Below are 216,171 nucleotides of genomic sequence, written 5' to 3' on the forward strand. Positions count from 1 at the left end.
CTGAACAGCCGGGAGGGCGGGGCGGCGGTGCTCCGGCAGGGCGCTGGCCGACGCCGCCGCGACACGCAAGACAGGGGCGCCACCGGATACGGGGGGGCGCCCTTTCTTCATGGCGCGATTACCACCCGATCGGTCCCACTGGACAAACGATCCGGCATCGGGCTCCAATCGGGCTCACCATACACCTCACTGCACTGCGCGCCGAACCGGCCGGCTGGCCGGAATGCCTTCCATCGGTTGTGCTGCGCTGCGCAACGTCTTCTCGTTGACAAAGGGTGTATTGTATACCAGCATCAGCCTAAAGAATAAGATCGTGAAGACCGTGCAGGCACCGTCAGGGAGGGAACGCCATGCTCGTCGCAGATCTCATGAAGCTGAAACCCGCGCGCGTCCCCACCGTGCGCATGACCGAAACCGTTGAAATGGCAACGACTTTGCTCAACCGCGAGCGTATCGGCGCCGTGGTGGTGAAGGATGCCTGCGGCTCGGAGGGCGACACCGTCGTCGGCATCTTCTCCGAGCGCGACGTGGTGAGGGCGATCGCCGCGGGCGGCGCGGCGGCGCTCAAGGCCCGCGTCGCCGACCTCATGTCGCGCAACATGATCTCCTGCCGGATGGACGACAGCGTCGATCATGTCCGCGCGCTGATGGACACACACCATGTCCGCCACCTGCCGGTGCTGCAGGATCACCAGCTGGTCGGGGTGCTCTCCATCCGCGACGTCCTCGCCTATGACGTTCGAAAGGCTGAGGAATTCGCCACGCACGCCCAAGCGGAAACCGGGGCTCCGCCGATGCAGCTTTCGGCCTGAGGCTCGATTTTACCCGCGCGGCAGGCGCCTCACAGCGCCGGCGAGGCCTCCCGGGCCGCCGGCGCTTCCATCTTGTTGACGCGGTCGATCACCGCCTTCTGCACCTTCTCGAAGGCCCGAACCTCGATCTGCCGCACGCGCTCGCGCGACACGCCGAATTCGGCGGCGAGATCCTCCAGCGTCATCGGGTCGTCGGCGAGGCGGCGCGCCTCGAAGATGCGCCGCTCGCGGTCGTTCAGAACCGACAGCGCGCCGACCAAGGCATTGCGGCGGTTATCGAATTCCTCCGTTTCCGCCAGCAGGGTCTCCTGGCTGTCGTGATCGTCGGCGAGCCAGTCTTGCCATTCACCGCCGCCCTCGACATCGCCGCGGAGCGGGGAGTTGAGCGAGGAATCGCCGCCGAGACGACGATTCATGTCGATCACGTCCTGCTCGGTGACGCCGAGCTTGGTGGCGATCTGGGCGACCTGCTCGGGGCGCAGGTCGCCTTCCTCCAGCGCGGAAATCTGGCTCTTCGCCTTGCGAAGATTGAAGAAAAGCTTCTTCTGGGCCGCGGTCGTGCCCATCTTCACCAGGCTCCAGGAGCGCAGGATATATTCCTGGATCGACGCCTTGATCCACCACATCGCATAGGTGGCGAGGCGGAAGCCCTTGTCGGGTTCGAAGCGCTTGACCGCCTGCATCAGCCCGACATTGCCTTCCGAGATCACCTCGGAAATCGGCAGGCCGTAGCCGCGATAGCCCATGGCGATCTTGGCGACCAGACGCAGGTGGCTGGTGACGAGCTTGTGGGCGGCATCGGGGTCGTTATGCTCGCGCCAGCGCTTGGCGAGCATGTATTCTTCCTGCGGCTCCAGCATCGGAAACCGCCGAATCTCGGCCATGTAGTGGCTGAGGCCACCTTCGGCCGACGGAATCGTCATTGCGGAACGGGCCATCGTAGCGCCCTCCTTTCGTTTCGGTCCCCATTAACGGGCGACCTGAAATCTCGGCCGCATCTCGCCAGCCGACACATTAGCATAACAGCAACCGCACGGTTTTGCGCAATGGCATCATCAAAACCGGTCACGAAGGGTTGAGGCCGCAGAAGCGTTCAGGCCGCGCCGGCGAGCGCGGCCTCGAGGCGGGCGAGATCGGACCGCAGCGGGCTCTCGAAGCGCATGGCCTCGCCGGTCGCCGGATGTTCGAAGCCGAGCAGGGCGGCGTGAAGTGCTTGCCCCGACAGCGCTTCCAGCGCCGCGCGCGCCGGCTCGGCGAGGCGGGCGGCCTTGGTGCGGAAACCCTGGCCGTAAAGCATGTCGCCGAGCAGCGGATGGCCGATATGGGCAAGATGGACGCGGATCTGGTGGGTGCGCCCGGTCTCCAGCCGGCATTCGATGCGGCTCGCGACCGGCCGGCCCTCCGCGTCCTCATAGGTCGCCGTCCGTTCCCAATGGGTGATGGCGAAGCGCCCGGCCGCTCGCACGGCCATCCGCTCGCGCGAGATCGGATGGCGGGCGAGCGGGGCGTCCACCGTACCATGGGGCTGGTCCGGCACTCCCCAGGCGAAGGCGACGTAGAGCCGCTCCAGCGGCCCGGTGCGGCCGTGATCGGCGAATTGCGCCGCGAGCGCCCGATGCGTCCGGTCGTTCTTGGCGACGACCAGCAGGCCGGACGTTTCCTTGTCCAGCCGGTGGACGATGCCCGGCCGGCGCACGCCGCCAATGCCGGAAAGGCTGGCGCCGCAGTGATGGAGCAGGGCGTTGACCAGCGTGCCGTCCGGGTTGCCGGGGGCGGGATGCACCACCATGCCGGCGGGCTTGTCGACGACGATCAGATCGTCGTCCTCATAGACGACGGCAAGCGGGATGGCCTGCGCCACCGGCTTGGCCGGTTCCGGCGGCGGCAGCGTCAGGGTGAAACGCGTCCCGGCGGGCACGCGCGCGGAGCCCCCGGTCACCGGCCGCCCGTCGCGCAGCAGCCGGCCCTCCGCCAGCAGCGCCTGCAGCCGGGTGCGGCTCATGTCCGGCAGGTGACGCACCAGCATGCGGTCGAGGCGCAGGCCTTCATCCTCCGGCCCGGCGATGATATCGAGGCGCGTGTCGGCGACCGCGGCGTCGTCGGCTTCCTCGAAATCCTCCAGCGGCTCGTCCGGCGGTGTGCCCATGACTTCTCCTGATGCAGACGACAGGCTCGATCCCCAGCAGGAGCGCGTGCTGCGCAAGCTGAAAGGGTTGGCGGCCTTTTCCGGCCTGCTGATGGGCTTCGGCTTTCTCGTCCTGTTCGGTGCCATCGGATACAGGGTCATGGTCGGATGGAAAAGCACGCCGAAGGAACTGACCGGCACAATTTTGCTGCCGCCGGGCGCGCAGGTGCTTTCCACGTCGGTTGCCGACGGCCTCATCGCGGTGACGGTGAGCCGCATGGGTGCCGTGGAGACGCGGCTCTTCGATCTCGAGACCCGCGCGCCGCGCGGCGTCCTCGGCTATGCGCACGAGCCGTGAGGCGCAGCCGGCGGATTTGGGGAGCTGTGGACAGCCGCGGTGATTATCGGTCGGATGCGGCCGGAAGCCCTTGCCATGCGCCGGATTTCGCCCTAAGAGACCCGCCTGCCGCGATGCTCCCATCGTCTAGCGGTTAGGACGTCGCCCTCTCACGGCGAAAACTGGGGTTCGATTCCCCATGGGAGCGCCATCGGTTTCCAAGGGTTGAAACCCTTCTCCACCCCCTCGACATTCGGCCATGCACGCATCGGCTTTCAGCATGCTGCGGCATTGACGTAACGGTGCCTGCGGTTGTGAAGGCGCGCGCCACGATGCAGCTTGCTTTCCCCAGCGGTTCAGGTTTTCTGCCTGAGGTAGCGCAGTGAGCGAGGGCCAATCCGACCCTTGCAAGGGGAAAGGGGGCCCAAGCGCGAAACTTGCGTGAGACGATCGTCTAGCTTGCGCGAGGGACTATAATCGGCGGAAGCAACGCAACAATCAGAAACGCCGCCGAAAACCAGGGGAACGTTGCAATGAGTGGGCTTCTCGCCTTCAGTCGCGCCATCGACTGGATGAATGAGCGTTTCGGCCGCGTCGCCGATTATTGCGTGCTCTTCGCCTGCCTGATCAGTGCCGGCAATGCCACCGTCCGCTACATCTTCAGCTACAGCACCAACGGCCTTCTGGAAATCCAGTGGTATCTGTTCGGCGCCGTGGTGCTGCTCGGCGCCTCCTACACGCTGAAGCGGAACGAGCATGTGCGTGTCGACCTCGTCTACATGATGCTGTCCGATCGCGGGCGGCTGTGGGTCGATACGGTGGGTTTCATCGTCATCCTGATCCCCGCGGGCATCTATCTCACCCTTCTCTGCTTCCCCTTCTTCTGGCAGGCCTTCGTCTCCGACGAGGTCTCGCAGAATGCGGGCGGTCTGACCCTGTGGCCGGCCAAGCTGCTGCTGCCGCTGGGTTTTGCGCTGCTCACCCTGCAGGGCGTGTCCGAGCTGATCAAGCGCGTCGCGGGCCTGCGCGGCTATATCGCCATCGAGACCCATTACGAGAAGCCGCTGCAATGACGCGCCGGCCAGCGCGTCCCTTCCTCCGCAACGCATTTCCGCTTCCTCGTCCGTTCCCTTGCCAGATGTGAGCCCGACATGTTTTCTCATGGCGTGATGCCCCCGCTGATGTTCGGCGGCATGATCTGCTTCATGATCATCGGCTTTCCGGTCGCCTTCTCGCTGATCGCGGTCGGCCTGTTCTTCGGTACGCTCGGTATCCTGACCGACCACTTCCATCCGAGCTTCCTGCAGGCGCTGCCGCTGCGCTTCTACGGCATCATCTCCAACGACCTGCTGCTGGCGATCCCGTTCTTCACCTTCATGGGCGCCATCCTCGAGCGCTGCGGGCTGGCGGAGGATCTGCTCGAGGGCACCGGGAAGCTGTTCGGCCGCATTCCCGGCGGTCTCGCCTACGCGGTGATCATCGTCGGCGCGATTCTCGGCGCCATCACTGGCACGGTGGCCGCCTCGGTCATCGCCATGGGCGTGATCTCGCTGCCGGTGATGATGCGCTATGGCTACGATCAGAAGCTCGCCACCGGCGTCATTGCCGCCTCGGGCACCATCACCCAGCTGATCCCGCCCTCGCTGGTGCTGATCGTGCTCGCCGAGCAGCTCGGCAAACCGGTCGGCGACATGTATCTCGGCGCCATCGGCCCCTCGATGCTGCAGGTGCTGATCTTCCTCATCTATGTGTTCGTGCTGTCGCTGTTCAAGCCGCATCACATGCCGCCGCTGCCGCCGGAGGCCATCGGCGAGACCGGCTGGCCGCTGATCCGCCAGGTGTTGTGGGGTATGATCCCCTCCGTCGTGCTGATCGCGCTGGTGCTCGGTACGCTGGCGCTTGGCCTCGCCACGCCGACGGAAGCCGGCGCCATGGGTGCGGTCGGCGCCATGGTGCTCGCCGCCCTGCACCGCCGCCTGACCTGGGATCTCGTCCGTCAGGCCATGGCCTCGACCATGCGGCTCACCGCCATGGTGGTGTTCATCCTCGTCGGCGCGACGGTGTTCAGCCTGGTGTTCCAGGGCATGGACGGCTCGCGCTGGATCGAGCACCTGCTGTCTCAGCTGCCCGGCGGCCGGCTCGGCTTCCTGGTTTTCGTCAACATCTTCATCTTCTTCATCGCGTTCTTCCTCGACTTCTTCGAAATCGCCTTCATCATCATCCCGCTGATCGTGCCGGTGGCGATCAAGCTGGACATCAACCTCATCTGGCTCGGCGTTCTGCTGTGCGTGAACATGCAGACCGCGTTCATGCACCCGCCCTTCGGCTTCGCGCTGTTCTATCTGCGCGGCATCGCGCCGCCGTCGATCCGCACGTCGCAGATCTATTGGGGCGCGATTCCGTGGCTGCTGATGCAGCTGATCCTGGTGGTCGTGGTGATCATGTGGCCGGAATCGGTGACCTACTGGATCGACGCCGGCTCCAAGATCGACCCTTCCACCATCGAACTGAACATCCCGCAGTTCGATGCGCCGACGCTCGACATGATGGCGCCGCCGAAGTTCTGATGCCGAAGCGGCCGGTCTCTCAGTGGGCCGGCCGCGTCATTCCACGCGTTCCGCGCAGGGCGGCGAAGCCGAGCAGCACGAAGATCACCAGCACCACGCCCTCGGCGATGGCGAAGGGCGGTTCGGACTGGGTGGGTGCCGTCGCGCGCAGCGCCGGGATCTTGGCGAAGGACTGCGCGACGCCGACGAAGACCAGCAGATACAGGCTCGCCACCGAGCCGACGGCGTAGATCCATCGCGCATGGCCGGCCCGATGGAAGCCGTAGCGTGCCGGAATCGTCGCTGCCAGTATCAGCAGCGCCACCGTGCCGACGATGTGGGACGGCAGGACCCCGGAGAAGGGAAAGCCGAAGCCGGTGGCGCTGGTCGCGAAGGCGGTCACCAGGAACACCCCGGCGACGAACGGGCGGTCGCGCCCGGAGATGAGATCGGCGAGGACGAAGAAGCCCGTGGCGATGCCGATGAGGCTCAGCCAGGTGTGAAAGCCAACCCAGGTTGTCGGATCAAACATAGATGCGCTCCCCTTTCATCGCCGGCCCGACCGCGTCAGGCCTCGGCGATTGCGCAATCATGCTAGCTGTCATAAATACGACCCGCCAGCGGTCGATTCCCCCAACTTTGCGCTGCTGAGCGAGAAAGCGGGCAATTCGGCAACGCCCCCGGTTTTCTGCCCGACTGCACCTTCCGTTCAATTGGGTTCACCGCCCATTTGCGCGATAAGGCGTGCGCTGGCGTCCTGACGGTTCGCCTCATTCCGGATTTTCAAGCATGAATTCTGCACTTCCCACGCCGGACGATCCCCATCCCGGCATGGGGTTCAGGCAATTCGTCGGGCTCATCGCCATGATGATGGCGGCCAATGCCATCGCCATCGATTCGATGCTGCCGGCGCTGCCCGAGATCGGGCGGGCGCTGTCGATCGATACCGCCAATCATACGCAGCTGATCATCACCAGCTATCTGTTGGGCTTCGGGGCGGCGCAGATCGTCTACGGGCCGCTTTCCGACCGATTCGGCCGCCGGCGGGTGCTGCTGGTCGGCTTGACGATCTACACCCTGGCCTCGGTCGGGGCGCTGTTCGCGCCCTCGTTCGAGATCATGATGATGGCGCGGGCGCTGCAGGGTATCGGCGCCGCCGCCACCCGCATCCTCGCCATCGCCATCGTGCGGGATTGCTATTCCGGCCGGCAGATGGCGCGGGTGATGTCGCTCGCCTTCATCGTCTTCCTCGCGGTGCCGATCATCGCGCCGTCGATCGGCCAGTTGATCGTGCTGGTCGCCCCCTGGCGGGCGATCTTCGGCATGCTGCTGCTGTTCGGCTCGCTGCTGATCGGATGGATCATCGTCCGTCTGCCCGAGACCCTGCACCCCGACGACCGCATCCCGATTTCCTATCGCGGCATCACCCATGCCTTCGGCCTGGTTTTCCGCAGCCGCATCACCATGGGCTACATGTTCGCCATGACCATGATCATGAGCGGCCTGTTCGGCTTCATCACCAGCGCCCAGCAGGTGTTCTCCGAGACGTTCGACGCTGCGAACATGTTCACGACCATTTTTGCCGGCATCGCTTTCTTCATGGCGCTGTCGTCGCTGCTCAACGCCCGCATCGTCGGCCGGATCGGCATGCGCCGAGTATCGCACGCGGCGCTGCTCGGCTATCTCGTCGTGACCATCGCCCATGCGGGGCTGGTGGTGAGCGGCCACGAGAGCCTGCTGCTGTTCTCGGTGCTGCAGGCCGCCACGATGTTTTTCTTCGGCCTCGTGGTGTCCAATTTCAACGCGATGGCGATGGAGCCCGTCGGCCATGTGGCGGGCACGGCCTCGTCGCTGCTCGGTTTCACCACAACGATCGGCGGTGCGGTCATCGGTGCCGGGCTCGGCCAGATGTTCGACGGCACGACGCTGCCGCTGACGGTCGGCTTCGCCGCCTTCGGGCTCGCGGCGCTGGTCTTCGTGCTTGTCGCCGAGCGCGGCCGGCTGTTCAGCGCGCATAATAATGTGCCGATCAACCAGTCGTAGTATTCACCTACTCCTGTCGTTGCCCAGCTTCCATTCGCCAAAGCGGCGGATCATGGAACGGAATTGCTCCGGTGGCGTTTTGTCATCGGAAGTATAGGGCGGCGGGCAACAGGAGTATGTCATGATACGTCACGCAATTATTGCTACCGCACTTCTCATTTCTGTCCCGGTTGCCGCCAGCGCGCAGCAAGGAGCTGGCGTTGCTGCTGGCGCCACCACGGGTGCCGTAGGCGGCGCCATTGTCGGTGGCCCGGTCGGGGCGGTCGTGGGCGGCGTGGCCGGCGCGATCGTCGGCGGCATTTCCGAGGATCATCGCGCGCGCTTCCACAGCTATGTGGTGGAGGAACGGGTTCCTTCCTACGCCTATCAGCGCGACGTGGTCGTCGGCGCCGAACTGCCGGCGGACGGCGTCCGCTACTATGAAGTGCCGGCGGAGTACGGCCAGACGAGTTATGTCTACACGGTCGTGAACGACCGGACCGTGCTGGTGGATCCCGTAACGCACCGCGTCGTCCAGATCGTCGAATAACATTCGGCAACGACGCTCAGGCACCGACGGGGGCGGCCTCTCACTGTCCTGCAGCCGGCCGGCCCCTGTCGTCGTTTGCTTGCGCGAGCGACTTCGCGGAGAGCGTCTTCGCGAAGTCGAGGATCAGCATGCCGAGGTCGGTCTCGTCGACCAGCACCGCGGCATCCTCCGGCGCCATCCACATGAGCACGCGTTCGCCGCGCTCGAGCCAGTCGTCCAGCTGGCGCGTTACCTTGAGCGGGTAGACGGACACCCGGACCAGCACGAACTGCCGGTCCATGCGCTTCCAGTACCGATACTGACCGACGGGCTTGCGCCCGATCGTGCCAACCACGCCGGCTTCCTGCCGGGCTTCGATCTGGGCGGACTTCCAGTCCTTGCATCCCTTGATCGGCCATCCCTTGGGGATCACCGGCCGGTGCGTCTCGCGCGAGCTCAGCACCAGCACCTCCAGCCGCATGTCGTCGGACCAGCGAAACGCCAGCGCAGCGACCTGCTGCAACGGGCGTCCGTGCGCCGCGCGCTTCTTGCGTTGTTTCGCCTTGTCCATGACGCCTATTTAATCGAACCTCGCTGATATTCGACTCTTCATATCCGCTCCGCCCGACAATTCAGCGAGGCTGCTGATGACGACCGAACTCGCGCTGCTGGGCTGGACGCTGGTGCTTGCGCTGGTGCAGGTTCTGCTGCCGGCCATGCTGAGGACCGGCGAGACCGGCCTCGACTACAATGCCGGTCCCCGCGACCGGCCAGGTCCGCCGGAGGGCGTGTTGAGCGGGCGGCTGCGCCGCGCGCAAGCCAATCTGTTCGAAACCTTGCCGCTGTTCGCCGCCGCGCTGCTGATCGCCCATGTCGCGGGTCGAAACGGGGAGGCGACCTTGTGGGGCGCGTGGCTGTATCTCGCCGCCCGCGTCGTCTACCTGCCGCTCTACGGCCTCGGGGTGCCCTATCTGCGCTCCATCGTCTGGCTGTTCGCCCTGACGGGGCTGGCATTGATTCTGTTCGCTATTCTGCGGCCGCTGTGATCGGGTTCGGCGTGGCGGCCGCCCTGCCGAACCCCTTTGTGCGAAAGCGCCGTGCCATGGGGAAAGGCCAGCCGATCATCCACGAGGCATCGGCCAGCCGCCACGCCGGCAGGCGGTGCCGCAGGCCAAAAAGGTGCGAATCGAGGTCGGCGCACATCGGGTGCTGAGCCCGGCAGTGGCGTTTGCCCGCGCCGGGTCGTGCCACGGGAGCGCGTTCAGTGCTCCTGCTCGTGCAGCATCGTGGCGAGCACCTGCGCGACGCTGCGCGTCACCCGGCGCTTGTACTTGTGATGGACCAGCTGGCCGTTGTGATAGATGTCCTGCTCGACATAGAGATCCTCGCCATCCCATCGCAGGACGTTGTCGGACTGGGTGGTTTCGATGACCCCCATTTCGCGGATCAGGTTGCCGGTCGGCGCGCTGTTGGGCATGCGGCTCCTCCTCGATTTGCGTTCTTCGCAAGGCTCTCACGGCCTCATGAAGCCAACATAGGCGCAGCCACGCCCGAGCGCCATGGGGGCCTTGACGATGGGCGTCGGCTCAGGCCGCGTCCTCCGGTTCGATCTGGCCGCGCCGTTGCAGCCAGTTGGCGATCAGCCAGCATAGAAGCGCCCAGGCGCTGCCCGCGCACCAACCGGCGAGCACGTCGGTCGGCCAGTGCACGCCGAGATAGATGCGGCTGAGGCCGACAAGCAGCGTGAGCAGCAGCGCGACGCCGAGCACATAGACTTTGATCCGTCGCTTGCTCTCGGTGCGCACGATAAGCACCCCGAGGGTGAGATAGGTCACGGCGGCGCCCATGGCATGGCCGCTCGGAAAGCTCAGCGTATGCACGTCGACGAGGTGGCCGACGATGACGGGGCGCGGGCGGTCGAAGCCGATCTTCAGCGCATAGCTCAGCAGCGCGCCGCTGCCGACGGCGAGGAACACGAACAGCGCTGCGGCGCGCTTGCCGTCCACCGCCAGATAGCCGGCGGTCAGCAGGGTGACGACGGCGAGGACGGCCGTGCTGCCGAGACTGGTGAAATCCGCCACGGCGATCTCCAGCCAGGCAGGTCCGATCGGCAGGGCGGGATTGCCGGCCTCGCGAAAGAACAGCAGCACCGCCTCGTCAAAGCCGCGCGTCTGGCCGTCCTCCACCCAGTCGGCGATCACGGCGAACAGCAGCAGCCCTGCAGCTGCGATTGCGAGAACGAACAGGCCGCTGATCTCGGCCGGGTTGGCGCGGCGCGGCGGCGGATTGGAGTGGGACGACGGCATGCATTTCCCGTTTTCATCGATTTTTTGACGGACTGGAACCGGAAGCGCGGCCCGATGTTCTTAAGATCACATGCATTCTAGGAGGATATTATGCTCAAAGGCGGTCTGCTCTGGCTCCTCGGTATCCCCCTGCCCATCATTCTTGGCTTGTGGCTGCTGGGCTATCTGAACTGAACGGTACGAACGCGCGGGCGACGGGAGTGTTCCGCGCCGGCATGCTCTGGATGAGTGGGCGGAACAGGTGCCGATCGGTGGCCTGTTCATTCAGGAACAGGGATCGGCGGGCGCTGCCGCCGGGGGTATTTGCGGGAGTTCGGCGATAGTGGAGATGCATGGCATTGGAGGGCATGACGTCGCGCTAGTCGCCTTGTCGGTGTTCATCGCAACGGCGTCCTCCTATACCGCGCTCGATCTGGCAACCCGCATTCCGCCGGCGATGGGCGCCGCGCGGCGCGGCTGGCTTTGCGCCGCCGCCCTGGTGCTGGGTGGCGGCATCTGGTCGATGCATTTCATCGGCATGATCGCCTTCCGGCTGCCGATGCCGGTCGCCTACGACACCGTGCTGACGCTCGCCTCTTTCGTCATCGCACTTCTCGCCACCGGCGCCGCCTTCTACGCAGCCAGCCGGCACGGAGGCTGGAAGGGGATGCTGCTCAGCGGTGTCTTCATGGGGCTCGGCATTGTCGGCATGCACTATACGGGCATGGCGGCGATGCGGTTGCAGGCACAGACATTCTACCAGCCGCTGTTCGGTGGGGCAGCCATCGCCGTCGCCATCGCCGCCTCGATCGCCGCGCTGTGGCTGGCGTTCCGCCGTCATTCGGTGGCGCAGCGGCTGATGGCCTCGATCGCGCTCGGCATCGGCATTGCCGGCATGCACTACACCGCCATGGCCGGCTTCTCCGTGGCTCCCGACGCCTCGGTTCCCCTGCCTGCGGAAGGCAGCGTCGTGAGCGGCAGCGATCTGGTGACCGCGGTCGTCGCCTCGACGATGGTGATCCTTTTCGCCTCCCTGCTTGCCGCGTTGTATGACCGTCGCTTCGGGCTGCTAGCCGAGCGCGAGGCGGCGATGTGGCGGGAAAGCGAGGAGCGTTTCCGCCACCTATACCGTCACACGCCACTGCCTCTGCATTCGCTCGGCTCCGATGGCCGAATCCAGCAGGTGAGCGACAGCTGGCTCGAGCTGCTCGGCTATCGCGAAGAGGAAGTGGTCGGGCGTCCGCTCACTGATTTCATGACCCCCGAATCCGCCCGGCACCGTAACGAGGAGCACTGGCCGCGGCTGCTCGGCACCGGCGAACTGCATGAGGCGGAATATACGCTGATCTCCAGGGATGGCCGCGAGATCGAATGCGTCCTTTCCGCCGTCGCCGAGCGGGACATGCAGGGCAATCTCATCAAGACATTGTGCGGCCTCATCGACGTGACGGAGCGCCGCCGCGCCGAGGCAGCGCTGCGCCAGTCGCAGAAGCTGGAGGCCGTCGGCCAGCTCACCGGCGGAATCGCTCATGATTTCAATAATCTACTGGCGGTGATCGTCGGCAATCTCGAATTGGCCCGCCGCCGGGCGCCCGAGGATGGGCGCCTGCAGATGCTCATCGAGAACACGATGCAGGCCGCGCAGCGCGGCGCGGCGCTGACGCAGCGCATGCTGGCTTTCGCTCGCCGGCAGGACCTCAATCCCGAACCCGTCGACGTGCCGGAACTGGTGCTCGGCATGGCCGACCTGCTGCGCCGCTCGATCGGGCCGACCATCAAGGTCGAGACCCGCTTCCCGCTCGGCCTGCCGAAGGCGCTGGTCGACGCCAATCAGCTGGAACTCGCGCTGCTGAACCTTGCGGTCAACGCCCGCGACGCCATGCCCGAGGGCGGCACCATCGTGATCGGCGCCAGCGAAGGCAAGGCCGAGCTTGCCGGAGAGGAGGGCGGCGGCGAGGCGAGCTTCTTCCGCCTGACGGTCGCCGATGACGGCGTCGGCATGGACGAAACCACGCTGGCGCGGGCGACCGAGCCGTTCTTTACCACCAAGGGGGTCGGCAAGGGCACCGGCCTCGGCCTCGCCATGGTGCACGGCCTCGCCGCGCAATCCGGCGGGCGGCTCATGTTGACGAGCCGTCCGGGGCACGGCACCACGGCGTCGATCTACCTGCCGATCGCGCCCGGCCGGCGCGATGCGCTGTCCTCTGCCGCCGAGCCCTCGATGCAGCCGCCGCGCCGCGTCGACGGCACGCAGCGCGTGCTGGTGGTCGACGACGATCCGCTGGTGCTGACCGCGACGGCGGCGATGATCGAGGATCTCGGCTACCAGGTGGTCGAGGCGAGTTCGGGCACCGAGGCTCTCGCCGTGCTCGCCGCCAGCGACGGCTTCGACATGGTGCTGACCGACCAGGCGATGCCGGGCATGACCGGCCTGCAGCTTGCAGCGGCAATTCGCGAGCGATTCCCGTCGCTTCCGATCGTCCTCGGCACCGGGTACGCACAGCTGCCGGACGGGGCGGAGACGGTAATTCCGCGTCTCGCCAAACCGTTCAGCCAGGACTCGCTGGAACGGATGCTGCGCGAGACGACACATCGGCCGCCGGGCAATGTGGTGAGTTTGTCGTCACGGCAGGGGTGAGCGAATATTGTCGACCGCAAGGTGACATCGCGCCGGCGAATGATTATATCCATCGTGTCCGGGGGAGCCTCGTCAGGAGGCTGAGAGGCCATCGGCGCGCGAGCGGAGTTCCGCAGGCGGGCAGCATGGCGACCCTTTGAACCTGATCCAGTTTGGACTGGCGGAGGGAGGCTGCATGACCGACGGAACCCCATTCCCTCATGACGAAACGGCGGCGCGTGCCGCCAATGCCATGCGCGTCACCGTGGTCGGCGCCGGTGTCGCCGGGCTGACCTGCGCGCACGCCTTCGCGCAGCGCGGGGCGCAAGTCACTGTAATCGAACGGAAATCGGGATCTGGGCAGGGGTGCTCCTGGTATGCCGGCGGCATGCTGGCGCCGTGGTGCGAGCGCGAGAGCGCCGAGAAGCTGGTCGCCGAGCTCGGCTTCGAATCGCTCGATTACTGGCGCCGCGAGGTGCCGGACGTGCCGGCGCAGGGCAGCCTCGTGCTGGCGCAGGCGCGCGATCTCCCTGATCTCAAACGGTTTTCCCGCCGCACCGAAGGCTATGAATGGATCGACGGCGCCCGGCTCGGCGCGCTGGAGCCGGATCTGGCGGGGCGTTTCGAGCAGGGGCTGTTCTTCCCCACCGAGGCGCATCTGGAGCCGCGCAAGGCGCTCGCGGCGCTGACCGGACGGCTGGTTTCGGAGTATGGAGTTACCTTCCGCTACGACGACACCGTGTCCAGTGAGGTGTACGATCAGCCCGATCCGGCCGATGCGGTGTCCGGTGAGGCCGATATCGTGCTCGATTGCCGCGGCCTTGCCGCCCGCGACGTGCTCGCCGACCTGCGCGGGGTGAAGGGCGAGATGCTGGTGCTCTACTCGACCGAGATTTCGCTCAAGCGTCCGGTGCGCATGCTGCACCCGCGCATCCCGGTCTATGTGGTGCCGCGCGGCGACGGGCATTTCATGATCGGCGCCACCTCGATCGAGAATGACGAGCGCGGACGGGTGACCGGGCGCTCCATGCTGGAGCTGCTGTCGGCGGTCTATGCTCTGCACCCGGCCTTCGGCGAGGCGGAGATCGTGGAGATCGGCGCCGACGTGCGCCCGGCCTTCCCCGACAACCTGCCGCGCATCCGCCGGCGCGGGCGCACGATCCATGTCAACGGTTTCTACCGCCACGGCTTCCTGCTGGCGCCGGCGCTCGCCCGCCGCGCCGCGGAGCTGGCGTTCGACGGGACGCATTTCCCGGAGGTGATGGATGAAGATCGTCGTGAATGGTGAGACGGCGGTGATCCGCGCCGCCACGATCGCCGAGCTGCTCGGCGAGCTCGGCTATGCCGATGCCATCGTCGCCACCGCGCTGAACGGGGCGATGGTGCGCAAGGCGCGCCGCCCCGAGGCCCGGCTCGCCGATGGCGACCGGGTGGAAATTCTCGCACCGATGCAGGGAGGCTGAGATGGATGCCGTGACGAAATCGCCCGCAACCGGTGCATCCGCATCCACGACCCTGGCGCAGGCCGATGCCGTGGAGTTCTACGGCACCAAAGTGTCTTCGCGCCTGCTGCTGGGCACCGCGCAATATCCCTCGCCGGCGATCCTTGCCGAGGCGATCCGCGCCAGCGGGGCCGAGATCGTCACCGTGTCGCTGCGCCGCGAATCCGGGGCGGCCAAAGCCGGGCAAACTCTCGCCGGCCAGAGCTTCTGGCAGCTTATCCGCGACCTCGGGGTGAAGGTGCTGCCCAACACCGCCGGCTGCAAGACGGTGAAGGAGGCGGTGACCACCGCCGAGATGGCGCGCGAGCTGTTCGGCACCGACTGGATCAAGCTGGAGGTGATCGGCGAGGACGACACCCTGCAGCCGGACGTGTTCGGCCTGGTGGAGGCCGCGCGCATCCTTACCCGCGACGGTTTCCAGGTGTTCCCCTACACCACCGAGGACCTGGTGGTCGCCGACAAGCTGGTGGCCGCCGGCTGCGAGGTGCTGATGCCGTGGGGGGCGCCGATCGGCTCCGGCCGCGGCCTCAACAATCCCTATGGGCTGCGCTCCATGCGGGCGCATTTCCCGCGCATCCCGCTGGTGGTCGATGCCGGCGTCGGCGTGCCCTCGCATGCGGCGGCGGCGATGGAGCTCGGCTACGACGCGGTGCTGCTCAACACCGCGGTGGCCAAGGCCGGCGATCCGGTGAAGATGGCGCGCGCCTTCGCTCTCGCCATCGAGGCCGGGCGCGAGGCGTATCGCGCCGATCCGATGGAGGCGCGCGACATGGCGGCGCCCTCGACCCCGGTGATGGGGCAGGCCTTCCTCGCCTGATCCGCGGCGCTTTCCGGCCGGATGGCCGCTCAGGGACATGACGATGAATCTCGACCCCTTCTACCTGATCGTCGACCGCGCCAGCTGGCTGCCCCGGCTGCTGCCGCAGGGCGTGAAGCTGGTGCAGCTGCGCGCCAAGGACATGGAGGAGGACGAGCTGCGCCGCGAGATCGCCGCCGCCAAGGCGGCGTGCGGGCGCTATGGCGCCCAGCTGGTCGTCAACGACCACTGGCAGCTCGCCATCGAGGGCGGCTGCGATTTCATCCATCTCGGCCAGGAGGACCTTGCCGACGCCGACCTGAAGGCGATCCGCCGCGCCGGCCTGCGCCTCGGCGTGAGCACGCATGACGATGGCGAACTCGACATCGCGTTGGCGGCGGAGCCCGACTACGTGGCGCTGGGACCGGTCTACCCGACCATCCTGAAGAAGATGAAATGGGCGCCGCAGGGCCTCGACAAGCTGCGCGGCTGGAAGCAGCGGGTCGGGGAGATTCCGCTGGTCGGTATTGGCGGCATCAATCTCGACCGTGCCCGCGGCGTGCTCGACGCCGGCGCCGACAGCATCGCGGTGGTGACCGACGTGCTGTTGAACGATCACCCGGAAGCCCGCGCCCGCGCCTTCGTGGACGCCACGCGGGAATATGTGTGAGGGCTGAGCACGGGCAGGCAGCGCGGCCGGCTCTGCCACATGCCGCGCCCCGATCGCCGGGGCCTCCGCTTCATCCTCCCGGCAGCCGAACCGTCAGGCGCATGCTGAGCCAGATCCCCTCGGTCGTCATCCCGGCCGCAGCGAAGCGGAGAGCCGGGAGCGCCCTCCAATTCCCGCGCGATCCCGGATCGATCCTGCGGATCGTCCGGGATGACGGCGTGGAGGACGGCAGCTATTCCGCGACGGCGCGGGCCGGCGGGGCGAGGGGCTCTTCACCTTGCAGGGAAGACTGGCCCGGCAACGAAGATTGGCCCGGCAGAGAAGACTGGCCCTGCAAAGCCCGGATTCGGTCGGCCAGCAGCACCGGCGCGCCGGTGCCGTTGCGCGTCGCCGGCGGATGCGCGGCGAGAATGGCGTTGATCGGCGAGCCGGAACCCTCCAGCCTCGCCACCATCGCGGCGACCTGGGCGGCGATCTCGCCGAGGCGGGTGCGCAGGCGCGCGGCGTCGTCCGGCTCGTCCTGCCCGATATCGGCCGGCAGCCGGGTTTCGAGCCGCGATTGCAGCTCGCCGCGCTCCACCCGTGCCTTGGCGAGCGCGCCTTCCAGCATGTCCATTTCCGCCCGCAGCATGCGGGCGAGGTCGCCGGCCTGACGCGCGGCGGCCTCGGCGTCCGCCTGCGCGGCGCGGGCTTCGGTGGTGACGCGCGCCGTCTCGCGCAGCGTCTCGTCGCGCAGCGCCTCGGCGGCGCGGGTGCGGTCCGACAGGCTCTCGGCCTGAATGTGCAGCGCCGCCAGGTCGGTCGCCAGCAGCTCGGCGCGGGAGGCGCTGGCGTCGAAATCCGCCTGCACCGCCGCCAGCCGCGCCGCGAGATCGCGCGTGCTGACGCGCTCGGCGCCGAGGTCCTGCTCGCTGTCGCGCAGCCGGGCGCGGTCCTCGGCGAGATGGGCGGAGGTGGTGGCGAGGTGGCGGTCGAGATCGGTGACGCGGTCCTTCAACGTGTCGCGCAGCGTGGAGAGCGCGACATGCTCGACCTGCAATTCCTCGGCGCGGGCGGTGGTCTCCTCCAGCGCCTGCCGCGTGGCCAGAAGATCGGTGCGGGTCGCCTCCAGCGCGGCGCGGGTTTGCGCCAGCTCGGCGGTGCGCTGCGTGAGGCCGGCGTCGAGCTGCGCGTCATGGGCGGAGAGTTCGTCATGGCTCGCCTGCAGCGCCTCGAGGCGGGCGGTGACGTCGGCGAGCGCGGCGGCGCGGGTACGCAGCTCCTCGTCCTGGCGGACGATGCGCTCCCATTGCCCGGCGGTGCGGGCATAGAGGCTGTCGACTTCGCGTTCGAGACGGCGGGTCTCCACCGCGTGGCCGGCGCGCATCTGGTCCTTGTCGGCCTGGATCTCGGCGAGGGAGACCGGTATGGCGCCCTCGACGCGACGGCGCGTCAGCCGCACCGCCCGCCGCCAGACGGCCGGCAGGATCAGCAGGGCGAGCAGCGTCGCCGTCAGGAAGCCGATGGCGGCATACATGACCGCTTCGATCATGCGGCGATCTCACCTTGTACGCATGCGGAGCCGCCCACACTAGGCGGCATCCGTTACGAACTCAAAAACGACGGCAACCGCCGGACGGGTCCGATAGTCTAGGTGTCTTTGCCGCCGGTTGAAACCGTGAGGTGCCAGCGGCGGCGCGATCCTGCGGCACGTTCTTGCGGATGGAGCACGCCGCGTGCGCGCCGTCATCTCAAATTTCACGTAGCGCGCCGGGTTCAGAACGGATTCCACGTCGCGTTGGGCGTGAACTTCAGATAGCCGATATTGGCGCCGAGCCGCACGCCGACGCCGGAGCGGATCGGCACCACCACCATCTGGTCGCTGGCGAGCGCGGTCATGCCGAAGCCGGCGACGAAATAGGCGGAGCCGGAAATGCCGCCGAAGCGGCGGAAGATGTCGTTGATGGCATTGAGGTTGTACACCAGGATCATGGTGCGGGCGCCGTCGCCGCCGAAATCCCAGCCGAGCGAGGGGCCCTGCCAGTAGACCTTGAGGTCGCCGGCATTGCGGGTGTAGAGCGTGCCCTCGCCGTAGCGCAGGCCGCCGACAAAGGCGCCGCCGCCCTCCTGTCCGAGGATGTAGCCATTGGGCTGGCCCCACTGGCCGACCGCCTTCTCGATGGACAGCGCGAGGCCGCGCGACACCTCGCCGAAGAAGCCGTGGCCCTGGGCGACCAGTTCGTCGGCGGAATAGGTGCTGCCCTGCGGCTGCGGCTGCGGCTGCGGCTGCTTGTACTGCGCCGCGGCCGGGACGGCGGCGAGCACGGGAACCACGAGGAGCGACAGGCAGGCGAGGAGGGCGCGCAAGGTCGGCATGGGCGGTCTCACGTTTGGGACGGGCTGACGTTCTGACGTGCTGATGGATCGTGCGGCTCGCGGGAGACGGCCGGGCAGGCGAATCCCGAGCCTATCATTAACAACGCAGATGGGCGTTAGGAAGGCGGCGCCTCGATTCGGCGCCGTTCCGGCACCGCCCCGCGGTTGGCGCGGCGGCGGGTGCGGTGTATCACGGCGCTGAACCGGCCGGCGGCGCGCGCGGCGATTCGCGCCGGCCCGATGCCCCGCTCCGCCACCTCGCCGTATTTCGCCTCGCCATGCCTCGCCTCTTCACGACGGAACCGCGATGACGACCGCCATCGACCTCGACAAGCTCGACCTCGCCGCCCTGTTGTGCTCGCGCGTCTGCCATGACGTGATCAGCCCGGTCGGCGCCATCGTCAACGGCCTGGAGGTGCTGGAGGACGAGGACGACCCGAGCATGAAGCAGTTCGCGCTGGAGCTGATCGCCAAGAGCGCGCGGCAGGCCTCCGCCCGGCTGCAGTTCTGCCGGCTGGCCTTCGGCGCCGCCGGCTCGGCCGGGGCGCAGATCGACACCGGCGATGCCGAGAACGTGGCGCGCGGCTTCATCCAGGACGACCGCACCAGCCTCGACTGGCAGGTGCCGCGGGCGCTGTTGCCGAAGAACCGGGTGAAGCTGCTGCTGAACCTGCTGCTGGTCGCCGGCGCGACGATCCCGCGCGGCGGGCGCATCCATGTCGCCTCCGTCGGCGAGGGCGAGGGGTTCCGCCTGCGCACCGAGGGCAGCCATGCCCGCATCCCGCCCAACCTGCCGACGCTGCTGGCCGGGCAGGTGCCGGAAGACCACCAGATCGACGCCCATGCCATCCAGCCGCATTATACCGGCCTGCTCGCCCGCGAGGTGGGGGTGACGATCGCCTTCGCCATGGATGGCGAGGCGGTGACGATCAGCGCCGTGGCCGCCTGAGGGCGCCGCCGTCGTCGATGGAACCGGCGCCGTGCCGGACGGCCCGGCCTCGTCGGGCGAGCCCTGCCGAGCTTGCGCCCTGCCTGACCCATGCGGGCCGGCTCCTCGCCGGATCTTCCGCAAGGCCGCGCCGCCCGGAATCCCGACGCTTCCGCAGCGTCTTCAGAAGACATTAACGCTGGCCGCCGCACAATCGACGGGTGTTCCCGCATGGGAGCGTTCCTTGCTGCGTGAGCGTCTGGTTCCGACATGTCGCCGATCGAATCCCTCGCCCCGCTTCCGTTCGCCGGCCGTGCCCTGGCCGGCGCGCCGACCCCCTCGTCCGGGCGCGGCGCGGCGACGACCGGGGTGCTGGTGTTCCGCCTGCGCGGCATGCGCTTCGCCTTGCCGGCCTCGCGCGTCGTCAATGTGATGCCGCTGGCGCGCGAGCGCTTCGAGAAGCTCGCCCGCATGGCCCGCACCGGCACGCTGGGCACCAGCGGCCTGCCGCTGATCCGCCTCGCCACCCGGCTCGGCCTTGCCGACGCGCGTGCGCCCGAGCGCGGGGCGCTGGTGCTGTTCGGCAGCGAGGGCAAGGTGCGGGCGACCGCGCTGATCGACGACGAGCCGGTGGCGGCGAACGCCGAAATCCAGCTGATGTCCGCCGACTGGCGCACCCGCTTCGAGCCCTGCGCCGACCTGATCGGCGGGGTGGCGCGGCTGGCCGACGGGCGGCAGGCGGCCATGCTCGACATGAATATCGGCATTTTCGGCCGCAAGGCCGCCGCCCCGGCCGCCATGCCGGGCGCGCATATCATCGTCCGCCGCGCCGGCCACGCGCCGGAGGCGGTGAACCTAGCCGGCCTGCAGGCGATCCGCTGTCCCGGCGAGATCGCCGGCCGCTCCTATCTGCTGCGCTTCGGGCGCGACGGCATGCCGGTGCCGGTCGAGGCCATTCTCGGCCTCGCGCCGGAAGCACGGGAGGACGGCGAAGGCGCCGGCCGCCGCCTTGTCGCCGGCGAGACCAGCTATCCGATCCTGGAGGTAGGCCAGCGGCCGGCGCCGGAACGCGGCGTCGCGCGGGTGCTGGTGGCGATGCCCGAGGGCGCGCCGCGCGAGGCCCTGCGGGCGCTGGTGCGGGCGCTCGGCCACCATGTCTCGCTTGCCGATCACCCGCGCGCGCTCGACCTCGCCGCCGGGCGCTTCGACGTGGTGCTCTACGATGTCGACGCCTATGGGGCGCCGGAGGGCGTCGCATCGGCGCGCGCGCTCTGCCTGGCGCTGACCGCCGGCACCGCGCGGCCGGAAGGCTTCGCCGGGCATCTCGCGCATAGGGACATCGCCCGCCTGCTGGCCGCCGGGCTCGGCTGGGGGCCGCGCGCGGCTTCGTGATCCGTGCCGCGGCGTGCGTATCCGCACGGACCTGCTTCCGCCATCATTCGTGCTAGGCTCGTCCTGCATCACGGCACAACCATCACGGCAGGACATTGAATCGCCCATGCGTCGGGTCGCCCTCGCGAGACTGGTCGGAGCGCTGATCGCGCTGGCCTTCGCCATGGCCGGCCCGATCACCGCCGCGCAGGCGATGGCCCTGCGGATCGTCGCCCCATTGTCGATGGCGGCGATGCCGTGCCATGAGGACGCGAAGGCTGCATCCGTGGCCGCGTCCAGGTCTTCCGGCGCGAGCACGATCCCTGCCAGCACGATCCCCGCGAGCACGATCCCTGCCAGCACGATCCCGGCCGCCATCGGCTCCGCGACGCCGCATGACGGCTCCGGCCGGCTGCACCTGTGCTGCGCGCTCTCCTGCCTGGTGGTGCCGCCGCTGGCGGCAAGCAGCGTCGCCGCCCCGCTCGCCGTCGCGCTCGCGCTCGACAGGCGCCCGACGCCGCGGCTCGACGGCGTCCGCCTCGCCCGGCCGGACCCGCCGCCCCGATACGCCTGAAGCATCGATCGATCCCCGACCTCGCGCCGGACGGCCGCAGCGCCGCCGCGCATCGATCCTATCAGGAGCTATCACATGAACAGCCTTCTCAAGGGCGGCCTCGTTGCCGCCGGCCTTCTCGCGCTTGCCGCGCCGGCCTTCGCCCAGTCCTCCACCATGCCGGCCATGCCGATGCCGGGCATGATGGACCACAGCGCCCATATGGGCGGCGCCGACAGCGCTTCGTCCAAGGCGCTGGAAGCGGCCAATGCCCGCATGCACCAGGGCATGTCGATGCCGATGACCGGCGATGCCGATGTCGATTTCGCGCGCGGCATGATCCCACATCACCAGGGCGCGATCGACATGGCGAAGATCGAGCTGCAATACGGAAAGGACCCGGAACTGCGCAAGCTGGCCGGGGAGATCATCAAGGCGCAGGAGAGCGAGATCGCCTTCCTGAAGGCCTGGCTGGCGAAGCAGGGCAAATAGGCGTCCGAGCCGGGCGACGGAGGGGAGGGGATTCCTCTCCGCCGTCGTGCCGGACGGCCTCGTCCCATGACGTCGCGTGGGGTGGGGGAAGGGCGTGGGGGCGGGGAGGGGCGTGCGCGCCGTCCCGCCCAAATGAAAACCCCGCCTCGCGGCGGGGTTCGATGCTCGGGAAACGCGCCGGCCGCTCAGGCCGGGATGCGCTGTTCCTGCTCGCCCATCTCGCGCAGCACATAGCCGCGGCCCCAGACGGTCTCGATGAAATTATGGCCCTGCGAGGCATTGGCCAGCTTCTTGCGCAGCTTGCAGATGAAGACGTCGATGATCTTCAGCTCCGGCTCGTCCATGCCGCCATAGAGATGGTTGAGGAACATCTCCTTGGTCAGCGTGGTGCCCTTGCGCAGCGAGAGGAGCTCCAGCATCTGGTACTCCTTGCCGGTCAGGTGTACGCGGGCGCCGCCGACTTCCACCGTCTTGGTGTCGAGATTGACCACCAGGTCGCCGGTGGTGATGACCGACTGCGCATGGCCCTTGGACCGGCGCACGATGGCGTGGATGCGTGCCACCAGCTCGTCCTTGTGGAACGGCTTGGTCAGGTAGTCGTCGGCACCGAAGCCGAGGCCCTTCACCTTGTCCTCGATGCCGGCGAGGCCGGAGAGGATGAGGATGGGCGTCTTGACCTTGGCGACGCGCAGGCCCTTCAGCACGTCGTAGCCGGACATATCCGGCAGGTTCAGGTCGAGAAGAATGATGTCGTAGTCATAGAGCTTGCCGAGGTCGACACCCTCTTCGCCGAGATCCGTCGTGTAGACGTTGAAGCTCTCGGACTTGAGCATCAATTCGATGCTCTGCGCGGTCGCGCGGTCGTCCTCGATGAGCAAGACGCGCATGCCAATCCCCTTCCCTCGCCACGGTCCCCGGGGTTTCGGCGCACAATCGGACAACTCCCGTACCGAGCGTCACCCCAACCCCGCGCCCGGCTCGGCACACCGATTCGTCCACTACGATCCATGGGTAACAAATCCAGATTCCCCAGCACAAGCGGGACGAAGAAATTTTCTTCGAGTCTTCCCGCAAGAGACTGGTCAGGAAACAGAATTTTTCGAGCCCATGGCTGGAGTCGAATCTTAAGAAATGCGCTTAAGTGAATCTGGCGACTCGGCTTTCGCGGCGCGGTCGCCGGATCACACCGGACGGTCACCGATCATTAATGAGGCCGGTAAACAAATCGTTTCCAAACCCATGAAGAGTCACCCGAACACCGTCGCCAAGTACCTTTGTCCCGCCTTTCCCCCCGAAAATGTAAGGAAGCGGCAACCTCTGCGCGCGAAGATGGCTCTGCCGCCGCGTAAAGGCGGCTCGACCCGGACGGGTTTTTCGGCGGACGCGTGATGCCGGCCGGTCCGCCGCGGTCCGACAATCGGAGTAACGCCGGCATGAAGTCGCTCGACACCGTCATTCGCCTGAAGCGGTTCCAGGCGGAGGAGAAGCGCCGCCACTTCGCGCAGATCGACTCGATGATCGCCGATTTCGATCGCATGGCCCGCGACCTCGACCGCGAGATCCTCGCCGAGGAGCAGCGCGCCGGCATCAGCGACGCGGGCCATTTCGCCTACCCGACCTATGCCCGCGCCGCCGCCACCCGCCGCGACAACCTGCGCCGCTCGGCCGACGAGCTGAAGGGCCAGCTCGACGAGGCACGCGCGCAGCTCGACATGGCGCTGGACGAGCTCAAGAAGGTCGAGGCGCTGGGCGAGCGCGAGCGCAGCCTGGAGGCCAGCGTCGAGGTGCCGCGTCCCGCCGGCGGGCGCCGCCTGCGCTCCAGCGGCGCGGTGGCCTGAGCGCCATCCGCAACCCCGGATCCCCCGGCCCCAAATCCCCGGCGGCCAGATTGCCTGCGGCCAGATCTATTCGATGATCGGGACATGGCGGGCGGCGCTTCGCGCGAGCGTGCCGTCGAGCCGCGGGTCGTCGACGATCTCCACCGCCCGGCCCACCGGCGTGAAGCCGGACTTCATGTAGAAGCCGACCGCGGCCGGATGGTCGTGGGTGCAGGTATGCACGAAGAAGCGCTCGATCGGGCGGGCGAAGGCGAGGGCGATGGCGCGGTTCATCATCAGGCGGCCGGTGCCCGCCCCGGTCTCGCCGGCCACCAGCCCGAAATAGCCGAGCTCGACCTGGCCCGGCTTGCGTCCGTCGAGTTCGACGAGGCCGATCTCCGCCTCGCCGCGCCTCAGCACATGCACCTCGACCGCCGGGTCGTCGAGGATGGCGGCGAGCGCGCCGTCGGACAGGCGCAGCCGCGAGAACCACAGCCACTCCTCGCCGATGCGACGGAACAGCTGCCGGTACCAGTCCGGCTGCGGGCGCTCCACCTTTTGCAGCACGAGACCGTGATCGGCCGGCTCCGGCAGCGGCGCCGGGCGCGCGCGCATCTCCAGATAGGTGACGATGGCGGCGATCTTGCCGGCCGGAAGCGGCGTCTCGCCGTCGAGATCGAGCAGCGGGGCGGGTTCGGCGGGGAGGCGGGCGTCGCGGGTCATGTCACATGTGCCGGAGGGAGGGCGGCCGGTGGCGGTCTGGACCTTGCCTTAGCAGAGCGGCGCGGCGCAGCATATGGCCGCGGCCTGCCGGCTTCACATCGCCGATTTTTCAGGTAGGTTGCGGATTAATCTAGTTATCACGTCGATACCGAGTAAATTGCATGACGGTCGCGGTGAACATCGAGCAGGTGGGCAAGGATTTCGGCGGCGGCACACCCGCCTTGTCCGACATCTCGCTCGACGTGGCGCCCAGCGAGCTGGTGGCGCTGCTCGGCCCTTCCGGCTCGGGCAAGACCACGCTGCTGCGCATCGTCGCCGGGCTGGAGCAGCCCAGCCGCGGCCGGGTGATGTTCAATGGCGAGGACGCGCTGTCGGTGCCGGTGCGCCGGCGCGGCATCGGCTTCGTGTTCCAGAACTACGCGCTGTTCCGCCATATGACGGTGGCCGACAATGTCGCCTTCGGCCTGCGCTCGCGCCCGCGCGCCGAGCGGCCGGGCGAGAGCGAGATCAGGAAGCGGGTCGGGGATCTCCTCGCCCTCGTGCAGCTGGAATCCTATGGCCACCGTTTTCCGGCCCAGCTCTCCGGCGGCCAGCGCCAGCGGGTGGCGCTGGCGCGCGCGCTCGCCATCGAGCCCAAGGTTCTTCTTCTCGACGAACCGTTCGGCGCGCTGGACGCGCTGGTGCGCAAGGAACTGCGCAAATGGCTGCGCGAACTGCACGACCGCACCGGCCATACCACGCTGTTCGTCACCCATGACCAGGAGGAGGCGCTGGAGCTCGCCGACCGGGTGGTGGTGATGGGCAAGGGCAGGATCGAGCAGATCGGCACGCCCGACGACGTCTATGACCGGCCGGCGAGCGCGGCGGTGTTCGGCTTCATGGGCGAATCCAGCCGCATCGAGGTGAACGTGAAGGGCGGGCTCGCCATTGCCGGCTCCACCGCGATCGCCGCGGCGACGAGCCCGGTGCCGGATGGGCCGGCGCTGCTCTATGTGCGCCCGCACGACGTGGCGATCGGCCTGCCGGGCACGCCGGGCCTGCCGGGCACGGTGCGCGGCTTCCGCCGTCACGGCGCCATCCGCCGGGTCGAGCTCGAGGTCGGCAACGCGCTGTTCGAGGCCGACATCGCCCCGACGGTGCGGGTGCCGATCGGCGAGAAGGTGGCGGTGCGGCTGGAGCGGGCGCGGCTGTTCACCGATGGCCTGCCGGGCACCGATTGCCACGCCCCGCCGGCGCATCAGCCGGGCGATTACGCGATCTGACGGGCCGGTTTCGTTTTCGGCCGGCGCCGTGCGTGCTTCGGAACGCGGGGCTCCGCCCCGATCCACCCGTTAAGCCTTTGCGATGAACGATATTCCGTCATGCCGAGGCGCCGGCCGCATGGCCGGCCTCGAAGCACGCACGCTGCTCATGCGCCTCTAGGGCGTCTTCACCGCAGGCGCTTCCCGGCGCGGTTCGAGCCGCCATACCGTCTCGAATGTCGGCGAATGCCCTTTCAGCCCGCCTTCGACCTCGCGCCGCTGCAGGCGGGTGAGGCCGTGGGTCGCCTCGTAATGCTGCCGGACGTCCGCCTCGGGCACCGCGAAGGGCGGTCCGGCGACGCGCGACTGGTCGTATTCGAAGGTGACGAGAAGCTGCGGCGCCGCGGCGGTTATGTCGAGGAGATGCGCGGCATAGCGCAGGCGCATCTCTTCGGGCAGGGCGACCAGCGCCGCGCGGTCATAGACGGCGTCGACGGCGCCGAGCGTCGGGCGGTCGAGATCGAAAATATTGCCGACGAAGATGGTGAGGCCGTCCGCCTCGAAGCGCGTCAGCGGGCCGGCTTCGCCGATGCGCGGGGTGACGCCGAGCTCGGCGAACAGCTGCTCGACGGCGAGCCGGCTCAGTTCGGCGCCGGCGACCCGATAGCCGTGCTGGAGCAGCCAGTGGATGTCGCGGCTCTTGCCGCACAGCGGCAGGAAGAGGCGGGCGCCCTTGGGCAGGCCGAGCGCCGGCAGGTTGTGGGTGAGCAGCGGATTGGGTTCGGCCTCGTGGAAGGCGATCTCGCCCCGCTGCCATTTGCCATGCCAGAACTGCTCGTCCATCGCCGTGCGCCCTTCATTCCCCAAGCAGCGCATCATAGCCCCCGAGGCCGTGCTTTTCCTACTCAACCTGTTGAGATTGGAACGTTTCTTTCCATCGGGCGGAGCGACCCGATCGAGAACGGTTCTAGCGATCCGTCCGCCGGATGAAGGCGCCGAAGGCGCGCGGGCCGTCGGCCACCGGGAGATCGGCCACGACCTTCAGCGTCGCCGCATCGATCACGCTCAGCGTGTTGGTCTCCCAGTTGGCGACATAGACGAAGGCGCCGTCGCGGCTGGCGGCGATGCCCTCGGGGTATTCGCCGACCGGGATGGTGGCGACGGGCTGGAGCGTCGAGGTGTCGAACACGCTGACCGCGTCGTCATACTGGTCGGTGACGAAGGCGCGCCCCTGCGCCAGCGCCACCGCATAGGGCCGCTTGCCCACCTTCACCGTGCCGAGCACGGCGCGGGTGGCGAGGTCGATCACCGTCACGTCGTTGGAGGCGACGTTGGCGGTGTAGGCGCGCGCGCCCTCCGCATCGATGGTGACGCCGAACGGGCGCTCGCCGACCTCGATGCGGGCGAGGCGCGTGAGGCTTACGGTGTCGATGAGGCTCACCGCGTTGGAATCGCGGTCGGCCGAGACGAGCAGGCGCCCGTCCGGCGTCACCGCGAGGCCCGAGGGCGACTGGCCGACCTCGACGGTGCCGAGGATGCGCCCGGTCACGGCATCGATGGCGAGGACGCGGTGCTGGTACCAGTCCGCGACATAGACGGTGCCGCCGGAGGGATGCACCGCGACGCCGAGCGGGCCGCCGCCGACATCGACGCGGGCGAGGATGGTGCGCCGGGCGGCGTCGACGATGGTGAGCGCCTTGCCGTCCGGCGAGGTGACGAAGGCGCGGGCGCCGTCCGGGGTGACGGCGATGCCGGCCGGCTTGCCGGGGATCGGCAGGGTCGCGACCACCGTGCGGGTCGAAAGATCGACGATGCTCAGCGTTTCCGCCGGCTGCGAGGTGACGAAGGCTTCGTCGGCGCGGGCGGGGAGCGAGGCCGGGGCGGCCAGCAGCGCGGCGGCGAATGTACCGGCAGCCGCCGCGCGAGCGACATGACGCCCTCTCCCGCGGGGGGAGGGTTGGGTGGGGGGATGCGAGCGTACCATTTACATAGGTTCCGCGGAGCCTGCTTTCGACGGCACTTTCCCCTTACCCCAACCCCGTCGGGGAGAGGGGCAGAAGACCTGCGGCGGCTGGAGGCGTCGCGAACGGTGCTTCAGATCGACATCGAGGTCCGGGGAGGGGGCCGCCGCTCGTCATCGCGCAACGGCCGTCGGTCCTGCCCGGCCCTGCGGCCCGGCCTTCGGCGGGGTGTGGGGCGGCCGGTCCCGGCGGCGCCCTTCGGTTCCGCCTTGCCGCCGGAGGTCGGTTGGGGCGATGCGCCGACCCGACCCGGTGCCTCAGCTGCCGCTCTCGACCTTCTTCTTCAGCCCTTCGAGGCCACCCTTGTAGACGCCGGTCACCGCCGCGATCGCCGCCTCGTCGTTCAGCTCCGGCGGCGGGTCGTTGTTGGGGTAGCCGCGATAGAAGGCGCCGCGCCACTCGACCTTCGACTTGGCGCCGCCGTCGACCGGGGTCACGGTGAGCCAGGAGGAGTAGTTGGTGACGGGCAGGACCTTCACGTCCACCTTCTCGATCCGGTACATCAGCATGAACTTCTCGGGCTCGTATTTGGCGACCACCTCGTCGATGGTGCCGCCGCCCTGCAGGGTGAGCGTGCGCTTGGCGTCCACCGCATTGCCGCCGGTGCCCTCGGTCTTGGTGACGGCCGGATGCCAGCTCATGTCCTGGAAATTGCCGAGCACGGCCCAGACCTTGGCCGGCGGTGCGTTGATCTCGATGGTCTCGGTGACCTTCTGGCGGGTCGGGCCATGGGCCTGCGCGCCAGACGAGGCAAAAACGGCGGCGGCGGACAGGGCCGCGGCGACAAGCGTCATCTTCATCATTTCCATCCCGGAGCAGATTTTCGAACCGGACTTCATGTCCGTTGCTCCGCAGTCTAGGGATAGAATCGGCGTTCGTGAACTCTCCCAGGCGTGAAGAATCGACGCGGCCGAATTCTTAGAGAATCTTAAGAAGATTCCTTGAGCACTTTCAGGAACGCCGTGCCGAAGGCTTCCAGCTTGGCGGCGCCGACCCCCTTGATGCCGGCGAGCTCCGAGCGGGTGCGTGGGTGCTCCACCGCCATCTCCTCCAGCGTGCGGTCGGCGAACACCACATAGGCCGGCACGCCGCGCTCGGCGGCGAGCTCGCGGCGCAGCGCCTTCAACCGGCCGAGCAGCGCCGCCTCGGGCGGGGCGAGCTCCGGCGCCTCCGCCCGGCCCGGCCGCTCGCGCTTCACCTTCGAGGGCGCGCGGAGCGTGAAGGCGCGGGTGCCGGCCAGCACCGCCTTGCCGTGATCGGTGAGGTTCAGCGCGCCGAAGCGCTCGACATCGGCATGCAGCGCCCCGGTGGCGACCAGCTGGCGCAGCAGCGCCCGCCATTCGGCGGCCGGCCTATCGGCGCCGGCGCCGAAATCGGCGAGCTTGTCATGGCCGCGGGCGCAGACCTGGTCGGTGCGCTGGCCGGTGACCACGGAGGCGAGATAGGCGGCGCCGAAGCGCTCGCCGGTGGCGCGGGCGAGGCGCAGGACGAGCTCGGCCTGCTTCGAGGCATCCACCACCTTCGGCGGGTCGCGGCAGACGTCGCAGGCGCCGCAGGCCTTGGCGCGCTCGCCGAAATAGCCGAGCAGCACCGCGCGCCGGCACGTCACCGCCTCGCAGAAGCCGACCAGCGCATCGAGCCGGCGGGCTTCCACCAGCTTGCGCTCGGGGGCGGAATTCTCCTCGTCGATGAAGCGGCGGCGGGTGGCGATGTCGCCGGCGGAATAGAGCAGATGCGCCTCGGAGGGCTGGCCGTCGCGGCCGGCGCGGCCGATCTCCTGGTAATAGGCCTCCAGGCTGCCGGGCGCGTCGGCATGCAGCACATAGCGCACGTCGGACTTGTCGATGCCCATGCCGAAGGCGACGGTGGCGACCATGACGATGCCGTCCTCGGCGAGGAAGGCTTCCTGATTGGCCGCGCGGGCCTCCGGCGAGAGCCCGGCATGATAAGGCAGGGCGCGCATGCCGGCCGCGACCAGCCGCTCGGCGGTCTCCTCCACCTTCTTGCGGGAGATGCGGTAGACGATGCCGGCGACGCGGGGGCGCGCCTTGACGAAGCTCTCGATCTGGCGGGCCGGGTCCTTCTTCTCCTCCATGCCGATGAAGATGTTCGGCCGGTCGAAGCCGGAGACGAAGACCCGCGCCTGCCCGCCGAACAGCCGCTCGACGATGTCGCCCTGCGTCGCCTTGTCGGCGGTGGCGGTGAGGGCCACCAGCGGCACCTGCGGGAACATCTCGCGCAGCCGGCCGAGGCCGAGATATTCCGAGCGGAAGGAATGGCCCCATTGCGAGATGCAATGCGCCTCGTCCACCGCGACGAGCCCGAGCTGGAGGCGGGACAGCGCGGAGAGCATGCGCTCGGTCATCAGCCGCTCGGGCGCGAGATAGAGCAGGCGGACCTCGCCGGCGGCAACGCGGCGCCAGATGGCGACATTGTCCTCGCGCGGCTTGCCGGAATGGATGGCCTCGGCGGCCACGCCCTGCAGCTTCAGCGCGTTGACCTGGTCGTCCATCAGCGCGATCAGCGGCGAGATGACGATGGTGAGCCCGCCGAGCGCCAGCGCCGGCAGCTGGTAGCACAGCGACTTGCCGGCGCCGGTGGGCATCACCGCCAGCGTCGGCACGCCGGCGAGCACCGCGTCCACCACCTCCTGCTGGCCGGGGCGGAAGCGGTCGAAGCCGAACACCTCGGCGAGGATCGCCATCTTGCGCGCCTCGACCTCGCGCGGCAGCACGCCGGACCCGTGCGAGGGGGAGGGGGACACCGCCACGTTCATCGCGCGGGGGTTCCGCTGCCACGAGATTCGGCGGCGCGGCCAGATCTCGCGGCGCGAATCGCGGCGGCTGCGCTATGGAGGACGGAGGCGTCGGTCGACATCGGGCGGCGCTTTCCTCGATCACGTGAGGCGTGAGCCTTTTCCCGATCGGCACAGGTCGCCGGTCGGGCAAGGCGCAGGCGGAGAATCAGTGCGCATGGCGCTGGAGCTGACCTTCGGTTTAACCCTAGTCGCGCTGCTGTTCGAGGCCGCTATCGGCTATCCGGGCATCCTGTACGAGCGGATGGGCCATCCGGTGATGTGGGCGGGGCGGCTGATCGACTTCCTCGACAGCCGCTTCAACCTCGATGACGACCCGCCGCGCGAGCGCAGGATCGCCGGCATCGTGTCGCTGGCGGCGCTGCTCCTGGTATGCGCCGGGGCGGGGCTGATCGCGCAGAAGGCGCTGCTGCTGATCCCGCTCGGGTTCGTCTGGGTCGCGTTTCTCGGCTCGACGCTGCTGGCCCAGCGCAGCCTCCACGAGCATGTGGCACGGGTGGCCACGGGGCTCGATGCCGGCCTTGCCGAGGGGCGGGCGGCGGTGTCGATGATCGTCGGGCGCGATCCCGATGCGCTGGACGAGGCGGGAGTGTCGCGGGCGGCGATCGAGAGCCTGGCGGAGAACTTCTCCGACGGCATCGTCGCCCCGGCCTTATGGATGGCGGTGGCCGGGCTGCCGGGCATCTGCCTCTACAAGGCGGCGAACACCGCCGACAGCATGATCGGCCACCGCAACGCGCGCTTCACCGATTTCGGCTGGGCGGCGGCGCGGTTCGACGACCTGGTCAACCTGCCGGCCTCGCGGCTGGCCGGCGGGCTGATCGTGGCGGCGGCCCTGCTGATGCCGGGCGCCTCCGCGAAGGGGGCGTGGACGGCGCTGCGCCGCGATGCGCGCCACCACCGCTCGCCCAATGCCGGCTGGCCGGAGGCGGCGCTGGCCGGGGCGCTCGGCATCGCGCTGGCCGGGCCGCGCGTCTATGGTGGGCGGCTGGTGGCGGACGGCTTCATGGGCACCGGCGGGCGGCGCGACTGCACGGCGGACGACATCCGCCGGGCGCTGCGGCTGTACCGGATCGCCGACGGCCTGCTGATCGCGCTCGCGGCCGCGGGGGCGGCGCTGTTCTGGGCGTTCTGAGGCGGGCGGCGGCAGGACGGCCGAGCCGGACGGCACCGGCTCACGGCGCTCGCCGCTCCGCTTTCGTGACCGGCCGCGACCGGGATCGTCAAAGAAACGCGCGGGTTCCGGCGTCCGATGGCGGCTTCCGAAACGGGAGGCGACAATGACCAAATTAGCTCTCTACGTGCCGCTGCAGGCGAAGCCGGGCAAGGAGAACGAGGTCGCGGATTTCCTGCGCTCGGCCTTGCCGCTCGTCGATGCGGAGGCGGGTACCGTCAGCTGGTTCGCCATTCAGGAAGGGCCTTCGTCCTTCGCCATCTTCGACACGTTCGACGACGAAGGCGGACGGGAGGCGCATCTCAACGGCAAGGTCGCGGCGGCGCTGATGGAGAAGGTGAGGCAGGGCGAGCTGTTCGCCAAGCCGCCGGAAATCTTCAAGCTCGGCATCCTCGCGGACAAGCTGCCGAAATGACGCCCGCCGCCGGCCGCCCGGCCTATCCCGGACGCGCGATCTCCAGCAGCCGGTCGAGATCCATGTGGCGGGAAAGATGCTCGGCGAGGGCGTCCAGCGTCGCCTCGACGCCGGCCTCGTAGTCGAGGCCGCTCGGGGCGGCGCCGAGACGGGCGAGCCAGGCGGAGCGCTGGCGGTCGTCGGCGAACAGGCCGTGCGCATAGGTGCCGACGATGCGGCCGTCGGCCGAGATCGCGCCCTCCGGCGAGGGAGCGTCGGGGTTGGCGCCGTCGATATGGGCGAAGGGGCGGGCGCGGTCCTCGCCCTCGGTGGCGCCCATGTGCATCTCGTAGCCGTGGAAGGGCATGCCGTCGGCGCTGACCCCGGTAATGGCGATCAGCCGCTTTTCCGGCGTCAGCACGGTGTCGACGGCCAGCAGGCCGAGGCCCGGCACCTTGCCGGCCGGGCCTTCATAGCCGGAGGGATCGTCGATGGTACGGCCGAGCATCTGGTAGCCGCCGCACAGGCCGAGCACCCGCCCGCCGCGCCGCGCATGCGCGGCGATGTCGATGTCCCAGCCGGCGCGGCGCAGGTCGGCGAGATCGGCGATGGTGGATTTCGAGCCGGGCAGGATGACGAGGTCGACATCGCCCGGCAGCACCTGGCCGTCGCGCAGGCGGATGAGATCGACGGCCGGCTCGGCCTCCAGCGGGTCGAGATCGTCGAAATTGGAGATGCGCGGCAGGATCGGCACCGCGATGCGCAGCCTCGCGCCCGGCTTGCGGGCGGGGGCGACGTCGAGCGCGGCGGCGTCCTCGGCCGGCAGCCGGACGGCGTCGTGGAAGAACGGCACGAGGCCGAGCGCCTCCCATCCGGTGCGGCGGGCGATCTCCTCCATGCCGGGGGCGAACAGCTTCGGGTCGCCGCGGAAGCGGTTGACGAGGAAGCCGCGGATCATCGCCGCGTCGGCGGGGTCGATCACCGCCCGCGTGCCGACCAGGCTGGCGATGACGCCGCCGCGGTCGATGTCGCCGATGAGGATCACCGGCACGCCGGCGGCGCGGGCGAAGCCCATATTGGCGATGTCGCCGGCGCGCAGGTTGATCTCCGAGGCCGAGCCGGCGCCCTCCACCAGGATGAGGTCGGCCTCGGCCCTCAGCCTGCCGAAGCTGTCCAGCACCGAGGCGAGCAGCGCCGGCTTGAGCTTCTGGTACTCGGCGGCGCGGGCATTGCCGCGCGAGCGGCCCTGCACCACGATCTGCGAGCCCATCTCGCTCTGCGGCTTCAGCAGCACCGGGTTCATGTGGACGCTGGGGGCCACGAAGGCGGCGCGGGCCTGCAGCGCCTGCGCGCGGCCGATCTCGCCGCCGTCTGCGGTGACGGCGGCGTTGTTCGACATGTTCTGCGGCTTGAAGGGACGCACCCGCAGCCCGCGCCGGGCGAAGGCGCGGGCGAGGCCGGCGACGATCAGCGACTTGCCGACATCCGAGCCGGTGCCCTGGAACATCAGTGCCAGCGGACCCGCGAAGGCGCTCATCGGGCGCCCCCGCGGGACATATGCGCCGGCGGCGCGGCGATCAGAAGCGGCCGGATTCCAGATATTCGACCCGGCGTTCGAGATTGGCCTCGCGCACCATGGACGGGATCAGGAACAGGTCGATGATCTGGCCGATGCCGAGAAGGCCGAAGGTGAGCAGCCATAGCGCGCCGGTCCAGTAGCGGCCGGCATAGAAGCGCTGGATGCCGCACACGCCGATGAGGCAGAAGAACCAGAAAATATAGGCGACGGGTGTCGAGCGCATCGCAGCGCGTCTCCATCTCAAAGCCACGCCGCGGGAGCCGGCGTCGGAGTCGAGATAGGAACGACGCTGCGGAATTTCGAGGGCGGCGCGGCGGGGCAGCCGCCGAAATCGGCGGCATCATCAGAATTCGATGCCCTTCTGCGCCTTCACCCCGGCTTTGAAATGGTGCTTCACCAGCGCCATCTCGGTGACGAGGTCGGCGGCCTCGACCAGTTCCGGCTTGGCGTTGCGGCCGGTGACGACGATGTGGAGGCCCTCGCGGCGGGCAGCGAGCGTGGCGACCACCTCGTCGAGGGGGAGGTAATCGTAGCGCAGGGCGATGTTGAGCTCGTCGAGGATGACGAGGCCGATTCCGGGGTCGGCCATCAGTTCCTGCGCCTTCTCCCAGGCGCGGGCGCAGGCGGCGATGTCGCGGGCCTTGTCCTGCGTCTCCCAGGTGAAGCCCTCGCCCATGACGTGCCATTCGACGCGCGGGCCGAAGGTGAGGAGCGCGTCGCGCTCGGCCGAATGCCAGGCGCCCTTGATGAACTGCACGACGCCGACGCGGCCGCCGATTCCCTCGTCGGGATGGCCGAGCACCCGCAGCGCGAGGCCGAAGGCGGCGGTCGACTTGCCCTTGCCGGGGCCGGTATGGACGATGAGCAGGCCCTTCTCGACGGATTTCGACGCCACTTCGGCGTCCTGCACCGCCTTGCGCTTCGCCATCTTCTCGCGATGGCGCGCCGCGTCCTCCGGCGTGATCCCCGAATGCGCGATCTCGGCGGGCAGCAGGTCGGGCCGGGTTTCGATCATGGCGTCACCTTCACGGGCGCTTAACCGGCACCGGAATGCCGGCGACCATGAGCACCACCTCGTCGGCCAGCGCGGCGATCCGCTGGTTGAGCCGCCCCTGCGCGTCGCGAAAGCGGCGGGCGAGCGCGTTGTCCGGCACGATGCCGAGGCCCACTTCGTTCGACACGATCACCAGCGGGCCGTCATGGGCGAGCAGCGCCGCTTCCAGCACCGCCGATTCCATGTCGAGATCGGCATCCGCCAGCATGCGGTTGGAGAGCCACAGCGTCAGGCAGTCGATGAGGACCGGCGCGCTGGCCGGCAGGTCGGACAGCGTGGCCGCGAGAGCGTGCGGGGCGTCGCGCGTGTGCCAGCCCTCGCCGCGGCGGGCGCGGTGCACGACGATGCGGTCCGTCATCTCGGTATCGTAGGCCTCCGCCGTGGCGAGGTAGAACCACGGCGGAGGGAACTGCTCCACCCGCGTCTCGGCATGGCGGCTCTTTCCCGAACGCGCGCCGCCGAGGACGAGGGTGATGGGCATGGCGCCGCCTCGCTGCCTCAGGCCGTGCGGGCGCCGAGGCGCGGACGCAGCCAGCCGGAAAGGCCGCCGAGCAGCACCCAGAACAGGAAGCTCGCCGCCACCGAGGCGACGACGAAGCTGTGATGCAGCGATTCCGGGATCGGGCTGTCATGGCTCGCCGGCTGCGGCGCGCCGACGACATGCGGGGCGAGGATAAGCGCGACGCCCAGCGCCGCCAGCAGCGGCGAGCGGCCGAACACCATCAGCGCGAGGCCGGCCGCGGTGGCGGCGGCGGTGCCGACCCACCAGATCTGCCGGTCCATGAGATCGGCGGCCGGCATCGCCGGCAGCTCCGGCGGCAGGCCGAGGCCGGGGGCGAGGGTGAACACCGCGAAGCCGGCAAGGCCCCACAGCACGCCTTCGCGCCAGCTGGACACGCCGCCCTTCAGCTCGCTCGCCGCCACCAGCAGCAGGCCGAAGCCGAAGGCGGTCAGGATGGTGGCGAGGAGCGTATAGGTGTTGCGCTCGAAGCCGTCGGCGGGCGCCCATTCGTCGCCGTCGCCGTGATCATGGGCCGGCGCGGCGGCGTCATGGGCGTGCGCGGATTCCAAAGCGTGCGTGGTGCCGCCGGCCACGGTCGTGCCGTGGTCATGGGCGGCGGGCGCCGCCTCGGCAGCCGCCGGGACTGCAGTCGCCGGGACTTCGGCGTTCTCGAAGGTCTCGGCCTCGAGGATCAGCGGCACGGTGGTGGTGAGATGGACGGCGGTGGTGACGACGCCGGTCGTCAGGCCCGCCACGACCGCGACGAGCAGAATGGTCCTGAACAAAGACATGGAAGTTCCCCTCAGTGGCAGGGGAAAGCGTTGGCGTGGCGCACGTCGTGCGTCGCATTGTGCGCGGCGGCGATGTGGGAGAAGCCGACGCCGCCGATCACGAAGACGCCGAGCAGGGCGGCGAAGGTGATGGCGAGCGCGCGCGAGGCCGGGGTCTCGATGGCGGTTTCAGTGGCGGAATGCGGACGGGAAGCGTGGACGCTCATGACGGTCTCCTTGATGCCCTCCACCCGAGGGCCAGGGGTTAGGTCGACGGCCGGTCTCCTGGCTTGCGGGTCGTCGCCTCGTCCCTCCGCCTTCCCGGCGCGGACGCCAGTGGCCAGTAGAGGAAGGCTCGCCGCTTACAGTTGCGGGGGCAGCCACGGATTCGGCCGTTCTCCCCAGGGAGACCGGCCCCACCGCGTTCCCGTCTTGCGTCCCGTGCGAACCACGGGAACCGTCGACTGGGTCCAACTATACCGGCCCGCGGGGGCGCCGCAATGGCAAACTCCGCCGGCCTGGCCGGCGCCTCGGGACGCGATTTGCCGGGGCCGACGCCGATGACGGCTCGCCCGGAGGCCGTGGCGCTCGCATCCGCCCGCGTTGACATTCCCCCGCGGCGCTCCTTTAGTGGCGGCGACCGACGGTTCCTTCCCCTTGCCGGGAGGGACGAAGAGGGAATGCGGTGAGGCGGGCCACGCGAGCGGCCGGCCGATTCCGCGGCTGCCCCCGCAACTGTAAGCGGCGAGCCCGAGCCACAGGCCACTGGAGCGATCCGGGAAGGCGGCGATGAGGGCGACGACCCGCGAGCCAGGAGACCTGCCGACGGTTCGGTCGCGTTTGCCGGCGGGGTGCCCGGCGGGCGGGTGATGCCGCCGTCCTTCTCAGGTTCGGGCGGCTTGCGCGGGAAGCCTCCCGCGACCGGCGCGCCCCGAATCGCCATCGAGCCGTCGGAGACGCCCGCATGACCACCCCTGCCACCAGCCTCGCCCGCGTGCCCTGCACCATCGTCACCGGCTTCCTCGGCGCCGGCAAGACGACGCTGATCCGCCATGTGCTGGAGAATGCCGGCGGCCGACGGCTGGCGGTGATCGTCAACGAGTTCGGCGATGTCGGCATAGACGGCGAGATCCTCAGGGGCTGCGGCATCGAGAGCTGCCCGGAGGAGAACGTCGTCGAGCTGGCCAATGGCTGCATCTGCTGCACGGTGGCCGATGATTTCGTGCCGGCGCTCGACCTCATCCTGTCCCGCGTGCCGAGGGTCGACCATATCCTGATCGAGACCTCCGGCCTCGCGCTGCCCAAGCCGCTGGTGCAGGCCTTCCACTGGCCGGCGATCAGGAGCCGGGTGACGGTGGACGGCGTGGTCGCAGTGGTCGACGGCGAGGCGCTGGCCGCCGGCCGGGTGGCGCATGACCATGACGCGCTGGCCGAGCAGCGCAGCGCCGATGCCTCGCTCGACCATGACGACCCGATCGAGGAAGTGTTCGACGACCAGATCGCCTGCGCCGACCTGGTGGTGATGACCAAGGCCGACCTGATCGACGAGGCCGGCGCCGCCCGCGCCCGCGCCGCGCTCGATGCCGAGCTGCCGGCCGGCGTCCGGGTGGTGAACGTGACCGGCGGCCGGCTCGACCCGGCGGTGCTGCTCGGGCTCGGGATCGGCACCGAGGACGACATCGAGAACCGCCGCACCCATCACGACGACGAGCTCGACCACGACCATGACGATTTCGACAGCTTCATCGTCGAGGTGCCGGAGATCGACGATCCGGCGGAGTTCTCCGCACGGGTGGCGAAGGCGGCCGAGGCGGCGGATGTGCTGCGGGTGAAGGGCTTCCTCGCGGTGTCCGGCAAGCCGATGCGGCTGCTGGTGCAGGCGGTCGGGCCGCGCGTCGCGCATCATTACGACCGGCCGTGGGCCGCCGGCGAGCGCGCCGGGCGGCTGGTGGCGATCGGCCTCAAGGGGCTCGACCGGGCGAAGGTGGAGGGCATCCTCGCCGGCGTGGTCGAGGCGGCCTGAGGGCGTTCCATGGAGAGGCGCACGCCCGAGCTGGTGCTGTTCGACATGGACGACGTGCTGTGCCGCTCCGACAAGGTGGCGCGCGTCGCGGAACTGGCGCGGCTCGGCGGGCGCACGCCGGAGGCGATCTTCGCCGACATCTGGGGCAGCGGCTTCGACGGGCTGGCCGATGCGGGGCTCATCGATGTCGACACCTATCTCCGGGGCTATGGCGAGCGCGTCGGCTATCCGCTGACCGTCGACGAATGGGTGGCGGTGCGCGCGGCCTCGATGACGCCGTCGCCCGCCGTGCTGGAACTGGTGGCGCGGGTGAAGCGGCATGCCCGCATCGCCGTGCTCACCAACAATACGCGGCTGGTGACCGACCATATTGCGGCGATGTTTCCCGCGCTGGTCCCGCTGTTCGGCGCCGACATCTACCCTTCCGCCCGCTTCAGCGCCGCCAAGCCGAGCCCGGCCTGCTACCTCGGCTGCCTCGCCACGCTGGGCGTGGTGCCGGAAGCGGCGCTGTTCGTCGACGACCTCGAGGCGAATGTCGACGGCGCCCGCGCGGCGGGGCTGGACGCGGAGCGCTTCACCACGCCGGAGGCGCTCGCCGAGGCGCTGGCGCGGCGCGGCCTGATCCGGGCCTGAGGCGATGCATATCCTCTCCACCACCAACGCCACGCTCGACGACCTCGCCGAGCCGGTCGACCTCGCGCAGGCGCCGGCCGGGATGGTGGTGGCCTCGTTCGCCGACAGCGACCTCGCCGCGCTGGCGCGGGCCTACGAGCCGGGCGACGGGGCACCGAGCCTCGCGCTCGCCAATCTGCGCGAGCTGAAGCACCCGATGTCGGTGGACCTGTGGGTCGACCGGCTGGCGCCGCATGCGAAGATCGTGCTGGTGCGGCTGCTCGGCGGGCTCGACTGGTGGCGCTACGGCGTCGAGCGGCTGGCCGAGGCGGCGCGGCGGCACGGCTTCATTTTGGCGGTGCTGCCGGGGGAGGATCGCGACGACCCGCGCCTCGCGGAAGCCTCGACGCTGCCGGCGGCGGAACTGGCGGGGCTGCTCGGCTATTTCCGCGCCGGCGGACCGGACAACATGCGGGCGCTGCTGGCGGCGCTGGCAAGGCTGACCGGCCGCGCGGTGGAGGTGCCGGACGCGGTGCCGCTGCCGCTGGCGGGGGAATATCGGTGGAGGCCTATCCCCGACGCTCTCGGGGACAGGGCTTCGGGCGACGGACCTGCTGTCGCCGGCGCCGGTGAAGCGGGCCGGGGAATGCGGGGGCGGCAGGCGGTCGTCCCGGTGATCTTCTATCGTTCGCTCTTGCTGGCCGGCGACGCGGCGCCGGTGGATGCGCTGTGCGCGGCGCTGGCGGTGCGGGGGCTCGACCCGCAGCCGATCTTCGTCGCCAGTCTCAAGGACGCGCAATCGGCGGATTTCCTGCGCCATGTGCTGCCGGAGACGGCGCCCGCCGTCATCGTGACGCTGACCGCCTTCGCCGCCGCCGAGGCCGGCGAGGCGAGCCTGCTCGACCTCACAGACGCGCCGGTGCTGCAGGCGGTGGTCGCCACCACCCGGCGGGCGGCGTGGCGGGAGGGGATGCGCGGGCTCGCCAGCGCCGACCTCGCCATGCATGTGGTGCTGCCGGAGATCGACGGGCGGGTGCTCGCCGGGGCGGTCTCGTTCAAGGACGCGGCCGATGCGGCTTCCGGCTTTACCCATCTGCTGAACCGGCCGGAGCCGGAGCTGATCGCCGCGCTGGCCGACAAGGTGGCGGCGCTGGCGCGGCTGCGCATGACGCCGGCGGCCGAGCGGCGGGTGGCGATGCTGATGCCGGACTATGCCGGCGCGGCGGGACGCACCGGCTGGGCGGTGGGGCTCGACGTGCCGGCGAGCATGCTGGCGGCGCTGCACGACATGTGGGCGGCGGGCTATCGGGTCGCGGACGTGCCGGTGGACGGGCGGGCGCTGGTGGAGGGGCTGCTCCCTCTCCCTGCCGGGGAGGGGGCTGGGGTGAGGGGGGCTGTCGAGCCGGCCTTGGAACGGCCCCTCACCCAACCCTCTCCCCGGCGGGGAGAGGGCTTTGCCGGCGCGGCGCTCTCTCGCGCGCATTACAAACGCCTCGTCGCCGCACTCCCGGTCGGGGCAATGGCAGCGGTCGACGCCGCCTGGGGGCCGCCCGAGGACGACCCCGACTTTGTCGACGGCGGCTTCCGCTTCCGCGCCATCGCCTGCGGAAACGTCACCGTCGCGCTGGCGCCGGATCGCGGCTCGATGGCCGAGCGGCGGGCGCAGTATCACGACCCGGCCCTGCCGCCGCGCCACGCGCTGGTCGCGTTCGGACTGTGGATGCAGCGGGAATTCGACGCGCTCGTCCACATGGGCGCGCATGGCACGCTGGAATGGCTGCCGGGCAAGCAGGTGGCGCTGACCGGCGGGTGCTTCCCGCAGATCGTGCTGGGCGCCCTGCCGGTGGCCTATCCGTTCATCGTCTCCAATCCCGGCGAGGCGGCGCAGGCCAAGCGGCGCATCGCGGCGGTGACGCTCGGCCATCTGCCGCCGCCGCTGAAGGAGGCCGGACTCGACGGCGACGCCCGCGACCTCGAACGCCTGCTCGACGAATATGCGCAGGCCGACGGGCTCGACCGCCGCCGCCGCGAGAAGCTGGCGACGCTGATCGTCGAGGAGGCGCAGCGCAGCGGCCTCGCCGGCGAGGCGAGGCTGGGCGGCGCCGAGGGACCGGACGAGGCCTTGCGCCGCATCGATGCCTGGCTGTGCGACCTGAAGGAACTGCGGCTGAAGGACGGCTTCCATATCTATGGGCGCGGAGCTTGCGGAGCGGCTGAGCGCGACGGGCTGCTGGCGGCGCTCGACGGGCGACGGGTGAAGGCCGGCCCGGCGGGAGCGCCTGCGCGCGGGCGAACGGATGTCCTGCCGACCGGGCGCAACCTGTTCACCGCCGATCCGCGCGGCCTGCCGACGCCGACCGCGATGGACCTCGGCCGGCTCGCCGCCGAGGAGGTGGTGCGCGCCTATCTGCAGGCGCATGGCGACTGGCCGCGCGCGCTGGTGCTCGACCTGTGGGGCAGCGCCAGCCTGCGCACCGGCGGCGAGGAGATCGCGCAGGGGTTGGCGCTGATCGGCGCGCGCCCGATATGGGACCCGCAGACCGGGCGGGTGACCGGCATCGAGGTGCTGCCGCCCGCCGCGATGGGGCGGCCGCGCGTCGACGTCACCTTCCGCATCTCGGGGCTTTTCCGCGACCTGTTCCCGGCGCAGATCGCGCTCATCGATGCCGCCCTGCGCGCGGTGGCGCGGCGCGACGAGCCGGCGGAGGAGAACCCGCTCGCCGCCGAGGGCGAGGGCGCGCTGCGCATCTTCGGCACCGCGCCGGGCGCCTATGGCGCCGGGCTCGACGCGATCTCCGGCGAGCGGGACGAGGCGCAGGCGGGCGCCGCCTATCTCGCCAGTGCCTCGCATGCCTATGGCGGGCCGGAAGCTGCGGCGCGGCCGGCGGGCGACGCCTTCGCCGCGCGGGTGGCGGCGGCGGACCTCATGGTGCACGGGCAGGACGATCCCGGCCGCGACCTGCTGGAGGGCGATGCCGACCTCGCCTTCATCGGCGGCTTCGCGGCGGCGGCGAATTCGATGGGGCGGATGCCCGACCTGGTGGTGCTCGACACCTCCGACCCCGCCCGGCCGGCGGCGCGCCCGCTCGACCAGGCGCTGGCGCGGATCGTGCGGCGGCGCGTGGCGCCCGGATATGTCGCCGGTCTCCTGCGCCATGGCCCGCGCGGGGCGGCGGAGATGGTGGAGACCGTCGACCGGCTGATCGGCTTCGCCGAGGTGACGCAGGCGGTGCCGGGCCACCTGATCGACCTGATCCATACCGCCTATGTCGGGGATGCGCGGGTGCGGGATTTCCTCGCCGCCCAGTCGCCGGAGGGCGCGCGATTCGTGGCCGGGCGGCTGGCATCGGCGCGGCGGCGCGGGCTGTGGCACCCCAGGCGCAACGATGTCGGCGCCGATCTCGACGCGCTGGCCGGGGGTGAGATCGGGCACGGGACCGGGGAGGCGGCGCAATGAGCCTCGCCGATCTCAGGCGCGGGGCGTGCCCGACCCTGCCGGAGCCGATGCCGACCGGCGACGGGCTGCTGGCCCGCCTCGCGCTCGTCGAGCCGATGACGCCGCAGCAGGCCGCCGGGCTGGCGGCGCTGGCCCGCGCGTGCGGCAACGGCATCGTCGAGGTGACGGCGCGGGGGAAGCTGCAGGTGCGCGGGCTCGACCGCGACGGCGCGGCGCGGCTGGCCGAGGGCGTCGGCGCGCTCGGGCTCGGCCTGCGCGAGGGGCTGGCGGTGGAGATGAGCGCGCTTGCCGGGCGCGATCCCTCGGCGGCCTTCGACCCGCGCCCGCTGGCGGCGGCGATTTCGCAGGCGGCTCATGTCAGCGGGCTCGCCGCCCGGCTGGCGCCGAAGGTGAGCGTCGGCATCGACGGCGGCGGGCATCTCGGGATGTCCGCGCGCGATCTCGACATCGGCGTGACGCCGGCCGATGGCGGCTACCGGATCCTGGCGGCGGGCGCGGTGCTCGGCCGGACCCGCGCGGCGGCACCGGTGGTGCTGGGATTGCTGGAGCGGCTGGCTCGCCTCGGCGACAGCGCGCGGATGCGCGACCTGCTGCGCCTGGAGGGAGCGGCGGCGCTCGGCGCCGGGCTGGAGGCGGTCGACGCCGGCGGCACCATGCCGGGCGAGCCGGTGGGGCGGCATCGTCTCGCCGACGGATGGGCGCTCGGGCTGGGGCCGGCCTTCGGGCAGATGGAGGCCGACGCGCTGGCGGGGCTGGCGGCGAAGGCGGGCGAGCTCGGCGCGCGCTTCGTCGAGCCGGCCGGCGGGCGGGCGCTGCTGATCGGGCCTCTGGACACGGTTGGGGCCGACGAACTGTCGCACTGGGCCGGGGCGGCGGGCTTCATCGTAGCAGTGGACGACCCGCTGCGGCGTGTGGCGGCCTGTTCCGGCGCCCCGGCCTGTGCATCGGCGCACCTGCCGACGCGGGCCCTCGCAAGGCGGCTGGCGCCGCTGGCGCGGGGACGCAGCCTGCATGTCTCGGGCTGCGCCAAGGGCTGCGCGCATCCCGGCAGGGCGGACGTCACCATCGTGGGACTGGACGGCGGGGCCGGGATCGTGGTCGAAGGCACCCCGCGCGATGCGCCGGCGTGCGTCGTGCCTTACGACCGTCTCGCCGGGGTCGCGCGCGAGCTGCTGGAGCGAGACATTCTGGAGGAGCGGGCCATTCTGGAGATTTGCCGTGGCTAACGATTATATCCGCGACGGCGACGCCATCTATCGGCGCTCCTTCGCCATCATCCGCGCGGAGGCCGAGCTCGGCCGCTTCACGCCGGAGGAGGCCGACGTCGCGGTGCGGATGATCCATGCCTGCGGGCTGGTGGAGGCGGCGCTCGCCATCGATTTCGCGCCCGACCTCGTGCGCACCGCGCGCCGGGCGCTGGCCGATGGCGCGCCGATCCTGTGCGACGCGCAGATGGTGGCGCATGGGGTGACGCGCGCGCGTCTGCCCGCCGGTAACGAGGTCGCCTGCACGCTGCGCGACCCTGATGTGCCGGGGCTGGCGGCGCGGCTCGGCACCACGCGCTCGGCGGCGGCGCTGGAATTGTGGCGGGACAAGCTCGAAGGCGCGGTGGTCGCCATCGGCAACGCGCCCACCGCGCTGTTCCACCTGCTCGACATGCTGGATGCCGGGGCGCCGCGGCCGGCGGCGATCCTCGGCATTCCGGTCGGCTTCGTCGGCGCGGCGGAATCCAAGGATGCGCTGGCGGCGGGCGATCACGGCGTGCCGTGGCTGGTGGTGCGCGGGCGGCTCGGGGGCAGCGCCATGGCGGCGGCGGCGGTGAACGCGCTGGCGAGGGCGGGGATATGACGGCGGGTTCCCTGATCGGCGTCGGCCGCCTCATAGGGGTAGGGGTGGGGCCGGGCGACCCGGAATTGATGACGCTGAAGGCGGTGCGGGCGCTCGGGCAGGCCGACGTGGTCGCCTATTTCGCCAAGCGCGGCAATGCCAGCCATGCGCGGGCGATCGCGCATCCGCATTTCCGCGCCGGGGCGGTGGAACTGCCGCTCGACTATCCCGTCACCACCGAGATGCACCGGCATGACGAGGCCTATCGCGCCGCGATCACCGGCTTCTACGACGACAGCGCGCGGGCGGTGGCCGAGCATCTCGACGCCGGGCGGAAAGTGGCGGTGCTCTCGGAGGGCGACCCGCTGTTCTACGGCTCCTACATGCACCTGCATGTGCGGCTGGCGACGCGCTATGAGACGCAGGTGATCCCCGGCGTCACCGGCATGTCCGGCTGCTGGTCGCAGGCCGGCGCCCCGATCGCGCAGGGCGACGACGTGCTCGCGGTGCTGCCCGGCACGCTGGACGAGGCCGAGCTGGCGCGGCGGCTGAAGGAAGCCGACGCGGCGGTGATCATGAAGGTGGGGCGCAACCTGCCGAAGATAAGGCGGGCGCTCGACGCCGCCGGGCGGCTCGAGCGGGCGCTCTATGTCGAGCGCGGTACCATGGAAGGCGGCGGCTGCGTGCCGCTGGCCGGGCGCGACGAGGCGCCGGCACCCTATTTCGCCATCGTGCTGGTGCCGGGATGGAGCGGGCGCGCATGAGCGGCTCCACACCCGGCTTCCTTGCGGTGATCGGCCTCGGGCCCGGAGAGCCGCGCTACCTGACGCCGGAGGCGGCGGAGGCGCTGGTGGCGGCCGAGGCGGTCTATGGCTATGGACCCTATCTCGACCGGGTGCCGGCGCGGGAAGGGCAGAGCCGGCACCCCTCGGACAATCGCGTCGAGCTGGAGCGGGCCGGGGCGGCGCTCGCCCATGCGGCGGCGGGCGCGAAGGTGGCGATGGTGTCGGGCGGCGATCCCGGCGTGTTCGCCATGGCGGCGGCGGTGATCGAGGCGATCGAGGCGGGGCCGGCCGAATGGCGGGCGCTGGACATATCCATCGTGCCGGGCATCACCGCCATGCTGATGGTGGCGGCCAGGGCCGGCGCGCCGCTGGGGCATGATTTCTGCGCCCTCTCGCTGTCGGACAATTTGAAGCCGTGGGATGTCGTCGAGCGGCGGCTGCGGCTCGCCGCGCAGGCCGGCTTCGCGATGGCGTTCTACAACCCGGTGTCGAAGGCGCGTCCCTGGCAGCTCGACCGGGCGTTCGAGATCCTGCGCGAGGAGCTTCCCGCCGGCGTGCCGGTGATCTTCGGCCGCGCGGTCGGGCGTGCCGACGAGCGGCTGGCGACGGTGCCCCTGGCCGAGGCCGAGGGCGCGATGGCCGACATGGCGACCTGCATCCTCGTCGGCACGGCGGCGACGCGGACCGTCGCGCGGCCGGGCCTGCCGGACCTCGTCTACACGCCGCGCCGGATGGGCGCATGAAGGCGGGTCTCGATCCAGGCGAGGGCGTCTTCCACCGTCGCGGCGGCGGGTACGTCCGGGCGTTCCGGCCGGGCGAGCAGCACGACCGGCAGGCCGAGCGCGCGGGCGGCTTCCAGCTTGGCGTAGCTGGCCGTTCCACCGCTGTTCTTGGCGAGGATCACCTCGATGCCGTGCGTTTTGAACAGATCCGTCTCGGCCTCAGGCACGAAGGGCCCGCGGTCGAGCACATAATCGGCGTGCGGCACGGCGAGCGGCGGCTCGACGGGGTCGACGCTGCGCAGCACGTAGCGATGCTGCGGCGCCGCCTCCAGCGCGCGCACCTCGTTGCGGCCGAGCGCGACGAAGACCCGCCGCGGGGCCGCTCCGAGAAGCGCGAGGGCGGCGGGGAGATCGGGGGCCTCGCGCCAGTCGTCGCCGGGACGCGGCGTCCAGGCGGGGCGGGCCAGCGCCAGCAGCGGCACGCCGGTCCGCCGGGCGGCCTCGGCCGCATTCCGCGACATGGCGGCGGCGAAGGGATGGGTGGCGTCGACCAGCGCGTCGATCTGCTCCGCGCGCAGATGCGCCATGAGCCCTTCCGCGCCGCCGAAGCCGCCGATGCGGGTCGGGGCCGGGTAGCCAAGCGGGTTGCGCGTGCGGCCCGCAAGCGACACGCTGAGGGCGATGTCGGGGCGGGTGCCCAGCGCCTCGACCAGTTCGCGCGCCTCCGACGTGCCGCCGAGCACGAGCAGGCGGAACGGGCGGGAGGCGGCGGGATGAGGATGTGTCATGCCGGATGCTGAAACCATGGCGGCGGACAATGCGTCGGCGGGCGTCTGGTTGTCCATCGTCGGCATCGGCGAGGATGGCCTCGACGGGCTGTCGGCGCGGGCGCGGGCGCTGATCGAAGGTGCCGACGTGGTGTTCGGCGGCGCGCGGCATCTGGCGCTGGCGGAGGCCGCCATCCGGGGCGTGGCGCGGCCGTGGCCGAGCCCGTTCGAGGATGGGGTGCGGCAGGTGCTGGAACTCGCCGGCGACAAGGTCTGCGTGCTCGCCTCCGGCGATCCATTCCTCCACGGCGTCGGCTCCGTGCTGGCGCGCCATGTGCCGGTGGCCGAGATGGAGGTGGTGCCGGCGCCCTCCGCCTTCAGCCTCGCGGCCGCCCGGCTCGGCTGGGCGCTGACCGAGACGACGTGCCTCTCCGCGCATGGCGGGGCGGTGGCCGGCCGGGCGGTGGAGGGCATCCGCCGGCATTTGCAGGATGGGCGGCGCCTGCTGGTGCTCACCTCCGACGCCGAAGGACCGGGAGCGATTGCGGCGCTCTTGGCTTCGAGCGGCTTCGGCGGCTCGCGCCTCCATGTGCTGGAGGCGCTGGGCGGCGCGCGGGAGCGGGTGCGCGCGGCGCCGGCGGAGGGGTTCGCGCTGGGCGACGTCCACCCGCTCAACCTCGTCGGCATCGAGGTGGCGGCGGGAGAGGGGGCGCGGGCGATCCCGCTGACGCCCGGCCTGCCGGACGAGTGGTACGAGAATGACGGGCAGCTGACCAAGCGCACCGTTCGCGCGGTGACGCTGGCGGCGCTGGCGCCGCGCCGGGGCGAGCTCATGTGGGACATCGGCGCCGGGGCGGGGTCGGTCGGTATCGAATGGATGCTGGCGGACCCCTCGCTTGCGGCCATCGCCATCGAGGAACGCCCCGAGCGGGCGGCGCGGGTGCGGCGCAATGCCCTGGCGCTGGGGGTTCCGGGCCTGCGCATCGTCGAGGGCGCGGCGCCGGACGTGCTTGCCGGGCTGCCGGCGCCGGACGCGATCTTCGTCGGCGGCGGGGCGAGCGAGGCGGGCGTGCTGGACGCGGCCATCGAGGCGCTGAAGCCGGGCGGCCGGCTGGTCGCCAATGCGGTGACGCTGGAGACCGAGGCGGTGCTGCTGGCGCGGCACCGGGCACTGGGCGGCGAGCTGGTGCGGCTGTCGGTGGCGCAGGCGGCGCCGGTCGCCGGGATGACCGGCTGGCGGCCGGCGATGCCGGTGACGCAATGGGCGTGGGTGAAGCCGATGCGGGTGACACCGTGATCGTGGCCGGGGTCGGCAGCCGGCGCGGGGTGACCGCGCAGGAGGTGAGCGCAGCGGTGCGCGGGGCGCTGGAGCGCTACGAGGTGAAGCTGTGCGACATCTCGCTGATGGCGACGCCGGCGCTGAAGGGCGGCGAGGCCGGCATCATGAAGGCGGCGCTCGATCTCGGGCTGCTGCTGGTGCTGGTGCCGCAGACGCAGATGGAGGCGGCCGGCACGCGGGCGATGACGCATTCCGAGCGGGTGGTGGCGCTGATGGGCGTGCCCTCGGTGGCGGAAGCCGCGGCGCTGGCGGCGGCGGGGCGCGGCTCGACGCTGGTCGGCCCGCGCTTCGTATTGGGATCGGTGACCTGCGCGCTGGCGCGGGAGCGGGAAAAACAGTGAGCGCGGCAAGGTGATTGTGCATTTCATCGGGGCGGGGCCGGGGGCCGCCGACCTCATCACCCTGCGCGGGCGCGACCTGATCGCCCGCTGCCCGGTCTGCCTCTATGCCGGCTCGCTGGTGCCCGCCGAGATGCTGGGCTGGTGCCCGGAGGGCGCGCGGATCGTCGACACCGCGCCGCTGTCGCTCGACGAGATCGAGGCGGAATATGTGCGGGCGCAGGCCGCCGGGCAGGATGTGGCGCGGCTGCATTCCGGCGACCTGTCGATCTATTCGGCGGTGGCGGAGCAGATGCGCCGGCTCGACCGGCTCGGCATCGCCTATACGCTCACCCCCGGCGTGCCGGCCTTCGCGGCGGCGAGCGCCCTGCTCGCCCGCGAGCTCACCGTGCCGGGCGTGGCGCAGAGCGTGGTGCTGACGCGCATCTCGGGCCGCGCCTCGGCGATGCCGGAAGCGGAGAGGCTGGAAGCCTTCGCCGCCACCGGGGCGACGCTGGTGCTGCATCTCGCCATCGCCGCGCTGGAGGAGGTGGTGGCGCGGCTGATGCCGACCCATGGCGCCGGTTGCCCGGCGGCCATCGTCGTCGAGGCGAGCCGGCCGGGCGAGCGGGTGATACGCGGCACGCTGGGCGATATCGTGGCGCGCCACGCCGCCGCGCCCGCCGAGCGGGCGGCGCTGATCCTGGTGGGGCGGGCGCTGGGCGCGGACGGGTTCCGCGAGAGCGCGCTCTACGATCCGCATTACCAGCGCCGTTTCCGGGGGCGGGAATGAGTGCAGGGGACGCCCGGATGGGCATCGTCGCACTTTCCCTCTCCCCGTCGGGGAGAGGGGGCAGGCCATGCCCTCTCCCCGCTCGCGGAGAACTTGCATGAGCGCCCGCGCCCTCATCATCGCCGCGCCGCGCTCGGGATCGGGCAAGACCACGGTGACGCTGGGAATCGTCGCGACGCTGGCGCGGCGGGGGGTGAAGGTGCGGGCGGTGAAATCCGGGCCGGACTATATCGACCCGGCCTTCCACGCGCAGGCGAGCGGCCGGCCGGGGCTCAATCTCGACAGCTTCGCCATGCGCCCCGACCTCGTCGCCGGATTGCTGGCGGAGGTGGGGCGGGAGGCGGAACTGGTCATCATCGAGGCCTCGATGGGCCTGTTCGACGGCATAAGCGGCGAGGCGGGGCGCTCTGGAGCGGCGGCGGACCTGGCGGCGCGGTTCTCGCTGCCGGTGGTGCTGGTGATGGACGTCTCCGGCCAGTCGCAATCGGCCGCCGCGGTGGCGCGCGGCTTTGCCGGGCACGACCCGGCGGTGCGCATCGCCGCCGCCGTGCTCAATAAGGTGGCAAGCCCGCGCCACCGGGCGCAGGTCGAGGAGGCGATGGCGGCGCTCGGCCTGCCGGTGATCGGCGCCGTGCCGCGCGATGCGGCGATGGGGCTGCCGGAGCGCCATCTCGGCCTGGTGCAGGCGGCCGAGCATCCGGCGCTCGCCGACCATCTCGACCGGCTGGCGGCGATGGCGCAGGCGCATATCGACCTCGACGCGCTGCAGGCGCTGGCGGTGCCGCTCGATCTCGCCGCGCCGCTGCGGCCGGCGCTGACGCCGCCGGGCCAGCGCATCGCGCTCGCGCACGACATCGCCTTCGGCTTCGCCTATGAGCACCTGGTCGCCGGATGGCGTGCCGCCGGGGCGGAGGTGGTCGGCTTCTCGCCGCTCGCCGACGAGGCACCGGAGCCGAGCTGCGACGTGTGCTGGCTGCCGGGCGGCTATCCCGAGCTGCATGCCGGCCGGCTCGCCGCCGCCGGGCGGTTTCGCGCCGGCATGGAGCGCTTTTCCGCGGCAAGGCCGGTGCATGGCGAGTGCGGCGGCTACATGGTGCTTGGCGAGGCGCTGGAGGATGCCGAGGGGACGACCCACCGCATGCTCGGGCTGCTCGGCCATTCCACCAGCTTTGCCCGGCGCCGGCTCAATCTCGGCTATCGACGGGTCGAGACGCTGGCCGGCTCGCCGCTCGGCCCGGCCGGGACGAAGCTGCGCGGCCACGAGTTCCATTACGCCAGCGTCACGCAGCCGGGCGAGGATGGTCCGCTGGTCACGCTGGCGGACGGACAGGGCAGGGGGATGGGGCCGGCCGGCAGCCGGCGCGGCCTCGTCTCCGGGGCCTTCTTCCATGTGATCGCGCAGGAGTAAGCCATGACAACGATCTCCACGACGTCTTCCACCCCGTTCCGCACGCCGTTCCGCCGGCTCATCGTTCTTCTCGCCGGGATCTATGGCGCGGCCGGCGTCGGCCTCGCGGCGGCGGCGGCGCATGCGGTGCCGGATGCCAGCCTGTCGACCGCCGCCACCTTCCTGATGATCGGCGCGGCGGCGCTGGCGGCGGGCGCGGCGCTGGCGATCGCGGGCGGCCGGCGCTGGTCCTTCGCCGATGCCGGTGCGGGGCTGATCGCGCTGGGCACGGCGTTGTTCAGCGGGGCGATCGCCGCGCGGGTGTTGTGGGATACCGTTCTTTTTCCTATGGCCGCGCCGACCGGCGGCACTATGCTGATGATCGGATGGGCCGCGCTGGGATTGGCGGCCTTCGAGGGAGCGCGCCGCGGCGCATGAGGTTTCGTATCAGTTGGCCAAAAGGTTGCATGGCGTCCGTGGGTATATGCCGGACCTCTGGTCCGGCCATGCGGACGGGGCGGGCGGCCGATCGCCAGGGGAGCGCAAGGCGCACATGACAGTCGAAGTCGAGAACAAGATGCTGGACAAGCTGGAGACGGCACCCCGGGCGCCGGGCTCCGCCGGCGACGATGTCGCCAGGTTCCGCACGGCGGTGATTGCCAAGCTGACCTATGCCGTGGGCAAGAATCCAGCGGCGGCCAGCGACCGTGACTGGTTTCTCGCCACCGCCTTCGCCACCCGCGACCGCATCGTCGACCGCTGGGTGACTTCCACGCGCCAGACCTATTCGGAGGGCCGCAAGCGCGTCTATTACCTGTCGCTGGAATTCCTGATCGGGCGGCTGCTGTTCGACGCGCTCACCAATCTCGAAATGCTGGAGACGGTGCGTGCGGCGCTCGGCGACCTCGGCGTCGATCTCGACCGGCTGCGGCAGGTGGAGCCGGACGCGGCGCTCGGCAATGGCGGCCTCGGGCGGCTCGCGGCCTGCTTCATGGACAGCATGGCGACGCTCTCCATCGCCGCCTACGGCTACGGCATCCGCTACGACCACGGCCTGTTCCGCCAGGTGATCAAGAACGGCTGGCAGCAGGAATATCCCGAGGACTGGCTGTCCTTCGGCAATCCCTGGGAATTCGAGCGGCCCGAGGTGACCTACGATGTCGGCTTCGGCGGCTCGGTCGAGGCGATCGCCATCGGCGGCGAGCGCAAGAAGCTGGTCTGGCATCCGGGGGAGACGGTGGAGGCCGTCGCCTACGACACGCCGATCGTCGGCTGGCGCGGCCGGCATGTGAACACGCTGCGCCTGTGGTCCGCCCGCGCCACCGACCCGCTGCGGCTCGACGCCTTCAACCAGGGCGACCATATCGGCGCGCTCGCCGACCAGGTGAAGGCCGAGGCGATCTCCAAGGTGCTCTACCCGAGCGACGCCACCCCGGCCGGCCAGGAATTGCGGCTGCGGCAGGAATATTTCTTCACCGCCGCCTCGCTGCACGACCTGATGCGCCGCCATGTCGACACGTTCGGCGACGTGCGCTCGCTGCCCGACAAGGTGGCGATCCAGCTCAACGACACCCACCCCGCCATCGCGGTGGCGGAACTGATGCGCGTGCTGGTCGACGAGCACGACATCGAATGGGCGCAGGCCTGGGACATCACCAACCGCACCATCTCCTACACCAACCACACGCTACTGCCCGAGGCGCTGGAAACCTGGCCGGTGCCGCTGATGGAGCGGGTGCTGCCGCGCCACATGCAGATCATCTACCAGATCAACGCCCTGCACATCGAAGCGGTGCGCAAGGAATTCCCCGGCGACGACGCGCTGCTCTCCTCGGTGTCGCTGATCCAGGAGGATCACGGACGGCGGGTGCGCATGGGCAACCTCGCCTTCCTCGGCTCGCATTCGATCAACGGCGTCGCGGCGCTGCACAGCGAGCTGATGAAGGTGACGGTGTTCAAGGATTTCTACCGCATCTTCCCGGAACGGATGAACAACAAGACCAACGGCATCACCTTCCGCCGCTGGCTCAACGAGGCCAACCCGGCGCTGACCAGCCTCCTGGTCGAGGTGTGCGGGCCGCAGGTGCTGGACGACCCCTCGGCGCTGAAGAAGCTGGAAGCGCTCGCCGGCGATTCGGCGCTGCACGACCGGCTGGCGGCGACGCGCCGGCAGAACAAGGTGGCGCTGGCGCGCCTCATCCGCGACCGGATGGACATCAAGGTCAATCCCGGCGCGCTGTTCGACGTGCAGATCAAGCGCATCCACGAATATAAGCGCCAGCTGCTCAACGTGCTGGAGACCATCGCGCTCTACGACGCGATGCGGGCCAATCCGGCCAGGAACTGGGCGCCGCGGGTGAAGATCTTCTCCGGCAAGGCGGCGGCCAGCTACCACATGGCGAAGCTGATCATCAAGCTCGCCAACGACGTCGCCAGGGTGGTGAACGACGACCCCACCGTGCGCGACCTGCTCAAGGTGGTGTTCCTGCCGAACTACAATGTCTCGCTCGCCGAAATGATCATTCCGGCCGCCGACCTCTCCGAGCAGATCTCCACCGCCGGCATGGAAGCCTCCGGCACCGGCAACATGAAGATGGCGCTGAACGGCGCGCTGACCATCGGCACGCTCGACGGCGCCAATGTCGAGATCAAGGAGCATGTCGGCGACGACAACATCTTCATCTTCGGCCTCACCGCCGAGGAGGTCGAGCAGCGCCGCGCCGCCGGCATCGACGAGGCCTCCGCCATCGCCAATTCGCCGCATCTGAGCGAGGTGCTGGACGCGGTGGAATCCGGCGTGTTCTCGCCCGACGAGCCGGACCGCTTCAAGCCGCTGGTGCAGGCGCTGCGCCACCACGACTACTTCCTGGTGACGCCCGATTTCGACGCCTACTGGGATGCCCAGCGCCGGGTCGACACGCTGTGGAACAACCGCCCCGGCTGGTGGACCTCGAGTGCCATCAACACCGCCAACATGGGCTGGTTCTCCTCCGACCGGACGATCTCGGAATATGCCCGCGACATCTGGAACGTGCCGGTGCTGCAGATGCGATGACGCGGCCGCGGCGGGGCGCCTTCCGGCGGCGGGCGTCCCGCACAGGTTAAGTGACGGCAGGGTGTGGACTTATTGCGGGCGGTGGAGGAACCTTCTCTGTGATCGGTTCTTGAAGGAACGGATCGGGCGCTGGAAAGGTCTTCGAGTATGCATGCGTGGCAGGCCCCGGACCGGGAAGTCGACGCGCTGGTCGACGGCCGGTATCACGACCCGTTCGGGCTGCTGGGTCCCCACGAAACCGCCGATGGCCTTGTCATCCGGGCCTTCGTACCCGAAGCCGAGACCCTCGACGCCTTCGACATCGACGGTGCGCATATCCTGACGCTGGAGCGCCGGCGCGACGCCGGCTTCTTCGAGGGGCTGGTGCCCGGCCGCCCGGCCTGGGCGCGCTATCGGCTGCGGGCGCGAAACGGCGGCGGTGAATGGTGGCTGGACGACCCCTATGCCTTCGCGCCGGTGCTCGGCGCGATGGACGACTATCTGCTGATCGAAGGCACCCATACCCAGCTCTACGGCCGGCTGGGGGCGCATCTGTGCGCCCATCAGGGGGTGGGGGGCGTCGCCTTCGCGGTGTGGGCGCCCAATGCCGCGCGGGTCTCGGTGGTCGGCGACTTCAACGCCTGGGACGGGCGCCGCCACCAGATGCGCAAGCGCATCGACAGCGGGCTGTGGGAGATCTTCGCTCCCGGCCTCGCCGAGGGGGCGATCTACAAATACGAGATCGTCGCGGCCGACGGGCGGCTGCTGCCGCTGAAGGCCGACCCGTTCGGCTTCCGCGGCGAGTTCCGCCCGGCCACCGGCTCGGTGGTGGCGCGCACCGACGGGTTCGACTGGCACGACGCAGAGCATGTCGCCGCCCGCGCGCAGGGCGAGGCGCGGCACAGGCCGATGTCGACCTACGAGGTGCATCTCGGCTCCTGGCGGCGCGGCGAGGACAACCGCTTCCTCTCCTATGACGAGCTCGCCGACCAGCTGGTGCCCTATGCGGCATGGATGGGCTTCACCCATATCGAGCTGCTGCCGGTCTCCGAGCATCCGCTCGACGCGTCCTGGGGCTACCAGCCGATCGGCCTGTTCGCCCCGACCAGCCGCTTCGGCGACCCGGCCGGCTTCGCGCGCTTCGTCGACCGGGCGCACCAGGCCGGGCTGTCGGTGATCCTCGACTGGGTGCCGGCGCATTTCCCCACCGACATTCACGGCCTCGCGCATTTCGACGGCGGCCCGCTCTACGAGCATGCCGACCCGCGCCGCGGCTTCCAGCCGGACTGGAACACCGCGATCTACGATTTCGGCCGGCGCGAGGTCGCCAACATGCTGACCGCCAACGCGCTCTACTGGCTCGACCGCTTCCATGTCGACGGGCTGCGCGTCGATGCGGTGGCCTCGATGCTCTACCTCAACTATTCGCGCAAGGACGGCGAATGGACGCCGAACCCGGACGGCTCCAACGACAACAAGGACGCGGTCGCCTTCCTCCAGCGCACCAACGAGACCGTCTATGCCGAGCACCCCGGCACGGTGGTGATCGCCGAGGAATCCACCTCATGGGCGGGGGTGTCGGCGCCGGTCTATGCCGGCGGCCTCGGCTTCGGCTTCAAGTGGAACATGGGCTGGATGCACGACACGCTGGATTATCTGGCGCTCGACCCGGTGTACCGGCCCTGGCACCACGACCGGATCACCTTCGGCATCACCTACGCCTTCTCGGAGAATTTCGTGCTGCCGCTCTCCCATGACGAGGTGGTGCACGGCAAGGGCACGGTGCTCTCCCGCATGCCGGGCGACGACTGGCAGCGCTTCGCCAACGTGCGCGCCTACTACGCCTTCATGTGGGCCTATCCCGGCAAGAAGCTGCTGTTCATGGGCCAGGAATTCGCCCAGCGCGGCGAATGGAGCGAGGAGCGCTCGCTGGACTGGCACCTCGTCGGCATGGGTCCGCACCATCGCGGCGTGCAGCTTCTGGTGCGCGACCTCAACCTCGCCTATCGCGAATTGCCGGCGCTGCATACCGGCGACTGCGACCCCTCCGGCTTCCGCTGGCTGGTGGTCGACGACAGCGCGCAGTCGGTGTTCGCCTGGCTGCGCACCGCCGGCGAGGACGACGCGCCGGTGGCGATGATCGCCAATTTCACCCCGGTGCCGCGCCCGTTCTATCGGCTCGGCCTGCCGCGCGCCGGGCGGTGGCGGGAAATCGTCAATACCGACAGTGCAGACTATGGCGGCTCGGGGACGGGCAATCTCGGCGGGGTGATCGCCGAGGACGTGGCCGCCCACGGCATGCCGGCCAGCGCCGAACTGGTGCTGCCGCCGCTCGCGACGCTTTACTTGAAATGGGAGCCGGGGTGAGCTTGCGCTCGCTCGGGTGAGGAAACGCCAAAGTCCAACGCGACGATCAAGGAGAAACGACAAAATGGCCAGGCCGACGGTTAATGCGCCCCTCGCCCGCACGGCGATGGCCTATGTTCTCGCCGGCGGACGCGGTAGCCGGCTGATGGAACTGACCGACCGGCGCGCCAAGCCGGCGGTCTATTTCGGCGGCAAGTCGCGGATCATCGACTTCGCACTGTCCAATGCGCTGAATTCCGGTATCCGCCGCATCAGCGTCGCCACCCAGTACCAGGCGCACAGCCTGATCCGCCACATGCAGCGCGGCTGGAACTTCTTCCGCCACGAGCGCAACGAGAGCTTCGACGTGCTGCCGGCAAGCCAGCGCGTCTCGGAGACGATGTGGTATCTGGGAACGGCGGACGCGGTCTTCCAGAACCTCGACATCATCGAGGCCTACGACACCCGCCACATCATCATCCTGGCCGGCGACCACATCTACAAGCAGGACTATGAAGTCATGCTGCAGGATCACGTCGACAAGGGCGCCGACGTGACGGTGGGCTGCCTGGAGGTGCCGCGCCTGGAGGCGAGCGCCTTCGGGGTGATGCATGTCGACCAGAACGACAGCATCATCTCCTTCCTGGAAAAACCGAAGGACCCGCCCGCCATGCCCGGCCAGCCCGACAAGGCGCTGGCCTCGATGGGCATCTATATTTTCGAGACCAAGTTCCTGATCGACCAGCTGCGCCGCGATGCCGCCGACCCGCTGTCGACGCATGATTTCGGCAAGGACATCATCCCCTATATCGTCAAGCACGGTAAGGCGAGCGCGCACCATTTCTCGCGCTCCTGCGTGCGCTCGGACATGGAGACGGCGCCCTATTGGCGCGATGTCGGCACGGTGGACGCCTATTGGGAGGCCAATATCGACCTCACCGGCATCGTGCCGGAGCTCGACCTCTACGACCGCGACTGGCCGATCTGGACCTATAGCGAGATCACCCCGCCGGCCAAGTTCGTGCATGACGACGAGGGCCGGCGTGGGCAGGCGATCTCCTCGCTGGTGTCGGGCGGCTGCATCGTGTCGGGCTCCTCGCTGCGCCGGGCGCTGCTGTTCACCGGGGTGCGGGTGAATTCCTACGGCTCGATCGAGAATTCGGTGGTGCTGCCCTATGTCGAGATCGGCCGTTCCGCCCAGCTCAAGAACGTGATCATCGACGCGCATACGCGCATCCCGGAGGGACTGGTGGTCGGCGAGGACCCCGAGCTCGACGCCAAGCGCTTCCGCCGTACCGACAAGGGCATCTGCCTCATCACCCAGTCGATGATCGACCGGATCGAAGCAGAGGGATGACGCACGGCCGTTCCGGCGGCATCGGGGGCAGGCAATCAGGGGCGGGCAGGGCATCGTGTCGGAGCTGAAACTTCTTTCCGTGGTGTCGGAAATCTATCCGCTGGTGAAGACCGGCGGCCTCGCCGACGTTGCCGGAGCGCTGCCCGCAGCGCTGAAGGCGCAGGACATCGCCACGCGCACGCTGATTCCCGGCTATCCCCGGGTGATGGCGGCGATCGGCGGGGGCGAGACGGTGCACCGCTTCGACGATCTGTTCGGCGCTCCGGCGCGGCTGATCGCCGCCAGCGTCGCCGGGCTCGACCTGTTCGTCATCGACGCGCCGCATCTCTACGACCGGCCCGGCGGACCCTATACCGGCCGGGACGGCCGCGATTTCCGCGACAACGCCCAGCGCTTCGCCGCGCTCGGCGTCGTCGCCTCGGGGATCGGGCTCGGGCTGGTGCCGGCCTTCGTGCCGGACATCGTGCACGCGCATGACTGGCAGGCCGGCCTCGCTCCGGCCTACCTGCACTATGCCGGCGGACGGCGGCCCGGCACGGTGATGTCGATCCACAACATCGCCTTCCAGGGCCAGTTCCCCGCCAGCATCGCGCCGCTGCTCGGCCTGCCGGCGCATGCCTTCTCCATCGACGGCATCGAATATTACGGCACCGTCGGCTATCTCAAGGCTGGCCTGCAGCTTGCCGACCGCCTCACCACCGTCTCGCCCGGCTATGCCGGCGAGATCCTGCAGCCGGAGGCCGGCATGGGCCTCGAAGGGCTGCTCAACGGCCGGCGCGGCGTGCTCTCCGGCATTCTCAACGGCCTCGACGAGGCGGCGTGGGATCCGGCGACGGACAAGCTGATTCCGGCGCCGTTCGACGTGAAGCGGCTGAAGGCGCGCTCGGCCAACAAGGCGGCCCTGCAGGCGCGCTTCGGCCTGCCGCTGCGGCCGGACGCGCTGCTGTTCGGCGTGGTGAGCCGGCTCTCCTGGCAGAAGGGGCTCGACCTGCTGATGGACGGGCTCGGCACGCTGATCGACATCGGCGCGCAGCTTGTCGTGCTCGGCAGCGGCGACCCGCTTCTCACCGAGCGCTATGCCGGCGCGGCGCGGGCCAATCCCGACCGGGTCGGGGTCGAGTTCGGCTATGACGAGGCGCTGGCCCATCTCATCCAGGCGGGTTCCGACGCGCTGCTGGTGCCCTCGCGCTTCGAGCCCTGCGGCCTCACCCAACTGGCGGCGCTGCGCTATGGCGCGCTGCCGGTGGTGGCGCGGGTCGGCGGCCTCGGCGACACGGTGATCGACGTCAACGAGATGGCGCGCGCGAGCGGTGTCGGCACCGGGGTGCAGTTCTCCCCGGTAACGGTGCCGGCGCTGCAGACGGCGCTCACGCGCACCGACGCGCTGTGGCAGGACAAGGCGCTCTGGCGCAAGCTGCAGCGCAACGCCATGACGACCGACGTCTCGTGGAACCGCGCCGCGGGCGCCTATGCCCACCTGTTCCGCGCCCTCGCTGCGGAGCGGGCCGCGTGAGCGACTGGCTGCTGTCGGCAGGGCGGCCGGAACCGCTCGGCGTCACGATCGAGGGCGACGGGGCGAATGTGGCGGTGTTCTCCGCCAACGCCACGCGGATCGAGTTCTGCCTGTTCGACGCCACAGATACCGAGATCGCCCGGCTTCCGCTGCCGGAGCGCAGCGGCGACGTGTTCCACGGCCACATAGCCGGCGTGATGCCGGGCATGCGCTATGGCCTGCGCGCCTTCGGCCCCTGGGAGCCGGCGCGCGGGCATCGCTTCAACCCGTACAAGCTGCTGGTCGACCCCTATGCGGTCGAGCTCGACCGGCCCTTCGCGCTCGACGCGGCGATGGTCGACCAACGCGCCCATGGCGCCGGCGAGGACGAGGCCGACAGCGCCGCCTTCGTGCCGAAGGCGATCGTGCGGGCGGAGGAGGAGGGTACGCGGCGCCCGGCCTTCGACTGGTCGGGCGAGGTGTTCTACGAGCTGCATGTGCGCGGCTTCACCAGGCTGCATCCGGGGATGGCGCCGCCGCTGCGCGGCACCTTTGCCGGCCTCGCCGAGCCCTGCGCCATCGAGCACCTCGTCAAGCTCAGCGTGACCACGGTCGAACTGATGCCGGCCATGGCCTGGATCGACGAGCGGCACCTGCCGTCGCTGGGGCTGACCGATTACTGGGGCTACAACCCGGTCGTGTTCGGCGCCCCGGACCCGCGCCTGGCGCCCGGCGGCTTCGCCGAGGTGCGGCGGGCCGTCGAGGCGCTGCATGGCGCGGGCATCAAGGTGGTGCTCGACGTGGTGCTGAACCATACCGGCGAGAGCGACGTGTTCGGCCCGACGGTGAGCCTGCGCGGGCTCGACAACGCCACCTATTACCGCCACGCCGCCGGCGATCCCGGCCTGCTGATCAACGATGCCGGCACCGGCAATACGCTGGCGCTGGAACGGGCGCCGGTGCTGCGGCTGGCGATGGACATGCTGCGGCGCTGGGCCGGCACCGGGCTCGACGGCTTCCGCTTCGACCTCGCCGCGACGCTGGGCCGGCGGCCGGACGGCTTCGACCCGGAGGCGCCGTTCTTCGCCGCGATGGCGCAGGACCCGATGCTGCGCGACCTCGCGCTGATCGCCGAGCCGTGGGACATCGGGCCGGGCGGCTACCAGGTCGGCAATTTTCCGGCCGGCTGGGCGGAATGGAACGACCATTTCCGCGACACCGCGCGGCGCTTCTGGCGCGGCGAGCCGGGTCGGGTCGGCGAGCTCGCCACCCGGCTCGCCGGCTCGGCGGACGTGTTCGCGCCCCGGCGGCGGCCCTTGTCGCGGGCGATCAATTTCGTCACCGCCCATGACGGCTTCACGCTGATCGACCTCGTCTCCTACTGCGCCAAGCACAACGAGGCGAATGGCGAGGGCAACCGCGACGGCACAGACGCCAACCATAGCTGGAACCACGGCGTCGAGGGGCCGAGCGACGATCTCGATGTGACGGCGCGGCGCAGTGCCGATTGCCGGGCGCTGCTGGCGACGCTGCTGGCGGCGCGCGGCACGCCGATGCTCACCATGGGCGATGAATGCGGGCGCTCGCAGCTCGGCAACAACAACGCCTATGCGCAGGACAATATCCTGACCTGGCTCGACTGGACCAAGGCGGATGAGGGCCTCGCGCGGTTCGCGGGCCGGCTGGTGGCGATCCGCCGGGCGCATCCGGCGCTCACCGGCGCGGCGCCGCTGACCGGGCGGCCACTCGATGCCAGCGGCATCGCCGATGTCGAGTGGCGGGCGCCGGACGGTGGGCCGGTCGGTTGGGAGAATGCCGAGACGCGCGCGCTGGTGGCGGTGTTCTACGCGCCTTCCCCGGAAGGGGCGGGCGACCGGGTGGTGGTGGCGCTCAACGCCTCCGACGCGACATTGCCGCTGATACCGCCGGAGCCGCGCGACGGTTTCCTGTGGCGGCTGGCCGCCGATACGTCGCGGCCGGAGGCCAATGCGGAGGAGGGGCCGTTCGCGCTGCCGGCGCGTTCGGTGCTGATCCTCGTCGAGGAGGCGGCGCCGGGCGTGCCGCGTCGCATGGCTGATCCGGCGCTGCTGGAGAAGCTGGCGGCGGCCGCCGGCATCGCGAACGATTGGTGGGATGTCGGGGGCACCCATCATCCGGTGAGCGACGACACCAAGCGGGCGCTGCTGGCGGCGCTCAGGCTGCCCGCCGGGACGGGCGGCGAGGTGCAGGGCAGTCTTGCCGCGCTTTCCGACGAACGCCACGGCCGCGACCTGCCGCCGGCGCTGGTGGTGCGCACCGGCGGGGCGACGTTGACGCTGGGCGGCGCGGCGGCCTCGAGCGGGCGCAGCCTCGATCTGCATATCGCGTTGGAGGAGGGCGGCGAGCAGGTTCTGCGCATCCGCCCGGAGGACGGCGAGGCGCGCGAGGTGGCGCGGCCGGACGGGCGGCTGGCGCGCGAGCGCCGCATCGGCCTGCCGGAGCTGCCGCCGGGGCGGCACGAGCTGCGGCTCGGCACCGCGCAATGCCGGCTGACCGTGGCGCCGCGCGGCGGCTATCTGCCGCCGTCGCTGGAGGCGAGCGGGCGCGTGTTCGGGCTCGCCGGCCATCTCTATACGCTGCGCCGGGCGGGCGCCGACCACGGCATCGGCGATTTCACCGCGCTGGCCGAGCTCGCCGAGGCCGTCGCCGCCGAGGGGGCGGCGACGCTCGGGCTCAATCCGCTGCACGCGCTGTTCCCGCAGGACCGCGAGCGGGCGAGCCCCTACCACCCCTCCGACCGGCGTTTCCTCGACCCGATCTATATCGACGTCGCGGCGCTGGCGGGGCCGGCGGCGGTGAATGCGGCGCTGGAGGCCGGGCAGGGCGCCTTCGCCGATCTCGCGGTCCGGCCGGACGTCGACTATTCCGGCGTGTGGACGGCCAAGCGGGCGGTGCTGGAGGCGGCCTTCGCCGCGACCGGCGCGGCGCAGGACCCGGAATTCACCCGCTTCGTCGCCGAGGGCGGGGCGGCGCTGCAGGGATTTGCCGCCTACCAGCTGCTGGCGCGGCGCTTCGCCGGGCAGGGGTGGTGGGACTGGCCGGACGGTCTTGCCGACGCGCACGGAGCGGCGGTCGCCGAGTTCGCCGCCGCGCATCGGCAGGAGATGCGCTTCGAGCTGTGGCAGCAATGGATCGCCGACCGCCAGCTCGGCGCGGCGGCGGCGCGCGCGGGGCAGGCGGGACTGTCGCTCGGCTTCTATCGCGACCTCGCGGTCGGCACCGCGCCGGACGGGGCGGAGGCCTGGGGCGAGGCGGAGTCGCTGATGACCGGGGTGAGCGTCGGCGCGCCGCCCGACCCGCTCGGGCCGGAGGGGCAGAACTGGAACCTGCCGCCGCTCGACCCGCTCGCCATGGCGCGCGACGGCTATCGCGGCTATGGACGGCTGCTGGCCGCCAATATGCGCCATGCCGGAGCGCTCAGGATCGACCATGTGATGGGCCTGCGCCGGCTGTTCCTGCTGCCGCAGGGCGCCAGCGCCGCGGAGGGCGCCTATCTCGCCTATCCGTTCGCCGACCTTGCCGGTCAGGTGGCGCTGGAGAGCGCGCGCGCCCGCTGCCTCGTGGTGGGCGAGGACCTCGGCACCGTGCCGGAGGGCATGCGCGGCGAGCTCGATCGCGAACGGATGCTGTCCTACAAGGTGCTGTGGTTCGAGCGGCAGGGCGAGGGCTTCGCGCCGCCGGACCAGTATCCGGCGCTGGCGGCGGCCTGCGTCTCCACTCACGACCTGCCGACGCTGGCCGGCTGGTGGGACGGGGTCGATCTTTCCGAGCGCCTCGCGCTCGGCCTCGACGGCGAGGCGGGATTCGAGGCCGGTCTCGCCGAGCGGGCGCGGGAAAAGGCCCGGCTCGGTGCCGCCCTGCTGCGCGAGGGGCTGATCGACAGCGTGCCGGCGGAGGGCGCGGCGCTGGACCCGGCCTTCCTCGCGGCGGTGCATGCCTATATCGCCCGTACTCCTTCGATGATCGCGCTGGCGCAGATCGACGATCTCGCCGGCGAGACGGTGGCGGTCAACCTGCCGGGCACCGATCGCCAGCGGCCGAATTGGCGGCGGCGGCTGTCGACGCCGCTCGACCGCGTGCTGCAGACGCCGACGGCACGCCTGGCCCTGGAGGCCATGCGCGCCGCGCGTTAGACCGCCGCCCGCCGGTCAGGGCGCCGGAGGAGTGGCGGGCGCCGGGCTCGGCGTGCCGGGCGTGGTCTCCGGCGTCGGGCCGGGGACGGTGGGCGCCGGAGCTGCCGGGGCTGCCGGCGCGGTGGTCGAGGGGGCGGGCGCTGCCGGGGCCGGCTCGGGCGCGGCCGGTGCCGGCATGGTGGAGGCCGGCGGCGTCGGCGCTTCGGTCGGCTGCGGCGTGGTGCGGCCGGAGAAGTGCACCGCCGCATAAAGGGCGATGATCAGCAGCACGGCGGCGGCGATCAGGGTTGTGGTGCGGCTCATGGACCGTCTCCGTTCGTCTAATGCGCCCGTGATGAAATTTTTCATTGTCGTAACGTGCGTGATAGACCAAAGTTCCAGATCAGTGGTCCCGGCGGCCGGCTCCGGCCGTCGCCGGGAGACCGATCGAGCCGCGAAAAGCGGCCGGGGTCCCGCCATCGCTCCGGCGGCGGGATGTCAGGGGAGGAGAACATGATGCCGCAGGCCGAGTTCGACATCGTCACCCTCTCGCCGTCCACGGTGCGGGTCATGCATCGCGTGGCGCACCACATCTACGAGTTCTCGGTGGTCGATGACGGCTGCGGCCGGCGCGTGGTCTCGCAGGGACCGTCGATCCATTTCGGCAAGGAGGGCCAGGTCGCGGCCTGGAACCTCGTCGCCGAGGCCGAGCGGGTCGCCGCCGAGGTCGCCCGCCGCACCGGGATGATCGACTGACGGCCGGCGCACGCCTCGCTTTCCCCACCGCATCAGTCCGCCGCCCCGGCTTTGCCGGGTGCGGCCGCAAGGGTTTCGGCATCCCGCCACTGGCGTCTCGCGCCTGATCATGTATATGGACGAATATATGATCAGGGGAGACGCTGCATGTCCCATATCCGTTTCGACCTTTTCCGCCCGGCGCTGCGCCTTGCGTCCGCGGCGGCCGCCGCGCTGCTGCTGACGGTTACCGTTCCGGCGACGCAGGCGCGGGCGCAGACCACCGTGTTCGCTGCCGCCAGCCTGACCAATGCCTTCCAGGACATCGGCAAGCTGTACAAGGAGAAGACCGGCAAGGACGTCACCTTCTCCTTCGCCGCCTCCTCGGCGCTGGCCAAGCAGCTGGAGCAGGGCGCGCCGGCGGGCATTTTCGCCTCCGCCGACACCAAGTGGATGGACTATGCCGAGGGCAAGGACCTGACGCTGAAGGCGACGCGCGTCACCCCGATCGGCAACAGCCTGGTGCTGATCATGCCGGCCGACAAGGCGAAGCCGGTCACCATCGACAAGAGCTTCGACTGGCTGGCCTTCCTCGGCGCCGACGGCAGGATCGCCACCGGCCTCACCGACAGCGTGCCGATCGGCGTCTATGCCAAGACCGCGCTGACCACGCTCGGCCAGTGGGACAAGGTGAAGGACCGCGTGGTCGGCGCCGAGAGCGTGCGGGCGGCGCTGGCGCTGGTCGAGCGCGGCGAGGCGGCGGCCGGCATCGTCTATTCGACCGACGCGGCCATCGCCAAGAACGTGAAGATCGTCGCCACCTTCCCGGCCGACAGCCACCCGCCGGTGGAATATCCGTTCGAGATCGTGAAGGGACAGGATACGCCGGACACCAGGGCGTTGTTCGATTTCCTCACCTCGGCGGACGCCAAGGCGGTTTATGCCGGGTACGGCTTCGTGGTTCATTGACGCTGGCGGCGGCAACGTGCCGTCCGGTCGGGAGAAACCATGCTGACGCCTGAGGAATGGACGGCGGTCGTGCTGAGCCTCAAGGTCGCTTTCTGGGCGACCTTCTGGAGCCTGCCCTTCGCGCTCGCCACCGCCTTCGCGCTGGCCCGGCTCGACTTTCCCGGCAAGAGCCTGTTCGACGGCATCGTCTATCTGCCGCTGGTGCTGCCGAAGGTGGTGGTCGGCTATCTGCTGCTCATCACGCTGGGCGCGCGCGGCTATCTCGGACAGTACCTCGCCGAGTGGTTCGACATCCGGCTGATCTTCACCACCGCCGGCGCCACCGTGGCGGCGGCGGTGGTCAGCTTTCCGCTCACCGTCAACGCCATCCGCCTGGCGCTGGAGGCGGTGGACCGGGGGCTGGAGACCGCCGCGCGGACGCTGGGAGCGAGCCGGCTCGACGTGTTTCTCACCGTCACGCTGCCGCTGATGCTGCCCGGCATCCTGTCGGGGGCGCTGCTCGCCATCGCCTCGGCGCTGGGCGAGTTCGGCGCCACCATCACCTTCGTGTCGAATGTCGAGGGCCAGACCCGCACCATCCCGCTCGCCATCTACAGCGCCACCCATATGCCGGACGGCGACGCCATGGCCCTGCGGCTGACCCTGGTGTCGGTGGTGCTGGCGCTGGGATCGCTGCTGCTCGCCGGCCTTGCCGACCGGCGCATCCGCACGCTGATCGGGCGCGCATGATCGAGATCGACATCCGCCTCGCCCGCCCCGGCTTCATGCTGGAGGCGGCCTTCACCGCGCCGGCGGCAGGGGTGACGGCGCTGTTCGGCCGCTCCGGCGCCGGCAAGACCACCATCATCCAGGCGGTGGCCGGGGTGGTGCGGCCGGATCGCGGGCGGATCGTCGTCGAGGGCGAGACCTATTTCGATTCCGCGCGCGGCATCGACCTCGCCGTCGAGCGGCGCCGGGCCGGCTATGTGTTCCAGGACGCGCGGCTGTTCCCGCATATGTCGGTGGAACGCAACCTGCGCTACGGCCAGCGGCGCGCGCGCGGCGCCGATGCCGGCATCGGTTTCGACGCGGTGGTCGACCTGCTCGGAATCGGCCATCTGCTCCGCCGGCGGCCGCATACGCTCTCCGGCGGCGAGCGCCAGCGGGTGGCGATCGGCCGGGCGCTGCTCTCCCAGCCGCGGCTGCTGCTGATGGACGAGCCGCTGGCCGCGCTCGACGCCGCGCGCAAGAACGAGATCCTGCCCTATCTGGAGCGGCTGCGCGACGAGATGCGGCTGCCGATCCTCTATGTCAGCCATTCCATCGAGGAGGTGCTGCGGCTCTCCGAGCGGGTGGTGGTGCTCAGCGAGGGCCGGCAGGTGGCGCAGGGCCCGGTCGCCGAGGTGATGTCGCGCGCGGACATCCTGCCGGTGATCGGCCGCTTCGACCTCGGCACGGTGCTCGACTGCACCGTGGTGCGGCACGACGAGAGCTACGACCTGTCGACGCTCGGCTTTCCCGGCGGGGAATTGCGGGTGCCGCGGGTGGAGGTGCCGCCGGGCGGCCGGGTGCGGGCGCGGGTGCGGGCGCGGGATGTGGCGCTGGCCCTCGCCAGGCCGGTCGACGTTTCGGTGAGCAACCTGCTGCCGGCGGTGATCGAGGCGATCGAGCCGGGCGAGGGGCCCTATGCCGATGTGGCGCTGGTCGCCGGCGCGAGCCGGCTCACCGCCAGCGTGACCCGCGAGAGCGTGGAGCGGCTGAACCTGGCGCCGGGCCTCGATGTGTGGGCGATGATCAAGACGGTGGCGGTGGACAGCCGCAGCCCGGACTTCACCCCGCGGCCGGTGCCTTAGGGCTTGGCGACATCCCTGGCGCCAGGCGTGCGCGGTGCCTTCGCGGCCTTGGGGGCGGGCTTGTCGTCCGGGCGCTTCTGCCAGTCGGCGGCCAGCGCGGCGCGCAGTTCGGCGGTCTCGGCGGCGGTGGCCTCCGTGCTCTTCGCCTCGATGGCGCGGTAGAGCGCGATCAGCCGCTCGCCGAAGGGCGTGAGGTCGGTGCCGTGGCCCCGCCGGCCGGGATGGGTGACGACGACGCGCTGGCCGTAGGACGTGTCGATCTCGTCGACCAGCAGCCAGGCGCGGCGATAGCTCATGCCCATCTTGCGCGCCGCCGACAGGATGGAGCGCTCGGTGCGGATGGTTTCCAGAAGATCGATCATGCCGGGGCCGAGATGGCGGCCGTCGCCGAAATACAGGCGGATGAACAGCCCGTCGCGATGGCGCGCGGCGGCGTGGTCTTCGTGGTCGTCGGCTTCATCCGTCATGGCGCCCCTTCGCCCGGATAGTAGGCGAAGGGGCGGGAGGCGGGAAGTCTTCCGCCGGGCCTGTCAGGCGGCGCGGCGGGCGAGGCGGGGCTGGCGGGCGAACAGGACGTCCAGCGCCAGCATGACGAAGAGCGAGGCGCCGACCAGCGGGAAGACCAGGCCGATGACGGCCATGATGGCGATGAGCCCGCGCATCGCCGAGCCGTCCGCCGGGGCGGGCGGGATGCCGAGCGAGCCGGCCGGCCGCCGCTTCCACCACATCACCGCGGCCGAGACCGCCATCAGCACGATGGCGAGGCACACCGCCAGCAGGACGAGCTGGTTGGCGAGGCCGTATTCCTGGCCCATATGCACGTTGACGCCCCATTCGAACGCCCTGGCGGCGGCGCCGTAATCGGCATAGCTCATGTCGATCAACGGCTTGCCGCTATACTGGTCGAGATGCACGACGCGCTGCCTCGACAGGTCGTCCGGGTAGACGGCGGCGGAATAGACGCCGGCCGGCGAGGAGGGGAGGCTCAGCGTGTAGCCGGGGGCGACACCCAGCCCGTCGACGATGGCGGCCGCGGCGTCGATGCCGATCGGCTTGCCGCCTGCCTCGACCGAGAGCGGCATCCTCGCCTGCTCCAGCGACCAGGCGGTCGGGCCGTTGGCATGGGCGAGATGCTCGTCGGACATCGGCACATCGGTATAGACGCCGGACGGGTAGCCGTAATTGGTGCTGTTGACGAACTCGTTCACCTTCTCGCCCCACAGCACCGACCACGGCATGCCGGACAGCGCCATGAAGCCGATGGCGAGGCCGGCAAAGGCGCCGGTGACCGCGTGCAGGTCGCGCCAGAACACCCGCTTGCCCGGCGTGCCGCGCACCGACACCACGTCGCCGGCCTGCCGGCGCGGCCACCAGAGATAGAAGCCGGTGCCGACCAGCAGGATCGACCAGCCGCCGGTGATCTCGATGAGGCCGTTGGCGATGGGTCCGAACTCGGCGAGGCTGTGCAGGCGGCGGATCAGCCACATGATCGTGCCGCGATCCGGCAGGTCGCCGAGCACGCGCCCGTCATAGGGATCGACATGGACCGAGCGGCGGGCGCCGTCCGTGGTCTTCACCACGATCTCGGTGGAGGTCGTCGGCGTCGCCGGCATGACGATCTTCAGCGCGGTGCCGGGGCGGGCGGCCAGCGCCGCCTCGACCAGCCGCCCCACGGCGAGCGGGGCGGTCTGGCGCAGCTCCACCTGCTTGAGGTCGCGGTGCCAGGCGTTGTCGATCTCGTCGCGGAACAGGTAGGCGCCGCCGGTGATGGCGAGCAGGATCATGAACGGCAGCACCAGAAGGCCGGCGTAGAAATGCCAGCGCCACACGGCGCGGTAGAGGCTGGCTGCGCGGTCGGGCGCCGGCGATGCCTTGGACAAGGGGGTGGCGTTCATCGGAAAGCTTCCGGAAAATGGGCCGCAGGCGCCGCCGCGCCGCCGGTCAGGGCAGCGCGGGCGCGCGGCAGGTGATGGGGATCAGCTCAGTTCGACGGCGCCGTGTGCATCTCGTGCCCGGCGGGCATCGCGGCTGACGCGGCCCCCTTGGGGCCTGCCATGCCCTCGATCTTGAACTCGACCGCCACCGTGCCGGCCTTCTCGAAGGTGAGCGTGCCCTTGAAGCTCGCCCCTTCCTTCAGCGGCTGCTTCAGGTCCTGCAGCATCAGGTGATAGCCGCCCGGCGCCAGCGTCATTTTGGCACCGGCGGGGATCTCGATGCCATTCGGCAGCATCTGCATCTTCATGACGCCGTCGGTGACGCTCATCTCGTGGATCTCGGCGCGGCCGGCAATGTCGGCGGCGACGGTGACGGCGACGAGGCGGTCCGGCGCCGTGCCGGTGTTCTCGATGGTGAGATAGCCGCCGCCGACCTTGGCGCCGGCCGGCGTCATGCGGGCCCAGGGATGGCCGATCTCGAGGGTCCCGACCTTGAAGCCGTGGGCGTGGGCGGCGTCATGGGCGACGAGCAGCAAGGCGCCGGCCAGCAGGGCGAAGGCAAGGCGCTGGGTGGAATAGCGGAAGCTGTTGAGGAAGGTGGACATGATGAATTCCCAGAGGCGGGCGCGCCGGGGCGGCCGGCCGAATCGACGACAGATCGGAAGCGAGGGTCTGCGTCAGGCGCTGGGAGGCGCGCGGGCGTTGTGAGGAAGATGGCCGATGCCGACGGCAGCGCGGTCGGCGCGCGGCAGTGCCGGCGCATGGGCCTGCAGAAGCGCGGGCGCGGCGAAGGCGGGGGGCTGCGGCGGCGGCAGCGAGGCGACGGCGCCGGTGCGGCAGCCGAGCGTGCAGCAATCGGGGGCGTGGCCGACGGGATCCTGGTCGGTAGGGTCCCGGCCGGCGGGGTCCTGCCGGTCGGTGCCGCCGGCCGGGCCGTTGAGGCAGATGGTCTCGCCATACGGCCCGAGGGCGACGCCCATGCCGGCATGCGCGCCCATGGCGAGGCCGCCGAGCAGCGTCTGCAGGACGAGCAGATAGGCGACGAGAATTCCCGCCGCCGCCCTGCCGATCCGTCGTGCGCCGTTGCTCATGCCGCCCGCTCCATGGGCCTAGCCAGTATCATGGCCCGGCGGCTCGCCCAAGAGCGGCAGGATGACGCCGGGCGGGGTGCCGCCTGGCGGATGCGTGCCTAGTGGCTGGCGCCGGGGCCGGGAATGGCACCGGGCGGGCTCTTGCCCATGATGATCATGCCCAGCACCTCGTCCTTGGTGACGTCGGAGGTGCGGGCGGTGCCGACCAGCTTGCCGTTCTTCATCACGCTGACGCGGTCGGCGAGATCGAACACGTCGTGGATGTCGTGGCTGATCAGAAAGATGCCGATGCCCTCGGCCTTGAGCTGCTTGATCAGCTCGGCCACCTGCGCCGTTTCCTGTGGGCCGAGCGCGGCGGTCGGCTCGTCCATGATCAGGATCTTGGCGTTGAAGTGGATGGCGCGGGCGATGGCCACCGACTGGCGCTGGCCGCCGGACAGGCCGCGCACCGGCTCCTTGAACTTGCGGAAGTTCGGGTTGAGACGGCCCATCACCTCGCGCGCCGCCGCTTCCATGGCGACGTCGTCGAGCGTGCCCCAGGGGGTGAGGAGCTCGCGGCCGAGGAACAGGTTGGCGGCGGCGTCCACATTGTCGGCGAGGGCGAGCGTCTGGTAGATCGTCTCGATGCCGTAGCGCTTGGCATCGCGCGGATTGGCGATGTCGGCGCGCTCGCCATTGATGCGGATCTCGCCGGTATCCGGCCGGTAGGCGCCGGACAGGATCTTGATCAGCGTCGACTTGCCGGCGCCGTTATGGCCGAGCAGGCCGACGACCTCGCCGGGATAGAGGTCGACATCGACCCCGTCGACGGCACGGATGCCGCCGAAGGAGATCGAGATGCCGCGCATGTCGACGAGAGGGGTGGCGGAGCCGTTCTGCATGGTCTTGTCTCCTCCGCTCACTTGAAGCGCCGACGGTAGACCGTGTCGATCCACACGGCGAATACCAGCACGATGCCGACGACGATGTTCTGGTAGGGCGTATCGACCCGCATCAGCACCATGCCCGATTGCAGGCTCTGCATGACCAGGGCGCCGAGCATGGCGCCGGCCACGGTTCCCGCGCCACCCGCAAGCGAGGTGCCGCCGATGACCGCGGCGGCGATGACGTAGAGCTCGTCGAGCGTACCCTGCGCGTTGGTCGCCGAATTGAGGCGGGCGGTGGAGATGGCGGCGCCGATGGCGGCGAGCACGCCCATCAGCGAGAACACCATCAGCGTCACCCGCTTGGTGTTGATGCCGGCGAGGTCGGCGGCTTCCGGGTTGCCGCCGATGGCGAAGACATAGCGGCCGAAGCGGGTGCGGGTGGTGACGAAGGTCATGATCACGCCGATGGCCAGCGCGACCAGAACCGGCACCGCGAAGCCGAAGGAGATGGCGAGGCCCTCCGGCGGCACGGCAAGGCCGTTCGCCTCGGCATAGCGGCGGGCCAGCGCGGCCGGCAGCGTATAGGCGTTGACCACCAGCGTGGCGGCGAGCACCGCGAGGCAGCCGATGCCGGCGGTGACGAATTCGGCCCAGACCGGCTTCAGCGGAAAGCGGAAGCGCTGGCGCTGGCGGCGGGCCTGAACCGTGGCGACGAGGATGACGAAACAGGCGATCGCGGCCACCACCCAGCTCCAGAAGGCGCCGATGGAGCCGTCGGCGCCGCCGCCGAGCAGCTTGAAATTGTCGTCGACGAGCGGAATGGTCTTGCCTTCGGCCACCGCCCAGGCGGCGCCGCGCCAGACCAGCAGGCCGCCCAGCGTGACGATGAAGGCCGGCACGCCGAGATAGGCGATGACGAAGCCGTGCAGCGCGCCGATGAGGCCGCCCGCCAGCACGCCGGCGAGCAGGGTCAGCACCAGCACCGCCGGATGGTTGAAGCCGAAGGTCGGCATCAGGTGGTTGACCTGGAACACCGCCATGATCATGCCGGTGACGCCGAGGATCGAGCCCACCGACAGGTCGATATGGCGCATGACGATGACCAGCACCATGCCGGTGGACATCACCGCGATGGAGGCGGTCTGAACCGACAGGTTCCAGAGATTGCGCGGGGTCAGGAAGGTGCCGTCGGCGAGGAAGTCGAAGACGATCCAGATGACCGCCAGCGCCCCGACCATGCCGAGGAAGCGCACGTCGAGCTCAAGCGCGCCGATGAGAGAGGGTGCGGCGCCCTGCGGCGGCGACGCGGGGCGGGACGGAGCCGGCGCTGGGGCCGGAGGGGGTGCCGAAGTTTGACTCATCGCGGTCTCGCTCATCGGGCGTTCTCCTCAACCTGCCCGCGTGCGGGCGCGCGGCGGGGTTAGTTCCCCGCCGCGATATTGGACGATCAGTTGCATGCCTTGACGGTGCCGGCCTTCACGCCCTGGCAGACGGTCGCCTTGGGCACCCAGCCGGCCTCGATGATCACGCCGAGATTGTCCTTGGTGATCGGAACCGGCTTGAGGAAGGTCGAGTTCATCGGCACCTTCTTCGGGCCGCCGGAGAAGATGGTGGTGCCCTTGACGTCGGCGGGCTTGGTGCCCTTGGCGAGTTCGAGGGCGATCTCCGCCGCGCGCTTGCCGAGCTCGCGGCTGTCCTTCCATACCGACACGGTCTGGGTGCCGAGCGCGATGCGGTTGAGCGCGGCGAAGTCGGCGTCCTGGCCGGAAACCGGCACCGAGCCGGCGAGGCCCTGGGCGGCGAGCGCGGCCACCGCGCCGCCGGCGGTGCCGTCATTGGAGGCGACGACGGCGTCCACCTTGTTGTTGTTGGCGGTCAGGAACTGCTCGGTGTTGCGCTGGGCGTTGGCCGGCAGCCACGAGTCGGTATAGGCCTCGCCGACATTCTTGATGTCGCCCTTGTCGATGGCGGGCTTCAGCACTTCCATCTGGCCGGAGAACAGGAAGTCGGCATTGGGATCGGAGGCCGAGCCCTTGACGAAGAGGTAGTTGCCCTTCGGCTTGATCTTCTGGACCTCGGCGGCCTGGAGGCGGCCGACTTCCTTGTTGTCGAAGGTGATGTAGTAGGCATAGGGCATCTCGATCAGGCGGTCATAGCCGACCACCGGAATGCCCTCGTTCTGCGCCTTGGTGATCGCCGGGCCGATGGCCTCGGCATCCTGCGCCAGGACGATGAGCACGTTGGCGCCCTGGGCGATCAGCGCCTCGACGTCGGAGAGCTGCTTGGAGGCGGACGACTGGGCGTCGGCCGAGATGTACTTGGCGCCGGCGGCGGCGAGCGCCTTCTTGATCGCGGCTTCGTCGGTCTTCCAGCGTTCTTCCTGGAAATTCGACCACGAGACGCCGACCACGGTGTCGGCGGCGCGGGCGGCGCCGGTCGCGACGAGCATGGCGAAGGCCGCCACGGTGACGAAGAGTTTGGACTTCATGCTTTCCTCCCAAAAGGATGCGAATGGACCGGGAAGGCCTTCGCCGAGGGCTTGACCCGTCAGGCGGCCTCTTTTCTTGACGTTCGAACCTCAAAGAGAATGACGGGCTTCACCCTCCTCTGCGATCTGCGGCCGACTTTGCACATGATTGAGGCTCTCGTCGACCCTTCTTCGCATCGCAGCCGAACAATTCCACCACGACTTTTGACCCACTGTCTAATTGGTGGACATCTCATTGATGAGTTGCGCACGTCAGAATTTGAGGGCAGCATCCCCCGCATGTCGAGAGTTCTCTCACGCATCACCCTGCAGGACGTCGCCCGCGAGGCCCGTGTCTCGCTGGCGACGGCCGACCGCGTGCTGAACGGGCGCGCCGGCGTGCGCAACGCCACAGCCGAGCGGGTGCGCGAAGTTGTGGCCCGGCTCGGCTATCGGCCGAACGTCGCCGCGGCGCGGTTGGCGCGGGGCGAGACCTACCGATTCTGCTTCGTGCTGCCGAGCGGTCCCAACGTCTTCATGCGCCAGCTCGCCGAGCAGGTGACCAACACCGCGGAGTGGCTGTCGGCCCACAACGCCTTCATCGACATGCTGCGGGTCGACGTGTTCGCGCCCGAGGCGCTGGCCTCGGTGCTGGAAGGGCTGATCGGCCGTTACGACGGCGTTGCCGTGGTGGCGCTCGATCATCCGCGGGTGCGCTCCGCGATCGACGACCTCGCCGCCGCCGGCACGGTGGTGGTGACGCTGGTCTCCGACGTGCCGTCCTCGCATCGCCGGCACTATGTCGGCGTCGACAACATCGCCGCCGGGCGCACCGCCGGCACGCTGCTCGGGCGTTTCGCCGCCGGCCGCCATGGCTCGGTCGGGCTGATCGTCGGCACCCCGGCGCTGCGCGACCATGCCGAGCGGCAGTTCGGCTTCACCCAGGTGCTGTCGGGCGAATATCCGGCGCTGAAGGTGCTGCCGGCGCAGGAGAGCCTCGACGAGGACGCCCGCACCCAGGAGATCGTGTCGCGGATGGTGCGGGAGGTGCCGGACCTGGTCGGGCTCTACAATGTCGGCGCCGGCAATGGCGGCATCGCCGCGGCGCTGACGGCCGAGAACCGCGCCGGCGAGCTGATCTTCATCGGCCATGATCTCACCGAGGACACCCGCCGCTTCCTGCTGCGCGGGTCGATGGATGCGGTGATCAACCAGGATGCCGGCCACCAGTCGCGCTCGGCGGCGCGGGTGTTGCTCGCCCATTGCTCGGGCGAGCCGCTGTTCGACGAACAGGAACGCATCCGCATCGACATTTTCGTGCGGGACAATCTGCCGTGATCAGCCAATGGCGCGTGGAGACACGGCGCGTGAAAGGACGTGAGGCATGTTCGTCGGCCTCGACATAGGCACTTCCGCGGTCAAGGCCGTGCTCGTCGACGAGGCGCAGGCCCTCCTCGCCACCGCCGAGGTTGCGCTCGCCGTCTCCCGGCCGCATCCGGGCCATAGCGAACAAAACCCTGAGGACTGGTGGCAGGCGACGCTCCAGTGCCTCGACGCGCTCAGGGCCGGGCAGCCGGCGGCGCTGGCGGCGGTGAAGGGCATCGGCCTGTCCGGCCAGATGCATGGCGCGGTGCTGCTCGACGCGGCCGGCGACGTGCTGCGCCCGGCCATCCTGTGGAACGACGGGCGCTCGGCGGCGGAATGCGTGGAGCTGGAAGCCTCCTTCCCGCGCCTGCACGCGGTGGCGGGCAATCTCGCCTTTCCCGGCTTCACGGCGCCGAAGCTCCTCTGGGTGCGCAGGCACGAGCCGGACATCTTCGCCCGCACCGCCAAGGTGCTGCTGCCCAAGGCCTATGTCGGCTACCGGCTGACCGGCGAGATGGTCGAGGAAATGTCCGACGCCTCCGGCACGCTGTGGCTGGATGTCGGGCGGCGCGACTGGTCGGACGAGGCGCTGGCGGCGACCGGGCTCGATCGTTCGCACATGCCGCGCCTCGTCGAGGGCAGCGCGGCGGCCGGGCGCATCAAGCCGGAGCTCGCGGCGCGCTGGGGCATGGCGGTGCCGCCGGTGCTGGCGGGCGGGGCAGGCGACAATGCCGCCGGCGCCATCGGCCTCGGCGCCATCCATCCCGGCAACGCCTTCGTGTCGCTCGGCACCTCGGGCGTGCTGTGGGCGACCACCGATCGTTTCGCGCCGAATCCGGCCTCCAGCGTCCACGCCTTCTGCCACGCCATCCCCGCCACCTGGCACCAGATGGGGGTGATCCTGTCCGCCGCATCGGCGCTCGGCTGGTGGTCGAACGTTGCGAAAGTGGCGCCCGGCGATCTGCTGGCGCCGCTCGGCGAGGCGCCGTCCGCGCCGTCGCGGGCGATGTTCCTGCCCTATCTCTCCGGCGAGCGCACGCCGCATAACGACGCCGCGATCCGCGCCGCCTTCATTGGCCTCGACCACGAGACCGGCCGCGAGGCGCTGACGCAGGCGGTGCTGGAAGGCGTCGCCTTCGCGTTCAGGGATTGCCTCGACGCGCTCAAGGCCGCCGGCACCACGCTGACCGAGGCCGACGTGATCGGCGGCGGCTCGCGCTCGCGCTTCTGGACCGCCGTCATCGCCAATGTGCTCGGCCTGCCGATCAACCGCATCGAGGATGGCGAGCGGGGAGGGGCGTTCGGCGCCGCGCGGCTCGCCCGCATGGCGGCGACCGGGGAAGCCCCCGCCGCCATCTGCCTGCCGCCCCGCCGCATCGAGACCATCGCGCCGACCCCGGCGCTTCAACAAGCCTATGCGGAAAGCCACGCCCGCTATCGCGCGCTGTATCCCGCATTGAAGGGAGTGACGTCATGAATGCCCCAACCCGTTTCTTCGAGCCGACCGCGCCGCTGGCCTATGAAGGCCCGGAGAGCCGCAACCCCTTCGCCTTCCACTGGTACGACAAGGACCGGGTGGTGCTGGGCAAGCGCATGGAAGACCATCTGCGCTTCGCGGTCGCCTACTGGCACAGCTTCACCTGGCCCGGCGGCGATCCGTTCGGCGGCGAGACCTTCCTGCGCCCGTGGATGCACGGCACCGACGAGATGGACCTTGCCCGCGCCAAGGCGGATGTGGCCTTCGAGCTGTTCCGCATCCTCGACGTGCCGTATTTCGCGTTCCACGACCGCGACATCGCCCCGGAAGGCAGGAGCCTGAAGGAGTCGAATGCCAATGTCCGCGCCATTGCCGACATCTTCGCCCGGAAGATGGAGACCTCGAAGGTGAAGCTGCTCTGGGGCACGGCGAACCTGTTCTCCAACCGCCGCTTCATGGCCGGCGCCGCCACCAATCCCGACCCGGACGTGTTCGCCTATGCCGCCGCGCAGGTGAAGAACGTGCTGGAGGTCACCCATGAGCTCGGCGGCGAGAACTACGTGCTGTGGGGTGGGCGCGAGGGCTATGAGACGCTGCTCAACACCAGCCTGCCGCGCGAGCTCGACCAGATGGGCCGCTTCCTCAACCTCGTGGTCGAGCACAAGCACAAGATCGGCTTCAAGGGCACGATCCTGATCGAGCCGAAGCCGCAGGAGCCGACCAAGCACCAGTACGATTTCGACGTCGGCACGGTGTACGGCCTGCTCTGCCGCGCCGGGCTGGAGAAGGAGGTGAAGGTCAATATCGAGGCCAACCACGCCACGCTGGCCGGCCACAGCTTCGAGCACGAGATCGCCATGGCCGCCGCGCTGGGTATTTTCGGCTCCATCGACATGAACAAGGGCGACGCGCAGTCCGGCTGGGACACCGACCAGTTCCCGACCAATGTCGAGGACACCGCGCTCGCCATGTACGAGATCCTGAAGGCGGGCGGCTACACCACTGGCGGCACCAATTTCGACGCCAAGATCCGCCGCCAGTCGATCGAGCCGGAAGACCTGATCCTCGCCCATTCGGCGGCGATGGACGTGTGCGCGCGGGCGCTGCTGGTCGCCGCCGACATGGTGGAGGATGGCGGTCTCGGGAAGGCGGTCGACGAACGCTATGCCGGCTGGGACAACCCGGCGGCGAAGGCGATGCTGGCGCCCGGCTCCTCGCTCGACGCCATCGCCGCGCGGGTGGAGGCCGACAATCTCGATCCGCAGCCGCGCTCCGGCCGGCAGGAGCGGCTGGAAGCGCTGGCGCTCAGCTATTTCCGCTGAGCCTCAGAGCGCGCCACGACAGGAGCCGGGCGGGGCATCGACCTCGCTCGGCGGCCTGGTTTGCGACCGCTGAAAAGCCCCCGCGCGACGCCGAACGGCCGAGGGATTGCGCCGTGCCGGACGCACATACCGGCGCGGCATTAACCATCCGTCATTGACTTGTGGTGAATAAATCCCTTCGATCGGTGGCCGGGGGCGACCGTGACTCGTGCCGATGTCCCACGCAAGGATGCGGCGATCTGAGGAGGGGATGAGTATGCGTCTGTCCATTGTGAGCGCGCTGGCCGTGGCGGTCGCCATGAGCGCCGCTTTTGCCGTCGGCACGGCCGAGGCGCAGGTGCGCCCGCCGGCCGGCCTCAACGGCATCCTGCTGGACGTGCAGGAAGAGCCGGGCCGCGTGCCTTCGGCGGACGAGGAGCAGCTCGATCCGACCTTCCGCCGCCAGCCGGTCTATTTCCGCACCACCGAGCCGCCCGGCACCATCGTCATCCATACCGACGAGCGTTTCCTCTACCTCGTGCTCGGCGACAACCGGGCGCTGCGCTACGGCATCGGCGTCGGCCGCGACGGTTTCCAGTGGTCGGGCCTGCAGAAGATCTCGCGCAAGGCCGAGTGGCCGGACTGGACGCCGCCGCCGGAAATGATCCAGCGCCAGCCCTACCTGCCGCGCTTCATGGCCGGCGGCCCCGGCAACCCGATGGGCGCCGCCGCCCTCTATCTGGGCGGCACGGTCTATCGCATCCACGGCACCAACCAGCCGCAGACCATCGGCTACGCCGTGTCGTCGGGGTGCTTCCGGCTGGTGAACAGCGACGTCTCCGACCTCTACCAGCGGGTACCGGTCGGCACCAAGGTGATCATCCGGCAGACGCCGGCGCTCTAGAACCCTTTCCGACCGGGCGGCATCGCCTGATCGACAAGAAAGAGCTCTCGATTCAATAGCCTGGAGCCTGTTCGCGGTGCAGTGGCCATTCAGCCCTTGCGGAACAGGCTCCGGACAACATGCCGACCGGCAGGGCCCGCAGGGGGATGGAATGAAACGCTTGGGATTGGCGCTGGCAACGGCTGGCGTCCTGTTTTCGGTTGCGCTGGCGCAGGCCGACACGCTCGCCGACGTCAAGGCACGCGGCACGCTGAAATGCGGCGTCAACCAGGGGCTCGCCGGCTTCTCGGCGCCGGATGGCAAGGGTAGCTGGAGCGGCTTCGACGTCGATCTGTGCAAGGGGATCGCCGCGGCGATCTTCAACGACCCGGCCAAGGTCGACTACGTGCCGCTCTCGGCCGACGCGCGGTTTCCCGCCCTCGCCAAGGGCGATGTCGACGTGCTGGTCCGCAACTCCACCTGGACGCTCTCCCGCGAGGCCGGGCTGAAGCTGATGTTCGCCGCCGTCTCCTATTATGACGGCCAGGGCTTCATGGTGCCGGCCGCAAGCAACAAGATGGGCGCGCTGGAGCTCGACGGCTCCAAGGTCTGCACCCAGAGCGGCACCACCAGCGCCCTGAACGCGCAGGACTATTTCAAGCAGAACAACATGAAGCTGGAGCTGATCCAGCTGCCGGGCGTCGACGAGCTGGTGAAAGCCTATGACGAGGGCAAGTGCGCGGTGCTGACGACCGACGTGTCGCAGCTCTACGCGCTGCGCCTGAAGCTCACCAAGCCGGCGGATAGCATCGTGCTGCCGGACGTGATCTCCAAGGAGCCGCTCGGCCCGGTGGTCCGGCAGGGCGACGATCCCTGGCTGAACGTGGTGAAATGGAGCTTCTATGCGCTGGTGAACGCCGAGGAGCTCGGCATCGGCACCCAGACGCTCGACCAGGCGCTGAAGTCGGAGAAGCCGGACGTGAAGCGCTTCGTCGGCACCGAGGGCACCTATGGCGAAGATCTCGGCCTGAGCAAGGACTGGGCGGTTCGGATCGTCAAGACGGTGGGCAATTACGGCGAGGTGTTCGAGCGCAATGTGGGCACCGGCTCCAAGCTCGGCATTCCGCGCGGCATCAACCAGCTGTGGAGCCTCGGCGGCATCCAGTACGCCCCGCCGATCCGCTGAGTTCACCGGAATTTCATCGCAGAAGCCGGCGGGTGCGAGCCCGCCGGCTTTTTCGTGCGGATCACGAGCGCGTTTGGTCAGGTCTTGTGCGTATGGCCTCCCATGGCCGCCGGTGAGACGCTTCCCGAACGTTACCTGAACGCCCGTTCAGCTTTCTGCCGCATCATTGACAGATTCCGTTCAGGCGACATTCATGGAAGGCATATAAAATGCCAAGCATGGATCGTATATCCGGAGGAAACTGACGATGAAAACGGTTCTTCTTGCCGCGGGCGCCGTTGCCGCCATTGCGATGTCGAGCGTCATTCCGGCGGTGTCTGCGCCATGGAGCCCGCAGGGATTGAATGTCCCGGCCCCGCAGGTGGAGCAGGTGCAGTATCGCCGTGGATATTATTACCGGGGTGGACGCCATTACTATAATGGTCATCGCGGCTATAATTATTACCGGCCCGGCTACCGTCGCTACAATAACTGGTGGTTCCCGGGTGCCGCCTTCGCCACCGGCGCCATTATCGGCGGGGCGATCGCCACTGTGCCGGCTCCGCGCTATGCCGTGCCGGCCGGCGACGGCCACGTGCAGTGGTGCCTGAGCCGCTACCGGTCCTATCGGGTCTCGGACAACACCTTCCAGCCCAATTACGGACCGCGCCAGTACTGCGTGTCGCCCTATTGAACGGCTGCATCGGACGGCTGGCTGTCGTCACCAGGAAAAGCCCGGCTTCGGCCGGGCTTTTTCGTGCCTGGCGGGTGGCCTTGACGCGGGCGTGCGGAGCGGGCCTATCGGGGCACCGAAGCCTCGGAGCCAACAGGTGCGTCCATGACCGAACTGACCCTTGCCGCCGCGCAGACCATTCTCGCCACCGCGCTCGACCATTGCCGGAAGGGCAATTTCAAGCCGATGTCCATCGTCGTGCTGGATGCGCGCGGTGCGCTGAAGGCCGCCGCCTCCGAGGACGGCACCAGCCTGAAGCGCTTCGAGGTGGCCCATGGCAAGGCTTATGGCGGGCTGGCGCTCGGCATGGGCTCGCGCTCGCTGTTCAAGCGCGCCAAGGAGCAGGCCTTCTTCATCGCCTCGGTGACGAATGTCGTCGGCGGCGCGCTGGTGCCGGTGCCGGGCGGGGTGCTGATCCGCGACGCCGGCGGCGCGGTGATCGGCGCCGTCGGCATCTCGGGGGATACGTCGGAGAACGACGAGGCGGCGGCGAGCGCCGGCATCGCCTCCGCGGGCTTCACCGCCGATCCCGGCGCGGACTGATCCGGGAAAACGACGCCGTCGTCGGGATTGGCCGATCAGGATTTGGCGACGGCGTCGAAGGCCTGCAGCCTGGCGATCAGCGCCGGCATGTTGTCGAGGCGGATCATGTTCGGTCCATCGGACGGGGCGTGGTCCGGGTCCTCGTGGGTCTCGATGAACACGCCGGCGACGCCGATGGAGACCGCGGCGCGGGCCAGCGTCTCGACATATTCGCGCTGGCCGCCGGAGGAGCCGCCCTGGCCGCCCGGCTGCTGCACCGAATGGGTGGCGTCGAAGATCACCGGCGCGCCGAGCCCGGCCATGATCGGCAGCGAGCGCATGTCGGAGACCAGCGTATTGTAGCCGAAGCTGGTGCCGCGCTCGCAGAGCAGCGTGTTGGGATTGCCGCTGCCGGCGATCTTGTCGAGCACGTTGCGCATGTCCCAGGGGGCGAGGAACTGGCCCTTCTTCACATTGATCACCCGCCCGGTCTGCGCAGCGGCGATGAGCAGGTCGGTCTGCCGGCACAGGAAGGCGGGGATCTGCAGCACGTCCACCACCGGGGCGACCTCGGCACATTGCTCGTTGGTGTGCACGTCGGTGAGGACCGGGAAGCCGAACTGCTGCTTCAGCTCCGAGAACACTTCCATTGCCCGCTCCAGCCCGATGCCGCGCCTGCCCGAGAGCGAGGTGCGGTTGGCCTTGTCGAAGGACGACTTGTAGACGAAGCGGATGCCGGCCCTGTCGCACATCTCGACGAGGCGCTCGGCGATCATGAAGGCGTGGTCGCGGCTCTCCATCTGGCAGGGACCGGCGATGAGGGCGAGCGGGGCGTCATTGGCGAAGGTGACCTGCCGATCGCCGGTGCCGACACGGATGGTGGCGTTGGTGGTGACGTCGTCTACGGTGGTCACGTCGTGAACTCCTGAAACTCCTGACCGGCCTTCCGGCCGTCAGGCGGGCGTCGCCGCCAGCATGTGGCGGGCGCGTTCGAGATCTTCCGGCGTATCGACCCCGAGCGGCACCGAGGCGACGATCTCGACATCGATGCGCATGCCGGCCTCGAGCGCCCGCAATTGTTCGAGCGATTCCCGCCGCTCCAGCGGCGAGGGCGGCAGCGCCACGAAACGCTCCAGCGCCGTGCGCTTATAGGCGTAGAGCCCGATATGGTGATAGAGCGGCCCGGCGCCATAAGGGGCGGTGGCGCGGGTGAAGTAGAGCGCGCGCAGGCGCTGCGCCGACAGGGGCGAGCCGACCACCTTCACCACGTTCGGATTGGTGCGCTCCTCCTCGCGGACGATCTCGACGCAGAGCGTGGCGATGTCGACGGCCGGGTCTTCCAGCGGCGCCAGCGCGGCGCGCACGCTGTGCGGCTCGATGGTCGGCAGGTCGCCCTGCACGTTGACGACGAAGCGCGCGCGGCCCTCGGGATCCACCAGCCGCGCCGCCTCGAAGATGCGGTCGGAGCCGGAGGGATGGTCGGCGCGGGTCATCACCGCCTCGAAGCCGGCGCCGGTGACGGCGTCGAGGGTGTCCGCATGGTCGACGGCGACGACGACGCGGCCGATCCGCGCCTCCGCCGCCCGGCGGGCGACATGGACGATCATCGGTTCGCCGGCGATGTCGGCGAGCGGCTTGCCCGGCAGGCGGGTGGAGGCCATCCGGGCCGGGATGAGAACCAGTGTGTCCTCGCGGGCTGGCGTCGAAGAGGTCATGCCACGCCTGCGCGCAGCAGGTCGTGGATATGGACGAGGCCCAGCGGCCGGCGCTGCGCGTCCACCACGAAGGCGACGGTGATCTTCTCCGACTGCATCAGCAGCAGCGCGCCGGCCGCCAGCATCGTGGCATCGACCACTCGCGGACGCTTCGACATGACGTCCTCGACCCGCTGCTCCAGCAGGTCCGGCGCCATGTGGCGGCGCAGGTCGCCGTCGGTGATGACCCCGGCGAGCATACCGGCGGCGTCGACGATGCCGACGACGCCGAAACCCTTGCTCGACATCACCAGCAGCGCCTCGCTCATGCGGGTGCCGATGGGGATGATCGGCATCTCCTCGCCGGAATGGGCGATATCGCCGACCGGGCGCAGCTGCGAGCCGAGCTTGCCGCCGGGGTGGAAGACGCTGAAATCCTGCGGGGTGAAGCCGCGATGCTCCAGCAGCGCGATGGCGAGCGCGTCGCCGATCAGCAATTGCAGCAGCGTCGAGGTGGTGGGGGCAAGGCCGTGCGGGCAGGCTTCCGCCACCTGCGGCAGGCACAGCATGGCGCTGGCATTGCGCCCGAGCACGCTGTCCTCGCGCGAGGTGATGGCGATGAGCGGGATGCCGAAGCGCTTGGCATAGGCGAGCACATTGGCGAGCTCGCTGGTCTCGCCCGACCAGGACAGCAGCAGCAGCGTATCGTCCGAGGCGATCATGCCGAGATCGCCGTGGCTCGCCTCGGTCGGGTGCACGAAGAAGGCCGGCGTGCCGGTCGAGGCCATGGTGGCGGCGATCTTGCGGCCGATATGCCCGCTCTTGCCGACGCCGCTGATGATGAGGCGGCCCTTGCGGCTCGCCACCAGCTCGACCGCCGCGTCGAAGGCGGCGTGCAGGCTGTCATCGGCCCGCACGAGATCGGTCAGGGTCTCGACCGCGTCGGAGGCCTTCTGCAGCGTGCGCAGCAGCGAGGCGACGCCGGAGCTCCCGGTCCGGCCGGCCGGGGATGTCGTGTTCAGCATCCGCTCACCGTGAGGCGTTGAACCATCATGCCGTCTTCCTATCCGATTTGCGCGCCGCGCGCACGGCGGCTCGTCAAAGGCTCCCAGCCGCTCACATAGCCACGATCGATGCTCTTGCCCAGCCATGGGGCGAGAATGCGACACCCGCGCTCCATGTGGATCGCGGCGGCTTGTGGATCGAGGCGGCTTGCCGACGCGACTTTGCCATGAATCGATCACATCGGTGTCATGTGGTAGGACGAAGCAAGCAGCGGGGCCGGATGGCCGCGCCCGGCGGAACCAAGGAGAATTGGCGGACGATGAGCGATGCAGCCGGATCCGTGCGTGCCGGGGGCGCCCGCGCTCCCTCCTTTGCCGGGGCTCTTGCCGGACTTGGCGAACGCCATGCGCGTCTCCTGCTGGTGCTGCTGTTCTTCGCCTGTACGCTGCCGGGCTTCTTCACCCTGCCGGTGATCGACCGCGACGAGGCGCGATTCGCGCAGGCCTCGCGGCAGATGGTGGAGAGCGGCGACTATGTCACGCCGCGCCTGCACGACGAGACGCGCTTCAAGAAGCCGATCGGCATCTACTGGCTGCAGACGGCGGCGGTGAAATTGACCGGGATGGGCCCGCAGGCGCCGATCTGGGCCTATCGGCTGCCCTCGCTGCTGGCCGCGCTCATCGCCGTGCTGCTGACCCATGCGATCGGCCTCAGGCTGTTCAATCCCCGCGCCGCCTTCGTCGGAGCGGCGCTGCTCACCGCCTCCATCATCCTCGGCACCGAGGCGCGGGTCGCCAAGACCGATGCGACGCTGCTCGCCTTCGCGGTGACAGGCCAATATGTGCTGGCACGCCTCTACACCACGCCGGCGGGCGAGCGGGTTTCGATAGGCTGGACGCTGCTGTTCTGGGGCGCCATGGGCGGCGGCATCCTGATCAAGGGACCGATCGTGCCGATGCTGGCCGGATTCACCGTCGCCGGCCTCGTCATCTGGCAGCGTCGGGCCGGCTGGCTGAAGCCGCTGCGGCCGCTGATCGGCATTCCGCTCATGCTCGCGGTGGTGCTCCCCTGGCTGATCGCCATCGCGCTCAATTCCGGCATGGACTTCTTCCACGAGGCGATCGGCAACGACCTGCTGGGTAAGGTGGCGACCGGGCAGGAATCGCATGGCGCGCCGCCGGGCGCGCATCTGCTCGCCTTCTTCGTGATCTTCTGGCCCGGCGCGGCGCTGGCGGCGATCGCGGCGCCATGGGTGTGGTCGAGCCGGGCCGAGCCGGCGGTGCGCTTCTGCCTGTGCTGGATCGTGCCGTTCTGGATCGTGTTCGAGATCACCGCGACCAAGCTGCCGCACTACACGCTGCCGGCCTATCCGGCGATCGCGCTGCTCGCCGGCGCGGCGCTCGCCTCCGGCCGGCTGACGCCTCCGGCGACCTGGGCGCGGCTGCTGGCGGCCGGCGCCGCGGTGGGCGGCATCCTGGCCGGCTTCGGCCTCGTCGCCGCGCTCTACGCCTTGTCCCGATTGCTGCCGGTGGAGGCGCTGCTGCTGGCGGCGCTGGCCGCCGTCATCGGCGTCGTCGCCGTGCGGCGGGCGCTCGGGGCGACGCTTGAGGCCACCTATCCGCTGCTCGTCGCCCAGGCCGTGGTGCTCTACGGGCTCGGCTTCGGCGTGGCGGCGCCGCGTATCGAGGCGCTGTGGGTGTCGCCGCAGCTCGCCCGGTCGATCGCCGCCCACACGCCGTGCCCGAATCCTGAGATCATGGTGTCGGGATTCACCGAGGCGAGCACGCTGTTCATGCTCGGCACCGACATCCGCTACGGCACCGGCGCCGCCGCCGCCGACTTCCTCGACGGTTCGTCGTGCCGGGTGGCGGCCGTCACCAATCGCCAGCGCGCGGGTTTCGAGGCGCGCGAGAGCGAGATCGGACGGCGGGCGACCTTGATCGATACGGTGTCCGGCTTCAATCTGGGCAATGGCAGCTGGATGACGCTGCAGATCCTGGCCGCCCCGGCGGTCGGCGGAGCGAAGGGATCGTGAGCATGATGTCACTATCCATCACGCCGTGGCTCGTGATCGGGTTCATCGGTCAGGCGCTGTTCACCGGGCGGTTTCTGGTGCAATGGATCGCCAGCGAACGGGCCCGGCGCAGCGTGGTGCCGATGGCGTTCTGGGTGCTGTCCATCGTCGGCGGGCTCACGCTGCTCGCCTATGCGATCTATCGGGAAGACCCGGTATTCATCTTCGGCCAGGCCTCGGGGCTGCTCATCTATGCCCGCAATATCTATTTCGTGGCACGCGAGCGCTTGAACAGCTCGCCGGTCGTCGTGCCGGCCCCGCTGAAGTCCGAGGGCCAGCCGGACCCCGCCGCCTGAGCCGGCGCGGAGCTGGGGATTTCCCCCTCGTCGGTCGCGCGTTTCCGTCACGCTTTCATCAGCCTTTCATGGGGCTGCCCTTCACTCGCCGCTCAGGGATGCGCGGATGCGGAGGGGGCGGATGCGATCGGCAAGGGCGGCTGCGGTGCGGGTGGGGGCGTTCTGCGCCGATAACAAGGTCATAGCGTGCGGTCTCGCGACCCTCGCGCTGTCGGCGCTGTTCGCGCTGATTCCATGGATCGACCTTGCCGTTACCCGCATCTTCTATGTTCCGGGCGTCGGGTTCCCGCTCGCGCATGTCGGCACGCTGCAGGACCTCCGCATGGTGGGCAGCAACATTCCGGTGGCGATGGCCATCGTGCTGCTGGTCGCGCTGGTGCTGAAGCTCGTCTATCCCCGGCTTCCCTGCCTGTTCCCGCCGCGCTTCACGCTCTATTTCGTCAGCCTCTATCTGCTCGGCCCGGTGCTGCTGGTGAACGGGGTGCTGAAGAGCTTCTGGGGTCGGCCGCGGCCGGTAAAGGTCGAGGAGTTCGGTGGTTCCGTCCCCTTCGTCGAGGCGTGGTCCTTCGGGGAGCATATGTTCACCCACCGCTCCTTCGTCTCCGGCGAGGCGGCGACCGTGGCGTGCCTGCTGCCGCTGGCACTGTTCGTGCCGCGCCCGTGGCGCGGGCAGGTGGCGGTGCTGATCGGCGCCGGCGTTGCGCTGGTCTCGCTCAACCGGGTGGCGTTCGGCGGCCATTTCCTGTCCGACGTCGCCATCTCGATCGCGCTGGTGCTGACCCTCGCGGCGGCGTTGCGGCAGATCTTCTATGTGAGCCACCCCCATCTCTTCGCCAATGAGCGCATCGAGGCGAATCTGACGCGGGCGGGCCTGCGGTCGCGGGAGAACCTGCGCGAGGCCGGCGCCGCCGTGGTCGCCGCTCTGGATTCGGCGATGCGCGGCGTGGCGCGGGCCGGAATTCAGACGGTGGCGCTGTCGGCCTCGGCCTTGCTGGTCGAGAAGATCGCCGCCGGCCTCAGCGGAATGGCGGCGCCGCTGTCCTCGGCGATCGGCGGCACGATCGTGCGGCGCCTCAGCCACGTCACGCCGAACAGGTCGTAGATGCCGACCAGGGCGCGGCCGAAATTGGTGTATTTCGACGCGCCGGCGACACGCGGCCGATCGCCGACCGGCTCATAGGCCACCTCGTGCCCGTAGCTGAGGAACAGCGCCGGCAGGTAGCGGTGCATGCTGGAGAAATAGGGCAGGCGCAAGAACGCCTCGCGCCAATAGACCTTGATGCCGCAGCCGGTATCCGGGCAGTCGTCCTGCAGGAGATAGGCGCGCAGCCGATTGGCGAATACCGAGGCGAAGCGGCGCGAGCCGGTGGCGAGCCGACGGGCGCGCAGGCCGCCGACCAGGGCCGGCCCCTTGGCGCCGGGCGGGGCGAGGCGGGCGAGCAGGGCCGGTATGTCGGCAGGATCGTTCTGGCCGTCGCCATCCATGGTGGCGACGACCGGGAAGCCGGCGGCTGCAATGCCGGTGCGCAGCCCGGCGCTCTGGCCGCCGCGGCGGCTGTGACGGAGATAGCGCAGCCGCGGGTGCACCGCCATGAGCGCCCTGATTTCGGCGCGGGTGCCGTCATCGCTGCAATCGTCGACCACCACGACCTCGCCCAAGATGTCATCGGGCAGAACGTGGAAGGTTTCCGTAACGAGACGGCCGATGTTACCGGCTTCGTTATAGGCGGGGATCACGACTGAGACGCGCATCGTATCGGGTTCTCGATCATTTCGCCGATACTGTCCGGCTTCGGTGAAATTGCGATGAAAACGACAAACGGAGTCAAAAGAGCGACGGCAAGCACATGCCGAATGATGTCAGATTGACGACTGTTCTATCACAAACGCTACCTCACGGAGGAGGATTATAGCCGCAGACGAGAATGTTGCAATGCAGCGTGAGGCCCGATCGACACACCGCCATATGGTGCGGCGCCGAAGCCACAGCGTGGGGCGGGAATGGCACCCTCCTCTCGGGTACAGGACGCCGATGGGGCAGGTGGAATGCGGCGGAACCGGCGCTCCAACATCGTGTCCTGCCCCGGCCGATCGCGGGCTTTAACCCCTTGCTCGATGGAAGGTTGCCGCCTCGATGACCGCTTGTCGGTGTCGCCCGGTCTGTCGTGGAACGGGGGTTGATCGTCCGCTTCCTCGGCGGCGAGCAGGATGCTGGCCGGCCCGCGTTCACCCTGTCTCATGATTGCGTACCGGCATATGCCTGCTCGCCTTGCGTGCGTTCGCCGGCCCGGCCTAGATAGGTCCGGTAAATCGACGGGGTGGTTGCATGTTCTCGCGCTTCGACTGGCAGGCCGCGCTGACGCGCGGCTCTCTCGTTCTCACGCTGCTCTCGGCGCTGACCGCGCCGGTGCTCGCGGCTCCCTGTGGCAATGACGGCGCCGGCTTCCCGGCCTGGCTGAGCGATTTCCGCAAGGTCGCGGCGGCGCAGGGCATCTCCCCCCGCACGCTCGCCGCCCTCGACGGCGTGCAATACGACACCGGCGTCATCCGGCTCGACCGCAACCAGAAGCACTTCGCGGTCAGCTTCGAGCAGTTCGCCGCCGGTCGGGTGACGGCCGGGCGGATCTCGCAGGGCAAGGCCAAGCTCAAGCAATATGCCGACGTGCTCGCCCGCATCGAGCGCCAGTTCGGCGTGCCAGCACCGGTGCTGGTCGCGATCTGGGGGCTGGAGACCGATTACGGCGCCAATCTGGGCAAGAAACCGGTGTTCCCGTCGCTGGCGACGCTGGCCTATGACTGCCGCCGCTCGGATTTCTTCACCGGCCAGCTGCTCGACGCGCTACGCATCGCCCAGCGCGGCGATCTCTCCGTCGGCGAGATGCGGGGCGCCTGGGCCGGCGAGCTCGGCCAGACGCAGTTCATGCCGACCTCCTATATGCGCTTCGCGGTGGATTTCGACGGCAACGGCCATGCCGACCTCATCCGAAGCCCCGCCGACGTGCTCGCCTCCACCGCGAACTACCTGCGCGGCTATGGCTGGAGCGGCATGTCGTGGGAGAACGGCGCCAATGCCGGCGCGCTGGCCGGCTGGAACCGGGCCTCGGTCTACCAGAAGACCATCGCCCTCTTCGCCAGCAAGATCGCCGACTGATCCTGGACGGCCGGGTCCGCGGCGGCCCGGAATCGAGGTCGGCATGCGCGGCGGCGCGATCGGTGCCGAGGGGCGGGCACGCGACGATCTCTTCGCGCCGGAGCGACGGCTACAGTGCTTCGCGGATCGTCTGCATCAGCATGGCGGCAAAACGCTTGACGGTGGGCGAGGGGGATTCGGCGAGACAGGCGCGCAGGCTCACCCTGCCGAGCGTCGGCAGGCCGGGATGGCTCAGGGCAACCAGGCCCTTGGGCAGGTCGAGGGTGGTGCGGACGGTTATGCCCAGCCCGGCGGAGGTCGCCGCCCACAATCCCGCGAGACTCGAGCTGGTAAAGGTGACGCGCCAGCCCCGGCCGATGTCCTCGAGCTGAGCGAGGCCATGGGCGCGGAACAGGCAGGGCTCGCCCATGACGACCAGCGGGATGGCGCCCTCATCCGGCGGCGCCGAACCGTCCGGGCCTATCCACACGATCGGCAATTCGGAGACGAACTCCCCGGGCGCCTCGGCCGCAGGTGAATTGCGATCCCAGACCAGCGCGATGTCGAGCCGCCCGCCGGCGATGTCGTGCATGAGCGCCGAGTTGCGGTCGACCCGCGCCTCCATCGCCACGCCGGGGTGCGAACGGCTGAAGCGCCCCAGCATCTTCGGGAGCCAGTTCTCGGCAAGATCGGGCGGGATGCCGAGCCGAACCTCGCCGGCCTCATCCCGAGGCGAGAGCGCCTCCAGCGCCTCGTCGTTCAGGTCGAGCAGGCGCTCGGCATAGACGAAGAAGGTGTGCCCGCTCTCGCTGAGGCCGAGGCCCCGTCCCTCGCGGTGGAAAAGGCGCACGCCGAGCTGCTGCTCCAGCCGGCGCATCTGAAGGCTGACGGCCGACTGGGTGCGTCCCACGCGCTCGGCCGCGCGGGAGAAGCTGCCGAGCCGCACGCCGGTGACGAAGGTCCGCAGCAGGGCCATGTCGAGATTGCCCCGCGCGGGGAGGTGGGTGTCGGCGGCGAGGCGCGGAATCATTGTCGAGCTGCTGTCCGAATTCATCGTCTCATTAATTTTATAAAATTGTTGGCGCGCAGAATCAATTTGCCAAATTCCCGTCGCCTAATATTCTTGTAAATCGATAGACAATTAGGTGCATCGCGGCGCTTGGAGGTTCCATGTTTTTGCTCAACTCATTCAAGTGGACGGCACTTGCGCCAGCCGCATTTCTCGCCGCCGCCCTGGCGACGTCGGCCTCCGCCGACGGCTGGAAGCCCGAAAAGCGGGTGGAGATCGTTCTCGGCACCGCGGCCGGCGAGGGCGGGCTCGACCGCAATGCCCGGCTGATCCGCGAATGGCTGGTGCGGGACGGCACGATCCCCGATACCAGCATCGTCGTGAACAAGCCGGGCGGAGGCCATGCGCTGGCGCTGAACTATACGGCGAGCCAGGTCGGATCCGGCGAGACCATCCAGCTCGTCAACACGCCGCTGATCACCAACAACATCCTCGGCCGCAGCCCGATCACCTACAAGGACTTCACGCCGATCGCGCTGCTCTATGACGAAACGGTGGTCTTCACGGTGCCGGCCAAGTCCAGCATCAAGACGGCGCAGGACCTCATCGACCGGCTGAAGAAGGACCCGTCCTCGGTGGTGTTCTCCACCGCCACCGGCCTCGGGACCGTGCAGCACATCGCCACGCTCGCGCTCGCCAAGAGTGTCGGGGTCGACATCAAGGGCGGCAAGCTCAAGACGGTCAATTTCTCGAACGGCAATGCCGAAGCCATCACCGCCGCCCTCGGCGGGCGCATCGACGTCGTCGTCTCCTCGCCGCAGCCGGTGCTGTCCTTCGTGCAGTCCGGCGACCTGCGTCCCATCGCCGTGTCCAGCACCGAACGCGCGGGCGGCTTCCTTGCCGACGTGCCCACCTGGAAAGAGCTGGGCGTCGATTCCGTCATCTATGCCTGGCGCGCCATCGTCGCACCGAAGGGCCTGACCGCCGAGCAGGTGAAATTCTGGGACGACACCTTCGGCACGCTGGTCAAAACCAAGGAGTGGGATGACGAGGTGAAGAAGAGCGACCTCAACCCGCGCTATCTGAACAGCGTCGACACGGCGACGTTCTTCGAGAACGAGTCGAAGCGCTATTCCGACATCTACAGCGGGCTCGGCCTCAATGTCGTACAGCAATAGCCCGGTGGATGCGGGGGCGCTGTCGGTGCCCCTGTTCCGCAGGCTCGGCGCACAGGCCCGGATCAGTCTGGTCCTGTCCGCCGTAACGGCCGTCTTCGCCGTCGGCTACATGCACGCGACGAGCGGGCTGCGTACGCCGCAACTCGTCGACCCGGTCGGGCCGAAGGCGTTTCCCTATCTGCTCGGCGCCGCGCTGCTGCTCTGCGCCGTCGGCCTGCTGGTCGAAGGCCTGGTGCTGTTCCGCGACGAGGCGGCGGTCGCGGGCGCCGGCTTCGACGTCCGCGATCTGCGCTACCGCATCGCCGCCGGGATCATGGGCTGGACGCTGGTCTATTTCGTCGCCTTCGACCGGCTCGGCTACATCCTCGCGACCGCGCTGTTCCTGGCCGGCCTGATCTACGTTTTCGACGGGCGCCGGCTTTGGTCGGCGCTTCTCATCCCGCCGGCCTTCGCGGTCGGCTCATTCTTCCTCTTCAACGACCTGCTCGACGTGCTCCTGCCGGTCGGGAAGATTTTCGGATAGCGCCATGGACGGCACCAGCCTGTTTCTCGACGGCTTCCTGGTCGCGGTGCAGCCGGCGAACCTGATCTACATCGTCATCGGCTGCTTCCTCGGCACGATCGTCGGCATCCTGCCGGGCCTCGGGCCGTCCGCCGGCATGGCGCTCCTGATCCCGATCGTGTTCGGAATGGACCCGGCAAGCGCGCTGATGATGATCGCGGCCATCTATTACGGCGCGATGTATGGCGGCTCGGCCACATCGATCCTGCTCAACACGCCGGGCGAGGCCTCGTCGGTGATGACGACGCTGGACGGCTACCAGATGGCGCGGAACGGGCGCGCCGGGGCCGCCCTTGCCGTCTCGGCCATCGGCTCCTTCATCGCCGGCACCGTCGGCATCGTGCTGCTGAGCGTCTTGTCGCGTCCGCTGGCCCAGTTCGCCCTGCAGTTCGGCCCGCCGGAATATTTCACGCTGATGGTGTTCTCCATGCTGTCCGCGGCGTCGCTTGGCGGACGCACGGTCGCTCGCGGCCTGCTGTCGATGCTGCTGGGTCTGGTCATCGCGACCATCGGCATCGACCTGCAGAGCGGCATGCCGCGCTTCACCGGCGGCTTCCCGCAGCTGCTGGACGGCGTCGACTTCATCCTGGCCGCCGTCGGCCTGTTCGCGCTGTCGGAAGTGTTCATCAGCCTCGAGGACCATTTCCGCAATCCGGCGCAGCTCGTCGGCATCAAGGGCCGGCTATGGCTGACCCGCGAGGAATGGCGGCGCTCCATCTTCCCGATCCTGCGCGGCACCGCGATCGGCTTCGCCAAGGGCGTCCTGCCGGGCGGCGGGGCGACGGTCTCGACCATGCTGTCCTACAGCCTCGAGCGCGCGCTCTCGAAGGACAAGGCGAAGTTCGGCACCGGGATGATCGAGGGCGTCGCCGGGCCGGAAGCCGCCAACAACGCCTCCTCTGCCGGCTCGATGGTGCCGCTGCTGGCCCTCGGCCTGCCGGGCTCGGGCGCGACCGCCGTCCTGCTCGGCGCCTTCGTCATTCTCGGCATCCAGCCCGGCCCGCTGCTGATCAACCAGCACCCGGAGCTGTTCTGGAGCCTCGTGAACAGCATGTATATCGGCAACGTGGTGCTGTTCGTGATGAACCTGCCGCTGATCTTCCTCTTCGTGCAGCTGTTGCGGATACCGACCGGCATCCTGTTCCCGCTCGTCATCGCCATCGCCTCGATCGGCGTGTTCGCGGTCAACAGCAGCGTGTTCGACCTCTACGTCGTGTTCGGCTTCGGGGTGCTCGGCTATGCTTTCCGCAAGCTCGACATCCCGACGGCGCCGATGGTGCTCGCCCTCGTGCTGGGCGGCATGATGGAGCAGTCCTTCCGCCAGTCGATGACCATATCCGGCGGCGATCTGGGAATCTTCGTCTCAAGCTGGCTCGCCATCCTGTTCCTTGTGCTGAGCGTGCTGGCGCTGGTCGGCGCCATCGTGGTTCCCGCGCTGCTGAAGGTTCGCGGCGGGCGGCTGTTCGGCGAGGAGGCCGCCGATGTTTGAGCCGCTGCGCCTGCATCCGCTGGCCCGGCCGGGCGTGGCGCTGGCGCGGGCGCGCCGGCTCTCGGCCGGCTTCGCCGAGACCGCCGCGCGTTACGACGCGACCGGCGAGGTGCCGGTGGAGAACTTTGCCGCCCTGCATGCCGAAGGGCTGACCGGGCTCACCGCCGCCTCGGCCCATGGCGGCGCCGGGGTGGGGCTCACCGAAGCGGCGGAGGTGATCCGTACCCTCGCCGAGGGCGATCCCTCCACCGCGCTGGTCCTGTTCATGCAGTATCTCAACCTCGCCACCCTGCCGCAGGGGCGCTGGGATCCGGTATTGCTCGCGGAGGTGCTGGGCAGCTCGGTGCGCACCGGCGGGCTGATCAACTCGCTGCGCGTCGAGCCGGAACTCGGCTCGCCGACGCGCGGCGGCCTGCCGGCGACCATCGCCCGGCGCACCGTCTCGGGCTGGGCGATCAGTGGGCGGAAGATCTATTCGACCGGCTCCTCGGTGCTCGGCTGGATGATCGTCTGGGCACGTACCGACGAGGCGGAGACGCGGGTCGGCCGCTTCGCGGTGCCGGCGGCGAGCGCCGGCATCGTCATCGAGCCGACCTGGAACGCGCTCGGCATGCGGGCCAGCGGCAGCCATGACGTGGTGTTCGACGAGGTCGCCGTCCCGAGGCGATACGCGGCCGATCTGCGCCGGCCGGAGGACTGGACCGGCAAGGAGCCGCTGCAGGCGGTCTGGCATGGCGTGCTGCTCGGCGCGGTGTATGACGGCATCGCCCGCGCGGCGCGCGACTGGGTGATCGGCTTCCTGCGCGGGCGCGTGCCGACCGCTCTCGGCGCGCCGCTCGCCAGCCTTCCGCGCGTGCAGGAGGAGGTCGGGCGGATCGAGAAGCTCCTGCAGGTCAACGCCGCGCTGACGTTGCGGTTTGCCCGCGACGTCGACGAGGGCCGCGTGCCGACGCCGGAGCAGGCCGGGCTGGTCAAGCTCACCGTCACCGAGAATGCCATTGCCGCGGTCGACATCGCACTGCGGCTGTCCGCCAACCACGGCATAAGCCGCAACAACCCACTCGAGCGCCACCATCGCAACGTCCTGTGTGGGCGTATCCACACGCCGCAGGAAGACGCCGCGCTCATCGCCGCCGGCAGGTCCGCACTGACCGCCGCGCCCGGCCCAACCCCTTCGGAGACACTGTCATGAGCGTCGAGCTGATCGGCTATATCGGCCACTTCAATTCGTCCGAGATCACCCGCCGCACCGGCCCCGCGGTCGACATCGACCATATCGAGGCGGTGGCCAAGGCGCATGAATATGTCGGCTTCGACCGCGCGCTCGTCGCCTTCAACTCGAACTCGGCCGAGAGCATCCTCATCGGCCAGCACGTCGCGAGCGTCACCGAGCGGCTGAAGCTGATGATCGCCCACCGGCCCGGCTTCACCGCACCGACGCTGGCGGCGCGACAGCTCGCCACGCTCGACCAGTTTTCGCGCGGGCGCATCGTCACCCACATCATCACCGGCGGCAATGATGCCGAGCTGGCGCAGGACGGCGATCACCTCACCAAGGACGAGCGCTACGCCCGCACCGGCGAATATATCGACATCCTGCGCCGCGAATGGACCGGCACCGAACCTTTCGATTACGACGGCCGCTACTACAAGGTCCGCGCCGGTTTCGGCGACGTGAAGCCGGTGAGGCCGGAAGGCATCCCGATCTTCTTCGGCGGCGCTTCCCCGGCGGCGATCGAAATCGCCGGGCGCCATGCCGACGTCTATGCGCTCTATGGCGAGACGCTGGAGCAGGTCGCCGAGCTGATCGGCCGGGTGCGCGCCGCCGCGGCGCCGCATGGCCGCTCGCCGTCCTTCAGCGTGTCGATCCGTGCCGTCATCGCCGATACCGAGGAGAAGGCCTGGGCCAAGGCCGACGACATCCTCGCGCGTGCGACCGCGCTGCGGAACGGCGGCGGCGACCATAAGTCGCCGCACAATATCCGCCAGAAGCGCAAGACCGGCGACGTGCCTCCCAACGAAGGTTCGCGGCGCCTGCTGGAAGCGGCTGCCAGGGGGCCGAGGCTCGACAAGCGCTTGTGGACCGGCATCGCCGCTCTCACCGCCGCTCAGGGCAACACCACCGCGCTGGTCGGCACCCCGGACCAGGTCGCCGACGCGCTGCTCGATTATTACGACCTCGGCGTCAGCCGCTTCCTGATCCGTGGCTTCGACCCGATCGTCGATGCCATTCAATACGGCCGCGAGCTGCTGCCGCGAATCCGCGCGCTGGTGGCCGAGCGCGACGCTGCCGTGTCGGTCGCCGCCGAATGATGCCCGTCCCTTCAGCCAGCCCGGAGCACGCCCCATGAGCCTCGATGTCAGCAGCCTCGATGTCAGCAACCTTGATGTCGGCAACCTCGAATTCATCGGCTATGTCGGCCATTTCAGCAATTCGGAAGCGCTGCGTCGCACCGGCCCGGCACTCGACATCCCCTATATCGAGGCGGTGGCCAAGGCGCAGGACTATGTCGGCTTCGACCGCGTGCTGGTCGCCTTCCACTCGACCTCGGCCGAGAGCATCCTCATCGGCCAGCACGTGGCGAGCGTCACCGAGCGGGTGAAGCTGATGATCGCCCATCGCACCGGCTTCACGGCGCCGACGCTGGCGGCGCGACAGCTCGCCACGCTCGACCAGTTCTCCGGCGGCCGGGTGGCGGTGCACATCATCACCGGCGGCAACGACGTCGAGCTGGCGCAGGACGGCGACCATCTCACCAAGGACGAGCGCTATGCGCGTACCGACGAATATATCGAGGTGCTGCGGCGCGAATGGACGAGCCCGGCGCCCTTCGATTTCGACGGCCGCTACTACAAGGTCCGCGCCGGCTTCGGCGACGTGAGGCCGGTGAACCCGGCGGGCATCCCGGTGTTCTTCGGCGGCGCCTCGCCGGCGGCGCTCGCCGTCGCCGGCCGTCACGCCGATGTCTATGCGCTTTGGGGCGAGACCTATGAGCAGGTCGCCGATCTGGTCGGCCGGGTGCGGGCGGCGGCGGCCGTGCATGGGCGCAGGCCGGAATTCAGCCTGTCGCTGCGCCCGGTGCTCGCCGACACCGAGGAGAAGGCCTGGGCCAAGGCCGACGACATCCTCGCCCGCGCCAAGGCGCTGCGGTCGGGCGGCGGCGACGGGCGGGCGCCGAACAATGCCCGCAAGGCTCGCGACCCCGATGTCGCGCCGCCGAACGAAGGTTCGCGCCGCCTGCTCGAAGCTGCGGCCAAGGGCCCCCGTCTCGACAAGTGCCTGTGGACCGGGATTGCCGCGCTCACCGGCGCCAGCGGCAATTCGACCGGCCTTGTCGGCACGCCGGATCAGGTGGCCGACGCGCTGGCCGACTATGCCGCGCTCGGCATCAGCAAGTTCCTGATCCGCGGCTTCGATCCGCTGGTCGATGCCATCCAGTATGGCCGCGAATTGCTGCCGCGGGCGCGCGAGGTGATCGCCGAGCGCCGCAAGATCTCCGTCTCCGCTGCTTCCGCCGTCGCTGCCGCGTGATTTTCAGGGATAGATCCCGTGAAGCTGTACTATTCGCCTACCTCACCTTATGCCCGCAAGGTCGCCACCGTCGCCATCGAGACCGGCCATGACGCGATCATCCAGCGTATCGGTACCGCGCCGCATCCGATCGACCGCGATGCGCGCGTGGTCGCCTGCAACCCGCTCGGCAAAGTACCCACCCTGCTCACCGATGACGGGCTGACGCTGTTCGACAGCCGGGTGATCGCCGAATATCTCGACGCCCATACGCGCCGGCGCCGGGTGTTCCCCACCGACGGCGCGGCGCGCTGGACCGCGTTGACCCAGCAGTCGCTGGGCGACGGATTGCTCGATGCCGCGCTGCTGGTTCGCTACGAGCAGACCGCGCGTCCCGTCGAGCGTCGCTGGGCGCTCTGGCAGGAGCGGCAGTTCGACAAGGTCGGCTCGGCGTTGGCGCGGATCGAGGAATGGTCGGCGACGCTGTCGCCGGACCTCACCATCGGCACCATCACGCTTGCCTGCGCGCTCGGCTATCTCGACCTGCGCTTTCCCGACTACGATTGGCGCGGCGCCTATCCGGGCGCGAGGGACTGGTTTGCGGCAATCTCGGCGCATCCCAGCCTTGAGGCGACCCGCGCGCCGGAACCGCAGGCCGCGTGACCCCGATCCAGGCAGGGAAGCAGACGATGAACGACCATCCGCACGACCATCCGCATCCCCATGATCACGGTCCTTCCCACGGCCATGCTTCCGCCGAGGAGCGCTGGAAGCATGACGGGGTTCGGGTGATCAAGGGGGACCGGCTGGATGCCAATACGGCGCAGACGCCCGGCATGTTCCGGCAGGCGGCGATCAACCATGCCCGCGTCGGGGCGCAGAAGATCTGGGCCGGGACGGTGACGATCCAGCCGGACGCCAGGACCGGGGTGCACCATCACGGCGCGCTGGAGAGCGTGATCTATGTGGTGCGCGGCAAGGCGCGCATGCGGTGGGGCGAGCGGCTGGAATATGTGGCGGAGGCCGAGGCGGGCGACTTCATCTTCGTGCCGCCCTATGTGCCGCACCAGGAGATCAACGCGGATGCGGAGCAGCCGCTGGAATGCGTGCTGGTGCGCTCCGACAACGAGGCGGTGGTGGTGAACCTCGCCGATATCGAGCCGGTGGAGAAGCCGGAGGCGGTCTATTGGGTCGACCCGATCCACAAGGCGCCGGGTTGAGGGGCGCCTGCGGGTGACGACCTGACCATTCCGCGGACGCGCCGACCGCAGCTGTAGATTTTCGATCCGCCCGTGCCGACGGGCCCTGGATTCGTGGCCAGGATTGCCGGCCGTCCCGAGCGAGGGATGACCGCTCGGGAGGTCGGGCGAAAAGAGTTCGATCAATAATATATTAAATCGATAGAATTTATTGACATTAGACGATTTCGAGCCACGATAGCGGCATGCTTCGAACTGGGAAGCTGTCGCCGGGGATATCGCCCGGTGCTCCCTGAGGCTTTCATCCCATCGGAATTCCATCATGTCGCATCGCTTTTCCTGGACATCCGGCCGCCTCCTGCTGGCAGCTGCCGCCGCTTCCTTCGTCGCGCTCGCCGCGTTCCCCGCCCGCGCGGAGACCCCGCCACAGGTGATCCGGCTCGCCGGGCAGGGCAATGCCGCGGGCAAGCCCTATGGTTCGGCGGTGATCGGCGTCGTGCGCGCCAAGGAATATCTCGAGAAGGAATTCGCCAAGGACGGCGTGAAGATCGAGTGGCAGTTCCCGCGCGGCACCGGCCCGGCGATCAACGAGGCGCTGGCGAACGATCAGGCCGATTTCGCCAATTACGGCGGGCTGCCCAACATCGTGGGGCGCGGCGCCGGCCTGAAGACCAAGGTGCTGGCCTCCTACGGCACCAACCCCTCCTATCTCGTGGCGCGCCCCGACCGGGGCGTCGAGAAGATCGCCGATCTGAAGGGCAAGAAGATCGCGGTCTCGCGCGGCACGATCAACGAACTGGCGCTCAACCGGGTCCTCGCCCAGGGCGGCCTGACCGAGAAGGACGTCACCATCTTCGACCTGCAATCGGCCGACCAGGTCGCCGCCGTCACCACCGGCGACGTCGATGCGGTGCTCGGAGGCAACAATCTCCTGCCGCTGGTCGAGAAGGGCACGGTGAAGACGGTCTATTCCACCAAGGGCAGCCCGGCGCCCGGCAGCCTGTTCGGCTCCTTCATCGTCACCGAGGCGTTCGCCGGCAAATATCCCGAGACGACCAAGCGGGTGGTGAAGGCCTTCGTCGAAGCCGCCGCTTTCGCCTCCGACGAGAAGAACCGCGACGCCGTGCTCGATATCTGGGCGCTGACCGGCGTTCCGCGCGACGCGCTCAGCAAGGATTTCGCCGGCGACAAGCTTGCCGACCGGCTGAGCCCGCTGCTGGACGACTTCTACAGGACCAACATCACCAACGGCGTGACTTTCGCGCTCGAGAACAAGCTCATCAAGACGACGTTCGACGTCAATCAGTGGGTCGACCCGACCTATCTGAACGCCGCGATCAAGGAGCTTGGGGTGGAGAAGGTCTGGACGGCGCGCAATGCCAAGGGCGAGCCGCAGAGCTGACCGCATCGGCGGGGGCGCGCACGGAGCACAGCCGGACGCGCCTCCGCCTGCCAGGAAGACAACAATGCCGGACGTATTCCATGTCTCACGCCTTGCCGCGCCGAAGGTCGGCTGATCGAACCGCGCCGCTCGAACTCGAAGCGGATGTGCTTGTGCTCGGCGGCGGGCCGGCGGGTGCATGGGCCGCCGTGACCGCCGCCGAGCGGGGGCGGCGGGTGGTTCTGGCCGACAAGGGCTATTTCGGCACCAGCGGCGCCACGGCGCCGTCGAATACCGGCACATGGTGCGTGCCGCCGGGCGAGGCGCGCGCCGCACAGGTCGAGCGCCGCGCCGCCCGCGCCTTCGGGCTCGCCGACCCGCATGTCATGCTGCGCATGCTCGACACCGCCTATGAGGCGCTGCGCGCGCTCGGGGAGGACGGTTATCCCTTTCCCCGGCAATCCGATGGCCAGCTCTATATCGCCAATCTGCGCGGCCCCGATTACATGCGCTACATGCGCCGCCTCGCGCTGAAGCGCGGCGTCACCGTGCTCGACCATCATCCGGCGCTGGAGCTGCTGGACGGCGGCGACGGCATTGCCGGGGCTGCCGGCTGGGACCGGCAGAATGACCGGCCGTGGCAGGTGAGCGCAGGCGCCGTCGTGCTGGCGACCGGCGGCTGCGCCTTCGGCGAGCGCATGCTCGGCGCGACCGGCCTCACCGGCGACGGCTATCTCATGGCGGCGGAGGCGGGCGCCAGCCTGTCGGGCATGGAGTTCTGCAACCAGTACGGCGTCGCCCCCGCCGGCACCTCGCTCAACAAGGGCCTGATCTATCGCTGGGCCAGCTTCTTCGATGCCGACGGCCATCCGCTCGACATGACCGCTGGCGACCGGCATATCGCGGTGGCACAGGGCCTCTTGCGCGGCCCGGTTTTCGCCAGCCTCGACAAGGCCGGCCCGGAAATCCAGGACTGGTTGCGACGCGGGCAACCCAATTGCTTCCTGCCCTTCGACCGCATCGGCCTCGACCCGTTCACCCAGCGCTTCGAGGTGACGCTGCGCTGCGAGGGCACCGTGCGCGGGGTCGGCGGCATCCGCCTCGCCGACGAGAGCGGCTGGACCGGCGTGCCGGGGCTCTACGCCGCCGGCGACGCCGCGAGCCGCGAGGACATGACCGGCGCGATCTCGGGCGGCGGCGGACCGAATGCCTCCTGGGCCATCGCCTCCGGTCGCTGGGCCGGCACCGCCGCGGCGCGTTTCGCCGGCAGCTCGCACCGGCGCGAGGGACGCGCATTGCGCCGCCTGGGCGGCATCGGCCTTGTCGCCGGCAGCGCCGGTGTCGAGGCCGATGCGAGCGCGGATGTGGTGGCGGCGGTGCGTGACGAGATGCTTTCCATCGATCGCAGCTTCTTCCGCTCCGGTCCCAGACTGACGCGCAGCCTGGTCCGCCTCGACGGGCTGTGGCGCGATGCGCGCTCCCGTCTGGCCGGGGAGGGCGGGGCGGCGATCCGTACGCGTGAGGCCGGGGCATTGTTGGCCACCTCGCGCTGGGCGCTGGCCAGCGCCTTTTTCCGCAACGAGAGCCGGGGACTGCACCGGCGCAGCGACGCGCCCGGCCTCGATCCGGCCTTCGGCCACCGCATCAGGACTTCGGGGCTCGACGCGATCGATGTGGGGTTCGACCGTGCCGTCGGGACGGCCGAGACGCAGCAGGTGGCGCTGCCATGATCGAAGTGGTTTCCGAGGAGCGCTGCATCGCCTGTGATATCTGCGTGAAGGCCTGTCCGGCAAATGTGTTCGACGGCGGGCCGGGTCGGGTGCCCGTCATCGCCCGCCAGCAGGACTGCCAGACCTGCTTCCTGTGCGAGATCTACTGCCCGGTCGACGCCCTGTTCGTCGCCCCGAACGCCGAGGCCCCGACCGGCATCGGCGAGGCGGAGGTCGCCGCGCGCGGCCTGTTCGGCAGCTATGCCCGCGCACTCGGCTGGCGGCGCGGCAAGGCTGCCGGCGCCGACAACGACCCCACCTTCCAATTGCGTGCCTTTCTTTAGGCCGCGCCGCTCGTCGGAGGAGACCGTCCATGTCCGATATCGGAATCCAGCGTTCGCAGGGACTGACGCCGAGCCTCGCCGGTTGGGATGCGTCCCGTGTCGTCAACCGCGCCTGGCAGCGAAGCGGGCGCTTCGCCGGGACGGTCCTGCTCGGCCTGTCGCTGCCGGCGACCCTCATTCTCATCTGGTCCATCGCCGTCCGTCAGGAATGGCTGGCTCCGCAGATCCTGCCGGCGCCCGGCCTTGTCTGGCAGACGGGGATCGATCTCCTCGCCTCAGGCCAGCTGGCGCATGAGCTCGGCGTCAGCCTCGTCCGGGTCGCTGTCGGCGTGCTGCTCGGCGCCCTTGCCGGTCTCGCGGTGGGAGTCGCCTTCGGCCTGTCGCGCACGCTGGAAGTCTATGCCGCCCCGACCGTGCGGGCTTTTTTCCTCGTGCCCTCGCTCGGCTGGCTGCCCTTCTTCATGCTGATATTCGGCATCGGCGAGACGCTGAAGATCGTGCTGATCGCCAAGACCGCCTTCCTGCCGCTGATGGTCGGCGTGTTCGAGGCGATCCGGTCCCTGCCCGCCAAATATGACGACGTGGCCCGGACGCTGGAGCTCAATCGCCGTGCCCGGCTGAGCTATATCGTGCTGCCCTCGGTGTTGCCGGCCATCGCCACCGGCTTCCGCCTGTCGCTGAGCAAGGGGTGGAAGGCCCTCATCCTCGTGGAGATGCTCGCCTCGGCGGCGGGCATCGGCTACCTCATGATGTGGGGTCGCAAGTCGTTCCAGCTCGATGTGGTTTTCGCCACCATGATTGTCATCGGCCTCGTCGGCTGGGCGCTCGATCATGGTCTGCTCAAGCTGCAGAACCGGACCACGCGCTGGTCCTTTGACAGCGCGTGGTGAGACCGTGAGTTCCCCCGCTCCCGCTTCCACCCGCTCGACATTCAGCCGCTTCGGTCTCGTCTGGCGCGGCGCGCTCCTGCCCATCGGGCTGGTCGCCCTCTGGGCGGCGGTCAGCGCCGCCGGCCTCGTCAATGCCGAGCTCCTCAGCCCGCCGCTGGTGGTGCTCAGGACCGCGGTGGAGGATTACGCCTCCGGCGCGGTGCCAATGGCGCTGGCGGCGACGCTCACGCGCGCTCTGGCCGGCGCCGCCATCGGCATAACGGCGGGCTTTCTCGTCGGCACGCTGCTCGGCCTGTCCGGCATCGCCCGCCGCATCGGCGATCCGACCATCAACAGCGCCCGCCAGATCGCGCTCTTCGCCTGGATCCCGCTGCTCAGCGCTTGGTTCGGCAATGGCGAGGCGATGAAGATCACGCTGATCGCGCTCGGCGCCTTCTTTCCCATGGTGCTGGCGGCGGAGGCGGGCTGCTACAACGTGCCGGTTCCCTATCGCGAAATCGGGCGGGTGCTCGAGCTCGACCGGCTGACCACCATCCGTCGCATCATCCTTCCGGCCGCCACGCCGGCGCTTCTGGCGGGGCTGGAACTGTCGCTCAACATCGCTTGGCTCGGTACTTTCGGCGCCGAGTACCTGATCGGCACCGGCTATATCAACGGCATGGGCGACGGGCTCGGCGCCTATCTCGCCGTCGCGCGCGAATATGCGCGGATGGACCAGGTCATTGTCGGCATCGTCTCGCTGGCGCTGGTCGGGCTGGCGCTCGACCGCACCGTCGTGCTGCTTTCAAGGAGGGTCCTGCCATGGTCCAGACACTAGAGGCGCCGCGCGCGGCTGACGCCGCCGAGCCGCATCGCAGCGACATCGACATTCGGAACGTCTCCAAGAGTTTCGCGGTCGATGGCGGCACGGTGCAGGCCCTGCAGGACGTGTCGCTCGTCGTGCGTCCGGGTGAGTTCGTCAGCCTGGTGGGGCCGAGCGGCTGCGGCAAGTCGACCTTGCTGCGCCTCATCGCCGGGCTCGACACGCCCGACATCGGCACCGTGGCGGTCGACGGACAGCACGTGGTGAAGCCCAGCCTCAGCCGCGGCATCGTCTTCCAGGACCATCGCCTGCTCCCCTGGCTGAGCGTCGAGGCGAATGTGCTGCTCAGCCTCAACAGCGTACCGGGTGCCGAGCCGGAGAAGCGCGCCCGCGTAGCGGAGCTCCTTCGCCTTGTCGGTCTCGCCGGCTTCGAGAAGGCGCTTCCGCACCAGCTGTCCGGCGGCATGTCGCAGCGCGCCGCCATCGCCCGCGCGCTCGCACCGCGTCCGCGCCTCCTCCTGCTCGACGAGCCGCTCGGCGCGCTCGACTCGCTGACGCGGGGCTATCTTCAGGAGGAGCTGCTGCGGCTCTGGGAGCATGAGGGCATCGCCATGGTGATGGTGACGCATGATGTCGAGGAGGCGGTGTTCCTTTCCGACCGCGTCGTGGTCATGGATCCGCGTCCGGGCCGCGTGCGGCAGATCTTCGATATCGCGGGTGCGCGGCCGCGCCCGCGAGCCGACCGCTCCTTTGTCGAGGTGAAGCAGGACATTCTCGATCTGCTCACCCGCCACAAGCATGCAGCCTAGCCTGCATCCGCCGTGGGCGGGAACATGCCGGGGATGCTAGGCGCCGCGCCGGGCTTCGGGCGGGCCGTCCGAGAACACCGCGCGCCGGGACAGGCCGATGGCCAGCAGGGCCGCCGCGCAAAGCGCCGCCGTGAGTCCGATCAGTAGCGGCAGGCCGAGCCAGGTGGCGCCGGTACCGATCATCGCGGCGCTGGCCGCCGGTCCCGTGCGGAAGATCAGGCTATAGAGCGCCATGGTGCGGCCCCGGAACATCGCATCGGAGAAGAGCTGCGCCAGCGATTGCATGCCGATGTTGCACATGACGTGGCAGAGGCCGGCCAGCGCGATCAGGCCGAGCGCCAGCGTCCTGTCATGCACGAGGCAGAAGGCGACGAGCGCGCCGGCCATGCCGATGCCGGCGATATAGGTGATCGTCACCAGCGCATCGATCGAGCGGCGGCGCAGCATCCATGTGCCGCCGACGAGGGCGCCGATGCCCTGCATGCTCATCAGCATCGAGAGCACGCCCGGTCCGCCGCCGAGCATGTCGCCGGCGATCGCCGGGAACAGTTCGGTGAACGGGCGGCCGAGCAGCGAGAACGTCACGGCGAGCAGGAATACCGTCGCCACCGCCGGCGTCCCGGCGATGTAGCGATAGCCGCCGACGAGATCCTGCAGGACACTGCGTCCGGTCACCGTGCCGGGTCGGTCCATGGGGGCGCGAAGGTGGAGGAGCACCAGGACCATGATGCCGAAGGCCGCGCCGGCGGCAATGAACACCGCCGCCGTGCCGGCATGGGCGATGACGAGCCCCGCCAATGCCGGGCCGACGGCGCGAGCCACGTTGAAGGCGATGGAGTTGGTCGCGACCGCGCGCGCCATGTGACGTCGGTCCGCCAGCAGGCCGACGGCGACGGCTCGCACCGGCTGGCTCAACCCCTGCCAGCTGGCGTCCGCCAGCGCGAGCAGCCAGAGCAGCTCGATCGTCATCGCTTCCGCGGCGGTGACGCTGAAGAACGCCAGCGCAACGGCAACGCCGCAGGCCTGGAAGAGGAGGTTGAGCCGGAAAGGATTGCTGCGGTCGGTGATGACGCCGGCCAGCGGTGCCACCCACAACGCGGCGACGAGTTCGGTCAGCGCGATCGCGCCGATCCAGGCCACCGACTGGGTCAGGTCCCATGCGAGCCAGCCGATCGCCATGCGCTGCATCCAGGTGCCTGTGGAGGAGACCGCCTGGCCGATGGCATAGACAATGAAGAGGCGGCTGGAAGGAGCGGGCGTTGTCGGCCCTTCGTCACGCATGCGATCGTTCCATTCGTATGCTCACCATCGCGGGCCGTGCCGAGCGGGGAGGCTGCTCCGGCAGGCGGTGCGAACGGCGCGCGCGGATGAGCCCTACGCGGCAATCCAGGACAGGGGAGGCGACGAGATGACGACGGTCCGGTTGTGGAGCGACGGCGAGGCGGAGGGCAATGCCGCCGTCAAGGCGATCTTCGACGACATCCGGGCGACCCGGAAGTCCAACTTCATCAACAATTTCTGGCGCGCGCTCGCCAATGATCCCGCGGCGCTGAAACGCACATGGGAGAGCCTGAAGGCGATCATGGTGGCCGAGGGGCCATTGGACCCGCTGACCCGCGAGCTGATCTATATCGCCGTCTCCACCGCCAATGGCTGCTCGTACTGCATCCATTCGCATACCGCCGCGGCGCGGGCGAAAGGCATGACCGACGCGCAGCATCATCACCTGACGGCGATCATCGGCATGGCGGCCCAGACCAACGCGCTCGTCACCGCGCTCCAGGTGCCGGTGGACGAGGCGTTCCTGGTCGGGGACTGAGGCAGGCATCGCTCTCCCGCGACATCCGCCTTCCACCTCGCATGGCCCTGGATGTCCTCGCTGGCTCCGCTTCGGCGAATCGCCCTCGCCACTTGTGCGGCCTGGTCGCGTCGGTGTTCGGTCGAGGATTTTCATGGGCGGCGTCGGGCCGTGGTCGACTGCCTCATCATGTCCTCGACGTCGTGCACCGATAGGCCGTAACCGGCGTCGGGCCGGATGGGGCTGGCCAGTTTCCAGGCCCGGCGACGTTCATGTAGCACCCGGCAGCGCTTGGCAATAAGTGGTTGACGCCAATAATCTATATTATCTATCTTATTTATATAATTTTGGAGTGCGACCATGGCAACAACCGACATTCGCCTTTCAGCGGACGTGCTGGTGGTCGGGGGCGGGCCGGCCGGCTGCTGGGCGGCGCTCACCGCTGCCGAGCAGGGCCAGCGCGTGGTGCTGATCGACAAGGGCTATGTCGGCACCTCCGGCGCCACCGCCGCCGGCAACACCACGATTATCGACGTCGCCCCTGGCTCGGTGTCGCATCGCGAGGCGGTGGATCGCCGCCGCGCACGGGGGGGCGGTCTCGTCGAAGAAGCCGCAGTGGACCGCGTGCTCGACGAGACGCATCGCCAGCTCGACCGGTTGACCGATTGGGGATACGGGTTCCCGGTCACCGACAAGGGCGAGCTGTTCCGCGGCTCGATGCGCGGCGTCGACTATCTGTACTTCCTGCGCCGGCGGCTTTTGATGTCCGGGGTGACGATCCTCGACCACAGCCCGGCCGATGCCTTGGTAACGCATGACGGAGCGGCGGCCGGCGTCACCGGCTGGCGGCGGCGCTCCCGCGAACCTTGGGCGCTGCGCGCCGGCGCTGTCGTGATCGCATCCGGAGGGTGCGCCTTTCTGAGCGGTGCGCTCGGGACCAACAATCTCACCGGCGACGGCTACCTGATGGCGGCGGGGATCGGCGCCCGATTCTCCGGGATGGATTTTACCGGCCAGTACGGCATCGCGCCCCTGGGTTCTTCCGTGACCAAGGGCATCGTGTATTTCTGGGCCAGCTTCTTCGACGCCGAAGGCCGGGCGATCGAGGCTGCCGGGGATCGCCAGGAACTCGTGGCGCGTCATCTCGCCAACGGGCCGGTCTATGCGGTGCTCGACAAGGCGCCCGAGCGGCTGCGCGAGGGCATGCGCCGTGGGCAGCCCAACATATTCCTTCCCTTCGACCGTCAAGGCATCGATCCATTTACACAGCGTTTCGAGGTCACGCTGCTCTACGAGGGAACGGTGCGCGGTGTCGGCGGCATATTGATCGACGACGAGGGGGCGAGCGACGTGCCCGGCCTGTTCGCCGCCGGTGATGCCGCCGCGCGCGAACCGCTGAGCGGGGCGACATCGGGCGGCGGCGGCCCCAATGCGTCCTGGGCCATGGCTACAGGGGTCTGGTCGGGACGGGCGGCGGCACGTTTCGCCCGGAGTCTCGGTCGGCATGCCGGAACCCGTCATACCCTGCCTGCGGATGGCGCCTTCGGCGCGGTCGGCGGATCGCACGGCGCTGCGGAAATATCCGAGATCATTCGTGGCGTGCAGCAGGAGATGCTTCCGCTCGATCGCAACTTCTACCGCACCAGCGCGCGGCTGGCCTCCTCGGCCGAGCGGCTCGATAGCCTCTGGGATGCGGTGCGGGGCCTCGATCCGCAGTCGCCGGGCGCCGGGCGAGCAGGGGAGGCCGCGGCGATGGTCGCCACCGCGCGCTGGATCGTCGCGAGCGCGCAGCTTCGCCCCGAGAGCCGCGGCATCCACCGCCGCGAGGACGCCGCCGGAGCGACGGATGATCCGCCCCGCCGCATCCAATCCGGGGGCCTCGGGCACGTCTGGGCGCAGCATTCCGGTCCCAGCCGCGCGGCGGTGATCGAAGGTGTGGCGGCCGAATGATCGAGCTCATCTCCGAAGCCCGCTGCATCGCGTGCAACCTCTGCGTCAAGGCCTGCCCCGACAATGTGTTCGACGCGGTCGAGAAGGCGATTCCCGTCATCGCGCGCAAGGAGGATTGCCAGACCTGCTTCCTGTGCGAACTCTATTGTCCCGTCGACGCGCTCTATGTCTCGCCGCTGCGCGACCGCGATGAGCCCGTCTCCGAGACGGACCTGGTCGCCCGTGGCCTCCTCGGCAGCTTCCGCCAGCAGATGGGCTGGGACCGCGCCAAGCCGCGGGGCACCCACGAAGACACCAGCTACCGCATGTTCGAGGACCGGAAGGTCCAGCCGTAGCCGGAGAGTCGGCTCAACGCCGGGCCCGGATTTCGGCGGGGAGGTGGGGCGCCTCTACCGCGAAGACCAAGGACGACACATCAAGGAAGCCGAGCGCGATGCCTGTCGCCTTCACCGCGGTGGCGTGTTCCTCGCGCAGGAAGCGGCTGCGTTTCATGTCCCGGCCCTCTTGTGGAGCCAGAACGAACTCCAAACTGGATGAGGACCGAAGGGGCGTTGCCATCTCAGAGCTGGAGCACGTTCGCGCCGATGCCGGGATCGACGGCGCGCTCCAGGCGGGTCGGGCTCACCATGATGCTGATCTCGAGCGACCCGCGTCCAACCTCCAGGGCCAGCAGGTGGCCGCCGAAGGTCCGAAAGCTTGGGTCGCCGGCGGTGCCGTGGGCATGGATGGATGGCTCGCCGTCCTTCCAGGCCAGGGTGCCGGCGAGGTTCGTCAGCTCCAGGTCATGCATCGTCTTCGACCTGTATTCCTGCTTCTCATAATCGAAGAAGCCGAAGGTCACACGGCTGGCGAAACCGAAGCCGCTGACGGAGGCGGACGGGATCGCCTCGTCGCGCATCAGTGCCTCCAGCCTGGCAAAGAGGTCGTCACCCTGACGCAGGACCATGAGGAATCCGGTCGGCGTCGGAATGTAACGGGTGCGTTCGGACATGGCGGGCCTCAAACGATGGTCGGCGTGATGCCGCCATCGACGCGCAGGGCGGCGCCGTTCGTCGCTGCCGAGAGCGGGCTCGCCAGATAGGCGACGAGGCTGGCAACCTCCTCGGGCTCGATCATCCGCTGGATCAGCGAGCTCGGGCGCTCCTTGGCGAAATACTCCCGCTCCATCTCGCCGGCGGGAAGGTTCGGGTCGCTGGCGACGCTGCGCAGGAAGTCCTCGATGCCCGCCGAGCGTGTCGTGCCGGGCAGCACGGAATTGACGGTGACGCGCGTGCCCTTGGTCGTTGCTGCCAGCCCACGCGAGATGGCGAGCTGCGCCGTCTTGGTCATGCCGTAGTGGATCATGTTCGGTGGCACCAGCACCGCGCTTTCGCTGGAGATGAAGATGATCCGCCCCCAATCTCGCGCCAGCATGCCCGGCAGGTAGTGCCGCGCGAGGCGGGCGCCGCTCAGCACGTTGATCTCGAAGAAGCGGCGCCAGTCCTCGTCGGTGATCTCGCCGAATGCCTTGGATTCGTAGATGCCAAGATTGTTGACGAGGATATCGACCTGCGGAACAGCGGCAATCAGCGCTGCCGCGCCTTCCGCGCTGGCCGGGTCGGCGAGCACGGTGTGGACACTGCCGCCGATATCGGTGGCGGCGGCATCGAGATTGGCCTGCGAGCGGCCGCAAATGACAATTTTCGCGCCTTCCGCGGCGAGTGAGCGGGCGATCGCCAAGCCGATGCCGGCGGTCGCGCCGGTGACGAGCGCGGTCTTGCCGGCGAGTTGCAGATCCATGGGCCGTCTCCTCAATCCTGTTGGACGAATTCCACCGGCTTCAGGCTGCCTTCCAGGCGGAAGAACTGACCATCGGGTGTCGTGAAGAAGGCCAGAGAGCGGCCGCCTTCGAAATCGTCGATGTGAACGACAGTCGAACCGTCAGCCTCCTGCCAGGAGATCGCGTAGGTGCCGCCGAAAAGATGGCGCCACTCAAAGTCGACGGTCGCGGTGTTGCCGGCGAGCGCACCGCTCGTGATCTCGTAGGTCAGCGAGCGGCCCTCTCCGGCATAGGCGTTGGTGGCGGCGAGATCGCCGTAGTCGACTTCAAAGCGTTGTCCCGCCAAAGGGAATGACATGTCGTTCGTCCCTGTTCCTGTAAGAGCCCGGCGTCACACTTCACATGTCTGGAGCGCCGGGCGGGCGCGTCCGAGCCAGACCAGGGCCAGGCCTGCCGCGGCCAGCAGCCCGCCCGCGACCGGCACGGCCGCATAGCCGAGGCCGAGGCTGATCACCCCGCCGCCGACGGCCGCGCCGAGGGCATTGCCGAGGTTGAAGGCGCCGACATTGATCGACGAGGCGAGACCCGGCGCCTCCGAGGCCGCCTGCATCACCCGCATCTGGACCGGAGGCACGATGGCGAAAGCCGCAGCTCCCCAGACGACCAGCCCGATCGCGGCTCCGACATGGCTGGACAGCACGAAGGGCAGCGCCAGCATGATGAGCGCGAGCGCACCCAGGAAGATCTTGGTCGCGCCATCCAGCGACCAGTCGGCGAGCCGGCCGCCAAGCCCGTTGCCGATGGTGAAGCCGACGCCGATCAGCACGAGCGCGAGCGTGACGAAGCCCTCCGACGCGCCGGTCAGTTCCGCCAGCGTCGGTGCGACATAGGTGTAGAGCGTGAACATCGCGCCGGCACCCATCACCGTCGTCGCCATGGCGAGCAGCACGGCGGGGCGTGTCAGGACGCGCAGCTCGCGCGCGACGTCCGGCATCTTGCCGGCTTCGCCCCTCGGCAAGGCGAGCCACAGCGCCGTGATGGCGAGGAGCCCCAATCCTGCCGTGCCCGCAAACGCCATGCGCCAGCCGATCTGCTGGCCGATCCAGGTCGCGGCCGGCACGCCGCCGATATTGGCGATCGTCAACCCCATGAACATGGTCGCGACGGCGCTCGCCTGCTTCTCCTTGGGCACCACGCTCGCGGCAACGATCGAGCCGAGTCCGAAGAAGGCGCCGTGATTGAGGCTGGTGACGAGGCGCGCGGCCAGGAGCGTCCAATAGTCGGGCGACAGGGCCGACAGGAGATTGCCGATGGTGAAGATGCCCATCAGCAGCATCAGCGCGGTGCGCTTTCCGAACCGGCTGAAGGCGAGCGTCATCACCGGGGCGCCGATCATGACGCCGATCGCGTAGGCGCTGACGAGCAGGCCGGCGGTCGGGATCGAGACGTTCACGCCCTCGGCGATGACGGGGAGAAGCCCCATCGGCGCGAACTCGGTCGTGCCGATGCCGAAGGCGCCTACGGCAAGGGCGAGAAGCGGCCAGTTGATACCGGCCGCATCGCCCTGTCCGGGCTGGATACGGGACGTTGCGATGGTCATGTCCGGTTCCTCATGCGTCCCAGGCGGGTGCCAGGCCGGGAGGGCTGACGAGCCGGCCGTCGGGGCGGGCCAGCTTGCCGATCGCCGCCATATCCTCGTCGCTGAGAGCGAAATCGAAGACGGCGAAATTCTCGGCCACGCGCTCGGGCTTGGCGGTTTTGGATAGCGCGATGAAGCCCTGCTGGATCAACCAGCGCAGCCCGACCTGCGTGGCGCTCTTGCCATATGTGCTGCCGATCCGCTGAAGCAGCGGATCGCGCGGCACCGCGCCGTCGGCCATGCCGTAATAGGCGGTGATCGCGACGCCGGCTGCCCGGGCGGCATCGGCCATCGCGCTTTGGTCGAGATAGGGGTGCAATTCGATCTGGTTGGTGACGATCGGGACCTTGCTCGATGAGATCGACTGCCTGAGCTGGGCGATGTTCTGGTTGCTGACGCCGATGAAGCGGGTCTTCCCGGCCGCCTGCACGGCATCGAGCCTCTCGATCTGATCGGCGATGGCGACCTTGTCGGCCGGCCAATGCAGCAGGAGCAGGTCGACCTGATCGACCTTCAGCTTGTCGAGGCTCTCGTCGACCGAGGCGGCGAACTTGTTGGGGCTGTAGTTGTCGACCCAGACCTTCGTGGTCAGGAACAGATCCTCGCGCCGCGCGCCGGCGGCCTGCAAGGCCTGGCCGAGCGCTGCCTCGTTTCCGTAAATCTGCGCGGTATCGAAATGGGTGAAGCCGGCTTCGAGCGCGGCGGGAACGACGCGCTCCACTTCCGCGTCCGACATCCGGAACACGCCGAAGCCGAGGGCGGGGATTTCGGCGCCGTGCGCCTTCACAATTTGCATCGATATGTCTCCTGGGGGTGTCACGCAGCCCGTGCCGCCTTGTTGTCGTCGAGCGCCGGAATCACCTCCGACGCCAGTTCCTCGATCACCTCGCCAAGCGGCCTCGTCGATTGCCGGAGATTGATCGCCATATGGTCGACGCCACCTCGCCGAAGCGCGCGGAAATGCTCGATCAGCGCCTTGCGCCCGGTTCGCGCGCCGAAGCGGATCGGTTGGCCGGGGGCGTCTGGATCGTCGAGGAGATCGAGATGGAACGCGCTGATGAAGGGGCGCATGCCGCCGGTCGCGTTCGCCCAATCGCTTGCCTGCGCGATCAGCCGATCGACGTTGCCGGGATAGACGAAGCGCCCATCCATGGTCTCCTTGAGCCACGCCTCGTCCTGCTGGGCGCGGCCGGCGACGATGAGCGGAATGCCTGCCTGTGCCGGTCGGGGCAGGAGATCGAGCGACGGCACACGCCGTCCCTCCACAGGCAGGCCGCCTTCCTGCCAGGCCGCGCGGAGATAGCCGACCGCCTCGCGGAACGCCTTCCCGCGGCTGTCGAAGTCGAGGCCGAGCAGGGGATATTCGACGGGACGGTCGCCGCTCGCCACGCCAAGGATCAACCGTCCGCCTGAAAGGGCGTCGATCGAGGCCGCCGCCTTCGCCGTCATCAGCGGATGGCGGATGGGCAGAACCACGGCGGCAGTGCCGAGCGCGACGTTGCGGGTGATGCCTGCGAGATATCCCAGAAACGCGAAGACATCGTAGACGGAACCGGCATCGCCCATGTTCACGGCATCGAAGACGGGGACATCGCGCACCCAAAGTGCCGCAAAGCCCAGGCTGTCGATCTTCCGTATGAGGCCGGCATGTGCCGAGAGGTCCGGAACACCGTGCGGGCGACCGTCGGCGACACGGCGGGTCTCGCCGTTGGGAGACCAGTCATTATCGAGCGGAAATTCGATCCCGACCGTCAAGCGGCCGGGCTTTCTGATGAGATCGAGTGCTGAAATCTTTGACATGCCCGGAAGGTAGGCCGCGCAGGTGCGCTTGATAATCCGCTCGCTTTCCACATTATCTGTGAAACGAGTTCATAGATTGGGGATGAGATGGACAACCGCGCCGGCGAGATGCAGGTGTTCTTGAGGGTGGTGGAGGCCGGCAATTTCTCCGAGGCCGCACGCCTGATGCGCATGACCCCTTCGACGGTCAGCAAGATGATCGGCCGGATCGAGACCCGTCTCGGCGTCCGCTTGCTCAAACGCTCGACGCGCCGTCTCTCGCTGACCGCCGAGGGTCAGATTTACTACGAACGAAGCCTTGCGCTGCTTGCCGAGCTCGATGATGTGGAGCGCAACCTGTCGATGGGCGCGGCGAGTGCCGGCGGCATCGTTCGCGTGAATGCTTCCGTCGCTTTCGGGGTTCTCGGGTTGGAGCCTCTGCTTCCCGCCTTCTGGCAGGCGCACCCCCATATCGTCGTCGATCTGTCGCTGTCGGACGAGATCGTTGATCTCTATCTGGATCGCACAGATGTCGCCTTTCGCGTCGGGACCCTTCAGGACTCGACCATGATGGCCCGGCGCATTGGAGTCGCCCGCCGCAAGATCGTCGCTGCGCCGAGCTATCTCGCGCGCCACGGCATACCTCGGACAATCGACGATCTCGCGCGGCACAATTGTCTCGGCTTCAACTTTCGCCGGGCCGCGCCCGTCTGGCCGCTCAAGGAAAGCGGCCGCACCGTCGATCGTACGGTGAACGGCTCGCTCCTCGCCAATAATGGCGAGACGGTCCGTCGGATGGCTCTCGCTGGTGTTGGGCTGGCACGTCTCGGCGACTACCACGCCCGCGCCGATATCGCCGCCGGCCGTTTGGTGGAAGTCCTGTCAGATGCGGTCGAGGGCGATGAGGAGGAGATTCACGCGCTATATCTCGGCGGACTCCAGTTGCCGCAGCGCGTTCGCGTCTTCCTCGATTTTGTCAGCCCGCGGCTTCAGCATTTCCTGGTCGAGGCGTAACCGCAGCGCGATGGCGACGGGCCAGGGATATCGGACAGCTTGCGGCCATCCGACGCCGTTGAAGCACGCTCACAATTCACGCCGGATGGATCATCTCCCGGGCATAGGCGAGGCCGATGCCGTAGCCGCCGCCGTGATCGACGACGATGGAGCGAGCCCCCTCATAGGTCTCCTTGCGCGTCCAGTCCCGCTGGAATTCGAGCAGCACCTGGATCCAGGACGTCAGGGTGGCACCGGCGGTCTCCATTCGGCGCAGCGCGAGGTCATGGCTTGCGGCCGTCAACCCACCGCAGGCGTCGCCGACGACATGCACGTCATGGCCTTCGACAAGCGCGTCGAGGGCTGGGAACGACACGCAGGCTTCGGTCAACAGGCCCGCGATGATCAGCTTTGGCCGGCCGGTGGCGATGATGGCGCTGCGGGCCGCCTCGTCCTCCCAGGCGTTCATGCTGCGCCGGTCGATCGGCGTCACGCCCGGCAGGGCCGCGGCGATCTGGGGCATGACCGGCCCGCTGTAAACCCTGGTCGCCGAGGTCGTAACCACGGTCGGGACGGAAAATACGGCTGCCGTACGGGCGAGGGCCACGAGATTGTTCAGCAGAGTCTGGCGATCGCTCGAACCGACGCCGAAGGCGAGGCCCGCTTGCGGATCGACGAGCAGGAGCGCGCTGTCAGAGGGAGTGAGGAGCGGTGATGGCTTGGTCATTGGGAGCCTGGCAAAAAGAGTTTGGGGAAGTCGGACTTGGCCCCAGGCGTCTTCACCTGCGGACACCGGCAGCTGTCGCTGGAGCCCTGCCCATCCACGAAAGATTCAGCTAAATGAAGCGCGCGTCTTGTCAATTATCACGCCGCTTTGGATATCGCCGCTCTCGGATGGCCGATATCCGGATCGTAATAGCGCATGTAGGGCTATCGGAAATCCTCAGGCGGAAGCTGTCGGGAGATCGCGAACCGCGCGTATAGTCAGTCTATACATTGAGTTGATTAAAAATAACGGCCATTTCGCCCTGAATTTGGTGTTTTACGCGCGCTCTCTCTTGCTGGATGGACGTTTGACTTGGTTGCCAAAGCCAGAATCCCAAGTTGAACCTGATCGACAGCCGCCGCCAACAGATATTCCCTGAGTGGCGCGATGACGTAGCGTCCCTTACGCTACCCCTTCCTGTTCGGGGGCGCAGACCCCAACGCCGAAGAGCTCGCCGATGCGTCAGCATCGACAGGGCAGGCTTCATCTCGACGGGGAGCCAGGCGCCCCCGCCCTAGTCGGTTTGATCCTTGACGATGAGATTGATGAGCGTTTCAGCATCGCTCTTTAGCCGCTGCGGATCGTCGTAGATTCGCTCGATGACGACCATGCCGCGTGTATGAGTCACCAGCAGCCTGGCGGCGACATCGGCGGGCAGCCGCAGCCTCTCGGGCGATGCCGCGAGACGTTCCGTCAGGCACGCTTCGAGATCATCCATCTGCCGGCGCAGCGCTTCGCGGATTTTCGGGCTGGAGGCTTCCTCGTCGGTGGCGGTCTTGGTAGTCAGGCAACCGCGCCTGTCCTTGCGGATCAATTCGATGCTGAAGGCGAACAGGCTGAGCAGCGCGTCGCGCAGGTCGTCCACGGCAAGCGCCGCGCGGACGCCCTCCATGTAGCGCGCCTGATAGTTGCGATAGGCGCTGATGAAGAGAGCTTCCTTGCCGCCATACGCATTGTAGAGCGAGCCGCGCTGCACCCGCGTCGCTGCGGCGACATCCTGCATCGAGGTGGCTGCGAAGCCCTTCTCCCAGAACAGCTTCGCGGCCGTGTCCAGCATGCGGTCTTCGTCGAACTGCCTCACACCTGCCATCGCGCCACTCCCCTTCCTCAGCTCGCGAGGATGTAATTATCTTTGACGTCATTGTCAAAAATGATAGGGTCACCATCTTTGACGCTCATGATAAAGATGCGCCGCTTCGGGGCGGTGGCTGCCGGAAGGATGTTGCGATGACGACGATCGATCCCCCCATTGGCGAAGAGCCCATGCCATGGGCCGCCATGTTCGCGGGTCTCTGCGCGAGCATGATCGGGATAGGGTTGGCCCGCTTCGCGTATACGCCGCTCATTCCGCCGCTGATCGATGCCGGCTGGTTCCCCGCGGGCAGCGTGATCTATCTCGGGGCGGCCAATCTGGCGGGCTATTTGGTCGGCGCCCTGGTCGCCCGCGAGCTTGGGCATCGCTTCGGCAACGTCACCGTGCTCAAGGCGATGATGCTGCTGACCGCGCTGGCATTCTTCGCGTGTGCCTTTCCCTTGTCGGTCGCCTGGTTCTTCGCCTGGCGGCTCTTGTCCGGGATCACCGGCGGAGTGATCATGGTGCTCGTGGCGGCCACGCTGCTGCCGAACGTTCCGGCTCGGCGCCGCGGGCTTGCGGGCGGGGCAATATTTTTCGGAGTCGGTCTCGGCATAGCTGCCTCGGGCACGGCGGTGCCTGCGCTGCTGAACTGGGGGCTGCCGGCCGCCTGGGAAGGGCTGGGCGCAGCGTCGCTGGCTTTGGCCGCCTTGAGCTGGGGAGGATGGCCAGCAAACGGCGTCGCACGCCACGCGCCGATTTCGGCCCCGGCCGCTCCGCGCCCTCATGCCGGAAGGGTGGGTGGGCTTCTATACCTCCAGTACGGGCTCATGGCGGTCGGACTCGTCCCCGCCGTCGTCTTCCTCGTTGATTTCTTCGCTCGCGGACGCGAGCTGGGAGCGCATGTCGGGGCCATGTTTTGGGTCGTCTACGGCATCGGTGCGATCTTCGGCCCTCCTCTCTACGGTCAATTGGCCGACAGGCTCGGGACTTCGGCTGCGGTGCGGCTGCTATTGGCGGTGCAGATCACGGCGTTGATCGTGTTCGTGAACGCACCCGGTCTGGTGACTGCCGGCATCGCGACATGGGTGATCGGTACTTTTCCGCCGGGCATCGTGCCGCTCATCCTGCACAAGGTGCATCACCTGCTGCCCGGCGATCATGTGGCGCAGGCCGCGATGTGGAGCCGGGCGACCGTGGCGTTTGCGGCGTTTCAGGCACTTGCCGGCTATGGCTATTCTTGGCTCTTTGCCCGATCCGACGGAAACTACACCCTGCTGTTCTCTGTCGGGGCCGGCGCACTGATCCTGGCTCTCGTCGCCGAGGTTGTGGAGGCCGGGTTGGCACGACTGTCGGCTCGTATGGGAGCCTGACGCGAATGCCGGAGCGAATGCGAACGAGCCTGTTCCTCGTTCGCCAGCCGCGGCTGAGGACGTGTCGGAAACGGCGGCATGTCGTTTCCGGCACTCTGGCTTGCCGGCAAGGCGCTGGGGCGGAGCAAGGACACGCTGAAGAGAGGGCCGCGAAGCTGCGCCTGGCCGCTGTCAGCGCTGAACTACATCATATGCTCATTCGGAGCGATCGAGCCGGGCGACGGCTTGGGTGAAGCAAGCATGGGGCGCGCGGGCGACGCCGATGCCGATCCAGCCGGCGACACCGTCGCGATGCGCGATGCCGGTGTGAATGCGCACCCCTTCGCCGCTGTCGGCGACCCGGGCTGCATCGAGCCCGACGCCGATGCCCTCCGGCCCCGCCAGCGCCGGCGAGATCCACGGGCTTCGCACGACGAAGAGGCTGCGCATGCGTGCTCCCGCCACCATCGCCTCCGACCATGGCCGCTGCATGCTGGCGGCGATCTCGGGGGAGACATGGGCGATGCAGCCGCCCAGCCCGAAGCTCTCCACGATAGCGCTGTCGCCAAGGTCGGGATGGGCGTCGTCGATGGTGAAGGGCGGGAAGAAGCCGCCTTGGGGAAGATCGGCCGGCGCCGTGAACCATTCGTCGCCGGTTCCGGCGAGTTGGATGCCGCAGGAAATACCGTTGCGGCTGATCGCCGTGACGATGCTGGAACCGGCGATCCCGCGCGCGCGGTCGAGGCCGAGCTTGGCGGCGGCCATGGCATAGTTCAGGAAGTGCTGGGGATGGTCGGCGAGCCAGGAGCGCACCGGCCCCGGCAAGTCCGGCAGTGCGGCGAGGAAGCTCAGCATGCCGCCGACATTGTGTTGATGGACATCGTCACCCAATTCGACGCCGCGCGCGACCAGCGGCATCACTTCGAGCCCACCGGGCGGCAGCGCACGCGCAATGGCCTCGGCCACTTCCGTCTCGACATGGCGAAGTCCTTCGGCCACCGTCTCGTTGTAGTAGCCGAAGCGCAGGACGTGGCGCCCCTTCTCGGCCAGAGTGGCAAAACTGCTGGCGCCGCTCGCCCGGTCCTCGAGGCGGAACAGCCGCTGGCTCGGACGGACCACGCCGGACATGGGTGAGACGGTGCCGAGCGCGTGGTTGGAGCGGAGCGTGATTTCGCCTCGGCGCACCATGGCGCGCCCGTCGTCCATGTCGCCGGCCCAGCCCTCATGGACCGCCGCCCCGGCAAGCGCGTTCAGCACCACAACAGGCGGCGTCTCGCCTGGAGCGAAGGGCGGCCCGGCATGGCCGAGCTCGCCTTCCGAGAGGCCGAGCGCCTCGCGCGCCGTCACCAGTTCGCGGATGACCGGCTTACAGGCGAGGATCCGCTCGGCGGCCAAGGTGTTGGACTGCTGCCTGGGCATTGTCTCTCTCAAATCGGTGTTGCGGCGTTTGCCGGGCGACAGATGGAAGGCGCGCCCTCACGCCGGGCGGTAGCAAACGAGGTCGATCTCCACGAGCGCGCCACGGCCGAGCGCCGCCACGCCGACGGTGGTGCGGCTCGGCAGGTCGCCATCCTGCGGGAAGATGCTGGCGTAGACGCTGTTGAACGCCGCGAAGTCCCGATCGAACTCCTTGAGATAGACGCGCACGAAGACGACATCGGCAAATCCGTATCCCGCGTGGTGCAGGATCCTGTCGAGATTCTCGAAGCACATCTTGCTCTGCGCCACGATGCCCTCGCGCAGCGGTGCCGTCGGCATGTCGGGGTCGGTGGGCAATTGCCCGGTGACATGGAGCCAGCCCTGGGCTTCCACCGCGTGGGCGTAGAGCGAGGAGGGAGGCGGCGGGCTGGCAACTGCGACGACATGGTGGGTCTTGGTGGACACGGGTTTTTCCCTTTCATGATTCAGGAGGCCAGCAGACCATCGACGACCTGCTCGATGTGACGGGCGATGTCGGGGGCGCCCGTCATCTCGCCGAAGCTGCCGCGGGTCATGGGGCCGAAGGCCGCGAGGCCGGGCCGGCGATTGCCTTCGGCATCGAGAACGATGCTGTCGCGGTCCACAGAGATGCCCAGCGCCACCGCATCGAGCCGCACCAGCCCCGCGGACAGCAAGGCCGCGACCAACGGATTGCGGCGGACATCGCGGCTCGGCCCGGTGCACAGGATGACCGCCGCGAAATGCCGCGTCTCGCGCCGACCGTCGCCATGACCGAGAACGGCCGCGAAGGCATCGCCATCCATCGCAAGCCCGCGCAACCCCGCCTTCTCGATGGCGAGGCTCCCATCGGCGATGGCTCGCCGAAGTACGTCATTGATCTGGGGCGCGATGCGGAAACGATGAATTTCCCAGAACGGCAGCAGGCGCGAGACCACCTTGCGCTGCTCGGCCGGCGGCAGCCTGTTCCACACGTCCGGCAACATGCTGCGCAGGCTGTCGGCCACAGGCTGCCAGCCGACGCTCGCTTCATATTCGCGCACGCGCCGGCGCAGCAGCCGCAGCAGGCCGAGCGCGGTGTGCGGCGAGGCGTCGCCGCCGAAAAGGCCGGTGAGGGGCTCGAAGGAGCCGTGCGGCTGCGGCAGCAGCGCACGTCGCGACACCGCCGTGACAGGGCCCGTATGGCGGCGATCCTTCAAGCTCATCACGACATCCGCCATGGTAAGGCCAGTGCCGACGACGAGCACCGCGTCCTGCGGGTCGAGCCCTGCCAGCGCCTCGCGCGCCCACGGATTGAGAACAAATTTGCGGCTCGCCGCGACATCGTCCGGGATCGGGCACGGAGGGACAGGCGTGCCGTGGCCATAACAGAGCGCGACGATGTCGGCCGGCAGCGGCTCGCCCCCCTCGCAGGCCACCTGCCATCGGGGCAGTCCCTCCCCACCCACCGGCCGGATCGCGGTCGCGAGGGTACGGCGATGACGGAAGGCGACCCGTTCGCCCGCCTCGGCCAGCGCGGCATCGAGGTATTTGGCGACGAAGCTGCCATAGTCCCATCGCGCCACGTAGAATTCGCCGGGCCGACTTTCGCTGGCGGCGCCGGACAGGAGGTCGTGTTCGCACATCCAGCGTGTCGCTGCATGGGGGTCCGCCGTCTCGACGCCCATGCGATCGCTCGGCACGTTGATCCGGTGGTTGGAATCGGAGGTGCCATAGGCGATGCCGCGCCCGAGGTCGGCGGGCTCCACGATCGTGATGTCGAGCGGGCGCGCGGAGCGGCGGACGGCATGGAGGGCGAGCGCCACTCCGGTATAGCCTCCGCCAATCACGACCAGACGCAAGGGATCCTGCACGAATTGAACTCCACTTATTTCGACGGTCGAAGGAGCGGATCAGCCGGCCTTCAATCCAAGGAACCGGCGGGCGCGCTCGCTGTCCGGCCGGGAAAAGAAATCCGCCGGCCGACCCGTCTCGATCACCCGGCCGCCATCGAGGAAGACGATTACATCAGCCACATCGCGGGCGAATGCCATCTCATGCGTGACGATCACCATGGTCAGTCCCTCGGCTGCCAGTTCACGCATGACGGCCAGCACCTCGCCCACCATTTCCGGGTCGAGGGCGCTGGTCGGCTCGTCGAACAGGACGACCTCCGGCCGCATGGCCAGCGCCCGGCTGATGGCGACGCGCTGCTTCTGCCCGCCGGACAGAGTGTGCGGATAGGCATCGGCCTTGTCGGCGAGGCCGATGCGCTCGAGCAGGCGCCGCGCCTCCGCGATCGTCTCTCCCTTCGGCCGGCCGAGGACATGGATAGGCGCCTCGATAACGTTGCCCAGCACGGTGAGGTGCGGCCACAGTGCGAAATGCTGGAACACCATGCTGACGCGCGTCCGCGCCGCCGCGAGTTCCGCGCGCGACATGGCCCGGGTTCCGCTGCCGGATGTCGGCACCCGGCCGATCGGTGCCCCGCCAAGGCGGATCTCGCCGGAGGACGGCTCCTCCAGCCAGTTGAGGCACCGCAGGAAGGTCGATTTGCCCGAGCCGCTGGGCCCGATGATGCAGACCGTCTCGCCCGTGTGGACGTCGAGCGAGACGTCGCGCAGCACCTCGACGCCGTCGAAGTTCTTGCAGACGAGCCGCGCCGAGAGAGCCGGGGGGAGGGGGTCAGCCATAGCGCAGCCTCCGCATCCTCGAGAGCTTGCGGATGCCGGCCTCGACGACGAGGCAAAGAGCCCAGTAGAGCGCCACGGCCAGCGCAAACGGGGCGAAGGGCGAGAAGACTTGTGCGTTCACGAAATTGGCCGCGAACGAAATTTCCTGGACGGTAATTATCATCAGCAGCGCGGTATCCTTGATCATCATGATGAGCTGGTTGCCGATGATGGGCGCGGCGCCGATCGCGACCTGCGGCAAGATGATTCGCAGGTAGAGTCCGACGCGGGAAAATCCGAATGCCTTTGCCGCCTCGACATGATCGGCAGGAAGGGCGAGCGCCGCCACGCGCACGATTTGGATCAGATAGGCGGCGTGATAGACGACCAGCGCCGTCAGCCCCGCCGACCATGCGTCGAAGCGCAGGCCGATCTCGGGCAGGCCGTAATAGATCACATAGGCCAGCAGCAGGAACGGGACGCAGCGCAGCAGGTCGACGCACGCCGCGCCAATGCGGCGTACCGGCTCCGGCGCCTCCAGCAGCAGAACGGCGCCGAGGCAGCCGAGCGGCAGGCTGAGCATGGCGCAGGCAAGCGACAGCGCGACGGTCCTGCCGAAGCCGGCGATGAAGATGTCGCGTTGATCCCAGAGAATGGACAGGGTGTTCATCGCGCGGCGTATCCGTAACGCTGGGCGACGCGGCGCTCCACGACATGTTGGCCCTTCACGATGACCGCGACCAACAGCGTGTAGAGTACCGTCGCGACAAGGAAGGGAGGCAGCGGCTCATAGGTCTCGGCGCCGATGCGGCTCGCCGCTCGGGTGATCTCGACCACGCCGATCACTGCGACGGCAGGTGTTCCCTTGACGAGAATGGTCATCTCGCTCGCCAGCGGGCCGATGCTGCTGCGCCAGAGCTGCGGCAGGACGATGCGGCGAAAGGCGATCGTCGGCGTCATGCCGCAGGAGCGCGCCGCGTCGAGTTGGTCGCGTGGAATGCCGATGAGCGCGGCACGCCAGATCTCGCAGTCGAAGGCGGCGGTATTGAGCGCGAGCGTGACCACGGCGGCGGGGACGGGCGCCAGCGCCAGCCCCGCGCTCGGCAGGACGAAGAAGATGAAGAGGGCGAGCGTGACGATCGGAGTCGCCCGCACGATGCTGACGTAAAGCGCGACGAGCGGCCCCGCAATCGGCACCTCGCCCCAGCGCAGCAGCGCCAGGGCCAGACCGAGAGGCAGGCCCGCCACGATACCCGCGAGGGATAGCGCCACCGTCGTCGCCGCTCCGGAAAGGAGCGTCAGCATCGCTGCAGCCGTCATGTCACCACCTCGCCGCCGGAACGCAGGCCGGAAGCCGGACGATACGCATGATCACCGGGTCGGTTCGGTCGGCATGTTCTCGAACGTCGTGCCCAGCCACTTCTCCTGAAGCGCGTGGAGGGTGCCGTCCTGACGGATCTTCATCATGAAGGCGTCGAGATAGTCGAGCAGCGCCGTGTTGCCTTTGGCGACGGCCCAGGCGGCGTAGGCCGGCGCTGCCACGGCCTGCCCGAGCTTGAAGCGCTTGGGCTGCTCCTTGGTGAGGCTGGTCAAGTTGATGATGCCGTTGATGACGTAGTCGAGCCGCTTGTTGGCGAGATCCTGGTAAGCCTCCGGGAAGGAGGTGTACTGCACCACCGTACCGAGCTTGCCGCCTTGCTTCTCCAGCGCGGCCGCAAGGTCCTTCAGCGCCGCATAGGAGGCGCCGCCGGACTGCACGCCGACCGTCTTGCCGGAGAGGTCGGTCACGCTCTTGATGGAATCGTCGTCGGCGCGGATGACGTAATACTGCGTCGCCTCGGCGATCGGCATGGTGAAGTCGAGGCTCTGGGTGCGTTCGGGCGTGATGACGGCGGCGGTGAGCGCCACGTCGTATTTGCCGCTCGCCACGCCGGCCAGCAGGCCCGACCACGGGATGATCTGCTGCTGGATTTTGAAGGACGATTCCTTCCTCAGCAGGTCGAGGAGGGCATGATCGAGGCCCATCGGCTTGCCGTCCTCAATGTACTCGAACGGCTTGTAGCTGTCCTCCGTGGCGACCGTCATGGTCCCCTCGGCCTTGATCTCGTCGAGAGTGGCGGCCGACGCCTGGGATGCGGCGGCACCGATCGTCAGCACGGCAAACAGCAGCGCAGTGCGCCGGGTGGCCCTGGACAGCAGCATTAAGCGAGTTCCTTCTCTCCGCGATGAGGCATCCCTGCATGCCCGCGGCGGGTCGGCGGCGATCCGCGCCTCCCACCCCGTGGGCAATGCCTGAAATGCGTCATGTTCGTGCGGCAGCACAAATGGGACAATGCGCACAATGTATTTGAGGGCCGTCGGAATGGCCTGCCTTTTGTGTTTACAATGCGCCCAAATATTTGCCCGGAAGGCAGCAAGACCATGACATTCATCGAGACAATGGAGCGCCGACTGGCACGTTCGCACGGCGCGGAAAGCGGTCACGCGCGCGCAGCAGGCGCCTGCCGAGGGCTGGAACATGATGCGCGAGGTTGAACCGGCCGACTGGACGTCGGTCATTCCCGTGATCGCCGGCCCCCGCTACCTCGCCATCGCGAAGGCAGTGCAGCTGGCGCTGGATTCCGGCCGACTGAAGCCCGGCGACCAGCTGCCGCCGCAGCGTCTGCTGGCCGAAATGCTCTCGGTCAATCTCGGGACGGTAGGCCGGGCCTATGCGCATATGCGCGACAGCGGACTGCTGTCCGGCGAGGTGGGGCGAGGCACCTTCATCAACCGACTTGAGCGCGAGGACGGCCCGCGCTCATTGTGGAACGCGGCATCGCAGGGCTTCATCGATCTTTCGCATAGTTTCCCCCAGGACGCTCCGGTCCATCCCGCCATTGGCGACCTTCTCGCGGAGGCACCGCTGCCGGCCGACATCGGCGGCCTCCTCGCCCGGCAGGTCGATGCCGGGCTCACGCGCCACCGGGAGGCCGGAGCCCGCTGGCTGTCGCGCTTCGGCATTGCCTGCACCGCCGAGGATGTGATGGTGACCTGCGGCGGGCAGCATGGCCTCGCTCTGGCGATGGGCGCGCTCGGTCGTCCGGGCGACATCGTGCTCGCCGAGGAACTGGCCTTTTACGGCTTGCGCTCGGCCGCTGCCCTCATGGGCCGCTCGCTGGTCGGGGTCCGGATGGACCGGGAGGGGCTGATGCCGGACTATGTCGACGCCGCCTGCCGGCGTACCGGCGCCAAGGTGCTGTTCTGTACGCCGACACTGCACAATCCGACGACCGCGACCATGTCCCATGCCCGCCGCCTGGAAATTCTTGAAGTGTGCCAGCGGCACGACGTGCTGATCGTGGAGGACGACGTCTGGAATTTCATGCCCGCGGCACCGATGACGCCGCTGGCGGCTCTCGACCCCGAGCGCACGGTGCATGTCACGAGCTTCTCCAAGATCATCGGCCCGGGCATCCGCATAGGGTTCCTGAGGATGCCGCGAGGCTGCGCCCACGCGCTCGGCATCATGCTGCGCGCGACGACCCTGATGGCTTCGCCCATCAATGCCGAGTGGGTGGCTCGCCTCGTCTCCTCGCCGGCACTGGACCGCGCCATCGCGGCCCAGCGCGCCGAGATGCGGGCGCGGCAGGAGATTCTGGCGGCGACGCTTCCGCCGGCGGCGGTCATCACGCATCCCGATTCGTATTATGCCTGGCTGAAGCTCACCAATGGCTGGTCGGCCGACGACTTCACCCGCGCCGCCGAGTTCGAGGGGGTGGGGATCGCCCCCTTCAGCATGTTTGAGGTCGCCTCGCTCCAGCATACGGACGCGGTGCGGCTTTGCCTCAATGGTGCTGCCGACCGCGAGGCGCTTCGGCAGGCGCTGGACCGGCTCGCGGGGCTCTTGGCGCTGAGCCCTCACCGAAGGCCGCCTCGCGTGGCGCTGCCCGCTACATAGAGCGCCGCCGCCGCCGGCGACGACCTAAGCGCGGGTGGCGAGGGCGGCCGAGAGGATGTCCTGCGTTGCCGCACGGGCGACCGCCGCGATCCGCGGATCGCCGGTGACCATGGCGTTGACAATTGCGCCGTCGATGATGAGGCCGATCTTCTCGGTCAGTTCGTCCGCATCCTGCGCCCCGGCGGCAACGGCGAGGCCGCGCAGGCGGGCGTTTATCCGCTCGCGATGGGCGACCGCGATGTCGCGGATCCAGTTGTCGCCCTTCTCGTGCTCGGCGACTGCATTGATGAAGACGCAACCATAGAAATCGCTGCTGGCGAACCAGCGCTCCAGAAGGTCGAACAGCATGAGGATGCGGGAGATCGGGTCCTCCTCGCGGTTTGGTATCTCGTGATCGAACCAGTGGAACCACATGTCGGCTTCGGCGGAGAACACCGCCCGCAGCAGGTTGTCCTTGGAACCGTAGCGGTCATAGAGCGTCTTCCGCGCGACGCCCGCCTCCTTGATGATGCGGGCCACGCCAGTGGCATGGATGCCTTCGTTGCAGAACAGGCGCCGCGCCGCGTTGAGCAGCTTGGCCTCTGGCGAGATGTGTTGTGACCGGTCCAGCACGCGTCTGCCTCCCCCTTGAAGATATCAGCCTTTGACCACGGGCACATACCGCATCTTCCGAATCTCCCCTGCTCAAATCCCGTTGGAAATTTAGGCGATTGACGATTTTTGCAGCTGTTCCCGCTCTTTAAACGATGGAGACCGATCGGTCTACAGATGGCACGCGCCTTGCAGGAGACCAATCGGTCTACTCAGGCGGCCGGTGTGGCCGAAAAAGGGAGTGGTGCAGATGAGATTTCGTCACTGGCATATCGAGGGGTCGGGCTGCTGCGGGGCGCCGGCCGAGGACGCGAAGGTTGCCGGCCTCTCCCGGCGCGGATTTCTGGCCTGCGGATGCGCGGCACTGGCCGTGAGCGCTGCCGGTGCGGCGATGATCGCGAGCTCCACGGCGGCGGAGGCGCAGGCGGGTGGCGAGCGCATCAAGGTCGGCCACCTGCCCGCGGGATGCGTGTCGCATCTATTGCTCGCCAAGAAGCGCGACATGTTCTCCAAGGCCGGTCTCGTCGTCGAGCTGACCCAGTTCAACGGCCCGGCCGACAATCTCCAGGCGCTGGTGGCCGGCGGCGTTGACGTCATGCACAATCCGTGGACGACCACCATGGCCGCCTATGGCGAGGGCACGAACGACCTCAGGATCATCGGCGGTTCCGGCCTTGCCGGTATCGAGCTCGTCTCCCGCAAGGGCTCGGTGAAAAACGTCAACGAGTTCGCCGCCGCCGCCGGCAAGGGCCTCAAGGTCGGTACGCTCAAGCTCGATACGCTCGAACTCGTCGGCTACGGGACGATGTCGCAGAACGGCAAGTCCTACGCCGACTACGAGATGACCTTCTTCCCCAGCATGGTCGGCATGGGCGAGGCGCTGATGACCGGAGCGGTCGATGTCTGCACGCTCGCCCAGCCCTATGCCGAGAGCGTGGTGAAGCAGGCGGACGGCATCTATCTCGCCAATTCCAACGACGTCTGGGGTCCGGAAGCGCCCGATTGCGTCATCAACACCCTGAGCGGAACGGTGGATGCCAAAGGCCCGCTGCTAACCCGCTACATGAGCGTGCTGAAGGCGTCGGCGAAGGAATTCTACGGCAATTTCGATGCGGCGCTGGACGACCTGCAGCCGATCTATGGCGCGCCGCGCGAGGTGCTTGCCATCGCGCTTAAGCGGCAGTCACCCAATCCCATCATCGGCGACGCCGGCGCCTCCGGCATACGCGGGGGCATGAAGTACCTGATCGAGCTCGGCTATTTCAAGGACAACTTCGCCGACAAGGTGCTCGATCTGTCGCTGCAGCCGACCGCTGCTTGAACGTCGTTCCCCGGAGCCGCGCGCTCCGGGTCTCCTCCCACAAGATGGAGCAACCAAGCCGTGACATCCGCGAACGGTCTTGCCTTCGATGCCGTCATCGTCGGCGCGCGCGCCGCCGGCGCCTCTCTCGCCCTCCTGCTCGCCGAAGCCGGCTGGCGCGTGGCCCTCATCGACCGGGCAAGCTTTCCCTCCGATACGATGTCGACCCACGTCATTTATCCCAACACCATCGCCCGGCTGAAGGAGTTCGGCGTTGTCGATCGGGTGATGGCGCACCGGCCGCCGCCGCTCTACACCTCCTGGCATCACGAAGGACGCATGTTCGTCGCGCCGCACCAGCCGATCGACGGACGCGACTGGGCGATCTGCGTGCGCCGGATCACCCTCGACGCCATCATGCTCGAACGGGCACGCGAGGCGGGCGCAACCGTGTTCGAGAATACGCAGGTGGACAGCCTGATCGGTGCCGGCACCCCCGCCGATCCGGTGCGCGGCGTCGTCGCCAGCGCCCCAGGCGGACCGATCACCATTCTCGGGTCGGTGGTCGTCGGCGCGGACGGCGTCGCCTCGACCGTGGCGAGCCTCGTCGGCGCCAAGCGCACCAAGGTGATGCCGACGCAGACCATGCTCTACTTCGCCTACTGGACGGGGGCGAAGGGGCGCAACACCCAGGACTTCTTCTTCGAGCCGCCCTGGATCTGCGCGCATTTCCCGGCCGACGATGACCACCATGTCGTCACCATGAACGGGCCGGTCGCCGCACGCGCGGGCATCCGCAACCTCGAGGAGTTCTACCTCGAGAAGATCCGCTCGATCCCGGCACTGTGGTCCCGGCTCGACGGCGCCATCAAGGTCAGCCGAGTGCTCGGCACCACCCGGCTCGAGGGCTATTACCGTCGACATACCGGCCCCGGCTGGGCGCTGATCGGCGACGCGGCCCATTTCAAGCATCCGGCGGGCGCGCAGGGCATCTGGGACGCCTTTGAGGCTTCGCGCGTGCTCGCCGCAGGGCTCAAGGCCGGCGACTGGATGGAGAGCTACCCCGCCTGGCGCGAACGGGAGAGCCGCGAGTTCTACGCCTTCTCCAGGCACCTTGCCGAACCGCCGAGCGACGAGGGCATGCGCCGCGCCATGGATAGTTTCATCCGCGACGCCGCGCTGGCGCGCCGCATGGTCGACATATGGGCGCGCACCTCACGTCCCTGGACCGACGTGATTCCCTATGTGGAGGGGATGGCCGCGATCACCGGCGAATCCGTCGACGGCGTGCTGGAGCCTTTCGAGGCCGCTCCCGCGAGCGCCGCGGTGCCGGCATGAGCGGCGCGGGATCCGTGCATGAGGCGGACGCTCGCATCGGGGGGAAGACCGGGCCCGTTCGCCTCCCCGCGCCGCAGCTCGAAAAGACAGGCGAGGACAATCCGGTATGACGATGCTCAAACTGGTCGACGCCGAACCGCTCGCCGGCGGAATCGCGCCCTCATTGGCGGTCGCCGAACAGACGGCGTCCCCGACGGCGCCCGCGGGAGGCCCACGAAAAGATGCGGCGGCCATGCGCAAGGCCCTGCTGTCGCGCCTGTCGACGGGAGGCTCGTTCGTACTCGCCTGGGGGATGATCGTCGGCCTCTGGGAGCTCGGCGCCGCTCAGGGCTTCCTCAATCCGCGCATCTTGCCGCCGCCGAGCCAGACCATTCCCTACCTCTTCAGCGGAGCGGTCTCGGTTGGCTTCGGCGTCCAGCGCACGGGGCTCGTCGAATCCGTGCTGATCACCCTGTCCCGCATCGCCGTGGGACTCGGCGCCGGCCTCATTGCCTCGCTCGCGGTGGCGGCCTGCGTGGTCGAGTTCACGCCGCTCCGCCGGCTCGCCCTGCCGATCGTGCAGACCATCGCGCCGGTGTCGCCCGTCGCCTGGATACCCTTTGCCATCGCCATCGTCGGCATCGGCGCGCCGGCGGCCATCTTCGTGGTGTTCATGGCCATCTTCGGCTCGATGACGGTGTCGGCGGTCGCCGCCTTCGAGGCGGTGCCGGGGGAATATCTCAAGGTCGCGCAGAATCTCGGCACGTCCCGCCCTCGCATCTGGCTGCGTGTCCTGCTGCCCGCCGCGCTGCCGGCGATCCTGACCATGACCCGGCTCAGCTTCTTTGGCGCGTGGATGGCGGTGCTCGCCGGCGAGATGGCCGGCATCAATTCCGGCCTCGGCTATCTCATCATCATGGGCCAGCAGATGTACAACATGAAGCTCGTGATGGTCGGCATCATGACCATCGGCGTCATCGGCTTCGCCATGGACCGGCTCCTGCTCGTCGTGCAGCGCCGGCTCATCTGGTGGGAGCGCCGCTGATGGTCGCGACCTCCTCCCCCGCCGTGCAGTTCGACGTGGTCTCGAAGGTCTTCCAGGGACGCACGGCGGTCGCCGGCATTTCGCTCAAGATCCGGGAGGGCAGCTTCACCGTGCTGGTCGGCCCCAGCGGCTGTGGCAAGAGCACGCTGCTCAACATGGCCGCCGGTCTTGACGAGCCGAGCGAAGGCTACGTGTTCGTGCATGGCCGGCAGACCGATGGGCCGACGCCGCGGACGGCGCTCCTGTTCCAGAACTACAACCTGTTCCCGTGGATGACGGCGCTCGACAATGTCGCCTTCGCGCTGCGCAACACCGGAAGGCGCTGGAAGGAGGCGCGCGAGGAGGCCGCGCGCCTCCTTGCCAAAGTCGGTCTCGCGGCCTATGCGGCCAAGGTGCCCGCCGAGCTCTCGGGCGGCATGAAGCAACGCGTCGCGCTGGTGCGCGCCTTCGCGCTGAAGCCGCGCCTGCTGTTGCTTGACGAGCCGTTCGCGGCGCTGGATCACCAGACCCGCAAGATGATGCAGGCCTATCTACTCACCACCTGGCAGGATTCCGGCGCGACCGTGCTCATGGTCACGCACGACCTCAGTGAGGCGCTGGCGCTGGCGGACCGGGTGGTGCTCATCTCGGGTTCGCCCGGCACCATCTCCAGCCTTATCGACCTCGACACGCCGCGGCCTCGCGACCCGGCCGATCCAGCGCTGCGTGCGGTCGCCCAGCGCCTTGAGACCCATCTCGAAGCCGAAGTGGCGCGCGGCGAGTTCAGTCCCGACGAACTCGCCGCCCTTTCCCGTTTCATCACCCTTCCCAAGAACTGAGTATGGCATGCCCAGGATTACCTATCGCACCCCGAGCGGGGAAACCTTCACCGTCGACGCTGCGGATGGCGCGACGCTCATGCAGACGGCGCTCGACAATGGCGTTCCCGGCATTCTCGGCGATTGCGGCGGCTGTTGCAGCTGTGCCACCTGCCATGTCTTCCTTCCCGAGGAATGGCTCGGTCGCCTTCCGGCTCCGTCCGTTTCGGAACGCGCGCTCCTGAGCGGGCGGGACGATCTTGCGCCGACCAGCCGTCTGGGGTGCCAGATCATGCTCGCCCCGGCACTGGACGGGCTGACCGTGCTCCTGCCGGAAAGCCAGTACTGATGGGCGCGACGATTCCCGGCATCTCGCGGACAGGGTTCGTTCGGCTCCACGCCCTGTGCATTGGGCTCGATATCGACCATCAGGGCCGCGTGATCGGCCTCCGCCATTTCGATGGCGATTCCCGCTTGCCTGCCCGGACCACGCAGGGCATCGCCGCGCTCGGGTGGAGGGCGCCGGTCGAGATCGACCCCATCCTTGAGCGGAGAGCACGATGAGGATCGTGATCGTCGGCGCCGGCCATGCCGGCGTCGCGCTCGCCGACAATCTACGCCGGCAGCGCTTCGGTGGCTCGATCACACTGGTGAACGAGGAGGAGCAGCTTCCTTATCATCGCCCGCCACTGTCCAAGGCGATGCTTGCCGCTGCCGGCGCCGGGCCGACGCTTCTGCGGCCGGAAAGCTTCTATACCGGCGAGATCGTGCTGCGGCGCGACCGGGCCCTCGCCATCGATGCCGCATCGCGCACCCTTCTGCTCGGAGGCGGCGATGGCGTGGCCTATGACCGGCTGGTCCTTGCCACCGGCTCGCGGCCGCGCCGGCTCGCCGTGCCCGGTGCCGACCGGGAGGGTGTTTCCTATCTGCGCCATTCTATGGATGCTTCCCGGCTGTCGGCGGCAATGGCATCGCTGGCCCATCTCGTTGTCGTCGGGGCGGGTTATGTGGGCCTTGAGGTTGCGGCTGCGGCGCGAAAGCGGGGTTGCGAGGTCACGATCTTCGAGCGCGCGGACCGCGTGCTGTCGCGTTCGGCCTCGCGCGATTTCGCGGCGCATGTCGAGGCGCTGCATCGCGGAAACGGCGTTCGCCTCCTGCTCGGCCGAACGGTGGCGGAAGTGCTCGGCGAGCGGCGCGTCCAGGCGGTGCGTACGCGCGAGGGCGACACCATTGCCTGCGATCACGTGCTCGTCGGCATCGGTGCCGAACCCGTCACGGGACTGGCCGAGGCGGCGGGCCTCGCCTGCGCGGATGGGATCGTCGTAGATGAGCGCCTGGAGACGTCGGCGCCGGGCATCCATGCCATCGGCGATTGTGCCGCGGTGTCGAGCCAGCGCTATGGCCGGCGCATCCGGCATGAATCCATCGGGGCCGCGCAGGCACAGGCACGCGCGCTGGCCGCCGTGCTGGTCGGCGAGGAGCCGCCGGCTGAGGAACTGCCGTGGTTCTGGTCGGACCAGTATGGCCATAAACTCCAGATGGCAGGCTTTCCCCTGGCGGCCGCCGACGTCGTGATTGAGGGCGAGCCGGGCGAAACCCCTATATCGGTCATCCACCAGCACAAGGGCACGATCTGCGCCGTGGAATGCCTCGATAGACCCGACGCCTACATGAGAGCCAAGCGCGTGCTGGAGGCGATCTAAGCCAATCGGGCAGAAGCCGGCGGCGTGCTTGACCCGATCTTCCTGATGGTCAGCGATCTTGCCCGGTCGGTGGCCTTTTATCAGGTGGTTCTGGAAGATGCGCTTGGCGTCCTCACGCAAAGCATGTGCTGCGGCGAGGCTGACGCGGGATAGGGGCCGAGCGACGCATTGGAACCCACCGCGAGGTGGGATGGTAGCGGAGGAGGGACTTGAACCCCCGACCCCAGGATTATGATTCCCGTGCTCTAACCAGCTGAGCTACTCCGCCATCGGGATCGGCCGCAGGCGGCCGGCTCGCGAGGTGCGCGGATATAAGGAATCCAGCCGAAGGGTGTCAAGCGCTGCCGTGCGTGTGCGCACAGTCCGGTCTACCAATAAGCGGCGGGAGGGCGGCCTTCGACGATCTCGGCAATGCGGCGGGCCGTGGCCGGCGTGATCCCGGCGGGAAGCTCGGCGGTCGGGAAGAAGCCGGCTTCGGCGATCTCCCGGTTGGGTACCGGCGGCGTCCCCATCTCGAAGGCACCCGCGACGAATACCGCGACATGATCGCGCGCCGCGAGGTGAGCGTTGAGGAACAGCCCGTGCAGCCGGGGCGGCGCGAGCAGGCGGATGGCCGCTTCCTCCTCGAGTTCGCGACGGACCGCCGCTTCGACCGTCTCGCCGATCTCCACGCCCCCGCCCGGCAATTGCCAGCCGGCGACATAGGTATGACGCACCAGCAGGATATGCCCCTGCGCGTCGATTACGGCGGCGCGTACCCCGAGCGTCATCCCGCGGGTGAGCCGCGACCACAGGTGCATGAGGCGGGGCAACTTTCCGACCCGGCGCGGCGTTGCGACATCAGGCGCCGCGGCCGCGCTTTCCATCGACCGACCGCTTTCCATCGACCAACCTGCGCTGCTATGGAGAGCCCCGTGTTCGTGCTCGCTCATCTCACCGACCCCCATCTCGGCCCGCTGCCATCGGCGCGGCTGCTGGAGCTCGCCGGCAAGCGGGCGCTCGGCGTTCTCAACTGGCGACGTGGGCGGCGGCGGCGATTCGCCGAGGGTACGATCGACCGGCTGATCGCCGACATCAAGGAGATGGCCCCTGACCACATCGCCGTGACCGGCGATCTCGTGAATGTCGGCCTGCCGGCAGAGTACCAGACCGGGCTCGACTTCCTGCAGAATCTCGGCCCCGGCCACTACGTGACGGTGGTCCCCGGCAATCACGACGCCTATGTGCGCTCCACGGCCCACCACGCCTTGCTCAACTGGGGCAACTATATGCGCGGCGACGGCGCCGAAGGCGGCGAGGCGGAGGGCGTCGTCGCCGAGTTCGGCTTCCCCTTCGTGCGCCGGCGGGGCGACGTGGCGCTGGTCGGCGTGTCGACGGCGGTGCCGACCCAGCCCTTCATGGCGACCGGCAAGGTCGGGCGCGGGCAGATCGAGCGGCTGGGCGGGATATTGAAGGAACTCGGCGAGCAGCGGCTGTTTCGCGTGGTGCTGATCCATCATCCGCCCTGCGGCCATCGCTCCGCCCATAAGCGGCTGCTCGACGCGGAAGCGGTGCGCGCCTGCCTCGCCTCCCATGGCGCCGAACTGGTGATCTGCGGCCACGACCACCGGCCGATGGTGGAAATGCTCGCCGGGCCCGGCGGCGGGCTGGTCCCGGTGGTCGAGGCGCCCTCCTTCGCCGCCGGCCCGGAGGACAGCCATTGGCCCGGCGGCTACCACCTCTATCGCATCGAGCGGCTGCCGGACGCTGCCTTTCCCTGGCGCTGCACGCTTGAAACGCGCGGCTTCGCACGCGGCGAGCTCGATGTCGCCAGCCGCACCACGCGGGTGCTCACCGCTCCAACCGGCATCTGATCCCCGCTAGTGGCCTTGCAGCAGCACCCAGCCGGCGGCGCATGCCGCCACGCCGGCCAGCAGGCCGAACAGGAAGGCGACGGCACCGCTGCGGCGCGGCGGTGCCGGCTCGGGCAATGGCGGCGCCGGCGGGTGATGCGGCAGCGGGCGCGGGGCGGGCTCCGGCTCGGGCGGCGCGCTGGTCGACAGCGCCTGCTCGCGGGCGATCAGCCGGCGGGCGACATAGCGGGTCACCGCGTCGGCGATGTCGTTGGGATTGGTGCTCTCTGCCAGAACGCGCCGGCCGGAGCGGGTGTCCTGCAGGAAGCGGAAGGTGCGCCGGTCGCGGCCCAGCGTCACATGCGCGACCATATCGACGAACAGGCGCGGCGTTTCGCCGGGCATCAGGCCGCGGTCGAACAGGTCGGCATGTTCGAGCGGCACGTCGGCGAAGATCGGATCGAGGATTTCGTTGAGCATGGACAGGCGGGCGAGGCTGGCATCGCGCAGTTCGACGATGACGCCGGCATGCTCGGCCGCCTCCACCCGCGCGGCTCGGATCGCCTCGCGCAGCGACAGGCCGGGCGCGTCGCCCCGCTGGTGGCCGCCTTCGTCCATGAACCCCCGCTCCTCGATGCGCGAGACTAGCCGGCGCGTCCTGCGCCCGCCATAAGCATGCACCTCTTGGGTTAATAGATGGCCTGCATTAAGGCGGGTTCATGCGGCAGCGCACGGCAGAAGGCATCGGAAGGTGGATATGGCGCGGTTCGAGATTCCCCAGGGCGTGGTTGCGGTGGACGACTACGAACCCATTGCCCGCGAGCGGCTGAGCCGGGAGGCGTGGGGCTATTATGCCGGCGGCGCCGGCGACGAGGCGACCATGCGGTGGAACCGGCAGGCCTATGAGCGGCTGCGGCTGCGGGCGCGGGCGCTGCCGACCATCGAGGGCGGCGGCACCGGGCTGACGCTGTTCGGCCAGTCCTATGCGCACCCGATCTTCGTGGCGCCGAGCGCGCATCACACGCTGGCCGACCCCGCCGGCGAGATCGCAACCGTGGTGGGGGCGGGCGGCGCTGCGGCGGGGATGACGGTGAGCACCGAATCCGACGTGTCGCTGGAGGAGATCGCAACGGCGGCGCGCACCAAGCTATGGTTCCAGCTCTATATCCAGCACGATCGCGGCTTCACGCTCGAACTCGTCCGCCGCGCCGAGGCGGCGGGCTATGGCGCGCTGGTGGTGACGGTCGACGCGCCGGTATTCGGTGCGCGCAACACCGAGCAACGCTCGGGCTACACGCCGCGCAAGCTCTCCGAGAACGCCAATCTGCGGGGGCTGCACACGACGCATTTCGCCCGCGCCGAGCTCGGCGAGAGCCTGCTGTTCAACGGCTTCATGGACGTGGCGGCACGCTGGGAGGATATCGAGCGACTGCGTGCCCATACGAAATTGCCGTTGATCCTCAAGGGGATCATGTGCGCGGAGGATGCCGAGCGGGCCATTGGCGCCGGCGCCGACGGCATCGTGGTCTCCAACCATGGCGGGCGGGTGCTCGATACCCAGCCGGCGACCATCGAGGTGCTGCCGCACATAGCGAAGGCGGTCGCCGGGCGGATGCCGGTGCTGGTCGACGGCGGCATAAGGCGCGGCACCGACGTGTTGAAGGCGCTGGCGCTCGGCGCTGCGGCGGTGATGGTCGGCCGCCCGGTCCTCTACGGGCTGGCTGTCGCCGGCCCGGCCGGCGTCGCCCATGTGCTGCATCTGCTGCGCTGCGAGCTGGAAATGGCGATGGTGATGACCGGTTGCAGCCGGCTCGCCGATATCGGCCCGCAGGTTCTGTGGCGGGAGCCGGCTCAGTAGAGCGTTTCGCGGTAGCGGACCAGCATCTCCGCCTGGGTTTCGGCGGTAGCGAGGCCGAGCTGGTCGCGCAGCATCTCGCCCATGCTGGGCAAGGCGTCGCGCGGCACCGCATGCGCCGGGTCCCAGGCATGCGAGCGCATGAACGCCTTGGCGCAATGGAGATAGGCCTCCTGCACCGCGACGCGCAGAACCGTCACCGGCTGGCGGCCGTTGATCTCGAAGCGGGCGCGCAGTTCGGCGTCGTCGCGGATCTCGGCAGAGCCGTTGATGCGCAGGGTCTCGTCGATGCCGGGCATCAGGAACAGGAGGCCGATGGACGGGTTGGCGAGGAGATTCGTCAGCGTATCCAGACGGTTATTGCCGGGCCGGTCGGGGATGAGCAGCGTGGCGTCGTCCTCGACTGCGACGAAGCCCGGCGCGTCGCCGCGCGGGGTGACGTCGGCGCGGCCATCGGCGCCGAAGCTGCCGAGCATCACCAGCGGCGAGAGCGAGACGATGCGGCGGCAATGGCGGTCGAGGGCGGGAAGTACCTTGCGCCGGCTGCGCTCGCGCGGCTCGCCGTAAAGAGCGCGAAGCGATTCGAGGCAGGCGATGCGAGCCATGGCTATTCTCCTGTTCTGTCAGCTCTTTACCACCAATTGGACGCGGTCGGCCGAGAAACGGGCGCGGGTGAATTGCAGCGGCCGGCGCTGCGGGTCGCCGTTGATGCTGTCCACCACCATCACCGCCCGGCCGGGCGGCAGGGCGAGCAGGGTGCGCTCCTCCTCGTCGGCGAGGCGGGCGGTGATGCGGGTCTCCAGCCGGCGATAGTCGCCGAGGCCGAGGGCTTCCAGCGCGCGGGTGACCGAGCCGGTGGCGGCGGCGATGAGGTCGAGGTCGCGGCAGCGCTCGGCAATATACCAATGGGTGCCGACGGTTAGCGGCACGCCGTCGGCCTCTCGCACCATGTCGATGCGCAGCACCTGCGTGCCGGGTGGTATCCGCAGCGCGGCGGCGACATCGGTGCCCGCCGGTTCGACGCGCGAGCCGATCACCCGCCCGCCGGGGGCGCGGCCCTCGCCGGAGACGATCTCCGAGAACCGGGTGCGCGGGCTGATCGGGTAGCGGATCGGCGGTTCTTTCACGAAGGTGCCGCGGCCGGGCGTCGCCTCGATAAGTCCTTGATCCGTCAGCATTGCCAGCGCCCGGCGCAGGGTGTGGCGATTGACGCCGAAGCCGTCGGCGAGCTCGGCCTCGGTGGGGAGCCGGCTGCCGGGCTTCAGGCGGCCTTCGGCAATGTCGGCCTCGATGCGCTCGGCGATCTGCCTCCACAGGGCGACGCCGCTGCCGCGCGCCACATCCTCTCCGCGCGCGGGGGCGGCCACGGCGGGCGGCGTCATCGGCATGTCGTCGGTTTCGTTCATCAAGAGTGGGTTCCGGGCGATCCGCGCTTGCGTGTTTGTATAGATTAATATACAAATTCGGCGTGGTTGTAAACAACCTTCCTGACGCGAAGCCGGACCCTCCCGATGCCGCAGATTTCAGAAAAACATAGCGATAGCAACGAGATATCGGCGCGTCGCGCGGTGATGGCGGTGGTCGCCCGCGCCGGACGCGGCGAACTGGACCGCCTGCTGGAAAGCCTTTCGCCGATGCCGGCGGCGAGCGACCTGCGCCCGGCGGAGGTCGGCCTCGTCATGCTGCGCGGCCGCACCGGCGGGGATGGGGCGGCGTTCAATCTCGGCGAGGCGACGGTCAGCCGTGCCGCGGTGCGGATCGCGGGCGGGGCGACCGGCTTCGGCTACCGGCTCGGCCGCGACGTGGCTGCCGCCCGGCAGGGAGCGCTGGTCGACGCGCTGTGGCAGGACACGGCGCGGCGGCCGGCGGTGGAGGCGGCGCTGGAGCCGGTGCGGGCGCGGCTCCGGGCGGAGGCGAAAGAGGTGCGGGGAGAGACGGCGGCGACCAAGGTCGACTTCTTCACCCTGGTGCGCGGAGAGGATTAATCGTGCAGAAACAAGAACTTGCACGCGGTTTCGCCGATCCGGTCTTCGAGGCGCAGGGCGTGTTCCGCGCCGCCATGCGGGCGCTTTCCCGCCCCGGCCGGCCGCAGCAGCTGCTGGCCGATCTCGATCCGCCGAACCCGATCTCGCGGGAGGCGGCGGCGCTCGCCTTGGCGCTTTGCGACTATGAAACGCCGGTTTTCCTCGACGCGGAACTCGCGGCCGAGCCGGCCGTGGCGAATTTCCTGCGCTTCCATACCGGGGCGCCGCTCGTCTCGGATCCGGGTGAGGCGCGGTTCGCGATCATCGCCAATCCATTGGAAATGATGAATTTTTCGGATTTCGCGCCGGGGTCGCCGGACTTTCCCGATGTCTCGACCACGCTGATCCTGCAGGTGACGGCCTTCGCCGATGACGGCTTCCGGCTCGAAGGGCCGGGCATCAAGGGAAGCACCGGCTTCGGTGCCACGCCGCTGCCGGCGGACTTTTCCGCGCGCATGGCGGCCAACCGGGCACTGTTTCCGCGCGGGGTCGACCTGCTGCTGGCCGGCGCCGGCATGGTCGCCGGACTGCCGCGCTCCGTCACCGTGAAGGAGGCCTGAAGCATGTATGTGGCGGCCAAGGGCGGCGAGAAGGCCATCCGCAACGCGCACGCGCTTCTGGCCAAGCGTCGGCGCGGAAACAGGAATTTGCCCTCGATCACGCTGGAGCAGATCGCCGGGCAGCTCTCGCTGGCGGTCGACCGGGTGATGGCGGAGGGCTCGCTCTACGACGCCGACCTGGCGGCGCTGGCGATCAAGCAGGCGCGCGGCGACCTGATCGAGGCGATCTTCCTCATCCGCGCCTTCCGCACCACGCTGCCGCGTTTCGGTCATTCGGCACCGCTCGACACCGCCGCCATGCTGGTGCGCCGCCGCGTCTCCGCCACCTTCAAGGACCTGCCGGGCGGACAGCTGCTCGGCCCCACTTTCGACTATACGCACAGGTTGCTCGATACCTCTCTCAGCGTGTCCAGTGAGACTGGTGAGGTGTACGATGAGCCCGATTTGTCCAGTGAGCCCGATTTCGCCGGCCCGATGCCGCGGGTGACCGACCTGATCGGCGCCGAGGGGCTGATCGAGGAGGCTCCCGCTGACGATGGCGCCGAGCCCTTCGACATCACCCGCGCGCCGGTGAGCTTCCCGGTCGACCGCTCGACCCGGCTGCAGACCCTCGCCCGCGGCGACGAGGGCTACCTGCTGGCGCTCGGCTATTCCACCCAGCGCGGCTATGCCCGCTCGCACCCCTTCGTCGGCGAGATCCGCTTCGGCGATGTCGAGGTGGTGCTCGACGTGCCGGAACTCGGCTTCGAGATCTCCGTCGGCGAGGTGCAGGTCACCGAGTGCCAGATGGTGAACCAGTTCAAGGGCAGCGCCGAGGTGCCGCCGCAATTCACCCGCGGCTACGGCCTGGTGTTCGGCCAATGCGAGCGCAAGGCGATGTCGATGGCGCTGGTGGAGCGGGCGCTGCGCTGGCAGGAGCTGGGCGAGGAGCCGGGCGCGCCGGCGCAGGACGAGGAATTCGTGCTCTCCCATTGCGACAACGTGCAGGCGACCGGCTTCGTCGAGCACCTGAAGCTGCCGCATTACGTCGACTTCCAGGCGGAGCTCGACCTGGTGCGGCGCATGCGGCGCTGAACATGCGGCCGAGATGAATAGGAGCGCTCAATGAATAGCCGTTTGGACACACTTATTTCCGAGATGGAGGATAAGTCGTATTTAATTACAGTGAAGAAGATTATAAAATGGGAGAATTTATTGAAGAATTTAAATTAATTGACACAAAAAATGGAATATCCAGAGCTCAATTATATGCAGTTGCGAGATTAAAAAGCCCTCGCCGGGCCGGTTGTATTCTGGATGAAAATGAGGATGATATTCGGGCTATAACGAAATTTGCATTCGAAACTCCAAGTTATTCCGTAAAAATGAGGGCGCTTTGCTCCCTTGATGGTGTTGGAATGGGAACGGCATCGGCTGTTTTGGCTTGGAATCGTCCTAATGATTTTGGTGTAATTGATGTTCGAGTTTGGAGTTCATTGAATTATTTCGGTATAGAAGATTTTGAATATGAAGAAAAATCAAAGAAAAAAGTTTATTTTAGAATAAAAGATTGGATTTTATTTTCGTATAAAATCAAAGAAATATCAAAATTAATTTCTAAGCCGACACAATCTGTCGATATCTGGTTGTATAATTATGACAAAATTGTACTTAAGAATAAAGTCACAAGGTCATAATATTATGGCTGCAATGCCCGCCATCACCTACAACTTCGCCTATCTCGACGAGCAGACCAAAAGGATGATCCGCCGCGCCATCCTCAAGGCGATCGCCATTCCCGGCTACCAGGTGCCGTTCGCGGCGCGCGAGATGCCGATGCCCTATGGCTGGGGCACCGGTGGCGTGCAGGTGACCGCCGCCGTGCTCGGCCCGGACGACGTGCTCAAGGTGATCGACCAGGGGGCGGACGACACCACCAATGCGGTGGCGATCCGCGGCTTCTTCGAGAAGACCGCCGGGGTGGCGACCACGACCTCGACCGCGCAGGCCACGCTCATCCAGACCCGGCACCGCATCCCGGAGACGCCGCTGAGCGAGGAGCAGATCCTCGTCTACCAGGTGCCGATCCCCGAGCCGCTGCGGTTTCTCGAACCGCGCGAGACCGAGACCCGGCAGCTGCACGCGCTGTCCGAATACGGGCTCATGCATGTGAAGCTCTATGAGGACATCGCCCGGCACGGGCATATCGCCACCACCTACGCCTATCCGGTGGAAGTGGCGGGGCGCTATGTGATGGATCCCTCGCCGATCCCGAAATTCGACAACCCGAAGATGGACGACTGCCCGGCGCTGCAGCTGTTCGGCGCCGGCCGCGAGAAGCGCATCTATGCCATCCCGCCGCACACGCGGGTGCGGTCGCTGGATTTCGAGGACCATCCGTTCGCGGTGCAGCGTTTCGCCCGACCCTGCGCGCTGTGCGCGGCCACCGGGGTCTATCTCGACGAGGTGATCCTCGACGACAAGGGCGGGCGGATGTTCGTGTGCTCGGACACCGACCATTGCAACACGCGGCAGGCGCAGGGCCATCGGGGGGAGATGGCGGCGCCGGTGTCCTCGTCCGGTGGGGTGGTCCCCCCTCACCCCATCCCTCTCCCCGACGGGGAGAGGGGGCAGGGGATGCGCGTGGGGGAAGGCGCCGCTCGGGCGGGTGAGGGCGCGCACGCGGTGGAGACGAATTCATGAGCACCGACGTCACCATTCGTCCCGCCGTGCCGGCCGACCTGCCGGCGGTGCTGGCGCTGTATCGCGAGCTCGACCCGGAAGACGGGCTCGACCTCGGCGCGGCGCGGGCGGTGTTCAACCGCATGGCGCGCTATCCCGACTACACGCTGCATGTCGCCGAGGCCGGCGGCCGGGTGCTCGGCACCTTCACGCTCATGGTGATGGAGAATATCGCCCATCACGGCTCGCGCTCCGGCATCATCGAGGCGGTCGCGGTGGCGGGCGAGGCGCAGGGACAGGGAATCGGCCGCGCCATGATGCGCGCGGCGCTCGACCTGGCGCGGCAGAAGGGCTGCTACAAGGCGAGCCTGTCGACGCGGATGTCGCGCGAGCGGGCACACGCCTTCTATGAGAGCCTCGGCTTCGCCCGGCACGGCTTCAGCTTCTTCACGGAGTTGGGGGAGGGGGAGCAGCAGGCGCATGTCGTCTCTCCCTCCGGGGGAGAGGGGGCGGAGGGCACGGCTTTCGACACCCCGCCATCGGGAGAAGGAGCGGACGGTGTTCTTCACCTCTCCCCGACGGGGAGAGGTCGCCCCGTGGGGGCGGGTGAGGCGACTTTCGGCGCGGAGATCAAGCCATGAGCGAACATCATCAGGCGGCTGCCTCCGGCGACCGGCCGCTGCTCGTCGCCGAGGGCCTGTCGAAGAATTACGGCGCCCGCATCGGCTGCCGCGACGTGTCGCTGCAGGTGTTCCCCGGCGAGGTGCTGGCGGTGGTGGGCGAATCGGGCTCCGGCAAGTCGACCCTGCTCGGCCTGCTCTCCACCGAGCTCGCGGCCAGCGCCGGGCGGGTCTGCTACCGCATGCGCGACGGGGTGCTGCGCGACCTCGCCGGGCTCGGCGCAGCGGAGCGGCGGCTGTTGATGCGCACCGACTGGGGGCTCATACGGCAGAACCCGGCGGATGGCCTGCGCATGGCGGTCTCGGCCGGCGGCAATGTCGGCGAGCGGCTGATGGCGGTCGGCTGGCGGCATTACGGAAAGATCCGCGAGGAGGCGACCGACTGGCTCGGCCGGGTCGAGATCGCCGCCGACCGCATCGACGACGATCCGCGCAGCTTTTCCGGCGGCATGCGCCAGCGGCTGCAGATCGCCCGCAACCTCGTCACCAAGCCACGCCTCGTCTTCATGGACGAGCCGACCGGCGGGCTCGACGTCTCGGTGCAGGCGCGGCTGCTCGACCTCATCCGCGGGCTGGTGTCCGATCTCGGGCTGGCGGTGGTGATCGTGACGCACGACCTCGCGGTGGCGCGGCTGCTGTCGCACCGCATGGTGGTGATGCGGCACGGGCGGGTGATCGAGACCGGGCTCACCGACCAGGTGCTCGACGACCCGCGCGAGCCCTATACGCAGCTTCTGGTCTCCTCGGTACTGGCGGCGTGAGGGGGATGACGATGAAGGCGATTGACACGACCCCTCACCCCACCCCTCTCCATCAGGATCGGAGGAATCCGATCCTGAGCTCGCCAGATGTTGAACTCGGCAACAGCCGAGTTCAACGCGGGGAGAGGGAGCAGGTCGCTCCCGTGGCTTCCCTCAGCTCTCCCCGTGGGGGAGAGGTCGGCCCGCAGGGCCGGGCGAGGGGGGAGGACGCGCAGACGGAAGGTCCCATGCTCGACGTCTCCGGCGTCTCCAAGACCTTCATCCTGCACCTGCGCGAGGGCGCGCGGCTGCCCGTGGTCTCCGGCGCCGGCTTCGCGCTCTCGGCCGGCGAATGCGTGGCGCTGGGCGGGCCGTCCGGGGCGGGCAAGAGCTCGCTGCTGAAGATGGTCTATGGCAATTACCGCGTCGATGAAGGCCATATCCGTGTGCGCGACGGCGATGAGACGGTGGACGTCGCCACCACCGATCCGCGCCGGCTGATGCGGCTGCGCGAGACCACCATGGGCTATGTCAGCCAGTTCCTGCGGGTGATCCCGCGGGTCGGCGCACGCGACGTGGTGGCCGAGCCGCTGGTCGGCGACGGAGTTTCGCGCCGGGAGGCGCTGGAGCGGGCCGGCACGCTGCTGGCGCGGCTGAACCTGCCGGAGCGGCTGTGGGGCCTGCCGCCCGCCACCTTTTCCGGCGGCGAGCAGCAGCGGGTGAACATCGCGCGCGGGCTGATCGCCCATCGCCCGCTGCTGCTGATGGACGAGCCGACCGCCTCGCTCGACGCCGCCAACCGGCAGGTGGTGGTGGAGCTGATCGAGGAGAAGAAGCGCGCCGGCGTCGCCATTCTCGGCATCTTCCACGATGCGGAGGTGCGCGAGGCGGTGTGCGACCGGGTGATCGACGTGACGGCTTTCGCGCAAGCGGCGTGACTGGACTGCGTGACTGGGCCGCGTGAGGACGAGATGAACGAGACCATCGGTGAAACCATACTTGCCAATGCCACGCTGGTGCTGGAGGACGAGGTCCGGCGCGGGCATCTGGTGATGCGGGGCGGGACGATCGCCGAGATCGGCGAGGGCAGCGTCCCGGCCGGCGCCATCGACATGGAGGGCGACTACCTGCTGCCCGGCTTCGTCGAGCTGCATACCGACCATGTCGAGGGCCATCTCTACCCGCGCCCGCGGGTGATGTGGAACGCCTTCGCCGCGGTGACCGCCTATGACGCGCAGATCGCGGCCGCCGGCATCACCACGGTGTTCGATTCGCTGAGGGTGTGGCCGGACAAGAAGGCGGTGGGCATGGACGGCGACGCGCCACTGCTCGCCTCCACCATCCATCAGGCGGCGCAAGCGGGGCTGCTGCGCGCCGAGCACCATATCCACCTGCGCTGCGAGGTGGCGGCCGACGGGGTGGTGGAGGACGCGCTGGCGCTGATCGAGGCCACCGACGTGCGCCTCGTCTCGCTGATGGACCACACGCCCGGCCAGCGGCAATTCCTCACCGAGGAGCATTTTCGCGCCTATTACAAGAAGAAGAGCGGCATGACCGATGCCGAGATGGACGTCATCGTCGCCGACCGCATGCAGGCGCATGCGCTGCATGCCCGCGCCAACCGGACGCGGCTGGTCGCCATCGCCCGCGCGCGCGGCATCGTGCTGGCGAGCCATGACGACGCTTCCGAGGCCCATGTCGCCGAGGCGATCGAGGACGGGGTGGCGATCGCCGAATTCCCCACCACGCCGGGCGCCGCCGAGGGCTCGCACAAGGCCGGCATCCGCGTGCTGATGGGGGCGCCGAACATCGTGCGCGGCGGCTCGCATACCGGCAATGTCGCGGCGAGCGACCTGGCGCGGGCCGGGGTGCTCGACATCATGTCCTCGGACTATGTGCCCGGCAGCCTACTGCTCGCTGCCTTCGCGCTGCCGGACATGGTGGAGGGCATCGGCCTGCCGCAGGCGGTGGCGATGGTGAGCGCCAATCCGGCCGACGCGGCGGGGATGGGCGATCGCGGGCGGCTGAAGGCCGGGCTGCGGGCGGACGTGCTAAGGGTCTCCGCCGCCGGGCCGGTGCCGGTGGTGCGCACGGCGTGGCGGCAGGGAGAGCGGGTCTCGTGAGCGCAGAGACGGCAGGCGTTGAGACGGCAGGCGTGGAGATGGCGGCGGAGCCGGGAAAGCTGGGGCCGGGCGTGCTGGTGCTGGTGGTCGGCCCTTCCGGCGCCGGCAAGGACACGTTGATCGCCCATGCGCGCGCCGCGCTCGCCGGGCGGGCGGGGCTCGGCTTCGCGCGCCGGCGCATCACCCGGCCGGCCGACGCCACCGAGGACCATGTGAGCCTCGATGCGGCCGAATTTTCCCGCGGCGTCGCCGAGGGGAGGTTTCCGCTGCATTGGCGCGCCAACGGGCTCAGCTACGCGCTGGGGCCGGAGGTGGCGCAGGAGATCGCCGCCGGGCGGGTGGTGGTGGCCAACGGGTCGCGGGCGGCGGTGCGCGAGGCACGCGCGCATTTCGCGCAGGTGAGCGTCGTGCTGGTGACGGCGCCGGCCGAGGTGCTGGCGGCGCGGATCGCCGCGCGCGGCCGCGAAGGCGCCGAGGACGCGGCGCGACGGCTGAAGCGCGAGCCGCCGCTGGACCTGCCGCCGGACGCGACCATCGTGAACGACGGCGCGCCGGAGACCGCCGGGGCGCAGCTGGTGGCGTTCCTGGAGGGGTTGGCGGGGACGTAGCGCCGAACGACGTGCTGGCGCGCTTCGACCGCAGGATCCGCCTCGTCGGTGCCGTCTGCGCCGATGCCGCCGCGTGCGGGCCGGGCGCCCGTCCTAATGGCAACGGCCGGGACGAGGCCCGGCCGTGAAGCGGTGAGGCGATGCCGCCCCTTCTACTGCCGGTATTGCTGGATGCGGGTGGTGCGCAGGCCGGCGAGGCCGTGGCGGTCGATCGAGGCCTGCCAGGAAAGAAATTCTTCCGTCGTCAAAGTATAGCGCTTGCACGCCTCTTCCAGGCTCAGCAGCCCGCCGCGGACGGCGGCGACGACCTCGGCCTTGCGGCGAATGACCCAGCGGCGGGTTTCGGGAGGGGGAAGATCGGCGATGGTCAGCGGACTCCCGTCCGGTCCGATCACGTATTTCACCCTGGGGCGGTAGGCCTCGGTCATTGTACGCTCACTAATAACACCCGAACTATGATCCGATGGTATCTGGTCAGCGATAAATATTTTCCTAAACGAATCACGACCCGGTGAGTTAAGGAAGGTTTATGCTTTCTTAACAGCACTGAAACTTTCCGTTTACCTTCGTGTATCGTCGCCACAGCTTGGATGCAGCTTGGCGGACGCTTGAAATTTGCCCTTGCGGCAGGCGGGAATGCGCCGTGCCCGATGCCGCCGGCGGGTTGCGCGACAGGCGAGGGATCCGTAGAAAACCGGTTCGTAGAAACAGCGAGACGCCTTATATAGGGTCATCGACGCCGTTCCGTTCCCTGATTTCGCCTCTGGTACCGCCGCCCGCCATGATCCGCCTCGACGACAGCAATCGCGATCCGAAGGCCACCCGCGTGGTGGTGGCGATGTCGGGCGGGGTGGATTCCTCGGTGGTCGCCGCGCTCTACGCGCAGGCCGGCTACGAGGTGATCGGGGTGACGCTGCAGCTCTACGACCATGGCGAGGCGATGCACCATCGCCCCGGCGCCTGCTGCGCCGGGCAGGACATCTACGACGCCCGCACCGTGTGCGAGACGCTCGGCATCCCGCATTACGTGCTCGACTACGAGAGCCGGTTCCGCGACGCGGTGATCGAGCGCTTCGCCGATGCCTATGCCTCCGGCGAGACGCCGATCCCCTGCGTCGACTGCAACCGCACCGTGAAGTTCCGCGACCTGCTCGACACCGCCCGCGACCTCGGCGCCGACATCCTCGCCACCGGCCATTACGTGACCAGCCGCGCGCTGCCGGATGGCGGGCGGGCGCTGTACCGGCCGCTCGACGAGAGCCGCGACCAGAGCTACTTCCTCTATGCCACCACCCAGGCGCAGATCGACATGCTGCGCTTCCCGCTCGGCGAGACCACCAAGCCGGAAGTGCGGGCGCTGGCCGAGGGTTTCGGCCTGAAGGTCGCCGACAAGCCGGACAGCCAGGACATCTGCTTCGTGCCGAACGGGCACTATACCGACATCGTCGAGAAGCTGCGCCCCGAGGCCGGCGAGCCGGGCGACATCGTGCATCTGGACGGGCGGGTGCTCGGCCGCCATGCCGGGGTGATGCGCTACACGATCGGCCAGCGCAAGGGGCTCGGCATCGCCTCCGCCGAGCCGCTCTACGTGGTCGGCATCGACGCCGCCCAGCGCCGCGTGCTGGTCGGCCCGCGCGCGGCGCTGGGCGTCAGCGAGGTGCGTGTCGACGAGGTGAACTGGCTCGGCGACGAGAGCCTCGATGCGGCGATCGACGCCGGGCGCGAGATCCATGTGAAGGTGCGCTCGACCCGCGCGCCGGCGCCGGGCCATCTCGGCCGCGCCGCCGACGGGGCGCCGGTGGTGAACCTGCACAATGCCGAGGAGGGCGTTGCGCCGGGGCAGGCCTGCGTGTTCTACGCGGACGCCTCTTCCGGCGCGCGGCTGCTGGGTGGCGGGGCGATCCGTCGCGCCCGTCCGCCTTTCACAGCGGTGACACGCGGGCAGGACATGGTGGCGAGCGCCCGTACCGCGTGAGTCGGGTCTCGCGCCGGCGACGGCCGCAATGGCCGGGCCGGAATTGTTGGGGGGAAGCATGACGACCGATCTCGACCGCGCGACCGTGGAAGAAGCCTATGCGCGCTGGGCCCCGGTCTATGACGTGGTGTTCGGCGCGGTGTTCGAGCCCGGCCGCAAGGCAGCGATCAAGGCGGCGGAGCGGATTGGCGGGCGCATCCTCGAATTCGGCGTCGGCACCGGCATGGCGCTGCCCAACTACAAGCGCAGCAACCGCATGGTCGGCGTCGACATTTCCGAACCGATGCTGAAGAAGGCCCGCGAGCGGGTGAAGAAGGAGCATCTGCGCCATGTCGAGGGCCTGTGCCTGATGGACGGCGCGCATCTCGGCTTCGCGGACGAGAGCTTCGACGTGGTGATCGCGCAATTCGTCATCACCGTGGTGCCGCACCCGGAGAAGACGCTGGACGAGATGGCCCGCGTGCTGAAGCCGGGCGGCGAGATCATCCTGGTCAACCATCTCGGCGCCGAGGACGGGCCGCGCGCGGTCTTCGAGCGCTGGTTCGCCCGCCGCGCCCGCAAGCTGGGCTGGCGCCCGGAATTCCAGTTCGCCCGGCTGAGCAACTGGGCGGTGCGGAACGGCACGGTGGAGCTTGAGGCGGCGAAGGATGTCGGGCTGGGCGTCTACACGCTGGTGCGGTTCCGGAAGCTGAGCGCGGCCGAGCGGGCCGAGCGCGAGGGCGCCGCGCAAGTGGCGGTGGCGTGAGGGGGTCATGGTCCCCGGATATTTTCGTGATAGGCTGACGCCATGAAACAGATCGTCAGTGATCAGGTTCGAGATGCTATCAACGATGTCGTGACGCAAGAGATGGGGCGTTTCGGGGTTCGAAATGTCATCGTCTCTGCCGGAGTTGATCACGACGGCGACGAAGTACTGCGCGTTCACGTTGTTTATGGTGACGATATCCCGCCAGTCGATACACGTGTCATGGCGGCCTTGGTGTCGAAGGTTCGAGACAAGCTGTGGGATATGGGTGAGGATCGTTTCCCCCACATTCGACATGAGTTTCCTGTCGAGCCAAAGGTTGTCGGCTTTTGATTGAGAACGATCTGCTGGCGGCAGCGCGGCGCCTTGCGAAGTCGAGCTCCAAAAAGCCACGGCAAGCCGATCTCAAGCGAGCAATATCGACAGCCTACTATGCGGTATTTCACGCTGTTGCGCGCAGCAATGCAGATATGTTGCTCGGTGTGGGTCCTGATCGCCCCGACAAAGCTTGGAACCATGCCTATCGCGCACTTGATCATGGCTTTGCCAAGAAGGCTTGCGCGAAGTTGCGCGCATTGAAATTTCCCCGCGACCTCTGCTTGTTTGGTGATGATTTCGTTGCGCTGCAGGAAGCCCGGCACGAAGCTGACTATAATCCAGATCATAAAACCGATCGTGCAGGGGCGCTTGCCTTCGTCGACATTGCCGAAAAGGCAATGGGACGCCTGAAAGCGGCCACCCGCAAGGATCGCAAGGCGCTCGCGATCCAGCTTCTTCTGAATAAACGAGCTTAGATCCTCACGGATCCTCACCCCCACCCCAGCAGCGGCCCCACCGGGACGATCCCCGTCGGGTTGATCGTCTTGTGGCTCTCGTAGTAGTGGCGCTTGATGTGGGTGAGGTTCACCGTCTCCGATACGCCCGGCACGGCATATAAAGTCGCCAGATAGCGCGACAGGTTCGGGTAGTCGGCGATCCGGCGGATGTTGCACTTGAAATGGCCGACATAGACCGGGTCGAAGCGGATCAGCGTGGTGAACAGCCGCCAGTCCGCCTCGGTCAGCCTGTCGCCGAACAGGTAGGGCGCATCCGCCAGCCGCGCTTCCAGCTCGTCCAGCATGGCGAAGAGCGCGAGGACGGCCTCCTCATAGGCCTCCTGCCTGGTCGCGAAGCCGGCCTTGTAGACGCCGTTATTCACCGCGTCGTAGATGCGCGCATTGAGCGCGTCGATCCCGTCGCGCAGCGCGGCGGGATAATAGTCGTGCCGGTCCGGCGTCAGCGCCTCGAAGGCGGTGTTGAACATGCGGATGATCTCCGCCGATTCATTGCTGACGATGGTGCCGCGCGCCTTGTCCCACAGCACCGGCACGGTGACGCGGCCGGAATAATGCGGGTCGGCGGCGAGATAGACCTCGTAGAGACGCTGCTTGCCGAGCACCGTGTCCGGCGTGGCGCCCTCGGTGCGGCGGGCGGCGTGGTCGGCGAATACCCAGCCCTCGTCGCCCATGAACGGGTCGACCACCGAGACGGAGACGAGGCTTTCCAGCTGCTTCAGCTTGCGGAAGATCAGCGTGCGATGCGCCCAGGGGCAGGCATAGGAGACATAGAGATGGTAGCGGCCGGCCTCGGCCGGGAAGCCGCCCTCGCCGGTCGGCCCCGGCGCGCCGTCCGCCGTGATCCAGTTGCGGAAGCGGGTCGTCGTGCGCTCGAAGCGCCCGCCGGTGCTCTTGGTATCGTACCATGTGTCGGCCCAGCGGCCGTCGACCAGCAGTCCCATCGCGTTTCTCCTCGCTTTTCCCAAGGCTAGGACGAAATCGAACGCGGCACAGCTGCAATCGGCGTGCGCCGACGAGCGGCAGGTCTTGCATTTATGCATGTCTTACGCTTCTGCATGCCTTGCATTTCTGCACGTCCTGCATTCATGCCGGGCGCGATCAGAGCCGCTTGAAATAGAGCCGGGTGCCGGTGAGGCCGCCCTGCGGCTTCAGCGCGTAGCCGGGGATCTCGCCGGCGAAGACGAAGCCGTGCTTCTCATAGAGCCCCGCCGCGCCGTCCTCGCTGGCGGTGTCGAGGACAATGAGCGTGCGGCCCTGCCGGCGGGCGATCCGCTCGGCCTCGCGCAGCAGGGCGCTGGCGACGCCGCGGCCGCGAAAGGCGAGACGGGTCATCATCTTGGCGATCTCGGCGCGGTGCGGCTGGTTTTCCGGCAGGTCGAGCAGCAGGCTGACGGTGCCGGCGAGCTGGCCGTCGATGAAGGCGCCGAGTACCGCCCGCTCGCCGCGCCCGGCGCTTTCCAGCGCCGCGCGCCAGAACGCGGCGGCCTTCTCCGGCGCCAGCGGGTGCATGAAGCTGACCGAGCCGCCGCTCGCCACCGTCTCCACCAGCATGGCGGCGAGGGCGTCGATGACGGCCGGCTCGGCATCGAGCGGGTGAAGGACGATGTCGGCGGCGGGGCGGAGGGACATGGAACGGCCTCAGACGCGGGCGAGGGCGACGATGTAGCGGCAGGAGGCGTCCGACTCGTTGGCGAAGGTGACGTCGGAGGGCGGGCCGAAGCCGAGGCAGTCGCCGGCTTCCAGCACATGGCGCCCGACCCCCTCGGTGAGGGCGAGCGTGCCTTCGCGCAGCTGCAGCACCTGGCGGATATGGGCATAGGAGGAGGTCGGCAGGGTGACGCGGGCGCCGGGCGGCAGCTCGACCTCGACCAGCTCGATCGGATGGTCGGGCCGGGCGAAGATCTGCCGGCGGGTGTAGCCGGTCTCGGGATCGCGCCAGACCGGCTGCCCGGCGGCGCGCGCGAGCCGTTCGCCGCCCTCGGCGCGCAGCAGCAGGCCGGCGAGGGTGAGGTCGAAGGCGGCGGACAGGCGCACCAGCGTAACCGCGGTCGGGCTGATCTCGCCGCGCTCGATCTTGCTGATCGTCGCCTTGGAGACGCCGGAACGGGCGGCGAGATCGGCCAGCGACCAACCGCGCGCCTCGCGCTCCAGCCTGAGGCGGCGGGCGAGGCGGGTCCCGGTATCGTCGATCATAGTAGACATTCATCTCTTATAGGAGACGGGCGGGATCGAGACAAGGCGGGTGCGGCTTCAGTGGGGCGGCCTCGCGCATCCCGGCAGCGGGAGCGCGCCCGCCTGCCGCGGCCTGGCGCGTTTGAAGCGGCTTGGCGCGAAAGGGCCGGCGGGGGGCCGCCTGTCCGGCGGGAGGGGTGCGGATTGAACAGGCCGGAGCCCGGTCCGGCGGCAAGGCCCGCTCGACGAGCCGGGACATGTTCCGGCGCGCCGGGCCATGCGGGCAAGCCGCAGGCAAGAAGCAGAAGCGCCCGCCCTCGACCTGACGGCACGGCTGTGCTATCCGGCCGGACCCTTTCGGGAGACGGCGATGAGCCCGCGGCCGATGCAGCGACGACGAGACGAGGAGACCCGCCGGGATTTCGATCCGGGCGCGGGCGATTTCGCTCGCCGATGCCGGCGGCCGTGAATGCACGGTCGCGCGGCGCGGCGATGTGCCGACCTTCGAGCCTTCCGAGCGCCGACATGACCGAACTCTCCATCACCGTCCTCACCGAGCAGCCCTCCGACGATGCCGCCATCGAGCGGCTGGTGGCCCGCACCTTCGGGCCGGGCCGCTATGCCCGCACCGCCTATCGGCTGCGCGAGGGCAACCCGCACCGGCGCGACCTCTCCTTCACCGCCTATATCGGCACCATGCTGGTCGGCTCGGTGCGGCTGACGCCGATCGAGATCGGCACGCAGGCCGCGCTGCTGCTGGGGCCGCTGACCGTGGAGCCGCCATTCCGCTCGCACGGCATCGGCCGGCGGCTGGTGGAGCGTTCTCTCGATGCGGCCAGGGCGCAGATGCATGGCGAAGCCGCGGCGCGGCTGGTGCTGCTGGTGGGCGACGAGCCCTATTACGGCCGCATGGGCTTCAGGCGGGTGCCGCATGGCCAGGTGACGCTTCCGGGGCCGGTGGACCCGGCGCGGGTGCTGGTCTGCGCGCTGGACGAGACGCCGCTGGAGGCGGTGCGCGGGCCGGTGCGGCGGGATGCCTCGCTGCGCTGACCCCTCGGGGGGCTCTTCCGATGGCGGCGGGGCGCGGCGCGATCGGCGCGCCTCCGGCGGCTTGAAGCCGTCATCGCTGCCATCCTATAGGCTTGTGTTGCCGCCATCGCGGCGCGGGGGAGGATCGCTTGAACGGTGACGAACTGAGGGTCATTCTGTGCCGGCTGGAGAAGGGCATGTCGCTGACGGTTCCCGATGAATGGCTCGACAAGCACATCGCCGGCACCAACGCCGCCCGCGCGGCGCTGGTTGCCGAGATCGCGCGGCAGTATTTCTGCGTGACCAAGCCGAATATCGGCTCGCAGACCTTCGAGAAGCAGGACGTGCCGTTCACGGGGTGAGGGGGACGTTCAGTCCAGCCGATGGGACAGGTGCGCCATGTCCTTCGATTAAGGCAATGCTCTCAGCAGGATGAAACGGAGCATGGTTTCTGGCGGCTCCTCACCGGTGACGATGCGGATAAACATTTCCGCGAAGGTGGAATGATCCGGCATGACCAGCTCGAAGCCGTTCATTTCCCAGAACGCGATCATCGCCGCCCACCCTGTTCTTTTGTTGCCCTGGGCGAACGGGTGGTTGCGTGCGATCGCGACGCCGAGATCGAGTTCCGGGAGAGCGACACTTTCACCATAGAGGAAACGATGGCGCGGCACGGCACAGGCCGAGGCAAGCAGGTCTTCGCCGCGTAAGTGAAACGGCTCCGCCGTCGCGTCGACGAGATGGCGATTGAGCGCGACGACGAGATCCGGTCCAACCCAATCGGGCTCGATCACCCTATTCGGCGAGTTTGGAAAGCACGTTCGGCCAGCGCTTGAGCAGCCGTTCGGAAAATTCCGCGGGGTCGACGGGCCGCTTGCGCGGGGTGACGGCATCGTCCCGGCCGTCCTCTTTCGAGGTGTCGCGTTTAACCCGGACGGTCTCTTTTTCGGGTTTGTAGGCGCGGATGCTCATCGGTCTCGTCTCCGTGCCGACAATGTAGAGCCTCCGCCCCGGCGCTTCAACCGTCGCTCGCCTACCTTCCCTCCCTTGCCCACGCCGCCGCGATGCCGGCGAGCAGGATCAGCAGGCCCGACAGGCCGGCGAACAGCGGGAACAGGCCGAGGCCGCGCACCACCGAGACGTCGCGCAAAGCGAGGCCCATCCAGTCCTCGCCGGCGAAGCGCTCGCCGGAGCGCACCGCCACCACCCGCGGCACGCCGCCGGCGAGATCGGCCATGCGCCAGATGCCGCCGCCGGTGGCTTCCACCGCCGGGCGCAGCGCCTGCGTGGTCGAGGTCACCTCGGCGAATTCGCGCGGGTTGAGCGGGCCGACATTCACCAGCGCCGTGTGGGTGCCGTCGCTCGCCCGCCACAGGCCGAGCCTGTCGGCCGGGAAGGTGGCGCGGAACAGGCCGGGCTCCACCTGGGCCAGGGTGAGGCTGCGGGTCTGGCCGGTGGGGTTGGTGACGATGACGGTGGGGGCGGCATCGCCCATGGTCTGGCGCTCGACCACGAGGTCCGGCCCGTGGGCGACGAGGCGCAGCCGCTCCTCCTCCAGGTCCGGCTCCTTCATCAGCCAGTGCGACAGCCGGCGCAGCAGGTCGATATAGGGGCCGCCGCCCTCGAAGCCGCGCGCCCACAGCCAGAAATGGTCGGAGAGCAGCAGGGCGACGCGGCCCTGGCCGACGCGGTCGAGCAGCAGGATCGGCTTGCCATCCGGCCCGTCCATCACGCTGGTGCCGCGCGCGCCCTGGGTGTCGACGACGCGGAAGAAGCGCGCCCAGGCCGGCGGCTCGCTCTGCGAGCCGGGCAGGGCGCGGGTGACCGGATGGCGGCGGCCGGGCTCGGTGAGCTGGGCGCGGAACGGCGTCTCGGTCATGTGCCCGGTGGGCGCGGCGGGCAGCACCGCCTCCAGCGGGGTGTTGAACACCGAGCCGTCGGAGACGTAATCGGTGCCGGCGGCGACCAGCAGCGCGCCGCCTTCCTCCACATAGCGCACGATATTGTCGAAATAGATCATCGGCAGCACGCCCTGCTGGGCGTAGCGGTCGAAGATGATCAGGTCGAAATCCTTGATCTTCTGCTGGAACAGCTCGCGGGTCGGAAAGGCGATCAGCGACAATTCGTTGATCGGGGTGCCGTCCTGCTTCTCCGGCGGGCGCAGGATGGTGAAATGCACGAGGTCGATATTGGCGTCGGATTTCAACAGGTTGCGCCAGGTGCGCTCGCCGACGTGCGGCTCGCCGGAGACCAGCAGCACCCGCAGCTTGTCGCGCACGCCGTCGATGGAGACGGCGGCGCGGTTATTGACCGGGGTGAGCTCGCCCTCCAGTCCGGCGGCCTCGATCTCGACGATGTTGGCGCCCGCATGGGTGATCTCGACATCGATGCGCGCCGGCTGGCCGGCGGTGACGATCGGGCGCGCCACCACCTCGCCGTCGCGGCGCACGGTGACGCCGACGCGGGCGCCGGCCGGGGCGCCTTCGTCCTCGACGCGGTAGCCGATGGTCTGGTTCTGGCCGACAATGCCGAAGCGCGGCGTCGAGGTCAGCGCCACGCGGCGGTCGCGCTCGCCCTCATGGCCGGAAATGATGGCGTGCACCGGAGCGCGGAAGCCGAGCGCCGCCATGTTGGCGGGGATGTCGTGCACGCGGCCGTCGGTGAGGAAGATGGCGCCGGCGACGCGCTCGGGCGGCACGTCGGCGAGCGCGGCGGAAAGCGCGGTGAACAGGCGGGTGCCGTCGACCTCGCCGGCCCCGGCGCCGGCATCGACGAAGCGGATCTCGGCGCCCTGGTCCTTCAGCCGGGCGAGGCGGGTTTCCAGCTCGGCGCGGGCGGCCTCAGTCATGCCGGTGCGGTCGCCGAAATCCTGGCTGGCGCTCCTGTCGACCACGACGGCGACCACGGTGGAGAGCGGCTCGCGCTCCTCGCGGGTGAGCGAGGGATTGGCGAGCGCCAGCACCGCCAGCGCCAGGGCGAGGGCGCGGAAGACCGAGCCGCGGGTGCGGGCGACGACGAGCAGCAGCGCCACGGCGCCGGCAATGACGGCGGCGGCGATCAGCAGCGGCAGCGGAATGAGCGGATCGAAGGCGAGGCCGAGATTCATCGGGCGGGGCCTCCGTCAGATCGGTGGCGCGCGGGCAGGCGGCTCGCGCTGCTCCACCTCTCCCCGAGGGGGAGAGGTCGGCCCACAGGGCCGGGTGAGGGGGCGGGACGGGTTGCCGGGCCGGCGCAGCCCCTCACCCCATCCCTCTCCCCGACGGGGAGAGGGAACAGGGGCGTACAGGCGGGAAAGGCCACGTCGCTCATTGCCCCAGCCTTTCCAGCAGCGCCGGCACATGCACCTGGTCGGCCTTGTAGTTGCCGGTGAGCACATACATCACGAGGTTGGCGCCGGAGCGGAAGGCGAGCTCGCGCTGGCGGGCGCCGCCCTCGGCGATCGGCAGCATCGGCTGGCCGTCCGACGTCGAGGCCCAGGCGCCGGCGAGGTCGTTGGAGGTGATGACCACCGGCGAGACGCCGTCGCCGGCGCGGGCCGGGCGTTCCTCGCCCTCCTCGGCGGGAGGCAGCGCCTCCACCCAGGTGGTGCCGCCGGAAAAGCGGCCGGGGAAATCGCGCATCAGGAAGAACGCCTTGGTGAGCACATGGTCGCGCGGCACCGGCTCCAGCTCCGGGATGTCCAGCCCGTCGAGAATGGCCCGCAGCGCGGTGTTGGAGGGGGTGGCGGCGCTGGCGCCGGGAATGGCGGTCTCGGCGTCGCGGGTGTCGAAGACGATGGTGCCGCCCTGCTTCATGAAGGCGTCGACGCGCGCCAGCGTCTCGGGCGGCAGCCGGGAGGCGGTGGGCAGCACCGGCCAGTAGATGAGCGGGAAGAAGGACAGCTCGTCGCGCGCGAGGTCGACGCCCATCGGCTCGCCGGCCTCCAGCGCGGTGCGCTCGCCGAGGAAATCGGTGAGGCCCTGCAGGCCGGAGCGGCTGACCTCGTCGGTCTCGGAATCGCCGGTGACGACATAGGCGAGGCGGGTGGAACTGGTCGCCTTCACCGCGAAGTCGATCTCGGCCTGCGTCATCGGCTTGTCGGTGCGGGCGACGGGGCCGGGAGCGGCCGGCGTGCCGGCCTGTGCCGGTGCCTGGGACTGGGCCTGTGGCTGGGCCGGCACCTGCGCAAGGGCGGGGGCGACCAGCAGCCCGGCCAGCGCCACGGCGAGGATGAGGCTCGCGCTGGTGGAGGCGCGGCGCGGGGCGAGGCGGGACAGGCCGCCGGCGAGCAGGAACACGATCATGGCGTCCACCAGCAGCAAGGCGAGGAGGGCGAGGAGCAGCGGCGCGCGCAGGTCGCGCGGGGCGGCATCGCGATAGGGCTCGATCCGGCCGAGACCGGCGAGGTCGAGCGGCATCAGCCGGTCGGCGGGCAGCAGTGCGTTCACCGCCACCAGCCCTTCCGGCGGGCCGTAGAAGCCGGGGGGATGATCGGCGCTGGCGCGGCCGGCAAAGCCGACCGGGATCGCCTTGGCGGTGGGCGTCACCGGGCGGAAGGCGCCGAAGCCGTCGAGCAGCCGGCTCGGCGGCACGGTCTCGCCGGGCGTGGCGGCGGCCTCGCCGCCGGTGCCGGGTCCGGCATCGGCCTGGGTCTCGGCGGCGCTGGAGCCGCCGAGCGCCACCACCCGGCGCAGCATGTCGACGAAAGCGCCGGAGAGCGGCAGGTTCGACCAGGAGCTGTCGGCGGTGACGTGGAACAGCACCAGCATGCCGGCGCCGCGCTTCTCGCCGGTGACGAGCGGGGTGCCGTCGGTGAGCGTCGCCCAGGTGCGGGCGGCGAGCAGGCCGTCCGGCTCGGCGAGCACCTGCCGCTCGACGGTGACGTCGTTCGGCACCGGCACGTCGCGGAACGGTCCCTCGGCCGAGAAGCCGCCGAGCGATTGCGGCTGTTCCCAGGACAGCGAGCCGCCGAGCACGCGGCCGCCGCGCCGGAGCGTCACCGGCACCAGGTCGTCGGAGCCGTTGGCGAGGCGGGGGCCGGCGAAGCGGATCAGCACGCCGCCGCCCTCGATCCAGCGCTGAAGGCGGGCGCGGGTCTCGGGCGGGATGGTGCCGATGTCGGAGAGCACGATCACCGGCAGCTTCTGGTCGATGAAGCGCTCGATCGCCTCGGCGCTGGCGGCGCCGTCGGCGGGGCGGATATCGGCGAAGGGGCCGAGCGCGCGGGTGAGATAATAGGAGGGCGAGAGCAGCGGCTGGCGCTGGTCGGCGGTGGCGCCGGAGACGAGGCCGACGGTGCGCCGGCGCCAGCGCTTGTCGAGCAACTGCACCGCGCCGGCGGATTCCTCGCCGGCAATGTCCAGCCGCGCGACCTCGTTGCGGATCTCGACCGGCATGTCGAAGCGCGCCTCGGTCTCGCGGGCGCCGGGCTCGAAGCCGAACGGCGCCTCGCCGAGCGACAGGCCGCGCATGTCGAGCGCCCGCACGATGCCGGCGCGCGGCAGCACGTCGCGGTCGGCGCGCAGCACCTTCACGGTGAGCGCCCCGGCGGCGTTGTCGGCGCCGGCGAGCGCCAGCGGCTCCTCGACGCCGTCGGCCAGCGTGGTGAGCGGACGCGGGCCGGCGATGGCGGCAAGCTCGGCGGTGAAGCCGTCGGCACCTTCGAACTGCACGCCGTCGGAGAGATAGACGAGGCCGGCCTCCGGCGCGCCTTCGAGCGCTTTGCGCAGGCTGGCCAGCGCAGCGCCGCGATCCGGCACATGCGGCACCGGGGCGAGGCTGCGCAGGCGCTCGCGCGCCTCGTTCGGCGCCATCACCCGCGGATCGAGCGGCGGATCGCCGGTGGGAACGAGCACGACGCCACGCCCGGCAAGGTCGGCATCGGCGACGATGCCCTCGGCGCTGGCGCGCCGCGCCTCCCAGGAGGAGGCGGCCGGCCAGCCGGAATCGATCAGCAGCACCACCGGGCCGGAGGAGGCGGGGCCGGCGACCGGCGGATTCCAGATCGGCCCGGCGGCGGCGAAGATCACCAGCGCGGCGAGCAACAGCCGCAGCACGGTGAGCCACCACGGCGTGCGGGCCGGGGTCTCCTCCTTGGGCGGGATGTCGAGCAGCAGCCGCGTCGGGGCGAAGGCGATGCGGCGCGGACGCGGCGGCACCAGCCGCAGCAGGAACCACAGCAGCGGCAGCGCGGCGAGCGCGGCGAGCAGCAGCGGGGTGGCGAAGGCGATGGGGAGGCCGAACAGACCGCTCATGATGCAGGGCCTCCGGCGGCCGGCGCGTGGCCTGCATGGTCGCCGTGATCGGCGGGCTGGGCGCCGCGGTCGTCGGCGGCGGGCTCGTAGTCCGGCTCGCCGACGGGCATGGGCGGCACCGCGGCGCCGCCGCCGGTCATGCGGGCGTGCAGGGCGAGCAGCAACTCGCTCGCCGGCCGGTCGGTGCGGTGGACGAGGAAGCTCCAGGTGCGGCGCTCGGCCTCGCGGCGGATGATGGCGCGGTGGCGGGCGACGCGGGCGACATAGTCGGCACGCACCGTCTCGGCGCGGCCGATGGTGAGCACGGTGCCGGTTTCCGGCTCGCGGAACTCGATGCGGCCGGAGAACGGGAAGGTCTCCTCGGCCGGGTCGCAGACCTGCACCACATGGCCGTGGGCGCCGGAGGCGGCGAGGCCGGCGAGGCTGGCGACCACGTCCGGCGTCGGGCTCCACAGGTCGCCGAGCAGCACCACCTCGGCGAGCGGCGAGGGCGAGAAGGCCGGCGGCAGGCTCTGCGGCAGGCTGGAGGCGTGGACGAGCGATTCCGCCATCTTCTCGACGATGCGGCGCGAGGCGGAGGGGCGCATGACGCCGGGAATGCCGACGCGCTCGCCCCCCTTCACCAGCAGCTCGGCGAGGGCGAAGGCGAGGACGAGGGCGCGGTCGCGCTTGGTCTCCCAGACCAGCGGCGAGGCGAACACCATGGAGGCGGACAGGTCCGGCCAGATCCACACCGTGTGGGCGGCCTCCCATTCGCGCTCGCGGACATAGAGATGGTCGTCGCGGGCGGAGCGGCGCCAGTCGACGCGGGCGGAGGGTTCGCCGTCGACGAAGCGGCGGTACTGCCAGAAATTCTCGCCGGAGCCGGCGCGGCGGCGCCCGTGCAGGCCGTGATAGACGCTGGCGGCGATCTTGCGCGCCTCCAGCACCAGGCGCGGCATGGCGGCTACGAGGCCGGCGGCGTCCTGCGCCGCACTTCTGACGGCAATATCCGCGTCTAATTCCATCAACCCGTCCTAAGCTACCCCCGCCGCATTCAGCCGATCTTCGCCGCCAGCTTGGCGATGAGCCCCGTCACCGTCTCGCCATCCGCCCGCGCGGCGAAGGTGAGCGCCATGCGGTGCTTGAGCACGGGTTCGGCGAGCGCCACCACGTCGTCGACCGAGGGGGCGTAGCGCCCGTCCAGCAGGGCGCGGGCGCGCACCGCCAGCATCAGCGACTGCGAGGCGCGCGGGCCGGGGCCCCAGGCGATGAACTTGGCGAGCGCGCCGGCATCCGGCCCCGGACGGGCGGAACGCACCAGCGTGAGGATGGCCTCCACCACCGATTCGCCGACCGGCAGGCGGCGCACCAGCCGCTGGGCGGCGGCGAGGTCCTCGGCGGTCATCACCGCCTTGGGCTTGGTCTCCTCGGCGCTGGTGGTGTCGAACAGGATCTTCCGCTCGGCGTCGCGGTCGGGATAGTCGACGTCGATTTCCATCAGGAAGCGGTCGAGCTGGGCTTCGGGCAGCGGATAGGTGCCCTCCTGCTCCAGCGGGTTCTGGGTGGCGAGGACGTGGAAGGGCCTGGGCAGGTCGTGGCGCAGGCCGGCGACGGTGACGTGGCCTTCCTGCATCGACTGCAGCAGCGCCGACTGGGTGCGCGGCGAGGCGCGGTTGATCTCGTCCGCCATCAGCAGCTGGGCGAAGACCGGGCCGGGAATGAAGCGGAAGGAGCGCCGGCCGCCGGCGCCTTCCTCCAGCACCTCGGCGCCGAGAATGTCGGAGGGCATCAGGTCGGGGGTGAACTGCACGCGGCGGGCATCGAGCCCGAGCACGGTGCCGAGGGTTTCCACCAGCTTGGTCTTGGCGAGGCCGGGCACGCCGACCAGCAGGCCGTGGCCGCCGGACAGGATGGTGATGAGCGTGCGCTCCACCACCGCCTCCTGGCCGAAGATGACGGCGCCGATGCCGCCGCGGGCGGCGCGCACATTGGCCGCCGTGGCTTCCGCCGAGCGGACGATCATGGCGTCGAGGGATTCGAAATTCTCGCCGGTCGCTGACGTCATGTCGTGCTCCTTACGTCCGATCCTCTGCCCCATGTGCCGTAGCAAGGTCGAGGCCAGACCTTTGCCCGCCTCGATCCTTTGCCGGCCATGTTGCATCGCAAAAAATTATATTGCAATGCACATAGCCGAATACCACTAGCCTCGGCACGGGGTTCCGCGCCGGCGAGCTTACGCTATCTTCACATCGCGTCGACTATCGGGCGGGGCATCACGACTGCGCGATTAAGCTCGTGTGACAGAGAAAGAATCGTAGTGTCAGACACTTCCGGGCGACTTGACGATTTCATGAGGTCGGTCGCCTCCGCCGGCGGCGCGGGCGGGCCGCCGCTCGAGCGCTGGGACCCGCCCGATTGCGGCGAGATCGACATTCGCATCGACCGCGAGGGCGGCTGGCACCATGAGGGGCGGCCGATCGGGCGGCCGGCGCTGGTGCGCCTGTTCGCCTCGGTGATGCGGCGCGAGGGCGAGCGCCACGTGCTGGTGACGCCGGTGGAGAAGCTCGGCATACGCGTCGAGGACGCGCCGTTCCTGGCGGTGGAGATGCGGGTGGGCGAAGGGACGGGCCAGAAGATGGGCGACGCGGCGCGGCTTGCCTTCCGCACCAATCTCGACGACTGGGTGGTCTGCGATGCCGGGCACCCGCTGCGCTTCGATCCGCAGGCGGCGAAGGGCGAGGTGCGTCCCTATATCTATGTGCGCCGCGGCCTGTGGGCGCGGCTGACGCGGCCGGTATTCCTCGAACTCGTCGAGCGGGGCGAGGAGCGCCGGATCGAGGGGCGGGCCGTGTTCGGCGTCGCTTCCGCCGGGGCGTTCTTTCCGATCGCCGCGGCCGAGCAGATGGACCAGAATGGATGAATGCCGCCGTGCCTCCGACCCCCGCGCCGCTGCCTGCCGGTTCGCCCGACCCGGAACGGGTGGAGGATTTCGTCGCCCGCGCGCGCTCGCGGCTGCTGCGGGTGCCGGATATCGACGGCGATCCCGCGCGCGGCGACCATGAGCTGACGCCGGAATTCCGTACCCTCGTCGACCGGCGGCCGGTGAAGGCGGCGGCGGTGCTGATCCCGGTGGTGGCGCGGCCGGAGCCCACGGTGCTGCTGACCCTTCGCTCGGCGCACCTGCCGAATCACCCCGGCCAGATCGCCTTTCCCGGCGGCAAGGTCGACCCCGACGACATCGACCCGCTGCACACCGCCCTGCGCGAGGCGGAGGAGGAGATCGGCCTCGACCGCGCGCTGGTGGCGCCGCTCGGCTATCTCGATGCCTATCTGGCGCGCACCGGCTACCGCATCGTGCCGGTGGTGGGGCTGGTGGAGCCGGAATTCGGCCTGACCCTCAATGCCGGCGAGGTGGACGAAGCCTTCGAGGTGCCGCTCTCCTTCCTGATGAGCACCGGCAACCACGAGCACTATTCGCGCGAGGCGGAAGGAATGCTGCGCACCTTCCACGCCATGCGCTACGAGAAGCGGTTCATCTGGGGCATAACCGCCGGCATCCTGCGCAGCCTCTACGACCGGGTGTATGGCTGATGCTACGCGTGGCGGTCACCGAGATCCTGCTGTTCCTGACGCCCTTCGTGGTGTTCGCGCTGTATCTGCGCTTCGGCCGGCGGGTGGACGCGGCCCTGTCCGGCTGGTCGACGCGGGCGCTGGCGGCGTGCCTCGTCGCCGGGGTGGTGCTGGTGGCGGCGGGGCTGTTCCTGTTCGAGGTCGAGAGCCGCGGGCCGACCACCGGCCGCTACGTGCCGCCGAGCTGGGAGAACGGCCAGCTCATCCCCGGCCATATCGAATGAGCGCCGCCCTGCACCCGCTCATCGCCGGCCGACCGGGCCTCGCCCGCCTGCTCGACGCGCTCGACGGCGCCGGCGAGGAGGCGCGCATCGTCGGCGGGGCGGTGCGCGACTGGCTGGTGCGGCCGAACCCGCCCTGGTCGGAGCGCGGCGATGTCGACATCGCCACCACCGCGACGCCGGACGAGGTGATGCGCCGTGCCGGGGCGGCCGGCTTCCGGCCGGTGCCGACCGGCATCGAGCACGGCACGGTGACGGTGATCGCCGAGGGCCATCCCTATGAGGTGACGACGCTGCGCGAGGATGTCGAGACCGACGGGCGCCGGGCGCAGGTCGCGTTCGGGCGCGACTGGAAGCGGGACGCCGAGCGGCGCGACTTCACCATGAACGCGCTCTTCCTTACCCGCGGGGGCGAGCTCATCGATTTCGTCGGCGGCGAGGCGGATGCCCGCGCCGGGCGGGTGCGCTTCATCGGCGATGCCGACCGGCGCATCGCCGAGGATTACCTGCGCATCCTGCGGCTGTTCCGCTTCCATGCCGGCTACGGTCACGGGCCGGTCGACGCCGGGGCGCTGGCGGCCGCCCGGCGGGGGCGGGACGGGCTCGCCAGGCTTTCGCGCGAGCGGGTACGGGCGGAGCTGATGAAGCTGCTGGTCGCGCCGCGCGCGGCGCCGACGCTGGCGGAGATGGACGAGGCCGGGCTGCTGGCCCCGGTGCTGCTCGCCCCGGTATTGGGCGGGGAGGGCCAAGTCACGGCCGAAGTCACGGCTGAAGTCGCCGCCGAAGTCGCCGCCTTCGCCCGGCTCGCCGCCATCGAGGCGGCGCTGGGCCTCGCCCCCGATGCGGTGCGCCGGCTGGGGGTGCTCGCGGTGCGCGGGGAGGCCGACGCGGCGGCGCTGGCCGAGCGGCTGCGGCTGTCGCGGGCGGAGGCGTCGCGGCTGGCGGCGCTGGCCGGGCCGGCGGCGACGCCGGGCATGTGCGAGAAGGGGCAGAAGGCGGCGCTCTATCGCTTCGGCCCGGAGCGCTTCGAGGACCGCACGCTGATCGCCTTCGCCCGCTCCGGCGCCGCGCTCGACGACGAGGGCTGGCGGGCGGTGGCGGAGCTGCCGCGCCGCTGGCAGGCGCCGGTCTTCCCCCTGAAGGCGGCGGATTTCCTGGCGCGCGGCCTGTCCCCCGGCCCGGAGCTGGGCGCGGCATTGAGGCGGGCGGAGGAGGCATGGGTCGAGGCCGGCTTCCCGCAGGAGGAGGCGGCGCTGGCGGCGATCGCCGACGCGGCGCTCGCCGCGGGGTAGGGCCCCGCAGCCGCTTCCGAGCCGGCGCGACCGCCCGATCCGAACACGAGATCGGGAATGGCGCGGTTCTGGCTCCCGCCGGCTCGCGGTGGTTGAATGGCACCCGTCTCGGCGTCGCCGGAGGAAACCGTCATGGCCGTCGCGTGGACAAGGCCCGTCCGTCTCGTGCTGCTCCTGCTGGCGGTGTTGGCCGCCGGGGCGGCGCCTTCGCGCGCCGAGGACGCGGAATGGCACCTCGACGGGCGCCTCTATGGCAGGTTCCAGCAGGCCGGGACGGCCGGCAAGGGGGAATTCAAGCGGGCGAGGGACATCAGCGGCATTGCCTGCGCCACCGGCAGCGGCTTTCCGCGCCTGTGTCTCGTGGCCGACGACGAGGGGCAGGGCGTGCAGATCGTCATGGTCAGGAAGAACGGCGCCGAGGCGGGCGCCTATATCCCGCTGATCGCCGACCGCTTCGCCGGCGAGCCGCTGGCGCTGGACGCGGAAGGCGTCGCCTATGCGGACGGCGTCTTCTACGTCATCGGCTCGCATGGCCGCCCGCGCCACGAGAACCTCGCCGAGGGGACCGCGCCCGAGAAGCTGCGGGAGGACGCCAGGGCCAGGGCGACGTGGCGGGTGTTCAGCATCCGCCTGGTGCCGGGATCGGTGAGCCGGAACGGCGAGATCCAGGGCCCGCGCCCCTCGATCGACGTCTCGACCGAGCTGCCGGGCATCCTGCGCTCGATCGGGGCGCTGTCGCGCTATTTCGATGCACCGCTGGCCGAGCACGGGTTGAACATCGAAGGCATCGCGGTGCGCGACGGGCGCCTCCATGCCGGGCTGCGGTCGCCGGTGCTGGAAGGGCGGGCGGTGATGGTGTCGGTGCCGCTGGCCACCCTGTTCGACGGCAACGGGCATGCACCGCCGGGCAAGGTCGAGCTGACTACCTTCGACCTCGGCCGCGATGCGCTCGGGGAGCCGCGCGGCATCCGCGACCTCGTCGCGTTCGGCCCGGATTTCCTGGTGCTGGCCGGCCCGCAGCTGGACCCGCCGGCCGGCCGCGCGGCGATGGCGGGCGACTACGCGCTCTACCGTGCCGGCTTGCACGGCGCGACACGGCTCGCCGATCTGCCGGCCGTCGGCAACGGCAAGCCGGAGGCGCTGCTGCCGCTGGAGCTCGACGGCGAGCGCCTGCGGGCGCTGCTGCTGTTCGACGGGCTGCGGGAGGGCGGCGGGCGCATGGTGACGGTGGAGATGAAGTAAAGACGGCCGGTGGCCCGCGGCCGGGCCGGGGCCGAAGCCGTGTCCGTATCCGCGTCCGGCGGGCCGGACGAGAATGTCGCTTGTTGGTACGGGTTCGGAAACTTGACCTGACGATAGGTCGAGCCTAGCTTTCCCTTGGCGAGAGGGAAGGCGATCGTAAAGTAATGACTATTACTTTTGTCGGAATTACCAGATTTAGTCTCGTCACCCTCGATACCTTGAACTGGTTTCAATCGACGCGGCATTTGTCGTTCGACGAAGCCAAGGCCCTCGTGTTCGACAGGGACCGCCTCAAATCGCGGCTGGAGCTGTTTTACCGATTCGCGCTGCCTTCCTATATCAGGCTGACCAGGCACGAACGCTCCTATGCGTTGATCCTGGTGAATCGCGATCTTCCTCGCCTGGTGAGGAAACGCCTCGATGAATTGGTGGCGCCGCATCCGAACATACGGATCGTCCCCCTGCGGGATAATCAGAGTTGCAAGTGGACCCCGCGCACGATGTTGGAGGAACTCGCGAGCGACCGCTGAGCGGCGCCGCGCGAGCCGCAGGACCACGGCTTCATGTATTCGGACGGCTTCGACGATGTCGACGGGCATATCTGGGAGGTGTTCCACATGGCCGGGATGCCGCCGGGGTGATCTGCAATCTATGACTGCATTTTCTGTGGAACGCGGAACCGTCCGATGGTTGAATAGTCCGTGCCATGGTGGGCGCGCTGCGGGCGCTGGTGCTGTTTGATGGGTTGAACGGGGTTGCGGCCGGCTGGGGAGCTTCGAGCTAAAATAGTTGTCCGGAAAGGCGATGCTAGGCGTCATTCTGGAGAATTTACATCTAACGAAAAGTCTCATCTGATAGTTTTCACTTTTATGCCCTTCATGAAACCCGATAATTACGTGCGCAAAAATTAGCCATAAATCGAAACAACTACAAATATAAAAGGAATAAGCTTGTGGTTATTGGTGTTTCAAGTCGTGCGGCTTTGAAGTCGGCCAGCGTTTCCGAGCAGGTTTATTTATATGAAGTTGGGCGTGAGGGGTGGTTCCGCTACAACAATTCCGTGCCGGTCGCGACGCATCAAGCCGACACGCAAGAGGGGATATATGTTGCTCCGACCAGCACAGCCTCGGGCGCGTGGGTGCGCGCCCAACAGGAGGGCATCTATCAGGCCGAGTGGTTCGGCGTTGTCGGTGACGGGTCGACCGATAACGCGTCGGCAATCAATGGGGCCATCAATCTTTTTGCGGCGCTCGGCCGCCCGTTGTCGCTCAAGTTCGGAACCGGCTTCTTCGTGGTTGGCAGCGAAATTCGGCTCGACCTGATCGGCCAGCCTTGGATTGTCTCGGGGGAGGGGTTCTCGACTGAATTCCGCCCGACTGGGTTCGGCGCCGATAAGAAACTGTTCCGCTGTGGCGCGGCCGCTCGTTCATTTTTACGAGATATCCGTATAAACGGCCAGACACGGTTGCGCTCTCATCCCATAGGTATCCACGCCAATTCCATCTCTCAAGGCTTCCTCGATAACGTGTCGATTTCCGGTCTTGGTAATACCGGGGTATGGGCTGGCCGCGCCTATAATTGCGAGTTCGAAAACGTGGACGTTTTCACCTCGGGCTGGGCGACTCTTCATAAGGAAACTTCGATTACGGTTAGCACCACGACCGGCGGCTCGACAATTACAGCGGCGTCAGCGCTGTTCAATTCCGGTGATGTCGGCAAGGTTGTCTATGTCGAACAGGACTCAGGTTGTATCCGCGGCACCATCCAGAGCGTTAGCGGTTCGACAGTGGCGGTCGTCGACAGCGTTTTTTACGCGACCAAGACAGGTGCGATCATTAGCTTCGACTACGCCCGCGGGGCAATGACCGCGGGAAGCCCGGTATTGACGATGCAGGACGGCATTTTCGACGCAGCGGATGTCGGTCGGTACATCTATGTTGAGGATGCTGGGAAAAGCGGGGGGTTCCTGATCTCCAAGATTTCCGCGGTGACCAGCGGCACCACGGTGACATTGGCTGACAATGCTGCAACTACGATGACTAATGGTAGGGCCTTTCTCACGCCGTCTGTGGTATTCGCCGGGTATGAGATGCCGGGAGATACGCCGGTTAATGACATAAAGGCCAATCTTCACGTTGAACAACATCTCGGCCCCGGCATTTTTATCGACGACGGTCTTCAGGTTCTCCTGTCCGCTCCGAAGGCGCATAGCCGGTCGCTGTGGCAGACGAACTTCAGCTGGGGTGCCGAGCCCATTATCGTTAATGGGACACAACGTGTGCAGATCGACAAGCTTGACCGCTCGATGTGCGGGTGTCAGGCGCCGCTTCTAATGGTTGGCGATCATCCCTCCGTCTACCTGAGCAGCCTACAGATTACATCACCGACTTATGGCGTTGGCACGGCCATGGTCGCGCGGGTAAAATGCACCGATGTCTATAATTGGACACTCGATGTCGGAACTGTCATGACGACGGCCGTACGCGAACGCTTCTCAAGCGGCATCGTCAATGAAGAAGGCATGTCCGTCACGCGACGCCGGGCGACTGTAAGCGGCGTTATACAGGACTTCGACGCACCAGAAGGAATTGCCTTTGATTTGCCGACAAAAGCTGGAGCATTTCGATCGGCGGTCGAGATATATATAAATGTCAATAAATTTGTAAAGTTTACTCCAGCGGTCAGCGCTGGGCTGTTCTCGCTTAAATGCCATCAAACGCTCAGTTATTGGGGGGATTTTCGTTTTTCAATAGGCGCAAATCTCTTCCAAGCCGTTGCGGGTTCGCTCGGTTCGGCAAATATTGTCGTCGGGACGGGGCCGATGAACGGAACAACCACGGGAACGGCGGGCGCAATTACTGTTTCCCTAGATAACGGTATCATTTACATTCAAAATCGTACGGGTTCAGGCCGTAATTTCTCGTGGACTATCACTTAGATTTGGCGCCACCGCCATCTGGTACATGGTGACGTTGACAGGCGCTAGAACCGCGCTCCACACCGGTGGAGACTGGGCGGGACGAGGCCTATGATGTGCTGAAAGCCGATTTTCCCTTCATCAACACCACGATGATGCGGGCACTGTCCTTCTCTCCATCCCTGTGCCGCCCGCCGGGCCGGATGCTCACGGCCACTTCACCACCGGCGGCATCGAGGACAGGATCGAATCCACATTGCCGCCGGTCTTCAGGCCGAACACCGTGCCGCGGTCGTGCAGCAGGTTGAACTCGACATAGCGGCCGCGGCGGACGAGCTGCTCCTCGCGGTCCTCGTCCGTCCACGGCGCGGCCATGTTGGCGCGCACGAGGCGCGGATAGATGTCGAGGAAGGCGAGGCCGACCTCGCGGGTGAAGTCGAAATCGGCGTCGCGGTCGCCGGAATCCAGCCAATCGTAGAAAATGCCGCCGATGCCCCGCGGCTCCTTGCGGTGCGGCAGGAAGAAATACTCGTCGCACCATTCCCTGAGCGCGCCGTAGTCGGCGACCGCATGGGCCTCGCAGGCGCCGCGCATGGCGGCATGGAAGGCGAGGGCGTCGGCATCGTCCTGGCGGCGGCGGCGGTCGAGCACCGGGGTGAGGTCCGCCCCGCCGCCGAACCAGGCCTTCGAGGTGACGACGAAGCGGGTGTTCATGTGCACCGCCGGCACATGCGGGCTCGCCAGATGGGCGATCAGCGAGATGCCGGTGGCGTGGAAGCGCGGATCCGCCTCGGCGCCGGGGATCTGGGCGCGGAATTCCGGGGCGAATTCGCCGAACACCGTCGAGCAATGCACGCCAACCTTCTCGAACAGCCTGCCATGCATCATCGACATCACCCCGCCGCCGCCCGCCGCGCCGGTATGATCGGCGCGGCTCCACGGCGTCCGCACGAAGCGGCCGGGGGCGCCGGGATAGAGACCGGCGGGCGCCTCGTCCTCCAGCGTCTCGAAGGCGGTGCAGATGCGGTCGCGCAGACCCTCGAACCAGGCGCGGGCGGCGGCCTTGGTCGCCTCGATCGCCGCCGGATCGAGCGGGGTGCCGGGCGCGTTGCGGGCGGCGGACGAATGGTCGGTCATGGGCGGCTTCCTCCCTGCGCCGCTGCTTCTAGCCTCCCCGCAGGCCCGGGGACAACCGATCGGTGCTGGCGCGCCGGCCGCGACTCGTATCTGTTCATGATTGGTTCACGCTTGTTCCCCCGCTGACATACTGCCGCCGCATCGGCGGCGGAAAAGGCGATCCATGTTCACGCGATTGCTTACCTGGTTCGAAACCCGGCTGGATCCGTTCCGCCCGATGCCCGTGACCCAGCCGCCGGAAGGGCTGCTGGGGTTCTACTGGCACTTCGTGCGGCAGGGCGGGGCGCTGTTCGTCGCCGCGCTGGTGGCGGCGTTCTTCGTCGCCATCGTCGAGGTGTCGCTGTTCCGCTATGTCGGGCAGATCGTCGACCTGCTGCAGACCTCCTCGCCGGCAACCATCTTCGCCGACCATGGCGGGCTGCTGCTGTGGATGGCGTTCGTGGTGGTGATCGCCCGCCCGCTGACCCAGGCGATGCACGATTTCCTGGTGCGCCAGTCGATCACCGCCAACATCTCCAGCCTGGTGCGCTGGCAGTCGTACCGCTGGGTGGTGCGCCAGAGCCTCGGCTATTTCCAGAGCGATTTCGCCGGCCGCGTCGCCACCCGCGTGCTGCAATCGGGATCGGCGCTGCGCGGCTCGGTGGTCGAGGTGATCGACGCGCTCTGGTACGTCTCGGTCTATGCGGTGAGCGCGGTGATCCTGTTCGCCGAGGCCGACTGGCGCCTCGCCATGCCGATCCTCGCCTGGATCGCGCTCTATGTCCTGGCGCTCGGCTATTTCATCCCGCGGGTGCGCGCGCTGTCCAAGTCGCTGTCGGAGACCAATTCGGCGCTGACCGGCCGCATCGTCGACAGCTACACCAACATCATGACGGTGAAGCTGTTCGCCCATTCCGACCGCGAGGACGCCTATGTGCGCGAGGCGGTCGTCACCCATAACGACGCCTTCCGCGACCAGCAGCGGCAGATCACCACCATGGCGCTCTCGGTGAGCGCGCTCAACAGCGTCATGCTGGGCGCGATCGGCGGGCTCGGCGTGTGGCTGTGGTCGACGGGGGCGATCAATCTCGGCGCCATCGCGCTGTCCACCGGCCTCGCCATCCGCATCACCAACATGTCCGGCTGGATCATGTGGGTGGTGACCGGGGTGTTCGAGAATGTCGGCACGGTGCAGGAGGCGATCCTCTCCATCGCCCGCCCGCACAAGGTGGTCGACCGGCCGGCCGCTCCCGCCCTCGCGGTGCCGCGCGGCGAGATCCGCTTCGAGGATGTCAGCTTTCACTACGGACGGGCTTCCGGGGTGATCGGCCATCTCGACCTCACCCTCAGGCCGGGCGAGCGGGTCGGCCTCGTCGGCCCGTCGGGGGCGGGCAAGTCGACGCTGGTGAACCTGCTCCTGCGCTTCTACGACCTCGAGGGCGGGCGCATCCGCATCGACGGGCAGGACATTGCCGGCGTGGCGCAGGAGAGCCTGCGGGCGAATATCGGCGTGGTGACGCAGGACACCTCGCTGATGCACCGCTCGGTGCGCGACAATATCCGCTACGGCCGCCCGGAGGCCGACGACGCGGCGATCTGGCAGGCGGCGCGGCGGGCGCATGCGGGCGAGTTCGTCGACGGGCTCATCGACCCGCAGGGCCGCACCGGGCTCGACGCCCATGTCGGCGAGCGCGGCGTGAAGCTGTCCGGCGGCCAGCGCCAGCGCATCGCCATCGCCCGCGTGCTGCTCAAGGACGCGCCGGTCCTGGTGCTGGACGAGGCGACCTCGGCGCTCGATTCGGAGATCGAGGCGGCGATCCAGACCAATCTCGACGAGCTGATGGCGGGCAAGACGGTGATCGCCATCGCCCACCGGCTCTCCACCATCGCGCGGATGGACCGGCTGGTGGTGATGGACCATGGACGCATCGTCGAGACCGGCACCCATGCCGAGCTGATCGCCCGCGGCGGGCTCTATGCGAGGCTCTGGCAGCGCCAGTCCGGCGGCTTCATCGACATGGACGAGCGGGAGGAGGCCGCGGCGGAGTGATCCTCACCCCGCCGGCGCCGGAAATCCCCCGAGCTGGCGCAGCGCTTCGCCGGCGATCATCGCGCCGGCCACCGCGACATTGAGCGAGCGCGCCTCCGCCACGAGCGGGATGACGATCCGCGCATCGGCGGCCGCGTGCACCGCCTCCGGCACGCCGGCGCTCTCGCGCCCGAGCAGCAGCACGTCCGACGCGCCGAATCGGAAATCGACATAGGGCACCGCTCCGCGCGTGGTGGCGAGGACGAGGCGCAGGCCCTCCTCGGCCCGCCACGCCTCGAACGCCTCGAAGCTGGCATGGCGGCGGATTGCCGCGCGGTCGAGATAATCCATCCCCGCCCGGCGGAAGCCGGCATCCCCCACCGGAAATCCGGCCGGCTCGACGATGTTGAGTTCGAGGCCGAGACAGGCGCAAAGCCGCGCCAGCGTGCCGGCATTCTGGGCGATATCGGGCTGGTAGAGGGCGAGGCGGATCGGCATTGGCGGTTTTCCTCGGCGAGGGCCGCCGGATGGCGGCCGGGCGGGGCGGGATTGCGGCGAGATCGCGGCGGCGGTGCGGTCCGCGAGGACGGGGGGCAGGACGGACTGCCGCACTGCCTTCATCTGGACAAGGGGCGCAGGCGGTGCAATTAGAGGCAATCGAAGGTACGTCGACCGAGCTGTCGGCCGCTCCGGCGTTGCGTCACGCCGCAGGGTGGCGCCGCAAGCTTCCGCGTCGGCAGCTCGTGCATCGTTCGATGGGCGTGAGGGGAAAGGAAACACTCGTGGCAACAACCGGAACGGCGGAAACCACGCGCCGCGACTTCCTCTATATTGCGACCGGCGCCATGGGCGCGGTCGGGGCCGCCGCCCTGGTATGGCCCTTCATCTCGCAATTGCAGCCGGACGCCTCCGTGCTCGCCCTGTCTTCCACCGAGGTCGACCTCAGCCTGATCGCCGAGGGCCAGATCGTCACGGTGAAGTGGCGCGGCAAGCCGGTCTTCGTGTGGAACCGCACGCCGAAGGACATCGAGGAAGCCAGGGCGGTCCAGCTCGGCCAGCTCATCGACCCGGTGGCGCGCAACGCCAACCTGCCGGCCGACGCCCCGGCCACCGACGCCAACCGTGCCGCCAAGGACCAGGAGAAGTGGCTGGTGGTCATCGGCATCTGCACGCATCTGGGCTGCGTGCCGATCGGCCACATGGGCGAATATGACGGCTGGTTCTGTCCCTGCCACGGTTCGGAATATGACGGCGCGGGTCGCGTGCGCCGGGGCCCGGCGCCGGAGAACCTCGCCATCCCGCCTTATAATTTCGTGTCCGACACGAAGATTTCCATCGGCTGAGCCGACGATCCGGGAACCTGACAGATGAGCGGACACGCGACATTCGAGCCGAAGAACCCGGCCCTGAAGTGGTTCGAGAGCCGGCTGCCCCTGGTCGGCCTGATCCATTCCTCCTTCATCGCCTATCCCACCCCGCGCAACCTGAACTACTGGTGGACCTTCGGCGGCATTCTGTCGCTGATGCTGGTCTGCCAGATCCTGTCCGGCGTGGTGCTGGTGATGCACTACACCCCGCATGTCACGCTCGCCTTCGACTCGGTCGAGCACATCATGCGCGACGTCTCCTATGGCTGGCTGCTGCGCTACATCCACGCCAACGGCGCCTCGATGTTCTTCATCGCCGTCTACATCCACATGTTCCGCGGCCTCTATTACGGGTCCTACAAGGCGCCGCGCGAGGTGCTGTGGATGCTCGGCGTGGTGATCTACCTGCTGATGATGGCCACCGGCTTCATGGGCTACGTGCTGCCCTGGGGGCAGATGAGCTTCTGGGGCGCCACCGTCATCACCAACCTGTTCTCCGCCTTCCCGGTGGTCGGCCCGACCATCGTCGAGTGGCTGTGGGGCGGCTTCGCGGTCGACAATCCGACGCTGAACCGCTTCTTCTCGCTGCATTACCTGCTGCCCTTCATGATCGCCGGCGTCGTCGTGCTGCATGTGTGGGCGCTGCACGTGGTCGGCCAGAACAACCCGACCGGCGTCGAGCCGAAGAGCGAGAAGGACACCGTGGCCTTCACCCCCTACGCGACCATCAAGGACGCGTTCGGCATGGTGTGCTTCCTCGTCTTCTTCGCCTGGTTCGTGTTCTACATCCCGAACTATCTCGGCCATGCCGACAACTACATCCCGGCCAATCCGCTGGTGACCCCGGCGCATATCGTGCCCGAATGGTACTACCTGCCGTTCTACGCGATGCTGCGCTCGGTGCCGGACAAGCTCGGCGGCGTGCTCACCATGTTCGGCGCCATCATCGTGCTGTTCTTCGTGCCGTGGCTCGACACTTCCAAGGTGCGCTCCGGCGTCTACCGCCCGCTGTTCAAGCAGTTCTTCTGGATCTGGGTGGCGGTGTGCATCGGGCTCGGCTGGCTCGGCTCCAGGCCGGCCGAGGGCGGCTACGTCATCGCCAGCCGCATCCTCACCGTGTGGTACTTCGCGCATTTCCTGATCATCCTGCCGCTGCTCGGCCTGTTCGAGAAGCCGAAGGCGGTGCCGGCCTCGATCACCGAGGCGGTGCTGGGCAAGTCCAGGGGCGGCGCCCCCCTCGCCGCCGGCGCGAGCGCGCCGCAGGCCAAGGGTTGAGCGGGAACAGAACGATGAACAAGCTGATCTCCCTCCGCCCGCTCGCCGCCGTCCTGTTCGCCGGGGCCGTGGCCGGCTTCGCCAGCCTTGGCCTTTCCACCGTCGCCGATGCGCAGGAGCATGGCGGGACCAAGCCGCATCGCGAAAGCTGGACCTTCGCCGGCCCGTTCGGCCATTATGACCAGGCGCAGCTGCAGCGCGGCTTCCAGGTGTTCAAGGAGGTCTGCTCCTCCTGCCATTCCGCGCACCTGATCTCGTTCCGCAACCTCGCCCAGAAGGGCGGGCCGGCCTTCACCGAGGAGCAGGTCAAGGTGGTGGCCGAAGGCTTCAAGGTGCAGGACGGCCCGAACGATGCCGGCGACATGTTCGAGCGCCCGGCGCGGCTGTCGGACCGCTGGCCCTCGCCGTTCCCGAACGAGCAGGCCGCGCGCGCCTCCAATGGCGGCGCCTATCCGCCGGACTTCTCGGTCCTGGCCAAGGCGCGCACCTATGAGGTGGGCTTTCCCGGCTTCCTGATCGACGTGTTCACCCAGTACCAGGAGCAGGGGCCGGACTATATCCACGCGCTGCTCAACGGCTATGTGGATCCGCCGGCCGATTTCGCGGTGCCGGAAGGGGCGAGCTACAACGCCTTCTTCCCCGGCCACGCGATCAAGATGCCGAAGCCGCTGTCCGACGACCAGGTCACCTATACCGACGGCACGCCGCAGACGGTGGACCAGTATTCGCGCGACGTGACCGCCTACATGATGTGGATGGCCGAGCCGCATCTGGAAGCGCGCAAGCGCCTCGGCTTCCAGGTGATGATCTTCCTCATCGTCTTCGCGGGCCTGCTCTACTTCACCAAGAAGAAGGTGTGGAAGAGCGTCCACGGGCACTGATCGCCCGCGGATCGCCGGCGCACCGAATGGAAGGGCCCCTCGCGGGGCCCTTTTGCTTTGGCGGGGTATCGGCCCGGCGCCACCACACGTTCCACAACGCGATCCCACCACAGCGCGATCCCGACAGCGGACGCCGTCACGGGATCCCCTCAGTTTTCCAGCCGCTCGACGAAGATGCAGTCGTCCAGCGCGAAGGCCGGGCGGCCATATTGGTCGGTGCCGGTGTCGTGGGTGAAGACGAGGCCCCATTCCGGGCGGCTGGCGCTCGGCTTCTTGGAGACCATCTCGCTGCTGAAGGTGATGGTGTCGCCGGCCAGCACCGGGCGCAGCCATTTGAGGTCCTTGAAGCCCGGCGAGGGGCCGATGCGCGGCACCGGCCGGCCCAGGCGCCGCAGCGTCTCGTGATGCCGGGCGATCGCCTGCGCGCGCAGCCGCGCGGCGATGGCGGCGGTGTGCCAGCCCGAGGCGGCGAGACCGCCGAAATGCATGCGCGCGCCGGCCGCCGCGTCGAGATGGAAGGGCTGCGGGTCGAAGGCGCGGGCGAATTCGACAATCTCCTCGGGAAAGAAGGTGTGCGAGCCCAGCCGGGTGATGCTGCCGACGACGATGTCCTCGAAGAAGTCCATGGGCATCCCCTCACGCCGGCCGGAAGCCGGGATTGCGCCGGCCGAACATGATGGGGCCGACCATCTCGCAGACCGGGCGGCCGTCGGCGTCGATGAGCTCGAGCCGCAGCTTGACGATGCCCATGTCCGGCCGGCTGCGCGAGGAACGGGTCTCCAGCACCTGCCGGCGCAGCCGCAGCACCATGCCGGGGCGGACCGGGGCGAGGAAGCGCACCTCGTCGACGCCGGGCGAGCCGAGCCCGTCGGCCTGGGCGAGCAGCCCGTCGACCAGCAGCCGCATGGCGATGGCGCAGACATGCCAGCCGGAGGCGCACAGGCCGCCGACCGGGCTCGCCTCGGCGGCGGCATCGTCGAGATGCAGCGGGTTCGGGTCATATTTCCGGGCGAAGGCGAGGATCTCCTCGCGCCCGACCACATAGCGCCCGCTGGTGGCGACATGGCCCTCGTGGAAGTCTTCCCAGAAGAGCATCGGCGCCCGCCCCCGTCACATGACCATCGCCGCATGACAGGCGAGGGGGAGGCGCAGGTCAAGCGGCGCGATGCATTCTTCGGCGCGACCGTCGTGCATATTGACCATTATATAATAATATAGTTATATAACTTTATGGATATTAATCAGCCGCCCGCCCAGCTCGACCGCCGGTTCACCGCGCTTGCCGATCCTACCCGCCGGGCCATCCTGGCGCGGCTGGCGCAGGGCGAGGCGACGGTGGGCGAGCTCGGCAAGCCGTTCCGCATCAGCCAGCCGGCGATCTCCAAGCATCTGAAAGTGCTGGAGGAGGCCGGGCTGATCGAGACGGGGCAGGCGGGATCCGCGCGCCCGCGCCGGCTCAACCGGCAGGCGCTGGCCGAGACGGAGCAGTGGCTCGCCGGGCTGCGCAGCCTGTGGAGCGACAGTTTCGACCGCCTCGACGCGGTTCTCGCGCAGCTTCAGCAACCCGACCCACAAGGATGAGATCATGAGCGCCCAGACGCCGGCGGCCGTTGCGTCCGCACCCGTCTTCACCATCGTCCGACTGTTTCGCGCGCCCCGCCCGCTGGTGTGGCGGGCCTGGACCGAGGCCGGCCTGCTCGGCGCCTGGTTCGGGCCCAAGGGGGCGAAGACCGCCGTATTGTCGCAGGACCTGCGCCCCGGCGGGCGGCTGCACGGCCGGATGGAGACCGCCGAGCACGGCGTGGTCCATTTCCGCTTCGTCTATCGCGAGATCGCGGCGCCGGAGCGGCTCGTCTGGGTGCATTCCTTCGCCGATGAGGCGGGGGAGGTCGTGCCGGCGCCGTTCCTCGACGCATGGCCGCGCGAGCTCGTCACCACGGTGCACTTCGAGGAGGCGGAGGCGGCGACACGGGTGACGCTCACCTCGGAGCCGCTCGGCGCCAGCGCGGCGGAGATCGCGGCCTTCATCGACCTGATGCAGGGCATGGAGGCCGGCTGGGGCGGCGGCTTCGAGGCGCTGGACGAGCTGCTGGCGAAGCAGGGCGGGTGATCGCCGGATGGTGCGCACCTGCGTGCGTCGAGGCTGGCGGCGCTCGCCGCTCAGCCTGAGGGGGCCGGCGCCGGTCGGTAAAACCATCCCGGCTCTGTGGCTTCACCTCCGTCGGGGCGACGGGAGGAGCCGTCCCGGAACGGAGCGGTTGCCGTCCTGCGTCATGGCGTCATGGCCGGGCTCGATCCGGCCATCCCTAGGGGTGGCCGGGGGGCGGGGTTCCGGGCGCTGCTCCGGCGGAAAGGGCATCCGGAAGGGGAGCGGGGTCGGACGGCCCGGCCGCACCTTTCCGCGTCGATCGCTCCAACTCGGCGGCGATGGCTCCAGCCGCCCCGCCTCAGTTGGCGAAGCGGAAATGCAGCACGTCGCCGTCGGCGACGACATAGTCCTTGCCTTCCAGCCGCAGCCGGCCGGCGTCGCGGGCGCCGGCCTCGCCCTTGCCCTTGACGTAGTCGTCATAGGCGATGGTCTCGGCGCGGATGAAGCCCTTCTCGAAATCCGAGTGGATCACGCCCGCCGCCGCCGGCGCCCTGGTGCCGGCGGTGATGGTCCAGGCGCGGGCCTCCTTCGGGCCGACGGTGAAATAGGTGACCAGCTTCAGCAGCTCGTAGCCGGTGCGGATGATGCGGTTGAGGCCCGGCTCGTCGAGGTCGATCGCCTCCAGATAGTCCTTCTGCTCCTCGGTGGGCAGCACGGCGATCTCGCTCTCGATCTTGGCCGAGACCACCACCGCCTTGGCGCCTTCCTCGGCGGCACGGCCGAAGACCTCCGCCGAGAGCGCGTTGCCCGCCTTGGCCGACGCCTCCTCGACATTGCAGACGTAAAGCACCGGCTTGGACGACAGCAGGCCGAGCATGCGGAACGCCTTCTCCTCCTCCGGCTTGACGTCGACGAGGCGGGCCGGCTTGCCCTCGCGCAGCAGCACCAGCGCGCGGGTCATCAGGTCGAGCAGTTCCTTCGATTCTTTGTCGCCGCCCTTGGCCTTCTTCTCCAGCGCGCCGGCGCGCTTCTCCAGGCTTTCGAGATCGGCGAGCATCAGCTCGGTCTCGATGGTGTCGATGTCGCTGATCGGGGCGAGCTTGCCCTCGACATGGGTGACGTCGGAATCCTCGAAGCAGCGCACCACATGGGCGATGGCGTCGCATTCGCGGATATTGGCGAGGAACTGGTTGCCGAGCCCCTCGCCCTTGGAGGCGCCGCGCACCAGGCCGGCAATGTCGACGAAGGTGAGGCGGGTCGGGATGATCTGGCCGGAGCCGGCGATGGCGGCCAGGGTCTCCAGCCGCGGATCGGGCACGGCGACGTCGCCGACATTCGGCTCGATGGTGCAGAACGGGTAATTGGCCGCCTGCGCCGCCGCCGTCTGCGTCAGCGCGTTGAAGAGGGTCGACTTGCCGACGTTCGGCAGGCCGACAATGCCGCATTTGAAGCCCATGGTGCGATGCTCGATATTCTGATCAGGTTGCCGCTGTGGTTAGGCAAGCACGGGCGGGAGCGCAAGCGCCGCCGGCGTTATTTCGCGCCGTCCATCGCCGCCGGCTATTTCGCGGCGGCGCCCGGCGTCTTCACCGCGCCGAAGCCGCGGGCTTCCAGCAGCAGGTGGAAGCGGCTCTGGAACTCGTCGACCTTGTGGGTGACCAGCAGGTCGGCGAGCTCGGCGCAGCCCTCGCACACCGTGTCCACCCATGGACGTTCGGCCTTGCCGAAATCGTTCAGCACGAAGGGCATGACCAGCGACTTGTCGCCGGGATGGCCGATGCCGAGCCGCACCCGGCCATAGTCGTTGCCGCAATGGGCGGTGATGGAGCGCAGGCCGTTATGCCCGGCATTGCCGCCGCCGATCTTGGCGCGGACCTTGGCGGGCGGCAGGTCGAGCTCGTCATGGAAGACGAAGATGTTCTTCAGGTCGATCTTGTAGAAGCGCTGCGCCTCGGCGACGGCGCGGCCGCTCTCGTTCATGAAGGTCTCGGGCAGCAGCGCGACCACCTTGGCGCCGGCGATCTCGCCCTCGCAGGCCGCGCCCTGGAAGCGGCGGCGCCACGGCGAGAAGCGATGCCTGCGGGCGACGGCGTCCACCGCCATGAAGCCGATATTGTGCCGGTTGCCGGCATATTTCGGCCCGGGATTTCCGAGCCCGGCGAACAGAAACACCACGCGCCTCCCGGCCACCGGAGCCGGCCGCGGCTCCTCTTTCGAGAAGGAGGGCGCCGCGTGCGGGCCGCCTGCGGTGCAGGCCGGCCGACGGGCGCTTCAAACGAGAGGGAGCCGGAAGCGGACTTCCGGCTCCCTCGGGAGGATAGCTCGCGCGGCCGGATCAGGCCTTGGCGGGCGCGTTGGCGGCGGCAGCCGCAGCGGCGGCGGCCTCGTCCTGCGCGGCTTCCTTGAGGCCCGACGGGGCGACGATGGTGGCGAGCGTGTCGTCGCCATGGCCGGCCCAGGTGACGCCGGCCGGCAGGGTCACCGACGACAGATGCACCGAGGCGCCCAGGCCGTAGCTGGAGAGGTCGATCTCGATCGCCGCGGGAATGGCGTCGGCCGGCACGTTCAGTGACACGGCGTGGCTGACGATGTTCAGCGTCGCGCCGTTCTTGATCGCCGGGGTGTTTTCCGCGTTGAGGAAGTGCACCGGCACGTCGACGGTCAGGGTGGCGCCGATGGCGACGCGCAGGAAGTCGACATGCAGCGGCTGATCCTTGACCACGTCCAGCTGGTAGTCGCGCGGGATGACGCGGTGCTTCTCGCCGTCGACATCGACGCTGAACAGCGTGGTCAGGAAGTGACCGGCATAGATGGTGCGGCTGATCTCGGTGAAGTCGAGGGTGATGCCGACGGGGGCCTTCCCGTCGCCATAGATGACGGCGGGCACGCGACCGGCGCGACGCTCGGCACGGGCGGCCCCCTTGCCGCTCTTCGCGCGGGCCTGCGCCTTCAGTTCCTTGATGGCGGTCATGGCAGTAATCCTTGGTTGCAAAAGGAGAGGGCCGCTCGCGCGGCCCGGCTCCCTACAGGCTGGGTCTGGTATGCCGCGGCGCGCCTCCAGGGGTGCGGAATGGCCACGGCGGACGGCTCCATAGCAGAAGACGCCGGCAGCGGCAATGTTGCCGCGGGCCTCCCGTCCGCGGCGGGCTCAGAACTTGCCGAGCACGCCGGCCTTCACCACGCCGCTGGAGGTGGAATCGGGCGAGGCGGAGCGCTGCACCGAGATGAACCGCTCATAGGTGCCGAGCGGGGCGCGCAGCTCGACGCCGGTATTCACGGTGCTGGAATTGCTCACCTCCACCGAGGCGCCGAGCTTGTCGCGCTCGCCGAGCCCCAGCCCGTCCAGCGGCACGCTGTAGGTGCTGCCGACGGCGAAATTGTCATAGACCGAAGGCGCCCCCGTCGACGCCGCGGCGCCGAGCTTGCCGGTGCCGTAGAGCGAGAGATTGTCCATGGAATAGCCGATATGGCCCTTCAGCTCGCCGCTGCCGCCGCCGGTCGAGGGGTTGAGCGCCGAGGAGACCGGCGCGTTCGCCGACATGCTGGTGGAGACGGCGGCGTTGGCCGGGCCCTTGTCGAACAATTCGACTCGCGTCGGCAGCTTGGCGGCGTTCGACGTCGTCACCGGCTTGCGGGCCGGCAGCAGCGTATTGGGCGCCGGGGTTTCGGGCGCCGGCTCGACCGGCTCGCTGAGGCCGAGATCGATCGAGGTGAACAGCGAGGGCGGCGTCCATTGCTCGATCGGCGTATCGGCGATCTGCGGCTCCGGCGCGGGCGGGATGTCGGCCGGGCGCGGTGGCGGCAGCGCCGGGGCGATGGCGGCCTCGCTCTCCGGCGCCGTCGGGGCGGGAGTGACGATGACGGTGATGCCGGCCCACGGGTTGACCGGGTCGTAGGGCAGCGGACCGCCCAGCGACTGGGCGGAGGCGGCCGGCGCGGCGCCGACGAGGGCGGCGCAGAGCAGCAGAGGCAGGCGAGCCGGCCGATGGCCGCGCAGGATGGCGCGCTTCATGGGGGCGTCCCGTTCGATTCGACGAGCGGCGACGATGCCGTCGAAAAGTGGAACGAACGTGGCGCAGCGCACAATTTCCCCTGCATCTTCCCTTGCATCGCGGCAGGGACGGCGCGGCAGGGGCGATTGCGGGACGCTCAGTTGAACAGGCTGGAGACGCTTTCCTCATGCGCGGTGCGCCCGATCGCCTCGGCGAGCAGGCTGGCGATGGAGATCGCGCGGATATTGCGCGCCACCCGCACCGCCTCGGTCGGCTGGATGGAATCGGTGATCACCAGCTCCTTGAGGTTGGAGGCGGTGACGCGGGCCACCGCGCCGCCGGAGAGCACGCCGTGGCTGATATAGGCGTGCACCTCGGTGGCTCCGCGCTCCAGCAGCGCGTCGGCGGCGTTCACCAGCGTGCCGCCGGAATCGATGATGTCGTCGACCAGGATGCAGCGCTTGCCGTTCACGTCGCCGATGACGTTCATCACCTCGCTCTCGCCCGGACGCTCGCGGCGCTTGTCGACGATGGCGAGCTGGGCGTCGATGCGCTTGGCCAGCGCGCGGGCGCGCACCACGCCGCCGACATCCGGCGAGACCACGGTGAGATTGGCCAGATCGAAGCGCGCCTTGATGTCCTGCACCATCACCGGCGCGGCGAAGAGGTTGTCGGTCGGGATGTCGAAGAAGCCCTGGATCTGGCCGGCATGCAGGTCGACGGTCAGCACGCGGTCGGCGCCGGCATGGGTGATGAGATTGGCGACCAGCTTGGCCGAGATCGGCGTGCGGCCGGAGGCGCGGCGGTCCTGGCGGGCATAGCCGAAATAGGGCAGCACTGCGGTGATGCGGCGGGCGGAGGAGCGGCGCAGCGCATCGATGATGATGAGCAGCTCCATCAGGTGGTCATTGGTCGGGAAGGAGGTGGACTGCAGGACGAACACGTCCTTGCCGCGCACATTCTCCTGGATCTCGACGAAGATCTCCATGTCGGCGAAGCGCCGGACCACCGCCTTGGTCAGCGAGGTGGCGAGATAGGCGCCGATCGCCTCGGCGAGGGGCCGGTTGCTGTTGCCGGCGACGAGTTTGATCGACCCGTTATTGCTGGACATTCCGGCACGCGCTCCAAGCGTCAACATCACCTCGCGGCCGTCGCAGGGCCGTCGCGAAGTCCTGATAGGCGGGCCGGCCGGCGCTGTAAAGCCACGCCGGCATGAGATAAGGGCGAGCGTAGTCGCGGCGTGGCGATGCGGTCACGCCGGGCGGCCCGGTCAGGGATGGGCGGCGAGGGCGAGCGCCGGCTCGGGCAGATCGTCGGCCGAGGCGACGGGCGGCCCGTCATCGGTGCGGACCGGTTCCTCGGGCTCCTCGAACGCGGCGGGATCGGCGGCCGGCGCGCCGGCCGGCTTGCGGGCCGACGGCGCCGGGGCGGCGGCGAGGCGGGTGGTGATTTCCTGAAGGCTCTGGGAAGCGATGCGGTCGAGGGTCGCCTGATCGAGATTTCCCCAGACGTCGGCACCCTTGCCGACCGGCTCGACGCCGGAGACGCGCAGCACCCGCTCGCGGTCCTTGTCGTAGACGTCCCACGCCCAGTCGACGCTGCCTTTGCCGTTCTCGACGACGGCGGAGAGATAGCCGCGCACCCGGTAGGGGGCGTTGCTCTCGCGCGAGGCGACCGGGATCTGCCGGGCGCCGGCTTCGGTGGAGAGGGTGGAAACCAGCTTCTCGAATACCGGCTGCGGCGGGCCGTCGATCGATTCGAAGGCGATGGCCTGCGAGGAGGAGGAAACGGCGCGGGTCGCGACCGCCTGGGGAGCCGCCGCCTCGGAAACCGCCACCTCGGAAGCTGCCTGGCCGTCCGGCGCCGGCGAGATCGCAGCGCTGGCCACCGGCTTGCTGCCGCCGGTCTGGCAGGCGGCGAGGGCGAGGGCGAGCAAGGCTGCCGTCGCTGCCGGCGAGATCCGACGGAATGGCCGGCGGAGCTGTTCGATCATCAAGCGCGGTCCCTTGCGAACCGGCTGCCGCGCGTGCCTTCGCCGGTGAATCGGCGCGCCCGCGCCGTCGCCGGCACATCCGGGACAAATCGTTAACGGGAATTAACGATAAGGTCCAGAGGCGCATCCGTTAACGGCTCGTTACCGTTAACGGTGACCAGGAAGGTGCGCCCGAGGCACATGGCCGTCTCGCTCGCGCTGTCCATGAGGATCATGTGGGCGAACATCACCATGCCCGGCTCCAGCGCCCATGGATTGTCCTCGTAGAACATCGGCGGGTCCATCCAGGAGGGGGTGAACTTGGCGCCGAGCGAATAGCCGCAGGCTGCCAGCCGGTGCTCGGCGAGGCCGTGGCCGTCCATCACATGGGCATGGGCGGCGAACACCTCGCCGGCGGTGCGGCCGGGCGCGATGGCGTGGGCGCAGGCTTCCAGCGCCTGCCTGGCGGCGGCGAAGAGCTCGAGATGGCGGCCGCGCGGCGGGCCGACGACGACCGTCTCCATCATCGCCGCGTGGTAGTGGCGATAGGTGCCGGCCCATTCGAGGGTGATCTGGTCCTCGCTGTCGAGGCGGCGGCGGCCGGATTTGTGGCGGCACAGCAGCGCGTCGCGGCCGGAGCCGATGATGAACTCGTTGCCGGGATAGTCGCCGCCGCCCTTGAAGACGGCGCCCTGCATGGCGGCGAGCACCTCGCCCTCGTCGGTGCCCGCGCCGATGAGATCGATGGCCGCTTGCCGCGCTTTCAGCGCCAGCTGGCCGGCCTCGCGCACATAGACGATCTCCTCGGCCGACTTCACCGCGCGCAGCCGGTCGACGAGGCCGGACGCGTCGATCAGCGCGGCGGCGCCGTCGAAGGCGGCGTCGAGCTTGCGGCCATTGGCGGCGGTGAGGCCGTAGCTGTCATATTCGACGCCGATGCGGCTACTGGCGCCGCCGAGGCTCTCGACCATGTCGCGCAATTGCTGCTGCGGGGTCGAGCCGGCGGCATCGCGCCAGACGCGGATATCCTCGATCAGCGAGGTGTGCTGCGCCTGCCTGAGGTCCGCCGAGCGGGTGAGCAGCGCCAGCCGGCCATCCGCGCCCAGCCACAGCGACTGGAAGAAGCAGAAGCCGAACGTGTCGTAGCCGGTGAGCCAGAACATCGATTCCTGCTGGAACATCAGCATGCCGTCGAGCCGGCGCTCGGCCATGGCGTGGAGCAGGAGCTGCTTGCGGCGTTCGAATTCGGCGGCGGTGAAATGCAGGCTCATGCGGGATGACTCGTGCAATGAAGAGCTCAGAAGGCCGGGGCAAGCGCGATGGCGGCGATCAGCCGGCCGTAGTCCGGCTCGCCGCGATGGGTGGCGCGGCGATAGGAATAGAAGCGGGCCTCGTCGGAATAGGTGTCGAGGCCGAGATCGTCGATGGTGCCGACGCCGATATGCTGGAGGCGGGCGGCAATATAGCCGGGAAGATCGAACATGGCGTGGCCCTCGCGCGCGGCCGGCGCGAGAAAACGGGCGTTGTCGGCCGCAAGCGCGGTGAGATTGGCGACGAATTCCGGGCCGACCTCGTAGCTGTCCTGGCGGATCAGCGGGCCGATGGCGGCGACGATGCGCGCGCGCCTGGCGCCGAGCTCCTCCATGCGGGCGACGGTGGATTCGAGCACGCCGCCGACGGCCCCCTTCCAGCCGGCATGGGCGGCGCCGACGACGCCGGCTTCGGCATCGGCGAACAGCACCGGGCCGCAATCGGCGATGGCGATGGCGACGGCGATGCCGGGCGTGTTGGTCGCCACCGCATCGGCCTTGGGGCGTTCGTCCCACGGGGCGTGGGCGACGAGGCAGTCCGGCGAGTGCACCTGCCAGGCGGTGACGAGATGCGTGTCGGCGACGCCGAGCGCACGGGCCATGCGGGCGCGGTTCTCGCGCACGTTTTCCGATGCATCGCCGGAGCCGGTGCCGCCGTTGAGGCCGGCATAGATGCCGTCCGACACGCCGCCCTCGCGGGTGAAGAAGGCGTGGCGGATGCCGGGCAGCGCCTTGAGCGCCGGGGATTCAACCTTCATGGGTGACGTCTCCGAATTCCTCGACGAATTCCTCTTGCGGTGCGAATCCCGCCGGGGCACCGACGGCAGGATGCACCAGAGCGAGCGCCTTGAAGAGGGCGCCCATGCCTTCCCTGTGGGTGCCGGCGAGCCGGAGCGCGGCGGCGCCGATGGCGGCGGCAGCGGCGGGGGAGGCGCCGCGCTTCAGCCGCTCGGCGCGGGCGGCAAGACCCAGCCGCTCCAGCAGCGTGCCCTGGCCGATCGGGCCGAAGGCGCGGGAACCGGTGGCACGGGCGGCGAGCGCCAGGGCGGCGAAGTCGACATGGGCGGTGAGGTCGGCCTCGCCCGGATGCGCGAGCGGCGGATCATAGGCATGGCCGCGCAGGGCCTGCAGCGTGTCGCCGAGCCCGCCGGCGGGCTCGCGGGCGCCGTGGTGGCCGTAGTCGACGAACAGCGCCGCGCCGCCGTCGCGCGCCAGCCGTTCGGCGAGGGTGCCGGCAATGGCGAGGCCGGCGGGGCAGATTTCCAGGACCGCGCCGGGCGGGGCAGCGAGGAGGCGGTGTTCATTGGCGGGATCGAGCCGGGCGTCCGGGCGCAGGCCGAAGGCGAGGGCGCAGGCTTCGGGAGGGCTTGCCTCGTCGAGGCCGACCATGCGCTCGGCGATGCCGCCGGGCGTGCGGACGAACTGGCGGATCGGCAGCGCGTCGACGAATTCGTTGGCGAGCAGGACCAGCGGGCCGGGCGGCAGGTTTTCGACACGGTCGGCCCATTCGACGCGATGGCCGGCGAGAGCCGCCTTCTGCACCTCGCGCAGCCGGGGCGAGGCTTCCACCAGCGCCACGCGGGCGGCATCGTGGAAGCCCGGCACGATGCGGGTGGCGCGCAGCATGTCCGCCATCATGGTGCCGCGGCCGGGACCGAGCTCGGCCAGCACGAAGGCGGAAGGCGAACCGAGCCGCATCCATGTATCGGCCGCCCACAGGCCGAGGAGCTCGCCGAACATCTGGCTGATCTCCGGCGCGGTGACGAAGTCGCCGCCGCGTCCGAACGGCTCGCGGGTGGCGTAATAGCCGTGGCGCGGGTGGAACAGGCACTCGGCCATGTAGTCGGCGACGGTGAGCGGGCCGGCCTCGGCGATGCGGGCGGCGAGCTGCCGCGCCAGCGGGGTCGCAGCCGCGCTCATGCGGCGGCGCGGGCGTTCAGCGGCGGCTTGCGCGACGAATGCCAGGCCAGCCAGGCGCCGAACAGCACCATCGGCACCGAAAGCAGCATGCCCATGGTCAGCCAGCCGCCGGCGAGATAGCCGATCTGCGCATCCGGCTCGCGCACGAATTCGACCAGGATGCGTGCGCAGCCATAGAGCATGACGAACAGCCCGCCGAGGATGCCCGGACGCGCCAGCGCGCCGCGCCGGATGGCGATCTGCAGCACGGTGAAGATGACGATGCCTTCCAGCCCGGCCTCGTAGAGCTGGCTGGGATGGCGCGGCAGCGGGCCGCCGGTCGGGAAGACGAAGGCCCAGGGCACGTCGGTGACGCGGCCCCACAATTCGCCATTGATGAAATTGGCCAGCCGGCCGAGGAACAGGCCGATCGGCACCACGGCAGCGGCGATGTCGAGCATCGACATCAAGGGCAGGCCGCGCCGGCGGCAGAACAGCGCCATGGCGAGGATGGAACCGAGGAAGCCGCCATGGAAGGACATGCCGCCATGCCAGACGGTGAGCGCTTCCATCGGGTGCGCGGCATAATAGGGCAGGTTGTAGAACAGCACGTAGCCGAGGCGCCCGCCGAGGATGACGCCGAAGGCGATCCACACCACCGCGTCGTCGAACTCCTCCGGCGCGATGGCGGCCTTGCCGCCCCACAGGCCCGGCGTCGCGCAGAGCTTCTTCGCCAGCCACCAGCCGAGCAGCAGCCCGGCGACATAGGCCAGCGCGTACCAGCGGACCGCGAAGGGGCCGAGCTGGACCAGCACCGGATCGATGGCCGGGAAGGGCAGGGCGAGGAGCGGCGGCGTCGCGATCAGCATGAGGCGTCCGGGATGGCGGGGCGGGATGGCGCGCGACTCGCGCGGGAGCCATCTCCGCCATGGTCTTGCCCCCCTGGCGTGACAGGATCAAGGCTGGACATGTGGAAGACGGGTGCGGTGGGTGACGCGTGCTTCGGCGGCGGCACCATTGCGGACACGGCCCTTGCAGCGGCGGCCGCTGCGCCCCATTGTTCTTCATGAGGCGTCAAGCCGGGAGAGACATGACATGACCCAGACCACGAGCCGCATCTTCGACGATTTCGCCCGGCTGATGAACGACGCCGCCGGCGTCGCCACCGGCGTGCGGCGCGAGGCCGAGACAGTGATGCGCGCCCAGGCCGAGCGCATCCTGCGCGAGCTCGACGTGGTGACGCGCGAGGAGTTCGAGACCGTGAAGGATCTCGCCGCCGCCCGCGAGGAGAACGAGACGCTCGAGGCGCGCATCGCCGCGCTGGAAGCCCGCCTCGCCAAACTCGAAGCGGCTGGAATGACGGCGCCCGAGTGACGTTTCCGGCGCTTGTGGATGCCCGGCGTGAAAGCTTGCGGCATCCGGCGAATCCCTGACACCTTGATGGCGCCGATCGTCGGCAGTGAAAATCGGTTGGACGATCACCATCGAACGGTCGTAGCGAGGTACGGATTCAGCGCGATATAGTTGGAACACGGCGATTCGTTCGGAAAACGAAAGGGTTGTCGCCTGCTGTCCGCGTTGCGTGCGTTCGACCCCCTCCCGCGCCCCAGCCTCGCGAGGTCGAGCATGACCTATACCGAATTCGAAGCCGACAATCCCCTCAACCCGCTCGACCTGGTCGAACGGATGGCCGCTCTCAACGAGTGGGCGTTCGAGCGCTCGGCCGAGGACGAGATCACCATCTCGGTCGAGGGAAGGTGGACAGATTGCCATGTCTCCTTCCAGTGGATGGACGAGGTGGAGGCGCTGCACATCGCCTGCGCCTTCGACCTGAAAGTGCCGGAGAAGCGCAAGAACGAAGTGCTGCGCCTGCTCTCGCTGATCAACGAGCAGATGTGGGTGGGGCATTTCGACCTGTGGTCGAAGGAGGGCGTGATCATGTTCCGCCACGCCTTGCTGCTGGCCGGGGCGGAGGCCACCGACCGCCAGTGCGAGGTGCTGATGGAGGTCGCGGTGGAGGCGGTGGAGCGCTATTTCCCGGCCTTCCAATTCGTGGTCTGGGCCGGCAAGACCGCGCGCGAGGCGATGGACGCCACGCTGTTCGAAACCGTCGGCGAGGCGTAGAACGGGACGGCGCCTCATCGCTTGACGAAGGCGATAGGTGACGGGCGATGGGCGAGGGTGCGGATCGGGGCGGCATCGACTGCGCGAATCCGCTATTTCCGTCGTGCGGCGTCGCCCCGAGGGCGTGGACACGCGACGACCTGAGACGCGAGACTACCCATGGCATTGCTTTCCGACATTCCCGGCCGCGTCCTGCTCGTGGGAGCGGGCAAGATGGGCGGCGCCATGCTCGAAGGCTGGATCGGCCTCGGGCTGGAGCCGGCCCGCATCGCGGTGATCGATCCCGGCCCGCCGCCGGAAGTGGCGGCGCTGCTCGAAGCGCGCGGCGTCACCCTCAACCCGCTGAACGGCGGCCCGGCCGCGGTGCTGCTGCTGGCGGTGAAGCCGCAGGTGGCGCCGGACGTGCTGGCCAAGGTCGCCCCGCTCGCCAGCACCGACACGCTGGTGGTCTCGGTGATGGCCGGGCGCACGCTCGGTTTCCTCGAAGGCTTCTTCGCGCCGGGTACCGCGGTGGTGCGCTCGATTCCCAATACGCCGGCGGCGATCGGCCGCGGCATCACCGTCGCGGTGCCGAACGCGGCGGTGTCGCCGGAGCAGAGGCGCATCGCCGATGCGCTGCTGAAGGCGACCGGCGGCTGCGAATGGGTTTCGAGCGAGGACCTCATCGACGTCGCCACCGCGGTGTCGGGCTCCGGGCCGGCCTATGTGTTCCTGCTCGCCGAGGCGCTGGCGGCGGCGGGCGTCAAGGCCGGGCTGCCGGCCGACATGGCCGACCGGCTGGCGCGGGCGACCGTGTCGGGCGCCGGGGAGCTGATCGCCCGCTCCGGCGTCGATCCGGCGCAGCTGCGCAGGAACGTCACTTCGCCGAACGGCACCACCGCGGCGGCGCTGGCGGTGCTGATGGACGAGACCAGGGGCCTGGGCCCGCTGCTCGCCGAGGCGGTGGAGGCCGCCGCCCGCCGCTCGCGCGAGCTCGCGGGCTGAGAACCGGCATTCAAGAAGAAAATCCGAGGAGGACGAGATGAGCCTGGCACCGATCGCGACCATCGACATCGCCGACTTCCTGAGGGTCGACGTCAGGGTCGGCACCATCATCCAGGCCGAGACCTTCCCGGAGGCGCGCAAGCCGGCGATCAAGCTGACCATCGATTTCGGCCCGCATGTCGGGGTGAAGAAGTCCACGGCGCAGATCACCGTGCACTACGCGCCGGAGGATCTCATCGGCCGGCAGGTGGCGGCGGTGGTGAATTTCCCGCCGCGCCAGATCGGGCCGGTCATGTCGGAGGTGCTGACCCTCGGCTTTCCCGACGAGGACGGTGCCGTGGTGCTGTTCGCCCCCGACCGCGAGGTGCCGAACGGCGCCCGGCTGTTCTGAGAGATCCGCTCATGCCGCCGCTGGAGCTGCTGCTCGCCTTTCTCGGCGCCACCGCGGTCTATGCTTATGTGCCCGGCCCGGCCATGCTCTACGCCTCGGCGCAGACGCTGGCGCGCGGGCGCCGGGCTGGGCTGGAAGGTGGATCGCCGGGTCAGGCGCGAGCATGGAAAGGGAGCAGGCTGGACGATGTCCAGCCTCGACTTCCTCATGCCCGGGCTTGACCCGGGCACCCCGCTTCCTCACCCAAGGTGTTCGTGCAAATCCAGCCACTGCGGATTGTCGCGTTCGATCAGCTCGATCTTCCAGCGCCGCGGCCAGTGCTTGATGTTCTTTTCACGTTGAATCGCGGCTATGGCCGTGTCGTGTGGTTCGGCAAAAACCAGCATCTTCACGTCGTACTTCTCGGTGAAGCCGGGCAGAAGACCGGTTCGATGCTCATGGATGCGTTTCGCGAGATCGCGGGTCACGCCCACATAAAGCGTCCCGTGCCGCCGGCTGGCCAGAATGTAAACCCAATGCTGGTTCATCACCTACGGCGCCAAAGCGGGGTGCCCGGGTCAAGCCCGGGCATGAGGGTGTACTCAAGCGGAACGGCACACCGGGATCATGCGGTTCGGCTGCAATCTGGATCGCCCTCATGCCCGAATCTGACTCGGGTACCGGGCTTTACTCAAAGTCTCCTTCCGGCTCGGCTATACCGGGATGCGCACCGTCGCGCGCAGGCCGCCGAGCGGGCTGTCGCCGAGGGTGACGTCGCCACCATGGGCGCGCGCGGCGTCGCGCGCGATGGTGAGGCCGAGGCCGGAGCCGCCGGCATCCTGGTTGCGCGCGTCGTCGAGCCGCACGAAGGGGCGGAACACCTCCTCGCGCTTGTCCGGCGAAATGCCCGGCCCGTCGTCGTCCACCGTCACGATCAGCCAGCGCTCGGCGCGATTGCCGTTGATGTCGATGCGGGTGCCGTGCCGCCAGCCATTGGCGACCAGATTGGCGAGGCAGCGGCGGAAGGCGTCCGGCCGGAGCGTTACCATCGGGTCGCCGGAGAAGGCGGCGGTGACGGCGGCGCCGTGGCGCTCGCCGTTGAATCGGGCATCCTCGATGATGCGGGCAATGTCGGTGAGCACCGGCGGCTCGCCGGTATCGTCGCGGGCGAAGGCGAGATAGGCCTCCAGCATGCTCTGCAGCTCGTCGACGTCCTTGCGCAGCGCCTCGGTCTCGATGCTGTCGCCGATGAGGGCCAGCTCCAGCTTGAAGCGGGTGAGGATGGTGCGCATGTCGTGGCTGACGCCGGCCAGCATGGTGGTGCGCTGCTCGATCTGCCGCTCGATGCGCCGCTTCATCTCCAGGAAGGCCAGCGCGGCGCCGCGCACCTCGCGGGCGCCGCGCGGGCGGAAGCCGGTGACGTCGCGGCCCTTGCCGAAGGCGATGGCGGCATCGGCCAGCGCCTCGATCGGCTTGATCTGGTTGCGCAGGAACAGGATGGCGACGGCGAGCAGCACCAGCGAGGTGCCGACCATCCAGACCAGGAAGATGTGCGAATTCGACAGATAGGCCTGGCTGCGGCGGGCGAAGACCCGCATCACCATGTCGTCGAACTGCACCCGCACCTCGATGAGGTTGGAATCGCCGACCGTGTCGGTCCAGAACGGCCGGCGCAGACGCTTGCCGAGCTCGCCGGTGAAGTTGGAATCGAGGATGGAGAAGAACGGCTTCGGCCCCGGCGGCGGCAGGCGCTCGTCCGGCAGGAAGTCGACGGACAGGCCCATGGTCGCCTGGGCGATCTGCTTGACCCGGTCGCGGTCCTCGGGGCTGGGGAAGGCGATGGCGAGATCGGCGACCGCGGTGATGTCCTGCGACACCGCTGCCGAGAGGCGGCGGGTGACGGTGTTGTAGTGGCGCTCCATGAACACGAAGGCCAGCACCGATTGCAGGATTACCATCGGGGTGACGATGATGATCAGCGAGCGGGCATAGAGCCCCTTCGGCATGACGCGGTTGAACCACGAGCCGAAGCGGGCGTTCCTCTCCCGCATGCGCGCATTGGCTTCGCGCATCCATTCCCAGGCGGCGCCCAGCCGCTGATCGTCGAGCAAGCTCAAGGGGCCACGACCAGACGGTAGCCGACCCCGCGCACCGTCTGCACATAGGCCGGGTTGGCGGGATCGCGCTCGATCTTGCGGCGCAGGCGGTTGACCTGCACGTCCACCGCGCGGTCGCCGGCGGAGATGCCCGGCGCCACCAGCGCCTGGCGCGGCACGGTGTCGCCCGGCCGCTCGCCGAGCACCCGCAGCATGTCGCGCTCACGGTCGGTGAGGCGGACGGTCTCGCCGTCGCGGGTGAGCTCGCCGCGCTCCAGATGGAACACGAAGGGCCCGAACCGCACGGATTCGATGACCTGCGCCGGAGGCACGGCCGAGCGCTTGAGGATGTTGCCGATGCGCAGCAGCAGCTCGCGCGGCTCGAACGGCTTGGCGAGATAGTCGTCGGCGCCGATCTCCAGCCCCTTGATCCGGTCCTCGGTCTCCGAGCGCGCGGTGAGCATGAGGATCGGCACGGTGGAATCGGCGCGCACCAGCTTGGCGAGCTCGAAGCCGTTCATGCCGGGCATCATCACGTCGAGGATCAGGAGATCGAAGGTGAGGCCGGCAAGGCGTCCGCGCGCGTCGTCCGCCGATTCGGCGGTGGTCACCCGATAGCCCTGCTCGGACAGGAAGCGCGAGAGCAGGTCGCGGATGCGCCGGTCGTCGTCGACGATGAGCAGGTGCACGGCGTCGTCGGCCGGCGTCGTCATGCGCGGACGGGCGGCGCTGGGCGAGGAGGGACCTGGATTGGCGGCGTCGAGCATGCGTTCTCCTAGCGGGCGGGGCGGGCGCGGGCGGGCACCTTGCCGGCACGCGGATGGCCGAGTTCGGCGGCCTGATCGGCGCGGGCGATCAATTTCTCGACCGCCGCCTGATCTTCGGCATCGATCATGGCGACAAGAAAGCGGCGCACCTCCTCGCGCGCGCCCGGCCCGCAGGTGGCGAGCGCCTTTTCGATGCGCTGCGACTGGATGGCGACGAAGTCGCGTGCCAGCGCCGCGCCCTTGGGGGTGAGGTGCAGCAGCCGCTGGCGGCGGTCGGACGAGCCGGCGCGGCTGTCGACGAAGCCCTCGTCTACCAGTTCGCGCAGCACCCGGCCGAGGCTCTGCTTGGTGATGCGCAGGATGTCCAGCAGGTCCGTCACCCGCATGCCGGGATGGCGATTGACGAAATGCAGCACGCGGTGATGCGCGCGGCCGAAGCCGATGCCCTGCAGGATCTCGTCGGGATCGCTGACGAAATTGCGATAGGCGAAGAAAAACAGCTCGATCAGGTCGATCTGGCTGCGCGGCGCAGCCATGGCGTCGATGCCGGGTTCGAGCTCCGCCGCATTGGCGTGGGGCGGTTGCGAGACATTTATGTCAGCCATGTTGACTTTTTTCGTTATGATCGTTACCAAGATGCCCTGCTTGACGAAAGGATCGTTCGGGAGAGCCCCGAATGACCGCTTCGGCGGGCAGGCGCTTCGGTCCTGTCCGAAAACAGGCCGTATGACGACAGACACGATAGATGTACTTGGCCTGCGAGGCAAAATATGCGCTGGACGCGCACGCGACCAAGTTGACATACCTTAAGGACAAGTTGGCGACGCCGCCGGATCATGGCGGGCGGCGAGCCCCGTTCGGGAGACAAGACCATGGCAAGCGAACCTTTCGACAAACGCAGCGGCTGGATCTGGTATGACGGCGCCTTCGTGCCGTGGGAGGATGCCAAGGTCCACGTGCTGACCCACGGGCTGCATTACGGCAGCTGCGTATTCGAAGGCGAGCGCGCCTATGGCGGCGAGATCTTCAAGCTGAACGAGCACACCGTCCGCCTGAAGGAGAGCGCCCGGCTGCTCGATTTCGAGATTCCCTACAGCGAGGCGGAGATCAACGCCGCCTGCCGCGAAATCCTGGTGCGCCAGAAGCTTTCCGATGCCTATCTCCGCCCGGTCGCCTGGCGCGGCTCGGACATGATGGGCGTGTCGGCGCAGCACAACCAGATCCACCTCGCCGTCGCGGCGTGGGAATGGCCGAGCTATTTCGACCCGGCCGAGCGGCTGAAGGGCATCCGCATCGGCCAGGCGAAATATCGCCGCCCGGATCCGCTGACCGCGCCGTCGACCTCGAAGGCGGCGGGCCTGTACATGATCTGCACCATCTCCAAGCACGCGGCGGAGCGCGAAGGCTATGCCGACGCGCTGATGCTGGACTGGCGCGGCCGCGTGGCCGAGTGCACCGGCGCCAACATCTTCTTCGTGAAGGACGGCGTCATCCACACGCCGGAGGCGGATGCATTCCTCAACGGCATCACCCGCCAGACGGTGATCGAGATCGCCAAGCGTCGCGGCTTCGTGGTGAACGAGCGGGCGATCATGCCGGAGGAACTGCCGAGCTTCGACGAGTGCTTCATCACCGGCACCGCCGCCGAGGTGACCCCGGTTTCGGAGATCGCCGGCCGGCACTTCCAGCCGGGTCCGGTGACCCGCACGCTGATGGAAGACTACATGGCCGAGGTGCAGCCGAAGAAGGCTGCGGCCTGAGGGCTTTACGTCCCAGCAACAGGAAATGCCGGCCTTCGGGCCGGCATTTTCGTTTCAAGCCGCGCTCAGCGGTCGACGAACGGGAACACGTCGCGCAGCCAGGGCGTGCGCAGCCACAGCCCGCCCCACATGAACAGGCCGAGATAGATGCCGAACAGCACATGGCTGAACAGCGGGTTGCCGACGCGGATCTGCGTCGCCATCGCCCCGCCGAGCAGGCCGGTCATCAGCACCGCGCCGACGAGGGTGGTGCGCGGCACGAGATAGAGCGCGAGGCAGGCGAGCTCGATGAGGCCGATCATCAGCGTATGGCCGGGCGGCCAGCCGAGCTCGACCATGGAATCGGTCGCCACGCGGGCGCCGATCAGCTTGGGCGCGATCGAGGCGATCAGCAGGAAGGCGGCGAACAGGCCGGTAAGCGTGTAGCCGGCGGGTACCATGAGCGAGGCGGGCATAGGTCGTCTCCGTCGTGAGGATCAGCCGCGCAGTTCGAGGCCGTTGCCGTCGGGGTCGCGCAGAGTGAGCGAGGGCGCCTCGCCGGACGATCCGTAGCGGATCGCCGCCGCATCCACCGGAATGCCGTGTGCGGCGAGCTCGGCGCGGATGAGTTCCGGCTCGAAGCCGGCGATGCGCAGGCACAGATGGTCCATGTTGCGCCCTTCCGGGCCGGGAGCGGCGCCGCCGCGGCGGCCCATCGGGCCGTCGACCGCGACGAGGTCGATCAGCGCGTCGCCGGCCCGCAGCTGCACCATGCCGATATCCTCCTGCCGGCGCTCGACCGGGCAGCGGAGCACATCCTCGTAGAAGGCGACGGCACCGGCGAGATCGCCGACCCGCAGCACGACATGGTCGATTCCGGTGACCCGCATCGGTCTCTCCGTCGAAAAGCGCTTGATCGGGGCGCGGGATGATTTATCTCGATATCAAGATAATTAAATGGATATCTCGATGTCCAGACAAATACCACCGACCGCCCCCGCCGACCATGTCGAGCTGCGGTGCCGGCAATGGGCGCGGGAACTGCCGGATGTCGACACGCGCGGCATGGCGATCCTCGGCCGCGCGCGCTGGATCACGCTGAAGGCGCGGCCGGCGATCGAGGCGGTGTTCGCCGCGCATGGGCTCGATGCCGGCGAATTCGACGTGCTGGCGACGTTGCGGCGCGCCGGTCCGCCCTATCGGCTGCGGCCGACCGAGCTGTTCCAGTCGCTGATGATCTCCTCCGGCGGGCTCACCGACCGGCTGGCGCGGCTGGAGAAGGCCGGCCTCGTCGCGCGGCGGCCGAGCGAGACCGATGCGCGCAGCCTGCTGGTGGAACTGACGGCGGAGGGGAGGGCGCGGGCGGAGGCGGCCTTCCGCGCCGACATGGCGGCCGAGGCGCAACTGCTGGACGGTCTCGACGCGGCCGAGCGCGAGCAGCTCGCGGGCCTGCTGGCGAAGCTCGCCCACTCCATGGAGAAGGACGGCTGAGGGGGTTCAGCGGGTGCCGGCGGTCCAGCGGTCCGCCGCCTGGTCGTCGGTGTCCTTGGCGGCGACCCAGCTGTGCGCGTCCTCGCGTTCTTCCCGCTTCCAGAACGGCGCGCTGGTCTTCAGCCAGTCCATCAGGAACTCGGCGGCGGCGAAGGCGGCGCCGCGATGGGCCGAGGCGGTGACCACCAGCACGATGTTTTCGCCCGGCACGATGCGGCCATGGCGGTGGATCACTGTGGCGCCGGTCAGCGGCCAGCGGGCGCGGGCCTCCTCGACGAGGCGGCCGATCTCCTCCTCCGCCATGCCGGGATAATGTTCGAGCGTGAGGGCCGTGAGGCGGCGGGCGCCCGGTGCGGAATCGCCGGTATCCTCGGCGCGGCACAGGCCGGAGAAGGTGACGACGGCGCCGATGTCGTGGCGGCCGGCCGACAGCGCGGCGATCTCGGCGGCAACGTCGAAATCCTCGACCTGGATGCGGACGCGGAACATGGCTCAACCCCCGGTCATCGGCGGGAAGAAGGCGATCTCGCGGGCGCCGGCAATCGGCGCATCGGGCCTGGCGTGGCGGCGGTCGATGGCGGCGCGCACCACCTTGGGGTCGGCGAAGGCGCGGGCATAGCCCTCGCCGCGCTCGGCGAGGAAGGCGGCGAGATCGGCGAGCGTGCGCACCTCGACCGGCGGCTCGATCTCCTCGGCCTCGTGCCCGATGCGCTCGCGCACCCAGGCGAAATAGACGATCTTCACGATTCGTCCTCGATGAGGTGGCGGGCGCCGGCCCGGAAATAGTCCCACCCCGTGTAAAGTGTGAGCAGCGCCGAGATCCACAAGAGCACGACGCCGATCAGCGTGATGCCCGGTATCAGCTTGTCGGCCGCCGGTCCGGCCAGCAGCACGCCGACCGCGACCAGTTGGGCGGCGGTCTTCCATTTGGCGAGGCGGGTGACCGGCACGCTGACGCGCAGCTCGGCGAGGAATTCGCGCAGGCCGGAGACGAGGATCTCGCGGCACAGGATGACGGCGGCGGCCCAGAGCGACCAGCCGCGTATCGTGCCGTCCGACGCCATCATCAGCAGCGAGGCGGCGACCAGCAGCTTGTCGGCGATGGGGTCGAGCATGCGGCCGATAGCCGATTGCTGCGACCAGATGCGCGCGAGATAGCCGTCGAAGAAATCGGTGATGGCGGCGGCGATGTAGATGCCGAGCGCCGCCCAGCGCAGCCACAGCCCGCCGGCGAGGATATCGGCCCAGAACAGGCAGCCGACCAGCAGCGGCACCGCGGCGCAGCGCGCATAGGTGAGCAGGTTCGGCAGCGCATAGAGATGCGAGCGCTTGGTTCGCGCGGGTTCGGTCACAGTGTTCCGGCTGGGCGCGACGTCGACCATGATCTGTCCGGCTCCTCACAAGGGACGTAACCACCCCTCGCGCGCACGTCAATGCGCGGATGCGTGTCCGGCGCGAACTCCGCGCGCCGGTGGTGTCGGCATGCCGTGGCCCTAGCCCGGTCCGGCATGGAAAAAATCATACACCGCCCGCGCGGTAGCGGCGTTCACCCCCGGCACCGCCTCGAGATCGGCCAGCGAGGCGCGCTCGATGGCCTTCAATGTGCCGAAATGGCGCAGCAATGCGCGTTTGCGGGTCGGGCCGATGCCGGGGATCTCCTGCAAGCCGGCCTGCGAGATGTCCTTGCTGCGGCGGGCCCGGTGCGAGCCGATGGCGAAGCGGTGCGCCTCGTCGCGCAGCCGCTGCACGAAATACAGTACCGGGTCGCGCGGCTCCAGCCGGAACGGCTCGCGGCCGGGGATGAAGAAGCTCTCGCGGCCGGCGTCGCGATCCGGCCCCTTGGCGACGCCGATCAGCGGCACGTCGGTGACGCCGAGCTCGGCGAGGGTCTCGACCGCCGCCTTGAGCTGGCCGGCGCCGCCATCGATGAGCACGAGGTCCGGCCAGCCTTCCGGCGTCTCGCGGAGGGGCTCTGTGGAATCGCTGTCGGCGGCCGCGACGTCTTCTTGCCTGTCACCGGCGGGATTGCTGCCAGCCACAGCCATTTCTTCCCTCTCCTCCTCGGGGAGAGGTGGCCCGCGTAGCGGGTCGGTGAGGGGGGCGAGCGGCAAGTCGGTTGGCGCGGCCTCCCCTTCACCCCGGCCCTCTCCCCCGCGGGGAGAGGGGGCAGGAGGAGCGCCAGGTGGAGGGGGCGTGCCGACTTCCGCGAGGGATTCCCTCTCCCCCTCGGGGAGAGGGGTAGGGTGAGGGGCCCCTTCGGCCGTGGCACGCGGGTTCTCCCGCAGCAGGCGCGAGAAGCGGCGGCGCAGCACTTCGCGCATCATGCCGTAATCGTCGCCCGGCGCGAGGTCGGCCGACTTGATGTTGAATTTGCGGTACTGGCTCTTGGCGAAGCCTTCCGGCCCGGCGACGATCATGCCGCCGACCGCGTTCGAGCCCATGATGTGGCTGTTGTCATAGACCTCGATCCGGCGCGGCGAGCCGGGGAGGGCGAAGGCGCGGGCGAGCTCGTCGAGCAGCCGCGCCTGGCTGGCGCTCTCGGCCAGCTTGCGGCCGAGCGCCTCGCGGGCGTTCTGCAGCGCGTGCTCGACCAGCTCGCGCTTCTCGCCGCGCTGCGGCACCGCGATCTCGACGCGGTAGCCGGCGCGTGTCGAGAGCGCCTCCTCCAGCAGGGCGCGCTCCTCTATGTCGTGGCTGAGCAGCACGAGGCGCGGGCAGGGCTTGTCCTCGTAGAACTGGGCGAGAAGCGCGTCCAGCACCTCGCCGGGGCCGAGCGAGCGGTCGGCGCGGGGATAGAGCGCGTGGTTGCCCCAGTTCTGGCCGGTGCGGAAGAAGAACACCTGCACGCAGGTGGCGCCGCCCTCCTGGTGGATGGCGAAGACGTCCGCCTCTTCCACCGAGCGCGGGTTGATGCCCTGCGAGCCCTGAACGGCGGACAGCGCGGCGAGGCGGTCGCGCAAGGCGGCGGCGCGCTCGAATTCCAGCGCCTCGGAGGCCGTCTCCATCTCGCGGGCCAGCTGCTCCTTCACCGTGCGGCTCTTGCCGGACAGGAAGTCGCGGGCCTCGCGGACATATTCGGCATAGTCGGTGTGGTTGACCTCGCCGGTGCAGGGGCCGGCGCAGCGCTTGATCTGGAACAGGAGACAGGGCCGCGTGCGTGCCTCGTAGTAGCTGTCCGAGCAGGAGCGGACGAGGAAGGCCTTCTGCAGCGCGTTGATGGTGCGGTTCACCGCCCAGACCGAGGCGAAGGGGCCGTAATAGTCGCCCGGCCGCGAGCGCGCGCCGCGGTGCTTGGTGATCTGCGGCGAGACATGGTCGCGGGTGATGACGATATAGGGGAAGGACTTGTCGTCGCGCAGCAGCACGTTGAAGCGCGGGCGCAGCTGCTTGATGAGGTTGGCCTCCAGCAGCAGCGCCTCGGTCTCGGTGCCGGTGGAGATGAACTCCATCTCGGCGGTGGCGGCCACCATGCGGAAGATGCGGTTGGTGAGGCCGGCCGGCCTTGTATAGGCGATGATGCGCTTCCTGATGCTCTTCGCCTTGCCGACATAGAGCACCGCGCCGTCGGCGCCGATCATGCGGTAGACGCCGGCGCCGTTCGGCGCATGCTTGACGGCGCGCAGGATCGCGGCGCGGCCGGAAGCCAGCGAGCCCTCGGCGGGCGCCGCCTCGTCCGTCTCGTCGAGAAGCAGCAGCGCCTCGTCCTCGACCTCCGCCAGATCGGCGTCGTCGGGTTCCGGCTCGGAGGCGTTATGGTGGGGGCGGGGGATCATGCGCGCCTAAAATATGGATTCGCGGCGCCCGCGAACAGGGGGCGTATCCGTTCTCCCGCCTTCGCAGGGGAGCCATGCGCAAACTCCTTGCTGCGCCGGGCGGCAAATGGCGCTAAGGGGGCGCAATGTCCTCCGTCTCCGAGATATCCGCAAAGCCCGCCGTGCCGGCCGCCGGCTACATCTTTGGCGCGGCAGGGGCGATCCTGTTCGCCTCCAAGGGCATCATCATCAAGCTCGCCTATGCCGAGGGCGTCGACGCCGAGACGCTGCTGGCGCTGCGCATGGCCTTCTCGCTGCCCTTCTACCTGGTGATCGGCTGGTTCGCCCTGCGGCAGGCGCTGGCCAAGGGGGAGGCGCTGCCCTCGCGCGGGCTCATCCTGCGCATCGCGGGCGTGGGCGCGCTCGGCTACTGGCTCGCCAGCTATTTCGATCTCGCCGGGCTGCAATATATCTCGGCCTCTTTCGGCCGGCTGATCCTGTTCACCTATCCGGTCTATGTGGCGCTGTTCGGGGCGCTGCTGTTCGCCCAGCCGATCCGCCCCAAGGCGCTGCTCGCCTTCGCGGTGAGCTATGGCGGCCTCGCGCTGATCTTCGCGCAGAACTTCGCCGTGGAGGGGCCGGGGGTGACGCATGGTGCCGTGCTGGTGACGCTGGCGGCGATCAGCTTCGCGCTCTACCAGCTCTGCGCCAGTTCGCTGCTGCGGCAGATCAGCTCCGGCCAGTTCACCTGCATCGCCATGATCTCGGCTTCGGTGGCGGCGCTCGGCCAGTTCGCCGTGATGCGACCGATCGAGGCGCTGGCGGTGTCGCCGCGGGTGCTGATGCTCGCGGTGCTGGTGGCCATCGGCGCGACGGTGCTGCCGACCTTCCTGATGAACGCGGCGCTCAAGCGCATCTCGGCACAGGCCAATTCGATGATCAGCACCGTGAGCCCGGTGGCGACGATGGCGCTGGCCTTCCTGGTGCTGGGCGAGACGGCGACCCCGGTCGAGCTCGCCGGCGCGCTGCTGGTGATGGCGAGCGTCGGCTGGTTCACGCTGAGCGACCGCAAGCGGGGCTGACGCTAGTCCGGCACCTCGGTGTCGAGCGTGCGCCAGGCGAGGTGCTGGCCGCCGTCGACGGCGATCATCTGTCCGGTGACGCTCCCCGCCTTCGCCAGGAACAGCACCGCCGCCGCGATCTCCTCCGGTCTTGGCCCGCGGCCGAGCAGCACCGACGCGCCCTGGCGCGCGAAGTCCTCGGCACTCTGGCGGACATTGGCGAATGTCGGACCCGGTGCGACCGCGTTCACCCGCACGAGCGGGGCGAGCCCCTGCGCCAGCAGCCGGGTCGCCGCCCACAAGGCCTGCTTGGTGAGGCTGTAGGAGAGGTAATGCGGCGTGGGCTTGAGCACGCGCTGGTCGATGAGGTTGACCACGCAGCCGCCGATGTCCGCCGGCACCTGCGCGGCGAAGGCCTCGGCGAGAAACACCGGCGCGCGCAGATTGACGGCGAAATGCCGGTCCCACAGGGCGGCCTCCAGCGAGCCGACGGCGTCGGGCGCGAATTCCGAGGCGTTGTTCACCAGCAGGTTGACGGGGCCGAAGGCGGCGCAGGCCGGGACAAGGCCGGCGACCTCGGCGGCATCGGACAGCTCGGCATAGACGAGGTGAACGCGGGCGCCGCGCGCCGCGACCGCCGCGCTGGCCGCCTCGACCGCCGGGCCGGGGCGGCGGCTGTGAAGCACTAGGTCGTAGCCGGCCTCGGCGAGGGCCAGCGCGATGGCAAATCCGATGCGGACCGTGCCGCCGGTGACGAGAGCGAGCGGGCGTGGGGCGAGCGGGGGTGGGGCGGCGGGCAAGGGCATGGTCATTCAAAAACCGGGGCGCTGGCGGCGTCCGACGCCGCGGGAGCTTCTGCGGGCGGGTCAGCCGCTAACCATATTCATGGCGATAGACCTGCCCGATCAATGGATGAATGGATCGATAATCTTAAGAAGGTAGCATAATATTCGATATACGCTTTGTTAATGATAATATCAGGTTACGAAATGCCATAAGAATTTGCTCATAATCTTATGTGACCGTCGACCCTATCGAATTGAACCCGGGTGCGCGGGTGCCCGGACGTTTTGGGAGACGACCATGAAGACGATTCTCGCGGGCCTGGCCATCGCGGCGGCCATGGCGGCGCCTGCCGCCGCCGCCGACCTCGCCTATCCGGCACCGGCGGCCTATGCCGTCGCGGCCGTGCCGTTCACCTGGACCGGCTTCTATCTCGGCGCCAATGCCGGCTATGGCTGGGGCAAGGCAGATTATTCCGACGACCTCGACGGGTTCCTCGGCGGCCTGCAGGCCGGCTACAACTGGCAGGGTGCAAGCCCGCTCGTGCTCGGCATCGAGACCGACATCCAGGTGAGCAATATCGAGAGCCCGACCTTCACGCTGGACTATTTCGGCACCGTGCGCGCGCGCCTCGGCTACTCGATCGACCAGTTCCTGGTCTACGGCACCGGCGGCTTCGCCTATGGCAGCGGCAAGTACGAAGTGGGCGGCCTGTCCAACACCCAGACCAATACCGGCTGGACGGCCGGCGGCGGCGTCGAATACGCCTTCAGCCCGAACTGGAGCGCCAAGGCCGAATATCTCTATGTCGATCTCGGCACGCAGAACTACACGACGGTTTCCGGCCCGCTCGATATCGGCCTGACCGCCAATATCCTGCGCCTCGGCACCAATTACCGGTTCTGATGGCCGCGCGCCGGTCTCCGGCGCCAAGGCCCTGCGGCACGGCGGCCCTCGGTCCAGGGCCGCCGTTTGCTTTGGCCCGCTGTTCGGCGGCAAATTTGTTGTATTTTCGCTACAGGTGCAGGTCATTCGCACCGTAATCGTGGCGAAAATGTAGCCGGGCCTGCCTGCGCAGCGGGCGGACCGTTACCTCCCGGAGTCCAGCATTCATGCTGATTCGAGAGGAATTCTCACGATTCAGTGAAGCAAGCTTGCGTCAAGGAATTTCGCTTTTTGCCGCAATCTGGCCCTCGACATGACAAGCTGCGCTTCTATCTCAATCGCAACTGCGTTGTGTTCTGCAGTTTGCTCGGAGAGTACATGATGAAGAAGATCCTCACCTCGGGCGTTGCCCTCGCCGCCCTGCTGGCCGCGGCCCCGGCTTTCGCTGCCGACATGTCGCAGCCCTATCCGACCAAGGCTCCGATGATCGCGCCGGCACCGGTGTTCTCGTGGACCGGTTTCTATCTCGGCGCCAATGCCGGCTATGCCTGGGGCAGCGGCAACTCCTATTCCGACGCCCTCGGCATCGATCCGTCGGGTTGGCTCGGCGGCGGCCAGATCGGCTTCAACTACCAGTTCGGCAACAACGTCGTGATCGGCGTCGAGACCGACCTGCAGGCGTCGTCGATTTCGGACAGCAATTATGGCGTCGAGTCCAAGCTGGACTATTTCGGCACCGTGCGCGCCCGCCTCGGTTATGCCTTCGACACCGTGCTGCCCTACGTGACCGGCGGTTTCGCCTATGGCCACAACAAGATCAGCAACGACTCGCTGGGCCTGAGCGACAGCTCGACCGCGACCGGCTGGACCGTCGGCGGCGGCGTCGAATACGCCTTCCTGCCGAACTGGACCGTCAAGGCCGAATATCTCTACATCGACCTCGGCGACAACTACTACAACGCCCTCGGCGAGAATGCCGGCCTGACCGCTTCGGTCGCTCGCCTCGGTCTGAACTACAAGTTCTGATCCCGGCCGGCACCTTCGGGCGCCGCCGTCGACAACAAGGCCCCGGACCGGTGTCCGGGGCCTTTTTGCTGCGCGCGTATCAGGCGGCTGCGCGCGTTGCCTCGAAAGCGGGCACGCGCTCGGCAAAAGCGTCGAGCCAGTCGACCAGCGCCGGGTGATCGGCGCGCCAGGTGCCGTCGAAGCGCAGATCGAGATAGCCGAGGGCGCAGGCGGTGGCGATTTCCGCCACGTCCACCCCCGCAGCGGTGCGGCCGTGCGGCGGCGGGCTCGATTCCAGCGCCCTCAGGCCGCGGGCGACCTTGCCGGCCTGGTTGTCGACCCACTTGGCGCTGCGCTGCTCTTCCGCCCGCAGGCGCACCTCGTAGACCTGGAGCAGGGCGGCATCCATGATGCCGTCGGCCAGCGCCTGGCCGACCAAGGCGTCGATGCGGGCCTCGCCGGCTGCCGGCAGGATGACGCCGCCGCCGGCCTGTGCGTCGAGATAATCGAGAATCACGCGTGAATCGAAGAGCGGCGCGCGGCCTTCCGGCAGCAGGATCGGGATCTTGCCCAGCGGATTCTGCTGGCGCAGCGAATCGGCGGGATCCGACGTGTCGGCCCATTCGATGTCGAGATGGATCCCGCACAGAATGGCGCCGATCTTGACCTTGCGGCCGAATGGGGAGGGTTTGGACGAGCGAAGGATCATCGGTGGCTTCGGTCTTCGAGGGTGACGGTCGCGGCGCTCGCCCGTCACCGCCGGGAAATCCCGGCCTGGACGAGGGCGAGCCAGCGGCCACCCGGCGGTGGCGCCATGCCGCCGCTTCGGCGAAGACCTATCAGTCGGCCGTCTGGAGGTCGATGGCCTTGGGGCCCTTGCCGCGCTTGTCCGGCTCGACCTCGAAGCTGATGCGCTGGCCCTCGGCAAGCGTCCCCATGCCCGAGCGGGTGACCGCCGAGACATGGACGAAAACGTCGCGCCCGCCGTCATCGGGCCGGATGAAGCCGTAACCCTTTTCGGTGTTGAAGAATTTCACTGTCCCCGTCATTGCCATCGCGCCTGCTCCTTGCATCCGCCGGCATCGCTCGCCTGCCGCCGGGTCTTACGAACGGTGAGGCTCAAGCAAGACCGATGCCGCGGCGGCTGGCGGGCGGCAAAAACCGGCGCAGCGGCGGAGGGCCGAGGGCGTGGCGGCGGCTTCAGCGCTCCGGGATCAGCCAGCCCACTCGCGCGCGGCCGACGCCGTCGCTCGCCATCACCGGCGCCAGCGCGGCGAGCAGGGTGCGGATCTCGTCCGCCAGCGTGAAGGGCGGGTTGACCACGATGAGCCCGCAGCCGGAAAGCACGCCGGCCTGCCGCACGGCGCGGGTGTCGACTTCGATGCGCAGCGTCTTCGGGATGCCGGCACGGGCGATCTCGCGCTGGAAGGCGTCGACCGCCCGCACGTCCTTGATCGGGTACCAGAGCGCGTAGATGCCGGTCGACCAGCGCTTATGCGCCTCGGCGAGGGTGGTGGCGAGGCGGTGGAACTCCCCGGCCTCCTCGAAGGGCGGGTCGACGAGCACGAGCCCGCGCCGTTCCTTCGGCGGCAGGTAGGCGGTGAGCGCCTGCCAGCCATCGGTCGACAGCACCTTGGCGCGGAAATCCTGCGCGACCTCGGCCAAGGCCGCGCGCACGCCGGCCTCGGTCTCGCAGAACAGCAGCCGATCCTGCGGGCGGGTCAGCGCCAGTGCGACCAGCGGCGAGCCGGGATAATGCCGCAGCGCCGCCGGGTCGTCGTCGAGGCCGGGATTGAGATCGGCGATCACGCGCTTCCATGGTGCGAGCAGCGCCTCGATCTCCGGCCGGAACCTCGCGCGCAGCACCGCGCCGACGCCGCTCTCCCATTCGCCGGTGCGCTGGGCCTCGTCGCCCGACAGATCGTAGAGGCCGGCACCGGCATGGGTGTCGAGCACCCGGAAGGCGGCGTCCTTCTGGCCGAGATAGGCGAGGATGCGCGCAAGCACGACATGCTTGACGACATCGGCAAAATTGCCGGCATGAAAGGCGTGGCGGTAGTTCATCGCTGTCGACCGGTTCAGCCGCCGCGCACCGGCGGCATGACGATGCGCGGGGTACGGCAGGCGCGTCTGTCGACCTCGGCGCAGGCGGTGAAGCCGAGCGACCTGTCGAGGCAGATGCGCACCTCGCGCAGCCGGCGGGAATCGCAATCGACGGCGATCATGCCGGCGGCGAGGCCGGGATTGGCGGCGAGAAAGGCCGCCTCGACCTCGTCCGGCGAGACCATCTTGTACGCGTCGAGCTGCTGATAGACGGACGGGATGGCAATTCTTGCACGGGCCTTGCGCACCGTGTCGAAATAGGCGGCGGGCTCAAAGCCCGAGCAGGTGCCGTGCGTGCGCCATTCATGGATGATTAGCTTGCGGCTCGGCATCAGGTCGAGCATGGAGCGCACCACCGGCTCCGGCACGAAGGGCGCCGGCCTCTGGCAGGATTCCGGCCAGCCGGATACGTATTGCGGCCACAGCCCGTGCACCACGAAAGCGAAGGGGCGGGCGCTGCGGCATTGAGCGGGATCGGCGCGGTCCCCGGCGCTGGCGCAATAGGTCGGCGACCAGGACAGGGAGAGCACATAATGATCGAACGTGCCGGGCGTGCCGGCCTGCTGGGCCTCGGTCCGGGCCGAGGCGCCGGCGAGCAGCAGCGCCAGCGCAAGGCCGGCGGCGCGGACGACCCGCGCCGCGGCGGACAATCTCACGGCTTCGCCATCCGGCAGTCCGGCGCATAGGTCCAGGAGCGGTCGAGGCCGTCGACGCACCAGTCGACACCCCAGGAGAAGCCGATGAAGCCGCCATCCTCGATGATCGAGTAATAGACCTTGTGGCGCGTGCCGTGCAGGGTCTGGCTTCCGCCGACCTTCCCGCCGACATATTTGCCCCCGGCATGCTGGCCGACAGAGGCGGTCTCGCCGGAGATGATGACATCCGCCGAGCAATAGCGGCGCGGCTGGTACTCCTCGCCCCAGGGACGGAAGGCGATTTCGTGGACGCGGTCGAAGCCGTCGATCTTCAGCGACGAGTTCCAGAAGCGCGATTCGGTGGTGGCGAAGTGGTCCTGGATGCGCGAGAGCGCCGCCGGCAGGTCGCAGGCCGGCACATCGCCGCTGTAATTGGGGCCGGACAGCCAGAAGTTCTTCTCAAGGAAGCTCGCCGCCTGGCCGCTGCCGGCCGTGGCCACCAGCAGGGCGGCAGCCAAAGCGGCGGAAAAAGTGCGGCGGGCCGCGCTCAGGTATTTCGTCCGGCTGCCGCCGCGCATCCCCACGTCTTTCAAGACACGTCTCCCAACACTTTTACCGACGATCAAGACACGTCTCCCAACACTTTTACCGACGATGCGTCGCGCGCCGGCGCCGGTCAAGAACGGCAAGGACACACTCCGCCACAAAACGAATCCCGGCGGACCGGATCCGGGCAGATCGAATCTCGGCCTGCCGCTCAGATGAGCCGGATCACATAGAGCTTGCGCGTGGTCTCCACCACCTCCCACACGCCCTTGAAGCCCGGACGGAGAACGAAGGTGGCGCCGGCGGCGAGGCGGACGGGCGCCTCGCCGTCCTCGTGCAGGATGGAGACGCCTTCGAGGAAGGTGCAGAACTCCCATTCCTCATAGTCGACCCGCCAGGAGCCGGGCGTCGATTCCCATACACCGGCGAACAGGGCGCCGTCGGGCAGCGTCTCCAGGTTCCAGGTGCGATGGCGGGGATCACCCGAGACGAGGCGCTCGGGCAGCGGTGCGGTCTCTTCCGGGACGCCGAGATCTGCAAGGCCGAAAGGCAGAAGGAAGGACATCGGGTTTCCATCGTCGGAGAGGCGCGTCGGGGGAGGCGCGCGCCGGAAAGCGGGTCTCCGGCGCGCGATTGCCGGAGCTTAGCTGAAAAAGCCCTTGATCGTCGCCCAGATGCTGCGGGAGGGCGCTTCGCCGGCGGCGGAAGCCTCGGTCGGGGCGCCCTGCGGCGATATCTGCGACTTCGATACGACGTCCGGCGTGATCTCCTTGAACAGGCCGAGCTTGGCCAGGGTCGCCGGCCCGGCGAAGCCGTCCGCATCGAGGCCGTTCTTGGCCTGATAGTCCTTGACCGCCTTCTGCGTGCCCGGACCGAACTTGCCGTCGGCTTCGATGCCGAGCGCGGCCTGGAGCTTCTTGACGGTTTCGCCCGAGGTGCCGACCTTGAGAAGGATGAGTTCGTAAAGGCCGAGGGCGGCGAAGGTGTCGGGCCCGGCAATGCCGTCGACCGACAAGGCGTTCTGCTTCTGGTACGCCTTCAGCGCCTCCTCGGTCTTGGGGCCGAACTGGCCGTCGGCGGGTACGCCCAGTTTTTCCTGCAGGATTTTGACCGGGGCGCCGGCGAGGCCCTTCTTCAAGATCGACATGGCTGTTTCTCCCTGTGAGCGAAAGGCGCGATGTAGACGGGACCGTTTCTCGCGCTTCTCGGGGGAAGATAGGCTCCGTGCCGTACAAATCAAAACGTCGGGCGTGCGACCTGTATCGCACGCCCGACGCTAACCCGCCCGGACCGGAGGCTGTAAGCCCCCCGCCGCCGGTGCGATGCGGGAATGGGCCTATTCGGCCGGGGCCGGCTCCGCTCCGGCGAGCTCGGCTTCCGGCAGCGCCTCCACCTGCGCATATTTGGCGCAGACCAGCAGGAAGCCGGCGACCATCACATAGGCGAGCGACACGCCGGGCGTCACCGCGATGCCGACCATCTCGCCATGCATGAAGCCGAAGAAGGTCAGCACCGCGCCGGCGAGCGCGAAGGCGGCGGCATGGGTGAACTTGCGGTCGATCACGAACACGCCGATGGCGCCGAGCACCAAGCCGACCAGGATGGCGCCGCCGCCCATGACCTCCAGCCCGTGATAGAGCACGCCGACCGCGCCGAGCTTCTCCATGCCGATAGCATGGGCGGAGGTGCCGGCCATGCCGAGCGAATTGTCGATGAGCAGCTTCGCCCAGGCGGCGAGATGCGGGGTAAGCGCGAGGATCACCGCCGGGGCATGACGCGAGGGGGTGGTCTGGAACGCCTGCGCGCCGATGAGCATGCCGATGTAGAGCAGGATCGGCGAGATGGCGACGACCGGCACCAGCGCTAGCAGCACGGCGATGATGCCGAACCACGAGAGCAGGATGACCATCAGCCCGGTGGCGGCGGAGTAGCCGATGCGTCCGCCCATCGATTTCCAGCCGGGATGGCCGATATACACCGCGTTGATGAAGGGATTGCCCATCAGGCAGCCGATCAGGCTGACGACGCCGTCGGCGGTGAGCACGCGGGTGGTGGGGTAATGGTCGCCCGCCGCCTCGGCGCTCTCCACATTGTCCATCGCCTCGACGAGATCGTAGATGCCGAAGGGGATGGCGGTGATGAGGATCACGCCGAGATAGTTGAAGCCGTGGAAGACGTGGTCGAAGGCCGGCAGCGGGATCGAGAAGCCGAAATTGGCGAAGGAGGCGCCGAGCTTCTCGACGCTCATGCCGCCATAGCCGAGGCCGAACAGGTTCGAGCCCCAGGCGATGATCATGCCGACCGCGATGGCGATGAGGCCGGCGGGAATGCCCTTGGGATATTTCACCCCGCCGAACCAGCTCACCATGATGATGGCGAAGCAGGTGAGGCCGATGACCGGGGTCATGAAGATCTCGAAGGCCGGGCGCATCGAGATGAAGGCCACCGACACGCCGGCGAGGGTGCCGAGAAGTGCCGCGCGCGGGGTGATCTTGCGGATGTAAGGCGCCACGAAGCCGCCGATCATCAGGATGAAGCTCTGGAAGAACACCCAGACGAGGCCGGCTTCCCAACCCTGGATCGGGTCGCCGGAGGCGGCGCCGATCGGCAGCATGATGACGAAGACCACGACGAACATATGCGGCACGCTGATGCCCGAGGGCAGGGCGCAGACGTCGTCGCGGCCGGTCTTCTTGGCGAGCTGGTAGCCGAGCCAGGCGTAATAGGCGGTGGACAGGAACATCATCAGCCCGACCGCCGGCAGGATGCGGCCGAACACGATCTCGGGCGGCATCTTCAGCACGAATTGCAGCAACCCGGTCAACACCAGCATGTTGACGAGGATGTTGGTGCCGAAGCCGAACAGGGCGTTCCAGTCGCCCTTGGTCCACAGGGTTGGCCGCATGCCGGTGCGCATGGGCGAAAGCGGGGTCATCTCGGTCGCAGACATGCTCGGGGCTCCTCGGAAGGACGAATGGCGTTCAGGCGCATGCGCAGGTGAGCCGGCCGGGCCGGCGGAGGGCACGGCGATCAGGCAGCGGCGGCGGATTCGGCCCCGGATTTGGCATCGAGCGCCGCAACGAAGGCGCCGGCATCCGACACCCAGCCGAAAATGCCGCCCTGCGCCTTGATCATCTCAAGGCCGACGCGGTGGAATTCCGGGAAATAGGAGGCGCAGCAATCGGCCAGCGCCACGCAGCGAAAGCCGCGGTCATTGCCCTCGCGGATGGTGGTGTGGACGCAGACCTCGGTGGTGACGCCGCAGACCAGCAGCGTGTCGACGCTGCGGTTCTTCAGGATGAGCTCGAGGTCGGTCTGGTAGAAGGCGCCCTTGCCGGGCTTGTCGAGCACGACTTCGCCCTCGGCAGGGTACAGCTCGGCGATGATGTCGTGGCCGGCCTCGCCGCGGATGAGGATGCGGCCCATCGGCCCGGCGCAGCCGATGCGCGCCTTGGGCTCGCCGCGCTCCACCTTGGCGGGCGGGGCGTCGGCCATGTCCGGGCGATGGCCCTCGCGCGTGTGGATGATCAGCATGCCGGCAGCGCGGGCGGCGGCAAGCGCCGCCTTGCAGGGGCCGACGGCGGCCTGGAGCAGCGAGACGTCATTTCCCAGCGTCTCGCCGAAGCCGCCGGGTTCGAGGAAGTCGCGCTGCATGTCGATGATGACGAGCGCGGTGCGGGCGGGATCGAAGGGGAGGGGCGTCGGTTCGGCTGGGAGGAGAAGCTGTGTCATGGCGGCTCCGCTGGCGGCACGGGGGAGTGGACCGGCAGCGCCCCACCACCGGTGCCGACGCCGCATGCATACAACGATGCATGCATTGAGCGTGCCAACATCAGTTTTGAAAAAATACGTTATATATCAATCGATTATTTTGACTGAACAATCGGGCCCGGTGCCGGTTTTCCTGCGTCGCGCGATCGTTGTGACTAAAAAATGTTCATTCTGCGGGTAGGGCGATGCGTGTGCAGGGGGGCGACGTCGCTTCCTCCATGCGCCTCGATGGGCCGGCCGGGTTTCCCATCTCGCCGGACTGGTGCGATGTGACGGCATAGTCGGCTTCAACTCCACCGGATTCGGTCATGCTGATCGCTCATCTCTCGGACCCGCATCTGCGGCCGCGCGGCCACCTCTATCAGGACCTCGTCGACTCCAACGCCATGTTCGCGGCGGCGCTGCGCCATCTCGCCGAACTCGATCCACGGCCGGACCTGGTCCTGCTCACCGGCGATGTCGTCGACGAGGGCTCGACGGCGGAATATGCGGTCGCAGTCGAGATGCTGGCCGGAATTGGCCTGCCGCTGCTGGCGATCCCTGGCAACCATGACGAGCGCGCAGCCTTCCGCGCGGCCTTTGCCGGGCTCGGCCATCTGCCGGCGTCAGGGCCGTTGCATGTGACGGCCGGCCATTTCGGGCCGGTACGGATCGTCGGGCTCGATATCACCGTGCCCGGCGAGCACCACGGCGACATGGACGATGCCGCCTGCGGCTGGCTGGAGACGACGCTGGCCGCCGAGCCGGGCCGGCCGACCATCGTGATGATGCACCAGCCGCCATTCCGCAGCGGCATCGCCTGCATCGACGAGTATAATTGCCGGAACGGCGAACGCCTCGCCGCGATCCTTGCGCGCCATCCCCAGGTCGAGCGGGTGCTGTGCGGGCATGTGCACCGCTTCATGCAATTGCGGTTCGGCGGCACGATGCTGGTGACGGCGCCGAGCACGACCACGGCCATCGCGCTGCGGCTGCGGCCCGAGGCGGAGCCGGCCTCCTTCATCGAGCCGCCGGCCATGCTGCTGCATCGCTGGACGCCGGAAGACGGTCTCGTCACCCATTTCGTGCCGATCGGCCGCTTCCCCGGTCCGTTTCCGTTCTTCTGATCTGCCGCCTGCGGCGCTCGGCCGGGAGGGGCGATATCGGCAAGCGCGAAGCGCTGCGGCTGGCTCGTTCGGCGGGAGATCGCCGGCGTCGGCCTTGGAATCAATCATTTGATTCGATGCAATTTTAACGAGTATATATGATGATATTCAGCTTGGGGGAGCAGTATGGCAACGCGCATTTTCCCGATCGGTCTGTCTCTGCTGCTTGGGGCGTGCCACCAGGGCGCAATGCAGGCGCCACCGAGCCTCGTTCCGTCGGACTGGATCGAGGCGCGGTCGCTGAAGCCGCCGCAAACCAATGTACGCGTGGGTTCGCTCTATTATGCGCGTGAAGCGCCGACCGAAGAGTTGAGCCGGCCGCTGGCGATCGAGCCCTTCTGCTTTACCGACCTGTCGCTTCACGGCATTTCGCTGGTCGATCCGGTGGGAATATCCGACATCGACGTCACCCGCACCTTTGCCGGAGGGGCCGGCCTGTCGGGCATAAGGTACAAGCTGCTGAATGCCGGGCTCAGCGGCGACATCACCACCTATTATGATTTGCACCTGACCAACGTGATCAAATCCAGCGTGACGCATGCGGATGCGGAAAAGCTTTATTCGATCCTGAGCAAGCGCTCCGATTGCATCGATTGGAAAGGGAACCTGAACAACAAGCTGCCGACGCACGCCATCTATCAGATCGCCTCCGTCTATACCGGCGACGTCGTATTGTCCCGGAAGCGGAATATTGGCGGGCAGGGCAATATCGGCATCGCGCTCGCCTCGATCGAGCCCCAGCTGCAGGCGCAGATCCGACAGGACACCGCCGACAAGGTGACCGGCAGGTCGATGGTGTTCGCCGTGCTGCCGCTGCCGCGTAACATGACGGCGAGCCGCTGACGGGCGCTCTTTCCTCCCGGCGGAAGGAGCCCCATATTCCCCCGATGCCGAAAGCCGCCCGACCCGGCGGATTCGGGGAGCGCTCGCAGCGCGCCTTCGAACCCGCACAGCCCGCCACGCTCGATCCCGTCCTCGCCGAGAAGCTCGGCGTGGCGCCGACTTCGGGTGCCTCCGCCACCGTCGCCGCGCTGTCGGCGCTGATCGAGGGCGGCCGCCCGGAGGTCGACGGGCAGTTGTGGATGCCGCACCGGCCGGCACGGCCGGAAAAATCCGAAGGCGGCGTCAGGTTCGTCATCAAGTCCGACTACACGCCGGCCGGCGACCAGCCGCAGGCGATCGACGAACTGGTGGCCGCCGCCGAGCAGGGCGAGCGCGACCAGGTGCTGCTCGGCGTCACCGGCTCCGGCAAGACCTTCACCATGGCCAACGTCATCGAGCGGGTGCAGCGCCCGGCATTGGTGCTCGCCCCGAACAAGACGCTGGCCGCCCAGCTCTACGGCGAGTTCAAGAGCTTCTTCCCCGACAACGCGGTGGAGTATTTCGTCTCCTATTACGACTACTACCAGCCGGAAGCCTATGTGCCGCGCACCGATACCTTCATCGAGAAGGAATCGTCGATCAACGAGCAGATCGACCGCATGCGCCACTCAGCCACCCGTGCGCTGCTGGAGCGCGACGACGTCATCATCGTCGCCTCGGTGTCCTGCATCTACGGCATCGGCTCGGTCGAGACCTATGCCTCGATGACCTTCAAGATCGAGGTGGGGGACCGCATCGACCAGCGCGGCATCCTCGCCGACCTGGTGGCGCTGCAATACAAGCGCACCCAGGCCGATTTCGGCCGCGGCACGTTCCGGGTGCGCGGCGACGTGATCGAGATATTCCCGGCGCATTATGAAGACCGCGCGTGGCGCGTGTCGCTGTTCGGCGACGAGGTGGAGAGCATCCAGGAATTCGACCCGCTCACCGGCCAGAAGTCGCAGGACCTGAAATTCGTCAAGGTCTATGCGAATTCGCATTACGTGACGCCGCGCCCGACGCTGATCCAGGCGATCCAGGGCATCAAGGCTGAGCTGAAGATGCGGCTCGACGAACTGAACGCCATGGGCCGCTATCTCGAGGCGCAGCGGCTGGAGCAGCGCTGCACCTTCGACCTCGAAATGATGGAGGCGACGGGAAGCTGCGCCGGCATCGAGAACTATTCGCGCTGGCTCACCGGCCGCCTGCCCGGCGAGCCGCCGCCGACGCTGTTCGAATATGTGCCGGACAATGCGCTGATCTTCTGCGACGAGAGCCATGTGACCATCCCGCAGATCGGCGCCATGTATCGCGGCGACTTCCGGCGCAAGGCGACGCTGGCGGAATACGGCTTCCGCCTGCCGAGCTGCATGGACAACCGGCCGCTGCGCTTCGAGGAATGGGAGGCGATGCGGCCGCAGACGGTGCATGTCTCGGCGACGCCCGGACCGTGGGAGATGGAGCGCGCCGGCGGCGTGTTCGTCGAGCAGGTGATCCGCCCGACCGGGCTCGTCGACCCGCCGGTGGAGGTGCGCCCGGCGCGCACCCAGGTCGACGACCTGCTCGGCGAGGTGCGGCAGGTGGCGGCCAAGGGATACCGCACGCTGGTGACGACGCTGACCAAGCGGATGTCCGAGGACCTGACCGAATATCTGCACGAGAACGGCATCCGCGTGCGCTACATGCATTCGGACATCGACACCATCGAGCGCATCGAGATCCTGCGCGACCTCAGGCTCGGCGCCTTCGACGTGCTGATCGGCATCAACCTGCTGCGCGAAGGGCTCGACATCCCGGAATGCGGGCTGGTCGCCATTCTCGACGCCGACAAGGAGGGCTTCCTGCGCTCGGAAACCTCGCTGGTGCAGACCATCGGTCGCGCGGCGCGCAATGTCGACGGTCGGGTGATCCTCTATGCCGACCAGATTACCGGCTCGATGGAGCGGGCAATGGCGGAGACCGAGCGCCGCCGCACCAAGCAGGTCGCCTGGAACGTCGAGCACGGCATCACGCCGGAAAGCGTCAAGAAGGCGATCGGCGACATCCTCAACAGCGTCTATGAGCGCGACCACGTCACCGTCGATACCGGCCTCGCCGAGGCGCCGGCTGCCTATGGCAACAATCTCGCCGCGGTGATCGCCGATCTCGAAAAGCGCATGCGGGCGGTGGCGGCCGACCTCGATTTCGAGAAGGCGGCGCGGCTGCGCGACGAGATCAAGCGGCTGCAGGCGACCGAGCTGGCGATTTCGGACGACCCGCTGGCGCGGCAGGAGGCGATCGACGACAAGACCGGCGGCTATCGCGGCGAGCGCAAATATGGCCGCGCCGCCAATCTGCCGGAGAAGAAGGCCAAGGCAGGCGCGCGCGGCCCCCGCCCGTCGCCGGGCCATGTGTCCTCCGGCGCGGAGGCGCGGGCGGACGAGGCGCAGGCCGGCTACGATCCGGGCAGCGGGGAAATCCCGGCCCAGGCTCCCCGCGCGTCGCGCATCGTCAAGCCGTCGCTCGACGACATGGGCCCCGGCACCGATCGGGTCGAACCGCTCAGCGCCACCGACTGGACGCGGCCGGAGCGGCCGGATCCGATGACCAAGGGCCATCGCAAGGGCGGCCGCCGCAAGGGGCGCTGAACCCGGCGTCGGCGGGCCGATCCGGTTGTTTGACAGCCGGTGCGGGCGGGCGTCCACTCCTGCCGCTGGGTGACAGGCAGGGGGATTCGATGGGATTCACGCAAGCGGTGTCGAGCGTTCTCGGCAAGTACGCGACCTTCGAGGGGCGCGCGCCACGCTCGGAATATTGGTGGTGGGTGCTGTTCTCGGTGCTCGTGCAATGGGCGACGTCGTTCCTCGACGCGCTGGTCTTCGGCGCCTTCTCGCTGCTGCACTATGGCGAGATGCAGGCCTTCACGCCGATCACCACGCTGGTCGGGCTGGCGCTGATCATCCCGTCCATCGCCGTCGGCGTCCGGCGCTTTCACGACATGGACCGCACCGGCTGGTGGATGCTGATCGGCCTGACCGGCATCGGCACGCTGGTGATCTTCTTCTGGTTCATGATGAAGGGCACGGAAGGCCCGAACCGCTTCGGCCCCGACCCGCGGGCGTAAGGTCCGGGCCGGGCGACTGCCGCTCGCGGCCGCCCGGAACGACGTCGGCCCGGCGACAGGAAGGTCGCCGGGCCGCGTGGGCGAGGGAAGCGGGAGGCTCCATCCTCTATCGATGGAGGCATCCTGCCCATCTTGGAGGCAGGCAGGCGTTAAGCGGCTTGCGTAATTTTCGCCGCGGCGGAGCGTCTCCCGGCGCTCAGGTGCCCTGCTGGATGGCACTCACCGTCCATTCGCCGCCGCCGGCGGGTCGGGTGAACGTCCAGAACTCGGCCACGGTCTGCAGGCGGTCGGCATCCCCACGCACCAGCCGGCCGGTGGCGCGCTCGACGACCGTGTCCTTCAGCTGGTAGCGCATGGCGACGGTGGCATAGTCGCTTCCGTCCTCGCTCCAGGCTTCCGAGAGGTCGCCCTGCACCAGCTTGATGTCGGTGAGGCGGTTCTGCAGCCCGTCCTGCGCGTACTGGTCCAGCTCCTCGCCCATATAGCCGAGCATTTCCGGCGTCAGCAGCTGCGCCAGAGCGGCGCGGTCGTCGCGGGCATAGGCGTCCTGCACCTCGGTGAGGCGGCGTTCGAACATGTCGAAATCCGCTCCCTGAAGCTGTAGCGGGCGCCCGCGCGGACCGGTGGAGAAGCCGGGCCGGCTGGAGGAGCCGGTGCCCGAGCCGGACGCCGATCCACCGCCGAACATGTCGCGCGACAGCGGGGCGCCGGGCTGCGGACCCTGCGCATAGGCCGGGCGGTTGCGGCTGGCGAGCCAGCCCATGACCAGGCGAACGACGATGAAGATCAGCCCGATCTGCAGCAGGAGGCCGAGAACACCGGACAGGCTGCCGAGGCCGGAGAAGAAGCCGCCGCCCATCAGCAGGCCGAACAGGCCGGCGCCGAGCAGGCCGCCCATCAGCCCGCCCATGAAGCCGGGACGGCTGAACAGCCCGCCCTGCTGGGCGGGTGCGGTCGCGGCGGGGCGCGTCGCCTGCGCAGGCTGCGCGGCGGAACGCTGCATGGTCTGGGCGGAGGGGGAGGTCGGGGTCGGCGCGGGAGCGGACCAGGTACGCATGCCGCGGCTGCCCATGCTGCTGCCGCCGCCCGCACGGGCATCGGCATTCGGGACAAAGGCGACGAGGCTGCCGGCCACGATCACGGCCGCCGCACCAAGACGCGCGGCGGTAGCAAGGGCGGGCAGACGAAACAAGGACTTGACGGTCATGGCCTCTCTCGGAACTGACACGGGGTCACGATGTGACGCTGCGTCAGCATATGGGGAGGGGATGGCCGTTTGTCACCTCCCATGGCGATCAAGCCTGTGGGAGCGGCAGTCTTCAGAAGCCGAGCTGCGACTCGATGTCGGCGATGGAGCCGACCGGCGCGGGGGCTACGAACGGAACCCGCTTGTCGGAGGGGGTCTCGACGGCACGGGAGGCTGCCTTGAGCGGGGCGGCATTCTGACGGAGCGCGGCGGGAGCTCGTTCCTCGGCGCGATTCCTGACGGCGGACATAACTCAATCCTTCCTGCTACGCGATACGCGGTCGTCGCGAATGTGAAGTCTGCAACAAGTAGTCTACGTGGCCTTTATGAACGATCCGTCCTGAACGAGGACTGACCGGTCCGTTCATATCGACAGGGGTTTCGTTCAGAATCGCGGCAGGTTCGCGGCAAAGAGGGGGTAACTCAACGGCAGTGGCCGGAGAGGGTATGAATTCGATGCCGCTGCGGCCGATCGGCTACACCCCGGCATGCTAATTGCTAAGTTGCGTCCATCACGGGAGCGTTTACGCCATGTCATTTGCCCTCACCCTCGCGCAGCCGGACTCCGAACCCGACGTCGACACCGAGCTCGACCATTCGCTGCGCGACGACATCCGCATGCTGGGCCGCGTGCTCGGCGACACGCTGCGCGACCAGGAGGGCGATTCGATCTACGAGCTGGTGGAGACCATCCGCCGGGTCTCGACGCGGTTCCACCGCGAGGTGGACGAGGGCGCGCGGTTGGAGCTGGAGGAGATCCTGCTCGGCCTCGACCCCGACCAGACCATCTCCATCGTCCGCGCCTTCAGCTATTTCTCCCATCTCGCCAATATCGCCGAGGACCAGCACGTCATCCGCCGCTCCCGCGCGCTCGCCGCCACCGGAAGCGGGCCGCGCCCGGCGACGCTGGAGAATGCCGTCGAGCGGGCCATCGAGGCGGGCATCTCCGCCGACGGGCTGCGCAAGTTCTTCGACACCGCTCTGGCGAGCCCGGTTCTGACCGCGCATCCGACCGAGGTGCGCCGGCGCAGCACCATGACGCATGAGATGCGCATCGCCGAGTTGCTCGCCGACCGCGAGCGCATCGAGCCGACGCCGGAGGAACTCGCCCTTCTCGACGACGAACTCCGTCGCCGGGTACTGACGCTCTGGCAGACCAACCTGTTGCGCAAGACCAAGCTGACCGTGCTGGACGAGGTGGCGAACGGCCTTGCCTATTACGACTACACCTTCCTCAAGCAGCTGCCGCGGCTCTATGCGGCGCTGGAAGACCGGCTCGCCGCCATCGAGGGCACCGGCACGGCGGCGCCGGAGATCGCCTCCTTTCTGCGCATGGGCAGCTGGATCGGCGGCGACCGCGACGGCAACCCGTTCGTCACCGCCGATGTGACGCGCGAAACCATGCGCATGCAGAGCGCGCAGGCGGTGCGCTTCTATCTGCATGAACTGCACGCGCTGGGTGCCGAGTTGTCGATCAGCACCATCCGCGTCGACGTCTCCGACGAATTGCTGGCGCTGGTGGATGCCTCGCCCGACCTCTCGCCGCACCGGCGCAACGAGCCCTACCGCCTCGCCGTTACCTCCATCCAGCGGAAGCTGAAGGCGACGGCGTTCCGGCTGGAAGTCGCCGATCTGCTCGGGCTGACCGACAAGCCGGGCGTGCTGCC

The 216,171-nt window shown here is 68.9% G+C and carries 226 protein-coding genes, 2 tRNA genes, 2 pseudogenes and 3 riboswitches (1 of these 233 only partly in view); of the genes and pseudogenes, 127 read left to right on the forward strand and 103 right to left on the reverse strand.

The genetic code is table 11. The features are described from left to right. Positions 1-350: 350 nt before the first annotated feature. Positions 351-812 (forward strand): CBS domain-containing protein, encoded by a 462-nt coding sequence (locus AC1RU4_RS00005; protein ID WP_492888923.1) that lies wholly within the window; start codon positions 351-353, stop codon positions 810-812. A 29-nt stretch (positions 813-841) separates the two neighbouring features. Here the strand turns inward: AC1RU4_RS00005 and rpoH are convergent, their stop codons facing one another. Further along, positions 842-1,750 carry an RNA polymerase sigma factor RpoH gene (rpoH, locus tag AC1RU4_RS00010; RefSeq protein WP_492888924.1) on the reverse strand — a complete coding sequence of 303 codons (909 nt, stop codon included), beginning with the start codon at positions 1,748-1,750 and terminating at the stop codon, positions 842-844. A gap of 155 nt (positions 1,751-1,905) precedes the next feature. Then, entirely contained in the window at positions 1,906-2,958 is a 1,053-nt protein-coding gene (locus AC1RU4_RS00015) for an RluA family pseudouridine synthase (RefSeq protein WP_492888925.1), read from the reverse strand. A gap of 46 nt (positions 2,959-3,004) precedes the next feature. Here AC1RU4_RS00015 and AC1RU4_RS00020 point away from each other — a divergent pair, with 46 nt between their 5' ends. The 4 genes from AC1RU4_RS00020 to AC1RU4_RS00035 all read left to right on the forward strand — a co-directional run bounded on the left by AC1RU4_RS00020 (position 3,005) and on the right by AC1RU4_RS00035 (position 5,841). Then, complete coding sequence (locus tag AC1RU4_RS00020; RefSeq protein WP_492888926.1) at positions 3,005-3,295, forward strand: hypothetical protein; 291 nt, start codon at positions 3,005-3,007, stop codon at positions 3,293-3,295. A 115-nt stretch (positions 3,296-3,410) separates the two neighbouring features. Next, positions 3,411-3,485: transfer RNA gene (locus tag AC1RU4_RS00025), tRNA-Glu, on the forward strand. Between the two features lie 322 nt (positions 3,486-3,807). Continuing rightward, complete coding sequence (locus AC1RU4_RS00030) at positions 3,808-4,347, forward strand: TRAP transporter small permease subunit (RefSeq protein ID WP_492888927.1); 540 nt, start codon at positions 3,808-3,810, stop codon at positions 4,345-4,347. A gap of 78 nt (positions 4,348-4,425) precedes the next feature. Then, a complete protein-coding gene (locus AC1RU4_RS00035) occupies positions 4,426-5,841 on the forward strand; it encodes a TRAP transporter large permease (RefSeq protein ID WP_492888928.1) in 1,416 nt (471 codons plus the stop codon). A gap of 19 nt (positions 5,842-5,860) precedes the next feature. Here AC1RU4_RS00035 and AC1RU4_RS00040 read toward each other — a convergent pair whose 3' ends face one another. Further along, positions 5,861-6,352, reverse strand: a complete 492-nt coding sequence (locus AC1RU4_RS00040; protein ID WP_492888929.1) for a hypothetical protein — start codon at positions 6,350-6,352, stop codon at positions 5,861-5,863. A 257-nt stretch (positions 6,353-6,609) separates the two neighbouring features. Here AC1RU4_RS00040 and AC1RU4_RS00045 point away from each other — a divergent pair, with 257 nt between their 5' ends. Continuing rightward, positions 6,610-7,863: a multidrug effflux MFS transporter gene (locus AC1RU4_RS00045; protein ID WP_492888930.1), complete on the forward strand. Its 1,254-nt coding sequence runs from the start codon at positions 6,610-6,612 to the stop codon at positions 7,861-7,863. Between the two features lie 121 nt (positions 7,864-7,984). Continuing rightward, the gene (locus tag AC1RU4_RS00050) at positions 7,985-8,392 is read left to right on the forward strand and encodes a DUF1236 domain-containing protein (RefSeq protein ID WP_492888932.1); all 408 of its coding nucleotides are present in this window, start codon (positions 7,985-7,987) and stop codon (positions 8,390-8,392) included. A gap of 40 nt (positions 8,393-8,432) precedes the next feature. Here the strand turns inward: AC1RU4_RS00050 and AC1RU4_RS00055 are convergent, their stop codons facing one another. Continuing rightward, positions 8,433-8,942, reverse strand: coding sequence for an NUDIX hydrolase (locus AC1RU4_RS00055; RefSeq protein WP_492888933.1), 510 nt, complete (start codon positions 8,940-8,942; stop codon positions 8,433-8,435). Positions 8,943-9,018: 76 nt separating this feature from the next. Here AC1RU4_RS00055 and AC1RU4_RS00060 point away from each other — a divergent pair, with 76 nt between their 5' ends. Beyond that, on the forward strand, positions 9,019-9,417 hold the full coding sequence (locus AC1RU4_RS00060; protein WP_492888935.1) for an MAPEG family protein: 399 nt from the start codon (positions 9,019-9,021) through the stop codon (positions 9,415-9,417). A gap of 215 nt (positions 9,418-9,632) precedes the next feature. Here the strand turns inward: AC1RU4_RS00060 and AC1RU4_RS00065 are convergent, their stop codons facing one another. After that, the gene (locus AC1RU4_RS00065; RefSeq protein ID WP_492888936.1) at positions 9,633-9,848 is read right to left on the reverse strand and encodes a hypothetical protein; all 216 of its coding nucleotides are present in this window, start codon (positions 9,846-9,848) and stop codon (positions 9,633-9,635) included. Between the two features lie 109 nt (positions 9,849-9,957). Continuing rightward, positions 9,958-10,677, reverse strand: a complete 720-nt coding sequence (locus tag AC1RU4_RS00070) for a phosphatase PAP2 family protein (RefSeq protein WP_492888938.1) — start codon at positions 10,675-10,677, stop codon at positions 9,958-9,960. 328 nt (positions 10,678-11,005) lie between these two features. Here AC1RU4_RS00070 and AC1RU4_RS00075 point away from each other — a divergent pair, with 328 nt between their 5' ends. The 5 genes from AC1RU4_RS00075 (at position 11,006) to AC1RU4_RS00095 (ending at position 16,241) form a co-directional block, all read left to right on the forward strand. Next, on the forward strand, positions 11,006-13,294 hold the full coding sequence (locus tag AC1RU4_RS00075; protein ID WP_492888939.1) for an MHYT domain-containing protein: 2,289 nt from the start codon (positions 11,006-11,008) through the stop codon (positions 13,292-13,294). A gap of 50 nt (positions 13,295-13,344) precedes the next feature. Beyond that, positions 13,345-13,480: riboswitch (TPP riboswitch) on the forward strand. 46 nt (positions 13,481-13,526) lie between these two features. After that, positions 13,527-14,561: a glycine oxidase ThiO gene (gene thiO, locus AC1RU4_RS00080; protein WP_492889386.1), complete on the forward strand. Its 1,035-nt coding sequence runs from the start codon at positions 13,527-13,529 to the stop codon at positions 14,559-14,561. Then, on the forward strand, positions 14,539-14,736 hold the full coding sequence (gene thiS, locus AC1RU4_RS00085) for a sulfur carrier protein ThiS (RefSeq protein ID WP_492888940.1): 198 nt from the start codon (positions 14,539-14,541) through the stop codon (positions 14,734-14,736). Before thiO ends, thiS begins: the two co-directional genes overlap by 23 nt. Position 14,737: 1 nt before the next feature. Then, positions 14,738-15,592 (forward strand): thiazole synthase, encoded by an 855-nt coding sequence (locus tag AC1RU4_RS00090; protein ID WP_492888941.1) that lies wholly within the window; start codon positions 14,738-14,740, stop codon positions 15,590-15,592. Positions 15,593-15,635: 43 nt separating this feature from the next. Then, a complete protein-coding gene (locus tag AC1RU4_RS00095; protein WP_492888942.1) occupies positions 15,636-16,241 on the forward strand; it encodes a thiamine phosphate synthase in 606 nt (201 codons plus the stop codon). Positions 16,242-16,473: 232 nt separating this feature from the next. On the opposite strand, the gene AC1RU4_RS00100 is transcribed toward AC1RU4_RS00095, so the two are convergent. Then, a complete protein-coding gene (locus AC1RU4_RS00100) occupies positions 16,474-17,772 on the reverse strand; it encodes a hypothetical protein (RefSeq protein ID WP_492888943.1) in 1,299 nt (432 codons plus the stop codon). Positions 17,773-17,996: 224 nt separating this feature from the next. Beyond that, complete coding sequence (locus AC1RU4_RS00105; RefSeq protein WP_492888944.1) at positions 17,997-18,596, reverse strand: DUF1134 domain-containing protein; 600 nt, start codon at positions 18,594-18,596, stop codon at positions 17,997-17,999. Between the two features lie 307 nt (positions 18,597-18,903). Here AC1RU4_RS00105 and chpT point away from each other — a divergent pair, with 307 nt between their 5' ends. From chpT to copM, 4 genes are all read left to right on the forward strand, one after another. Then, positions 18,904-19,545 (forward strand): histidine phosphotransferase ChpT, encoded by a 642-nt coding sequence (chpT, locus tag AC1RU4_RS00110; RefSeq protein WP_492888945.1) that lies wholly within the window; start codon positions 18,904-18,906, stop codon positions 19,543-19,545. Between the two features lie 249 nt (positions 19,546-19,794). After that, entirely contained in the window at positions 19,795-20,916 is a 1,122-nt protein-coding gene (locus tag AC1RU4_RS00115; RefSeq protein ID WP_492888946.1) for a chemotaxis protein CheW, read from the forward strand. A 106-nt stretch (positions 20,917-21,022) separates the two neighbouring features. Further along, positions 21,023-21,469 carry a hypothetical protein gene (locus AC1RU4_RS00120; protein ID WP_492888947.1) on the forward strand — a complete coding sequence of 149 codons (447 nt, stop codon included), beginning with the start codon at positions 21,023-21,025 and terminating at the stop codon, positions 21,467-21,469. A gap of 75 nt (positions 21,470-21,544) precedes the next feature. Then, entirely contained in the window at positions 21,545-21,940 is a 396-nt protein-coding gene (copM, locus tag AC1RU4_RS00125) for a CopM family metallochaperone (protein ID WP_492888948.1), read from the forward strand. 185 nt (positions 21,941-22,125) lie between these two features. Here copM and ctrA read toward each other — a convergent pair whose 3' ends face one another. After that, complete coding sequence (gene ctrA / locus AC1RU4_RS00130; RefSeq protein ID WP_492888949.1) at positions 22,126-22,827, reverse strand: response regulator transcription factor CtrA; 702 nt, start codon at positions 22,825-22,827, stop codon at positions 22,126-22,128. A gap of 546 nt (positions 22,828-23,373) precedes the next feature. On the opposite strand from ctrA, the gene AC1RU4_RS00135 reads away from it, so the two are divergent. Continuing rightward, entirely contained in the window at positions 23,374-23,778 is a 405-nt protein-coding gene (locus AC1RU4_RS00135; RefSeq protein WP_492888950.1) for a flagellar export protein FliJ, read from the forward strand. A gap of 66 nt (positions 23,779-23,844) precedes the next feature. Here the strand turns inward: AC1RU4_RS00135 and AC1RU4_RS00140 are convergent, their stop codons facing one another. After that, positions 23,845-24,480 carry a GNAT family N-acetyltransferase gene (locus AC1RU4_RS00140; RefSeq protein WP_492888951.1) on the reverse strand — a complete coding sequence of 212 codons (636 nt, stop codon included), beginning with the start codon at positions 24,478-24,480 and terminating at the stop codon, positions 23,845-23,847. Positions 24,481-24,641: 161 nt separating this feature from the next. On the opposite strand from AC1RU4_RS00140, the gene AC1RU4_RS00145 reads away from it, so the two are divergent. Further along, positions 24,642-25,742, forward strand: coding sequence for a sulfate/molybdate ABC transporter ATP-binding protein (locus AC1RU4_RS00145; protein WP_492888952.1), 1,101 nt, complete (start codon positions 24,642-24,644; stop codon positions 25,740-25,742). 156 nt (positions 25,743-25,898) lie between these two features. Here the strand turns inward: AC1RU4_RS00145 and tmpT are convergent, their stop codons facing one another. From tmpT to recQ, 4 genes are all read right to left on the reverse strand, one after another. Further along, positions 25,899-26,564, reverse strand: a complete 666-nt coding sequence (tmpT, locus tag AC1RU4_RS00150) for a thiopurine S-methyltransferase (RefSeq protein WP_492888953.1) — start codon at positions 26,562-26,564, stop codon at positions 25,899-25,901. Between the two features lie 124 nt (positions 26,565-26,688). Next, positions 26,689-27,705, reverse strand: a complete 1,017-nt coding sequence (locus AC1RU4_RS00155) for a YVTN family beta-propeller repeat protein (protein WP_492888954.1) — start codon at positions 27,703-27,705, stop codon at positions 26,689-26,691. Positions 27,706-27,999: 294 nt separating this feature from the next. After that, positions 28,000-28,542, reverse strand: coding sequence for an SRPBCC family protein (locus AC1RU4_RS00160; protein ID WP_492888955.1), 543 nt, complete (start codon positions 28,540-28,542; stop codon positions 28,000-28,002). 128 nt (positions 28,543-28,670) lie between these two features. Further along, positions 28,671-30,518 (reverse strand): DNA helicase RecQ, encoded by a 1,848-nt coding sequence (gene recQ / locus AC1RU4_RS00165; RefSeq protein WP_492888956.1) that lies wholly within the window; start codon positions 30,516-30,518, stop codon positions 28,671-28,673. 196 nt (positions 30,519-30,714) lie between these two features. Here recQ and cbiB point away from each other — a divergent pair, with 196 nt between their 5' ends. Together cbiB and AC1RU4_RS00175 are read left to right on the forward strand one after the other, a co-directional pair. Further along, positions 30,715-31,692 carry an adenosylcobinamide-phosphate synthase CbiB gene (cbiB, locus tag AC1RU4_RS00170; RefSeq protein ID WP_492888957.1) on the forward strand — a complete coding sequence of 326 codons (978 nt, stop codon included), beginning with the start codon at positions 30,715-30,717 and terminating at the stop codon, positions 31,690-31,692. A 145-nt stretch (positions 31,693-31,837) separates the two neighbouring features. Then, the gene (locus AC1RU4_RS00175) at positions 31,838-32,146 is read left to right on the forward strand and encodes a putative quinol monooxygenase (protein WP_492888958.1); all 309 of its coding nucleotides are present in this window, start codon (positions 31,838-31,840) and stop codon (positions 32,144-32,146) included. A gap of 22 nt (positions 32,147-32,168) precedes the next feature. Here the strand turns inward: AC1RU4_RS00175 and AC1RU4_RS00180 are convergent, their stop codons facing one another. The 6 genes from AC1RU4_RS00180 to AC1RU4_RS00205 form a co-directional block, all read right to left on the reverse strand. After that, positions 32,169-33,662: a cobyric acid synthase gene (locus tag AC1RU4_RS00180; RefSeq protein WP_492888959.1), complete on the reverse strand. Its 1,494-nt coding sequence runs from the start codon at positions 33,660-33,662 to the stop codon at positions 32,169-32,171. A 40-nt stretch (positions 33,663-33,702) separates the two neighbouring features. Beyond that, on the reverse strand, positions 33,703-33,927 hold the full coding sequence (locus AC1RU4_RS00185; RefSeq protein WP_492888960.1) for an NINE protein: 225 nt from the start codon (positions 33,925-33,927) through the stop codon (positions 33,703-33,705). A gap of 120 nt (positions 33,928-34,047) precedes the next feature. After that, a complete protein-coding gene (cobO, locus tag AC1RU4_RS00190; protein WP_492888961.1) occupies positions 34,048-34,719 on the reverse strand; it encodes a cob(I)yrinic acid a,c-diamide adenosyltransferase in 672 nt (223 codons plus the stop codon). Positions 34,720-34,729: 10 nt separating this feature from the next. Beyond that, on the reverse strand, positions 34,730-35,239 hold the full coding sequence (gene cobU / locus AC1RU4_RS00195; RefSeq protein ID WP_492888962.1) for a bifunctional adenosylcobinamide kinase/adenosylcobinamide-phosphate guanylyltransferase: 510 nt from the start codon (positions 35,237-35,239) through the stop codon (positions 34,730-34,732). A 17-nt stretch (positions 35,240-35,256) separates the two neighbouring features. Beyond that, the gene (locus tag AC1RU4_RS00200) at positions 35,257-36,051 is read right to left on the reverse strand and encodes a CbtA family protein (RefSeq protein ID WP_492888963.1); all 795 of its coding nucleotides are present in this window, start codon (positions 36,049-36,051) and stop codon (positions 35,257-35,259) included. 11 nt (positions 36,052-36,062) lie between these two features. Beyond that, complete coding sequence (locus AC1RU4_RS00205) at positions 36,063-36,257, reverse strand: CbtB domain-containing protein (RefSeq protein ID WP_492888964.1); 195 nt, start codon at positions 36,255-36,257, stop codon at positions 36,063-36,065. A gap of 31 nt (positions 36,258-36,288) precedes the next feature. Then, positions 36,289-36,507, reverse strand: a riboswitch (cobalamin riboswitch). A gap of 150 nt (positions 36,508-36,657) precedes the next feature. After that, a riboswitch (cobalamin riboswitch) is annotated at positions 36,658-36,871 on the forward strand. Between the two features lie 123 nt (positions 36,872-36,994). Here AC1RU4_RS00205 and cobW point away from each other — a divergent pair. The 7 genes from cobW to AC1RU4_RS00240 are packed head-to-tail and all read left to right on the forward strand — an operon-like array spanning position 36,995 to position 45,477. Next, positions 36,995-38,053 (forward strand): cobalamin biosynthesis protein CobW, encoded by a 1,059-nt coding sequence (gene cobW / locus AC1RU4_RS00210; RefSeq protein ID WP_492888965.1) that lies wholly within the window; start codon positions 36,995-36,997, stop codon positions 38,051-38,053. 9 nt (positions 38,054-38,062) lie between these two features. Further along, entirely contained in the window at positions 38,063-38,686 is a 624-nt protein-coding gene (locus AC1RU4_RS00215; protein WP_492888966.1) for an HAD family hydrolase, read from the forward strand. Positions 38,687-38,690: 4 nt separating this feature from the next. Further along, positions 38,691-42,122: a cobaltochelatase subunit CobN gene (gene cobN, locus AC1RU4_RS00220; protein ID WP_492888967.1), complete on the forward strand. Its 3,432-nt coding sequence runs from the start codon at positions 38,691-38,693 to the stop codon at positions 42,120-42,122. Further along, positions 42,119-43,348: a precorrin-3B synthase gene (gene cobG, locus AC1RU4_RS00225; RefSeq protein ID WP_492888968.1), complete on the forward strand. Its 1,230-nt coding sequence runs from the start codon at positions 42,119-42,121 to the stop codon at positions 43,346-43,348. The genes cobN and cobG overlap by 4 nt, the downstream gene beginning before the upstream one ends. Then, the gene (locus tag AC1RU4_RS00230; RefSeq protein ID WP_492888969.1) at positions 43,341-43,970 is read left to right on the forward strand and encodes a precorrin-8X methylmutase; all 630 of its coding nucleotides are present in this window, start codon (positions 43,341-43,343) and stop codon (positions 43,968-43,970) included. The genes cobG and AC1RU4_RS00230 overlap by 8 nt, the downstream gene beginning before the upstream one ends. Beyond that, positions 43,967-44,713 carry a precorrin-2 C(20)-methyltransferase gene (locus tag AC1RU4_RS00235; RefSeq protein ID WP_492888970.1) on the forward strand — a complete coding sequence of 249 codons (747 nt, stop codon included), beginning with the start codon at positions 43,967-43,969 and terminating at the stop codon, positions 44,711-44,713. The genes AC1RU4_RS00230 and AC1RU4_RS00235 overlap by 4 nt, the downstream gene beginning before the upstream one ends. Beyond that, the gene (locus AC1RU4_RS00240) at positions 44,710-45,477 is read left to right on the forward strand and encodes a precorrin-3B C(17)-methyltransferase (protein ID WP_492888971.1); all 768 of its coding nucleotides are present in this window, start codon (positions 44,710-44,712) and stop codon (positions 45,475-45,477) included. The genes AC1RU4_RS00235 and AC1RU4_RS00240 overlap by 4 nt, the downstream gene beginning before the upstream one ends. Here the strand turns inward: AC1RU4_RS00240 and AC1RU4_RS00245 are convergent. After that, the gene (locus tag AC1RU4_RS00245) at positions 45,450-46,244 is read right to left on the reverse strand and encodes a cobalt-precorrin-6A reductase (RefSeq protein WP_492888972.1); all 795 of its coding nucleotides are present in this window, start codon (positions 46,242-46,244) and stop codon (positions 45,450-45,452) included. The two genes, AC1RU4_RS00240 and AC1RU4_RS00245, sit on opposite strands and share 28 nt — an antisense overlap. Here AC1RU4_RS00245 and cbiE point away from each other — a divergent pair. The 10 genes from cbiE (at position 46,243) to glgX (ending at position 62,460) form a co-directional block, all read left to right on the forward strand. Next, entirely contained in the window at positions 46,243-47,520 is a 1,278-nt protein-coding gene (cbiE, locus tag AC1RU4_RS00250) for a precorrin-6y C5,15-methyltransferase (decarboxylating) subunit CbiE (RefSeq protein WP_492888973.1), read from the forward strand. The two genes, AC1RU4_RS00245 and cbiE, sit on opposite strands and share 2 nt — an antisense overlap. Next, the gene (locus AC1RU4_RS00255) at positions 47,490-47,903 is read left to right on the forward strand and encodes a cobalamin biosynthesis protein (RefSeq protein WP_492888974.1); all 414 of its coding nucleotides are present in this window, start codon (positions 47,490-47,492) and stop codon (positions 47,901-47,903) included. Before cbiE ends, AC1RU4_RS00255 begins: the two co-directional genes overlap by 31 nt. A gap of 10 nt (positions 47,904-47,913) precedes the next feature. Continuing rightward, the gene (cobM, locus tag AC1RU4_RS00260; protein ID WP_492888975.1) at positions 47,914-48,672 is read left to right on the forward strand and encodes a precorrin-4 C(11)-methyltransferase; all 759 of its coding nucleotides are present in this window, start codon (positions 47,914-47,916) and stop codon (positions 48,670-48,672) included. Between the two features lie 97 nt (positions 48,673-48,769). Further along, the gene (locus AC1RU4_RS00265; RefSeq protein WP_492888976.1) at positions 48,770-50,080 is read left to right on the forward strand and encodes a cobyrinic acid a,c-diamide synthase CobB; all 1,311 of its coding nucleotides are present in this window, start codon (positions 48,770-48,772) and stop codon (positions 50,078-50,080) included. 3 nt (positions 50,081-50,083) lie between these two features. Next, complete coding sequence (locus AC1RU4_RS00270) at positions 50,084-50,497, forward strand: DUF423 domain-containing protein (RefSeq protein WP_492888977.1); 414 nt, start codon at positions 50,084-50,086, stop codon at positions 50,495-50,497. Positions 50,498-50,612: 115 nt separating this feature from the next. Continuing rightward, positions 50,613-53,114: a glycogen/starch/alpha-glucan phosphorylase gene (locus AC1RU4_RS00275; protein ID WP_492888978.1), complete on the forward strand. Its 2,502-nt coding sequence runs from the start codon at positions 50,613-50,615 to the stop codon at positions 53,112-53,114. Positions 53,115-53,261: 147 nt separating this feature from the next. Beyond that, complete coding sequence (glgB, locus tag AC1RU4_RS00280; protein WP_492888979.1) at positions 53,262-55,460, forward strand: 1,4-alpha-glucan branching protein GlgB; 2,199 nt, start codon at positions 53,262-53,264, stop codon at positions 55,458-55,460. A 64-nt stretch (positions 55,461-55,524) separates the two neighbouring features. After that, positions 55,525-56,796 carry a glucose-1-phosphate adenylyltransferase gene (gene glgC, locus AC1RU4_RS00285; RefSeq protein WP_492888980.1) on the forward strand — a complete coding sequence of 424 codons (1,272 nt, stop codon included), beginning with the start codon at positions 55,525-55,527 and terminating at the stop codon, positions 56,794-56,796. Between the two features lie 55 nt (positions 56,797-56,851). After that, the gene (gene glgA / locus AC1RU4_RS00290) at positions 56,852-58,309 is read left to right on the forward strand and encodes a glycogen synthase GlgA (protein ID WP_492888981.1); all 1,458 of its coding nucleotides are present in this window, start codon (positions 56,852-56,854) and stop codon (positions 58,307-58,309) included. Beyond that, positions 58,306-62,460 carry a glycogen debranching protein GlgX gene (gene glgX, locus AC1RU4_RS00295; RefSeq protein ID WP_492888982.1) on the forward strand — a complete coding sequence of 1,385 codons (4,155 nt, stop codon included), beginning with the start codon at positions 58,306-58,308 and terminating at the stop codon, positions 62,458-62,460. The genes glgA and glgX overlap by 4 nt, the downstream gene beginning before the upstream one ends. A gap of 15 nt (positions 62,461-62,475) precedes the next feature. On the opposite strand, the gene AC1RU4_RS00300 is transcribed toward glgX, so the two are convergent. Beyond that, positions 62,476-62,763 carry a hypothetical protein gene (locus AC1RU4_RS00300; protein ID WP_492888983.1) on the reverse strand — a complete coding sequence of 96 codons (288 nt, stop codon included), beginning with the start codon at positions 62,761-62,763 and terminating at the stop codon, positions 62,476-62,478. Positions 62,764-62,952: 189 nt separating this feature from the next. Between AC1RU4_RS00300 and AC1RU4_RS00305 the strand changes: the two genes are divergently transcribed. The 4 genes from AC1RU4_RS00305 to modC all read left to right on the forward strand — a co-directional run bounded on the left by AC1RU4_RS00305 (position 62,953) and on the right by modC (position 65,975). Next, positions 62,953-63,195 carry a hypothetical protein gene (locus tag AC1RU4_RS00305; RefSeq protein WP_492888984.1) on the forward strand — a complete coding sequence of 81 codons (243 nt, stop codon included), beginning with the start codon at positions 62,953-62,955 and terminating at the stop codon, positions 63,193-63,195. A 147-nt stretch (positions 63,196-63,342) separates the two neighbouring features. Beyond that, positions 63,343-64,143 carry a molybdate ABC transporter substrate-binding protein gene (gene modA / locus AC1RU4_RS00310; protein WP_492888985.1) on the forward strand — a complete coding sequence of 267 codons (801 nt, stop codon included), beginning with the start codon at positions 63,343-63,345 and terminating at the stop codon, positions 64,141-64,143. A gap of 39 nt (positions 64,144-64,182) precedes the next feature. After that, positions 64,183-64,872: a molybdate ABC transporter permease subunit gene (gene modB, locus AC1RU4_RS00315; RefSeq protein ID WP_492888986.1), complete on the forward strand. Its 690-nt coding sequence runs from the start codon at positions 64,183-64,185 to the stop codon at positions 64,870-64,872. Beyond that, complete coding sequence (modC, locus tag AC1RU4_RS00320) at positions 64,869-65,975, forward strand: molybdenum ABC transporter ATP-binding protein (protein ID WP_492888987.1); 1,107 nt, start codon at positions 64,869-64,871, stop codon at positions 65,973-65,975. The genes modB and modC overlap by 4 nt, the downstream gene beginning before the upstream one ends. On the opposite strand, the gene AC1RU4_RS00325 is transcribed toward modC, so the two are convergent. The 7 genes from AC1RU4_RS00325 to xylF all read right to left on the reverse strand — a co-directional run bounded on the left by AC1RU4_RS00325 (position 65,972) and on the right by xylF (position 72,354). Continuing rightward, positions 65,972-66,442 (reverse strand): winged helix-turn-helix domain-containing protein, encoded by a 471-nt coding sequence (locus AC1RU4_RS00325; protein ID WP_492888988.1) that lies wholly within the window; start codon positions 66,440-66,442, stop codon positions 65,972-65,974. The genes modC and AC1RU4_RS00325 overlap by 4 nt on opposite strands. 63 nt (positions 66,443-66,505) lie before the next feature. Beyond that, a complete protein-coding gene (locus AC1RU4_RS00330; protein WP_492888989.1) occupies positions 66,506-67,870 on the reverse strand; it encodes a PepSY-associated TM helix domain-containing protein in 1,365 nt (454 codons plus the stop codon). Between the two features lie 86 nt (positions 67,871-67,956). Beyond that, positions 67,957-68,514, reverse strand: coding sequence for a copper chaperone PCu(A)C (locus AC1RU4_RS00335; RefSeq protein WP_492888990.1), 558 nt, complete (start codon positions 68,512-68,514; stop codon positions 67,957-67,959). Between the two features lie 72 nt (positions 68,515-68,586). After that, positions 68,587-69,000: a DUF2946 family protein gene (locus AC1RU4_RS00340; RefSeq protein WP_492888991.1), complete on the reverse strand. Its 414-nt coding sequence runs from the start codon at positions 68,998-69,000 to the stop codon at positions 68,587-68,589. 98 nt (positions 69,001-69,098) lie between these two features. Beyond that, a complete protein-coding gene (locus AC1RU4_RS00345; protein WP_492888992.1) occupies positions 69,099-69,881 on the reverse strand; it encodes an ATP-binding cassette domain-containing protein in 783 nt (260 codons plus the stop codon). 17 nt (positions 69,882-69,898) lie between these two features. Beyond that, a complete protein-coding gene (locus AC1RU4_RS00350; protein ID WP_492889388.1) occupies positions 69,899-71,227 on the reverse strand; it encodes a sugar ABC transporter permease in 1,329 nt (442 codons plus the stop codon). Positions 71,228-71,313: 86 nt separating this feature from the next. Then, positions 71,314-72,354, reverse strand: coding sequence for a D-xylose ABC transporter substrate-binding protein (gene xylF, locus AC1RU4_RS00355; RefSeq protein WP_492888993.1), 1,041 nt, complete (start codon positions 72,352-72,354; stop codon positions 71,314-71,316). A 279-nt stretch (positions 72,355-72,633) separates the two neighbouring features. Here xylF and AC1RU4_RS00360 point away from each other — a divergent pair, with 279 nt between their 5' ends. The 7 genes from AC1RU4_RS00360 (at position 72,634) to AC1RU4_RS00390 (ending at position 79,800) form a co-directional block, all read left to right on the forward strand. After that, positions 72,634-73,671, forward strand: coding sequence for a LacI family DNA-binding transcriptional regulator (locus AC1RU4_RS00360; RefSeq protein WP_492888994.1), 1,038 nt, complete (start codon positions 72,634-72,636; stop codon positions 73,669-73,671). A 46-nt stretch (positions 73,672-73,717) separates the two neighbouring features. After that, on the forward strand, positions 73,718-75,175 hold the full coding sequence (gene xylB, locus AC1RU4_RS00365) for a xylulokinase (RefSeq protein WP_492888995.1): 1,458 nt from the start codon (positions 73,718-73,720) through the stop codon (positions 75,173-75,175). Continuing rightward, on the forward strand, positions 75,172-76,497 hold the full coding sequence (gene xylA, locus AC1RU4_RS00370; protein ID WP_492888996.1) for a xylose isomerase: 1,326 nt from the start codon (positions 75,172-75,174) through the stop codon (positions 76,495-76,497). Before xylB ends, xylA begins: the two co-directional genes overlap by 4 nt. A gap of 256 nt (positions 76,498-76,753) precedes the next feature. Continuing rightward, complete coding sequence (locus AC1RU4_RS00375; RefSeq protein WP_492888997.1) at positions 76,754-77,380, forward strand: L,D-transpeptidase; 627 nt, start codon at positions 76,754-76,756, stop codon at positions 77,378-77,380. A gap of 151 nt (positions 77,381-77,531) precedes the next feature. Further along, positions 77,532-78,545 (forward strand): amino acid ABC transporter substrate-binding protein, encoded by a 1,014-nt coding sequence (locus AC1RU4_RS00380; protein ID WP_492888998.1) that lies wholly within the window; start codon positions 77,532-77,534, stop codon positions 78,543-78,545. 247 nt (positions 78,546-78,792) lie between these two features. Next, positions 78,793-79,218: a BA14K family protein gene (locus AC1RU4_RS00385; RefSeq protein WP_492888999.1), complete on the forward strand. Its 426-nt coding sequence runs from the start codon at positions 78,793-78,795 to the stop codon at positions 79,216-79,218. Between the two features lie 144 nt (positions 79,219-79,362). Further along, positions 79,363-79,800, forward strand: a complete 438-nt coding sequence (locus AC1RU4_RS00390; RefSeq protein WP_492889000.1) for a GlcG/HbpS family heme-binding protein — start codon at positions 79,363-79,365, stop codon at positions 79,798-79,800. A gap of 35 nt (positions 79,801-79,835) precedes the next feature. On the opposite strand, the gene kdsA is transcribed toward AC1RU4_RS00390, so the two are convergent. The 3 genes from kdsA to AC1RU4_RS00405 are packed head-to-tail and all read right to left on the reverse strand — an operon-like array spanning position 79,836 to position 82,498. Further along, entirely contained in the window at positions 79,836-80,693 is an 858-nt protein-coding gene (gene kdsA / locus AC1RU4_RS00395) for a 3-deoxy-8-phosphooctulonate synthase (protein ID WP_492889001.1), read from the reverse strand. Positions 80,694-80,732: 39 nt separating this feature from the next. Next, positions 80,733-81,494, reverse strand: a complete 762-nt coding sequence (locus AC1RU4_RS00400; RefSeq protein ID WP_492889002.1) for a 3-deoxy-manno-octulosonate cytidylyltransferase — start codon at positions 81,492-81,494, stop codon at positions 80,733-80,735. Further along, positions 81,491-82,498 (reverse strand): KpsF/GutQ family sugar-phosphate isomerase, encoded by a 1,008-nt coding sequence (locus AC1RU4_RS00405; RefSeq protein WP_492889003.1) that lies wholly within the window; start codon positions 82,496-82,498, stop codon positions 81,491-81,493. Before AC1RU4_RS00405 ends, AC1RU4_RS00400 begins: the two co-directional genes overlap by 4 nt. Positions 82,499-82,797: 299 nt before the next feature. Here AC1RU4_RS00405 and AC1RU4_RS00410 point away from each other — a divergent pair, with 299 nt between their 5' ends. From AC1RU4_RS00410 to AC1RU4_RS00420, 3 genes and pseudogenes are all read left to right on the forward strand, one after another. After that, positions 82,798-84,513 (forward strand): ArnT family glycosyltransferase, encoded by a 1,716-nt coding sequence (locus AC1RU4_RS00410; RefSeq protein ID WP_492889004.1) that lies wholly within the window; start codon positions 82,798-82,800, stop codon positions 84,511-84,513. A 2-nt stretch (positions 84,514-84,515) separates the two neighbouring features. Then, complete coding sequence (locus AC1RU4_RS00415; protein WP_492889005.1) at positions 84,516-84,848, forward strand: lipid-A-disaccharide synthase N-terminal domain-containing protein; 333 nt, start codon at positions 84,516-84,518, stop codon at positions 84,846-84,848. Positions 84,849-85,197: 349 nt separating this feature from the next. Next, positions 85,198-85,644 (forward strand): annotated as a pseudogene (locus AC1RU4_RS00420) (phosphatase PAP2 family protein); the annotation flags it as partial. Positions 85,645-85,808: 164 nt separating this feature from the next. On the opposite strand, the gene AC1RU4_RS00425 reads toward AC1RU4_RS00420, so the two are convergent. Then, positions 85,809-86,600, reverse strand: a complete 792-nt coding sequence (locus AC1RU4_RS00425; protein ID WP_492889006.1) for a glycosyltransferase family 2 protein — start codon at positions 86,598-86,600, stop codon at positions 85,809-85,811. Between the two features lie 574 nt (positions 86,601-87,174). On the opposite strand from AC1RU4_RS00425, the gene AC1RU4_RS00430 reads away from it, so the two are divergent. Continuing rightward, entirely contained in the window at positions 87,175-87,999 is an 825-nt protein-coding gene (locus AC1RU4_RS00430; protein ID WP_492889007.1) for a lytic murein transglycosylase, read from the forward strand. Between the two features lie 109 nt (positions 88,000-88,108). On the opposite strand, the gene AC1RU4_RS00435 is transcribed toward AC1RU4_RS00430, so the two are convergent. Then, a complete protein-coding gene (locus AC1RU4_RS00435; RefSeq protein ID WP_492889008.1) occupies positions 88,109-89,008 on the reverse strand; it encodes a LysR substrate-binding domain-containing protein in 900 nt (299 codons plus the stop codon). Between the two features lie 140 nt (positions 89,009-89,148). Between AC1RU4_RS00435 and AC1RU4_RS00440 the strand changes: the two genes are divergently transcribed. The 14 genes from AC1RU4_RS00440 to AC1RU4_RS00505 all read left to right on the forward strand — a co-directional run bounded on the left by AC1RU4_RS00440 (position 89,149) and on the right by AC1RU4_RS00505 (position 102,861). Beyond that, positions 89,149-90,165, forward strand: a complete 1,017-nt coding sequence (locus AC1RU4_RS00440; protein ID WP_492889009.1) for a tripartite tricarboxylate transporter substrate binding protein — start codon at positions 89,149-89,151, stop codon at positions 90,163-90,165. Then, on the forward strand, positions 90,149-90,688 hold the full coding sequence (locus AC1RU4_RS00445) for a tripartite tricarboxylate transporter TctB family protein (protein WP_492889010.1): 540 nt from the start codon (positions 90,149-90,151) through the stop codon (positions 90,686-90,688). Before AC1RU4_RS00440 ends, AC1RU4_RS00445 begins: the two co-directional genes overlap by 17 nt. Positions 90,689-90,692: 4 nt before the next feature. Next, positions 90,693-92,216 carry a tripartite tricarboxylate transporter permease gene (locus AC1RU4_RS00450; protein WP_492889011.1) on the forward strand — a complete coding sequence of 508 codons (1,524 nt, stop codon included), beginning with the start codon at positions 90,693-90,695 and terminating at the stop codon, positions 92,214-92,216. Next, complete coding sequence (locus AC1RU4_RS00455) at positions 92,209-93,408, forward strand: acyl-CoA dehydrogenase family protein (protein WP_492889012.1); 1,200 nt, start codon at positions 92,209-92,211, stop codon at positions 93,406-93,408. Before AC1RU4_RS00450 ends, AC1RU4_RS00455 begins: the two co-directional genes overlap by 8 nt. Continuing rightward, the gene (locus AC1RU4_RS00460) at positions 93,405-94,529 is read left to right on the forward strand and encodes an LLM class flavin-dependent oxidoreductase (protein WP_492889013.1); all 1,125 of its coding nucleotides are present in this window, start codon (positions 93,405-93,407) and stop codon (positions 94,527-94,529) included. Before AC1RU4_RS00455 ends, AC1RU4_RS00460 begins: the two co-directional genes overlap by 4 nt. Before the next feature lie 34 nt (positions 94,530-94,563). Beyond that, positions 94,564-95,748, forward strand: coding sequence for an LLM class flavin-dependent oxidoreductase (locus AC1RU4_RS00465; RefSeq protein WP_492889014.1), 1,185 nt, complete (start codon positions 94,564-94,566; stop codon positions 95,746-95,748). Positions 95,749-95,766: 18 nt separating this feature from the next. Then, positions 95,767-96,390 carry a glutathione S-transferase gene (locus AC1RU4_RS00470; RefSeq protein ID WP_492889015.1) on the forward strand — a complete coding sequence of 208 codons (624 nt, stop codon included), beginning with the start codon at positions 95,767-95,769 and terminating at the stop codon, positions 96,388-96,390. 26 nt (positions 96,391-96,416) lie between these two features. Further along, a complete protein-coding gene (locus tag AC1RU4_RS00475; protein ID WP_492889016.1) occupies positions 96,417-96,947 on the forward strand; it encodes a cupin domain-containing protein in 531 nt (176 codons plus the stop codon). A gap of 301 nt (positions 96,948-97,248) precedes the next feature. Then, complete coding sequence (locus AC1RU4_RS00480) at positions 97,249-98,328, forward strand: ABC transporter substrate-binding protein (RefSeq protein ID WP_492889017.1); 1,080 nt, start codon at positions 97,249-97,251, stop codon at positions 98,326-98,328. 80 nt (positions 98,329-98,408) lie between these two features. Beyond that, positions 98,409-100,037 (forward strand): FAD-dependent oxidoreductase, encoded by a 1,629-nt coding sequence (locus AC1RU4_RS00485; protein ID WP_492889018.1) that lies wholly within the window; start codon positions 98,409-98,411, stop codon positions 100,035-100,037. Then, entirely contained in the window at positions 100,034-100,360 is a 327-nt protein-coding gene (locus AC1RU4_RS00490) for a 4Fe-4S binding protein (protein ID WP_492889020.1), read from the forward strand. Before AC1RU4_RS00485 ends, AC1RU4_RS00490 begins: the two co-directional genes overlap by 4 nt. 29 nt (positions 100,361-100,389) lie before the next feature. After that, positions 100,390-101,250, forward strand: a complete 861-nt coding sequence (locus AC1RU4_RS00495; RefSeq protein ID WP_492889021.1) for an ABC transporter permease — start codon at positions 100,390-100,392, stop codon at positions 101,248-101,250. Between the two features lie 4 nt (positions 101,251-101,254). Beyond that, the gene (locus AC1RU4_RS00500) at positions 101,255-102,067 is read left to right on the forward strand and encodes an ABC transporter permease (RefSeq protein WP_492889022.1); all 813 of its coding nucleotides are present in this window, start codon (positions 101,255-101,257) and stop codon (positions 102,065-102,067) included. After that, entirely contained in the window at positions 102,052-102,861 is an 810-nt protein-coding gene (locus tag AC1RU4_RS00505; RefSeq protein ID WP_492889023.1) for an ABC transporter ATP-binding protein, read from the forward strand. The genes AC1RU4_RS00500 and AC1RU4_RS00505 overlap by 16 nt, the downstream gene beginning before the upstream one ends. A gap of 36 nt (positions 102,862-102,897) precedes the next feature. Here the strand turns inward: AC1RU4_RS00505 and AC1RU4_RS00510 are convergent, their stop codons facing one another. After that, the gene (locus AC1RU4_RS00510; RefSeq protein WP_492889024.1) at positions 102,898-104,142 is read right to left on the reverse strand and encodes an MFS transporter; all 1,245 of its coding nucleotides are present in this window, start codon (positions 104,140-104,142) and stop codon (positions 102,898-102,900) included. Positions 104,143-104,269: 127 nt separating this feature from the next. Between AC1RU4_RS00510 and AC1RU4_RS00515 the strand changes: the two genes are divergently transcribed. The 3 genes from AC1RU4_RS00515 to AC1RU4_RS00525 all read left to right on the forward strand — a co-directional run bounded on the left by AC1RU4_RS00515 (position 104,270) and on the right by AC1RU4_RS00525 (position 106,944). Further along, a complete protein-coding gene (locus AC1RU4_RS00515; protein ID WP_492889025.1) occupies positions 104,270-104,680 on the forward strand; it encodes a carboxymuconolactone decarboxylase family protein in 411 nt (136 codons plus the stop codon). 339 nt (positions 104,681-105,019) lie between these two features. Then, positions 105,020-106,609: an FAD-dependent oxidoreductase gene (locus tag AC1RU4_RS00520; protein ID WP_492889026.1), complete on the forward strand. Its 1,590-nt coding sequence runs from the start codon at positions 105,020-105,022 to the stop codon at positions 106,607-106,609. Continuing rightward, entirely contained in the window at positions 106,606-106,944 is a 339-nt protein-coding gene (locus AC1RU4_RS00525; protein WP_492889027.1) for a 4Fe-4S dicluster-binding protein, read from the forward strand. The genes AC1RU4_RS00520 and AC1RU4_RS00525 overlap by 4 nt, the downstream gene beginning before the upstream one ends. Before the next feature lie 13 nt (positions 106,945-106,957). On the opposite strand, the gene AC1RU4_RS00530 is transcribed toward AC1RU4_RS00525, so the two are convergent. The 7 genes from AC1RU4_RS00530 to AC1RU4_RS00560 all read right to left on the reverse strand — a co-directional run bounded on the left by AC1RU4_RS00530 (position 106,958) and on the right by AC1RU4_RS00560 (position 111,807). Beyond that, a complete protein-coding gene (locus tag AC1RU4_RS00530) occupies positions 106,958-107,101 on the reverse strand; it encodes a hypothetical protein (RefSeq protein WP_492889028.1) in 144 nt (47 codons plus the stop codon). A gap of 67 nt (positions 107,102-107,168) precedes the next feature. Next, on the reverse strand, positions 107,169-107,600 hold the full coding sequence (locus tag AC1RU4_RS00535) for a PPC domain-containing DNA-binding protein (RefSeq protein ID WP_492889029.1): 432 nt from the start codon (positions 107,598-107,600) through the stop codon (positions 107,169-107,171). A gap of 8 nt (positions 107,601-107,608) precedes the next feature. Continuing rightward, positions 107,609-108,382, reverse strand: coding sequence for an SDR family NAD(P)-dependent oxidoreductase (locus AC1RU4_RS00540; RefSeq protein ID WP_492889389.1), 774 nt, complete (start codon positions 108,380-108,382; stop codon positions 107,609-107,611). A 17-nt stretch (positions 108,383-108,399) separates the two neighbouring features. Then, positions 108,400-108,726 carry a MoaF-related domain-containing protein gene (locus AC1RU4_RS00545; protein WP_492889030.1) on the reverse strand — a complete coding sequence of 109 codons (327 nt, stop codon included), beginning with the start codon at positions 108,724-108,726 and terminating at the stop codon, positions 108,400-108,402. Between the two features lie 33 nt (positions 108,727-108,759). After that, the gene (locus tag AC1RU4_RS00550; RefSeq protein ID WP_492889031.1) at positions 108,760-109,968 is read right to left on the reverse strand and encodes an MFS transporter; all 1,209 of its coding nucleotides are present in this window, start codon (positions 109,966-109,968) and stop codon (positions 108,760-108,762) included. 10 nt (positions 109,969-109,978) lie between these two features. Further along, the gene (locus tag AC1RU4_RS00555) at positions 109,979-110,803 is read right to left on the reverse strand and encodes an aldo/keto reductase (protein WP_492889032.1); all 825 of its coding nucleotides are present in this window, start codon (positions 110,801-110,803) and stop codon (positions 109,979-109,981) included. Between the two features lie 20 nt (positions 110,804-110,823). Next, entirely contained in the window at positions 110,824-111,807 is a 984-nt protein-coding gene (locus tag AC1RU4_RS00560; RefSeq protein WP_492889033.1) for an LLM class oxidoreductase, read from the reverse strand. Between the two features lie 87 nt (positions 111,808-111,894). Here AC1RU4_RS00560 and AC1RU4_RS00565 point away from each other — a divergent pair, with 87 nt between their 5' ends. Continuing rightward, positions 111,895-112,800 carry a LysR family transcriptional regulator gene (locus AC1RU4_RS00565; protein ID WP_492889034.1) on the forward strand — a complete coding sequence of 302 codons (906 nt, stop codon included), beginning with the start codon at positions 111,895-111,897 and terminating at the stop codon, positions 112,798-112,800. Between the two features lie 76 nt (positions 112,801-112,876). On the opposite strand, the gene AC1RU4_RS00570 is transcribed toward AC1RU4_RS00565, so the two are convergent. Together AC1RU4_RS00570 and AC1RU4_RS00575 are read right to left on the reverse strand one after the other, a co-directional pair. Beyond that, a complete protein-coding gene (locus AC1RU4_RS00570; RefSeq protein ID WP_492889035.1) occupies positions 112,877-113,572 on the reverse strand; it encodes a hydrolase in 696 nt (231 codons plus the stop codon). Between the two features lie 487 nt (positions 113,573-114,059). After that, entirely contained in the window at positions 114,060-114,602 is a 543-nt protein-coding gene (locus tag AC1RU4_RS00575) for a TetR/AcrR family transcriptional regulator (RefSeq protein WP_492889036.1), read from the reverse strand. 170 nt (positions 114,603-114,772) lie between these two features. On the opposite strand from AC1RU4_RS00575, the gene AC1RU4_RS00580 reads away from it, so the two are divergent. After that, positions 114,773-115,990 (forward strand): YbfB/YjiJ family MFS transporter, encoded by a 1,218-nt coding sequence (locus AC1RU4_RS00580; RefSeq protein WP_492889037.1) that lies wholly within the window; start codon positions 114,773-114,775, stop codon positions 115,988-115,990. A 195-nt stretch (positions 115,991-116,185) separates the two neighbouring features. Here the strand turns inward: AC1RU4_RS00580 and AC1RU4_RS00585 are convergent, their stop codons facing one another. From AC1RU4_RS00585 to AC1RU4_RS00615, 7 genes are read right to left on the reverse strand one after another with little or no spacing between them, the layout of a single operon-like run. Then, positions 116,186-117,388: a YlbE family protein gene (locus AC1RU4_RS00585; RefSeq protein WP_492889038.1), complete on the reverse strand. Its 1,203-nt coding sequence runs from the start codon at positions 117,386-117,388 to the stop codon at positions 116,186-116,188. 57 nt (positions 117,389-117,445) lie between these two features. After that, positions 117,446-117,853, reverse strand: coding sequence for a RidA family protein (locus tag AC1RU4_RS00590; protein WP_492889039.1), 408 nt, complete (start codon positions 117,851-117,853; stop codon positions 117,446-117,448). 20 nt (positions 117,854-117,873) lie between these two features. After that, positions 117,874-119,259: an FAD/NAD(P)-binding protein gene (locus AC1RU4_RS00595; protein WP_492889040.1), complete on the reverse strand. Its 1,386-nt coding sequence runs from the start codon at positions 119,257-119,259 to the stop codon at positions 117,874-117,876. Between the two features lie 39 nt (positions 119,260-119,298). Then, positions 119,299-120,078, reverse strand: a complete 780-nt coding sequence (locus AC1RU4_RS00600; protein ID WP_492889041.1) for an amino acid ABC transporter ATP-binding protein — start codon at positions 120,076-120,078, stop codon at positions 119,299-119,301. Beyond that, positions 120,071-120,727 (reverse strand): amino acid ABC transporter permease, encoded by a 657-nt coding sequence (locus tag AC1RU4_RS00605; protein WP_492889042.1) that lies wholly within the window; start codon positions 120,725-120,727, stop codon positions 120,071-120,073. Before AC1RU4_RS00605 ends, AC1RU4_RS00600 begins: the two co-directional genes overlap by 8 nt. Continuing rightward, positions 120,724-121,377 carry an amino acid ABC transporter permease gene (locus AC1RU4_RS00610; RefSeq protein ID WP_492889043.1) on the reverse strand — a complete coding sequence of 218 codons (654 nt, stop codon included), beginning with the start codon at positions 121,375-121,377 and terminating at the stop codon, positions 120,724-120,726. The genes AC1RU4_RS00605 and AC1RU4_RS00610 overlap by 4 nt, the downstream gene beginning before the upstream one ends. Positions 121,378-121,428: 51 nt before the next feature. Further along, a complete protein-coding gene (locus AC1RU4_RS00615; protein ID WP_492889044.1) occupies positions 121,429-122,259 on the reverse strand; it encodes a transporter substrate-binding domain-containing protein in 831 nt (276 codons plus the stop codon). A gap of 316 nt (positions 122,260-122,575) precedes the next feature. Here AC1RU4_RS00615 and AC1RU4_RS00620 point away from each other — a divergent pair, with 316 nt between their 5' ends. Next, positions 122,576-123,997 (forward strand): aminotransferase-like domain-containing protein, encoded by a 1,422-nt coding sequence (locus AC1RU4_RS00620; protein ID WP_492889045.1) that lies wholly within the window; start codon positions 122,576-122,578, stop codon positions 123,995-123,997. Positions 123,998-124,021: 24 nt separating this feature from the next. Here AC1RU4_RS00620 and AC1RU4_RS00625 read toward each other — a convergent pair whose 3' ends face one another. Further along, positions 124,022-124,609: a TetR/AcrR family transcriptional regulator gene (locus AC1RU4_RS00625; protein WP_492889046.1), complete on the reverse strand. Its 588-nt coding sequence runs from the start codon at positions 124,607-124,609 to the stop codon at positions 124,022-124,024. A gap of 229 nt (positions 124,610-124,838) precedes the next feature. On the opposite strand from AC1RU4_RS00625, the gene AC1RU4_RS00630 reads away from it, so the two are divergent. The 8 genes from AC1RU4_RS00630 to AC1RU4_RS00665 all read left to right on the forward strand — a co-directional run bounded on the left by AC1RU4_RS00630 (position 124,839) and on the right by AC1RU4_RS00665 (position 130,903). Beyond that, on the forward strand, positions 124,839-125,909 hold the full coding sequence (locus AC1RU4_RS00630; RefSeq protein WP_492889047.1) for an ABC transporter substrate-binding protein: 1,071 nt from the start codon (positions 124,839-124,841) through the stop codon (positions 125,907-125,909). A gap of 60 nt (positions 125,910-125,969) precedes the next feature. Then, positions 125,970-127,226, forward strand: a complete 1,257-nt coding sequence (locus AC1RU4_RS00635; RefSeq protein WP_492889048.1) for an NAD(P)/FAD-dependent oxidoreductase — start codon at positions 125,970-125,972, stop codon at positions 127,224-127,226. A gap of 232 nt (positions 127,227-127,458) precedes the next feature. Further along, positions 127,459-128,250 carry an ABC transporter permease gene (locus AC1RU4_RS00640; protein ID WP_492889049.1) on the forward strand — a complete coding sequence of 264 codons (792 nt, stop codon included), beginning with the start codon at positions 127,459-127,461 and terminating at the stop codon, positions 128,248-128,250. Then, positions 128,250-129,068, forward strand: a complete 819-nt coding sequence (locus AC1RU4_RS00645; RefSeq protein ID WP_492889050.1) for an ABC transporter ATP-binding protein — start codon at positions 128,250-128,252, stop codon at positions 129,066-129,068. Before AC1RU4_RS00640 ends, AC1RU4_RS00645 begins: the two co-directional genes overlap by 1 nt. 7 nt (positions 129,069-129,075) lie before the next feature. Then, complete coding sequence (locus AC1RU4_RS00650; protein WP_492889051.1) at positions 129,076-129,396, forward strand: 2Fe-2S iron-sulfur cluster-binding protein; 321 nt, start codon at positions 129,076-129,078, stop codon at positions 129,394-129,396. Continuing rightward, positions 129,396-129,611: a hypothetical protein gene (locus AC1RU4_RS00655; RefSeq protein ID WP_492889052.1), complete on the forward strand. Its 216-nt coding sequence runs from the start codon at positions 129,396-129,398 to the stop codon at positions 129,609-129,611. Before AC1RU4_RS00650 ends, AC1RU4_RS00655 begins: the two co-directional genes overlap by 1 nt. Next, entirely contained in the window at positions 129,608-130,750 is a 1,143-nt protein-coding gene (locus tag AC1RU4_RS00660; protein WP_492889053.1) for an NAD(P)/FAD-dependent oxidoreductase, read from the forward strand. The genes AC1RU4_RS00655 and AC1RU4_RS00660 overlap by 4 nt, the downstream gene beginning before the upstream one ends. Positions 130,751-130,774: 24 nt before the next feature. Continuing rightward, on the forward strand, positions 130,775-130,903 hold the full coding sequence (locus AC1RU4_RS00665; RefSeq protein WP_492889054.1) for a VOC family protein: 129 nt from the start codon (positions 130,775-130,777) through the stop codon (positions 130,901-130,903). Positions 130,904-130,941: 38 nt separating this feature from the next. Here AC1RU4_RS00665 and AC1RU4_RS00670 read toward each other — a convergent pair. Together AC1RU4_RS00670 and AC1RU4_RS00675 are read right to left on the reverse strand one after the other, a co-directional pair. After that, a tRNA-Met gene (locus AC1RU4_RS00670) sits at positions 130,942-131,018 on the reverse strand. A gap of 100 nt (positions 131,019-131,118) precedes the next feature. Then, complete coding sequence (locus tag AC1RU4_RS00675; RefSeq protein ID WP_492889392.1) at positions 131,119-131,616, reverse strand: NUDIX domain-containing protein; 498 nt, start codon at positions 131,614-131,616, stop codon at positions 131,119-131,121. 48 nt (positions 131,617-131,664) lie between these two features. Between AC1RU4_RS00675 and AC1RU4_RS00680 the strand changes: the two genes are divergently transcribed. Then, positions 131,665-132,603, forward strand: coding sequence for a metallophosphoesterase family protein (locus AC1RU4_RS00680; RefSeq protein WP_492889055.1), 939 nt, complete (start codon positions 131,665-131,667; stop codon positions 132,601-132,603). Positions 132,604-132,609: 6 nt separating this feature from the next. On the opposite strand, the gene AC1RU4_RS00685 is transcribed toward AC1RU4_RS00680, so the two are convergent. Then, the gene (locus AC1RU4_RS00685) at positions 132,610-133,200 is read right to left on the reverse strand and encodes a hypothetical protein (protein ID WP_492889056.1); all 591 of its coding nucleotides are present in this window, start codon (positions 133,198-133,200) and stop codon (positions 132,610-132,612) included. Positions 133,201-133,339: 139 nt separating this feature from the next. Here AC1RU4_RS00685 and AC1RU4_RS00690 point away from each other — a divergent pair, with 139 nt between their 5' ends. Beyond that, a complete protein-coding gene (locus tag AC1RU4_RS00690; protein WP_492889057.1) occupies positions 133,340-134,440 on the forward strand; it encodes an alpha-hydroxy acid oxidase in 1,101 nt (366 codons plus the stop codon). On the opposite strand, the gene AC1RU4_RS00695 is transcribed toward AC1RU4_RS00690, so the two are convergent. Beyond that, on the reverse strand, positions 134,434-135,042 hold the full coding sequence (locus AC1RU4_RS00695; RefSeq protein ID WP_492889058.1) for a pyridoxamine 5'-phosphate oxidase family protein: 609 nt from the start codon (positions 135,040-135,042) through the stop codon (positions 134,434-134,436). The two genes, AC1RU4_RS00690 and AC1RU4_RS00695, sit on opposite strands and share 7 nt — an antisense overlap. 18 nt (positions 135,043-135,060) lie before the next feature. Beyond that, positions 135,061-135,843 (reverse strand): phosphonate metabolism transcriptional regulator PhnF, encoded by a 783-nt coding sequence (phnF, locus tag AC1RU4_RS00700; protein WP_492889059.1) that lies wholly within the window; start codon positions 135,841-135,843, stop codon positions 135,061-135,063. Between the two features lie 105 nt (positions 135,844-135,948). Here phnF and phnG point away from each other — a divergent pair, with 105 nt between their 5' ends. The 10 genes from phnG (at position 135,949) to phnN (ending at position 143,833) form a co-directional block, all read left to right on the forward strand. Then, positions 135,949-136,422 carry a phosphonate C-P lyase system protein PhnG gene (gene phnG, locus AC1RU4_RS00705; protein ID WP_492889060.1) on the forward strand — a complete coding sequence of 158 codons (474 nt, stop codon included), beginning with the start codon at positions 135,949-135,951 and terminating at the stop codon, positions 136,420-136,422. A gap of 2 nt (positions 136,423-136,424) precedes the next feature. Next, positions 136,425-137,021, forward strand: coding sequence for a phosphonate C-P lyase system protein PhnH (gene phnH, locus AC1RU4_RS00710; protein ID WP_492889061.1), 597 nt, complete (start codon positions 136,425-136,427; stop codon positions 137,019-137,021). A 3-nt stretch (positions 137,022-137,024) separates the two neighbouring features. Then, on the forward strand, positions 137,025-138,095 hold the full coding sequence (locus tag AC1RU4_RS00715; protein ID WP_492889062.1) for a carbon-phosphorus lyase complex subunit: 1,071 nt from the start codon (positions 137,025-137,027) through the stop codon (positions 138,093-138,095). A gap of 107 nt (positions 138,096-138,202) precedes the next feature. Further along, positions 138,203-138,697 carry a hypothetical protein gene (locus AC1RU4_RS00720; protein WP_492889063.1) on the forward strand — a complete coding sequence of 165 codons (495 nt, stop codon included), beginning with the start codon at positions 138,203-138,205 and terminating at the stop codon, positions 138,695-138,697. 13 nt (positions 138,698-138,710) lie between these two features. Continuing rightward, positions 138,711-139,703: an alpha-D-ribose 1-methylphosphonate 5-phosphate C-P-lyase PhnJ gene (locus tag AC1RU4_RS00725; RefSeq protein ID WP_492889394.1), complete on the forward strand. Its 993-nt coding sequence runs from the start codon at positions 138,711-138,713 to the stop codon at positions 139,701-139,703. After that, positions 139,700-140,323 carry a GNAT family N-acetyltransferase gene (locus AC1RU4_RS00730; protein WP_492889064.1) on the forward strand — a complete coding sequence of 208 codons (624 nt, stop codon included), beginning with the start codon at positions 139,700-139,702 and terminating at the stop codon, positions 140,321-140,323. The genes AC1RU4_RS00725 and AC1RU4_RS00730 overlap by 4 nt, the downstream gene beginning before the upstream one ends. Beyond that, positions 140,320-141,123, forward strand: a complete 804-nt coding sequence (gene phnK / locus AC1RU4_RS00735) for a phosphonate C-P lyase system protein PhnK (protein ID WP_492889065.1) — start codon at positions 140,320-140,322, stop codon at positions 141,121-141,123. Before AC1RU4_RS00730 ends, phnK begins: the two co-directional genes overlap by 4 nt. A gap of 227 nt (positions 141,124-141,350) precedes the next feature. Continuing rightward, on the forward strand, positions 141,351-142,040 hold the full coding sequence (gene phnL, locus AC1RU4_RS00740) for a phosphonate C-P lyase system protein PhnL (RefSeq protein ID WP_492889066.1): 690 nt from the start codon (positions 141,351-141,353) through the stop codon (positions 142,038-142,040). Positions 142,041-142,073: 33 nt separating this feature from the next. Next, positions 142,074-143,225 (forward strand): alpha-D-ribose 1-methylphosphonate 5-triphosphate diphosphatase, encoded by a 1,152-nt coding sequence (locus tag AC1RU4_RS00745; protein ID WP_492889067.1) that lies wholly within the window; start codon positions 142,074-142,076, stop codon positions 143,223-143,225. Positions 143,226-143,263: 38 nt separating this feature from the next. Then, a complete protein-coding gene (phnN, locus tag AC1RU4_RS00750) occupies positions 143,264-143,833 on the forward strand; it encodes a phosphonate metabolism protein/1,5-bisphosphokinase (PRPP-forming) PhnN (RefSeq protein ID WP_492889396.1) in 570 nt (189 codons plus the stop codon). 152 nt (positions 143,834-143,985) lie between these two features. Here phnN and sciP read toward each other — a convergent pair whose 3' ends face one another. Continuing rightward, positions 143,986-144,261: a CtrA inhibitor SciP gene (gene sciP / locus AC1RU4_RS00755; protein WP_492889068.1), complete on the reverse strand. Its 276-nt coding sequence runs from the start codon at positions 144,259-144,261 to the stop codon at positions 143,986-143,988. A 353-nt stretch (positions 144,262-144,614) separates the two neighbouring features. Between sciP and mnmA the strand changes: the two genes are divergently transcribed. From mnmA to AC1RU4_RS00775, 4 genes are read left to right on the forward strand one after another with little or no spacing between them, the layout of a single operon-like run. After that, on the forward strand, positions 144,615-145,808 hold the full coding sequence (mnmA, locus tag AC1RU4_RS00760) for a tRNA 2-thiouridine(34) synthase MnmA (RefSeq protein ID WP_492889069.1): 1,194 nt from the start codon (positions 144,615-144,617) through the stop codon (positions 145,806-145,808). A 58-nt stretch (positions 145,809-145,866) separates the two neighbouring features. Beyond that, positions 145,867-146,553, forward strand: coding sequence for a class I SAM-dependent methyltransferase (locus AC1RU4_RS00765; RefSeq protein ID WP_492889070.1), 687 nt, complete (start codon positions 145,867-145,869; stop codon positions 146,551-146,553). 42 nt (positions 146,554-146,595) lie between these two features. Further along, entirely contained in the window at positions 146,596-146,886 is a 291-nt protein-coding gene (locus tag AC1RU4_RS00770; RefSeq protein WP_492889071.1) for a hypothetical protein, read from the forward strand. Beyond that, complete coding sequence (locus AC1RU4_RS00775) at positions 146,883-147,347, forward strand: hypothetical protein (protein WP_492889072.1); 465 nt, start codon at positions 146,883-146,885, stop codon at positions 147,345-147,347. Before AC1RU4_RS00770 ends, AC1RU4_RS00775 begins: the two co-directional genes overlap by 4 nt. Positions 147,348-147,361: 14 nt before the next feature. Here AC1RU4_RS00775 and AC1RU4_RS00780 read toward each other — a convergent pair whose 3' ends face one another. The 3 genes from AC1RU4_RS00780 to AC1RU4_RS00790 all read right to left on the reverse strand — a co-directional run bounded on the left by AC1RU4_RS00780 (position 147,362) and on the right by AC1RU4_RS00790 (position 149,591). Further along, positions 147,362-148,330 (reverse strand): glutathione S-transferase family protein, encoded by a 969-nt coding sequence (locus AC1RU4_RS00780; protein ID WP_492889073.1) that lies wholly within the window; start codon positions 148,328-148,330, stop codon positions 147,362-147,364. 157 nt (positions 148,331-148,487) lie between these two features. Continuing rightward, positions 148,488-149,018, reverse strand: a complete 531-nt coding sequence (locus tag AC1RU4_RS00785; protein ID WP_492889074.1) for a GNAT family N-acetyltransferase — start codon at positions 149,016-149,018, stop codon at positions 148,488-148,490. 9 nt (positions 149,019-149,027) lie between these two features. Next, entirely contained in the window at positions 149,028-149,591 is a 564-nt protein-coding gene (locus AC1RU4_RS00790; RefSeq protein ID WP_492889075.1) for a helix-turn-helix domain-containing protein, read from the reverse strand. Positions 149,592-150,086: 495 nt separating this feature from the next. On the opposite strand from AC1RU4_RS00790, the gene AC1RU4_RS00795 reads away from it, so the two are divergent. Together AC1RU4_RS00795 and AC1RU4_RS00800 are read left to right on the forward strand one after the other, a co-directional pair. Next, positions 150,087-150,611 carry a GNAT family N-acetyltransferase gene (locus tag AC1RU4_RS00795; RefSeq protein WP_492889076.1) on the forward strand — a complete coding sequence of 175 codons (525 nt, stop codon included), beginning with the start codon at positions 150,087-150,089 and terminating at the stop codon, positions 150,609-150,611. A gap of 128 nt (positions 150,612-150,739) precedes the next feature. Further along, complete coding sequence (locus AC1RU4_RS00800; RefSeq protein ID WP_492889077.1) at positions 150,740-150,952, forward strand: hypothetical protein; 213 nt, start codon at positions 150,740-150,742, stop codon at positions 150,950-150,952. Positions 150,953-151,000: 48 nt separating this feature from the next. Here AC1RU4_RS00800 and AC1RU4_RS00805 read toward each other — a convergent pair whose 3' ends face one another. From AC1RU4_RS00805 to AC1RU4_RS00830, 6 genes are all read right to left on the reverse strand, one after another. Then, positions 151,001-151,384: a type II toxin-antitoxin system death-on-curing family toxin gene (locus AC1RU4_RS00805; protein WP_492889078.1), complete on the reverse strand. Its 384-nt coding sequence runs from the start codon at positions 151,382-151,384 to the stop codon at positions 151,001-151,003. A 1-nt stretch (position 151,385) separates the two neighbouring features. Next, positions 151,386-151,562: a hypothetical protein gene (locus tag AC1RU4_RS00810; protein ID WP_492889079.1), complete on the reverse strand. Its 177-nt coding sequence runs from the start codon at positions 151,560-151,562 to the stop codon at positions 151,386-151,388. A gap of 61 nt (positions 151,563-151,623) precedes the next feature. Beyond that, positions 151,624-153,696 (reverse strand): hypothetical protein, encoded by a 2,073-nt coding sequence (locus AC1RU4_RS00815; protein WP_492889080.1) that lies wholly within the window; start codon positions 153,694-153,696, stop codon positions 151,624-151,626. A 199-nt stretch (positions 153,697-153,895) separates the two neighbouring features. Continuing rightward, complete coding sequence (locus AC1RU4_RS00820; protein WP_492889397.1) at positions 153,896-156,814, reverse strand: DUF4159 domain-containing protein; 2,919 nt, start codon at positions 156,812-156,814, stop codon at positions 153,896-153,898. A 5-nt stretch (positions 156,815-156,819) separates the two neighbouring features. Beyond that, positions 156,820-157,830: a DUF58 domain-containing protein gene (locus tag AC1RU4_RS00825; RefSeq protein ID WP_492889081.1), complete on the reverse strand. Its 1,011-nt coding sequence runs from the start codon at positions 157,828-157,830 to the stop codon at positions 156,820-156,822. Positions 157,831-157,859: 29 nt separating this feature from the next. Continuing rightward, on the reverse strand, positions 157,860-158,870 hold the full coding sequence (locus AC1RU4_RS00830) for an AAA family ATPase (RefSeq protein WP_492889082.1): 1,011 nt from the start codon (positions 158,868-158,870) through the stop codon (positions 157,860-157,862). A gap of 285 nt (positions 158,871-159,155) precedes the next feature. Here AC1RU4_RS00830 and AC1RU4_RS00835 point away from each other — a divergent pair, with 285 nt between their 5' ends. From AC1RU4_RS00835 to AC1RU4_RS00865, 7 genes are all read left to right on the forward strand, one after another. Next, a complete protein-coding gene (locus AC1RU4_RS00835; protein ID WP_492889083.1) occupies positions 159,156-159,725 on the forward strand; it encodes a DUF1285 domain-containing protein in 570 nt (189 codons plus the stop codon). Beyond that, positions 159,722-160,396 carry a CoA pyrophosphatase gene (locus tag AC1RU4_RS00840; protein ID WP_492889084.1) on the forward strand — a complete coding sequence of 225 codons (675 nt, stop codon included), beginning with the start codon at positions 159,722-159,724 and terminating at the stop codon, positions 160,394-160,396. The genes AC1RU4_RS00835 and AC1RU4_RS00840 overlap by 4 nt, the downstream gene beginning before the upstream one ends. Further along, entirely contained in the window at positions 160,396-160,659 is a 264-nt protein-coding gene (locus AC1RU4_RS00845) for a DUF6111 family protein (protein WP_492889085.1), read from the forward strand. The genes AC1RU4_RS00840 and AC1RU4_RS00845 overlap by 1 nt, the downstream gene beginning before the upstream one ends. Then, positions 160,656-161,948: a CCA tRNA nucleotidyltransferase gene (locus tag AC1RU4_RS00850; protein ID WP_492889086.1), complete on the forward strand. Its 1,293-nt coding sequence runs from the start codon at positions 160,656-160,658 to the stop codon at positions 161,946-161,948. The genes AC1RU4_RS00845 and AC1RU4_RS00850 overlap by 4 nt, the downstream gene beginning before the upstream one ends. A 132-nt stretch (positions 161,949-162,080) precedes the next feature. Further along, entirely contained in the window at positions 162,081-163,190 is a 1,110-nt protein-coding gene (locus tag AC1RU4_RS00855; RefSeq protein WP_492889087.1) for a DUF3616 domain-containing protein, read from the forward strand. 164 nt (positions 163,191-163,354) lie between these two features. Next, the gene (locus AC1RU4_RS00860) at positions 163,355-163,720 is read left to right on the forward strand and encodes a glycosyltransferase (RefSeq protein WP_492889088.1); all 366 of its coding nucleotides are present in this window, start codon (positions 163,355-163,357) and stop codon (positions 163,718-163,720) included. Between the two features lie 422 nt (positions 163,721-164,142). Further along, a complete protein-coding gene (locus tag AC1RU4_RS00865) occupies positions 164,143-166,128 on the forward strand; it encodes a hypothetical protein (RefSeq protein ID WP_492889089.1) in 1,986 nt (661 codons plus the stop codon). Positions 166,129-166,314: 186 nt separating this feature from the next. Here AC1RU4_RS00865 and hemF read toward each other — a convergent pair whose 3' ends face one another. Further along, positions 166,315-167,244, reverse strand: coding sequence for an oxygen-dependent coproporphyrinogen oxidase (gene hemF / locus AC1RU4_RS00870; protein WP_492889090.1), 930 nt, complete (start codon positions 167,242-167,244; stop codon positions 166,315-166,317). A 163-nt stretch (positions 167,245-167,407) separates the two neighbouring features. Here hemF and AC1RU4_RS00875 point away from each other — a divergent pair, with 163 nt between their 5' ends. Beyond that, a complete protein-coding gene (locus AC1RU4_RS00875) occupies positions 167,408-169,273 on the forward strand; it encodes an ABC transporter ATP-binding protein (RefSeq protein ID WP_492889091.1) in 1,866 nt (621 codons plus the stop codon). Positions 169,274-169,276: 3 nt separating this feature from the next. On the opposite strand, the gene AC1RU4_RS00880 is transcribed toward AC1RU4_RS00875, so the two are convergent. Then, the gene (locus AC1RU4_RS00880) at positions 169,277-169,750 is read right to left on the reverse strand and encodes a tRNA (cytidine(34)-2'-O)-methyltransferase (protein ID WP_492889092.1); all 474 of its coding nucleotides are present in this window, start codon (positions 169,748-169,750) and stop codon (positions 169,277-169,279) included. 284 nt (positions 169,751-170,034) lie between these two features. Between AC1RU4_RS00880 and petA the strand changes: the two genes are divergently transcribed. Genes petA through AC1RU4_RS00895 form a run of 3 tightly spaced genes read left to right on the forward strand, consistent with a single transcriptional unit; the run spans position 170,035 to position 172,775 of the window. Further along, complete coding sequence (petA, locus tag AC1RU4_RS00885) at positions 170,035-170,595, forward strand: ubiquinol-cytochrome c reductase iron-sulfur subunit (protein ID WP_492889093.1); 561 nt, start codon at positions 170,035-170,037, stop codon at positions 170,593-170,595. Between the two features lie 24 nt (positions 170,596-170,619). Next, complete coding sequence (locus AC1RU4_RS00890) at positions 170,620-171,894, forward strand: cytochrome b (RefSeq protein WP_492889094.1); 1,275 nt, start codon at positions 170,620-170,622, stop codon at positions 171,892-171,894. A gap of 14 nt (positions 171,895-171,908) precedes the next feature. Continuing rightward, positions 171,909-172,775, forward strand: coding sequence for a cytochrome c1 (locus AC1RU4_RS00895; RefSeq protein ID WP_492889095.1), 867 nt, complete (start codon positions 171,909-171,911; stop codon positions 172,773-172,775). 149 nt (positions 172,776-172,924) lie between these two features. Here the strand turns inward: AC1RU4_RS00895 and AC1RU4_RS00900 are convergent, their stop codons facing one another. Continuing rightward, the gene (locus AC1RU4_RS00900; protein ID WP_492889096.1) at positions 172,925-173,401 is read right to left on the reverse strand and encodes a MaoC/PaaZ C-terminal domain-containing protein; all 477 of its coding nucleotides are present in this window, start codon (positions 173,399-173,401) and stop codon (positions 172,925-172,927) included. A 10-nt stretch (positions 173,402-173,411) separates the two neighbouring features. After that, positions 173,412-173,870 carry a MaoC family dehydratase gene (locus AC1RU4_RS00905; protein WP_492889097.1) on the reverse strand — a complete coding sequence of 153 codons (459 nt, stop codon included), beginning with the start codon at positions 173,868-173,870 and terminating at the stop codon, positions 173,412-173,414. Between the two features lie 135 nt (positions 173,871-174,005). On the opposite strand from AC1RU4_RS00905, the gene AC1RU4_RS00910 reads away from it, so the two are divergent. Together AC1RU4_RS00910 and AC1RU4_RS00915 are read left to right on the forward strand one after the other, a co-directional pair. Next, the gene (locus AC1RU4_RS00910) at positions 174,006-174,356 is read left to right on the forward strand and encodes an ArsR/SmtB family transcription factor (protein ID WP_492889098.1); all 351 of its coding nucleotides are present in this window, start codon (positions 174,006-174,008) and stop codon (positions 174,354-174,356) included. Positions 174,357-174,360: 4 nt separating this feature from the next. Then, positions 174,361-174,885, forward strand: coding sequence for an SRPBCC family protein (locus AC1RU4_RS00915; RefSeq protein WP_492889099.1), 525 nt, complete (start codon positions 174,361-174,363; stop codon positions 174,883-174,885). A gap of 337 nt (positions 174,886-175,222) precedes the next feature. Here the strand turns inward: AC1RU4_RS00915 and ychF are convergent, their stop codons facing one another. The 10 genes from ychF to lgt form a co-directional block, all read right to left on the reverse strand. After that, complete coding sequence (ychF, locus tag AC1RU4_RS00920) at positions 175,223-176,320, reverse strand: redox-regulated ATPase YchF (RefSeq protein WP_492889100.1); 1,098 nt, start codon at positions 176,318-176,320, stop codon at positions 175,223-175,225. Between the two features lie 104 nt (positions 176,321-176,424). Further along, on the reverse strand, positions 176,425-177,036 hold the full coding sequence (pth, locus tag AC1RU4_RS00925; RefSeq protein ID WP_492889101.1) for an aminoacyl-tRNA hydrolase: 612 nt from the start codon (positions 177,034-177,036) through the stop codon (positions 176,425-176,427). Between the two features lie 163 nt (positions 177,037-177,199). Then, positions 177,200-177,835: a 50S ribosomal protein L25/general stress protein Ctc gene (locus AC1RU4_RS00930; protein ID WP_492889102.1), complete on the reverse strand. Its 636-nt coding sequence runs from the start codon at positions 177,833-177,835 to the stop codon at positions 177,200-177,202. Positions 177,836-178,012: 177 nt separating this feature from the next. Then, positions 178,013-178,876, reverse strand: coding sequence for a hypothetical protein (locus AC1RU4_RS00935; protein WP_492889103.1), 864 nt, complete (start codon positions 178,874-178,876; stop codon positions 178,013-178,015). A 137-nt stretch (positions 178,877-179,013) separates the two neighbouring features. Continuing rightward, positions 179,014-179,967: a ribose-phosphate pyrophosphokinase gene (locus AC1RU4_RS00940; RefSeq protein WP_492889104.1), complete on the reverse strand. Its 954-nt coding sequence runs from the start codon at positions 179,965-179,967 to the stop codon at positions 179,014-179,016. 159 nt (positions 179,968-180,126) lie between these two features. Beyond that, complete coding sequence (locus tag AC1RU4_RS00945; RefSeq protein ID WP_492889105.1) at positions 180,127-180,849, reverse strand: hypothetical protein; 723 nt, start codon at positions 180,847-180,849, stop codon at positions 180,127-180,129. A gap of 92 nt (positions 180,850-180,941) precedes the next feature. Continuing rightward, a complete protein-coding gene (locus AC1RU4_RS00950) occupies positions 180,942-182,099 on the reverse strand; it encodes a M24 family metallopeptidase (protein WP_492889106.1) in 1,158 nt (385 codons plus the stop codon). Positions 182,100-182,125: 26 nt separating this feature from the next. Then, positions 182,126-182,896, reverse strand: coding sequence for a peptidoglycan editing factor PgeF (gene pgeF / locus AC1RU4_RS00955; RefSeq protein WP_492889107.1), 771 nt, complete (start codon positions 182,894-182,896; stop codon positions 182,126-182,128). Continuing rightward, positions 182,886-184,058: a class I SAM-dependent methyltransferase gene (locus AC1RU4_RS00960; RefSeq protein ID WP_492889108.1), complete on the reverse strand. Its 1,173-nt coding sequence runs from the start codon at positions 184,056-184,058 to the stop codon at positions 182,886-182,888. Before AC1RU4_RS00960 ends, pgeF begins: the two co-directional genes overlap by 11 nt. Beyond that, a complete protein-coding gene (lgt, locus tag AC1RU4_RS00965; RefSeq protein ID WP_492889109.1) occupies positions 184,055-184,906 on the reverse strand; it encodes a prolipoprotein diacylglyceryl transferase in 852 nt (283 codons plus the stop codon). Before lgt ends, AC1RU4_RS00960 begins: the two co-directional genes overlap by 4 nt. Positions 184,907-185,132: 226 nt before the next feature. On the opposite strand from lgt, the gene AC1RU4_RS00970 reads away from it, so the two are divergent. From AC1RU4_RS00970 to AC1RU4_RS00990, 5 genes and pseudogenes are all read left to right on the forward strand, one after another. After that, positions 185,133-185,411 carry an accessory factor UbiK family protein gene (locus AC1RU4_RS00970; protein ID WP_492889110.1) on the forward strand — a complete coding sequence of 93 codons (279 nt, stop codon included), beginning with the start codon at positions 185,133-185,135 and terminating at the stop codon, positions 185,409-185,411. Between the two features lie 252 nt (positions 185,412-185,663). Next, on the forward strand, positions 185,664-186,161 hold the full coding sequence (locus tag AC1RU4_RS00975) for a type III secretion system chaperone family protein (RefSeq protein WP_492889111.1): 498 nt from the start codon (positions 185,664-185,666) through the stop codon (positions 186,159-186,161). Positions 186,162-186,320: 159 nt separating this feature from the next. Further along, entirely contained in the window at positions 186,321-187,145 is an 825-nt protein-coding gene (gene proC / locus AC1RU4_RS00980; RefSeq protein WP_492889112.1) for a pyrroline-5-carboxylate reductase, read from the forward strand. Positions 187,146-187,182: 37 nt separating this feature from the next. Continuing rightward, positions 187,183-187,536 (forward strand): tRNA-binding protein, encoded by a 354-nt coding sequence (locus AC1RU4_RS00985; protein WP_492889113.1) that lies wholly within the window; start codon positions 187,183-187,185, stop codon positions 187,534-187,536. A gap of 11 nt (positions 187,537-187,547) precedes the next feature. Then, positions 187,548-187,670, forward strand: a pseudogene (locus tag AC1RU4_RS00990) (LysE family translocator); the annotation flags it as partial. 105 nt (positions 187,671-187,775) lie between these two features. On the opposite strand, the gene AC1RU4_RS00995 reads toward AC1RU4_RS00990, so the two are convergent. From AC1RU4_RS00995 to AC1RU4_RS01010, 4 genes are all read right to left on the reverse strand, one after another. Beyond that, on the reverse strand, positions 187,776-188,063 hold the full coding sequence (locus AC1RU4_RS00995; protein WP_492889114.1) for a GIY-YIG nuclease family protein: 288 nt from the start codon (positions 188,061-188,063) through the stop codon (positions 187,776-187,778). 165 nt (positions 188,064-188,228) lie between these two features. Next, the gene (locus AC1RU4_RS01000) at positions 188,229-189,587 is read right to left on the reverse strand and encodes an ATP-binding protein (protein WP_492889398.1); all 1,359 of its coding nucleotides are present in this window, start codon (positions 189,585-189,587) and stop codon (positions 188,229-188,231) included. Positions 189,588-189,628: 41 nt separating this feature from the next. Further along, positions 189,629-190,378, reverse strand: coding sequence for a response regulator (locus AC1RU4_RS01005; protein WP_492889115.1), 750 nt, complete (start codon positions 190,376-190,378; stop codon positions 189,629-189,631). Between the two features lie 8 nt (positions 190,379-190,386). Beyond that, positions 190,387-190,983, reverse strand: coding sequence for a MarR family winged helix-turn-helix transcriptional regulator (locus AC1RU4_RS01010; RefSeq protein ID WP_492889116.1), 597 nt, complete (start codon positions 190,981-190,983; stop codon positions 190,387-190,389). A gap of 267 nt (positions 190,984-191,250) precedes the next feature. Here AC1RU4_RS01010 and AC1RU4_RS01015 point away from each other — a divergent pair, with 267 nt between their 5' ends. Then, complete coding sequence (locus tag AC1RU4_RS01015; RefSeq protein WP_492889117.1) at positions 191,251-192,138, forward strand: branched-chain amino acid aminotransferase; 888 nt, start codon at positions 191,251-191,253, stop codon at positions 192,136-192,138. A gap of 65 nt (positions 192,139-192,203) precedes the next feature. Here AC1RU4_RS01015 and AC1RU4_RS01020 read toward each other — a convergent pair whose 3' ends face one another. After that, on the reverse strand, positions 192,204-192,593 hold the full coding sequence (locus AC1RU4_RS01020; RefSeq protein WP_492889118.1) for a DoxX family protein: 390 nt from the start codon (positions 192,591-192,593) through the stop codon (positions 192,204-192,206). A gap of 21 nt (positions 192,594-192,614) precedes the next feature. After that, a complete protein-coding gene (locus AC1RU4_RS01025) occupies positions 192,615-193,007 on the reverse strand; it encodes a VOC family protein (RefSeq protein ID WP_492889119.1) in 393 nt (130 codons plus the stop codon). 79 nt (positions 193,008-193,086) lie between these two features. Between AC1RU4_RS01025 and AC1RU4_RS01030 the strand changes: the two genes are divergently transcribed. Continuing rightward, complete coding sequence (locus tag AC1RU4_RS01030) at positions 193,087-193,608, forward strand: MarR family winged helix-turn-helix transcriptional regulator (RefSeq protein ID WP_492889120.1); 522 nt, start codon at positions 193,087-193,089, stop codon at positions 193,606-193,608. 6 nt (positions 193,609-193,614) lie between these two features. Here the strand turns inward: AC1RU4_RS01030 and AC1RU4_RS01035 are convergent, their stop codons facing one another. The 4 genes from AC1RU4_RS01035 to uvrC all read right to left on the reverse strand — a co-directional run bounded on the left by AC1RU4_RS01035 (position 193,615) and on the right by uvrC (position 197,381). Next, positions 193,615-194,097 (reverse strand): molybdenum cofactor biosynthesis protein MoaE, encoded by a 483-nt coding sequence (locus AC1RU4_RS01035; protein ID WP_492889121.1) that lies wholly within the window; start codon positions 194,095-194,097, stop codon positions 193,615-193,617. A 3-nt stretch (positions 194,098-194,100) separates the two neighbouring features. Next, positions 194,101-194,352 carry a molybdopterin converting factor subunit 1 gene (moaD, locus tag AC1RU4_RS01040; protein ID WP_492889122.1) on the reverse strand — a complete coding sequence of 84 codons (252 nt, stop codon included), beginning with the start codon at positions 194,350-194,352 and terminating at the stop codon, positions 194,101-194,103. Next, positions 194,349-194,990 (reverse strand): CDP-diacylglycerol--glycerol-3-phosphate 3-phosphatidyltransferase, encoded by a 642-nt coding sequence (pgsA, locus tag AC1RU4_RS01045; RefSeq protein WP_492889123.1) that lies wholly within the window; start codon positions 194,988-194,990, stop codon positions 194,349-194,351. Before pgsA ends, moaD begins: the two co-directional genes overlap by 4 nt. Positions 194,991-195,101: 111 nt before the next feature. Continuing rightward, positions 195,102-197,381, reverse strand: coding sequence for an excinuclease ABC subunit UvrC (gene uvrC, locus AC1RU4_RS01050; protein WP_492889124.1), 2,280 nt, complete (start codon positions 197,379-197,381; stop codon positions 195,102-195,104). A 125-nt stretch (positions 197,382-197,506) separates the two neighbouring features. On the opposite strand from uvrC, the gene AC1RU4_RS01055 reads away from it, so the two are divergent. Next, the gene (locus AC1RU4_RS01055) at positions 197,507-198,442 is read left to right on the forward strand and encodes a DMT family transporter (protein ID WP_492889125.1); all 936 of its coding nucleotides are present in this window, start codon (positions 197,507-197,509) and stop codon (positions 198,440-198,442) included. Positions 198,443-198,444: 2 nt separating this feature from the next. On the opposite strand, the gene AC1RU4_RS01060 is transcribed toward AC1RU4_RS01055, so the two are convergent. After that, positions 198,445-199,233, reverse strand: a complete 789-nt coding sequence (locus tag AC1RU4_RS01060) for an SDR family oxidoreductase (RefSeq protein WP_492889126.1) — start codon at positions 199,231-199,233, stop codon at positions 198,445-198,447. 271 nt (positions 199,234-199,504) lie between these two features. Here AC1RU4_RS01060 and AC1RU4_RS01065 point away from each other — a divergent pair, with 271 nt between their 5' ends. Together AC1RU4_RS01065 and AC1RU4_RS01070 are read left to right on the forward strand one after the other, a co-directional pair. Beyond that, on the forward strand, positions 199,505-200,110 hold the full coding sequence (locus tag AC1RU4_RS01065) for an outer membrane protein (RefSeq protein WP_492889127.1): 606 nt from the start codon (positions 199,505-199,507) through the stop codon (positions 200,108-200,110). A 360-nt stretch (positions 200,111-200,470) separates the two neighbouring features. Beyond that, positions 200,471-201,115, forward strand: a complete 645-nt coding sequence (locus AC1RU4_RS01070; protein WP_492889399.1) for an outer membrane protein — start codon at positions 200,471-200,473, stop codon at positions 201,113-201,115. A gap of 79 nt (positions 201,116-201,194) precedes the next feature. Here AC1RU4_RS01070 and AC1RU4_RS01075 read toward each other — a convergent pair whose 3' ends face one another. From AC1RU4_RS01075 to AC1RU4_RS01115, 9 genes are all read right to left on the reverse strand, one after another. Beyond that, entirely contained in the window at positions 201,195-201,803 is a 609-nt protein-coding gene (locus AC1RU4_RS01075; protein WP_492889128.1) for a glutathione S-transferase family protein, read from the reverse strand. Between the two features lie 130 nt (positions 201,804-201,933). Next, a complete protein-coding gene (locus AC1RU4_RS01080) occupies positions 201,934-202,149 on the reverse strand; it encodes a cold-shock protein (RefSeq protein ID WP_492889129.1) in 216 nt (71 codons plus the stop codon). Positions 202,150-202,294: 145 nt separating this feature from the next. After that, complete coding sequence (locus AC1RU4_RS01085) at positions 202,295-203,158, reverse strand: 23S rRNA (adenine(2030)-N(6))-methyltransferase RlmJ (RefSeq protein ID WP_492889131.1); 864 nt, start codon at positions 203,156-203,158, stop codon at positions 202,295-202,297. Between the two features lie 14 nt (positions 203,159-203,172). After that, positions 203,173-203,853, reverse strand: a complete 681-nt coding sequence (locus AC1RU4_RS01090) for a ribonuclease T2 family protein (RefSeq protein WP_492889132.1) — start codon at positions 203,851-203,853, stop codon at positions 203,173-203,175. After that, positions 203,850-204,410, reverse strand: a complete 561-nt coding sequence (locus tag AC1RU4_RS01095) for a hypothetical protein (RefSeq protein ID WP_492889400.1) — start codon at positions 204,408-204,410, stop codon at positions 203,850-203,852. Before AC1RU4_RS01095 ends, AC1RU4_RS01090 begins: the two co-directional genes overlap by 4 nt. A 179-nt stretch (positions 204,411-204,589) precedes the next feature. Next, positions 204,590-204,943 (reverse strand): cupin domain-containing protein, encoded by a 354-nt coding sequence (locus tag AC1RU4_RS01100; protein ID WP_492889133.1) that lies wholly within the window; start codon positions 204,941-204,943, stop codon positions 204,590-204,592. Between the two features lie 78 nt (positions 204,944-205,021). Next, a complete protein-coding gene (locus tag AC1RU4_RS01105) occupies positions 205,022-205,525 on the reverse strand; it encodes a peptidoglycan-binding domain-containing protein (RefSeq protein ID WP_492889134.1) in 504 nt (167 codons plus the stop codon). 189 nt (positions 205,526-205,714) lie between these two features. Continuing rightward, positions 205,715-207,328 carry a regulator gene (locus AC1RU4_RS01110; protein ID WP_492889135.1) on the reverse strand — a complete coding sequence of 538 codons (1,614 nt, stop codon included), beginning with the start codon at positions 207,326-207,328 and terminating at the stop codon, positions 205,715-205,717. Between the two features lie 80 nt (positions 207,329-207,408). Next, positions 207,409-208,110 carry a cysteine hydrolase family protein gene (locus AC1RU4_RS01115; protein ID WP_492889136.1) on the reverse strand — a complete coding sequence of 234 codons (702 nt, stop codon included), beginning with the start codon at positions 208,108-208,110 and terminating at the stop codon, positions 207,409-207,411. Positions 208,111-208,457: 347 nt separating this feature from the next. On the opposite strand from AC1RU4_RS01115, the gene AC1RU4_RS01120 reads away from it, so the two are divergent. The 4 genes from AC1RU4_RS01120 to AC1RU4_RS01135 all read left to right on the forward strand — a co-directional run bounded on the left by AC1RU4_RS01120 (position 208,458) and on the right by AC1RU4_RS01135 (position 213,258). Continuing rightward, the gene (locus AC1RU4_RS01120) at positions 208,458-209,255 is read left to right on the forward strand and encodes a phosphodiesterase (RefSeq protein WP_492889137.1); all 798 of its coding nucleotides are present in this window, start codon (positions 208,458-208,460) and stop codon (positions 209,253-209,255) included. 165 nt (positions 209,256-209,420) lie between these two features. Beyond that, positions 209,421-210,137, forward strand: coding sequence for a hypothetical protein (locus AC1RU4_RS01125; RefSeq protein WP_492889138.1), 717 nt, complete (start codon positions 209,421-209,423; stop codon positions 210,135-210,137). Between the two features lie 44 nt (positions 210,138-210,181). Then, complete coding sequence (uvrB, locus tag AC1RU4_RS01130; RefSeq protein ID WP_492889139.1) at positions 210,182-212,782, forward strand: excinuclease ABC subunit UvrB; 2,601 nt, start codon at positions 210,182-210,184, stop codon at positions 212,780-212,782. Positions 212,783-212,871: 89 nt separating this feature from the next. Then, complete coding sequence (locus tag AC1RU4_RS01135; protein ID WP_492889140.1) at positions 212,872-213,258, forward strand: DUF805 domain-containing protein; 387 nt, start codon at positions 212,872-212,874, stop codon at positions 213,256-213,258. 196 nt (positions 213,259-213,454) lie between these two features. Here AC1RU4_RS01135 and AC1RU4_RS01140 read toward each other — a convergent pair whose 3' ends face one another. Beyond that, on the reverse strand, positions 213,455-214,465 hold the full coding sequence (locus AC1RU4_RS01140; protein WP_492889141.1) for a Tim44 domain-containing protein: 1,011 nt from the start codon (positions 214,463-214,465) through the stop codon (positions 213,455-213,457). A gap of 112 nt (positions 214,466-214,577) precedes the next feature. Further along, entirely contained in the window at positions 214,578-214,754 is a 177-nt protein-coding gene (locus AC1RU4_RS01145; RefSeq protein ID WP_492889142.1) for a hypothetical protein, read from the reverse strand. A 281-nt stretch (positions 214,755-215,035) separates the two neighbouring features. Here AC1RU4_RS01145 and ppc point away from each other — a divergent pair, with 281 nt between their 5' ends. Beyond that, a protein-coding gene (gene ppc / locus AC1RU4_RS01150) for a phosphoenolpyruvate carboxylase (RefSeq protein WP_492889144.1) crosses the window boundary here: on the forward strand, positions 215,036-216,171 show its start. The gene runs 1,657 nt beyond the window's last position; 1,136 of the gene's 2,793 nt are visible here — the first part of the coding sequence; the start codon lies at positions 215,036-215,038; its stop codon lies off the right edge, out of view.

Source organism: Ancylobacter sp. GW821-FHT10E12 (assembly GCF_058809335.1).

What these genes read in the sequence shown, in the direction of transcription:
- AC1RU4_RS00485 (WP_492889018.1), top strand. Translation starts at nt 98,409, where the DNA reads ATGTCTCACGCCTTGCCGCGCCGAAGGTCGGCTGATCGAACCGCGCCG.
- AC1RU4_RS01015 (WP_492889117.1), top strand. Translation starts at nt 191,251, where the DNA reads ATGGCAAGCGAACCTTTCGACAAACGCAGCGGCTGGATCTGGTATGAC.
- AC1RU4_RS00785 (WP_492889074.1), bottom strand. Translation starts at nt 149,018, where the DNA reads ATGTCCCTCCGCCCCGCCGCCGACATCGTCCTTCACCCGCTCGATGCC.
- AC1RU4_RS00185 (WP_492888960.1), bottom strand. Translation starts at nt 33,927, where the DNA reads ATGCGCTCGACACCCGTCGCCTATATTTTCTGGTTCTTCTGCCTCATC.
- AC1RU4_RS00215 (WP_492888966.1), top strand. Translation starts at nt 38,063, where the DNA reads ATGGAGAGGCGCACGCCCGAGCTGGTGCTGTTCGACATGGACGACGTG.
- cobW (WP_492888965.1), top strand. Translation starts at nt 36,995, where the DNA reads ATGACCACCCCTGCCACCAGCCTCGCCCGCGTGCCCTGCACCATCGTC.
- AC1RU4_RS00275 (WP_492888978.1), top strand. Translation starts at nt 50,613, where the DNA reads ATGACAGTCGAAGTCGAGAACAAGATGCTGGACAAGCTGGAGACGGCA.
- AC1RU4_RS00115 (WP_492888946.1), top strand. Translation starts at nt 19,795, where the DNA reads ATGTCGCCGATCGAATCCCTCGCCCCGCTTCCGTTCGCCGGCCGTGCC.
- AC1RU4_RS01105 (WP_492889134.1), bottom strand. Translation starts at nt 205,525, where the DNA reads ATGTCGATCTTGAAGAAGGGCCTCGCCGGCGCCCCGGTCAAAATCCTG.
- AC1RU4_RS00535 (WP_492889029.1), bottom strand. Translation starts at nt 107,600, where the DNA reads ATGTCCGAACGCACCCGTTACATTCCGACGCCGACCGGATTCCTCATG.
- AC1RU4_RS01005 (WP_492889115.1), bottom strand. Translation starts at nt 190,378, where the DNA reads ATGCTCGACGCCGCCAATCCAGGTCCCTCCTCGCCCAGCGCCGCCCGT.
- AC1RU4_RS00450 (WP_492889011.1), top strand. Translation starts at nt 90,693, where the DNA reads ATGGACGGCACCAGCCTGTTTCTCGACGGCTTCCTGGTCGCGGTGCAG.
- AC1RU4_RS00765 (WP_492889070.1), top strand. Translation starts at nt 145,867, where the DNA reads ATGACGACCGATCTCGACCGCGCGACCGTGGAAGAAGCCTATGCGCGC.
- AC1RU4_RS01110 (WP_492889135.1), bottom strand. Translation starts at nt 207,328, where the DNA reads ATGTCTGCGACCGAGATGACCCCGCTTTCGCCCATGCGCACCGGCATG.
- AC1RU4_RS00005 (WP_492888923.1), top strand. Translation starts at nt 351, where the DNA reads ATGCTCGTCGCAGATCTCATGAAGCTGAAACCCGCGCGCGTCCCCACC.
- AC1RU4_RS00855 (WP_492889087.1), top strand. Translation starts at nt 162,081, where the DNA reads ATGGCCGTCGCGTGGACAAGGCCCGTCCGTCTCGTGCTGCTCCTGCTG.
- AC1RU4_RS00205 (WP_492888964.1), bottom strand. Translation starts at nt 36,257, where the DNA reads ATGAGCGTCCACGCTTCCCGTCCGCATTCCGCCACTGAAACCGCCATC.
- glgB (WP_492888979.1), top strand. Translation starts at nt 53,262, where the DNA reads ATGCATGCGTGGCAGGCCCCGGACCGGGAAGTCGACGCGCTGGTCGAC.
- AC1RU4_RS00890 (WP_492889094.1), top strand. Translation starts at nt 170,620, where the DNA reads ATGAGCGGACACGCGACATTCGAGCCGAAGAACCCGGCCCTGAAGTGG.
- AC1RU4_RS00505 (WP_492889023.1), top strand. Translation starts at nt 102,052, where the DNA reads ATGGTCCAGACACTAGAGGCGCCGCGCGCGGCTGACGCCGCCGAGCCG.
- cbiE (WP_492888973.1), top strand. Translation starts at nt 46,243, where the DNA reads ATGCCGGATGCTGAAACCATGGCGGCGGACAATGCGTCGGCGGGCGTC.
- AC1RU4_RS00400 (WP_492889002.1), bottom strand. Translation starts at nt 81,494, where the DNA reads ATGACCTCTTCGACGCCAGCCCGCGAGGACACACTGGTTCTCATCCCG.
- AC1RU4_RS00525 (WP_492889027.1), top strand. Translation starts at nt 106,606, where the DNA reads ATGATCGAGCTCATCTCCGAAGCCCGCTGCATCGCGTGCAACCTCTGC.
- modA (WP_492888985.1), top strand. Translation starts at nt 63,343, where the DNA reads ATGTCCCATATCCGTTTCGACCTTTTCCGCCCGGCGCTGCGCCTTGCG.
- AC1RU4_RS00575 (WP_492889036.1), bottom strand. Translation starts at nt 114,602, where the DNA reads ATGCTGGACACGGCCGCGAAGCTGTTCTGGGAGAAGGGCTTCGCAGCC.
- AC1RU4_RS00120 (WP_492888947.1), top strand. Translation starts at nt 21,023, where the DNA reads ATGCGTCGGGTCGCCCTCGCGAGACTGGTCGGAGCGCTGATCGCGCTG.
- AC1RU4_RS00510 (WP_492889024.1), bottom strand. Translation starts at nt 104,142, where the DNA reads ATGCGTGACGAAGGGCCGACAACGCCCGCTCCTTCCAGCCGCCTCTTC.
- AC1RU4_RS00880 (WP_492889092.1), bottom strand. Translation starts at nt 169,750, where the DNA reads ATGCCGATCCGCCTCGCCCTCTACCAGCCCGATATCGCCCAGAATGCC.
- AC1RU4_RS00825 (WP_492889081.1), bottom strand. Translation starts at nt 157,830, where the DNA reads ATGGAATTAGACGCGGATATTGCCGTCAGAAGTGCGGCGCAGGACGCC.
- phnK (WP_492889065.1), top strand. Translation starts at nt 140,320, where the DNA reads ATGAGCGAACATCATCAGGCGGCTGCCTCCGGCGACCGGCCGCTGCTC.
- AC1RU4_RS01085 (WP_492889131.1), bottom strand. Translation starts at nt 203,158, where the DNA reads ATGAACTACCGCCACGCCTTTCATGCCGGCAATTTTGCCGATGTCGTC.
- AC1RU4_RS00445 (WP_492889010.1), top strand. Translation starts at nt 90,149, where the DNA reads ATGTCGTACAGCAATAGCCCGGTGGATGCGGGGGCGCTGTCGGTGCCC.
- glgC (WP_492888980.1), top strand. Translation starts at nt 55,525, where the DNA reads ATGGCCAGGCCGACGGTTAATGCGCCCCTCGCCCGCACGGCGATGGCC.
- cobG (WP_492888968.1), top strand. Translation starts at nt 42,119, where the DNA reads ATGAGCCTCGCCGATCTCAGGCGCGGGGCGTGCCCGACCCTGCCGGAG.
- uvrB (WP_492889139.1), top strand. Translation starts at nt 210,182, where the DNA reads ATGCCGAAAGCCGCCCGACCCGGCGGATTCGGGGAGCGCTCGCAGCGC.
- uvrC (WP_492889124.1), bottom strand. Translation starts at nt 197,381, where the DNA reads ATGATCCCCCGCCCCCACCATAACGCCTCCGAGCCGGAACCCGACGAC.
- AC1RU4_RS00645 (WP_492889050.1), top strand. Translation starts at nt 128,250, where the DNA reads ATGGTCGCGACCTCCTCCCCCGCCGTGCAGTTCGACGTGGTCTCGAAG.
- AC1RU4_RS00495 (WP_492889021.1), top strand. Translation starts at nt 100,390, where the DNA reads ATGTCCGATATCGGAATCCAGCGTTCGCAGGGACTGACGCCGAGCCTC.
- AC1RU4_RS00930 (WP_492889102.1), bottom strand. Translation starts at nt 177,835, where the DNA reads ATGACCGCCATCAAGGAACTGAAGGCGCAGGCCCGCGCGAAGAGCGGC.
- phnN (WP_492889396.1), top strand. Translation starts at nt 143,264, where the DNA reads ATGGCGGCGGAGCCGGGAAAGCTGGGGCCGGGCGTGCTGGTGCTGGTG.
- thiO (WP_492889386.1), top strand. Translation starts at nt 13,527, where the DNA reads ATGCGCGTCACCGTGGTCGGCGCCGGTGTCGCCGGGCTGACCTGCGCG.
- AC1RU4_RS00350 (WP_492889388.1), bottom strand. Translation starts at nt 71,227, where the DNA reads ATGAGTCAAACTTCGGCACCCCCTCCGGCCCCAGCGCCGGCTCCGTCC.
- AC1RU4_RS01100 (WP_492889133.1), bottom strand. Translation starts at nt 204,943, where the DNA reads ATGTCCTTCCTTCTGCCTTTCGGCCTTGCAGATCTCGGCGTCCCGGAA.
- phnG (WP_492889060.1), top strand. Translation starts at nt 135,949, where the DNA reads ATGCCGCAGATTTCAGAAAAACATAGCGATAGCAACGAGATATCGGCG.
- AC1RU4_RS00060 (WP_492888935.1), top strand. Translation starts at nt 9,019, where the DNA reads ATGACGACCGAACTCGCGCTGCTGGGCTGGACGCTGGTGCTTGCGCTG.
- AC1RU4_RS00160 (WP_492888955.1), bottom strand. Translation starts at nt 28,542, where the DNA reads ATGAAGATGACGCTTGTCGCCGCGGCCCTGTCCGCCGCCGCCGTTTTT.
- AC1RU4_RS00835 (WP_492889083.1), top strand. Translation starts at nt 159,156, where the DNA reads ATGAGGTCGGTCGCCTCCGCCGGCGGCGCGGGCGGGCCGCCGCTCGAG.
- AC1RU4_RS00935 (WP_492889103.1), bottom strand. Translation starts at nt 178,876, where the DNA reads ATGAAGCGCGCCATCCTGCGCGGCCATCGGCCGGCTCGCCTGCCTCTG.
- xylF (WP_492888993.1), bottom strand. Translation starts at nt 72,354, where the DNA reads ATGAAGTCCAAACTCTTCGTCACCGTGGCGGCCTTCGCCATGCTCGTC.
- AC1RU4_RS00330 (WP_492888989.1), bottom strand. Translation starts at nt 67,870, where the DNA reads ATGAACGCCACCCCCTTGTCCAAGGCATCGCCGGCGCCCGACCGCGCA.
- AC1RU4_RS00905 (WP_492889097.1), bottom strand. Translation starts at nt 173,870, where the DNA reads ATGCTCTTCTGGGAAGACTTCCACGAGGGCCATGTCGCCACCAGCGGG.
- AC1RU4_RS01035 (WP_492889121.1), bottom strand. Translation starts at nt 194,097, where the DNA reads ATGTTCCGCGTCCGCATCCAGGTCGAGGATTTCGACGTTGCCGCCGAG.
- AC1RU4_RS00345 (WP_492888992.1), bottom strand. Translation starts at nt 69,881, where the DNA reads ATGCAGAACGGCTCCGCCACCCCTCTCGTCGACATGCGCGGCATCTCG.
- AC1RU4_RS01080 (WP_492889129.1), bottom strand. Translation starts at nt 202,149, where the DNA reads ATGGCAATGACGGGGACAGTGAAATTCTTCAACACCGAAAAGGGTTAC.
- AC1RU4_RS00490 (WP_492889020.1), top strand. Translation starts at nt 100,034, where the DNA reads ATGATCGAAGTGGTTTCCGAGGAGCGCTGCATCGCCTGTGATATCTGC.
- AC1RU4_RS00270 (WP_492888977.1), top strand. Translation starts at nt 50,084, where the DNA reads ATGACAACGATCTCCACGACGTCTTCCACCCCGTTCCGCACGCCGTTC.
- AC1RU4_RS00950 (WP_492889106.1), bottom strand. Translation starts at nt 182,099, where the DNA reads ATGAGCCTGCATTTCACCGCCGCCGAATTCGAACGCCGCAAGCAGCTC.
- AC1RU4_RS00095 (WP_492888942.1), top strand. Translation starts at nt 15,636, where the DNA reads ATGAATCTCGACCCCTTCTACCTGATCGTCGACCGCGCCAGCTGGCTG.
- AC1RU4_RS00015 (WP_492888925.1), bottom strand. Translation starts at nt 2,958, where the DNA reads ATGGGCACACCGCCGGACGAGCCGCTGGAGGATTTCGAGGAAGCCGAC.
- AC1RU4_RS01000 (WP_492889398.1), bottom strand. Translation starts at nt 189,587, where the DNA reads ATGCGCGAAGCCAATGCGCGCATGCGGGAGAGGAACGCCCGCTTCGGC.
- AC1RU4_RS00605 (WP_492889042.1), bottom strand. Translation starts at nt 120,727, where the DNA reads ATGAACACCCTGTCCATTCTCTGGGATCAACGCGACATCTTCATCGCC.
- AC1RU4_RS00385 (WP_492888999.1), top strand. Translation starts at nt 78,793, where the DNA reads ATGAAAACGGTTCTTCTTGCCGCGGGCGCCGTTGCCGCCATTGCGATG.
- AC1RU4_RS00390 (WP_492889000.1), top strand. Translation starts at nt 79,363, where the DNA reads ATGACCGAACTGACCCTTGCCGCCGCGCAGACCATTCTCGCCACCGCG.
- modC (WP_492888987.1), top strand. Translation starts at nt 64,869, where the DNA reads ATGATCGAGATCGACATCCGCCTCGCCCGCCCCGGCTTCATGCTGGAG.
- AC1RU4_RS01095 (WP_492889400.1), bottom strand. Translation starts at nt 204,410, where the DNA reads ATGCGCGGCGGCAGCCGGACGAAATACCTGAGCGCGGCCCGCCGCACT.
- AC1RU4_RS01125 (WP_492889138.1), top strand. Translation starts at nt 209,421, where the DNA reads ATGGCAACGCGCATTTTCCCGATCGGTCTGTCTCTGCTGCTTGGGGCG.
- AC1RU4_RS00720 (WP_492889063.1), top strand. Translation starts at nt 138,203, where the DNA reads ATGGGAGAATTTATTGAAGAATTTAAATTAATTGACACAAAAAATGGA.
- AC1RU4_RS01020 (WP_492889118.1), bottom strand. Translation starts at nt 192,593, where the DNA reads ATGCCCGCCTCGCTCATGGTACCCGCCGGCTACACGCTTACCGGCCTG.
- AC1RU4_RS01145 (WP_492889142.1), bottom strand. Translation starts at nt 214,754, where the DNA reads ATGTCCGCCGTCAGGAATCGCGCCGAGGAACGAGCTCCCGCCGCGCTC.
- AC1RU4_RS00845 (WP_492889085.1), top strand. Translation starts at nt 160,396, where the DNA reads ATGCTACGCGTGGCGGTCACCGAGATCCTGCTGTTCCTGACGCCCTTC.
- AC1RU4_RS00945 (WP_492889105.1), bottom strand. Translation starts at nt 180,849, where the DNA reads ATGATCGAACAGCTCCGCCGGCCATTCCGTCGGATCTCGCCGGCAGCG.
- AC1RU4_RS00055 (WP_492888933.1), bottom strand. Translation starts at nt 8,942, where the DNA reads ATGGACAAGGCGAAACAACGCAAGAAGCGCGCGGCGCACGGACGCCCG.
- cobO (WP_492888961.1), bottom strand. Translation starts at nt 34,719, where the DNA reads ATGATCGAAACCCGGCCCGACCTGCTGCCCGCCGAGATCGCGCATTCG.
- AC1RU4_RS00560 (WP_492889033.1), bottom strand. Translation starts at nt 111,807, where the DNA reads ATGTCAAAGATTTCAGCACTCGATCTCATCAGAAAGCCCGGCCGCTTG.
- AC1RU4_RS00840 (WP_492889084.1), top strand. Translation starts at nt 159,722, where the DNA reads ATGAATGCCGCCGTGCCTCCGACCCCCGCGCCGCTGCCTGCCGGTTCG.
- AC1RU4_RS00035 (WP_492888928.1), top strand. Translation starts at nt 4,426, where the DNA reads ATGTTTTCTCATGGCGTGATGCCCCCGCTGATGTTCGGCGGCATGATC.
- AC1RU4_RS00915 (WP_492889099.1), top strand. Translation starts at nt 174,361, where the DNA reads ATGAGCGCCCAGACGCCGGCGGCCGTTGCGTCCGCACCCGTCTTCACC.
- AC1RU4_RS00600 (WP_492889041.1), bottom strand. Translation starts at nt 120,078, where the DNA reads ATGGCTGACCCCCTCCCCCCGGCTCTCTCGGCGCGGCTCGTCTGCAAG.
- AC1RU4_RS00695 (WP_492889058.1), bottom strand. Translation starts at nt 135,042, where the DNA reads ATGGCTCGCATCGCCTGCCTCGAATCGCTTCGCGCTCTTTACGGCGAG.
- AC1RU4_RS00620 (WP_492889045.1), top strand. Translation starts at nt 122,576, where the DNA reads ATGATGCGCGAGGTTGAACCGGCCGACTGGACGTCGGTCATTCCCGTG.
- AC1RU4_RS00070 (WP_492888938.1), bottom strand. Translation starts at nt 10,677, where the DNA reads ATGCCGTCGTCCCACTCCAATCCGCCGCCGCGCCGCGCCAACCCGGCC.
- xylA (WP_492888996.1), top strand. Translation starts at nt 75,172, where the DNA reads ATGAATGCCCCAACCCGTTTCTTCGAGCCGACCGCGCCGCTGGCCTAT.
- AC1RU4_RS00650 (WP_492889051.1), top strand. Translation starts at nt 129,076, where the DNA reads ATGCCCAGGATTACCTATCGCACCCCGAGCGGGGAAACCTTCACCGTC.
- AC1RU4_RS00690 (WP_492889057.1), top strand. Translation starts at nt 133,340, where the DNA reads ATGGCGCGGTTCGAGATTCCCCAGGGCGTGGTTGCGGTGGACGACTAC.
- AC1RU4_RS00040 (WP_492888929.1), bottom strand. Translation starts at nt 6,352, where the DNA reads ATGTTTGATCCGACAACCTGGGTTGGCTTTCACACCTGGCTGAGCCTC.
- AC1RU4_RS00030 (WP_492888927.1), top strand. Translation starts at nt 3,808, where the DNA reads ATGAGTGGGCTTCTCGCCTTCAGTCGCGCCATCGACTGGATGAATGAG.
- mnmA (WP_492889069.1), top strand. Translation starts at nt 144,615, where the DNA reads ATGATCCGCCTCGACGACAGCAATCGCGATCCGAAGGCCACCCGCGTG.
- AC1RU4_RS00300 (WP_492888983.1), bottom strand. Translation starts at nt 62,763, where the DNA reads ATGAGCCGCACCACAACCCTGATCGCCGCCGCCGTGCTGCTGATCATC.
- AC1RU4_RS00550 (WP_492889031.1), bottom strand. Translation starts at nt 109,968, where the DNA reads ATGACCATCGCAACGTCCCGTATCCAGCCCGGACAGGGCGATGCGGCC.
- ychF (WP_492889100.1), bottom strand. Translation starts at nt 176,320, where the DNA reads ATGGGCTTCAAATGCGGCATTGTCGGCCTGCCGAACGTCGGCAAGTCG.
- AC1RU4_RS00265 (WP_492888976.1), top strand. Translation starts at nt 48,770, where the DNA reads ATGAGCGCCCGCGCCCTCATCATCGCCGCGCCGCGCTCGGGATCGGGC.
- sciP (WP_492889068.1), bottom strand. Translation starts at nt 144,261, where the DNA reads ATGACCGAGGCCTACCGCCCCAGGGTGAAATACGTGATCGGACCGGAC.
- AC1RU4_RS00715 (WP_492889062.1), top strand. Translation starts at nt 137,025, where the DNA reads ATGTATGTGGCGGCCAAGGGCGGCGAGAAGGCCATCCGCAACGCGCAC.
- hemF (WP_492889090.1), bottom strand. Translation starts at nt 167,244, where the DNA reads ATGACCGACCATTCGTCCGCCGCCCGCAACGCGCCCGGCACCCCGCTC.
- recQ (WP_492888956.1), bottom strand. Translation starts at nt 30,518, where the DNA reads ATGAACGTGGCGGTGTCCCCCTCCCCCTCGCACGGGTCCGGCGTGCTG.
- AC1RU4_RS00960 (WP_492889108.1), bottom strand. Translation starts at nt 184,058, where the DNA reads ATGAGCGCGGCTGCGACCCCGCTGGCGCGGCAGCTCGCCGCCCGCATC.
- AC1RU4_RS00875 (WP_492889091.1), top strand. Translation starts at nt 167,408, where the DNA reads ATGTTCACGCGATTGCTTACCTGGTTCGAAACCCGGCTGGATCCGTTC.
- AC1RU4_RS00140 (WP_492888951.1), bottom strand. Translation starts at nt 24,480, where the DNA reads ATGACCCGCGACGCCCGCCTCCCCGCCGAACCCGCCCCGCTGCTCGAT.
- AC1RU4_RS00985 (WP_492889113.1), top strand. Translation starts at nt 187,183, where the DNA reads ATGAGCCTGGCACCGATCGCGACCATCGACATCGCCGACTTCCTGAGG.
- phnL (WP_492889066.1), top strand. Translation starts at nt 141,351, where the DNA reads ATGCTCGACGTCTCCGGCGTCTCCAAGACCTTCATCCTGCACCTGCGC.
- AC1RU4_RS00240 (WP_492888971.1), top strand. Translation starts at nt 44,710, where the DNA reads ATGAGCGGCTCCACACCCGGCTTCCTTGCGGTGATCGGCCTCGGGCCC.
- AC1RU4_RS00425 (WP_492889006.1), bottom strand. Translation starts at nt 86,600, where the DNA reads ATGCGCGTCTCAGTCGTGATCCCCGCCTATAACGAAGCCGGTAACATC.
- AC1RU4_RS01065 (WP_492889127.1), top strand. Translation starts at nt 199,505, where the DNA reads ATGAAGACGATTCTCGCGGGCCTGGCCATCGCGGCGGCCATGGCGGCG.
- AC1RU4_RS01140 (WP_492889141.1), bottom strand. Translation starts at nt 214,465, where the DNA reads ATGACCGTCAAGTCCTTGTTTCGTCTGCCCGCCCTTGCTACCGCCGCG.
- tmpT (WP_492888953.1), bottom strand. Translation starts at nt 26,564, where the DNA reads ATGGACGAGCAGTTCTGGCATGGCAAATGGCAGCGGGGCGAGATCGCC.
- AC1RU4_RS00615 (WP_492889044.1), bottom strand. Translation starts at nt 122,259, where the DNA reads ATGCTGCTGTCCAGGGCCACCCGGCGCACTGCGCTGCTGTTTGCCGTG.
- thiS (WP_492888940.1), top strand. Translation starts at nt 14,539, where the DNA reads ATGAAGATCGTCGTGAATGGTGAGACGGCGGTGATCCGCGCCGCCACG.
- AC1RU4_RS00630 (WP_492889047.1), top strand. Translation starts at nt 124,839, where the DNA reads ATGAGATTTCGTCACTGGCATATCGAGGGGTCGGGCTGCTGCGGGGCG.
- proC (WP_492889112.1), top strand. Translation starts at nt 186,321, where the DNA reads ATGGCATTGCTTTCCGACATTCCCGGCCGCGTCCTGCTCGTGGGAGCG.
- AC1RU4_RS00565 (WP_492889034.1), top strand. Translation starts at nt 111,895, where the DNA reads ATGGACAACCGCGCCGGCGAGATGCAGGTGTTCTTGAGGGTGGTGGAG.
- AC1RU4_RS00435 (WP_492889008.1), bottom strand. Translation starts at nt 89,008, where the DNA reads ATGATTCCGCGCCTCGCCGCCGACACCCACCTCCCCGCGCGGGGCAAT.
- AC1RU4_RS00065 (WP_492888936.1), bottom strand. Translation starts at nt 9,848, where the DNA reads ATGCCCAACAGCGCGCCGACCGGCAACCTGATCCGCGAAATGGGGGTC.
- AC1RU4_RS00050 (WP_492888932.1), top strand. Translation starts at nt 7,985, where the DNA reads ATGATACGTCACGCAATTATTGCTACCGCACTTCTCATTTCTGTCCCG.
- AC1RU4_RS00340 (WP_492888991.1), bottom strand. Translation starts at nt 69,000, where the DNA reads ATGAGCAACGGCGCACGACGGATCGGCAGGGCGGCGGCGGGAATTCTC.
- AC1RU4_RS00515 (WP_492889025.1), top strand. Translation starts at nt 104,270, where the DNA reads ATGACGACGGTCCGGTTGTGGAGCGACGGCGAGGCGGAGGGCAATGCC.
- AC1RU4_RS01075 (WP_492889128.1), bottom strand. Translation starts at nt 201,803, where the DNA reads ATGATCCTTCGCTCGTCCAAACCCTCCCCATTCGGCCGCAAGGTCAAG.
- AC1RU4_RS00135 (WP_492888950.1), top strand. Translation starts at nt 23,374, where the DNA reads ATGAAGTCGCTCGACACCGTCATTCGCCTGAAGCGGTTCCAGGCGGAG.
- AC1RU4_RS00105 (WP_492888944.1), bottom strand. Translation starts at nt 18,596, where the DNA reads ATGCCGACCTTGCGCGCCCTCCTCGCCTGCCTGTCGCTCCTCGTGGTT.
- AC1RU4_RS01120 (WP_492889137.1), top strand. Translation starts at nt 208,458, where the DNA reads ATGCTGATCGCTCATCTCTCGGACCCGCATCTGCGGCCGCGCGGCCAC.
- AC1RU4_RS00555 (WP_492889032.1), bottom strand. Translation starts at nt 110,803, where the DNA reads ATGCAAATTGTGAAGGCGCACGGCGCCGAAATCCCCGCCCTCGGCTTC.
- AC1RU4_RS00335 (WP_492888990.1), bottom strand. Translation starts at nt 68,514, where the DNA reads ATGTCCACCTTCCTCAACAGCTTCCGCTATTCCACCCAGCGCCTTGCC.
- copM (WP_492888948.1), top strand. Translation starts at nt 21,545, where the DNA reads ATGAACAGCCTTCTCAAGGGCGGCCTCGTTGCCGCCGGCCTTCTCGCG.
- AC1RU4_RS00745 (WP_492889067.1), top strand. Translation starts at nt 142,074, where the DNA reads ATGAACGAGACCATCGGTGAAACCATACTTGCCAATGCCACGCTGGTG.
- AC1RU4_RS00180 (WP_492888959.1), bottom strand. Translation starts at nt 33,662, where the DNA reads ATGAGCGCCTTCGCGGGTCCGCTGGCACTGATGTTCCAGGGCACCGGC.
- AC1RU4_RS00640 (WP_492889049.1), top strand. Translation starts at nt 127,459, where the DNA reads ATGCGCAAGGCCCTGCTGTCGCGCCTGTCGACGGGAGGCTCGTTCGTA.
- ctrA (WP_492888949.1), bottom strand. Translation starts at nt 22,827, where the DNA reads ATGCGCGTCTTGCTCATCGAGGACGACCGCGCGACCGCGCAGAGCATC.
- AC1RU4_RS00235 (WP_492888970.1), top strand. Translation starts at nt 43,967, where the DNA reads ATGACGGCGGGTTCCCTGATCGGCGTCGGCCGCCTCATAGGGGTAGGG.
- modB (WP_492888986.1), top strand. Translation starts at nt 64,183, where the DNA reads ATGCTGACGCCTGAGGAATGGACGGCGGTCGTGCTGAGCCTCAAGGTC.
- chpT (WP_492888945.1), top strand. Translation starts at nt 18,904, where the DNA reads ATGACGACCGCCATCGACCTCGACAAGCTCGACCTCGCCGCCCTGTTG.
- AC1RU4_RS00585 (WP_492889038.1), bottom strand. Translation starts at nt 117,388, where the DNA reads ATGCCCAGGCAGCAGTCCAACACCTTGGCCGCCGAGCGGATCCTCGCC.
- AC1RU4_RS00655 (WP_492889052.1), top strand. Translation starts at nt 129,396, where the DNA reads ATGGGCGCGACGATTCCCGGCATCTCGCGGACAGGGTTCGTTCGGCTC.
- AC1RU4_RS01025 (WP_492889119.1), bottom strand. Translation starts at nt 193,007, where the DNA reads ATGCGGGTCACCGGAATCGACCATGTCGTGCTGCGGGTCGGCGATCTC.
- AC1RU4_RS00460 (WP_492889013.1), top strand. Translation starts at nt 93,405, where the DNA reads ATGAGCGTCGAGCTGATCGGCTATATCGGCCACTTCAATTCGTCCGAG.
- pgsA (WP_492889123.1), bottom strand. Translation starts at nt 194,990, where the DNA reads ATGGTCGACGTCGCGCCCAGCCGGAACACTGTGACCGAACCCGCGCGA.
- AC1RU4_RS00725 (WP_492889394.1), top strand. Translation starts at nt 138,711, where the DNA reads ATGCCCGCCATCACCTACAACTTCGCCTATCTCGACGAGCAGACCAAA.
- AC1RU4_RS00415 (WP_492889005.1), top strand. Translation starts at nt 84,516, where the DNA reads ATGATGTCACTATCCATCACGCCGTGGCTCGTGATCGGGTTCATCGGT.
- AC1RU4_RS00305 (WP_492888984.1), top strand. Translation starts at nt 62,953, where the DNA reads ATGATGCCGCAGGCCGAGTTCGACATCGTCACCCTCTCGCCGTCCACG.
- phnF (WP_492889059.1), bottom strand. Translation starts at nt 135,843, where the DNA reads ATGAACGAAACCGACGACATGCCGATGACGCCGCCCGCCGTGGCCGCC.
- rpoH (WP_492888924.1), bottom strand. Translation starts at nt 1,750, where the DNA reads ATGGCCCGTTCCGCAATGACGATTCCGTCGGCCGAAGGTGGCCTCAGC.
- AC1RU4_RS01055 (WP_492889125.1), top strand. Translation starts at nt 197,507, where the DNA reads ATGTCCTCCGTCTCCGAGATATCCGCAAAGCCCGCCGTGCCGGCCGCC.
- pgeF (WP_492889107.1), bottom strand. Translation starts at nt 182,896, where the DNA reads ATGAAGGTTGAATCCCCGGCGCTCAAGGCGCTGCCCGGCATCCGCCAC.
- lgt (WP_492889109.1), bottom strand. Translation starts at nt 184,906, where the DNA reads ATGCTGATCGCGACGCCGCCGCTCCTCGCCCTGCCCTTCCCGGCCATC.
- AC1RU4_RS00430 (WP_492889007.1), top strand. Translation starts at nt 87,175, where the DNA reads ATGTTCTCGCGCTTCGACTGGCAGGCCGCGCTGACGCGCGGCTCTCTC.
- AC1RU4_RS01060 (WP_492889126.1), bottom strand. Translation starts at nt 199,233, where the DNA reads ATGACCATGCCCTTGCCCGCCGCCCCACCCCCGCTCGCCCCACGCCCG.
- AC1RU4_RS00480 (WP_492889017.1), top strand. Translation starts at nt 97,249, where the DNA reads ATGTCGCATCGCTTTTCCTGGACATCCGGCCGCCTCCTGCTGGCAGCT.
- AC1RU4_RS00145 (WP_492888952.1), top strand. Translation starts at nt 24,642, where the DNA reads ATGACGGTCGCGGTGAACATCGAGCAGGTGGGCAAGGATTTCGGCGGC.
- AC1RU4_RS00410 (WP_492889004.1), top strand. Translation starts at nt 82,798, where the DNA reads ATGAGCGATGCAGCCGGATCCGTGCGTGCCGGGGGCGCCCGCGCTCCC.
- cobN (WP_492888967.1), top strand. Translation starts at nt 38,691, where the DNA reads ATGCATATCCTCTCCACCACCAACGCCACGCTCGACGACCTCGCCGAG.
- AC1RU4_RS00455 (WP_492889012.1), top strand. Translation starts at nt 92,209, where the DNA reads ATGTTTGAGCCGCTGCGCCTGCATCCGCTGGCCCGGCCGGGCGTGGCG.
- AC1RU4_RS00155 (WP_492888954.1), bottom strand. Translation starts at nt 27,705, where the DNA reads ATGGTACGCTCGCATCCCCCCACCCAACCCTCCCCCCGCGGGAGAGGG.
- AC1RU4_RS00795 (WP_492889076.1), top strand. Translation starts at nt 150,087, where the DNA reads ATGACCGAACTCTCCATCACCGTCCTCACCGAGCAGCCCTCCGACGAT.
- AC1RU4_RS00780 (WP_492889073.1), bottom strand. Translation starts at nt 148,330, where the DNA reads ATGGGACTGCTGGTCGACGGCCGCTGGGCCGACACATGGTACGATACC.
- AC1RU4_RS00685 (WP_492889056.1), bottom strand. Translation starts at nt 133,200, where the DNA reads ATGGACGAAGGCGGCCACCAGCGGGGCGACGCGCCCGGCCTGTCGCTG.
- AC1RU4_RS00440 (WP_492889009.1), top strand. Translation starts at nt 89,149, where the DNA reads ATGTTTTTGCTCAACTCATTCAAGTGGACGGCACTTGCGCCAGCCGCA.
- AC1RU4_RS00520 (WP_492889026.1), top strand. Translation starts at nt 105,020, where the DNA reads ATGGCAACAACCGACATTCGCCTTTCAGCGGACGTGCTGGTGGTCGGG.
- AC1RU4_RS00660 (WP_492889053.1), top strand. Translation starts at nt 129,608, where the DNA reads ATGAGGATCGTGATCGTCGGCGCCGGCCATGCCGGCGTCGCGCTCGCC.
- AC1RU4_RS00995 (WP_492889114.1), bottom strand. Translation starts at nt 188,063, where the DNA reads ATGAACCAGCATTGGGTTTACATTCTGGCCAGCCGGCGGCACGGGACG.
- AC1RU4_RS00970 (WP_492889110.1), top strand. Translation starts at nt 185,133, where the DNA reads ATGACCCAGACCACGAGCCGCATCTTCGACGATTTCGCCCGGCTGATG.
- AC1RU4_RS00975 (WP_492889111.1), top strand. Translation starts at nt 185,664, where the DNA reads ATGACCTATACCGAATTCGAAGCCGACAATCCCCTCAACCCGCTCGAC.
- AC1RU4_RS00530 (WP_492889028.1), bottom strand. Translation starts at nt 107,101, where the DNA reads ATGAAACGCAGCCGCTTCCTGCGCGAGGAACACGCCACCGCGGTGAAG.
- AC1RU4_RS00325 (WP_492888988.1), bottom strand. Translation starts at nt 66,442, where the DNA reads ATGACGGATGAAGCCGACGACCACGAAGACCACGCCGCCGCGCGCCAT.
- AC1RU4_RS00375 (WP_492888997.1), top strand. Translation starts at nt 76,754, where the DNA reads ATGCGTCTGTCCATTGTGAGCGCGCTGGCCGTGGCGGTCGCCATGAGC.
- AC1RU4_RS00100 (WP_492888943.1), bottom strand. Translation starts at nt 17,772, where the DNA reads ATGATCGAAGCGGTCATGTATGCCGCCATCGGCTTCCTGACGGCGACG.
- AC1RU4_RS00790 (WP_492889075.1), bottom strand. Translation starts at nt 149,591, where the DNA reads ATGTCTACTATGATCGACGATACCGGGACCCGCCTCGCCCGCCGCCTC.
- AC1RU4_RS00580 (WP_492889037.1), top strand. Translation starts at nt 114,773, where the DNA reads ATGACGACGATCGATCCCCCCATTGGCGAAGAGCCCATGCCATGGGCC.
- AC1RU4_RS00940 (WP_492889104.1), bottom strand. Translation starts at nt 179,967, where the DNA reads ATGTCCAGCAATAACGGGTCGATCAAACTCGTCGCCGGCAACAGCAAC.
- AC1RU4_RS00245 (WP_492888972.1), bottom strand. Translation starts at nt 46,244, where the DNA reads ATGACACATCCTCATCCCGCCGCCTCCCGCCCGTTCCGCCTGCTCGTG.
- cobU (WP_492888962.1), bottom strand. Translation starts at nt 35,239, where the DNA reads ATGCCCATCACCCTCGTCCTCGGCGGCGCGCGTTCGGGAAAGAGCCGC.
- AC1RU4_RS00545 (WP_492889030.1), bottom strand. Translation starts at nt 108,726, where the DNA reads ATGTCATTCCCTTTGGCGGGACAACGCTTTGAAGTCGACTACGGCGAT.
- AC1RU4_RS01135 (WP_492889140.1), top strand. Translation starts at nt 212,872, where the DNA reads ATGGGATTCACGCAAGCGGTGTCGAGCGTTCTCGGCAAGTACGCGACC.
- AC1RU4_RS00045 (WP_492888930.1), top strand. Translation starts at nt 6,610, where the DNA reads ATGAATTCTGCACTTCCCACGCCGGACGATCCCCATCCCGGCATGGGG.
- AC1RU4_RS00895 (WP_492889095.1), top strand. Translation starts at nt 171,909, where the DNA reads ATGAACAAGCTGATCTCCCTCCGCCCGCTCGCCGCCGTCCTGTTCGCC.
- AC1RU4_RS00770 (WP_492889071.1), top strand. Translation starts at nt 146,596, where the DNA reads ATGAAACAGATCGTCAGTGATCAGGTTCGAGATGCTATCAACGATGTC.
- AC1RU4_RS00675 (WP_492889392.1), bottom strand. Translation starts at nt 131,616, where the DNA reads ATGGAAAGCGCGGCCGCGGCGCCTGATGTCGCAACGCCGCGCCGGGTC.
- AC1RU4_RS00465 (WP_492889014.1), top strand. Translation starts at nt 94,564, where the DNA reads ATGAGCCTCGATGTCAGCAGCCTCGATGTCAGCAACCTTGATGTCGGC.
- cbiB (WP_492888957.1), top strand. Translation starts at nt 30,715, where the DNA reads ATGGCGCTGGAGCTGACCTTCGGTTTAACCCTAGTCGCGCTGCTGTTC.
- AC1RU4_RS00900 (WP_492889096.1), bottom strand. Translation starts at nt 173,401, where the DNA reads ATGGACTTCTTCGAGGACATCGTCGTCGGCAGCATCACCCGGCTGGGC.
- AC1RU4_RS00360 (WP_492888994.1), top strand. Translation starts at nt 72,634, where the DNA reads ATGTCGAGAGTTCTCTCACGCATCACCCTGCAGGACGTCGCCCGCGAG.
- AC1RU4_RS00380 (WP_492888998.1), top strand. Translation starts at nt 77,532, where the DNA reads ATGAAACGCTTGGGATTGGCGCTGGCAACGGCTGGCGTCCTGTTTTCG.
- AC1RU4_RS00200 (WP_492888963.1), bottom strand. Translation starts at nt 36,051, where the DNA reads ATGTCTTTGTTCAGGACCATTCTGCTCGTCGCGGTCGTGGCGGGCCTG.
- AC1RU4_RS00830 (WP_492889082.1), bottom strand. Translation starts at nt 158,870, where the DNA reads ATGACGTCAGCGACCGGCGAGAATTTCGAATCCCTCGACGCCATGATC.
- AC1RU4_RS00810 (WP_492889079.1), bottom strand. Translation starts at nt 151,562, where the DNA reads ATGAGCATCCGCGCCTACAAACCCGAAAAAGAGACCGTCCGGGTTAAA.
- AC1RU4_RS00090 (WP_492888941.1), top strand. Translation starts at nt 14,738, where the DNA reads ATGGATGCCGTGACGAAATCGCCCGCAACCGGTGCATCCGCATCCACG.
- AC1RU4_RS00610 (WP_492889043.1), bottom strand. Translation starts at nt 121,377, where the DNA reads ATGACGGCTGCAGCGATGCTGACGCTCCTTTCCGGAGCGGCGACGACG.
- AC1RU4_RS00405 (WP_492889003.1), bottom strand. Translation starts at nt 82,498, where the DNA reads ATGCTGAACACGACATCCCCGGCCGGCCGGACCGGGAGCTCCGGCGTC.
- AC1RU4_RS00860 (WP_492889088.1), top strand. Translation starts at nt 163,355, where the DNA reads ATGACTATTACTTTTGTCGGAATTACCAGATTTAGTCTCGTCACCCTC.
- AC1RU4_RS01030 (WP_492889120.1), top strand. Translation starts at nt 193,087, where the DNA reads ATGTCCAGACAAATACCACCGACCGCCCCCGCCGACCATGTCGAGCTG.
- AC1RU4_RS00475 (WP_492889016.1), top strand. Translation starts at nt 96,417, where the DNA reads ATGAACGACCATCCGCACGACCATCCGCATCCCCATGATCACGGTCCT.
- AC1RU4_RS00910 (WP_492889098.1), top strand. Translation starts at nt 174,006, where the DNA reads ATGGATATTAATCAGCCGCCCGCCCAGCTCGACCGCCGGTTCACCGCG.
- xylB (WP_492888995.1), top strand. Translation starts at nt 73,718, where the DNA reads ATGTTCGTCGGCCTCGACATAGGCACTTCCGCGGTCAAGGCCGTGCTC.
- AC1RU4_RS00850 (WP_492889086.1), top strand. Translation starts at nt 160,656, where the DNA reads ATGAGCGCCGCCCTGCACCCGCTCATCGCCGGCCGACCGGGCCTCGCC.
- AC1RU4_RS01010 (WP_492889116.1), bottom strand. Translation starts at nt 190,983, where the DNA reads ATGGCTGACATAAATGTCTCGCAACCGCCCCACGCCAATGCGGCGGAG.
- AC1RU4_RS00175 (WP_492888958.1), top strand. Translation starts at nt 31,838, where the DNA reads ATGACCAAATTAGCTCTCTACGTGCCGCTGCAGGCGAAGCCGGGCAAG.
- AC1RU4_RS01115 (WP_492889136.1), bottom strand. Translation starts at nt 208,110, where the DNA reads ATGACACAGCTTCTCCTCCCAGCCGAACCGACGCCCCTCCCCTTCGAT.
- AC1RU4_RS01070 (WP_492889399.1), top strand. Translation starts at nt 200,471, where the DNA reads ATGAAGAAGATCCTCACCTCGGGCGTTGCCCTCGCCGCCCTGCTGGCC.
- AC1RU4_RS00815 (WP_492889080.1), bottom strand. Translation starts at nt 153,696, where the DNA reads ATGAATCTCGGCCTCGCCTTCGATCCGCTCATTCCGCTGCCGCTGCTG.
- AC1RU4_RS00075 (WP_492888939.1), top strand. Translation starts at nt 11,006, where the DNA reads ATGCATGGCATTGGAGGGCATGACGTCGCGCTAGTCGCCTTGTCGGTG.
- AC1RU4_RS00730 (WP_492889064.1), top strand. Translation starts at nt 139,700, where the DNA reads ATGAGCACCGACGTCACCATTCGTCCCGCCGTGCCGGCCGACCTGCCG.